This window comes from Burkholderia sp. JKS000303, from assembly GCF_002563755.1.
Lineage (GTDB): Bacteria > Pseudomonadota > Gammaproteobacteria > Burkholderiales > Burkholderiaceae > Burkholderia > Burkholderia anthina_B.
Window position 1 is genome coordinate 2396641 of record NZ_PDBZ01000001.1, and the last position, 225840, is coordinate 2622480.

Annotated in this window: 207 protein-coding genes, 5 tRNA genes, 3 rRNA genes, 2 pseudogenes and 1 riboswitch (2 of these 218 cut by a window edge); of the genes and pseudogenes, 121 read left to right on the forward strand and 96 right to left on the reverse strand. The window is 66.1% G+C overall.

The window, feature by feature from the left end:
- The 3 genes in view from hemC to BX604_RS11590 are tightly spaced (at most 2 nt apart) and all read left to right on the forward strand, a layout consistent with a single transcriptional unit that may run on beyond the window.
- Positions 1–205 carry the 3' end of a hydroxymethylbilane synthase gene (gene hemC / locus BX604_RS11580; RefSeq protein WP_098550923.1) on the forward strand. It extends 797 nt beyond the left edge of the window, so only the last 205 of its 1002 coding nucleotides appear in the window; the start codon falls outside the window, past its left edge; its stop codon occupies positions 203–205.
- On the forward strand, positions 205–2175 hold the full coding sequence (gene hemDX / locus BX604_RS11585; protein ID WP_098550924.1) for a fused uroporphyrinogen-III synthase HemD/membrane protein HemX: 1971 nt from the start codon (positions 205–207) through the stop codon (positions 2173–2175). Before hemC ends, hemDX begins: the two co-directional genes overlap by 1 nt.
- A gap of 2 nt (positions 2176–2177) precedes the next feature.
- Complete coding sequence (locus BX604_RS11590; protein ID WP_098550925.1) at positions 2178–3365, forward strand: heme biosynthesis protein HemY; 1188 nt, start codon at positions 2178–2180, stop codon at positions 3363–3365.
- A 192-nt stretch (positions 3366–3557) separates the two neighbouring features.
- Here the strand turns inward: BX604_RS11590 and BX604_RS11595 are convergent, their stop codons facing one another.
- From BX604_RS11595 to BX604_RS11605, 3 genes are all read right to left on the reverse strand, one after another.
- On the reverse strand, positions 3558–4862 hold the full coding sequence (locus BX604_RS11595; protein WP_098550926.1) for an MFS transporter: 1305 nt from the start codon (positions 4860–4862) through the stop codon (positions 3558–3560).
- A 134-nt stretch (positions 4863–4996) separates the two neighbouring features.
- Positions 4997–5755, reverse strand: coding sequence for an SDR family oxidoreductase (locus BX604_RS11600; RefSeq protein WP_098550927.1), 759 nt, complete (start codon positions 5753–5755; stop codon positions 4997–4999).
- A 64-nt stretch (positions 5756–5819) separates the two neighbouring features.
- Positions 5820–7259: an aldehyde dehydrogenase family protein gene (locus BX604_RS11605; RefSeq protein WP_098550928.1), complete on the reverse strand. Its 1440-nt coding sequence runs from the start codon at positions 7257–7259 to the stop codon at positions 5820–5822.
- 387 nt (positions 7260–7646) lie between these two features.
- On the opposite strand from BX604_RS11605, the gene ppa reads away from it, so the two are divergent.
- Positions 7647–8174 (forward strand): inorganic diphosphatase, encoded by a 528-nt coding sequence (gene ppa, locus BX604_RS11610; protein WP_006753432.1) that lies wholly within the window; start codon positions 7647–7649, stop codon positions 8172–8174.
- 57 nt (positions 8175–8231) lie between these two features.
- Here ppa and BX604_RS11615 read toward each other — a convergent pair whose 3' ends face one another.
- The gene (locus tag BX604_RS11615) at positions 8232–9050 is read right to left on the reverse strand and encodes a GIY-YIG nuclease family protein (protein ID WP_098550929.1); all 819 of its coding nucleotides are present in this window, start codon (positions 9048–9050) and stop codon (positions 8232–8234) included.
- 173 nt (positions 9051–9223) lie between these two features.
- On the opposite strand from BX604_RS11615, the gene BX604_RS11620 reads away from it, so the two are divergent.
- Entirely contained in the window at positions 9224–9817 is a 594-nt protein-coding gene (locus BX604_RS11620) for a hypothetical protein (RefSeq protein WP_143748018.1), read from the forward strand.
- A 30-nt stretch (positions 9818–9847) separates the two neighbouring features.
- On the opposite strand, the gene BX604_RS11625 is transcribed toward BX604_RS11620, so the two are convergent.
- Positions 9848–11032: a GNAT family N-acetyltransferase gene (locus BX604_RS11625; protein WP_098552836.1), complete on the reverse strand. Its 1185-nt coding sequence runs from the start codon at positions 11030–11032 to the stop codon at positions 9848–9850.
- 109 nt (positions 11033–11141) lie between these two features.
- Between BX604_RS11625 and BX604_RS11630 the strand changes: the two genes are divergently transcribed.
- Complete coding sequence (locus BX604_RS11630) at positions 11142–12872, forward strand: NAD+ synthase (protein WP_098552835.1); 1731 nt, start codon at positions 11142–11144, stop codon at positions 12870–12872.
- Positions 12873–12952: 80 nt separating this feature from the next.
- The gene (locus tag BX604_RS11635) at positions 12953–13291 is read left to right on the forward strand and encodes a P-II family nitrogen regulator (protein ID WP_006398637.1); all 339 of its coding nucleotides are present in this window, start codon (positions 12953–12955) and stop codon (positions 13289–13291) included.
- Between the two features lie 139 nt (positions 13292–13430).
- Here BX604_RS11635 and BX604_RS11640 read toward each other — a convergent pair whose 3' ends face one another.
- Both BX604_RS11640 and BX604_RS11645 read right to left on the reverse strand, forming a co-directional pair.
- Positions 13431–14516, reverse strand: coding sequence for a porin (locus tag BX604_RS11640; RefSeq protein ID WP_098552837.1), 1086 nt, complete (start codon positions 14514–14516; stop codon positions 13431–13433).
- 571 nt (positions 14517–15087) lie between these two features.
- Positions 15088–16014 carry a LysR family transcriptional regulator gene (locus BX604_RS11645; RefSeq protein ID WP_098552838.1) on the reverse strand — a complete coding sequence of 309 codons (927 nt, stop codon included), beginning with the start codon at positions 16012–16014 and terminating at the stop codon, positions 15088–15090.
- A 134-nt stretch (positions 16015–16148) separates the two neighbouring features.
- On the opposite strand from BX604_RS11645, the gene BX604_RS11650 reads away from it, so the two are divergent.
- A complete protein-coding gene (locus tag BX604_RS11650; RefSeq protein WP_098550931.1) occupies positions 16149–16646 on the forward strand; it encodes a GNAT family N-acetyltransferase in 498 nt (165 codons plus the stop codon).
- Between the two features lie 52 nt (positions 16647–16698).
- Here BX604_RS11650 and BX604_RS11655 read toward each other — a convergent pair whose 3' ends face one another.
- From BX604_RS11655 to BX604_RS11670, 4 genes are all read right to left on the reverse strand, one after another.
- Positions 16699–17478 carry an ABC transporter ATP-binding protein gene (locus tag BX604_RS11655; protein ID WP_098550932.1) on the reverse strand — a complete coding sequence of 260 codons (780 nt, stop codon included), beginning with the start codon at positions 17476–17478 and terminating at the stop codon, positions 16699–16701.
- Between the two features lie 18 nt (positions 17479–17496).
- Positions 17497–18210 carry an ABC transporter permease gene (locus BX604_RS11660; protein WP_098550933.1) on the reverse strand — a complete coding sequence of 238 codons (714 nt, stop codon included), beginning with the start codon at positions 18208–18210 and terminating at the stop codon, positions 17497–17499.
- Positions 18207–18896 carry an ABC transporter permease gene (locus BX604_RS11665; protein WP_098550934.1) on the reverse strand — a complete coding sequence of 230 codons (690 nt, stop codon included), beginning with the start codon at positions 18894–18896 and terminating at the stop codon, positions 18207–18209. The genes BX604_RS11660 and BX604_RS11665 overlap by 4 nt, the downstream gene beginning before the upstream one ends.
- A 227-nt stretch (positions 18897–19123) precedes the next feature.
- Positions 19124–19900 (reverse strand): ABC transporter substrate-binding protein, encoded by a 777-nt coding sequence (locus tag BX604_RS11670; protein WP_143748019.1) that lies wholly within the window; start codon positions 19898–19900, stop codon positions 19124–19126.
- 367 nt (positions 19901–20267) lie between these two features.
- Between BX604_RS11670 and BX604_RS11675 the strand changes: the two genes are divergently transcribed.
- Positions 20268–20966, forward strand: a complete 699-nt coding sequence (locus BX604_RS11675) for a pirin family protein (protein WP_098550936.1) — start codon at positions 20268–20270, stop codon at positions 20964–20966.
- Positions 20967–21036: 70 nt separating this feature from the next.
- Here BX604_RS11675 and BX604_RS11680 read toward each other — a convergent pair whose 3' ends face one another.
- Positions 21037–21585 carry a periplasmic heavy metal sensor gene (locus tag BX604_RS11680; RefSeq protein WP_098550937.1) on the reverse strand — a complete coding sequence of 183 codons (549 nt, stop codon included), beginning with the start codon at positions 21583–21585 and terminating at the stop codon, positions 21037–21039.
- 226 nt (positions 21586–21811) lie between these two features.
- Between BX604_RS11680 and BX604_RS11685 the strand changes: the two genes are divergently transcribed.
- Positions 21812–22537 carry a response regulator gene (locus BX604_RS11685; protein WP_009693256.1) on the forward strand — a complete coding sequence of 242 codons (726 nt, stop codon included), beginning with the start codon at positions 21812–21814 and terminating at the stop codon, positions 22535–22537.
- Complete coding sequence (locus BX604_RS11690; protein WP_098550938.1) at positions 22521–23837, forward strand: ATP-binding protein; 1317 nt, start codon at positions 22521–22523, stop codon at positions 23835–23837. Before BX604_RS11685 ends, BX604_RS11690 begins: the two co-directional genes overlap by 17 nt.
- A gap of 40 nt (positions 23838–23877) precedes the next feature.
- On the opposite strand, the gene BX604_RS11695 is transcribed toward BX604_RS11690, so the two are convergent.
- Positions 23878–24144: a double-stranded DNA-specific endonuclease gene (locus tag BX604_RS11695; RefSeq protein ID WP_027786765.1), complete on the reverse strand. Its 267-nt coding sequence runs from the start codon at positions 24142–24144 to the stop codon at positions 23878–23880.
- 479 nt (positions 24145–24623) lie between these two features.
- On the opposite strand from BX604_RS11695, the gene BX604_RS11700 reads away from it, so the two are divergent.
- Positions 24624–26381 (forward strand): ABC transporter permease, encoded by a 1758-nt coding sequence (locus BX604_RS11700; RefSeq protein ID WP_098550939.1) that lies wholly within the window; start codon positions 24624–24626, stop codon positions 26379–26381.
- Positions 26382–26403: 22 nt separating this feature from the next.
- Positions 26404–27741: an ABC transporter ATP-binding protein gene (locus BX604_RS11705; protein ID WP_098550940.1), complete on the forward strand. Its 1338-nt coding sequence runs from the start codon at positions 26404–26406 to the stop codon at positions 27739–27741.
- A gap of 69 nt (positions 27742–27810) precedes the next feature.
- Here BX604_RS11705 and BX604_RS11710 read toward each other — a convergent pair whose 3' ends face one another.
- Together BX604_RS11710 and BX604_RS11715 are read right to left on the reverse strand one after the other, a co-directional pair.
- Positions 27811–28305, reverse strand: a complete 495-nt coding sequence (locus BX604_RS11710) for a hypothetical protein (protein ID WP_098550941.1) — start codon at positions 28303–28305, stop codon at positions 27811–27813.
- Positions 28302–28853: a hypothetical protein gene (locus tag BX604_RS11715; protein ID WP_098550942.1), complete on the reverse strand. Its 552-nt coding sequence runs from the start codon at positions 28851–28853 to the stop codon at positions 28302–28304. Before BX604_RS11715 ends, BX604_RS11710 begins: the two co-directional genes overlap by 4 nt.
- 287 nt (positions 28854–29140) lie before the next feature.
- Here BX604_RS11715 and BX604_RS11720 point away from each other — a divergent pair, with 287 nt between their 5' ends.
- The 3 genes from BX604_RS11720 to BX604_RS11730 all read left to right on the forward strand — a co-directional run bounded on the left by BX604_RS11720 (position 29141) and on the right by BX604_RS11730 (position 31484).
- Complete coding sequence (locus BX604_RS11720) at positions 29141–29338, forward strand: hypothetical protein (RefSeq protein WP_098550943.1); 198 nt, start codon at positions 29141–29143, stop codon at positions 29336–29338.
- 150 nt (positions 29339–29488) lie between these two features.
- On the forward strand, positions 29489–30910 hold the full coding sequence (gene otsA / locus BX604_RS11725; protein ID WP_098550944.1) for an alpha,alpha-trehalose-phosphate synthase (UDP-forming): 1422 nt from the start codon (positions 29489–29491) through the stop codon (positions 30908–30910).
- Positions 30903–31484 carry an AAA family ATPase gene (locus tag BX604_RS11730; RefSeq protein WP_098550945.1) on the forward strand — a complete coding sequence of 194 codons (582 nt, stop codon included), beginning with the start codon at positions 30903–30905 and terminating at the stop codon, positions 31482–31484. Before otsA ends, BX604_RS11730 begins: the two co-directional genes overlap by 8 nt.
- A gap of 25 nt (positions 31485–31509) precedes the next feature.
- Here BX604_RS11730 and BX604_RS11735 read toward each other — a convergent pair whose 3' ends face one another.
- Both BX604_RS11735 and BX604_RS11740 read right to left on the reverse strand, forming a co-directional pair.
- A complete protein-coding gene (locus BX604_RS11735) occupies positions 31510–32877 on the reverse strand; it encodes an MFS transporter (RefSeq protein WP_098550946.1) in 1368 nt (455 codons plus the stop codon).
- 188 nt (positions 32878–33065) lie between these two features.
- Positions 33066–33446 (reverse strand): DUF5594 family protein, encoded by a 381-nt coding sequence (locus BX604_RS11740; protein WP_098550947.1) that lies wholly within the window; start codon positions 33444–33446, stop codon positions 33066–33068.
- Positions 33447–33563: 117 nt separating this feature from the next.
- On the opposite strand from BX604_RS11740, the gene BX604_RS11745 reads away from it, so the two are divergent.
- Positions 33564–33965, forward strand: coding sequence for a hypothetical protein (locus BX604_RS11745; RefSeq protein WP_098550948.1), 402 nt, complete (start codon positions 33564–33566; stop codon positions 33963–33965).
- Between the two features lie 195 nt (positions 33966–34160).
- On the opposite strand, the gene BX604_RS11750 is transcribed toward BX604_RS11745, so the two are convergent.
- Positions 34161–34454: a hypothetical protein gene (locus BX604_RS11750; RefSeq protein ID WP_098550949.1), complete on the reverse strand. Its 294-nt coding sequence runs from the start codon at positions 34452–34454 to the stop codon at positions 34161–34163.
- Between the two features lie 144 nt (positions 34455–34598).
- Between BX604_RS11750 and eco the strand changes: the two genes are divergently transcribed.
- Positions 34599–35099, forward strand: coding sequence for a serine protease inhibitor ecotin (eco, locus tag BX604_RS11755; protein WP_098550950.1), 501 nt, complete (start codon positions 34599–34601; stop codon positions 35097–35099).
- Between the two features lie 578 nt (positions 35100–35677).
- Positions 35678–36853 (forward strand): right-handed parallel beta-helix repeat-containing protein, encoded by a 1176-nt coding sequence (locus BX604_RS11760; protein ID WP_179894795.1) that lies wholly within the window; start codon positions 35678–35680, stop codon positions 36851–36853.
- A gap of 180 nt (positions 36854–37033) precedes the next feature.
- Here BX604_RS11760 and BX604_RS11765 read toward each other — a convergent pair.
- Together BX604_RS11765 and BX604_RS11770 are read right to left on the reverse strand one after the other, a co-directional pair.
- Positions 37034–37110, reverse strand: a tRNA-Met gene (locus BX604_RS11765).
- A gap of 266 nt (positions 37111–37376) precedes the next feature.
- Positions 37377–37451: transfer RNA gene (locus BX604_RS11770), tRNA-Arg, on the reverse strand.
- 468 nt (positions 37452–37919) lie between these two features.
- On the opposite strand from BX604_RS11770, the gene BX604_RS39490 reads away from it, so the two are divergent.
- From BX604_RS39490 to BX604_RS38940, 5 genes are all read left to right on the forward strand, one after another.
- Positions 37920–38393, forward strand: a complete 474-nt coding sequence (locus tag BX604_RS39490) for a hypothetical protein (protein ID WP_257146293.1) — start codon at positions 37920–37922, stop codon at positions 38391–38393.
- Positions 38384–38770 (forward strand): tyrosine-type recombinase/integrase, encoded by a 387-nt coding sequence (locus BX604_RS39495; protein WP_257146294.1) that lies wholly within the window; start codon positions 38384–38386, stop codon positions 38768–38770. The genes BX604_RS39490 and BX604_RS39495 overlap by 10 nt, the downstream gene beginning before the upstream one ends.
- A gap of 27 nt (positions 38771–38797) precedes the next feature.
- Complete coding sequence (locus BX604_RS11780) at positions 38798–39436, forward strand: DUF4145 domain-containing protein (protein ID WP_098550951.1); 639 nt, start codon at positions 38798–38800, stop codon at positions 39434–39436.
- 255 nt (positions 39437–39691) lie between these two features.
- On the forward strand, positions 39692–40423 hold the full coding sequence (locus tag BX604_RS11785) for a tetratricopeptide repeat protein (protein ID WP_143748020.1): 732 nt from the start codon (positions 39692–39694) through the stop codon (positions 40421–40423).
- A complete protein-coding gene (locus tag BX604_RS38940) occupies positions 40420–40806 on the forward strand; it encodes a hypothetical protein (RefSeq protein WP_179894796.1) in 387 nt (128 codons plus the stop codon). Before BX604_RS11785 ends, BX604_RS38940 begins: the two co-directional genes overlap by 4 nt.
- A gap of 307 nt (positions 40807–41113) precedes the next feature.
- Here the strand turns inward: BX604_RS38940 and BX604_RS11795 are convergent, their stop codons facing one another.
- Both BX604_RS11795 and BX604_RS11800 read right to left on the reverse strand, forming a co-directional pair.
- The gene (locus tag BX604_RS11795; protein ID WP_098550953.1) at positions 41114–41479 is read right to left on the reverse strand and encodes a hypothetical protein; all 366 of its coding nucleotides are present in this window, start codon (positions 41477–41479) and stop codon (positions 41114–41116) included.
- Positions 41472–41963, reverse strand: a complete 492-nt coding sequence (locus BX604_RS11800; protein WP_306668204.1) for a hypothetical protein — start codon at positions 41961–41963, stop codon at positions 41472–41474. The genes BX604_RS11795 and BX604_RS11800 overlap by 8 nt, the downstream gene beginning before the upstream one ends.
- Positions 41964–42229: 266 nt before the next feature.
- Between BX604_RS11800 and istA the strand changes: the two genes are divergently transcribed.
- Both istA and istB read left to right on the forward strand, forming a co-directional pair.
- Positions 42230–43708 carry an IS21 family transposase gene (istA, locus tag BX604_RS11810; RefSeq protein WP_217443306.1) on the forward strand — a complete coding sequence of 493 codons (1479 nt, stop codon included), beginning with the start codon at positions 42230–42232 and terminating at the stop codon, positions 43706–43708.
- Complete coding sequence (istB, locus tag BX604_RS11815) at positions 43701–44498, forward strand: IS21-like element helper ATPase IstB (protein WP_060091270.1); 798 nt, start codon at positions 43701–43703, stop codon at positions 44496–44498. The genes istA and istB overlap by 8 nt, the downstream gene beginning before the upstream one ends.
- 414 nt (positions 44499–44912) lie before the next feature.
- On the opposite strand, the gene BX604_RS11820 is transcribed toward istB, so the two are convergent.
- Entirely contained in the window at positions 44913–45095 is a 183-nt protein-coding gene (locus tag BX604_RS11820; RefSeq protein ID WP_006478164.1) for a rubredoxin, read from the reverse strand.
- Between the two features lie 197 nt (positions 45096–45292).
- On the opposite strand from BX604_RS11820, the gene BX604_RS11825 reads away from it, so the two are divergent.
- The 5 genes from BX604_RS11825 (at position 45293) to BX604_RS11845 (ending at position 53186) form a co-directional block, all read left to right on the forward strand.
- Positions 45293–45697 (forward strand): DUF4399 domain-containing protein, encoded by a 405-nt coding sequence (locus BX604_RS11825; protein ID WP_098550956.1) that lies wholly within the window; start codon positions 45293–45295, stop codon positions 45695–45697.
- Positions 45698–45915: 218 nt separating this feature from the next.
- Entirely contained in the window at positions 45916–47865 is a 1950-nt protein-coding gene (locus BX604_RS11830; protein ID WP_098550957.1) for an ATP-binding cassette domain-containing protein, read from the forward strand.
- Positions 47866–48104: 239 nt separating this feature from the next.
- A complete protein-coding gene (locus tag BX604_RS11835; RefSeq protein WP_098550958.1) occupies positions 48105–50087 on the forward strand; it encodes a DNA topoisomerase IV subunit B in 1983 nt (660 codons plus the stop codon).
- Positions 50088–50156: 69 nt separating this feature from the next.
- Positions 50157–52478, forward strand: a complete 2322-nt coding sequence (parC, locus tag BX604_RS11840) for a DNA topoisomerase IV subunit A (protein ID WP_098550959.1) — start codon at positions 50157–50159, stop codon at positions 52476–52478.
- A gap of 249 nt (positions 52479–52727) precedes the next feature.
- On the forward strand, positions 52728–53186 hold the full coding sequence (locus tag BX604_RS11845) for a CopD family protein (protein ID WP_098550960.1): 459 nt from the start codon (positions 52728–52730) through the stop codon (positions 53184–53186).
- 49 nt (positions 53187–53235) lie between these two features.
- On the opposite strand, the gene BX604_RS11850 is transcribed toward BX604_RS11845, so the two are convergent.
- Positions 53236–54120 carry a LysR family transcriptional regulator gene (locus tag BX604_RS11850; protein WP_098550961.1) on the reverse strand — a complete coding sequence of 295 codons (885 nt, stop codon included), beginning with the start codon at positions 54118–54120 and terminating at the stop codon, positions 53236–53238.
- A 111-nt stretch (positions 54121–54231) separates the two neighbouring features.
- Here BX604_RS11850 and BX604_RS11855 point away from each other — a divergent pair, with 111 nt between their 5' ends.
- Complete coding sequence (locus BX604_RS11855) at positions 54232–54678, forward strand: multidrug/biocide efflux PACE transporter (RefSeq protein WP_098550962.1); 447 nt, start codon at positions 54232–54234, stop codon at positions 54676–54678.
- Between the two features lie 50 nt (positions 54679–54728).
- Here BX604_RS11855 and BX604_RS11860 read toward each other — a convergent pair whose 3' ends face one another.
- From BX604_RS11860 to BX604_RS11895, 7 genes are all read right to left on the reverse strand, one after another.
- Complete coding sequence (locus tag BX604_RS11860) at positions 54729–55937, reverse strand: chromate transporter (protein ID WP_098550963.1); 1209 nt, start codon at positions 55935–55937, stop codon at positions 54729–54731.
- Between the two features lie 191 nt (positions 55938–56128).
- The gene (locus tag BX604_RS11865; RefSeq protein WP_098550964.1) at positions 56129–58468 is read right to left on the reverse strand and encodes a bifunctional diguanylate cyclase/phosphodiesterase; all 2340 of its coding nucleotides are present in this window, start codon (positions 58466–58468) and stop codon (positions 56129–56131) included.
- 219 nt (positions 58469–58687) lie between these two features.
- A complete protein-coding gene (locus BX604_RS11875) occupies positions 58688–59569 on the reverse strand; it encodes a PhzF family phenazine biosynthesis protein (protein WP_098550965.1) in 882 nt (293 codons plus the stop codon).
- Between the two features lie 13 nt (positions 59570–59582).
- Positions 59583–60041 (reverse strand): RidA family protein, encoded by a 459-nt coding sequence (locus tag BX604_RS11880; RefSeq protein WP_098550966.1) that lies wholly within the window; start codon positions 60039–60041, stop codon positions 59583–59585.
- A 46-nt stretch (positions 60042–60087) separates the two neighbouring features.
- Complete coding sequence (locus BX604_RS11885) at positions 60088–61269, reverse strand: aminotransferase-like domain-containing protein (RefSeq protein ID WP_098550967.1); 1182 nt, start codon at positions 61267–61269, stop codon at positions 60088–60090.
- A 152-nt stretch (positions 61270–61421) separates the two neighbouring features.
- Positions 61422–62330: a DMT family transporter gene (locus BX604_RS11890; RefSeq protein WP_098550968.1), complete on the reverse strand. Its 909-nt coding sequence runs from the start codon at positions 62328–62330 to the stop codon at positions 61422–61424.
- Between the two features lie 67 nt (positions 62331–62397).
- Positions 62398–63090: a VOC family protein gene (locus BX604_RS11895; protein WP_098550969.1), complete on the reverse strand. Its 693-nt coding sequence runs from the start codon at positions 63088–63090 to the stop codon at positions 62398–62400.
- Positions 63091–63319: 229 nt separating this feature from the next.
- Between BX604_RS11895 and BX604_RS11900 the strand changes: the two genes are divergently transcribed.
- From BX604_RS11900 to BX604_RS11915, 4 genes are all read left to right on the forward strand, one after another.
- The gene (locus tag BX604_RS11900; RefSeq protein ID WP_098550970.1) at positions 63320–64780 is read left to right on the forward strand and encodes an aminotransferase-like domain-containing protein; all 1461 of its coding nucleotides are present in this window, start codon (positions 63320–63322) and stop codon (positions 64778–64780) included.
- Between the two features lie 156 nt (positions 64781–64936).
- Entirely contained in the window at positions 64937–66835 is a 1899-nt protein-coding gene (htpG, locus tag BX604_RS11905; protein ID WP_098550971.1) for a molecular chaperone HtpG, read from the forward strand.
- Between the two features lie 8 nt (positions 66836–66843).
- Complete coding sequence (locus tag BX604_RS11910; protein WP_098552840.1) at positions 66844–67440, forward strand: chorismate--pyruvate lyase family protein; 597 nt, start codon at positions 66844–66846, stop codon at positions 67438–67440.
- Positions 67440–67916, forward strand: a complete 477-nt coding sequence (locus BX604_RS11915; protein WP_098550972.1) for a DNA-deoxyinosine glycosylase — start codon at positions 67440–67442, stop codon at positions 67914–67916. Before BX604_RS11910 ends, BX604_RS11915 begins: the two co-directional genes overlap by 1 nt.
- Before the next feature lie 34 nt (positions 67917–67950).
- On the opposite strand, the gene BX604_RS11920 is transcribed toward BX604_RS11915, so the two are convergent.
- From BX604_RS11920 to BX604_RS11930, 3 genes are all read right to left on the reverse strand, one after another.
- On the reverse strand, positions 67951–69105 hold the full coding sequence (locus BX604_RS11920; protein WP_257146295.1) for a glycosyltransferase family 87 protein: 1155 nt from the start codon (positions 69103–69105) through the stop codon (positions 67951–67953).
- A gap of 224 nt (positions 69106–69329) precedes the next feature.
- Positions 69330–69584 carry a hypothetical protein gene (locus BX604_RS11925; RefSeq protein WP_098552841.1) on the reverse strand — a complete coding sequence of 85 codons (255 nt, stop codon included), beginning with the start codon at positions 69582–69584 and terminating at the stop codon, positions 69330–69332.
- A gap of 233 nt (positions 69585–69817) precedes the next feature.
- Positions 69818–70864, reverse strand: coding sequence for a hypothetical protein (locus BX604_RS11930; RefSeq protein ID WP_098550974.1), 1047 nt, complete (start codon positions 70862–70864; stop codon positions 69818–69820).
- Between the two features lie 366 nt (positions 70865–71230).
- On the opposite strand from BX604_RS11930, the gene BX604_RS11935 reads away from it, so the two are divergent.
- The 3 genes from BX604_RS11935 (at position 71231) to mctP (ending at position 74136) form a co-directional block, all read left to right on the forward strand.
- Entirely contained in the window at positions 71231–72148 is a 918-nt protein-coding gene (locus BX604_RS11935) for a spermidine synthase (protein ID WP_098550975.1), read from the forward strand.
- Between the two features lie 198 nt (positions 72149–72346).
- Positions 72347–72589, forward strand: a complete 243-nt coding sequence (locus BX604_RS11940; protein WP_098550976.1) for a DUF3311 domain-containing protein — start codon at positions 72347–72349, stop codon at positions 72587–72589.
- Entirely contained in the window at positions 72586–74136 is a 1551-nt protein-coding gene (gene mctP / locus BX604_RS11945) for a monocarboxylate uptake permease MctP (RefSeq protein WP_098550977.1), read from the forward strand. The genes BX604_RS11940 and mctP overlap by 4 nt, the downstream gene beginning before the upstream one ends.
- 76 nt (positions 74137–74212) lie before the next feature.
- Here mctP and BX604_RS11950 read toward each other — a convergent pair whose 3' ends face one another.
- The 5 genes from BX604_RS11950 to BX604_RS11970 form a co-directional block, all read right to left on the reverse strand.
- Complete coding sequence (locus tag BX604_RS11950) at positions 74213–74668, reverse strand: VOC family protein (protein WP_098552842.1); 456 nt, start codon at positions 74666–74668, stop codon at positions 74213–74215.
- A gap of 245 nt (positions 74669–74913) precedes the next feature.
- On the reverse strand, positions 74914–75867 hold the full coding sequence (gene tal / locus BX604_RS11955) for a transaldolase (RefSeq protein WP_098550978.1): 954 nt from the start codon (positions 75865–75867) through the stop codon (positions 74914–74916).
- Positions 75868–76035: 168 nt separating this feature from the next.
- Entirely contained in the window at positions 76036–77247 is a 1212-nt protein-coding gene (locus BX604_RS11960; protein ID WP_098550979.1) for a benzoate/H(+) symporter BenE family transporter, read from the reverse strand.
- Between the two features lie 57 nt (positions 77248–77304).
- On the reverse strand, positions 77305–78480 hold the full coding sequence (locus BX604_RS11965; RefSeq protein ID WP_098550980.1) for a vWA domain-containing protein: 1176 nt from the start codon (positions 78478–78480) through the stop codon (positions 77305–77307).
- A 21-nt stretch (positions 78481–78501) separates the two neighbouring features.
- Positions 78502–79344, reverse strand: a complete 843-nt coding sequence (locus tag BX604_RS11970) for an AAA family ATPase (RefSeq protein WP_098550981.1) — start codon at positions 79342–79344, stop codon at positions 78502–78504.
- Between the two features lie 244 nt (positions 79345–79588).
- Here BX604_RS11970 and BX604_RS11975 point away from each other — a divergent pair, with 244 nt between their 5' ends.
- On the forward strand, positions 79589–79948 hold the full coding sequence (locus BX604_RS11975; RefSeq protein WP_098550982.1) for a c-type cytochrome: 360 nt from the start codon (positions 79589–79591) through the stop codon (positions 79946–79948).
- Between the two features lie 40 nt (positions 79949–79988).
- Entirely contained in the window at positions 79989–80348 is a 360-nt protein-coding gene (locus tag BX604_RS11980; RefSeq protein WP_098550983.1) for a c-type cytochrome, read from the forward strand.
- A gap of 107 nt (positions 80349–80455) precedes the next feature.
- Here BX604_RS11980 and BX604_RS11985 read toward each other — a convergent pair whose 3' ends face one another.
- Positions 80456–80923: a DUF1841 family protein gene (locus tag BX604_RS11985; RefSeq protein WP_373562417.1), complete on the reverse strand. Its 468-nt coding sequence runs from the start codon at positions 80921–80923 to the stop codon at positions 80456–80458.
- A gap of 166 nt (positions 80924–81089) precedes the next feature.
- On the opposite strand from BX604_RS11985, the gene BX604_RS11990 reads away from it, so the two are divergent.
- Positions 81090–82019: a DMT family transporter gene (locus tag BX604_RS11990; RefSeq protein WP_098550985.1), complete on the forward strand. Its 930-nt coding sequence runs from the start codon at positions 81090–81092 to the stop codon at positions 82017–82019.
- Between the two features lie 109 nt (positions 82020–82128).
- Here BX604_RS11990 and nth read toward each other — a convergent pair whose 3' ends face one another.
- Together nth and rsxB are read right to left on the reverse strand one after the other, a co-directional pair.
- On the reverse strand, positions 82129–82773 hold the full coding sequence (gene nth, locus BX604_RS11995) for an endonuclease III (protein ID WP_098550986.1): 645 nt from the start codon (positions 82771–82773) through the stop codon (positions 82129–82131).
- Positions 82770–83729 carry an electron transport complex subunit RsxB gene (gene rsxB, locus BX604_RS12000; protein WP_098550987.1) on the reverse strand — a complete coding sequence of 320 codons (960 nt, stop codon included), beginning with the start codon at positions 83727–83729 and terminating at the stop codon, positions 82770–82772. The genes nth and rsxB overlap by 4 nt, the downstream gene beginning before the upstream one ends.
- A gap of 156 nt (positions 83730–83885) precedes the next feature.
- Here rsxB and BX604_RS12005 point away from each other — a divergent pair, with 156 nt between their 5' ends.
- Complete coding sequence (locus BX604_RS12005) at positions 83886–84518, forward strand: TetR family transcriptional regulator (RefSeq protein WP_098550988.1); 633 nt, start codon at positions 83886–83888, stop codon at positions 84516–84518.
- Between the two features lie 89 nt (positions 84519–84607).
- Here BX604_RS12005 and BX604_RS12010 read toward each other — a convergent pair whose 3' ends face one another.
- Positions 84608–86107, reverse strand: a complete 1500-nt coding sequence (locus tag BX604_RS12010; protein WP_098550989.1) for a polyhydroxyalkanoate depolymerase — start codon at positions 86105–86107, stop codon at positions 84608–84610.
- A 211-nt stretch (positions 86108–86318) separates the two neighbouring features.
- Positions 86319–88148 (reverse strand): glycoside hydrolase family 15 protein, encoded by a 1830-nt coding sequence (locus tag BX604_RS12020; protein WP_098550991.1) that lies wholly within the window; start codon positions 88146–88148, stop codon positions 86319–86321.
- A gap of 165 nt (positions 88149–88313) precedes the next feature.
- On the opposite strand from BX604_RS12020, the gene BX604_RS12030 reads away from it, so the two are divergent.
- Complete coding sequence (locus tag BX604_RS12030) at positions 88314–89561, forward strand: lactonase family protein (protein ID WP_098550992.1); 1248 nt, start codon at positions 88314–88316, stop codon at positions 89559–89561.
- A gap of 97 nt (positions 89562–89658) precedes the next feature.
- On the opposite strand, the gene BX604_RS12035 is transcribed toward BX604_RS12030, so the two are convergent.
- Both BX604_RS12035 and BX604_RS12040 read right to left on the reverse strand, forming a co-directional pair.
- Positions 89659–94275: a DNA translocase FtsK gene (locus BX604_RS12035; protein WP_098550993.1), complete on the reverse strand. Its 4617-nt coding sequence runs from the start codon at positions 94273–94275 to the stop codon at positions 89659–89661.
- A 180-nt stretch (positions 94276–94455) separates the two neighbouring features.
- The gene (locus BX604_RS12040; RefSeq protein ID WP_098550994.1) at positions 94456–95001 is read right to left on the reverse strand and encodes an META domain-containing protein; all 546 of its coding nucleotides are present in this window, start codon (positions 94999–95001) and stop codon (positions 94456–94458) included.
- Positions 95002–95217: 216 nt separating this feature from the next.
- Here BX604_RS12040 and purT point away from each other — a divergent pair, with 216 nt between their 5' ends.
- The 4 genes from purT (at position 95218) to BX604_RS12065 (ending at position 99124) form a co-directional block, all read left to right on the forward strand.
- Positions 95218–96432, forward strand: coding sequence for a formate-dependent phosphoribosylglycinamide formyltransferase (gene purT, locus BX604_RS12045; RefSeq protein ID WP_098550995.1), 1215 nt, complete (start codon positions 95218–95220; stop codon positions 96430–96432).
- Between the two features lie 22 nt (positions 96433–96454).
- Positions 96455–96658, forward strand: coding sequence for a DUF6726 family protein (locus tag BX604_RS12050; RefSeq protein WP_098550996.1), 204 nt, complete (start codon positions 96455–96457; stop codon positions 96656–96658).
- Positions 96659–96750: 92 nt separating this feature from the next.
- The gene (locus tag BX604_RS12055; protein ID WP_096507682.1) at positions 96751–97131 is read left to right on the forward strand and encodes an MliC family protein; all 381 of its coding nucleotides are present in this window, start codon (positions 96751–96753) and stop codon (positions 97129–97131) included.
- A gap of 430 nt (positions 97132–97561) precedes the next feature.
- Positions 97562–99124, forward strand: a complete 1563-nt coding sequence (locus BX604_RS12065; protein WP_098550997.1) for a DEAD/DEAH box helicase — start codon at positions 97562–97564, stop codon at positions 99122–99124.
- A gap of 241 nt (positions 99125–99365) precedes the next feature.
- On the opposite strand, the gene gluQRS is transcribed toward BX604_RS12065, so the two are convergent.
- Both gluQRS and BX604_RS12075 read right to left on the reverse strand, forming a co-directional pair.
- Positions 99366–100259: a tRNA glutamyl-Q(34) synthetase GluQRS gene (gluQRS, locus tag BX604_RS12070; RefSeq protein ID WP_098550998.1), complete on the reverse strand. Its 894-nt coding sequence runs from the start codon at positions 100257–100259 to the stop codon at positions 99366–99368.
- Positions 100260–100281: 22 nt separating this feature from the next.
- Entirely contained in the window at positions 100282–101136 is an 855-nt protein-coding gene (locus BX604_RS12075) for a sulfurtransferase (RefSeq protein ID WP_098550999.1), read from the reverse strand.
- Positions 101137–101356: 220 nt separating this feature from the next.
- On the opposite strand from BX604_RS12075, the gene dnaE reads away from it, so the two are divergent.
- The 3 genes from dnaE to BX604_RS12095 all read left to right on the forward strand — a co-directional run bounded on the left by dnaE (position 101357) and on the right by BX604_RS12095 (position 107588).
- Complete coding sequence (dnaE, locus tag BX604_RS12080) at positions 101357–104890, forward strand: DNA polymerase III subunit alpha (RefSeq protein WP_098552843.1); 3534 nt, start codon at positions 101357–101359, stop codon at positions 104888–104890.
- A gap of 235 nt (positions 104891–105125) precedes the next feature.
- A complete protein-coding gene (locus tag BX604_RS12090) occupies positions 105126–106214 on the forward strand; it encodes a glycosyltransferase family 9 protein (RefSeq protein ID WP_098551001.1) in 1089 nt (362 codons plus the stop codon).
- Between the two features lie 195 nt (positions 106215–106409).
- Positions 106410–107588, forward strand: coding sequence for a glycosyltransferase family 9 protein (locus tag BX604_RS12095; protein WP_098551002.1), 1179 nt, complete (start codon positions 106410–106412; stop codon positions 107586–107588).
- Positions 107589–107760: 172 nt separating this feature from the next.
- On the opposite strand, the gene BX604_RS12100 is transcribed toward BX604_RS12095, so the two are convergent.
- The 3 genes from BX604_RS12100 to BX604_RS12110 form a co-directional block, all read right to left on the reverse strand.
- Positions 107761–109041: an O-antigen ligase family protein gene (locus BX604_RS12100; RefSeq protein WP_098551003.1), complete on the reverse strand. Its 1281-nt coding sequence runs from the start codon at positions 109039–109041 to the stop codon at positions 107761–107763.
- A gap of 131 nt (positions 109042–109172) precedes the next feature.
- Positions 109173–110015, reverse strand: a complete 843-nt coding sequence (locus BX604_RS12105; protein ID WP_098551004.1) for a glycosyltransferase family 2 protein — start codon at positions 110013–110015, stop codon at positions 109173–109175.
- Positions 110016–110161: 146 nt separating this feature from the next.
- Complete coding sequence (locus BX604_RS12110; protein ID WP_098551005.1) at positions 110162–110914, reverse strand: glycosyltransferase family 2 protein; 753 nt, start codon at positions 110912–110914, stop codon at positions 110162–110164.
- Positions 110915–111139: 225 nt separating this feature from the next.
- Here BX604_RS12110 and msbA point away from each other — a divergent pair, with 225 nt between their 5' ends.
- Complete coding sequence (gene msbA / locus BX604_RS12115) at positions 111140–112891, forward strand: lipid A export permease/ATP-binding protein MsbA (protein WP_257146296.1); 1752 nt, start codon at positions 111140–111142, stop codon at positions 112889–112891.
- 83 nt (positions 112892–112974) lie between these two features.
- The gene (locus BX604_RS12120) at positions 112975–113367 is read left to right on the forward strand and encodes an RcnB family protein (protein ID WP_098551007.1); all 393 of its coding nucleotides are present in this window, start codon (positions 112975–112977) and stop codon (positions 113365–113367) included.
- 52 nt (positions 113368–113419) lie between these two features.
- Here BX604_RS12120 and BX604_RS12125 read toward each other — a convergent pair whose 3' ends face one another.
- The 14 genes from BX604_RS12125 to upp form a co-directional block, all read right to left on the reverse strand.
- The gene (locus BX604_RS12125; protein ID WP_098551008.1) at positions 113420–113986 is read right to left on the reverse strand and encodes an FUSC family protein; all 567 of its coding nucleotides are present in this window, start codon (positions 113984–113986) and stop codon (positions 113420–113422) included.
- Between the two features lie 35 nt (positions 113987–114021).
- A complete protein-coding gene (locus tag BX604_RS12130; RefSeq protein WP_098551009.1) occupies positions 114022–115290 on the reverse strand; it encodes an MFS transporter in 1269 nt (422 codons plus the stop codon).
- Positions 115287–116249, reverse strand: coding sequence for a PRC-barrel domain-containing protein (locus BX604_RS12135; RefSeq protein WP_098551010.1), 963 nt, complete (start codon positions 116247–116249; stop codon positions 115287–115289). The genes BX604_RS12130 and BX604_RS12135 overlap by 4 nt, the downstream gene beginning before the upstream one ends.
- A 275-nt stretch (positions 116250–116524) precedes the next feature.
- A complete protein-coding gene (locus BX604_RS12140) occupies positions 116525–117664 on the reverse strand; it encodes a collagen-like triple helix repeat-containing protein (protein ID WP_098551011.1) in 1140 nt (379 codons plus the stop codon).
- 468 nt (positions 117665–118132) lie between these two features.
- The gene (locus BX604_RS12150) at positions 118133–118468 is read right to left on the reverse strand and encodes a YggL family protein (protein WP_098551013.1); all 336 of its coding nucleotides are present in this window, start codon (positions 118466–118468) and stop codon (positions 118133–118135) included.
- Positions 118469–118922: 454 nt separating this feature from the next.
- Positions 118923–120392, reverse strand: coding sequence for a ribonuclease G (rng, locus tag BX604_RS12155; protein WP_098551014.1), 1470 nt, complete (start codon positions 120390–120392; stop codon positions 118923–118925).
- Positions 120393–120400: 8 nt separating this feature from the next.
- Positions 120401–121033 carry a Maf family protein gene (locus BX604_RS12160; protein WP_098551015.1) on the reverse strand — a complete coding sequence of 211 codons (633 nt, stop codon included), beginning with the start codon at positions 121031–121033 and terminating at the stop codon, positions 120401–120403.
- Between the two features lie 51 nt (positions 121034–121084).
- On the reverse strand, positions 121085–121555 hold the full coding sequence (rlmH, locus tag BX604_RS12165) for a 23S rRNA (pseudouridine(1915)-N(3))-methyltransferase RlmH (protein WP_098551016.1): 471 nt from the start codon (positions 121553–121555) through the stop codon (positions 121085–121087).
- A 17-nt stretch (positions 121556–121572) separates the two neighbouring features.
- Positions 121573–122019: a ribosome silencing factor gene (gene rsfS / locus BX604_RS12170; RefSeq protein WP_098551017.1), complete on the reverse strand. Its 447-nt coding sequence runs from the start codon at positions 122017–122019 to the stop codon at positions 121573–121575.
- Positions 122020–122023: 4 nt separating this feature from the next.
- The gene (locus BX604_RS12175; protein WP_098551018.1) at positions 122024–122737 is read right to left on the reverse strand and encodes a nicotinate-nucleotide adenylyltransferase; all 714 of its coding nucleotides are present in this window, start codon (positions 122735–122737) and stop codon (positions 122024–122026) included.
- A gap of 41 nt (positions 122738–122778) precedes the next feature.
- The gene (gene hemF / locus BX604_RS12180) at positions 122779–123699 is read right to left on the reverse strand and encodes an oxygen-dependent coproporphyrinogen oxidase (protein ID WP_098551019.1); all 921 of its coding nucleotides are present in this window, start codon (positions 123697–123699) and stop codon (positions 122779–122781) included.
- 128 nt (positions 123700–123827) lie between these two features.
- Positions 123828–125108, reverse strand: a complete 1281-nt coding sequence (purD, locus tag BX604_RS12185; RefSeq protein WP_098551020.1) for a phosphoribosylamine--glycine ligase — start codon at positions 125106–125108, stop codon at positions 123828–123830.
- Between the two features lie 104 nt (positions 125109–125212).
- The gene (locus BX604_RS12190) at positions 125213–125941 is read right to left on the reverse strand and encodes a YebC/PmpR family DNA-binding transcriptional regulator (protein WP_011657518.1); all 729 of its coding nucleotides are present in this window, start codon (positions 125939–125941) and stop codon (positions 125213–125215) included.
- A 219-nt stretch (positions 125942–126160) separates the two neighbouring features.
- Positions 126161–126811: a uracil phosphoribosyltransferase gene (gene upp, locus BX604_RS12195; protein ID WP_011352740.1), complete on the reverse strand. Its 651-nt coding sequence runs from the start codon at positions 126809–126811 to the stop codon at positions 126161–126163.
- Positions 126812–127022: 211 nt separating this feature from the next.
- On the opposite strand from upp, the gene BX604_RS12200 reads away from it, so the two are divergent.
- A complete protein-coding gene (locus tag BX604_RS12200; RefSeq protein WP_098551021.1) occupies positions 127023–127802 on the forward strand; it encodes an SDR family oxidoreductase in 780 nt (259 codons plus the stop codon).
- A gap of 55 nt (positions 127803–127857) precedes the next feature.
- Positions 127858–128250 carry a methylglyoxal synthase gene (locus BX604_RS12205; RefSeq protein ID WP_098551022.1) on the forward strand — a complete coding sequence of 131 codons (393 nt, stop codon included), beginning with the start codon at positions 127858–127860 and terminating at the stop codon, positions 128248–128250.
- A gap of 135 nt (positions 128251–128385) precedes the next feature.
- On the opposite strand, the gene BX604_RS12210 is transcribed toward BX604_RS12205, so the two are convergent.
- Together BX604_RS12210 and BX604_RS12215 are read right to left on the reverse strand one after the other, a co-directional pair.
- Positions 128386–128760, reverse strand: coding sequence for a T6SS effector amidase Tae4 family protein (locus BX604_RS12210; protein WP_098551023.1), 375 nt, complete (start codon positions 128758–128760; stop codon positions 128386–128388).
- Positions 128761–128868: 108 nt separating this feature from the next.
- On the reverse strand, positions 128869–129222 hold the full coding sequence (locus BX604_RS12215) for a Rap1a/Tai family immunity protein (protein ID WP_098551024.1): 354 nt from the start codon (positions 129220–129222) through the stop codon (positions 128869–128871).
- Between the two features lie 407 nt (positions 129223–129629).
- Between BX604_RS12215 and BX604_RS12220 the strand changes: the two genes are divergently transcribed.
- From BX604_RS12220 to BX604_RS12285, 14 genes are all read left to right on the forward strand, one after another.
- Positions 129630–130604 carry a quinone oxidoreductase family protein gene (locus BX604_RS12220; protein ID WP_098551025.1) on the forward strand — a complete coding sequence of 325 codons (975 nt, stop codon included), beginning with the start codon at positions 129630–129632 and terminating at the stop codon, positions 130602–130604.
- A 319-nt stretch (positions 130605–130923) separates the two neighbouring features.
- A complete protein-coding gene (gene kdpF / locus BX604_RS12225; protein WP_006752209.1) occupies positions 130924–131016 on the forward strand; it encodes a K(+)-transporting ATPase subunit F in 93 nt (30 codons plus the stop codon).
- Positions 131013–132818 (forward strand): potassium-transporting ATPase subunit KdpA, encoded by a 1806-nt coding sequence (gene kdpA, locus BX604_RS12230; RefSeq protein WP_098551026.1) that lies wholly within the window; start codon positions 131013–131015, stop codon positions 132816–132818. The genes kdpF and kdpA overlap by 4 nt, the downstream gene beginning before the upstream one ends.
- 55 nt (positions 132819–132873) lie before the next feature.
- Positions 132874–134958, forward strand: coding sequence for a potassium-transporting ATPase subunit KdpB (kdpB, locus tag BX604_RS12235; protein WP_098551027.1), 2085 nt, complete (start codon positions 132874–132876; stop codon positions 134956–134958).
- 27 nt (positions 134959–134985) lie between these two features.
- Entirely contained in the window at positions 134986–135567 is a 582-nt protein-coding gene (gene kdpC / locus BX604_RS12240) for a potassium-transporting ATPase subunit KdpC (protein ID WP_098551028.1), read from the forward strand.
- Between the two features lie 142 nt (positions 135568–135709).
- Positions 135710–138559, forward strand: a complete 2850-nt coding sequence (locus tag BX604_RS12245; protein ID WP_098551029.1) for a sensor histidine kinase — start codon at positions 135710–135712, stop codon at positions 138557–138559.
- Positions 138552–139250: a two-component system response regulator KdpE gene (gene kdpE / locus BX604_RS12250; protein WP_098551030.1), complete on the forward strand. Its 699-nt coding sequence runs from the start codon at positions 138552–138554 to the stop codon at positions 139248–139250. The genes BX604_RS12245 and kdpE overlap by 8 nt, the downstream gene beginning before the upstream one ends.
- A gap of 157 nt (positions 139251–139407) precedes the next feature.
- The gene (locus BX604_RS12255) at positions 139408–139692 is read left to right on the forward strand and encodes a putative hemolysin (protein WP_098552844.1); all 285 of its coding nucleotides are present in this window, start codon (positions 139408–139410) and stop codon (positions 139690–139692) included.
- A gap of 201 nt (positions 139693–139893) precedes the next feature.
- A complete protein-coding gene (sugE, locus tag BX604_RS12260) occupies positions 139894–140214 on the forward strand; it encodes a quaternary ammonium compound efflux SMR transporter SugE (protein ID WP_098551031.1) in 321 nt (106 codons plus the stop codon).
- A 221-nt stretch (positions 140215–140435) separates the two neighbouring features.
- A complete protein-coding gene (locus tag BX604_RS12265; RefSeq protein ID WP_098551032.1) occupies positions 140436–141053 on the forward strand; it encodes a DUF4126 domain-containing protein in 618 nt (205 codons plus the stop codon).
- Between the two features lie 107 nt (positions 141054–141160).
- Positions 141161–143665 carry an ABC transporter permease gene (locus BX604_RS12270; RefSeq protein ID WP_098552845.1) on the forward strand — a complete coding sequence of 835 codons (2505 nt, stop codon included), beginning with the start codon at positions 141161–141163 and terminating at the stop codon, positions 143663–143665.
- A gap of 42 nt (positions 143666–143707) precedes the next feature.
- Complete coding sequence (locus BX604_RS12275) at positions 143708–144118, forward strand: group II truncated hemoglobin (protein ID WP_098551033.1); 411 nt, start codon at positions 143708–143710, stop codon at positions 144116–144118.
- A 103-nt stretch (positions 144119–144221) separates the two neighbouring features.
- Positions 144222–144953: an alanyl-tRNA editing protein gene (locus tag BX604_RS12280; protein ID WP_098551034.1), complete on the forward strand. Its 732-nt coding sequence runs from the start codon at positions 144222–144224 to the stop codon at positions 144951–144953.
- On the forward strand, positions 144950–145567 hold the full coding sequence (locus BX604_RS12285; protein ID WP_098551035.1) for a DUF924 family protein: 618 nt from the start codon (positions 144950–144952) through the stop codon (positions 145565–145567). The genes BX604_RS12280 and BX604_RS12285 overlap by 4 nt, the downstream gene beginning before the upstream one ends.
- Positions 145568–145673: 106 nt before the next feature.
- Here the strand turns inward: BX604_RS12285 and BX604_RS12290 are convergent, their stop codons facing one another.
- The 11 genes from BX604_RS12290 to BX604_RS12340 form a co-directional block, all read right to left on the reverse strand.
- Entirely contained in the window at positions 145674–147572 is a 1899-nt protein-coding gene (locus BX604_RS12290) for an ArnT family glycosyltransferase (protein WP_098552846.1), read from the reverse strand.
- A gap of 225 nt (positions 147573–147797) precedes the next feature.
- Positions 147798–148559, reverse strand: a complete 762-nt coding sequence (locus BX604_RS12295) for an SDR family oxidoreductase (protein ID WP_098551036.1) — start codon at positions 148557–148559, stop codon at positions 147798–147800.
- Between the two features lie 16 nt (positions 148560–148575).
- Positions 148576–149157, reverse strand: a complete 582-nt coding sequence (locus BX604_RS12300; RefSeq protein ID WP_098551037.1) for a TIGR00730 family Rossman fold protein — start codon at positions 149155–149157, stop codon at positions 148576–148578.
- The gene (locus BX604_RS12305) at positions 149154–149909 is read right to left on the reverse strand and encodes a TetR/AcrR family transcriptional regulator (protein ID WP_098551038.1); all 756 of its coding nucleotides are present in this window, start codon (positions 149907–149909) and stop codon (positions 149154–149156) included. The genes BX604_RS12300 and BX604_RS12305 overlap by 4 nt, the downstream gene beginning before the upstream one ends.
- A 181-nt stretch (positions 149910–150090) precedes the next feature.
- Positions 150091–150627 carry a diacylglycerol kinase gene (locus BX604_RS12310; protein WP_098551039.1) on the reverse strand — a complete coding sequence of 179 codons (537 nt, stop codon included), beginning with the start codon at positions 150625–150627 and terminating at the stop codon, positions 150091–150093.
- A complete protein-coding gene (locus BX604_RS12315; protein ID WP_098551040.1) occupies positions 150624–151658 on the reverse strand; it encodes a glycosyltransferase family 4 protein in 1035 nt (344 codons plus the stop codon). Before BX604_RS12315 ends, BX604_RS12310 begins: the two co-directional genes overlap by 4 nt.
- A 30-nt stretch (positions 151659–151688) precedes the next feature.
- Positions 151689–152627 (reverse strand): UDP-2,3-diacylglucosamine diphosphatase, encoded by a 939-nt coding sequence (locus tag BX604_RS12320; protein ID WP_098551041.1) that lies wholly within the window; start codon positions 152625–152627, stop codon positions 151689–151691.
- A gap of 248 nt (positions 152628–152875) precedes the next feature.
- A complete protein-coding gene (locus BX604_RS12325; protein WP_098551042.1) occupies positions 152876–153385 on the reverse strand; it encodes an RDD family protein in 510 nt (169 codons plus the stop codon).
- Between the two features lie 6 nt (positions 153386–153391).
- The gene (locus BX604_RS12330) at positions 153392–154153 is read right to left on the reverse strand and encodes a DUF3106 domain-containing protein (protein WP_098551043.1); all 762 of its coding nucleotides are present in this window, start codon (positions 154151–154153) and stop codon (positions 153392–153394) included.
- Between the two features lie 26 nt (positions 154154–154179).
- Entirely contained in the window at positions 154180–154620 is a 441-nt protein-coding gene (locus tag BX604_RS12335) for a DUF3619 family protein (protein ID WP_098551044.1), read from the reverse strand.
- The gene (locus tag BX604_RS12340; protein ID WP_027784998.1) at positions 154617–155180 is read right to left on the reverse strand and encodes an RNA polymerase sigma factor; all 564 of its coding nucleotides are present in this window, start codon (positions 155178–155180) and stop codon (positions 154617–154619) included. The genes BX604_RS12335 and BX604_RS12340 overlap by 4 nt, the downstream gene beginning before the upstream one ends.
- Positions 155181–155535: 355 nt before the next feature.
- On the opposite strand from BX604_RS12340, the gene BX604_RS12345 reads away from it, so the two are divergent.
- From BX604_RS12345 to BX604_RS12375, 6 genes are all read left to right on the forward strand, one after another.
- Positions 155536–157299 carry an acetolactate synthase 3 catalytic subunit gene (locus BX604_RS12345; RefSeq protein WP_098551045.1) on the forward strand — a complete coding sequence of 588 codons (1764 nt, stop codon included), beginning with the start codon at positions 155536–155538 and terminating at the stop codon, positions 157297–157299.
- A gap of 111 nt (positions 157300–157410) precedes the next feature.
- Positions 157411–157902, forward strand: a complete 492-nt coding sequence (ilvN, locus tag BX604_RS12350) for an acetolactate synthase small subunit (RefSeq protein ID WP_034207977.1) — start codon at positions 157411–157413, stop codon at positions 157900–157902.
- Between the two features lie 95 nt (positions 157903–157997).
- Positions 157998–159014: a ketol-acid reductoisomerase gene (gene ilvC, locus BX604_RS12355; protein WP_098551046.1), complete on the forward strand. Its 1017-nt coding sequence runs from the start codon at positions 157998–158000 to the stop codon at positions 159012–159014.
- A gap of 128 nt (positions 159015–159142) precedes the next feature.
- Complete coding sequence (locus BX604_RS12360) at positions 159143–159787, forward strand: phosphatidylserine decarboxylase (protein ID WP_039370565.1); 645 nt, start codon at positions 159143–159145, stop codon at positions 159785–159787.
- Positions 159788–159801: 14 nt separating this feature from the next.
- A complete protein-coding gene (gene pssA, locus BX604_RS12365; protein WP_098551047.1) occupies positions 159802–160674 on the forward strand; it encodes a CDP-diacylglycerol--serine O-phosphatidyltransferase in 873 nt (290 codons plus the stop codon).
- A gap of 322 nt (positions 160675–160996) precedes the next feature.
- Entirely contained in the window at positions 160997–162541 is a 1545-nt protein-coding gene (locus BX604_RS12375; RefSeq protein ID WP_098551048.1) for a 2-isopropylmalate synthase, read from the forward strand.
- Between the two features lie 76 nt (positions 162542–162617).
- Here BX604_RS12375 and BX604_RS12380 read toward each other — a convergent pair whose 3' ends face one another.
- From BX604_RS12380 to BX604_RS12390, 3 genes are all read right to left on the reverse strand, one after another.
- On the reverse strand, positions 162618–164168 hold the full coding sequence (locus BX604_RS12380) for a SulP family inorganic anion transporter (protein ID WP_098551049.1): 1551 nt from the start codon (positions 164166–164168) through the stop codon (positions 162618–162620).
- 38 nt (positions 164169–164206) lie between these two features.
- Positions 164207–164848 (reverse strand): carbonic anhydrase, encoded by a 642-nt coding sequence (locus BX604_RS12385; protein ID WP_098551050.1) that lies wholly within the window; start codon positions 164846–164848, stop codon positions 164207–164209.
- 372 nt (positions 164849–165220) lie between these two features.
- Positions 165221–165733 (reverse strand): hypothetical protein, encoded by a 513-nt coding sequence (locus BX604_RS12390; RefSeq protein WP_098551051.1) that lies wholly within the window; start codon positions 165731–165733, stop codon positions 165221–165223.
- 190 nt (positions 165734–165923) lie between these two features.
- Here BX604_RS12390 and BX604_RS12395 point away from each other — a divergent pair, with 190 nt between their 5' ends.
- From BX604_RS12395 to BX604_RS12530, 28 genes are all read left to right on the forward strand, one after another.
- Positions 165924–167183, forward strand: coding sequence for a branched-chain amino acid ABC transporter substrate-binding protein (locus BX604_RS12395; RefSeq protein ID WP_098551052.1), 1260 nt, complete (start codon positions 165924–165926; stop codon positions 167181–167183).
- Positions 167184–167301: 118 nt separating this feature from the next.
- The gene (rpsO, locus tag BX604_RS12400) at positions 167302–167571 is read left to right on the forward strand and encodes a 30S ribosomal protein S15 (protein ID WP_006398792.1); all 270 of its coding nucleotides are present in this window, start codon (positions 167302–167304) and stop codon (positions 167569–167571) included.
- A gap of 291 nt (positions 167572–167862) precedes the next feature.
- Positions 167863–170010 (forward strand): polyribonucleotide nucleotidyltransferase, encoded by a 2148-nt coding sequence (gene pnp / locus BX604_RS12405; RefSeq protein WP_098551053.1) that lies wholly within the window; start codon positions 167863–167865, stop codon positions 170008–170010.
- Positions 170011–170150: 140 nt separating this feature from the next.
- A complete protein-coding gene (locus tag BX604_RS12410; RefSeq protein ID WP_098552847.1) occupies positions 170151–171170 on the forward strand; it encodes an NAD(P)H-quinone oxidoreductase in 1020 nt (339 codons plus the stop codon).
- 152 nt (positions 171171–171322) lie between these two features.
- Positions 171323–172078: a triose-phosphate isomerase gene (gene tpiA, locus BX604_RS12415; RefSeq protein WP_098551054.1), complete on the forward strand. Its 756-nt coding sequence runs from the start codon at positions 171323–171325 to the stop codon at positions 172076–172078.
- 72 nt (positions 172079–172150) lie between these two features.
- The gene (secG, locus tag BX604_RS12420; RefSeq protein ID WP_098551055.1) at positions 172151–172537 is read left to right on the forward strand and encodes a preprotein translocase subunit SecG; all 387 of its coding nucleotides are present in this window, start codon (positions 172151–172153) and stop codon (positions 172535–172537) included.
- A gap of 110 nt (positions 172538–172647) precedes the next feature.
- Positions 172648–172732 (forward strand) — tRNA-Leu (locus BX604_RS12425).
- Positions 172733–172887: 155 nt separating this feature from the next.
- Positions 172888–173247 carry an NADH-quinone oxidoreductase subunit A gene (locus tag BX604_RS12430; RefSeq protein WP_096507621.1) on the forward strand — a complete coding sequence of 120 codons (360 nt, stop codon included), beginning with the start codon at positions 172888–172890 and terminating at the stop codon, positions 173245–173247.
- Positions 173248–173309: 62 nt separating this feature from the next.
- Complete coding sequence (locus tag BX604_RS12435) at positions 173310–173789, forward strand: NuoB/complex I 20 kDa subunit family protein (RefSeq protein WP_004186402.1); 480 nt, start codon at positions 173310–173312, stop codon at positions 173787–173789.
- A 21-nt stretch (positions 173790–173810) separates the two neighbouring features.
- On the forward strand, positions 173811–174413 hold the full coding sequence (locus tag BX604_RS12440) for an NADH-quinone oxidoreductase subunit C (RefSeq protein WP_096507619.1): 603 nt from the start codon (positions 173811–173813) through the stop codon (positions 174411–174413).
- Between the two features lie 9 nt (positions 174414–174422).
- A complete protein-coding gene (locus BX604_RS12445; RefSeq protein ID WP_096507618.1) occupies positions 174423–175676 on the forward strand; it encodes an NADH-quinone oxidoreductase subunit D in 1254 nt (417 codons plus the stop codon).
- 168 nt (positions 175677–175844) lie between these two features.
- Positions 175845–176330: an NADH-quinone oxidoreductase subunit NuoE gene (gene nuoE / locus BX604_RS12450; RefSeq protein WP_096507617.1), complete on the forward strand. Its 486-nt coding sequence runs from the start codon at positions 175845–175847 to the stop codon at positions 176328–176330.
- The gene (gene nuoF / locus BX604_RS12455) at positions 176327–177637 is read left to right on the forward strand and encodes an NADH-quinone oxidoreductase subunit NuoF (RefSeq protein ID WP_096507616.1); all 1311 of its coding nucleotides are present in this window, start codon (positions 176327–176329) and stop codon (positions 177635–177637) included. The genes nuoE and nuoF overlap by 4 nt, the downstream gene beginning before the upstream one ends.
- Before the next feature lie 85 nt (positions 177638–177722).
- The gene (gene nuoG, locus BX604_RS12460; protein ID WP_098551056.1) at positions 177723–180053 is read left to right on the forward strand and encodes an NADH-quinone oxidoreductase subunit NuoG; all 2331 of its coding nucleotides are present in this window, start codon (positions 177723–177725) and stop codon (positions 180051–180053) included.
- Complete coding sequence (nuoH, locus tag BX604_RS12465) at positions 180054–181121, forward strand: NADH-quinone oxidoreductase subunit NuoH (protein ID WP_098551057.1); 1068 nt, start codon at positions 180054–180056, stop codon at positions 181119–181121.
- A gap of 15 nt (positions 181122–181136) precedes the next feature.
- The gene (nuoI, locus tag BX604_RS12470) at positions 181137–181625 is read left to right on the forward strand and encodes an NADH-quinone oxidoreductase subunit NuoI (RefSeq protein ID WP_006478270.1); all 489 of its coding nucleotides are present in this window, start codon (positions 181137–181139) and stop codon (positions 181623–181625) included.
- A 104-nt stretch (positions 181626–181729) separates the two neighbouring features.
- The gene (locus tag BX604_RS12475; protein WP_098551058.1) at positions 181730–182380 is read left to right on the forward strand and encodes an NADH-quinone oxidoreductase subunit J; all 651 of its coding nucleotides are present in this window, start codon (positions 181730–181732) and stop codon (positions 182378–182380) included.
- A gap of 19 nt (positions 182381–182399) precedes the next feature.
- The gene (gene nuoK, locus BX604_RS12480; RefSeq protein ID WP_004185739.1) at positions 182400–182705 is read left to right on the forward strand and encodes an NADH-quinone oxidoreductase subunit NuoK; all 306 of its coding nucleotides are present in this window, start codon (positions 182400–182402) and stop codon (positions 182703–182705) included.
- A 17-nt stretch (positions 182706–182722) separates the two neighbouring features.
- The gene (nuoL, locus tag BX604_RS12485) at positions 182723–184777 is read left to right on the forward strand and encodes an NADH-quinone oxidoreductase subunit L (protein WP_098551059.1); all 2055 of its coding nucleotides are present in this window, start codon (positions 182723–182725) and stop codon (positions 184775–184777) included.
- Between the two features lie 15 nt (positions 184778–184792).
- On the forward strand, positions 184793–186283 hold the full coding sequence (locus tag BX604_RS12490; RefSeq protein ID WP_098551060.1) for an NADH-quinone oxidoreductase subunit M: 1491 nt from the start codon (positions 184793–184795) through the stop codon (positions 186281–186283).
- Between the two features lie 36 nt (positions 186284–186319).
- Entirely contained in the window at positions 186320–187774 is a 1455-nt protein-coding gene (nuoN, locus tag BX604_RS12495) for an NADH-quinone oxidoreductase subunit NuoN (protein WP_175751225.1), read from the forward strand.
- Positions 187774–188070, forward strand: a complete 297-nt coding sequence (locus BX604_RS12500) for a DUF2818 family protein (protein WP_098551062.1) — start codon at positions 187774–187776, stop codon at positions 188068–188070. Before nuoN ends, BX604_RS12500 begins: the two co-directional genes overlap by 1 nt.
- A gap of 43 nt (positions 188071–188113) precedes the next feature.
- Entirely contained in the window at positions 188114–188704 is a 591-nt protein-coding gene (locus BX604_RS12505; RefSeq protein ID WP_098551063.1) for an NUDIX domain-containing protein, read from the forward strand.
- A 135-nt stretch (positions 188705–188839) separates the two neighbouring features.
- Positions 188840–189262, forward strand: a complete 423-nt coding sequence (locus tag BX604_RS12510; RefSeq protein WP_098551064.1) for a DUF1178 family protein — start codon at positions 188840–188842, stop codon at positions 189260–189262.
- A 54-nt stretch (positions 189263–189316) separates the two neighbouring features.
- Complete coding sequence (locus BX604_RS12515; RefSeq protein ID WP_098551065.1) at positions 189317–190513, forward strand: acyl-CoA dehydrogenase family protein; 1197 nt, start codon at positions 189317–189319, stop codon at positions 190511–190513.
- A gap of 67 nt (positions 190514–190580) precedes the next feature.
- The gene (locus BX604_RS12520) at positions 190581–191714 is read left to right on the forward strand and encodes an acyl-CoA dehydrogenase family protein (RefSeq protein WP_098551066.1); all 1134 of its coding nucleotides are present in this window, start codon (positions 190581–190583) and stop codon (positions 191712–191714) included.
- Between the two features lie 34 nt (positions 191715–191748).
- Entirely contained in the window at positions 191749–192210 is a 462-nt protein-coding gene (locus tag BX604_RS12525; protein ID WP_098551067.1) for a MaoC family dehydratase, read from the forward strand.
- Positions 192207–192683: a MaoC family dehydratase gene (locus BX604_RS12530; protein ID WP_098551068.1), complete on the forward strand. Its 477-nt coding sequence runs from the start codon at positions 192207–192209 to the stop codon at positions 192681–192683. The genes BX604_RS12525 and BX604_RS12530 overlap by 4 nt, the downstream gene beginning before the upstream one ends.
- 51 nt (positions 192684–192734) lie before the next feature.
- On the opposite strand, the gene BX604_RS12535 is transcribed toward BX604_RS12530, so the two are convergent.
- Both BX604_RS12535 and BX604_RS12540 read right to left on the reverse strand, forming a co-directional pair.
- Positions 192735–193427, reverse strand: coding sequence for a glutathione binding-like protein (locus tag BX604_RS12535; RefSeq protein ID WP_098552848.1), 693 nt, complete (start codon positions 193425–193427; stop codon positions 192735–192737).
- A gap of 175 nt (positions 193428–193602) precedes the next feature.
- The gene (locus BX604_RS12540) at positions 193603–194394 is read right to left on the reverse strand and encodes an oxepin-CoA hydrolase, alternative type (RefSeq protein WP_098551069.1); all 792 of its coding nucleotides are present in this window, start codon (positions 194392–194394) and stop codon (positions 193603–193605) included.
- Positions 194395–194604: 210 nt separating this feature from the next.
- Here BX604_RS12540 and BX604_RS12545 point away from each other — a divergent pair, with 210 nt between their 5' ends.
- Positions 194605–195261, forward strand: a complete 657-nt coding sequence (locus BX604_RS12545) for a glutathione S-transferase (protein ID WP_098552849.1) — start codon at positions 194605–194607, stop codon at positions 195259–195261.
- Positions 195262–195301: 40 nt separating this feature from the next.
- Here BX604_RS12545 and BX604_RS12550 read toward each other — a convergent pair whose 3' ends face one another.
- A complete protein-coding gene (locus BX604_RS12550; protein ID WP_098551070.1) occupies positions 195302–196474 on the reverse strand; it encodes a pyridoxal phosphate-dependent aminotransferase in 1173 nt (390 codons plus the stop codon).
- A 32-nt stretch (positions 196475–196506) separates the two neighbouring features.
- Entirely contained in the window at positions 196507–197004 is a 498-nt protein-coding gene (locus BX604_RS12555; protein ID WP_098551071.1) for a putative toxin-antitoxin system toxin component, PIN family, read from the reverse strand.
- 57 nt (positions 197005–197061) lie between these two features.
- Between BX604_RS12555 and yaaA the strand changes: the two genes are divergently transcribed.
- Positions 197062–197844 (forward strand): peroxide stress protein YaaA, encoded by a 783-nt coding sequence (gene yaaA, locus BX604_RS12560; protein ID WP_098551072.1) that lies wholly within the window; start codon positions 197062–197064, stop codon positions 197842–197844.
- 88 nt (positions 197845–197932) lie between these two features.
- The gene (locus BX604_RS12565) at positions 197933–199087 is read left to right on the forward strand and encodes a M14 family metallopeptidase (RefSeq protein WP_098551073.1); all 1155 of its coding nucleotides are present in this window, start codon (positions 197933–197935) and stop codon (positions 199085–199087) included.
- 83 nt (positions 199088–199170) lie between these two features.
- Here BX604_RS12565 and BX604_RS12570 read toward each other — a convergent pair whose 3' ends face one another.
- The 4 genes from BX604_RS12570 to BX604_RS12585 all read right to left on the reverse strand — a co-directional run bounded on the left by BX604_RS12570 (position 199171) and on the right by BX604_RS12585 (position 202967).
- Positions 199171–199818 carry a BspC domain-containing protein gene (locus BX604_RS12570; protein ID WP_098551074.1) on the reverse strand — a complete coding sequence of 216 codons (648 nt, stop codon included), beginning with the start codon at positions 199816–199818 and terminating at the stop codon, positions 199171–199173.
- 139 nt (positions 199819–199957) lie between these two features.
- The gene (locus BX604_RS12575) at positions 199958–200632 is read right to left on the reverse strand and encodes an energy-coupling factor ABC transporter permease (protein ID WP_098551075.1); all 675 of its coding nucleotides are present in this window, start codon (positions 200630–200632) and stop codon (positions 199958–199960) included.
- Between the two features lie 70 nt (positions 200633–200702).
- A complete protein-coding gene (locus BX604_RS12580) occupies positions 200703–201539 on the reverse strand; it encodes a LuxR C-terminal-related transcriptional regulator (protein ID WP_098551076.1) in 837 nt (278 codons plus the stop codon).
- A 210-nt stretch (positions 201540–201749) separates the two neighbouring features.
- Complete coding sequence (locus tag BX604_RS12585; RefSeq protein ID WP_098551077.1) at positions 201750–202967, reverse strand: DUF2863 family protein; 1218 nt, start codon at positions 202965–202967, stop codon at positions 201750–201752.
- A gap of 569 nt (positions 202968–203536) precedes the next feature.
- On the opposite strand from BX604_RS12585, the gene BX604_RS12590 reads away from it, so the two are divergent.
- The 7 genes from BX604_RS12590 (at position 203537) to BX604_RS12625 (ending at position 210996) form a co-directional block, all read left to right on the forward strand.
- Positions 203537–205069: ribosomal RNA gene (locus BX604_RS12590) — 16S ribosomal RNA — on the forward strand.
- 62 nt (positions 205070–205131) lie between these two features.
- Positions 205132–205208, forward strand: a tRNA-Ile gene (locus BX604_RS12595).
- Between the two features lie 41 nt (positions 205209–205249).
- A tRNA-Ala gene (locus BX604_RS12600) sits at positions 205250–205325 on the forward strand.
- 288 nt (positions 205326–205613) lie between these two features.
- A 23S ribosomal RNA gene (locus BX604_RS12610) occupies positions 205614–208494 on the forward strand.
- A gap of 134 nt (positions 208495–208628) precedes the next feature.
- Positions 208629–208741 (forward strand): 5S ribosomal RNA (gene rrf / locus BX604_RS12615).
- Together the 16S, 23S and 5S rRNA genes with 2 tRNA genes alongside form the textbook arrangement of a ribosomal RNA operon.
- Before the next feature lie 326 nt (positions 208742–209067).
- A complete protein-coding gene (locus tag BX604_RS12620; protein ID WP_098551078.1) occupies positions 209068–209343 on the forward strand; it encodes a hypothetical protein in 276 nt (91 codons plus the stop codon).
- A 228-nt stretch (positions 209344–209571) separates the two neighbouring features.
- Positions 209572–210996 carry a DHA2 family efflux MFS transporter permease subunit gene (locus BX604_RS12625; protein WP_098551079.1) on the forward strand — a complete coding sequence of 475 codons (1425 nt, stop codon included), beginning with the start codon at positions 209572–209574 and terminating at the stop codon, positions 210994–210996.
- A 467-nt stretch (positions 210997–211463) separates the two neighbouring features.
- On the opposite strand, the gene BX604_RS12635 is transcribed toward BX604_RS12625, so the two are convergent.
- The 3 genes from BX604_RS12635 to BX604_RS12645 form a co-directional block, all read right to left on the reverse strand.
- Positions 211464–212207, reverse strand: coding sequence for a 2OG-Fe(II) oxygenase (locus tag BX604_RS12635; protein ID WP_098551081.1), 744 nt, complete (start codon positions 212205–212207; stop codon positions 211464–211466).
- Positions 212208–212609: 402 nt separating this feature from the next.
- The gene (locus BX604_RS12640) at positions 212610–214202 is read right to left on the reverse strand and encodes an inorganic phosphate transporter (protein ID WP_098551082.1); all 1593 of its coding nucleotides are present in this window, start codon (positions 214200–214202) and stop codon (positions 212610–212612) included.
- A 115-nt stretch (positions 214203–214317) separates the two neighbouring features.
- Complete coding sequence (locus BX604_RS12645) at positions 214318–214905, reverse strand: histidine phosphatase family protein (protein WP_098551083.1); 588 nt, start codon at positions 214903–214905, stop codon at positions 214318–214320.
- 56 nt (positions 214906–214961) lie between these two features.
- Positions 214962–215099, forward strand: a riboswitch (cobalamin riboswitch).
- A 34-nt stretch (positions 215100–215133) separates the two neighbouring features.
- On the opposite strand from BX604_RS12645, the gene BX604_RS12650 reads away from it, so the two are divergent.
- Entirely contained in the window at positions 215134–215343 is a 210-nt protein-coding gene (locus tag BX604_RS12650; protein WP_098551084.1) for a CbtB domain-containing protein, read from the forward strand.
- A 13-nt stretch (positions 215344–215356) separates the two neighbouring features.
- Positions 215357–216079 (forward strand): CbtA family protein, encoded by a 723-nt coding sequence (locus tag BX604_RS12655; protein WP_098551085.1) that lies wholly within the window; start codon positions 215357–215359, stop codon positions 216077–216079.
- 25 nt (positions 216080–216104) lie between these two features.
- Here BX604_RS12655 and BX604_RS12660 read toward each other — a convergent pair.
- Positions 216105–216560, reverse strand: a pseudogene (locus BX604_RS12660) (LysR substrate-binding domain-containing protein); the annotation flags it as partial.
- Positions 216561–216732: 172 nt separating this feature from the next.
- Between BX604_RS12660 and metE the strand changes: the two are divergent.
- The 3 genes and pseudogenes from metE to BX604_RS12675 all read left to right on the forward strand — a co-directional run bounded on the left by metE (position 216733) and on the right by BX604_RS12675 (position 219474).
- A complete protein-coding gene (metE, locus tag BX604_RS12665; RefSeq protein ID WP_098551086.1) occupies positions 216733–219027 on the forward strand; it encodes a 5-methyltetrahydropteroyltriglutamate--homocysteine S-methyltransferase in 2295 nt (764 codons plus the stop codon).
- Positions 219021–219150: pseudogene (gene glyA, locus BX604_RS12670) on the forward strand (serine hydroxymethyltransferase); the annotation flags it as partial. The gene metE and the pseudogene glyA, both read left to right, overlap by 7 nt.
- Positions 219151–219171: 21 nt before the next feature.
- A complete protein-coding gene (locus tag BX604_RS12675; RefSeq protein WP_098551087.1) occupies positions 219172–219474 on the forward strand; it encodes a hypothetical protein in 303 nt (100 codons plus the stop codon).
- A gap of 164 nt (positions 219475–219638) precedes the next feature.
- Here BX604_RS12675 and BX604_RS12680 read toward each other — a convergent pair whose 3' ends face one another.
- Positions 219639–220964 (reverse strand): MFS transporter, encoded by a 1326-nt coding sequence (locus tag BX604_RS12680; protein ID WP_098551088.1) that lies wholly within the window; start codon positions 220962–220964, stop codon positions 219639–219641.
- Between the two features lie 57 nt (positions 220965–221021).
- A complete protein-coding gene (gene speB, locus BX604_RS12685; RefSeq protein WP_098551089.1) occupies positions 221022–221978 on the reverse strand; it encodes an agmatinase in 957 nt (318 codons plus the stop codon).
- 139 nt (positions 221979–222117) lie between these two features.
- Between speB and BX604_RS12690 the strand changes: the two genes are divergently transcribed.
- Entirely contained in the window at positions 222118–223029 is a 912-nt protein-coding gene (locus tag BX604_RS12690) for a LysR family transcriptional regulator (RefSeq protein ID WP_098551090.1), read from the forward strand.
- A gap of 42 nt (positions 223030–223071) precedes the next feature.
- Here BX604_RS12690 and BX604_RS12695 read toward each other — a convergent pair whose 3' ends face one another.
- Entirely contained in the window at positions 223072–223536 is a 465-nt protein-coding gene (locus BX604_RS12695; protein ID WP_060328960.1) for an Lrp/AsnC family transcriptional regulator, read from the reverse strand.
- 134 nt (positions 223537–223670) lie between these two features.
- Here BX604_RS12695 and BX604_RS12700 point away from each other — a divergent pair, with 134 nt between their 5' ends.
- Positions 223671–224294: a LysE family translocator gene (locus BX604_RS12700; RefSeq protein WP_098551091.1), complete on the forward strand. Its 624-nt coding sequence runs from the start codon at positions 223671–223673 to the stop codon at positions 224292–224294.
- Positions 224295–224564: 270 nt separating this feature from the next.
- Positions 224565–225840, forward strand: partial view of a S53 family peptidase gene (locus tag BX604_RS12705; RefSeq protein WP_098551092.1) — the 5' portion only. The gene runs 314 nt beyond the window's last position; only the first 1276 of its 1590 coding nucleotides appear in the window; its start codon is at positions 224565–224567; its stop codon lies off the right edge, out of view.

Sequence of the window (225840 nt, forward strand, 5' to 3'; positions counted from 1 at the left end):
CGCGGGCGAGCTGTACCTGACGGGCCGCGTGTCGACGACCGACGGCCAGCGCGTGCTGACGGTCGAGGAGTGCGGGGCCGTCGTGACGGTCGCCGATGCGCTCGCGCTCGGCCGCGCGGTGTCCGACGAGCTCGAGGCGCAGGGCGCGCTCGACATCGTCAACGCACTGCTCGCCGCGTCGCAGGCCGGCAAGGGCGACGCCTGATGGCGGGCGGCGCGCGCGCGTTCACCGCCGTCCTGACTCGCCCGGACGGCCAGTCGGCCACACTCGCATCGCAACTGGCCGAAGCCGGCTGCGACGTGCTCGAATTTCCGCTGATCGACATCGCGCCGGTCGACGATCCGGCGCCGCTCGATGCGGCACTCGCCGCGCTCGCCGACTACGCGCTCGTGATCTTCGTGTCGCCGAATGCGATCGACCGCGCGCTCGCGCAGTACGGCGCGATCTGGCCGAATGCGCTGCCGATCGGCGTCGTCGGGCCCGGTAGCGTCGCCGCGCTCGAGCGCCACGGCATCGCGGCGCCCGCGCATCGCGTGATCGCACCGCAAGCGCTGGCCGACGGCGGCGTCCCGCATTACGATTCCGAAAGCCTGTTCGCGAGCCTCGAGGCCGCGTTCGGCGGCGCGCAGGCGCTCGCCGGCAAACGCGTGCTGATCGTGCGTGGCGACGGCGGGCGTGAATGGCTCGCCGAGCGGCTGCGCGAAGCCGGCGCGGACGTCACGCTCGTCGCCGCCTACCGGCGCGTCGTGCCGGAGCCGCGTGTGGCCGCGTGGGAGCGCGTGCATGCGCTGCTCGCCGGCGCGCCGCACGGGTGGCTCGTCACGAGCTCGGAAGGCGTGCGCAACCTGCACGAACTCGCCCGCACGCACCTGAACGACGCGGAGATCGACGCGCTGAAGCATGCACCGCTCGTGACGCCGCATCCGCGTATCGAGCAGACCGCGCGCGTACTGGGTTTTGATAGGATTATGCTGACCGGCGCGGGCGATGAGCGCATCGTCCGCGCGTTTCGAACGATGGCCGACGAGGCCGTCCAACCGGCGACAGCCGCACCGGTGACTAAACGCATGACAGATACCAACGATTCCAAAAGCGTCGCTTCCCAGCCGGCCGCTGCATCCGCACCGCCGCCCACTCCCCCTTATCTCGCGTCCGAGCCGCATGCGCGCCGCGGCGGCAGCGCGGCGCTGTGGTTCGTCATCGTCGTGCTCGGCTGCGCGGCCGGTGTCGGCGGCTACGCGCTGAACCGCAAGGTCGACCGGCTCGGCGATTCGTTCGTCGCGCGCCAGAAGACGCTCGATGCGCAGACGGCCGAGACCCGCATGAAGACCGAGCAGGCGCTCGCGGGCACGCACCAGGTCGACACGCAGCTCGCGCAGCTCGACGGCAAGCTCGCCGATGCGCAGAGCGCGCAGCAGGCGCTGCAACAGCAATACCAGGACCTGTCGCGCAACCGCGATGCGTGGATGCTCGAGGAGGTCGACCAGATGCTGTCGAGCGCGAGCCAGCAGTTGCAGCTGACGGGCAACACGCAGCTCGCGCTGATCGCGCTGCAGAATGCCGATGCGCGTCTCGCGACGTCGCAGAGCGCGCAGGCCGTCACGGTGCGCAAGGCGCTCGCGCTGGACATCGAGAAGCTGAAGGCCGCACCGTCGGCCGACCTCACGGGCCTCGCGATCAAGCTCGACGATGCGATCGCGAAGATCGACACGCTGCCGCTGTCGGGCGAGGCGATCGTCCCGCACGCAGCGCCGAAGGCCGCGGGGGCCGACGCCGCGTCGTCGGTCGCCGCCGACACGCCGCGCTGGAAGGTGTGGTGGCATGACTTCTCCGCCGGCCTCGGCCAGCAGCTGAAGGGCCTCGTGCAGGTGCGCCGGATCGACAACGCCGATGCGATGCTCGCGTCGCCCGACCAGGGCTACTTCGTGCGCGAGAATGTGAAGCTGCGCCTGCTCACCGCGCGACTGTCGCTGCTCGCACGCAACGACAGCGCGATGAAGGCCGACCTGCACGCCGCGCAGGCGTCGCTCGGCAAGTATTTCGACCAGGCATCGAAGGACACGCAATCGGTCGAGGATCTGCTCAAGCAGGTCGACAGCGCATCGCTGACGGTCGCGGTGCCGAACCTGAACACGAGCCTGAACGCCGTTCAGCAGTTCAAGAGCCGGGGGTAACGATGACGCTTCGAGGAATCGTCTGGCTCGCGATCCTGTTCGCGATTGCCGTGGCACTCGCCACCGTCGGCCGTTTCGATGCGGGGCAGGTGCTGCTCGTCTATCCGCCGTACCGGGTCGACGTGTCGCTGAACCTGTTCGTGATCGCCATCGTCGTGCTGTTCATCGTCGTGTATGCGCTGCTGCGCATCGTGCGCAACATCTGGCGCATGCCGCAGCGGGTCGCCGCGTATCGCGCGCGTTCGCGTAACGAGAAGGCCCAGGCGTCGCTGCGCGACGCGATCGCGAACCTGTATGCGGGCCGCTTCTCGCGCGCCGAGAAGGCCGCACGCGATGCGCTCGCGGTCGACAAGAACCAGGGCGCCGCGAGCCTCGTCGCCGCGACGGCCGCGCACCGGATGCACGAGTACACGCGTCGCGACGACTGGCTGTCGAAGGTCGATGCGCCCGAATGGCAGGATGCACGGCTGCTCGCGTCGGCCGACATGCGTGCCGACGCACGCGATGCCGACGGCGCGCTCGCCGCGCTGGCCGACATGCAGGCGGGCGGCAAGCGCATTCATGCACAGCAGGTCGCGCTGCGCGCGCAGCAGCAGTTGAAGAACTGGGCCGAGGTGCTCAAGCTCGCGAAGGCGCTGGAGAAGCGCGAGGCGCTGCATCCGGCCGCGGCCGTGCGGCTGCGCCAGCAGGCCGCGGAAAACCTGCTGCGCGAACGCCGGCACGATCCGGATGCGCTGCTCGAAGTGTGGCAATCGCTGTCGCCGCTCGAGCGCCAGTCGCCGCGTCTCGCCGATCTCGCGGCCGACCTGCTGGTGCCGCTCGAGCGCCGCACCGAAGCGCGCCGCATCGTCGAGGACGCGCTCGCGCACAACTGGGATGCGCGCCTGCTGCGCCGCTATCCGGACACCGCCGGCGGCGATGCGCTGCCGCTGATCCAGAAGGCCGAAGGGTGGAAGAAGGATCACCCGGACGACGCCGACCTGCTGTTCGCGCTGGGCCGCCTCTGCCAGCAGCAGCAGCTGTGGGGCAAGGCGCAGTCGTTCCTCGAGGCGTCGCTGAAGCAGGCCGACAACGAGGCGCTGAAGGTGCGGGCGCACCGTGCGCTCGCGCGCCTGTTCGAGCATCTCGGCGAAACCGACAAGGCCGCCAGGCACTACCGCGAAAGCGCGCTCGCGATCACCGTGGTCTGACGCGCCGCTGCGTCAACAAGCCCCGAACGCCGATCGGCCTTCGGGGCTTTTTTTCGTCCGTTGCGCGCGGGCTCGAATGTGTGACGCGCCGAGCCTGCGCAGCAGGTCGTTCTCGCTCGCGCCCGGTCGTCGGGGTGTTTCAGGGGCCGGCGGTCGGCCGGCCTGTCCGATCAGCGCGCCATGCACCCGGCATCACTTGTCGACGAGCCGTTTCGGCACCGACAGTGCGAGCAGCCCGCCGAGCACGAGGAACCCGGCGAGCATGTACATGCCCGCGTCGTTCGCGCCGGTCGCCTGTTTGAGCCAGCCCATCATGTATGGGCTCAGGAAGCCCGCGAGGTTGCCGATCGAGTTGATCATCGCGATGCCGGCGGCGGCCGCCGCGCCGCCGAGGAATGCGGTCGGCAGGCTCCAGAACAGCGGCAGCGTGGTCAGGATGCCCATCGTCGCGAGCGTGAGGCCGAGCATCGCGAGCGCCGTCTGGTGCGCCCAGATCACCGACAGCACGAGCCCGAGCGCGCCGAACGCGGCCGGAATCGCCAGGTGCCAGCGTCGTTCGCGGCGCTTGTCCGCACTGTGGGCGATCAGGACCATCGCGACCACCGCCGCCGCATACGGAATCGCCGACAACAGGCCGATCATGAACGTGTCGACGACGCCGGTCGCCTTGATGATCGTCGGCAGCCAGAAGCCGACACCGTAGAGGCCCATCACGAACGAGAAGTAGATGAGCGCCATCAGCCATACGCGTGGGCTCGACATCACCGTGCCGAGCGGCAGGTCTTCCTTCGTCGCTTCCTCCGCTTCGACGTTGCGCGCGAGCAGCGCCTTTTCGTCGTCGGTGAGCCATTTCGCTTTCGCGATCCGGTCGTCGAGCGCGAAGAACACGAGCACGCCGGCCAGCACCGACGGGATCCCCTCGAGCAGGAACAGCCATTGCCAGCCGTGCCAGCCGCTCGCGCCGTTGAACGCCTTCAGGATGAAGCCGGAGATCGGCCCGCCGATCACGCCCGACAACGCGACGGCCGTCATGAAGAACGTCGTCATCCGGCCGCGGCGGTGCGCGGGATACCAGTAGGTGAGGTACAGGATCACGCCGGGGAAGAAGCCGGCTTCGGCGACGCCGAGCAGGAAGCGCATCACGTAGAACATCGCGGGCGTCGTGATGAACATCGTCAGGATCGAGATCACGCCCCACGTCGCCATGATGCGCGCGATCCACACGCGTGCGCCGACCTTGTGCAGGATGATGTTGCTCGGGACTTCGAACAGAAAGTAGCCGAAGAAGAAGATCCCGGCGCCGAGCCCGTAGACGGTGTCGCTGAGGTTCAGGTCGCTTGCCATCTGAAGCTTCGCGAAGCCGACGTTCACGCGGTCGAGATACGCGACCACGTAGCACAGCAGCAGGAGCGGGGTGAGCCGCCATGACACCTTGCGGTAGGTTGCTTCCTCGAATGCGCCGGACGAGCCCGGCAGCGACTGCGTCGATGTTGCCATGTTGTCTCCTGTCCTTTCTTGTGGTGGCCGGAGCTGGCGCAGCGGTGCCCGCTCCGGGGTCGTGCGAGGCAATGCTCATGCGGAGAAGCGGCGCCGGCCGGCGTGGCCGGCGCGGCGCAATCACGGTCGTGCGGCTAGATGCAGCGCCCGCCGTCGACTTCGAGACAGACGCCGGTGATGAATTCGGCTTCGTCGGATGCGAGGTAAAGGGCCGCGTTCGCGATGTCCTGCGGCGTCGAGAAGCGGCCGAGCGGAATCGTCGCCAGGAACCGGCCGCGATTCTCGGGCGTGTCCTCGCAGCCCATGAACTCGGTCATCAGGGCCGTCTCGCCGAGCACGGGATTGATGCAGTTCACGCGGATCCGGTCGGCGCCGAGCTCGGCCGCGAGCGACTTGCTCGCGGTGATCATCGCGCCCTTCGTGCTGTTGTACCAGACGAGGCCCGGGCGCGGCCGCACGCCGGCCGTCGACGCGACGTTCACGAACACGCCGCCGCCCTGCGCGCGAAAGTACGGAACGAAGGTCTGCACGCTCCAGAACAGGCTCTTCATGTTGACGGCGTACACGCGGTCGAACTCCGCTTCCGTCACGTCGAGCACAGGCTTGTTGCGGTGCGTGGTGCCGGCGTTGTTCACGACGATCTGCACCGCATGGAAATCGTCGAGCGCGGCCTGCAGCAACGCGCGCCAGTCGTCGTCCCGCGACACGTCGCCCGCGACCGCGATCGCCTTGCCGCCCGCCAGCGCGATCTCGCTCGCGACGCGCTCGGCCGCCGCACCGTTCAGGTCGTTGACGACGACGTTCGCACCTTCGCGCGCATACGTCTTCGCGATGCCTTCGCCGAAACCCGAGCCGCCGCCCGTGACGATGGCCGTCTTGCCGCTCAACCGCATGGTCTGTCTCCTGGGTGGGATGCGTGCATGGTGTGCCGGTGCGGCCGGTCGTTGCCGGCCGTCTTCAGCCGTGCCGGATCGCGATCGTTTTCAGCGTGGTGAAGCCGTACAGCGCTTCGAAGCCTTTCTCGCGGCCGTGCCCCGAGTGGCCGACGCCGCCGAACGGCAATTCGACGCCGCCGCCCGCGCCGTAGTTGTTGATGAACACCTGGCCCGCGCGCAGCCGCCGCGCGAGACGCATCTGGCGTGCACCGTCGCGCGTCCAGATGCCCGCGACGAGACCGTATGGCGTGCCGTTCGCGAGCGCGACCGCTTCGTCTTCGTCCGCGAAGCGCATCGCGGCAAGCACCGGGCCGAACACTTCCTCCTGCGCGAGCCGGTGCGACGACGGCACGTCGCGCAACAGCGCGGGCGCCTGGTAGAAGCCGCTTTCGGGCGCGTCGGCGACGACCTGGCCGTGCGCGGCCATCGGAATGCCGTCGTGCTGCGCGTCGGACAGGAAATCCCACACGCGCTGCTGCTGCTTCGCGTTGATCAGCGGGCCGCAGTCGAGGTCCGCGCGGCTCGGGCCGACCCGCAGCGCGTTGAACGCGGTCGCGAGCCGTTCGACCAGCGGCTCGTAGATCGCGCGTTCGATCAGCACGCGGCTGCCGGCCGAGCAGGTCTGCCCGCCGTTTTGCACGATCGCGGACACCAGCACGGGCAGCGCCGCTTCGAGATCGGCGTCGGCGAATACGATCTGCGGCGACTTGCCGCCGAGTTCGAGCGTGACGGGTACGTGGTTCTCGGCCGCCATCTGCGTGACCAGCTTGCCGGTCGCGGGCGAGCCGGTAAACGAGATGTGGTCGATGCCGGGGTGGCGCGCGAGCGCGGCGCCGGCTTCATGGCCGTAGCCGGTGACGATGTTCAGCGCGCCGGCCGGCAGCCCGGCTTCGGCGGCCAGCTCGGCGACGCGCAGCACCGACAGGCACGCGTCCTCGGCCGGCTTCACGACGCACGCGTTGCCGGCCGCGAGCGCCGCGCCGACGCTGCGCCCGAAGATCTGCATCGGGTAGTTCCACGGCACGATGTGGCCGGTGACGCCGTGCGGCTCGCGCACGGTGAGCACCGTGTAGCCGGCGTGGTAGGGGAGGGTTTCGCCGTGCAGTTTGTCGGCGGCGCCTGCGTAGAACTCGAAGTAGCGCGCGAGCGCGGCTGCGTCGGCGCGTGCCTGCTTCAGTGGCTTGCCGGTGTCGCGCGCCTCGATCGCGGCGAGTTCCTCGAGGTGATCGGCGACGCGTGCGGACAGCCGCATCAGCACGCGGCCGCGTTCGGCGGCGCTGGTCGCGCCCCACGGGCCGGCGAACGCGTCGCGGGCCGCGGCGACTGCGCGCTCGATGTCGGGTGCCGTGCCACGCGCGATCGTCGCGAACGGCTGGCCGTCGGAGGGATCGACGACGGGGATGGTTTCCAGTTGCGCGGGCAACGTCCATTCGCCTGCGATGAAGTGCTTCGCTTCTTCCATGCCTGCTCCTGTCGACCCAAGTTGGCGCTTTAGCGCTTACTTGGGTCCCATGCTTCGCGGTCGACCCGAGTTGGCGCTTCAGCGCTTACTTGGGTCCCATGCTTTGTGGTCGACCCGAGTTGGCGCTTCAACGCTTACTTGGGTCCCATGCTTTGCGGTCGACCCGAGTTGGCGCTTCAGCGCTTACCCGGATCCCATGTTTCGCGCTCGACGTGCAACGGGGCCAGTGGCCGGATGGCCGGACATCGGGAACGATTATCGCGCCGATCGTCATCCGGACGCCACCGGTCGATTGGCTATAATGGCGCATTCCTTGCGGGGACGCCCGCGGCGGTGCATCGGCCGCGGCGCCCTGTCCCGAATTCCATCGACCAACAGAGAGCGCTCATGAGCTTCAACCATGTTCCGGCCGGCAAGGACCTGCCGCACGATTTCAACGTGATCATCGAGATCCCGGCGCAAAGCGACCCGGTGAAGTACGAGGCGGACAAGGAGCTGGGTCTCCTCGTCGTCGACCGCTTCATCGGTACCGGCATGCGTTACCCGGTCAACTACGGCTACATCCCGCAGACGCTGTCGGGCGACGGCGATCCGGTCGACGTGCTGGTGATCACGCCGTTCCCGCTGCTGGCCGGCTCGATCGTGCGTTCGCGCGTGCTCGGCATGCTGCAGATGACCGACGAGTCGGGCGTCGACGCGAAGCTGGTCGCCGTGCCGCACGACAAGGTTTGCCCGATGACGGCCAACCTGAAGTCGATCGACGACGTGCCCGAGTACCTGAAGGACCAGATCAAGCACTTCTTCGAGCAATACAAGGCGCTCGAGAAGGGCAAGTGGGTGAAGGTCGAAGGCTGGGCAGGCATCGACGCGGCGCACAAGGAAATCACCGACGGCGCAGCGAACTACAAGAAGTAAAGCCGGCTTGCCGGCCTAACGGCCGGTTCGCCCGCCGCGCAAACCGCGCGTGTCTCCTCAGGAGGCCGCGCGGTTTTGTTTTTTACGCGCGGGGCGCTTCTTGGGCGAGGTGGCGGGAGGTGGGGCGTCCTTCGCACGTTTTGCCGGGGTTGCGCGGCGTGGCGTGGCAGCGGGGGCGGCGGCCTTTGCCGTCTGCGTGCGGCTGCGCGCCGGTGCGCGAGTGGTGTCGTCGCGTTCGGTCGCAGCGGACTTGCCACCAGATGCTTTCCTGGCGGGCGACGATTTCGCGGCCGGTTTGGTCGGCTTCCGGGATTTAGCCGCTTTGTCCGCCTTGGTCGGTGTGCCGCGCGTCGATGTCTTTTTCGTCGGCGCAGCATCGCCGGTTTTCGCCCGTTTCGCGGCCGGCGTGGTCTTTGCCTTCTTGGGTGTCTTTCCGGTTTGTGCGGCCTTCGTCGCGCTTCCGGTCTTCGCGGCCTTCATCGTCTTCTTCGCGACCTTCCCGGTTTCAGCCGATTCCACCACCTCATCGGCGTTCTTCGCCTTCTTCCGCCCGCGCGTGCTTGCCGCCACAACGCTCTCATCGACGTTCCCGTCGATCGACATCCCGGCCGGCAACACCGATTCAAGCGTCCGGATCCCGGCCGCCAGTTCGCGTTTCTGCGCGGCCGTGAGCTGCTTCACCCAGTACTCCGCGCGCGATGCGATCGACCGGTCGGGCAGCGGGAACGACGCAAGCACGGCACGTGGCTTGCGCGAGCGCGTGTAGCGCGCGCCCTTGCCGGACGCGTGCTCGTCGAAGCGCGCAGCGACATCGGTCGTGATGCCCGTATAGACGCTGTCGTCGGCGCATTCGATCAGATACAGAAACCAGGACATGGAGAAGGCGGCGGGCTGCGAAGCCGCCAGTGTCTCAGAAAAGATCGCGCGGGCCGCCGGATTTCGCGATCGGCGGGTTGTCCGCGTGGCGGGCTTGCGTGATGCCCGACCAGCGTCCGACAGGATGCGCCGTGTGCGCGGACTTATACTGGCAGGCGCATGGCGCCCGGTCAGTGAGCGATGCCGATTCGGTTCGTCAACCGAGTCGAACGACGGTGAGTCGAAGGAGAGCCGAAGTGATTCGACGTGCGGTGATTGGCTGTCTGGTCTGCGTATGCGTTGCGGCGCACGCGGAAGACGGTTCGCCGCCGCCCGTGAGTGCGGCGAACTTGCATGCGGCGCCGGACCTCGCGCCGATCGCGCCGTCCGTGGCCGCGCATGCGGTGCCGTCCAGCCTGGACGCACCGCCGCGATTGGCCGTTGCCCCGACGGCAGAGGCATTGCATGTCGGCCGCAGCGTACCCGCGCTCGCGCCGCTTGCGCGCCGGAGCGCGATGCCGGCGTTCGCGACCGCCCGGCCGCCGATGCAGCCCGCAGCCGCCTCGGCCGCCCCGCCGGCCGTCCGGCTCGACCCCGCGACGGTCGCGGTTCGCGCGCGCGGTGCACGTATCGAGCAGACGCCGCCTCATGAACGATCGCTGCAGGATATGCTCGCGAGCCGCCCCGATCTGTCGACGCATTCGCACATCACCTATACGCAGCGCGTCGAGATCGGGCAACGGACGCGGTTGCAGGCGCCTTTCAGCGAATTCCACCACGAACCGTAACGCGCATCGCGCGCGAGCGGGCGTGGTGCGTCAGGCGCTACCGGCGCCGTGCCGGAACGGATCGTGTTCGCGCAGCTCGTCGACGTACGCGTGAATATGCTCGGTCTCGCGTTCGAGAAAGCGCGCGACGGCATCCGAGAACGCCGGGTGTGCGAGCCAGTGCGCGGAATGCGTGACGGTCGGCAGGAAGCCGCGCGCGAGCTTGTGTTCGCCCTGCGCGCCGCCCTCGAACGTGTCGAGCCCGGTCTCGATGCAGAACTCGAGTAGCTGATAGTAGGCCGTTTCGAAATGCAGGCAGGGCACGTGCTCGAGCGCGCCCCAGTAGCGGCCGTACAGCGTGCCGCCGCCGTTCGCGCCGCGCCGGTAGACGGCGAGCGAGCTCGCGATTGGTTTGCCGTCGGCCTGCGCGATCACGAGCAGCAGGTTCTCGGGCATCGTCGCACCGATCGCGCGGAAGAAGTCGAGATTCAGGTACGGGCTCGAGTAGTGCTCGCGGTAGGTCTGCCGGTAGCAGCGCGAGAAGAAGCGCCAGTCGGCGTCGGTGATCATGTCGCCGGTGAGCCGGCGGAACGTCACGCCTGCGTCATGCACCTTGCGGCGTTCCGCACGGATGTTCTTGCGCTTTTTCTGTTCGAGCGTGCCGAGGAAGTCGTCGAAATTGCGGTAGCCGTCGTTGATCCAGTGAAACTGCACGCCTTCGCGCAGCATCATCCCCATCGACTCGAACAGTTGCGCTTCGTCGCCGGTCGGGAACAGCACGTGCAGCGACGACACGTCGCTCTGCTCCGCGAACGCGAGCAGCGTGGCCGCGAGCCGGCGGCGCGCATCGTCGTCGGCGGCGAGGAGGCGGGTGCCCTGTACCGGCGTGAACGGCACCGCGCACAGCAGCTTCGGGTAGTAGGACAGTCCGTTGCGCTGGTACGCGTCGGCCCATGCCCAGTCGAACACGTATTCGCCATACGAATGCTGCTTCGCATAGACGGGCGCGGCGGCCGCGAGCCGCCCCGTGTGCGCGTCGGTCAGCGTGACGAAATGCGGCGACCAGCCGGTGTCGTCGACCGCGCAGCGCGCGACGTGGAGCGCGTCGAGGAATTCGTGGCGCAGGAACGGTGTCGGCTGCGCGTCGCGCTCGAGCAGCGCGTTCCATTCGTCGGCCGGGACCTCCGAGGGAGACGACAGGATGCCCGTGCGATAATCGTTGCGTTCGTGTTTCAAGCGTGAATCCGTACTGTTGGATGCCGCCGGATGCGTGCCGCCGTGGCCCGCGTCCGGGACGATTTCGTCAGCCATTCAGGGCGCGCCGCCGGGCTGCGCCGATCCCGTCATGAAGACCCGACTCGCTCTCGCCCAGATCAACGTCACCGTCGGCGACTTCGCCGGCAACGTCGCGCGGATCGTCGCGGCCGCACGCGCCGCGCACAACGATGGCGCGCAGCTGATGGTCGCGCCCGAACTCGCGGTGTCCGGCTATCCGCCCGAGGATCTGTTGCTGCGGCCGGCGTTCTACGCGGCGGCCGCCGCCGCGCTCGACGCGCTCGCCGAGGCGCTGCGCGCGTTCGACGGGCTCGCGGTGCTGGTCGGTCATCCGTTGCGCGGTCCGGGCAGGGGGCCGGGCAGCGGCGCCGGCGACGATACGCGCGCGCCAGCCGTCGATGGTAATGCAAACCGTCCGATCGAGCGCGGCGTGCCGCCGACCGACACCTACAACGCGGTGTCGCTGATCGTCGGCGGCGAGATCGTCGGCACCTATCGCAAGCAGGATCTGCCGAACGCCGATGTGTTCGACGAGAAGCGCTACTTCGCGACGGACACCGAGCCGTTCGTGTTCGAGCTGAACGGCGTCAGATACGGCGTGATCATCTGCGAGGACGCGTGGCATGCGTCGGCCGCGCAGATCGCGAAGGCGGCCGGCGCGCAGGTGCTGCTGATCCCGAACGGTTCGCCGTATCACATGGACAAGGAAGCGCTGCGCATCGACATCCTGCGCGCGCGGATTCGCGAGACCGGGCTGCCGATGGTGTACGTGAACCTCGTCGGCGGCCAGGACGAACTCGTGTTCGACGGCGGTTCGTTCGTGCTCGACGCGCAGGGCGCGCTCGTCGCGAAGATGCCGCAGTTCGACGAAGGGTATGCGATCGTCGAATTCGACGGCACGCGGCCGCTGCCCGGCGCGATCGCGCCCGATCTGCCGGTCGATGCGCAGGTCTATCGCGCGCTCGTGACCGGCGTGCGCGACTACATCGGCAAGAACGGTTTCCCCGGCGCGCTGATCGGGCTGTCCGGCGGCGTCGATTCGGCGCTGGTGCTCGCCATCGCCTGCGACGCGCTCGGGCCGGAGCGCGTGCGCGCGGTGATGATGCCGTCGCGCTATACGGCCGACATCTCGACCAGCGATGCGGCGGAGATGGCGCGGCGCGTCGGCGTGCGCTACGACGAGATCGCGATCGCGCCGATGTTCGACGCGTTCCGCGCGGCGCTCGCGACCGAATTCGCGGGCCGGGCGGAAGATGCGACGGAAGAGAACATCCAGGCGCGCATCCGCGGCACGCTGCTGATGGCGCTGTCGAACAAGTTCGGCTCGATCGTGCTGACGACCGGCAACAAGAGCGAGATGGCGGTCGGCTACTGCACGCTGTATGGCGACATGGCCGGCGGTTTCGCGGTGATCAAGGACATCGCGAAAACGCTGGTCTACCGGCTGTGCCGCTATCGCAACGCGAGTGCCGACTTCGGGCCGCGCGACGTGATTCCCGAGCGGATCCTGACGCGCGCGCCGTCGGCCGAGCTGCGCGAGAACCAGACGGACCAGGACAGCCTGCCGCCGTACGACGTGCTCGACGCGATCATGCGGATGTACATGGAAGAGGACCGGCCGCTCGCGGAGATCGTCGCGGCCGGCTATGCGGAGGCCGACGTCGCGCGCGTGACGCGGCTCATCAAGGTCAACGAATACAAGCGCCGTCAGGCGCCGATCGGCATTCGCGTCACGCATCGCGCGTTCGGGCGCGACTGGCGCTATCCGGTCACGTCACGCTTTACCGAACGTCTCGACTGAGCCGCACGCCGCTGGCCGGCTTACGGCTTACAATCGGGATCGCGATTTTTCATCCAAACGAGCATTGAGGGACAACCATCATGAAACGCATCACCGCCATCATCAAGCCGTTCAAGCTGGACGAAGTCCGCGAAGCGCTCGCCGAAGTCGGCCTCACCGGCCTGACCGTGACGGAAGTGAAGGGCTTCGGCCGCCAGAAAGGGCATACCGAGCTGTATCGCGGCGCCGAGTACGTCGTCGACTTCCTGCCGAAGATGAAGATCGAGGTGGTCGTCGCGGAAGCGCAGGTCGACCAGGTGATCGATGCGGTGATCGGCGCGGCGCGCACGGGCAAGATCGGCGACGGCAAGATCTTCGTGTCGGACGTCGAGCGCGTGATCCGCATCCGCACCGGCGAAGAGAACGAAGCGGCGGTCTGAGCGCCGTATCCGGCAAGGGCTGCGCAAAACCGGCCCGCCAATAAAAAACGGTGCGATACCCGGTTGGGTACCGCACCGATACGCGCCTCTCGCAGCAGCGTGGAAAGTGTTGTCGAATCGTTCCTTGAATGGCGCCTGATCAGAACAGGTGCTGGATGCCGGCGTAGACGCCGGTCTGGCTGCCGCCCGGGTTCGGATTGCCCGTCGACACGGCCGTGCCTGCGCCGTTCGCGTTCAGGCCGAAGTTGGCCGTCGAGCTGTTGCGCACGGTTGCGACCTGCAGGTCGAACAGCGTGCGCTTCGAGATGTTGTACGAACCGCCGACCGTATAGATGTTCGCGTTGCCGCCGCCGTGGTTCGCGTTCACGTGATACACGGCCGCGATCAGCGCTGCCGCCGGCGTTGCCTGCCACGTCACGCCGCCCCACACCTGCTGGGTGCCCGTCACGCCGGCGTTCACTGCCGGGCCGCCGCTGCCGTCCGCGCGCGATGCCTGGTAAGCCGCCTGCAGCTTGAATTGGCCGAGGAACACGTTCACGCCGGCGAAGTATTCACGCGAGTAGTTGAACACGTCCGAGAAGCGGCCGTTGCTGTCGCGCGTTTCGTCGTAGATGCCGCGCAACTGGAACAGCGAGTTCGTGTACGTGATCTGCGCGCCGGCTGCACGACCCGGCTGGCCGGCCGTCGTGTTGCCGTTGAAGCTCGTCGAGTTCGAGAACGCGAACTGGCCGTAGAAGTCGAGGCCGTAGAGCGACGGCGACTGGTACGACACGTTGTTGCTGGTCTTGTTCCAGTTGCGGCCGCGCACCAGCGAGGCCGTCGACCAGGCCGACTGGCCGAACGGATCGAAGTCCCACACGCCGTTGGCGATCGCGAGTTCGCGACCCAGCAGCAGCGTACCGTAGAGATCGTTCGAGATCCCGACCGTCGCGTAGCGATCCCAGATCGTGCCGCTCGTGCCGAGGCCGCCGTTCATCGTGTTGAACGCGCCTTCGAGGTGGAACAGGACCTTGTTGCCGCCACCGATGTCTTCGGTGCCCTTCAAGCCCCACAGGCTCGTGCCCCAGTCGCCGCTTTCCGCGCGCACTTGGTGGCCGTTTTGCAGGCCGTTCATGTACTCGATGCCTGCATCCAGGCGGCCATACAGCGTGACGCTGCTCTGCGCGTGCGCCGTAACCACCCCAGCAGCCATCAGCGCGGCCGCGACCAAAGCTTTCTTCATCATCTCCTCCATACCCTGTCAAAAAGTCAACCCAGACTGCACGAGATGCCCGGCGCAACGACGCCGGGCAAAAGCGAAAAGCGGGATAACCAGGGAGACCTCGTGCAGGGCCGGTAAGCGCGGCACGCGGGCAAGCGGACGGAAAACCGTTGAACGGTCCCGCGCAGCCGGGTCGGCTTGCGGGGTCTCCTTGTAGTGTCGTGAAGCTAAACTACATTTCACGAACTTCGTTTTGCTACTTTGGTTACTAATTTAGCAAAAATACAATTTTGTGGCGATGGAAATCGTTGTTTGACTAACACCTGTCGCCAAATTGCCATGCAACACAGGGGGCGGAGGGGGCCAGAGAGCCCGTCGATGGCCGGAAAACCCTTGTCAGACAAGAGAGACACGGATTCGGCGGACATGGGTCAAGGATTGCCACTATTGACGTTGGCGGGGCACCGGCGTAAGCGCCGGAGAGATGAAATTGGTAAGTATTTCGTAATAATTTGGAGGTGGTCCGGTGTCGCTGCGCAGCGCCTGAAACGCCCGGCTGGCCGCAGCACGCCGCCTGCCGGACAGTGCGTCGAGATTAACCAGGTGCCGGCCGCGCGTCGAGCAACTGCGCGCGAATCCAGCGGTGCGCATCGGTGCGGGCGTGCTTCGCGTGCGAATAGACCTTCACCGTGTAGCGGGGGATCTCGAACGGCGCGGGGAAGATGCGGATCGGCGCCGCGTGGCGCAGCGCCTGTGCGGCTCGGTTCGGGACGGTCATCAGCAGCGACGATTCCGCGATCACGAACGGGGCGGCCAGCACGCTCGGCAACTGCACGGCGACCTGCCGCTCGACGCCGAGCCGGTCGAGCACGTAGTCGACGACGCCGCGCGACTCGTTCCACGGCGTGACGACCACGTGGCGGGCCGCGAGGTACTGATCGAGCGTCAGCCGCCGGTGCAGGTCCGGATGCCGGGCGCTCGCGATGACCACGTAGTCGTCCGAGAACCAGTCGAAATCCTCGATGCCCGGCGCGTCGGTCGTCGATTCCTCGTGATAGCCGAGCGCGAAGTCGATGCGGCCGGCCGCGAGCTCGTCGACGGAGATCTTGCGGTCGGAATGGACGACCCGGATGCGCAGGCGCGGCGCGACGCGTTCGATCCGCGCGAGGAACGCGGGCAGCACCGCGAACGCCGTGTAGTCGCTCGCGGCGAACACGAACGTGCGGTCGCTTTGCGCGGGATCGAAGCGGCGCGCGCGGGCGAGCCCCTTCGACATCGTGTCGAGCGCGTCGCCGGCCCACGCGGCGATATCGTCCGCGCGCACGGTCGGCTGCATTTCGTTGCCGAGCCGCACGAACAGCGCATCGCCGATCGCGTCGCGCAGCCGCGCGAGCGCATGGCTCAGCGCGGACGGACTCATCGCGAGCTCGTGCGCGGCAGCGGCGACCGACCGGTGGCGGTACAGCGCGTCGAACACGAGCAGCAGGTTCAGGTCGAGGCGGCGCAGATCGGGATGCATCATTTTCATGTTCTGATGAAGAAACTGCACTTCCTGCAGTGGTGCCATGAACGTAGCATGTCGATCTGACCTGCGCCAGTGCGATTGCGCGGGCGTTGCATCCCGTTTCCAGCCAGAGCCGAAGGAGGGCTCACACCGTGCAAATCGATATCCGTCCCGCCACCGTCGCCGACGTGCCGCAAATCCTGCGTTTCATCACCGAGCTGGCCATCTACGAGAAGGCCGAGCATGAAGTGGTCGCGACGCCCGCGTCGCTCGAGCGCAGCCTGTTCGGCGAAGGCTCGCCGGCGCGCGCGCTGATCTGCGAGGTCGACGGCGAGCCGGCCGGCTTCGCCGTGTATTTCTTCTCGTACTCGACGTGGCTCGCCCGCCAGGGGCTGTATCTCGAGGATCTGTACGTGTCGCCGCGCTTTCGCGGCGCGGGCGCCGGGCTGCGGCTGCTGAAGGCGCTCGCGCGCATCGCGGTGGACACCGGCTGCGGGCGTTTCGAATGGAGCGTGCTCGACTGGAACGAGCCGGCGATCCGCTTCTACGAAAGCGTCGGCGCGGCGCCGCAGGACGAATGGGTGCGCTACCGGCTCGCGGGCGATGCGCTGCGTGCGTTCGCCGACGGCACGCCGGTCGACGCCGCGTAAACGCAAAACGGGCGCCGTCCGGCGCCCGTTTTGCATATCGCGATGCGTGTGCTTACTTGAGGCTGCCCGACAGGAACCCGCGCAGGCGCTCGCTCTTCGGATTGGCGAACACTTCCGACGGCACGCCTTCTTCCTCGACGCGCCCCTGGTGCAGGAACATCACGTGATTCGACACGTTGCGCGCGAAGCCCATCTCGTGCGTGACGACGATCATCGTGCGGCCTTCCTCGGCGAGCTTCTGCATCACCTTCAGCACTTCGCCGACCAGTTCCGGATCGAGTGCCGACGTCGGCTCGTCGAACAGCATCACGTCGGGATGCATCGCCAGCGCGCGCGCGATCGCCACGCGCTGCTGCTGGCCGCCCGACAGGTGCGACGGATACTGCTTCTCGACGCGCGGCGCGAGGCCGACTTTCTCGAGATATTCGCGCGCGCGATCCTCGGCTTCCTTCTTCGGGATGCCGAGCACGTTCACCGGCGCTTCCATCACGTTCTCGATCACGTTCATGTGCGACCAGAGATTGAAGTGCTGGAACACCATCGACAGCTTGGTGCGCACGCGCTGCAGCTGCTTCGGGTCGGCGGCGCGCAGCGCGCCCGTCTTGTCCTTGGTGGTGCGCACTTCCTCGCCGTCGACGACGATGCGGCCCGCGTTCGGCTGCTCGAGGAAGTTGATACAGCGCAGCATCGTGCTCTTGCCGGAACCGGACGAGCCGATCACGCTGATCACGTCGCCCGAGTTCGCCTTCAGCGACACGCCTTTGAGCACCTCGTTGTCGCCGTACCGCTTGTGCAGATTGTCGACGAAAAGCTTCTGGGTCTGGGAATTCATCAATAGTCCTGCGAAAACTTACTTGCCTTGCGGGCGCAGATACGCGAGCCAGCGACGCTCGGCCTGACGGAACAGCCAGACGAGCGTGAACGAGATCACGAGATAGAGCAGGGCGGCGATGCCGAATGCATGGAACGACATGTAGGTCGCCGAGTTCACGTCGCGGGCGATCTTCAGGATGTCCGGCACGGTCGCGGTGAAGGCGACGGTGGTCGCGTGCAGCATCAGGATCACTTCGTTGCTGTAGAGCGGCAGCGCGCGGCGCAGCGCCGACGGCAGGATCACGCGGCGATACATCGTGAATTTGGACATCCCGTACGCCCGCGCAGCCTCGATCTCGCCATAGGAGGTCGCCTTGATCGCGCCCGCGAAGATCTCGGTGGTGTACGCGCAGGTGTTCAGCGTGAACGCGAGCAGCGTGCAGTGCATCCCGTCGCGGAAGAACGAATCGAGCAGCGGCGTGCCGCGCACGAACTGCAGGCTGTAGAGGCCCGTGTAGCAGAGCAGCAGCTGCACGTAGAGCGGCGTGCCGCGGAACACGTACGTGTAGAGCCACACCGCGCCCGACAGCCACTTCTTCTTCGACACGCGGGCCACCGCGAGCGGCACCGACAGGCAGAAGCCGAGGCCGATCGACACGACCAGCAGCCACAGCGTGATCGCGACACCGGTGATCCGGAAACCGTCGGTGTACAGATAGTTGCGCCAGTATTCTTGGATGAGTTCGATCATAGGTCAGCCTTGCGGACACCGGTCGAGTAGCGCTTTTCGAGCCACATCAGCACGAAGTTCGAGATCGTCGTGATGGCGAGATAGACCGCCCCGGCGATCAGCGTGAAGAAGAAGAACCGCAGCGTGCCCTTGCCGGCGTCCTGCGACGCCTTCACGACGTCCGCGAGGCCGATGATCGACACGAGCGCGGTCGACTTCACGAGCACCTGCCAGTTGTTGCCGATGCCGGGCAGCGCGAAGCGCATCATCTGCGGGAACATGATCCGCTTGAACACCTGCCAGTTGGTCATCCCGTATGCGCTGCCGGCCTCGAGCTGGCCGCGCGGCACCGACAGGAATGCACCGCGAAACGTCTCGGTGAAGTACGCGCCGTAGATGAAGCCGAGCACGAGCACGCCGGCGAGGAACGGGTCGATGTCGATCTGATCCCAGCCGAGTGCGTCGGTCGCCATGTTCAGCCAGATCTGCAGGCTGTAGAACAGCAGCAGCATCAGCACGAGGTCGGGCACGCCGCGGATCAGCGTCGTGTAGACGGTGCCGACGCCGCTCGTGAAGCGGTTGCGCGACAGCTTCGCGCCCGCGCCGAGCAGGCCCAGCAGGAATGAAAGCGCGAGCGAAAGCACCGCCAGTTTGACGGTTTGCCAGGTGCCTGCGAGGATCAGCGGGCCGTAACCTTGTAGAAACATGTGTGGTCCCTGGTGTGGTCCCTGAGGGCGCACGCGGTGCGCCGCGAAATACGCGCCCGCCAAGCTGCGCGGAACGCCCCGTGCGTATCATGCCGTCCGCCCCGGCAACGGTGCCGGGCATGCCCGTCGCGCGAGCGCGGGCGAGGGGGCGGGCGGCGCGTGGTTGACTGCCTGTACTGCCCGGATGCGGGGCCGCCCCCGCATCCGTCGTCCGTCATTGTCGGCGCTCAGCGGGCCGAGTAGACGCTGAACGCGAAATACTTGTGCGACAGCCGGTCGTACGTGCCGTCCTTGTGCATATCGGCCAGCGCCTTGTTGATCTTGAGCTTCAGGTCCGTATCGTCCTTGCGCAGGCCGATCGCGGTGCCGTCGCCGATCGTCTTCGGATCCTTCACTTCCGGCCCGGCGAACGCGAAGCCCTTGCCGCGCGGCGTGCGCAGGAAGCCGTAGTCGGCCTGCAGTTCGTCCTGCAGCGTCGCGTCGAGGCGGCCCGAGCCGAGATCGGCGTAGACCTGATCCTGGTTCTGGTAAGGAATGATCGTCACGCCCTGCGGTTCCCAGTACGCCTTCGCGTAGGATTCCTGGGTCGAGCCCTGCTCGACGCCGACGCGCTTGCCCTTGAGCGACGCGACCGTCGGCAGCAGCGGCGAGCCGGTCTTGGCGATCATTCGTGCAGGTGCGTCGTACACCTTGTCGGAGAAGTCGATCTGTTCACGGCGCTTGTCTGTGACGGTCAGCGACGACACGATGATGTCGTACTTCTTCGCCTTCAGCGCGGGGATGATCCCGTCGAGATCCTGCGAGACCCATACGCACTTCACACTGATCCGCTTGCAGATTTCCTTGGTGAGATCGACGTCGAAACCGACGATCTCGCCGCTCGGCGCGGTCGACTCGAACGGCGGGTAGCTGGCATCGACACCGATCCGCACGGTCTTCCACTCCTTCGCGAAGGCGCTGCCCGCCACGAGGGCGAGGGCGGCGCACAGGGCGGCCTTCTTCATTTCCATTCTTTTGTCGCTCACTTCCGGGAGGGCGCTCACGGCCGGTCGGGCCGGGCGCCGCGGCGTAATTCTAGACGGCCAAAATTCGTGTTTCGGCGCGCTGGCAACGGCGCCCGCCGCACGGGCGAACGCCAAAAGGGCGGTATTTTACCCGAACGCGATACCCGTAAAACGGCAATCCGGCCGACCGGCCGATTCTTTGATCCGGCCGTTGCGGCAATCGTGGTATTCGCAACGAGTATTGCGTCGATTGGGTTCGTGAGTGCAACGATGCGGTGCGCGGAAAGCGGATTGTGGCGTGCCCGGGCCGCCCCTACAGTGCAGGTAAACCCGAAAAAGAATCTCTGCCTGCCGGAGTGCCCGCCCCATGTTCCAGATCCGCCGCGCCGCCGACCGTTGCCACACGCGCCAGGGCTGGCTCGAATCGAGCCACAGCTTTCCGCTTGCCGGCCACGCCGGGGCCGCGCATCCGCCGTTCGGTGCGCTGCGCGTGCTGAGCGAGGACCGGATCGCGCCGACCCGCGGCTTCGGCATGCAGCCGCGCCGCGACCTCGAAATCGTCACCTATGTGCTGGACGGCGCGCTCGCGCATCGCGACAGCCTCGGCAACGGCGCGATCGTGCGGGCTGGCGGGATCCAGCGAATGAGCGCGGGCACGGGGCTCGTGCATAGCGAAACCAACGCGTCGTGCGACCGGGCGCTGCATCTGCTGCAGATCTGGCTGCAGCCGGCCGAGCGGGGCGGGCGGCCGGGCTACGCGGAACGGCGTTTCGCCGACGACGAGAAGCGCGGCCGGCTGCGGCTGGTGGCGTCGCCGGACGGCGACGACGGCGCGTTGTCGATGCGCGCGGACGCGCGGATCTTCGCGGGGCTGATCGACGGGGACGAGCAGGCGGCGTTCGGCGTGCGGGCCGGGCGCAGTACCTATGTGCACGTGGCGCGCGGCGACGTGGAAGTCAACGGCCATGCGCTCGGTACGGGCGACGGCGTGCGGATCGCCGGGGTGGATGCGGTCGCGTTCGCACGCGGCCGGGCGGCCGAGGTGCTGCTGTTCGACGTCGCCTGAAATGAAACCGGGGACGCGGGCCGGATGCCCGCGTTCCCGTCGGTGCCGCCCGGGCGGGCGGCCTGCCGGCTTACTGCGCCGGCGCCGATGCGGCCTTGGCCGCGCGGTGCTGCTGCCAGTGTTCCTTCATCTTCTCGTGGCGCTGCGCCATCCGCGCGAACTGCTGTTTCAGCGCGGTGCTGACGGTGGTCTTCTGCTGGTCGTTCAGCCCGTTGTAGAACGTGAGCCAGGCGGCCGAGCTCTGCTCGCGCAGCTGCGCATTCTGCTGTTCGGCCTGCTGGCGGGCCGCGTGCATCGCGCTCAGGTCGAGGATCGGCTGGTTCTGCTGGGCCTTGAACTGCTCACGCATCTGCTCGTGGCTCTTGCGCATCGCCTCGTGGTTCTGCTTCATCGTGTTGACGGCCGTCTGCCATTGCTGTTCCTGCGACGCGTTCAGCTTCAGCTGGTCGTGCAGCTTCATGATCACGCCGAACGGGCCGCCGTCGTGGCCGTGCATGTGATGCATGCCGGGGCCGCCTTGCGGGGGCATGGTGTCGGGCTGCGCGGCTTGCGCGGTGCCGAATGCGAGAGCGAGCACGGTAGCGGCCGCGATGGCCACGCGGGAAGTCTTCTTATACATTTCAGAAACTCCTTGTATCCAAAGGGTCCGGCGATGCGGTGCGCGGGGTAGCCCGTGTGCCGCATCCGGTAAGACGCAGGTTAGCGGCGCAAGCCCCGGCCGGTGTTACGCGGGAAGCCTGCCGGGTTACGGCGCATTACAGTTGCCTTGCGCGGTAACCCGCAGTAACCCTTTCGTCCCTTTGTTTCGTTCTTTGACCCCGCGCTCGCGCGGTAAACTTCAAGCCATGACTACCCAGATCCTCATCGTCGACGACGACCAAGAACTCCGAGACCTGCTGCGCGACTATCTCGTGCGCCAGGGGATGGAAGTGTCCGTGCTGCACGACGCGGCGACGCTCGAGAAGCGCCTCGAGCGCGAGCGGCCCGACCTGATCGTGCTGGACCTGATGATGCCGGGCGTGGACGGCCTGACCGCGCTGCGCCAGTTGCGCGCGGCCGGCGACGACATCCCCGTGATCATGCTGACCGCCCGTGCGGACGACGTCGACCGCATCGTCGGGCTGGAGCTCGGCGCCGACGACTATCTCGGCAAGCCGTTCAACCCGCGCGAATTGCTGGCGCGTGTGCAGGCCGTGCTGCGCCGCCGCCGCGCGACGCCGTCGGCGGCGGCGCCCGAGCAGCGCGAGCCGTTCGCGTTCGGCCGTTTCGTGCTCGACTTCCAGGCGCGCACGCTGTCGGTCGACGGCAAGCCCGCAACCTTGTCGAGCAGCGAATTCGCGCTGCTGAAGATCTTCGTGAACCACGCGCTGCGCACGCTCACGCGCGAGCGGCTGCTCGAGCTGCTGCACGGACCCGAGTACGACGGCACCGACCGCGGCATCGACGTTCAGGTGTGGCGTCTGCGCCGTATCCTGGAAACGGACCCGTCGACGCCGCGTTTCATCCAGACGGTCCGCGGGCGCGGCTACGTGTTCGTGCCCGACGGCGAGGCCCATGCGCAAACCCATTGATTCACTGTTCGGGCGGCTGGCACTGCTGGTCGTCGGCGTTCTGCTCCTGTCGCATTTCGCATGGTTTTTCGCGATGCGACTCGAGCGCAGCCAGATGCAGACGCGCTATGCGGTCGAAGAGGCCGCGTTCCTCGTCGACGCGGTGCGCCAGCACGTCGAGCGCACGCCCGATCAGCCGCTGCCGTCGCGCGTGCGGCTCGTGTCGCCGGACAGCCCCGACGTGCCGAAGGCCGGCGACTCGAACATGCCGGCACCGCTCAAGCGTTTCCGTGACGACGTAAGCGACCGGATGCCGGCGGGCACCCGGGTCGAGATCGGCCAGCCGGGCCATCCGCCGGTGCTGTGGGTCAAGGAGCCGACCGACCGCAACTGGATCGTGGTGCCGGTGCAGCCGTTGCGCCCGCCGCGCTCGCTCGACCGGATGCTGTTGTGGCTCGGCACGATTTTCTCGGCCGGCGTGATCGCCGCGCTGTTCGCGGCGTGGCAGCTCCAGCAGCCGCTGCGCTCGCTCGCGCGCGCCGTCGCGCGCTTCGGCCGCGGCCAGCCGGTGCCGCCGCTGCGCGAGCGCGGCCCGCGCGAGCTGCGCCAGCTCACGCACGGCTTCAACCAGATGGTGGAGCAGGTGTCACAGGCCGAGAGCGACCGCGCGGTCATGCTGGCGGGCGTCGCGCACGACTTGCGCACGCCGCTCGCGCGGATGCGCCTGCGGGCGGAAATGATGGATGACGCGCGTTTGCGCGACGGCGTCGTGCGCGATGTCGACTCGATGTCGCACATCGTCGACCAGTTTCTCGTGTTCGCGCACGGCGGGGCGGACCGCAGCGAGCCCGTGCCGGTCGACCAGACCTGCGAGCGGATCGCGCGCAGCTATCGGGCGGTCGCGCCGAACGCGCCGACGGTCCAGACGCATCTCGCGGCCGATCCGGGCTTCCGCCTGCCGACCGCGACGCTCGACCGGATCCTGTCGAACCTGCTCGACAACGCGCATGCCTATGGCGCGCCGCCCGTGCTCGTCGAGACGGTGCGCACGCCGGCCGGCTATGTCCTGTCGGTCAGCGACAGCGGTGGCGGGATCGCGCCGCGCGACCTCGCGGCCGCGACGCGACCGTTCGTGCGGCTCGACCCCGCGCGCGGCGGGAACGGCCACAGCGGGCTCGGGCTCGCGATCGTCGAACGGCTGGTCGTCAGGCTGGGCGGGGCGTGCGAGATCGGCAACCGTCCCGAGGGTGGCCTGCGCGTGGCGATGACGTTCCCGTTCGACGTGGTGCCGAAGGACGAACTTCACGCCGAGGCCGCGTAAGCGGCGCATGCGGCGCCTGCCGGGCAGGCGCCGCGCGGCATCATTCGCCGAACAGCGTGCCGAGCGTCTCGGCGGCGTTGCTGTCGATGGTGTTGTAGGTCACGCTCGTGGCCTCGAAGATATAGACGGTCGTATAGCGGCCGAGGCGCTCCAGGATTTCCTCCTGCAGCGACTCCGGCACGACGTTCATGTTCAGGTACCACGCCGTCGACGACAAGCGCGTCTGGAACGACCCGTATTCCTGCATCAGCTCGTAGAACGCGTCGGCATCCTGATCGCGGCAGACGATCACCAAATTTCCTGCCATTCCCTTCCTCCCGCTGGTCGAACGATCCCTAGGGGCTGTCTGTCGGCAGACGCTAAGGGCCAGCCCTGATCATACCTGCTTCACCGCATTCGTCCGCTGACGGCCCGCATGGTTTGCGTTTGAGTGCGGCGGGCGGGTTCACGGCCGGCCCGGATCACGGCATAATTCGGGGCCTGCATGCCGGCCGACCGACTGCGGCCGGGTTGCTCCGCACCGCGCGCCCGCCGTCCGCCCGCGCGCCGGGCACGAACCGTGCGCCGCCCGCGCGTCGCATGGTCCCCGGACGGTTGTACCTGAAATACAGGTTGGTGTAGTGTCGTGCCGTCGCGGCCCGACGCGGCCGCCGGGGCGCAGCTTGCACGCACGGCGCGCCGCGCCGGCGTGACATCGTGAATCCATCGAATTACCGCGCCCGAGCGCTTTGCCATGAATCAACATCGTTTGCCGGCTTCGTTCGGCGTTACCGGGGAGGGCGCCTGATGGACCTCGGATTCTTCAATCCGAACCGGACCGCCAACGCGTCTGCGTGGCGCGTGCTGCCGAACCGGTGGGATTTCATCGCGTTTCCGCTGATCATCTGCCTGATCGCGATGGCGGTCGTCGGTTTCCATGAAACGATGGCGCCGATCGGCGTGCTGCAGACGCAGAAGATCTCGCTCGATCCGTCGAACCTGCCCGAATACGCGTTGCGCACCACGCTGCGGATGCTTGCGGCGATGGTCGCGTCGCTTGTGTTTACGCTCGTCTACGGCACACTCGCCGCGAAAAGCCGGCGCGCGGGCATGGTGCTGATCCCGATCCTCGACATCCTGCAATCGGTGCCGGTGCTCGGCTTCATCTCGTTTACGGTCACGTTCTTCCTCGCGCTGTTCCCGAGCCGCGTGCTCGGGGCGGAACTCGCGGCGATCTTCGCGATCTTCACGAGCCAGGCGTGGAACATGACGTTCAGCTTCTACCAGTCGCTGCGCACGGTGCCGCGCGACCTGGACGAAGTGTCGCGCGGCTTCCACCTGACGTCGTGGCAGCGCTTCTGGAAGCTCGAGGTGCCGTTCTCGATGCCGGGCCTGATCTGGAACATGATGATGTCGATGTCGGGCGGCTGGTTCTTCGTCGTCGCGTCGGAGGCCATCACCGTCGGCAACCAGACCATCACGCTGCCGGGCATCGGCGCGTATCTCGCGCAGGCGATCTCGGACAAGAACCTCGGCGCGATCGGCTGGGTGATTCTCACGATGACCGTCGTGATCCTCGCGTACGACCAGCTCCTGTTCCGCCCGCTGATCGCGTGGGCCGACAAGTTCCGGATGGAGAACACCGCGTCGGGCGATGCGCCGCAATCGTGGCTGCTCGACCTCGTGCGCCGTACGCGCCTGATCCATCAGCTGCTCGTGCCGGCCGGCTGGTTCTTCGCGAAAGCCGCGCGGATCCCGCTGCGCCTGCCGCTGTCGGGTGCGATGCGTTTCACGCTGCCGAAAGTCGAGAAGAAGGCATCGCGCACGGTCGACATCACGTGGGCGATCCTCGTGCTGATCGGGACGGCCTATATCGTGTGGCGCGTCATCAGTTTCGTCTCGACCGGCGTGACGATGGCTGAAGTCGGCCACGTGCTCGTGCTCGGGCTCATCACGCTGCTGCGCGTGGTCGTGCTGATCGCGATCGCTTCCGTGATCTGGGTGCCGATCGGCGTGTGGGTCGGACTGCGTCCGAAGCTGGCCGAGAAGCTGCAGCCGCTCGCGCAGTTCCTCGCCGCGTTCCCGGCCAACCTGCTGTTTCCGGCGTTCGTGATCGTGATCGCGCGCTTCCACCTGAACCCGGACATCTGGCTGTCGCCGCTGATCGTGCTCGGCACGCAGTGGTATATCCTGTTCAACGTGATCGCCGGCGCGACGTCCTATCCGAACGACTATCGCGAAGCGGCGACGAACTTTCGCATTCGCGGCTGGCAGTGGTGGCGGCAAGCGATCCTGCCGGGCATCTTCCCGTACTACGTGACGGGCGCGATTACCGCATCGGGCGGCGCGTGGAACGCGAGCATCGTGTCGGAAGCCGTCCAGTGGGGCAACACCAAGATCGAGGCCCACGGCCTCGGCGCGTACATCGCGCAGACCACCGCCGCCGGCGACTTCCCGAAGATCATCCTGGGCATCGCCGTGATGTCCCTGTTCGTCACCCTGTTCAACCGCCTGCTGTGGCGCCCGCTGTATGCCTTCGCCGAAGCGAAGCTGCGGCTCGACTGAGACCGATTGAGAGCGAAACGCGATGCACAATCCGAATGCTGTAAACGCCCCCGTCCAGACGTCCCAGCCGCCGCGACTCGGCGAGGAAATCCTGCGCGTCGACCACGTGAACCGTGGCTTCAACAAGACGCAGGGCGAATTGCTCGTGCTCGACGACGCGAACCTGTCGCTGCGCGAAGGCGAGATCGTCGGGCTGCTCGGCCGTTCCGGGTCGGGCAAATCCACGCTGTTGCGCATCATCGCCGGCCTGATCGAGCCGACCGGCGGTGAAGTGACCTATCTCGGCAAGCCGCTGAACGGCCCGGCCGAAGGCGTCGCGATGGTGTTCCAGACCTTCGCGCTGTTTCCGTGGCTGACCGTGCTGCAGAACGTGGAAGCCGGGCTGGAAGCGCTCGGCGTCGGTGCGCGCGAGCGGCGCGAACGCGCGCTCGCGGCGATCGACCTGATCGGTCTCGACGGTTTCGAAAACGCATACCCGCGCGAGCTGTCGGGCGGGATGCGCCAGCGCGTGGGCTTTGCGCGCGCGCTCGTCGTCGATCCGACGATCCTGCTGATGGACGAGCCGTTTTCCGCACTCGACGTGCTGACCGCGGAAACGCTGCGTACCGACCTGCTGGACCTGTGGACGCAAGGCCGGATGCCGATCAAGTCGGTGCTGATCGTCACGCACAACATCGAGGAAGCGGTGTTCATGTGCGACCGGATTCTGGTGCTGTCGTCGAATCCGGGCCGCGTGATCGCCGAGATCAAGGTGCCGTTCAAGCATCCGCGCAACCGTCTCGACCCGGCCTTCCGCAAGCTCGTCGACGACATCTACGCGAAAATGACCGCGCGCCAGACCGGCGAAGCGACGAAGAAGGGGCTCGAACTCGGCAGCTGGCTGCCGCAGGTGTCGACCAACCTGATGGCGGGTCTCATCGAAACGCTGGCGATGGCGCCGTACCACGGCCGTGCGGACATGCCGGAAATCGCGCGCACGCTGCATCTCGAAGTGGACGACCTGTTCCCGATCGCCGAAGTGCTGCAGCACCTGGGCTTCGCCGACGTGCGGGAAGGGGACGTGTTCCTGACGCCGCCGGGGCGCGTGTTCGCGGAATTCGGCACGCAGGAGCGCAAGCTGATGTTCGCGGATCATCTGCTCAAGCATGTGCCGATGGCTGCGCGGATCAAGAAGGTGCTGAACGAGCGTCCGGGCCATCGGGCGCCGCGCGTGCGCTTCGAGCAGGAGCTGGAGGATTTCCTGTCCGACGGCGCGGCCGAGGAGACGCTCGACGCGGTGATCGACTGGGGCCGTTACGGCGAGATCTTTTCGTACAACGACCAGACCGAGATCTTCAGCCTCGAGGACGTCGAGTCCTGAGTGTGCGTGCCGGGCCGTGCGGCCCGGCTTCTCTTGCGTCGCACGGGTGACGCGCGACGCGGCGCGTCGTTACTGCAGGTTGCCCCAGCGATCGACGGCCGGTTCGGCCGATGCCCACTTCCAGTGCGTGCCTTGCTGGCACGCACTCGCGAAATACCAGTCGGCCTTGTCGCCGTCCTTCACCGAGAACGCGAATTCCTTGCACAGCGCGAGCGCCGTCGAATATGCGCGCGCGACGCGCACCTCGCCTTCGCCGTTCTCCAGCGGCAGCGTGTTCTTCACCTTCCACGGCTTCACTTCGCCGACAGCCAACGTGCCGGCCACCTTCGCGATCGCGTCCTGCTGGTTCTGATGGAGCTGTTTCATCGTGCGGTTGACGGCCTCGTCGGTCGCCGCCTGCACGGCAATGCCGACGCCGACGCCCACGGCCGGGTTCGCGGTGACGAGGCCCGTCGCCGCGCCGGCGAGTGCGCCGCTTGCCGCGCCGACCGAGCCGCAGCCCGACAGCGCGACGGTGGCCGCGCACAGCGCGCCGATCGCCGCGATACGAATCGCGACGCTCATTGCAGCGCGCCCCAGCGTTCAGTTGCGGGTTCGGCCGACGCCCATTTCCACACCGGGCCTTCGCGGCAGATCGTGGCGACGTAGAACGCCGATTGCGCGGCCTTGTCGCCCTTGGCGGGCGTGTCGACCGCGAACACGATTTCCTTGCAGTCGAGCGGGCCGACGCTGATCATCCGGCTCACCGTCACGCGGCCCTGTTCGTCATCCTCGATCGGAAACGAATGGTGCGTCGACCACGGCGCGACGCCGCCGACATCGAGCGGGCCGGCCGCTTTCGCGATCTGGTCCTGCGTATAACGGTGGGCGACGCGCTGCGTGTACTGGACACCCGCACGGGCGCCGGCGACGGCGCCCAGGCCGATGCCCGTCGCGACGGCGGCGTTGTTGGTGACCTTGGATGCAATCGCGGCGCCCGCGATACCGGCGCCAGCGGTTGCGCCTTCGCTGTACAGCGAGTTGCAGCCGGACAGCAGTGAGGCCGTGGCGATCGCGGCCAGCACGATGCGCGCCGGCATGGCCCGGCGCGGCGATTCGAAACGAATGTTCATCCCTGAGTGCAAGTCCTGTCTGGGTGAGCGGCGACGCGTGCGCGCCCCCTTGCCGCATCATTGTTTCGCAATTGTCATGGGAAAACTGCAAAGCTTTGACAAATCGCCGGCGGCGGCTCGCGCGCATACGCGCGGCGTTATTGTCGGACAGATGATTGGAGAGGGGTCGAAACGTTACAAATTGAAGGTAATTGTTACCTTCGGATGCTCGGAAGCGACCTAGACTGTTTTGTTATGGAATGTTTCAACGACGGCCCCGAGCCGCGCTGCATATGAGACACCCAGCCATGCGCCGTTCGAAACGCTTTTCCCCGCGTCCGCCCGAGGCGGGCGTCGACCGACCCGTTCCGCCACGCGTCTCGCCTGTCGCGCCGCCTGCGGGCGCGACAGGCGAGACGCCGTCCGACGGCGATCACAACCAGGGCGGCGCCCGCCCGGAAGGGCTCGACTATCAACGCGATCTCGGCCAGGAGCAGGACGCTTGACGCCGTCGCCGTTGCATTCCGCCGCCGCACTTCACTGCGCTTTTTGTTGCATCGCTCACATCTGAATCGCCGCGTGGCCGCCTTCGGGCCGCCGCGCCCGTCTTGGCGCGCGCCGTGCGTCATCCAATCGAATCGAGGAGGGGAAGCTGCATGAGCAGATTGATCGTGGTATCGAATCGTGTCGCCGCAGGCGAGGACACACGTCCGAGCGCGGGTGGTCTCGCGGTCGGCGTGATGGACGCGCTGAAGGAAACCGGCGGCGTCTGGTTCGGCTGGAACGGCGAGATCGTCGGTGCGCCCGATGCCGAGCCCGCGATTCAGCGGGACGGTAACGTCACGTACGCGACGGTCGGGCTGACCCGGCGCGACTACGATCAGTACTACCGCGGCTTCTCGAACGCGACGCTGTGGCCGGTGTTCCACTACCGCGGCGATCTTGCCCGCTTTGACCGGCAGGAGTATGCGGGCTATCTGCGCGTGAATGCGATGCTCGCGAAGCAGCTCGCCGCGCTGCTGCGGCCCGACGACCTGATCTGGGTGCACGACTACCATCTGCTGCCGTTCGCGCATTTCCTGCGCGAGCTCGGCGTGAAGAACCCGATCGGCTTTTTCCTGCACATTCCGTTTCCGTCGCCGGAGATGCTGCGCCTCGTGCCGCCGCACGAGGAACTCGTGAAGTTCATGTGCGCGTACGACGTCGCGGGCTTCCAGACCGATGCCGACAAGCAGGCGTTCGCCGACTACATCGAGCGGCGCGGGATCGGCACGGCGAGCGACGACGGGATGCTGCATGCGCACGGCCGCGTCGTGAAGGTTGCCGCCTATCCGATCGGCGTGCATCCGGATGCGATCGCCGAGGCGGCCGTCCAGTACGGTTCGCGCAAGCCGGTGAAGATGCTGCGCGACGCACTCGACGGCCGCAAGCTCGTGATGAGCGTCGACCGTCTCGATTATTCGAAGGGGCTGGTCGAGCGCTTCCAGTCGTTCGAGCGGATGCTCGCGAACGCGCCGGGCTGGCAGGGGCGCGTGTCGCTCGTGCAGATCGCGCCGCCGACGCGCGCCGACGTGCAGACCTACCAGCACATTCGCGAAACGCTCGAAGGCGAGGCGGGCCGCATCAACGGCCGCTTCTCGCAGCTCGACTGGACGCCGATCCAGTACCTGAACCGCAAGTACGAACGCAACCTGCTGATGGCGTTCTTCCGGATGTCGCAGGTCGGCTACGTGACGCCGTTGCGCGACGGGATGAACCTCGTGGCGAAGGAATACGTCGCGTCGCAGGATCCGGCCGATCCGGGCGTGCTCGTGCTGTCGGAGTTCGCGGGCGCGGCTGCCGAGCTGACCGGCGCGCTGCTCGTCAATCCGTACGACCTGTCGCAGATGGCCGACGCGCTCGAGCGCGCGCTGTCGATGCCGCTCGCGGAGCGGCAGGCGCGCCACGAGCAGAACCTCGCGCGGCTGCGCGAGAACGACCTGTCGGTATGGCGCGACACGTTCGTCGCCGACCTGCGCAGCGTCGCGGCAGCTGCGTCGGTCACGCAGCGGGCCGGCCGGCGGATCGCCCATGTCTGAGCGCGTGGAAGCGGTCGGGGCCGACGACGATGCGGCCGGCCGTTTCTACGTCGTCACGGGCGGCCCCGGCTTGGGCAAGAGCACGTTGCTCGATGCGCTCGAGCGCGCCGGTTTCGCGCGCTCGCAGGAGGCCGGGCGCGGCGTGATCCGCGACCAGATGGCGATCGACGGCCAGGCACTGCCGTGGCGCGACCGGGCCGTCTTCGCGGAACTGATGCTCGGTTGGGAGATGCGCTCGCACCATCTGGCGCGATGCGCGCGCGGGCCGGTGTTCTTCGATCGCGGCGTGCCGGACGTGATCGGCTATCTGCGGTTGACGGGCCTCGCGGTGCCCGCGCATGCGGAAGCGGCGGCGCGGCGCTTTCGCTATCACCGGCGCGTATTCATCGCGCCGCCGTGGCCCGACATTTACACGCAAGACACCGAGCGCCGGCAGGATTTCGCGGAAGCCGTGCGGACCTACGACGCGATGGTCGAGTGTTATACGTCGTACGGCTATCGGCTGATCGAGCTGCCGCGCGCGAGCGTGAAGGCGCGCGTGCGCTTCGTGATGGATACGCTCGACGCCGCGTGACGGGCGCGCGCCGTGCGCGTCGGCTTCAGGTTGCCGCGTCGGGCTTTGGCGACGCGATGCGCAGCATGCTCACCACGGCAGCGACCGCCGCGAACACCGTCGCAAGATAGAGCGCGATGGTCGGCCCGCGATCGGGCGCCAGCCCGAAAATCAATGCGACGAGCGCGGCGCCGAGCGTCTGGCCGGTCAGGCGCGCCGTGCTCAGCATCCCGCCCGCGCCGCCACTGCGCTCGCGCGGCGCCGACGACAGCATCGCGCGGTTGTTCGGCGACTGGAACAGCCCGAAGCCCGCGCCGCACAGCGCCATTCGCCACACGATGTCGACGGTGCCCGGATGCGCGCCGATCGTCGCGAGCGACAGCAATCCGAGCGCGAACAGCGCGAGCCCGATCCCGCCGAGGATGCCGGCCGAATAGCGGTCCGACAGCACGCCCGCGAGCGGTGCGGCGAACACGATCACGAGCGGCCACGGGGTCATGTAGAGGCCGGTTTCGACCTGCGAGAAACCGAGCGAATTCTGCAGCCAGAACGGCAGCGCGACGAACGCGAGCATCTGCGAGGTGAACGATGCGACCGACGTGCAGATCGACAGCGCGAACATCGGGATGCGCATCAGGTCGACCGGCAGCAGCGGCGCCGGCTGCGACAACTGGCGCTTCACGAAGAAGTAGCCGATGCCGAATGCGACGGCCAGTTCGATCACGACATAGGCGCGGCTTTCGCCGTGGCCGAATCCGTCGACGGCCATGATCAGCAGACCGAACACGCAGGCGTTCATCAGCGCGCTCAGGAAGTCGTACGGCGCATCGTGCAGCGGGTTGGTCGGCAACGCACGGAGGCTGCCGAATACCGCGGCGATGCCGATCGGCACGTTGACCGCGAACAGCCACGGCCACGACGCGAACGACAGGATCGCCGACGCGACCGTCGGGCCGATCGCCGACGACAGCGCGACCACCATCGCGTTGATCGACAGTCCGCGCCCGAGCATCGACGACGGATAGATCATCCGCACGAGCGCCGCATTCACGCTCATGATGCCGGCCGCGCCGAAGCCCTGGATCACGCGCATCACCGCGAGCATCGGCAGCGAACCGGCGAGCGCGCAGCCGAGCGATGCCGCCGTGAAGAGCGCGAGCCCGGCGATGTAGATGCGACGGTAGCCGATGCGCTCGCCGAGCGAGGCGAGCGGCAGCAGCGTGATGGTGACGGCGAGCTGGTATGCGTTGACGATCCAGATCGATGCGGCGTCGGATGCGTGCAGGTCGCGCGCGATCGTCGGCAGCGCGACGTTCGCGATTGCGCCGTCGAGCACGGCGAGCGTGATGCCCAGTGCGACGCAGACGATTGCCCAGTAGCGTTGCGGAAGCGGCAGGCCGATGTCGGCGTTCATGACGGGAGCGAAAGCGTGGTTGTCCGCGCGCCCGGATGCCGGTTGCGTACGCAACCATGCTCGCGGGTGGAGGCGGCGGTGAATGGCCAGGCCGGCACAGCATCTGCGCCGAAGCGGGACCGGTCGAGTGTATCACCGGCGCGCATCGGCCGACGTCGGCGCGCGCGGCTGCCGGCCGGCGCGTGCATTCAGCCTTCGAAGTCCAGGCCGCCGAGCCGCACCAGCGGGTCGGCCTGCGTGCGCGACGCCAGATCGATGTCGCGTGCGCCTTCCCATGCGCCCAGCTTCCTCGGCAGCGCGCTCAGGTAGTGCTCGAAACGCGCGGGGCCGTCGGGCTCCATCAGCCGTTCGATCTCGTCGCTGTCCCAGGTCAGTTCGAGGTTCAGCGGATGCACGTAGCCGCTCACATGTTCGTGCGGTGCGCTACGGATCCGCACGCGGGTCGGTTGCCCGTGTCCGCCGTACGGGACGACGTCGGCCTGAACGTGATCGGCGAAGAAAGCGGCGATCACCTGCGCGATGCGCGGTGCGAATTCGGTATCGAAACGGCGGGCGGTTTCGGGCTGCATGAAGGCGTCTCCTGTATCCCGAAAATCGTAGCACGGCGGTGCCGCGTTTCGGGGTGCGTGATACCCGTAATGGCGCGTTACCACTTGCTGCATCTATTACGGCCGGGTGCCGCCACAATGCATCGCATCCAGTACCACTTCGCGTGGGAGTCCATCATGAAAAAAATTGCCGCAGTATGTGTCCTCGCCGGTTCGCTCGTCGCGGCGGGCCCGGCGTCCGCACACGGCCGCGACGGCGGCGCCGTCATCGGCGCGCTGATCGGCGGCGCGGTGCTCGGCGCGATCGTGACGTCCGCGATGAATCCGCCGGTTGCGTACCAGGCGCCCGTGTATCAGGCACCGGCCTATCAGCCGCCGACCTACTACCAGGCACCGGCGTATCAGCAACCCGAGTATCCGACCTATCAGCAGGCGCAGTATCAGGGCGACGGCCAGAACTATTGCTACGACCGCTATCAGCGCGCGTACGTGTGCGGTGCGCCCGTGTCGGGCGGCTATGCACAGCCGGCCGGCTGGTAAGCGGGCGGATGAGCGGATTCGGCGCGGCGTGGTACGCGCCGATCGAACCGCCGGTACGCAGGACGACAAAAAGCAAGGCCCTCGCATGATGCGAGGGCCTTTGTCATTTCACGAATGTCAATTCTCGTGTGCTATGCCGCACGTCGCGCGAGGCGACGTGCGGATACAAACGGTTGCAATTGGACCGCGTCTGGATCAGTGGCGATGGCCGCCGTCGCCATGACCGCGTCCGCCGCCGCCTTCGTTCCAGTCGCCGCGACGTCCGCCGCCGTGACCCCAGCCGCCGCGATGGTAGTCGCGACGTCCGCGGTCCCAGTCGCGTCCGCCGCCGCCACCCCAGATATTGACCGTGCCGTAGACCGGTGACGGGCCGTACGCATAGCCGGGATCGGAATAGTAGGGCTGTCCGTAGCCGTATCCGGCCTCCGGACCGACGACGCAGCCGGCCAGCAACGTGGCGACGCCGGCGGCAGCAATGAGCTTCAGCATGATGTTCTCCCTTGGTTCCCCTATAAGTACCGCGCGCGGAGATTGCGGGCTGTTTGCAATTGTGTCTTCAAATTACAGCTTCGTAAGCTGTTGCGACGAAAGTGTTAGCATCCGGAGCCTATTTTGTTTATGAGGAGCATATCGATGAAATTCGCGATCCGGGCTGTCCTGGCCGCCATGTGCGTCACGACCGCCGCCGCATGTGCTGCCGGGCCCGCATCGGCGCCCGCCGTGTCGGCCGAGTCGATCAAGATGTTCCCGCAACCGGCCGCCGGACAGCAGCGTGCGGTGATCGCGCTGCCCGCGCTCGAGAACGAAGGCGACGCTCGCGTCGAGCTGATGATCGGCAAGACGCTGCAGACCGACTGCAACCAGCAATGGTTCGGCGGCGAGCTGACCGCCGAGGACGTGAAAGGCTGGGGCTATACGTACTATCGGCTGACCGACGTGAAGGGGCCGGCGTCGACGCTGATGGCGTGTCCGGGCCAGGCGCCGCAGCAGCGGTTCGTCCAGGTCCGCGGCGACGGTCAGCTACTGCGCTACAACAGCCGTCTGCCGCTCGTCGTGTACGTGCCGGACGGTTTCGACGTGCGCTACCGCGTGTGGCATGCGTCGAAGGACGTGCAGCATGCAGTGACGCAGTAAAGCCGTATCGGCGCGGCCGCGCGGGGCGTCTGTCGCTGCGCGGCTGCGTGCGGTTTCGCGGATTTCGTTCCGGAGTCCGCCGTTTATTGGGCGCTCGCGTTTGCGAGCGCCGGTTACGTGGCCAGCGCGGTTTGCACGATACTTCCCGATCACGACGGCTTGTGCCGTCGCATGCCTGAATCCAGATCTCCTGTTGGGCCGTCGCGGCGCGATTGCGTGTCGCATGTCGTGGTGATGACGCTGCGATGAATGACAGAGGACACCGAATGGTTCGACGCAAAGCACGCCGCATTATTCATTTACAAAGTAGCCTGGCGTACTTACGATGACGCCACCTTGGGCTAGTGGAACATCGTATGCGTACAGTCGATCGGGCAACGCTTGCCGCGCTCTGTCTTGGTCTTGCCGCATGCGGTGGCGGTGACGACAACGCCGGGCCCGCGCCGCAGACCGTTGCGAGCACATCGACATCGCCGGCCGAACCTGCTGGCGCGGCATCCGGCGCATCGGCTACGCCGGCTACTTCCACTCCATCGACGAATTCCGGCAGCACGGCGCCGACAGCCGGTTCGCCCGGCATGGCCGGCGCGACACTTCAGCCTGTCAATGGCGCCAAGCCGATTCTCATCGCCGACATCACGATTTCTCCGGCCGCGGACGGCAGCGATCAGGCCGACGCGTTGCAGAAGGCAATCAACAGCCTGCGGGCCGGCCAGCGCCTGATCATCGAGCCGGGGCGTTACGTCGTCGGGCATTCGCTCGCGGTGACGGTGCCGCAGGCGGTGATCTCCGGATACGGCGCGACGCTGGCCGCCACGAATCCGGCCGACCAGACGATCGTGATGAGCGGCACCGGTTCGACGCTCGTCGGCGTGACGCTGGTCGGCACCGGCACGACGCGCCTCACGACGCCCGAGTCGACCAAGGTCGATGTGACGGGCACGGACGTTCAGGTGCTCGGCGTGACGATCCAGGGTGGTGCGAGCGCCGGGATTTTCGTGTTCGGCGGCAGCGGCATCGCGATCGTGGGCAACACCGTGCGGGCGACGCTTGCCGACGGCATCCATACGACCTACGGCTCGACCAACGTGCTCGTGCAGAACAACACGGTGACCGGCACCGGCGACGATCTGATCGCCGTGGTCAGCTATCTCGGCGACGGTCGTCTGAGCGGCAACGTGCTGATCGACCGTAACGCGGTGTCGGGCAACCCGTGGGGACGCGGCATTTCGGTCGTCGGCGGGCAGGGCGTGACGATCTCGAACAATACGGTCGACGGCGTTCAGAAGGCGGCGGGCATCCTCGTCGCGCAGGAAGACAGCTGGCAGACATATGGAGCGTCGAATGTCGTCATCAAGGGCAATACCGTTACCAACATCCAGAACTCGACCGTGAACAACGGGCTTCAGCCGACGCAGCAGGCCGCGATCGAACTGGATACGTGGTCGGGGACGGTGTCGGATGTCACGGTGGCTGATAACCAGGTGTCGGGAGTCGGATATTCGGGGTTTCGGGCGTACGGGAACGTGTGCTCGTTCAGCGTGACGGGGAATACGTTCGCTTCGATCGTCGGTTCGCCGGTGCAGTTGCTGACGAGCGGTTGCGCGGCAAGCCAGATTGTTGTCGATGCGAACCGGCTCGGCGATGGCACCGCGTTGGCGCTGCCGGCCGGGGCGTCGTTGACGGGGGGAATGACGGTGGCCGGGGCGAACGCGAGCTTGATGCCGCAGGTCAGGACAGCGTTGATGCAGTGATGGGTGGGGGATGGCTGTCGCATCCATGCCTCTATTCTTCCAGCGCGCCCGTTACGTCTACTGCGCCAGGGCTACTACCGTCGTCGAAGACACCGAAGCATTCTGCGCTTGCCGATCTGACGGCAATCGTGCGGGCGAATGAGAAAAGCCCGCTTGCTGACGCAGAGCGGGCTTCGAAATTGGTTGCGGGGATAGGATTTGAACCTATGACCTTCGGGTTATGAGCCCGACGAGCTGCCAGACTGCTCCACCCCGCGGCGCGAAGTATAGTCGGAGTGTTACACCCGTGTCAAACGAATGGGGCAATCATCTTGACGATGCCCGCTCGGTGCTGCGGGCTGGCTCGGTCTCTGGCGTTTCGAAGGGCTTGGCCCGCAGGCGTTCGAGCGACTCGCGTGAACGTAGGCTGAAGTGACTGGGTTGCGGTTGGCGTGCGCCGTTTGACGCGCGATAACGTCGCGGCTGTATCCCATCGCGCAGCGGCGTGGTTGCAGAGAAGCGGGTGAAAAATTTGGAGGATCTTTGGTCCCCCCGACAGGAATCGAACCTGTATCTAGCGCTTAGGAGGCGCTTGTTCTATCCATTGAACTACGGGGAGCGGATAGCTTGAGCGGGGAGGATTGAAGCCTTGTGAATCAGGCTCTTACCCTTGCCCCATCTGCCTTTTAGGCATTTTCGTCGATTCTTGAATGACACGCAATTTCAAGCAATGACGCAGAATGAAAGATCATCTCTGCTACACTTTTGCTACAAATCGAACCTGTAGCACGCCGTGCACCGGCCATGTTGCTACAGTCATCAATCGGGGTAGCGAGTAGCGTCAATCATCCAAATCGGCTCTCGCTGGCGGGCTCAAGTCCGTCTGCGAGGGAGCAAGAGTATATCAAAGACATTTCGAACAAAGGGGGCCGCTGAAGCGTGGGCACGTGACATTGAGTCATCGCTTGACAAGGGGTATGCGGCGGCGGACGAGCAGACGATCACGGTCGGGGAACTTGTCCGGCGCTACCGTGAGGCTCGGGCCGACTCCGGTAGGCCGGTAGGGGAAAAATCGAACGAGCACTACATGCTTGCGCGCCTCGAAAGTCACTTCGACGATGAGGTCGCGACCAAGCTCTCAACCCAGCGCCTGGTGAAGTTTGCGCAGTCGCGCAAGAAGGAAGGGGGGCAGTACACGATCGACATGGATATTTCCAAGCTCGAGACCGTGTACAAGTATATGGCGTCGCTTCTCGGCCTGAGATTGCCGCATGCGCCTAGCATTGCACGACCGACGCTCGATCACCTCCAGCTCATCGGCCCCGGCAAGCATCGGGATCGTCGGCCGACTCGCGATGAAATCGTGAAAATCTTCCGGTGGTTTGCAGAGCATCCCGAGCGTGAGCAGGCTGTGCCGGATGTGATTCGGGTCGCGATGATGAGCGCATTTCGCCGTGGCGAACTGTTCCGGTTGACGTGGTCGGATCTGGACGTCGAGCGCCGGCTCGCGCTCGAAAGCATCCGCGACAGAAGAAGGGCAATGACGAGTGGGTGCCGCTGATTGGCGACTCGCTCGAAGTGTTGCTGTGCCAGGCCCGCTATCCGGTGCCCCCAACGTATGAGGCAAAGCGCAAGGCGGACCCGACAACCGAGCCGCATCCGAACGAATACATCTTCCGGTTCGACAAGAGCACGGCCAGCAAATACTTCAAGCTCGCGTGTGACGATAAAGGGATCGTCGATCTGCGGCTGCACGACATGCGTCACGAAGCGACGAGCGCGCTTTTTGAGGGCGGATGGGACATCCCAGAAGTTGCGACCGTGACAGGACACAAAGATTGGCGCAACCTAAAGCGGTATACAAATCTGGGCCCTGAAAAGGTAGCAGAGAAGGGGCGCTTGAAGACGATGTCGGGTGTGACACACTCGGACATCTAGTAATCAGCTATTGTCGCGGGGACAAAAATGGCGAAGCATTATCCGGCGCAGCTTCGGGCGGCCAAATTTAATTGCGTGCATTGCGGAGTGTTTTCGGCGCAGCACTGGCACCAGTTTCATTGGCGGCCGAATGGCCACCTGGTCGCCAATCAGCTGTGGGACATCTGCACATGTACGCACTGCGACGAGGACTCGTATTGGTACGACGGGAGAATGATTATCCCGTCGACTGCAAGCGTATCAATGGCACACGAGGACTTTCCGGAGGGGCCGCGCAACGATTACAACGAGGCGCGTGACATCTTCGGGCGATCGCCTCGGGCGGCGGTTGCGCTGTTGCGCCTCGCGTTGCAGAAGTTGCTAAAGGAGGTTGGGCAGAAAGGTGCCAACATCAACGATGACATTGCGGCACTCGTCAAGGACGGCCTGTCGCCGCACGTACAGCAGGCACTCGATTATTGTCGCGTCGTAGGTAACAACGCTGTCCATCCCGGTGAAATCAGTTTGGACGATACTCCGGAAATGGGGGTGGTGTTGTTTGAGATGCTCAACTTGATCGTTGAGCAGTTGATTGCGCAACCCAAGCGAGTCGAAAGCTACTACGCTGGTCTGCCGGAGGGCGCGCGGGCGGCGATCGAGAGGCGTGACGCGGCGCCTGGCAAGTAAGTTTGTTCAGCTCTACGCGAGAGAGCACTTGTGGCACTGACGGCGCTGCAGGGTGGGATAACGGACAAGGTGTCTCGTATGGGCGCTGATTCAACCCACTTCGCGGTTGGGTTGTCAGATTGTGGGAATTTTGCCGACATGCAGAACTCGCGGGCGCTCTGCTATCATCGGTCATGAATATCACAAATAATCGGGGTCGGAGCGGTGACTCAACCGTTAGAGGCAGTTAACCAAGCGGTCAATGAGCTGCTGCGAATGGTGGCATTCGCGCAGAGCAACGACCTTCTGGCGAAGCGCTATGAACGCCAAGCGCGTGTAGCTTTGGAGGGCGGTGTTGGCAACCCGGCGTTCGCTTGGTTGTCGCTTGGTGCTGTTGCAGTGATGCAAGGGAATCACGCTGAATGTGATCGCTGCGTACGCGCCGCAGTGAATTTGTCGCCTCGGGATCAGGTCGTGCTGGCCAATGGGATGGCGCTGTTTTCGGCGGCAGGCGAATTTCGACGGGCGAGAGAGCTGAGTTTGGCGCTGGAACAGGTGGTGCTTCCTACGGATTTCACCGCGATTGGAGGGCTTGTGAATCTCCATCGAACCGTTCTTGATTTTGAGGGGGCGCTCGACGTGATTGGCAGATTCAAGATCCGCGACTCGGACCCTGTTGTGCAATCGATGAAGCGACTGCTGGCTTCAGCGGAGGCTCATGGATTGACGCAGCAAATGCGCGAAAGCTTGATTGAGACCGCGGTGGGTACCGTGCGTGCTCATGGCGGAGTTATCAGGCAGACCATGGTCGAGGATTTTGGCGATGCGGGTCTGCGCTTGGAGTTGTACGTTAGCGAGTCGGCGGAAAGATGTGGAGAGCTGAACTGGGCGATCGCCGACGCGCTGTGCGAGCAGTTTGACGATCCCGCACCGGGGCTGGTGACAATCGCGTGCCGACCGGCAAGTTCGTTTCAATTTGAAGGCCGCATTGTTTCGGTGGCACGATGACCACACAGATCCAGGATATCGAAAAACTCGCTGGCGTTCTGGCGAACGGGACCACGGAGTGCGAGTGGCGCTCAGGGGCTTCGCGCGGATACTACGCGATGTTTCACAAAGTTCTCCAAGTTGCCGATGCCTGCCTGCCGGCGAGCAACGTTGTTATGGGTGAACACGAGCGCTTGGGTGAACGTTTGAAGACTCAGGGGCTAAAAGGTCGATCACTTGCCTATCGCCTTCAGGACATGAAGAAAATTCGAACACGAGCTGACTACTTTCTCGATGTTGACTTTCCCCAGCGCGATGCAATCGATTTGATTGCGAATTATTCGTCGATTGCGGCACAAGCCGATGCATTCCTCGCATTGGTTCATCAAGCAAGCAAGCCGTAATTTGACGAATTGCCTCCCAAAAGCCCCCGATCGCGAATGCATGGTCGGGGGCTTTTGCATTGGGAGCGGATGACTTGCCATCACGCGGCGAGTTGTCGCGCTTGGGGCCGACATTTGGTCGAGATAATCCTCGACGGCGTCGTACGCTGCGAATCGACCGCCTCCTTCCTTGTAGGTGGGGATCGGGAACGTCTCGGCGCTGATCTGGTTGCGGATGGTTCCTTCCGACATTAGCAATAGCTGCGCGAACTGCGCCAGCGTCATGCGTGGGCCGACTTCTCAGGAATATAGGCGCGGGTCAGCAGGCTCACAGCGCCTCCCCGTTCTGATTGTGAAGTCGCGCTTCGGTGCGCATGTTGATTAGGTGGTTGATGGCTTCAGTCAACGCCTCGTTGGGGGTGTGCGACGGGATCGTCGGTGACAGCAACTCGAAAAGCGTGCTGCCGACGTTCGCGAGACCTGCGATCGTCCGCTGATCATTCGGCTCGAAAGTTAGGTCGGCATCGTAGACGGCGTGAAAATGGTCGATCGCCCATGTCGAATGAAGATATCGCTCTGCCTGCTCCATCAGATCGATGCAGTCCACGTGGGCGGAACGCAGGCGCTTCACAGACGCGACTACGATCTCTCGAGCTTTGGCGATGTGTGCGGCATAGAGGGCTTGATCAGTCATGTTGAGTTGCCTGTGTGATGGGGTCTGGGAGCGCGTGTGCGAGTTGCATGAGGCCGGTTTCGAGCGTGATGCCGGCGGTTGCTGCCCAAGTGCGCGCGTCTTGCGCGGTTTTGTGGCGAGCGAAAGAGCCGATCTCGTCGGCCATCAGGTCCAGCAGGTCGATGTCGGCCGCGTGCGAGATGTCGGCCACCAGTGCGCGGATCTCGGTGCGAATGGCGTCGATGCGCGCGAGCCTGCCTTGGCGGGCATCCGCCCTGGCTTCGTTCGTCTGGATAGGTTTGCGCCGCGCGAGCGGCGCTTCGTTGTTCTGGATCGCTGTTGCGGGAGTCAGCCCGCCGCTGTTTGACTGCATTGAGGTGCCGTCGACGCTCGCCAGTGCGAGCGCCGGTCGCTTCTTCGCGTGTTCCCGCTTTCGCGGCAGCGGACGTGGGGTAGAAAGGGCCGGGCGCGGGGGCAATTTGCGGCTCCGGTCGGGAACGGCCATGCGGACGCGGGATCGAGGGCGGGCTTCGCCTTCTGCGCCGGGAATGCGGCATCGAGCAGTGCCTTATTCGACGAGATCCGCTGCTTGTGCCCGATGACCGTCAACACATCAGACAGATCGGGGCGTGTTGATGTCCGCACAGAACTGACCCACTAGAGCTGAAAATTTTCATCGAATTTTGACCCACGTGATTGAATGCCCTGCTCAATCTTTGAGCAGGGGATACAAAGGTGATCACGGTGGGCATATTGGCCAAGATCAGGCGGATGTATTTCCGCGAGAAGGTCCCACTGCGCGAGATTGCGCGGCGTACGGGCCTGTCCCGAAACACGGTGCGCCGCTGGCTGCGGCAGACTGATGCTGTCGAGCCGAAGTATCCGAAGCGCGTCAGCCCGAGCGTCATCGACGACTGGGCCGCACAGCTGACAGGTTGGCTGCGTGCCGACAGTCATCGCCCGAAGCGTGACCGGCGCACCGCCCGGTTCATGTTCGAGGCGATCCGCGCCGAGGGTTACGCCGGCAGCTACGGCCGCGTAAGCGCGTTCGTGAGGCGTTGGCACGAGGAGCAGGCTGAGGCGCCTCGCAGGAAGGCCTTCGTGCCGCTCGCCTTCGAACCCGGCGAAGCCTTCCAGTTTGACTGGAGCTGCGAATACGCGTTTGTTGGCGGGCTACGGCGACGCCTGGAGGTCGCCCACGTCAAACTTAACTCCAGCCGCGCGTTCTGGCTCGTCGCCTATCCCACACAGAGTCACGAGATGCTGTTCGATGCGCACGCCCGCGCATTCGCCGCGTTCGGCGGCGTGCCGCGGCGCGGCATCTACGACAACATGAAGACCGCCGTGGACAAGGTTGGCCGCGGCAAGGAGCGTGCGGTCAACGCGCGCTTCGAAGCGATGTGCAGTCACTACCTGTTCGAGCCGGAGTTCTGCAACCGGGCTGCAGGCTGGGAGAAAGGCATCGTCGAGAAGAACGTTCAGGACCGGCGACGTCAGATCTGGCACGAAGCAGCGCTACGGCGCTGGGAAACGCTGGAGATCCTGAACGAATGGGTCGCTGGTCAGTGTCGTGAGGCGTGGCACATGCGGCACCCGCAGTGGCCTGAGCTGACAGTCGAGGATGTGCTGCAGGACGAGCGTACCCGGCTGATGCCCAATCCACGGCCGTTCGACGGCTACATCGAGCAGACCCTGCGAGTCTCGTCGACCAGCCTGATTCACTTCCAACGCAACCGCTACAGCGTGCCCACCGAGTACACGAACCAGTTGGTGAGCGTGCGCTGCTATCCGGCATATCTCAGCGTCGTCGCCAACGCCCAGGAGATCGCACGCCACGAACGCAGCTTCGAGCGGCACATGACCTTCTACGATTGGCGCCACTACGTCACGCTGGTCGAGCGCAAACCCGGCGCACTGCGCAACGGCGCACCGTTCATCACGATGCCGCAGCCGCTGCAACTGCTGCAGCGGCATCTGCTGAAACACCCGGGCGGCGATCGCGTCATGACGCAGGTGCTCGCTGCGGTGCGCGAACACGGGCTCGATGCGGTGCTGCTCGCCGTACAGGCTGCGCTGGATTCAGGACGCCCCAGCGCAGAGCACGTCCTGAACGTGCTGAGCCGGCTGAAGGCGCCCGTCACGAATGGCAGCCTCGCCACGACGAAACTCCAGCTCAAGGAAGAGCCCGCGGCCGACGTGAGCCGTTACGAGACGCTGCGCGCCAACCCACCGGAGGATCGTCATGTCTAACGATATCGCGGCCCAGCTCAAGGGTCTTAAACTGCACGGCATGGCGAGCACGTGGCCGGAGCTGCTCGCGCAGTCGCGCCACACTGACTTCGAGCCGGAGCGCTTCATGAAGCAGCTGTTGATGGCTGAAACCGCCGAACGGCAGGTGCGCTCGATCGCCTATCAAATGACCGCTGCGCGCTTCCCGGCCCACCGCGACCTGAAGGGCTTCGACTTCGCGCAGGCACACGTCGACGAAGCGCTGGTGCGCGAACTGAGCGAGCTGTCGTTCCTCGAAAGCGCGCACAACGTCGTGTTCATCGGTGGTCCGGGCACTGGCAAGACGCACCTCGCCTCAGCGATCGGAATCGAAGCCGTACAGCGCCACGGCAAGCGTGTGCGCTACTTCTCGACCGTCGAGCTGACCAACGCCCTGGAGCAGGAGAAGTCCATCGGCAAACAAGGCCAGATCGCCCACAAGCTGATGTACGTCGATCTGGTGATTCTCGATGAGCTGGGCTATCTGCCGTTCAGCCAGACCGGCGGTGCATTGCTGTTCCATCTGCTCTCAAAGCTTTACGAGCACACGAGCGTCGCGATCACGACCAATCTCAGCTTCGGCGAGTGGGCGAGCGTGTTCGGGGATGCAAAGATGACGACAGCGCTGCTGGACCGCGTCACCCATCACTGCCACATCGTCGAAACGGGCAATGAATCGTGGCGCTTCAGGACCAGTTCTGCCAAGGCAAAGACAACAAGAAAAAGAGCAGCAAAACCAGCGGGTAACGAAGAGTTATCCACACCGGAATAGATGTACTACGCTGTCTCAGGGTGGGTCAGATTTAGATGAAATCGGTGGGTTAAGACTCGGTGGAAATCAACAGCATGTTGCGCCAGTGCATCATCGGATATGGGCAGTAGCATTGCAACCAGAATGCCGAGTCTCGGCACGTGGAAAAGCACAAAGCCCGCATCTAGCGGGCTTTTTTTATGCGCTACAAATTTGCTACAGCAGGGGGTGAGAGCCTTGCTGGATAAGCCTTGCGCTTATCATTCCATCCCCTGAACTACGGGGAGAGCCATGTCCGCGGTATCGCGTGTTGAAAACGCGAACGGGACGGCGGTGTGGACAGCGCGCAGAGTATAGCAAACGCGACGCGCATCGGCGGACGGAAAACGTGCCGATGCGCGGCTCGCGCGTTCAGGCGTGGTCGGGAATCAGAAATCAGAAATCGACGACGACGAAATCTTCCTTGCCCACGTCGCACAGCGGGCAGCGCCAGTCGGCGGGAATGTCGGCGAAACGGGTGCCGGCGGGGATGCCTTCATCGGGCAGACCTTCGGCTTCGTTGTAGACCCACCCGCAAATCAGGCAGACCCAGCTCTGGTATTCGGTTACTTCGCTCATGTAGCGCTCGGGATGATGAAAATCGGTGATGCCGCTCGCGGCACGGCCGGCGGACGAAAGGCGCAATGGTACCGGAATTTCGCCGAACGCCTCGGTAACGTCGTTTTAAACGTACGCATCGCGAACAACGGCTGCCGTCGCGCGCGCCGGGCACGCAGTGTATGCTTCGTGAGCCTTTCAATCTGAAGGAGGAAACGATGATCAACAAGAAATGGATCGCGGGCGCGGTATGTGTCGCGGCATTGGCCATGTCGACGCTCGCGCGCGCCGAGGCGCGCGTGTTCTTCGTCGAACCGAAGGACGGCGCGACGGTATCGAGCCCGGTGCACGTGAAGTTCGGCCTCGAGGGGATGGACCTCAAGCCGGCCGGCGACATGACGCCGGACACGGGCCACCATCACCTGCTGATCGACAGCCAGCCGGTGCCGAAGGGCGACGTGATCCCGGCCACCGACCATTCGCTGCACTTCGGCAAGGGCCAGACCGAAACCGACTTGAAGCTGCCGCCCGGCCCGCACACGCTGACGCTGCAATTCGGCGACGGCGCACACCGTTCGTATGGTCCCGAAATGAGCTCGACGATCACGGTCAACGTGAAGTAACACGCACGTCCCGCATGTGGGCATCCGGCCGTGAAGCTGCGGCCGGGCGCCTGCCGCCGGTGCCGCGTCCGCACCGACGCGCCTGCCGCCGGCCCTGCCTCGGTACCCATTCAGCATAAAAAGCACCGCACACCGGCCTAGTCCATTCGGCCATCCCGGCGCGGGCGTCCGCCACCGGTACAATGGGCGCTTCCGATTTCTCTCTTCGCCGTCTCCCCATGTCGCTTTATTCCATTACCGGCGCGCAACTCGCGTTCGGTCACGTCGCGTTGCTCGACCACGCGGACTTCTCGCTGGAGGCCGGCGAGCGTGTTGGCCTGATCGGTCGCAACGGCGCGGGCAAATCGTCGCTGCTGAAGATCGTCGCCGGGCTCGCGAAGCCCGACGACGGGCTGATCACGCGCCAGCAGGACCTCGTGACCGTCTACGTGCCGCAGGAGCCCGAATTCGAACCTGGCGCGACGGTGTTCGACGCGGTGGCGTCGGGGCTCACGCATACGCGCGAAGTCCTCGAAGAATACGATTCGATCGCGCACCGCCTCGCGGAAACGCCGGAAGGCGCCGAGCACGACGCGCTGCTCGCGCGGATGAACGCGCTGCAGTCGTCGCTCGATATGCACGACGCGTGGAACTGGCGCACGCGCGTGTCGATGACGCTCGCACAGATCGGCCTGACGGACGGCGACGCGCAGGTCGACGCGCTGTCGGGCGGGATGCAGAAGCGTGTCGCGCTGGCGCGCGCGCTGGTGCTGCAGCCGGACGTGCTGCTGCTCGACGAACCGACCAACCACCTCGACTTCGACGGCATCCGCTGGCTGGAAGAGCTGCTGGTCGCGCAGCGCGCGGGCTTGCTGTTCATCACGCACGATCGCGCGTTCCTCGACCGCGTCGCGACGCGCATCGTCGACCTCGATCGCGGCGGTCTGCTGTCGTATCCGGGCAATTTCTCGGCGTACCAGACGCGCAAGGCGCAGCAGCTGGAAGTCGAGCGTGTGGAAAACGAGAAGTTCGACAAGCTGCTCGCGCAGGAGGAAGTGTGGATCCGCAAGGGCGTCGAGGCGCGCCGCACGCGCAGCGTCGGCCGTATCGCGCGGCTCGTGCAGATGCGCAACGATCGCGCGGAGCGTCGCAACGCGCAGGGCAACGTGAAGCTCGACGTCGCGCAGGGCGAGAAGTCCGGCAAGATCGTCGCGGAGCTGACCGACGTGACGAAGCGCTACGGCGATCGCACGGTGGTCGACACGTTCTCGACGACGGTCATGCGCGGCGACAAGATCGGTTTCGTCGGCCCGAACGGCGCCGGCAAGACGACGCTGCTCAAGCTGATCCTCGGTGAACTGAAGCCCGACGCGGGCACGGTGCGCACCGGCACGAACCTGCAGGTCGCGTACTTCGACCAGATGCGCGCGCAGCTCGACCAGGAAAAGAGCCTGGCCGACACGATTAGCCCGGGCAGCGAATGGGTCGAGATCGGCGGCGTGCGCAAGCACGTGATGAGCTATCTCGGCGACTTCCTGTTCGCGCCGGAACGCGCGCGTTCGCCGGTGAAGTCGCTGTCGGGCGGCGAGCGCAACCGGCTGCTGCTCGCGCGCCTGTTCGCGCGCCCGGCCAACGTGTTGGTGCTCGACGAACCGACCAACGACCTCGACATCCCGACGCTCGAACTGCTCGAAGAGCTGCTGGCCGACTACGACGGCACGGTGCTGCTCGTCAGCCACGACCGCGCATTCCTCGACAACGTCGTGACGTCGGTGATCGCGGCCGAAGGCGACGGCAAGTGGCGCGAATACGTCGGCGGCTTCACCGACTGGCAGATCCAGAGCGAGCGGTCGCAGCAGCTTGCGCAGCAGGAAGCGGCGAAGCGCGCGGTGAAGGATGCGGCGCCGGTCAAGGAAGACGCGGCGAAAAGCGCAGCCGGCCGCAACGCGCAGCGCACGGTGAAGCTGTCGTTCAACGAGCAGCGCGAACTCGATGCGCTGCCGGAGAAGATCGCCGCGCTCGAGGAAGAACAGAAGACGATCAACGCGCGGCTCGAGGACGGCTCGATCTTCGCGAAGGATCCGCAGGAAGGCACGCGCCTGACCGAGCGGTTCGCGGCGATCGACGACGAACTGCTCGCCGCGCTCGAGCGGTGGGAGACGCTCGAGGCGAAACGCAAGCCGGTCTGACGCACTGCACGCGGGCCGGCCGGTGGCGCGGCGTGACGATCTTGCGGCGGCGCGCCACGCGGAACCAGTAAAATACCGCGCGTCCCGGGCCGCGCAGCGCATGCCGCGCGCCCGCTTTCGGAGCAGTCCAAGCACACCGTTGTTTCGATTCGCTTTTTTACGGAACTCAACGCTTTGTCCACGACGTTATCCACACGAGATGTGGAAAACGTCCCGATGAACGACGAAATTCAGCGCCTATGTCAACGAAGAAGCCCAGCGCGGCCTATAGCGAAGCATCGATCAAGGTGCTCAAGGGCCTCGAGCCGGTCAAGCAGCGGCCCGGCATGTACACCCGTACCGAAAATCCGCTGCACATCATTCAGGAAGTGATCGACAACGCGTCCGACGAGGCACTCGGCGGCCACGGCAAGCAGATCACGGTCACGCTGCACGCCGATCAGTCGGTGTCGGTCGAGGACGACGGTCGCGGCATCCCGTTCGGCCTGCATCCCGAGGAAGGCGTGCCGGTCGTCGAGATCGTGTTCACGCGCCTGCACGCAGGCGGCAAGTTCGACAAGGCCGCCGGCGGCGCATACACGTTCTCGGGCGGCCTGCACGGCGTCGGCGTGTCGGTGACGAACGCGCTCGCGACGCGCCTCGACGTGACGGTCTGGCGCGACGGCAAGATCGCCGAGCTCGGTTTTGCCGACGGCGACGTCGTCAAGCCGCTCGCGACGCAAGGCGCGGGCCGCGGCGAGAAGAAATCCGGCACGCGCGTGCAGGTGTGGCCGAATCCGAAGTACTTCGATTCTCCGAACCTGCCGTTCGGCGAGTTGCAGCGCCTGCTGCGCTCGAAGGCCGTGCTGCTGCCGGGCGTCGAGGTCGTGCTCGTCAACGAGAAGAGCGGCGAGCGCCAGACGTGGAAGTACGAGGACGGCCTGCGCGGCTACCTGCTCGACGAGATGAACGGCAGCGAACTGCTGATCCCGCTGTTCGAAGGCGAGCGCTTTGCCGATGCACGTTCGGGCGACGACACCTTCGCCGAAGGCGAGGGCGCGTCGTGGGTCGTCGCATGGAGCGAGGAAGGCTCGCTCGTGCGCGAGTCGTACGTGAACCTGATTCCGACGCCGGCCGGCGGCACGCACGAGTCGGGCCTGCGCGACGGTCTCTATCAGGCAGTGAAAAGCTTCGTCGAACTGCACAACCTGCAGCCGAAGGGCGTGAAGCTGCTCGCGGAAGACGTGTTCGCGCGCGTGTCGTTCGTGCTGTCCGCGAAGGTGCTCGATCCGCAGTTCCAGGGGCAGATCAAGGAGCGCCTGAACAGCCGCGACGCGGTGAAGCTCGTGTCGTCGTTCTCGCGTCCGGCGCTCGAACTGTGGCTGAACCAGCACGTCGAGCACGGCAAGAAGCTCGCCGAACTCGTGATCAAGCAGGCGCAGGCGCGCACGCGCGCGGGCCAGAAGGTCGAGAAGCGCAAGAGCTCGGGCGTCGCGGTGCTGCCGGGCAAGCTGACCGACTGCGAGACGGAAGATATCGCGCGCAACGAACTGTTCCTCGTCGAGGGCGACTCGGCGGGCGGTTCCGCGAAGATGGGCCGCGACAAGGAATACCAGGCGATCCTGCCGCTGCGCGGCAAGGTGCTGAACACGTGGGAAACCGAGCGCGATCGCCTGTTCGCGAACAACGAGGTGCACGACATCTCGGTTGCGATCGGCGTCGATCCGCACAGCCCGGACGACAGCGTCGACCTGTCGAACCTGCGCTACGGCAAGATCTGCATCCTGTCGGACGCGGACGTCGACGGCTCGCACATCCAGGTGCTGCTGCTCACGCTGTTCTTCAAGCATTTCCCGCAGCTGATCGAGCGCGGCCATGTGTGCGTTGCGCGACCGCCGCTGTTCCGCGTCGACGCGCCCGCGCGTGGCAAGAAGGCCGCGCAGAAGCTCTATGCGCTCGACGACGGCGAACTCGAAGCGATCCTCGACAAGCTGCGCAAGGACGGCGTGCGCGAGACCCAGTGGAGCATCAGCCGCTTCAAGGGCCTCGGCGAAATGAGCGCCGAGCAGCTGTGGGACACGACGATGAACCCCGACACGCGCCGCCTGATGCCGGTGAAGCTCGGCGAGCTCGACTACGAGGCGACCGTCGCGCGCATGACGATGCTGATGGGCAAGGGCGAGGCAGCCGCGCGGCGCGGCTGGCTCGAGGAAAAGGGCAACGACGTCGAAGCGGATATTTAAGCGACGCATCCGCGTGGCCGGGCATGACGCCCGGCCCGGCCTCATGCCACTTACGAATACGGAATTCAGATGGACGACAATACTTCCGATCTCTTCGCCGGGTCCGACGCACCGAACGCCGATGCGCTGACGCTCGGCAACTACGCGGAGCAGGCGTATCTCAGCTACGCGGTCAGCGTGGTGAAGAGCCGCGCGCTGCCCGACGTGTGCGACGGCCAGAAGCCGGTGCAGCGCCGGATCCTGTTCGCGATGAACGAAATGGGCCTCGGCCCCGACGCGAAGCCGGTGAAATCGGCGCGCGTGGTCGGCGACGTGCTCGGTAAATACCACCCGCACGGCGACCAGTCGGCGTACGACGCGCTCGTGCGTCTCGCGCAGGACTTCTCGCTGCGTTACCCGCTGATCGACGGTCAGGGCAACTTCGGCTCGCGCGACGGCGACGGCGCGGCGGCGATGCGTTACACCGAAGCGCGACTCACGCCGATTGCGAAACTGCTGCTCGACGAGATCGACCAGGGCACGGTCGACTTCATGCCGAACTACGACGGCTCGTTCGAGGAACCGAAGACGCTGCCGAGCCGCATGCCGTTCGTGCTGCTGAACGGCGCGTCGGGCATCGCGGTCGGTCTCGCGACCGAAATCCCGTCGCACAACCTGCGCGAAGTCGCGGCGGCGGCGGTCACGTTGATCCGCAATCCGAAGCTCACGCACGGGGAGCTGATGAACCTGATCCCCGGCCCGGATTTCCCGGGCGGCGGCCAGATCATCTCGAGCGACGCCGAAATCTCGGCGGCGTACGAATCCGGCCGCGGCAGCCTGAAGGTGCGCGCGAAGTGGAAGATCGAGGATCTCGCGCGCGGCCAGTGGCAGCTCGTCGTGACCGAGCTGCCGCCGAGCACGTCGGGTCAGAAGGTGCTCGAGGAAATCGAGGAGCTGACCAACCCGAAGCTCAAGCTCGGCAAGAAGACGCTCACGCCCGAACAGCTGAACACGAAGAAAGCGATGCTCGACCTGCTCGACGCGGTGCGCGACGAGTCAGGCAAGGAAGCGGCGGTTCGGCTCGTGTTCGAGCCGAAGTCGCGCACGATCGACCAGACGGAATTCGTGAACACGCTGCTCGCGTACACGAGCCTCGAATCGAACGCGACGCTGAACCTCGTGATGATCGGCGCCGATGGCCGGCCGGGCCAGAAGGGCCTGCTGACGATCCTCGACGAATGGGTGAAGTTCCGCCAGCTGACGATGACGCGCCGGTGCCGCCACCGTCTCGCGAAGGTCGACGACCGCATCCACATCCTCGAAGGGCGGATGATCGTCTTCCTGAACATCGACGAGGTGATCCGCATCATCCGCGAGTCGGACGAGCCGAAGACCGCGCTGATGAACGCGTTCGGCCTCAGCGAGCGGCAGGCCGAGGACATCCTCGAAATCCGCCTGCGTCAGCTCGCGCGACTCGAGAAGATCAAGATCGAGAAGGAACTCGAGACGTTGCGCGACGAGAAGGCGAAGCTCGAGGAACTGCTCGCGAACGAAAGCGCGATGAAGCGGCTGATGATCAAGGAGATCGAGGCCGACGCGAAGCAGTACGGCGACGATCGCCGCACGCTGATCCAGCAGGAAAAGCGCGCGACGTTCGAGGCGAAGGTGGTCGACGAGCCGGTGACGGTCGTCGTGTCGCAGAAGGGCTGGGTGCGTGCGCTGAAGGGCCACGGGCTCGATCCGGCGAGCTTCTCGTTCAAGGCCGGCGACAGCCTGTACGCGGCATTCCTGTGCCGCACACCCGATCGCCTGATCGCGTGGGGCAGCAGCGGCCGCGTGTACTCGGTCGACGTATCGGTGCTGCCGGGCGGGCGCGGCGACGGCGTGCCGGTCACGTCGCTGATCGAGCTCGAATCGGGCTCGCACCTGATGCACTACTACGCGGCGCCGGTCGATCAGCAACTGCTGCTCGCGTCGAGCAACGGCTTCGGCTTCCTCGCGAAGGTCGGCGACATGGTGAGCCGCGTGAAGGCCGGCAAGTCGTTCATGACGATCGACACGGGGGCGGCGCCGCTCGTGCCGATGCCGGTGCTGCCGAACGCGACGCAGGTCGCGTGTCTGTCGAGCGGTGGCCGCCTGCTGGTGTTCGGGATGGACGAAATGAAGACGCTGTCCGGCGGCGGGCGCGGCGTGATCCTGATGGCGCTCGAGGACAAGGAAACGCTCGTGCAGGCGCTCGCGATCGACCCGGCCGGCGTCGTGCTGATCGGCACCGGCCGTGGCGGCAAGGCGCAGGACGAGACGCTGTCGTATGCGGGGCTCGCGCCGCACATCGGCAAGCGCGCCCGCAAGGGCCGCGCGCCGGACACGAAGCTCAAGGTCATCAACGAGCTGCGTCCGAAGCTCGGCTGACGCGCCATCTGCGTGCCGGTTCGACCGGCATCGAAGGCCGCACCTCCGCATCGGCGGGCGTGCGGCCTTTTCTTTTGCGGCGGCGCCGTATGCATGTAAGCGAGAGTGGCGCCGTCGCACGGAACTTGCAAAATAATGTGAAATACCGCCGGGGGTCTGAACCGAGCGGCGGCACGCGGGTCGAACGTCGCTCGACCCCGCGCGCGACGCGGTGGTTTGTTGCACTCAACTCATCACAGGATTGCCGCCATGTCTCACGCTGTTTCCGTCGCGTTGTTTCTTCATCTGCTGGCCGTTGCCGTGTGGGTGGGCGGGATGGTTTTCGCGAACTTCTGCCTGCGCCCGGCGCTGTCCGACCTGACGCCGCAGTTGCGGCTGCCGCTGATCGAGGGCGTGTTCGGCCGCTTCTTCAACTGGGTGTCGGGCTCGGTGATCGTGATCCTGCTGTCCGGCGGCTTCCTGCTCATGGCGTTCGGCGGCGCGCATGCGACGTGGACGCTGCATGCGATGGCCGGGCTCGGCGTCGTGATGATGCTGCTCTTCGGTCATATCCGCTTCGCGCTGTTCCCGCGCATCCGCCGTGCGGTGCAGGCGCAGAACTGGCCGGACGGCGCGCGCGCGGTCAACACGGTGCGCCTGCTCGTCGTCGTCAATCTCGTGCTGGGTGTCGTGACGATCGGCGCGGCGGTGCTGTCGCGCGGCTTCTGAGCCTGCGGCGGCGCCTCGCGGCGCCGATTGCCTGCACGGTGCCGCGCCGCTACGCGGCCAGCATCGCGTCGAGCAGCCACGAGCCGGCCGGGCCGAGCGGCCGGTTGCGCGACCACACCGCATCCACCCGCACGCGGCGCGGCCAGCCGCGCGAGCGCAGCTCGCACAGGCGATCGCGCGCGAAGTGCTCCACCATCCAGCGCGGCAGCTCGGCCCAGCCGAAGCCCAGCACGGCCATCTCCAGCAGCATCAGATAGCTCGGCGCGAGCCAGCGCTGCGTGCCGACGACGATCCGGTCGCCGGCGCCGCGATCCTCCGGTTTCACATAGGTATTGAGCCGCAACTCGCGCGCATCGCGCAGCGCCGCATGCGGCACGTCGACGTCGCCGTATTGCGCCAGCGCGTGCATGCGGCCGACGAACAGGCCGATCTCCGATTCCTCCGCCACCGTCGCCGCACCGATATCGGGCGGGTAGGCCGCGCGCGCGGCCATCAGCCCGAGCTGCGCGCGGCCCTGCTGGATCAGGTCGAGCACGTCCTCGTGCTCGGCGATCTGGCATTCGAGCTCGAGCGCCGGAAAGCGCTGTTCCAGCGCCATCAACGTTTCCTCGTAACGCTTCGACTGGTACGTGTCGGACACGACGAGCGTGAGCCGCGCTTCCTCGCCTTGCGCGAGCCGTGCCGCCATGCGGTCGATCGCCGCGCCGGCCTCCAGCGCGCGCTGCACCTGCGGCAGCAGCGCGCGTCCGGCGTCGGTCAGCGTCGGCGTGCGCGTCGAGCGATCGAACAACTGCACGCCGAGGTCGATCTCGAGGTTCGCGATCGCCTCGGAAATCGTCGACTGGCGCTTGCCGAGCTTGCGTGCGGCGGCCGTGAACGAGCCGAGCAGCGCGGCTTCGGCAAACGCGAGCAGGGCTTCGGGGGCGTGGCGCATACGACGATCCTTAAAGTTTATATCGGTAAAACCGATGATATCAAACTGGATTGACCCGGTTTAACCGATCAAAATAGTCGCATGAGCTGAATACACGAACTGGAGGGAATCATGAAACAGGTGAACAAAACGGTGACGGAACGCCTCGTGCATGCGCTGACGTTCGAACTCGTGGCGATCGCACTGTGCGCGCCGATCGGCGCGTGGCTGCTCGACATGCCGGTGTCGCACGTCGGCGTGCTGACGGTGATGGTGTCGCTGATCGCGATGGCGTGGAACATGACGTTCAACACGCTGTTCGATCGCCTCGAACGGCGCGCGGGCCTGACGCGCACGCTCGGCATGCGGGTCGCGCATGCGGTCGCGTTCGAGCTGGGTCTGGTCGCGATGGTGGTGCCGGTTGCCGCGTGGTGGCTGAACGTGAGCCTCGTCGAGGCGCTGTTGCTCGACCTCGGCATCGTGCTGTTCTTCCTGCCTTACACGTTCTGCTTCAACCTCGCGTACGACGCGCTGCGCGCACGCTGGGTGGCACGCCGCGTCGCAATGCAGGCGGGCTGAGCAGGGCGGGGGGGCGAGCGGGCGGGCGCCGCCGCGAGTGTGGCCGTCCGTCAGTGGGCGGCCGCCCACAGCCAGACGCCGCACACGATCGCGACGGCGCCGTACACGGCATACACGGGCACCTTGAAGCGCGCGAAGCACAGCGTCGCGAACGCGCCCGTGAGCCAGTAGACGGGATCGGCCGGTTCGCGATGCAGGATCTTCACGACGGCGACCGCGAGAAAGCCCGTCGTCGCCGCGCGCAGCAGGCGCATCCCGTGCTCGAAGCGCGAATGGCGCTTGAGCCGGAACAGGTGGTTCTTCGCGAACACGACGAGACAACCCGACGGAATGAACAGCGCGGCGGTCGCGAACAGCGCGCCGACCCAGCCGTCGGTCAGGTAGCCGAGAAACGGCACGACGTTCAGCAGCGGCCCTGGCGACACCGGCGACAACGCGAAGGCGAGCGTGAAGTCGTGATCGGTGATGCCGGTCGCCGGCGACACGAACAGCGCCTTGAGCACGGGCAGGGCGGAGAAGCCGCCGCCGAACAGCGTCATGCCGGCGCCCGCGAGCCGCGGCCACAGCAGCGCCATCTGGTAGTCGCCGGGTAGCGGCAGCGCGAACAGCGCGACGAGGACGGCGAGCAGCACGAGCAGATTGCGATCGCGCTTGGACAGCGTGAAATCAATCGCGTCGTGTTGCGGCGGGCCCGTGAGCCAGCCGGCTGCAAACGCAGCGCAGAGAATCCCGACGAATGCGGCCGGACTATGCGCGAAAGCGAGCAGAATCGTCGACAACGCGGCAATCAGCTGTTCGAGCCGCGTGCGCGCGAGCGTGCGCAACTGCTTGAGCCACGTGACGCCGATCAGCGCGGCGAGCACCATCCCGAAGTGATTGATCAGTATCGGCGCGGCGAGCGAGCGCACGAGCGGTGTGCGATAGAAGATCGCGAACAGCGTCATCAGCACGAAGAACGGCAGCACGCTCGCGATGCCGGCGATCCATGCGCCGGCGCGCCCGTGCAGCGTCTGGCCGATCTGTACCGCGACGTTGCATCCGACCGGGCCCGGCACGAGCCACGCGAGCGCGACGAGATCGGCGAACAGGTGCGGCTCGATGCGCTGCAAGCGGTCGACATAGTGACGTTCGAGCTGCGCCATCATCGAAAGCCCGCCCCACGACACGGCGGAAATGCCGGCGACGACCTTGAACAAGGCCCACAGGGATGCCTGTGCCCGTTCGACGGGTTCGGTCGCTTCGACTTCGACGGTTGTCATGATTGTGCTGTTGGCGCAGGGCTCTCGCGCATAGGGGCATGCCGGCGGCCTGCCGACACGATGGCCCTCCCGATTGTCCGCCGCGCATCATGACACTGCCATGCGCGAAAACGCTAGTTAATGAACTCGACGATCGGATCGGAAACCGAAATGATCGGCGTACGGAACAACGCGTGTCGAGTGCGGCGTGCTTACGCGCCGGCGTTGCCGGTCGCGCGATGTGCGATCAGGTTCGCGTGCTCGCCGCGCACGCCGAAGCGTGCGATCAACGCGGGAATCGCGTCGGCCGGCACGGGCCGCGAGAACAGGAAGCCCTGCGCCTCGATCTCGCCGAGTGCGGACAGCCATGCGATCTGCTCCTCGGTTTCGGTGCCTTCGACGACGACCGTGAGACCGAGCGAGCGCGCGAGATGCACGATCGACGACACCATCACGCACACGCTGCGATCGTTCGGGATCGCCTGCACGAACGAGCGGTCGACCTTCAGCGTATCGACGGAGAAGCGGTGCAGGTACGACAGCGACGAGTAGCCGGTGCCGAAATCGTCGAGCGCGATCCGGATGCCGAGCTTCTTCAGCGCGACGATCTTCTCGGATACGAGCTCCGGATATTCCATCATCGCGGTTTCGGTGATCTCGAGCTCGAGCCGGTTTGCGTCGATGCCGGTGTCGAGCAGTGCCTGCGAGATCGTCTCGATCAGGTCGCCGCGCCAGAACTGCACGGGCGAGATGTTGACCGCGAGCGTCAGCGTGTCGTGGCCGTCGTCGCGCCAGCGCGCGATTTGCGCGCAGGCAGTGCGGATCACGAAGTCGCCGATCGGCACGATCAGGCCCGTCGATTCGGCGATCGAAATGAATTCGTTCGCGGAGATGACGCCGTGCTCCGGATGATCCCAGCGCGCGAGCGCCTCGAAGCCCGTGATCGTGCGATGCGTGAGATCGATCTTCGGCTGATACGCGAGGAACAACTGCCCTTCGGCGAGCGCGACGCGCAATTGCTGTTCCCAGCGCATCAGGTGATCGGCGCGGTGCGACAGGTGCGGCGCGTAGAACTGATAGCAGTTCTTGCCGGCGTCCTTCGCGCTGTACATCGCGAGGTCGGCCTTCTTCAGCAGGTCGATCTCGCTTTCGTTCGCGACGGTGTGCAGCGCGATGCCGATGCTCGCATGCAGGACGAACGAGCTGCCGCGCACGTCGAACGGTTCGCTGAACAGCCGGATGATCGCTTCCGCGAGCCGCACCGCGCGCCGTTCGACGTCGTCGCCCTTCATCACGACCACGAATTCGTCGCCGCCGATCCGCGCGAGCGAGCCTTCGTCGCCGACCGCATCGGACAGGCGCGACGCGGTCATCTGCAGCACGATGTCGCCGGCGTTGTGGCCGAGCGTGTCGTTGACGGTCTTGAAGTTGTCGAGATCGATGAACAGCAGGCCGAGCCGCGACAGGCTCGACGGCATCGACACGTCGTTGCGCAGCCCGCGCAGCGTCGCGTAGCGGTTCGCGAGGCCGGTGAGCAGGTCGTATTCGGCGAGCTGGGTCATCTCGCGCTCGCGGCCGAGCAGCTTGCCGATCAGCCCCGTCGCGACGCCGAAGAACGCGAGCATCGCGAGCGTGATGAAGCTCGTCATCAGCAGGTAGACGTTGCGCGTGTGGTAGTAGTCCGCGAATTCCTCGGTCTGCGACAGCCCGACCATCACCGCGAGCGGGTAGCCGTCGAGGTGGCGGTACGACACGATGCGCGTCACGCCGTCGAGCGGGTCGATGATGGTGCCCGTCACGCGCTCGGCGATCGGGTAGACGCCCGAGGCGGAGAACGCGCCCGGCGCGTTGCTCACCGAGCCGGTGCGGCGCGCGAGCACGGCGCCGGTGTCGGACACGACGGCGATCACGCCTTCCTTGCCGATCGCCGCATTGTTGTAGAAGTCGTTCGTGAAGTAGCTCGGGTCTTCCGACACGACGACGATGCCCGCGAAGCTGCCGTCCGGGTTGTTCAGGCGCCGCGTCATCTGCAGCGTCCAGTGGCTCGACACGCGGCCGAGCACCGGCTTGCTGATGTACAGGCGGTCGTCGTTGTGCGCGAGATGCACCTTGAAGTGCTCGCGGTCCGACAGGTTGATCGGCTTCGGATGGAGTTCGGCGGTGTTCGCGAACAGGATGCCCTTCGCGTTGACGAGCGAAACCTGGATCAGCGTGTCGCTCGGCACGACGCCTTTTTCGACCGCGCTCGCGAGGTTGAAATGCGCGGGCGACTTCTCGAACTCGAACTTGACGAAGCGGGTGATCTGGTCGACCTGATGGATCGCCTTGACCGTATGCTGTTCGAGCGCGGACGACAGGATGGCAGCGGATGCCGCCGCTTCCTTGTACGCGCTGTCCTTTTCGACCGATAGTCGCGCGATGATCACGGCCCACAGCAGCGCGAGCGCCAGCATCCCGAGCAGCGGGATCGCGAACAGCGCACGCCGGCGCGACTTGCGCGGCGCGCGCAGCGGCCGGTTCGGCGGCGTGTGGTTAGACCGGGCGGAGCTCATCGAAAAGGGCGGCGTCCTGCTCGCGTGAGCCATCCCCCGTCGGGATGGCCGGCTATGGTTGGGGCGCACCGGCGTCTGTTCGTTCGCGGGATGCGCAACCATGGACAGACCCGCCGAAGCGACGGATTAGGCCCGATATTACTGGCTGGAAGGCTTTTGCGATAGACGGGTGAATCGTAGGGTGCCGGCCCGGCCGGCACCGTCGCACATCGCGAAACGTCAGGCGGGCGCCTGGAACGTGCCGTCCACGACCGTCACGACGTGGCCGCCGATCCAGATCGTGTCGTCGTCGTCATGGTGGATGAAGATGCGGCCGTCGCGGTCGATCGCCGTGCCCTGACGCACTGTATACGAAGGGCCGGGACGGCGTTGCTGGCGGCTCAGCAGGCCTGCCAGCGCGGCATTGGCGCTGCCGGTGACGGGATCCTCGCCGACGCCGAACCCGCCGCCCGTCATCAGGCAGCGGATTTCGAACGTGGCGGGGCCGCCGTCCGGGTGCGGCGCGTAGACCGCGAGGCCGTCCGTGCCGTAGCGATGGGTGATTGCCTCTAATGCGGCCTGATCGGGGGCGAGGCCGACGCAGGCGTCGGCCGACGTCAGCCGCACGACGAGCCACGGCGCGCCGTTGTCGACCGCGCACGGTTCGGCGTCCGGATCGATCGCATCGCTGCGCAATGCGGCGGCCAGGGCCGGGTAGTCCGCACGGTCGAGCGGCGTGAACCGTGCTGGTGGTGCGGCAAATGCCCAGCCATCGGCCTGTTCACGCAGTTCGACCAGGCCGACCCCGCACTGCTGGATCAGCCGGCCCGGCGTGCGCGGCCGCGCGCCGCTTTCCAGGAACGCGTGTGCGGTGCCGAGTGTCGGATGACCGGCGAACGGCAGTTCGCCGCACGTCGTGAAGATCCGGACGCGGTAATCGGCCTCCGGATCCGTCGGCGCGCAGACGAACGTCGTCTCCGACAGGTTCGTCCAGCGGGCAATCGCCTGCATGTCGTCGTCGCCGAGCGAATCGGCGTCGAACACCACGGCAAGCGCATTGCCCTTGAACGGCACCGACGTGAAGACGTCGACCTGCTTGAAGCGGACGCTGCGGCCGGTCACCGTGACACCCGTGTTACGCAACTTCGGCGATCAGTTCGATCTCGACGCACGCGCCGAGCGGAATCTGCGCGACACCGAACGCCGAGCGAGCATGCTTGCCCGCGTCGCCGAACACTTCCGCGATCAGTTCCGACGCGCCGTTCGTGACGACGTGCTGTTCGGTGAACTCGAGCGTCGAGTTCACGAGGCTCATCAGCTTCACGATGCGCGTGACCTTGTTCAGGTCGCCGGTGTGCGCGTGCAGCGTCGCGAGCAGGTCGATCGCGATCGAGCGTGCGGCAGCCTTGCCGTCTTCCGTCTGCAGATCGGCGCCGAGCTTGCCGGCCCAGACCTTGCCGTCCTTCTTCGCGATGTGGCCCGACAGGTAGACCGTGTTGCCGCTTTGCGCGCTCATCACGTAGGCGGCGGCCGGTGCGCCGGCGGTCGGGAGCTCGATGCCGAGCGACTTCAGTTTGTCGTAGACGTTAGCCATGGGTTCGATTCCTCGTAGAGAGTCGTGCGTGACAGGAAAAAGGGGATCAGAGACGCTCGCGCAGCAGCTTGCCGAGGCGCGCGACGCCTTCCTCGATCTTTTCGGGCGGCACCGTCACGAACGACAGGCGCAGCGTGTTCTGCTGCGGATCGTTCGCGAAGAACGGCGCGCCCGGTACGAACGCGACGTGGTTGTCGACCGCCGCTTCGAGCAGCTTCATGCTGTCGATCTGCGCGGGCAGGTTCACCCAGATGAACATCCCGCCGTCCGGGCGGTTCCACGTGACGCCTTCCGGCATGTGACGCGCGAGCGACGCGAGCATTGCCTCGCATTGCGCGCCGTACAGCTGGCGGATCGTCGGGATGTGTTCGTCGAGGAAGCCGTCCTTGATCACTTCGTGCGCGATGCGCTGCGTGAGCGTCGGCGTGTGCAGGTCGGTGGCCTGCTTGGCCTGCACGAGCTTGAAGTGGAGTTCTTCGGGGGCAATGATGTAGCCGATCCGCAGGCCCGGTGCGAGCACCTTCGAGAACGTGCCGAGGTGCACGACGTGGTCCGGCGCCATCGACAGCATCGTCGGCAGCGGCTCGCCCTGGTAGTTCAGTGCGCCGTACGGATCGTCTTCCAGCACCGGGAACGGGCTCGACTGCGCGAACGCGGCGAGCGCGCGGCGGCGCTCGACGGGCAGGCGGCGGCCGGTCGGGTTCTGGAAGTTCGGCTGCGCGTACAGCAGGCGCGCGCCTTGCGTCAGTTCCGGCGTGAGGCCTTCGGGCAGCAGGCCCTGCTCGTCGGTCGGCACCTGCACGTAACGCGGCTCGTACAGCGAGAACGATTGCAGCGCGCCGAGGTAGGTCGGGGTTTCGACGAGGATCGGGCTGTCCGGATCGATCAGCGCCTTGCCGAGCAGGTCGAGCGCCTGCTGCGAGCCGGTCGTGATCAGCACTTGCGACACGCGCACGCTGTAGCGCTCGGCGATCCATTCGCGCAGCGGCAGGTAGCCTTCGGTCGCGCTGTACTGGAGGGCCGCGGCGGGCGAATCGCGCAGCACGCGGTCGGCCGCGGCGCGCATGCGTTCGGCGGGGAACGTCGCGGGAGCGGGCAGGCCGCCGGCGAACGAGATGACCTCGGGGCGTTCCGTGATCTTCAGGATCTCGCGGATTGCAGAGCTCGTCAGCTTGCGTGCGCGTTCGGAAAGCTGCCAGTGCGGCGGATGCAGGTCGCTCGGATTCATAGTCTCCTCGTTCGGATATCGTGGTCAGTCAAGAAAGGTCGGTCAGGCTGATTGCGTCGACGCGGCCGGGTGGGCATGCGGGAGCGCGATCGGGCCGTCGCGGCCGGGTGGGCATAACCGTTCAGGCAAAACGAACATTATGGCGCACCTCATCAACCGGCGCGAGCGGGGCGCGGGGCCGTGGCCACCGACGAGCGCCGTCCGAGCATGACGGTCGCGATCACGGCGGCCGCGAACAGCCACGTCGACGACGTCACCGTCTCGCCGAACAGCAGCGCGGAAAAGGCGATCGTGAAGAAGATCTGCAGCAATTGCACCTGGCCGACGCGCGCGATGCCGCCCATGGCGAGCCCCGCATACCACGCGAAAAAGCCGATGAATTGCGAAAAGAGGGTCACATATCCGAACGCGAGCCACGTGCGCAGCGCGAGCGGGCCGGGATGCGCGGCGTGCTGCATCCATGCGAGCCAGCCGACCGGCAGCACGAGGAACGGCGCGGACACGACGAGCGCCCAGCAGATCACCTGCCAGCCGCCGATCTGGCGTGCGAGGCGCGCGCCTTCGGCATAGCCGAGCGCGCCGATGCCGACCGCGACGAGCATCAGCGCATCGCCCGCCTGGACGGTGCCGCCGCCGTCGCGCAGCGCGAACGCGATCACGAGCGCGCTGCCGGCCAGCGCGCTGGCCCAGAACGCCTTCGACGGCCGTTCGTGCGACAGCCATGCCGCGTACAGCGCGACGAACAGCGGCTGCAGGCCGTTGACGACGGCGCCGTGCGACGCCGGCACGGTTTTCATCGCCCACGCGGAGAACACCGGATACGCGATGATCACGCCGGCCGACACGACCGCGAGGCTTTTCAGTTGCGCGCGGGTGGGCAGCCGTTCGCGGCGCCACCACAGCAGCAGACCGGCGGGCACCGACGCGGCGAGCGCGCGGCCGAGCCCGTTGAGCAGCGGATTGAGCTCGGAGACGACGATACGCGTCATCGGCAGCGTCAGGCTGAAGATCATCACGCCGATGAGGCCGAGCAGCATGCCCCGGGTTTCGCGCGAATTCATGTCGTGGGTGTCTCCGTATTCGTGAGGTGCGTAGGGTGTGACGAGAAGGGCGGCCGCGCGTGCCGCGTCAGCGCAGCGTGCGCGCGCCCTGCGGCGTGTCGAATTCCGCGACGAGCGCGGGCGGGCCGTCGGTGGCCTCGAGATCGAGCAGGTGCGCGGCGCCGAGCCAGTCGAGCTGTTCGCGGAGCGTGTCCGCACGCGGGTGGGCGCCCTTGAGCGCCTTCAGCGCGACGCCGTCGCTTGGCAGCGATTCGGCCGGGTGGCGCGGGCTGTCCCACTGGATCAGCGACGGCAGCAGACCGTCGCCGGCGCCTTGCCATGCGGGGAACGCGCCGTCGTCGGGCACCGTGAGGCCCCAACTGAGATCGCCGCGCCGCATCGCGACGACCGGTGCGATGCGGGCCGGATACTGGCTTTGCCATAGCGCGAGCTGGCGCGGGCGGTCGACACGCGCGACCCAGTGCGCGAGGAACGGGCCCTGCGCGAGCCGTTCGCGCAGCGCCGGATCGTCGAGGCCGAACAGCCGCGCGCGCGGCGGCGCGCCGTCGTCGCCCGTGGCGGGTGCGTCCGGATCGATCGCGATCACTTCGAGATACAGCCCGCCCCATGCGCCGAACAGCGCGTTATGGGTACGCATCAGCGGATGGCGGCCGCCGCCGGCCGGTTCGATGCCGAGCGCGTCGGCGACGTGGCGCACGCCTTCGTCGAGCGTGCGCGCGGCGATCACGAGATGGTCGAGGGTCAGGGAGCGGGCTGGCATGAACGTCGGTCGGGAAGCGAAAGTGTCATGGTAGTCGGGCGAGGCGCCGGGCGGTTGCGGAACCGGCCGGGGCACGGGCGGCGCTGCAGGCCGGCCGGCGCGGCGCCAGTGCGGCAGGGCCGCAGCGACGGCCGCATGATCGCCATTCCGGTCAACTGTAATCGTCCGCACCGGCACAGTAACGGTACAATCGCTGCGATAGCCTTCGGTACAGTTGGAGCCCCTGTCCATGTCCACCGTTCCTCTCGCCCAGATTCCCGCGCCGCACGACACGGCCACGCTCACGCTCGTCGACCAGCTCGTCCAGTGGGCGCGGCGCCGCATCGACGAGCGCGTGTTCCGGCCCGGCATGCGCATGCCGTCGATCCGCAAGCTCGCGCTCGACAAGAGCGTGTCGCGTTTCACCGTCGTCGAGGCGTACGAGCGGCTCGTCGCGCAGGGGTATCTCGATTCGCGGCGGGGCTCCGGTTTCTACGTGCGCGAGCGCACGGCCGTCGGCCCGCAGCCGGTCGACAACGTGGCGCGCGTGGCGGAGGCCGCGCCGGTGCACAACACGATCGACGTCGTCTGGCTGCTGCGCAACATGCTGCATACCGCCAGCCCGGAAAAGGGGCCGGGTCTGGGCTACCTGCCGGGCCGCTGGCTCGACGGCGAACTGATCACCGGCTCGCTGCGCGCGCTCGGGCGCCAGTCCGGCGCGCAGATGCTCGGTTTCGGCACGCCGCAGGGCTTCCTGCCGCTGCGCCAGCAACTGCAGACGCGGCTCGCGGAAGTCGAGATCGGCGCGAAGCCCGAGCAGCTCGTGATGGTGTCGGGCATCACGCAGGCGATCGACCTGATTTCGCGAATCTACGTGCAGCCCGGCGATGCGGTGATCGTCGGCGACCCCGCGTGGTTCCAGATGTTCGGCCGTTTCGCGTCGCAGGGCGCGCAGCTCGTCGGGATGCCGTACACGCCGGACGGCCCCGATCTCGACGCGCTCGAGACGCTCGTGCAGATGTGGCGCCCGAAGATGCTCGTGATCAACTCTGTGCTGCAGAACCCGACCGGCACGTCGCTGTCGGCCGCGCAGGCGTTCCGGATCCTGAAGCTCGCGGAGGCGTACGACTTCCTCGTCGTCGAGGACGACGTGTACGGCGACCTGTGCCCGCCGAGCTATCCGGCCACGCGGCTCGCGAGCCTCGACCAGTTGAAGCGCGTAATCTACCTCGGCAGTTATTCGAAGACGCTCGCGGCGAACCTGCGGGTCGGCTACGTCGCGTGCGCGCCGGAGATCGCGAAGGCGATCACCGACCAGAAAATGCTGGTCGGGATGACGACGCCGGAGCTCAACGAGCGCGTACTTTACAAAATTCTGACCGAAGGGCATTACCGGCGTCACGTCGAACGCCTGCGCGCACGGCTCGACGGCGTGCGCGACAAGACCGCGCGCATGCTGGAGCGCACCGGGCTGAAGCTCTTCACGATGCCCGCGGCCGGGATGTTCCTGTGGGCCGATACGGGCGTCGATTCGGACGCGCTCGCGGCGGCCGCGCACGAGGAAGGATTCTTGCTGACGCCGGGCAGTCTGTTCTCGCCGCAGCAGTCGCCGTCGACGTGGACGCGCTTTAACGTCGCGAACTGCGGCGATCCGGCGCTGCCGGGGTTTCTCGCGCGCTATATCGAATCCGCGGCGCGGCGCGCGTCGTGACGCGGCGGCGCGCCGCCCCTTGAAATCGCGGCGCCCGTCCCCAGATACCCGCGCAAACCGCTTGCGCCAGGCGGTCGTCCTTGACGGGCCCGCCGGCATCGCGCACCGGGCGCCTGCGCCACACCATTCAAGTTCAAGTAAGAGGAAACAGCATCCATGGCACACGAAACGATGAGCTTTCAGGCAGAGGTCAAGCAACTCCTCCACCTGATGATTCATTCGCTCTACAGCAACAAGGAAATCTTCCTGCGCGAACTGGTGTCGAACGCGTCCGACGCGGCCGACAAGCTGCGTTTCGAAGCGCTCGCGAACAACGCGCTGTACGAGAACGATCCGAACCTGCGGATCCGCATCGGCTTCGACAAGGCTGCCCGCACCGTCACGATCGAGGACAACGGCATCGGCATGAGCCGCGACGAGGCGATCGCGAACCTCGGCACGATCGCACGTTCGGGCACCAAGGAATTCTTCACGAAGCTGTCCGGCGACCAGCAGAAGGACGCGGCGCTGATCGGCCAGTTCGGCGTCGGTTTCTATTCGGGGTTCATCGTCGCCGACAAGATCACCGTCGAGACGCGCCGCGCCGGCCTGCCGGCCAGCGAAGCCGTGCGCTGGGAAAGCGCGGGCGAGGGCGATTTCACGATCGACGCGATCGAGCGCGCGCAGCGCGGCACGACGATCACGCTGCACCTGCGCGAAGGCGAGGACGAACTGCTGTCGTCGCACCGCCTGAAGTCGATCATCCAGAAGTACTCCGATCACATCGCGCTGCCGATCCTGATGCAGAAGGAAGAGTGGGATCAGGAAAAGGGCGAGATGGTCCTGAAGGACGAGGACGAGACCGTCAACCAGGCGAGCGCGCTGTGGACGCGGTCGAAGAGCGACGTCACCGACGAGCAGTACACGCAGTTCTATCAGCACATCGCGCACGACCATCAGGATCCGCTCACGTGGACGCACAACCGTGTCGAGGGCCGCAGCGAATACACGCAGCTGCTGTTCGTGCCGGCGCAGGCGCCGTTCGACATGTGGAACCGCGACTATCGCGGCGGCCTGAAGCTGTACGTGAAGCGCGTGTTCATCATGGACGACGCCGAGCAGCTGCTGCCGCAGTACCTGCGCTTCGTGAAGGGCGTCGTCGATTCGGCCGACCTGCCGCTGAACGTGTCGCGTGAAATCCTGCAGGAAAGCCGCGACGTGAAGGCGATCCGCGAAGGCGTGACCAAGCGTGCGCTGTCGATGCTCGAAGAGCTCGCGAACGCGGAAGAGGACGCCGGCAAGGAGAAGTACAAGACGTTCTGGGGCGCATTCGGCCAGGTGCTGAAGGAAGGCCTCGGCGAGGATCACGCGAACCGCGAGCGCATCGCGAAGCTGCTGCGCTTCGCGTCGACGCACGGCGACACCGACACGCAGGACGTGTCGCTCGCCGACTACGTGTCGCGCATGAAGCCCGAGCAGAGCAAGATCTACTACGTGACCGCCGATACGTGGCAGGCCGCGAAGAACAGCCCGCATCTGGAAGTGTTCCGCAAGAAGGGCGTCGAGGTGCTGCTGCTGACCGATCGCGTCGACGAATGGATGCTGTCGTTCCTGCAGGAGTTCGACGGCAAGCCGCTCGCGAGCGTTGCGCGTGGCGATCTCGACCTCGGCGAGCTGAACGACGACGAGAAGAAGGCACAGGAGCAGGCGGGCGAGGCGATCAAGCCGCTCGTCGAGAAGATGAAGGAAGCGCTCGGCGACAAGGTGAAGGAAGTGCGCGTCACGTTCCGCCTGACCGATTCGCCGTCGTGCCTCGTCGCGGACGACAACGACATGAGCGGCTACCTGCAGCGGATGCTGAAGGCGGCCGGCCAGAACGCGCCGGCGATGCAGCCGATCCTCGAGATCAACCCCGACCACGCGCTCGTGAAGCAGTTGAGCGCCGACAGCGCCAATTTCGGCGACTGGTGCCATCTGCTGTTCGACCAGGCGTTGCTGGCCGAAGGCGGGATGCTCGACGATCCGGCGAGCTTCGTGAAGCGGACCAACGCGCTGCTGCTGTCGCGCGCCGCGTGAACGTGCGGATGCGATTCGACGGCGCACAGGCGGGTTGGCGCGACACGCCCCGGCCCGGCTGCACGCTCGACCAGCGCGACTGGCTGACGCGCGGCGGCTCGCTGACCGCGCATCTCGCGCGGCTCGGCAGCGTGAAGGTGCGCGTGACGCGCGAGGCCGTCGATTGCCCGTGGTTCGACGAGCCGGCGGCGCTCGACAGTGCGCCGCGCGCGCCGATGTGGGTGCGCGAGGTGATCCTGTCGGTCGACGGCACGCCGTACGTCGCCGCGCACAGCATCGCGCCGCTCGCCGCCAGCAAGGGTGTGTGGCAGGCAATGCGGCGGCTGCGCACGCGGCCGCTCGCGGAGCTGCTGTACAGCGATCCGCAGGTCGAGCGCTCGGCGCTCGTCAGCCGGCGCGTGATCGCCGGTCATCCGCTGTATGTGCTTGCCAGCCATGCGCTCGCGGGCGAGCGGGCGCCGCATGCGTTCGCCGCGCGGCGCTCGGTGTTTCAGCGGCACGGCAAGCCGTTGATGGTCACCGAATGCATGCTGCCCGCGCTGTGGCGTCATCTCGATGCGCATGGCGACGGGCTGCGATCCGTCGGGCCGCGCGGAGGCGTGTGATGCTGCAAGGCTTTGCGCCGGTCGTCGGGCCGAACACGCACACGATGATTCTCGGCAGCTTTCCGGGCGAGGCGTCGCTCGATGCCGCGCAGTATTACGCGCATCCGCGCAATCAGTTCTGGCGGCTGTTGGGCGCGGTGCTCGACGAGCCCGGGCTGCACGCGCTTGCGTACGACGCGCGGCTCGTGTGCGTGCTGTCGCACGGCATCGGCATCTGGGATGTCCTTGATGCCTGCCATCGGCAAGGCAGTCTCGATTCGGCGATCCGCAATGCGAAGCCGAACGACTTCGCATCGTTGCGCGAGCATGCGCCGCTGCTGAAGACGGTGTGCTTCAACGGGAAGACGGCGGGGCGCTTCGCCGACGTGATCGGGCAGGCCGGGTACGACACGCTCGTGCTGCCGTCGTCGAGCCCGGCGAATGCGATGCTGTCGTTCGAGCAGAAGCTGCTCCAATGGCGGGCGTTGCGAGCCTGACAGCGTTCCGCCGCGAGGTCGACGGTCTGCGCGCTTATTGCCGTTCGGTGCGTGTCGCCTCCGAACGGCGATGCGATGCGCGGGACAGAATCAGGATTAAAAAGATTGGCAACAGGATGGCCGCCGGTTGCCCTGCCGAAGGCTTGAAAACGAAAAGAAACGATAGCCCGGGCACGAGCCACGCGAGCGTCATGATCGCGTAGTCCGCAGGTCCCGCCGTGCCGGTTTTTCTGCCGTGCTCGCACAGGTAGAGGATGGCGAGCAGCAACCACGCGAGATCGTAATAGACGAGATACGGTTGCGTGAGCAGCGTCGCGACGATGGCCGCGGCCGAGCAGAGATCCGCGTGTTTTCTGCGTATCCACAAGACCGACGTTGCGACGACTGCCGGTATCGCGACGGCCGCCTGAATGGCGAACGCAACGGTCTGGCCGGCACCCAGGCGTCGGGAAACGGCGAACAGGGTCGGCATCGCGTTCCAGATTCCGCCGGCATTGTTTGCCAGGACCAGGTGGCTGAACCACGACAGCGAGTGGAAAAACTCGACCCAGAGCGGTAATCCGAACGCCAGCGCACTCGCCGTGCAGAAGAGCACGGCCGTCGCTGCCATTGCGCCGAGCGCACGGAAATGCCCGCCGCACAGGAACAGCAAAGGGAACAGGACGGCCAGCTGCGGTTTGATGGCGAGCATGCCGGCGCATATGCCCGCGACGATCGGGCGGCGTTCAAGCAATCCCAGCGCGCCGGCCGCGAACGCCAGCGTAAGCAGGGAATTCTGGCCACCGGCCGTCGTGACCCAGAGCCCCGGAAAGGCGAGTAGCGTGATCCATGGCAGCGGCCTGTTCTTCATGACCGGTGTACAGGCGATCAACGCACTGGCGAGGCTGACGCAGACGAACAGGGCGTACGATGCCGCGTAAGGCAGCAGCGCGAGCGGATAAACCAGCAACTGGAAGGTCGGCGGATACACCCAGGGTGCGGCGATCTGCTCGGGGGGAATGCCCGGCAGCAAGGTGGCTTCTGCCGCGAACAGCCGAGGGAGATCGAAGGCCGCGGTTGCTCCGCCATGCAGGGAAACGAACGAGGCGCTCCAGAAAACCCGGAAATCGATGCCCGGGGGCGGCACGCCGGGGACGTGCAGAACCCAGCTGGAAATTGCCCAGATGCCCAGCAGCACGAGCTGGAACACGAGGAGGGCCGCGCTGTACAAGACGAGCCGTTCTTTAGAGAGCCACCCCGGGCGACCTGGCGGCGCGTTGTCCGTCGCTGTATGTGTCATGACCGCTGCGAACCTCTCCGGGCTGTCGTTTCAGTTTGACATAGGGGGGAACGGTCGAAGGGGTTTTTTCTTGCGAAGGCAACGGGCGATCACGTATGGAAACTGCGGGTTGCGGTGCCCGTCGCCCCCGACGCTCACTTGTCCTTGCCCCATCGCCACCGGGGCTTCTCGCCCTTGAGCCAGCACACGAAGGTGAAGAGCGCGACCAGCGCCACGATGCACGCGCCGTACGCGACCGGCGACCGGTGTGGTGGCACCAGCCACGCGCTCGCGATGATCCCGAGCACAAACAGCAGCAGCACGACCCACCCTTGCCACGCGACCGGCAACCCCCATCCCCAGCCGTAGCGTTTCGCCGGAAACCAGATTTTCTTGTCGGGGGACGTCATGGCATCTCCGAAACGTCGTACCGGCTGCGCGCCGGCGATCGAAAGCATGCTCGCGGGGACGCCGCGCGTCCTGGTGGCGAAAGAACCGCCGATTCCGGAGCGAAATCGGAGGAGCTGAACCGTATTGTGCGCCGATTCCCGATTCGCAAAACGCCGCATCGCTGCGTGCGAACGGCGGCACGTCGTCCGCCGCCGTTTTCATCGTTGCGTCCTCATCCGAACGCGCCGATCGCTCAGAACGTGATCGCGGCTTTCACGGACTGGACGGCCGCGCTGTTCATCAGGATGTAGAAGTCCTGCGGCGTCGTGCTGCCGGCCGGGGCGATCGCCATCGTCGTACCGTCGCGGATCACGGCACCGGCGTCGATCTGTCCGTTGTTCTGATAGAAGACGCGATATTCGGTCGTCGGCGAATCGAGTGCCGTGTTGGCCACCCACGCGCGGACACCCGCCAGCGTGACGATCTGTCCGTCGCTCAGGTTGTAGGTCCGGTTGTCCGACGCGCTCGTGTACGGAAAGAACGCTTCCAGCGTCGATGCCGAGGTGCTGCACGGCGTCACGTTCGGGCCGCTCGTTTGCGGTGCGACGCAGTCGCCGGTGTACACCGTATCGCCCACCGTCTGGCGCGTGACCTTCATGTAGGCGGCGCCCGATTGCCAGCTCGCCTGCTTGTTGTAGAGCGACGTGCCGTTGATCGTGTTGGTCACGATGCCGAGCGCACTGCCGGTGAACAGCTCGGATGGCGAGCCGGCGATCGTGCCGGACAACGGCACGACCGTGTAGTTCGTGCCGAGAAGCGTCATCACGGCCGTATGACCGTCGGCTGCGAGGTCGGTGATCTGCACGTTCGCGCCGCTGTAGCTGACCTGTTCCTGCGTGCTCGTCACGACCGCGCCGTTGACGACATAGCGCTGGATCTCGAGCGTCGGCACCGACAGCGACGCAGAAAGCGACGACAGGCCCTGCGTCACCATCTGCGGGCCGTTGGCCGGACTTTGCGCGAGGCTTTGATCTATCGAATAGAAATTGCTGTCCGGACCGACGCTGACCGCTCCGCTGCCCGACGTGGAAATGGAAAGCTGTCCACGCAGGTAGTGCAGCCCGCCGTTGGCGGCCAGCGCGAAGCTTTCGTAATTCTGTTGTGCGGCGCTGAGATTGCTGGCGGGCGTCGCCGATCCGGTGCCGTCGTCGCTGCCGCCGCCGCCGCACGCGGCCAGCAACAGGGTTCCGGTCAACGCGACGGCGTAGCGGGCGCGGGCCGCGGATGCTTTTTGTGTCATGTGGGTGCTCTCGTTTTTGTTAGTTTTACGTAAGAAATGTCGCGTCGCGATGAGCGGCTGACGCCGGAGCATAGCCTGTCCCGAATGAAGAGACGAGCGGCATTCGGTGCATTCGCCGCGGCTGTTGGCGTGTCTCCATTACCGCGTATTTCAGAGCCGGCGGGGCAGGGGAAGCATCGGTGCGCGTGAAGCACGCAGCGGCACGGCGATGCCCTGCGTTGGCGCGATCGAACAGCCGGCCTCCGGCATGACGCCGCAACGGACATTGCACCGACGCGGCGGGCAGGTGCTGCGCCGCACGGCCGCCATCCCGCACCAATGCTATCCTCTCGTCCGCAAATCCAGCATCACCCAGCGAGATTCAACATGACCCGACTGATCAAGCGCGCGTCCGCCGAGGCACGCGCGTTCAAGCAACGCAAGCCGTCTGCCTACAACGGCTCCGACAAGCTCCAGCCGTCGCGCGTGAAGCGCCGCCCGGAGATCGACGAACACGACGACGTGCCTGTCCTCGACGCCCCGCGCAAGCCGCGTTTCGCGCCCGTCACGTTCTCGGAAGAGCGCGGCGTGCGCTTCCTGCACTTCGGCACCGAATGGGTGCAGGGCGCGATGCGGATCTCCAAGCCGCTGCATATCGAACTCGAGTACGCGCAGCAGATGATGGCGTGGCTGCTGTTCCTCGAAACGCCCGAGCGGATCGTCCAGCTCGGGCTGGGCACCGGCGCGCTGACCAAGTTCTCGCACCGCTTCCTGCCGCACGCGAAGGTCGAGGCGGTCGAGCTGAATCCGGCCGTGATCGTCGCGGCGCGCACGATGTTCGCGCTGCCGTCCGACGACGACCGCCTCGTCGTGCATGAAGCCGACGCATGGGACTTCGTCAACGACGCGGCCAACCGCGGCACGACGGGCGCGCTGCAGATCGACCTGTACGATGCGACCGCGCGCGGTCCGGTGCTCGACAGCGTCGCGTTCTACCGCGCGGTGCGCGGCTGCCTCGCGGAGGCGGGCATCGCGACGATCAACCTGTTCGGCGACCATCCGAGCTTCGTGCGCAACATGAAGCACCTGAACGCGGCGTTCGACCACCGCGTGATCGCGCTGCCGGAAGTGCACGACGGCAACCGGATCGCGATCGCGTTCTCGGGCCCGGCGCTCGACGTGTCGTATGCGCAACTGGAAGCGCGCGCGAAGCTGATCGAGGACACGCTGAAGCTGCCCGCGCGCAAGTGGGTGAAAGCTTTGAAAGAAACGACGGGCGCACGCGAATCCTCGTTCGCGATCTGACGCTCATGCGCCGGCCGCATGCCGGTGCAACCGCGTGACTAGGGGCGGATCACCTCGGGTTCGCCCCCGCTTGACCGCGCGCTCGCGGCTCCTATACTGGCGCGAAGCCAGGGGAGCCGCAGCTTACCCGTTTTGTCGCTCCTCTCGCCGCCGTACCCGCTCAACAAGATCGATAACCGGGAAAGATGAGGAGACGTCATGGCTCACAATGCCGACGCCAATCGGGCCGCCAAGCGCTGGCTCTGGCTGCTGGTGGTGCCGCTGATCGCGATGGTCTGGGTGCCGTCGTACAGCAAGATCGAACCGCAATGGCTGGGTTTTCCGTTCTTCTATTGGTACCAGTTGCTCTGGGTGTTCATTAGCGCGGTGATCACCGCGTTCGTGTATCACAAGACCAAGAACGCGTGGAAGGCGAACGGCACGCAAGGAGGTGCGCGATGAATCTCGGCGCGACCTTTGTCTTCGTTCTCCTGTTCATCGGCGTCACGGTCCTCGGTTTTCTTGCCGCGAACTGGCGGCGCGGCGATCTCGCCCACCTCGACGAATGGGGCCTCGGCGGCCGCCGCTTCGGCACGATCGTCACGTGGTTCCTGCTCGGGGGCGACCTCTACACGGCCTATACGTTCGTCGCGGTGCCCGCGCTCGTGTTCGGCGCCGGCGCGATGGGCTTCTTTGCACTGCCGTACACGATCCTGATCTACCCGTTCGCGTTCGTCGTGTTCCCGAAACTGTGGAGCATTGCCAAGCGCCACGGCTACGTGACGGCCGCCGACTTCGTCAACGCACGCTACGGCAGCCGGATGCTCGCGCTCGCGATCGCGGTGACGGGCATCGTCGCGACGATGCCGTACATCGCGCTGCAGCTCGTCGGCATCGAAGTGGTGATCGGCGCGCTCGGGTTCGACACGACCGGCTTCGTCGGCGACCTGCCGCTCATCATCGCATTCGCGATTCTTGCCGCGTACACGTACACGTCGGGGCTGCGCGCGCCGGCGATGATCGCGATCGTGAAGGACATCCTGATCTACATCACGATCGCCGCGGCGGTCATCGTGATCCCCGCGAAGCTCGGCGGCTTCGGTCACATCTTCGCGACGGTGCCGCCCGCGAAGCTGCTGCTGAAGGCACCCGATGCGATGAGCCTGAACGGCTACAGTGCGTACGCGACGCTTGCGATCGGCTCCGCGCTCGCGCTGTTCCTGTATCCGCACTCGGTCACGGCGATCCTGTCGTCGGCGTCGGGCAACTCGATCCGCCGCAACATGGCGATGCTGCCCGCGTACTCGTTCGTGCTCGGCCTGCTCGCGCTGCTCGGCTACATGGCGCTGGCGTCGGGCGTGAAGGACATGCCGCAATATGCGCCGTACTTCAAGGCGTTCGGCCCGAACTTCGCGGTGCCCGCGCTGTTCCTCGAGTACTTCCCGTCGTGGTTCGTCGGCGTCGCGTTCGCGGCGATCGGCATCGGTGCGCTGGTGCCGGCGGCGATCATGTCGATCGCGGCCGCGAACCTGTACACCCGCAACATCCACCGCGAGTTCGTGAACCGCAACATGTCGCACGAGCAGGAGACGCACGTCGCGAAGCTCGTGTCGCTGATCGTGAAGGTCGGCGCGGTCGCGTTCATCCTCGGGCTGCCGCTGACCTATGCGATCCAGCTGCAACTGCTCGGCGGGATCTGGATCATCCAGACGCTGCCGGCGATCGTGCTCGGTCTGTACACGCGCGTGCTCGACCATCGCGGCCTGCTGGCAGGCTGGGCGGCAGGCATCGTGTGCGGCACGTGGATGGCGATTTCGCTGAAGCTGGCGGGCTCGATCTTCACGATCCACCTGTTCGGTCTCGCGATTCCCGGCTACGCGGCCGTGTGGTCGCTGATCGTGAACCTGGTGGTGTCGGTGGTGGTGAGCGTGCTGGTGCGCGTGATGGGCATGGCGCATGCCGAGGACCGCACGCGGCCGGAGGATTATCTCGACGTCGTCGAGGGCTGATCGGCTTACCTTCTGCTGCAGTTTCGACCCGACGCCCGCGACGCAAGTCGCGGGCGTTTTGCTTGGTGCGCGGGGGTTACTGGCCCGCGCGTTGCGCGATTTCGTCGCGTTGCGACAGGTCTTCGACGTTGACCATCCAGTGCACGCCGAAACGGTCCTTCGCCATCCCGAAGCCGAGCGCCCAGAACGTCTTGCCGAACGGCATCGTCACTTCGCCGCCGTCGGCGAGCGCATCGAACAGCTTCCGGCCTTCGTCGACCGTTGCCGGGTTCAGCGACAGCGAATAACCCGCGTGCGCGCCACCGCCCGGCTGGCTGCAATCACCGTCCGAGCACATGATCATCGAGTCGCCGATCGTGAAGCTCGCGTGCATCACCTTGTCGGCCATCTCCGGCGACATCGGGTAATCGGGATTCGGCGGCGCATCCTTGAAGTGCATCTTGAACATCGTCTTTGCGCCGAGCGCCTTTTCGTAGAACTGAAGGGCTTCTTCCGCGCGGCCGTAGAACGTCAGATACGGTTGGACTTGCATCATTGTCTCCTGTGGATCGGGCAGGCGTGTCGGCGCCGGCCCGGGTACATCCAAGATTGACCGGGAAGAGCGCACCGGGACGCGGCCGGCGCACTCGTGACGTGGATTGTAGTGCGCGCGCTTGACGTTGGGATGAAAATAAAAACGGCCGCGAACACAGGGTTCGCGGCCGTCGGCGATGCTTGCTGACGCCTGTTGTCAGTGTTGCTGACAGCTCGACTGACAGCAGGCGCGGGCTGCGCGATTCAGCGCAGCGCGTCGATCAGCTTCTCGAGCTTCACCGCATCGGCGGCGAATACGCGAATGCCTTCGGCAAGTTTTTCCGTCGCCATCGCTTCGTCGTTCAGCTGGAAGCGGAACGAGGCTTCGTCGATTGCGACGCGCTCGGTCGGCTTGTCGTGCAGCGCGTCCGGCGACAGCTTGCGCGCCACCGTATCGGTGCTGTCCTGCAGCTTCTGCAGCAAATCGGGGCTGATCGTCAGCAGGTCGCAGCCCGCGAGTTCGGTGATCTGGCTCGTCGTGCGGAAGCTCGCGCCCATCACTTCGGTGTGGTAGCCGAACGTCTTGTAGTACGTGTAGATGCGGCGCACCGATTGCACGCCCGGATCGTTCGCGCCGCCGTCCTTCGCTTCATCCCAGTCGGCGCCGGCCTGCTTCTTGTACCAGTCGTAGATGCGGCCGACGAACGGCGAGATCAGTTGCGCGCCGGCTTCCGCGCACGCGGCGGCCTGCACCAGCGAGAAAAGCAGGGTCATGTTGCACTTGATCCCTTCCTTCTGCAGCACTTCGGCCGCGCGAATGCCTTCCCACGTCGACGCGAGCTTGATCAGGATGCGCTCGCGGCCGATGCCGGCGGCTTCGTACAGCTTGATGAGTTCGCGACCCTTGGCAATCGAGCGCTGCGTGTCGAACGACAGGCGCGCGTCGACCTCGGTCGACACGCGGCCCGGGATCAGCTTCAGGATCTCGGTGCCGAATGCGATCAGCAGGCGGTCGATGATGAAATCGGTGCTTTCGTTGCGGTGATCGCGGACGGTTTTCTCGAGGATCGGCTTGTACGCATCCTTCTGGACGGCCTTCAGGATCAGCGACGGGTTCGTGGTCGCGTCCTGCGGCTTGTATTGCGCAAGCTGCTGGAAATCGCCCGTGTCGGCGACGACGGTCGTGTACTGCTTCAGCTGGTCGAGTGCGGTAGTCATGGCGATTCGGGAGGAGGGCGCAGGGCGCCGGGGTTCTCACGGGCCGCGCGAGCGCGGCAGCGAAGCGAGGCGGCGCCGGGCACCGCCTCCGATCCATCATTTTAGGCCCGATTCGTGTCGCGCACGTTTTGGCATGCCGCCGGTGCCGCGGGCCCCCGCCATACGGGGCTAGGCGGGACGTCGCGCGTTCAGGATCACCTGCGTGACGATTCCCGCGACGAGACCCCAGAACGCCGAGCCGATCGACAGCAGCGTGAGGCCCGAAGCCGTGACCATGAACGTGACCAGCGCGGCTTCGCGCTGCTTGACGTCCTGCATCGCGTTCGCGAGCCCGCTCATGATCGAGCCGAACAGCGCGAGCGCGGCGACCGATACGACGAGCGCCTTCGGCAGCGCGGCGAACAGCGCGGCGATCGTCGCGCCGAAGATCCCGGCAATCAGATAGAAGGTGCCGCACCACACGGCGGCCGTGTAGCGCTTCGCGTGATCTTCATGGGCTTCGGGGCCCGTGCAGATCGCGGCCGTGATCGCCGCGAGGTTCACGCCGTGCGAGCCGAACGGCGCGAGCAGCAGCGATGCGAGGCCGGTGGTCGCGATCAGCGGCGATGACGGCGTCGGGTAGCCGTCCGCGCGCAGCACCGCGATACCCGGCACGTTCTGCGACGCCATCGCGACGACGAACAGCGGAATGCCGATGCTGACGATCGACGCGATCGACAACGCGGGCATCGTGAACACGGGCTGCGCGAGCGCGATGTGGAAATGGCTGAAGTCGAGCAGGCCGAGGCTACCGGCCACCGCGGTGCCGACGATCAGCGTCGTGACGATTGCATAGCGCGGCGCGAGCCGCTTGACGATCAGGTACGTGAAGAACATCGCGAGCACGAGTGCCGTCTGGAACTGCGCGGCGCGGAAGATCTCGATGCCGATCTCGAACAGGATGCCCGCGAGCAGGGCGGCTGCGATGCCGGACGGAATCCGCCGCATCAGCGTGTCGAACAGGCCGCTCACGCCGACGGCCGTCAGCAGCAGCGCGCATACGACGAACGCGCCGATCGCCTCGGGGTACGGCACGCCCGGCAGCGATGCGATCAGCAGCGCGGCGCCGGGCGTCGACCACGCGACCACCACCGGCGCGCGAAAGCGCAGCGACAGCCCGATCGTCGTCAGCGCCATGCCGATCGACAGCGCCCAGATCCACGACGAGATCTGCGCGTCGGTGAGGTGCGCGGCGCGACCGGCCTGGAACATCAGCACGAGCGAGCTCGTGTAGCCCGTCATCATCGCGACGAAGCCGGCGACGAGCGCGGACACGGACGTATCGTTGAAAAAGCGGCGGCCGCCGGCGCGGCCAGCGCTCGCGGTGGGCGAAGGGTTCATGCTATCTCCGGGGGGAGGCCGCTCGGACGCGGCCTTCGTGTCTGCAGGGTGGGTTCGTTACTTGCTGAGTGCGCGCATCGCGGTTTCGAGGCCCGCGAGCGTCAGTGGATACATGCGCTGGCCGAGCAGGTCGCGGATCACCGCGACCGATTGCCGGTATTCCCATAGCCGCTCGGGCTCGGGATTCAGCCATGCATGATGGGGGAACTGGTCGGCGAGGCGGCGCAGCCACACGGCACCGGCTTCCGAGTTGTTGTATTCGACCGAGCCGCCGGGCTGCAGCACTTCATACGGGCTCATCGTCGCGTCGCCGACGAAGATCAGCTTGTAGTCCGGCGTGAACTTGTGCAGCACGTCCCACGTCGCGGTGCGCTCCGAGTGACGGCGACGGTTGTTCTTCCACAGATGGTCGTACACGCAGTTGTGGAAGTAGTAGAACTCCAGGTGCTTGAACTCGGCCTTGGTGGCGGAGAACAGCTCCTCGGTGCGCTTGATGTGGTCGTCCATCGAGCCGCCGACGTCGAGCAGCATCAGCACTTTCACGTTGTTGTGGCGCTCGGGCACCATCTGCAGGTCGAGCCAGCCGGCGTTCGCGGCCGTGCTGCGGATCGTGCCGGGCAGGTCGAGCTCTTCGGCCGCGCCTTCGCGCGCAAAGCGTCGCAGGCGCCGCAACGCGACCTTGATGTTGCGCGTGCCGATCTCGACCGAATCGTCGTAGTCGCGGTATGCGCGCGCCTCCCACACCTTGACCGCGGTGCGGTTGCCGTTCGACGGGCCGCCGATGCGCATGCCTTCGGGGTTGTAGCCGCCGTGCCCGAACGGCGACGTGCCGCCGGTGCCGATCCACTTGTTGCCGCCTTCGTGGCGCTCCTTCTGCTCGTCGAGCAGTTCCTTCAGGCGCTCCATCAGCTTGTCGAGGCCGCCCATCGCGTCGATCTGTGCCTTGTCCTCCGGCGACAGCTCGCGCTCGAGGCGCTTCTCGAGCCAGTCGAGCGGAATGTCGAACGCTTCGAACGGCAGCGCGGACACGCCATGGAAATACGCGCCGAACGCCTGGTCGAACTTGTCGAAATACTGCTCGTCCTTGACGAGCGTCATCCGCGCGAGGAAGTAGAACGCGTCGATCGACGGCGAGATCAGCCCGGCCTTCAGCGATTCGAGCAGCGTCAGGTATTCCTTCACCGAGACGGGCAGCTTGGCTGCGCGCAGCGCGTAGAAGAAATTGAGCAGCATGGCCGGGCCTTCGCGGGTGGGTTACCGGTTGTGCCGGTTCATGTAGACGAGCCGCTCGAGCAGGCTCAGATCCTGTTCGTTCTTCAGCAGCGCGCCCGCGAGCGGCGGCACGATCTGCTTCGCGTCGGCGCCGCGCAGCGCATCGGCCGGGATGTTCTCGGCGAGCAGCAGCTTGAGCCAGTCGAGCAGTTCGGACGTCGACGGCTTCTTCTTCAGCCCCGCCACGCTGCGCAGTTCGAAGAAGCTCTCGAGCGCCGCGCGCAGCAGTTCCTCGCGGATGTTCGGGAAATGCACGCCGACGATTTTCTGCATCGTCGACGGATCGGGAAACTGGATGTAGTGGAAGAAGCAGCGGCGCAGGAACGCGTCGGGCAGTTCCTTCTCGTTGTTGGACGTGATGATCACGAGCGGGCGATGCTTCGCGCGCACGGTCTCGCGCGTCTCGTACACGTGGAATTCCATCCGGTCGAGCTCGCGCAGCAGGTCGTTCGGGAATTCGATGTCGGCCTTGTCGATCTCGTCGATCAGCAGCACGCTCGGGTGCTCGGCGTCGAACGCCTGCCACAGCACGCCCTTCACGATGTAGTTCGCGATGTCCTTCACGCGCTCGTCGCCGAGCTGCGAATCCCGCAGCCGCGACACCGCGTCGTATTCGTACAGGCCCTGCTGCGCCTTCGTCGTCGACTTGATGTGCCACTGCAGCAGCGGCATGTCGAGCGCGGCGGCCACTTCCTCGGCGAGCATGGTCTTGCCGGTGCCCGGCTCGCCCTTGATGAGCAGCGGGCGTTGCAGCGTCAGCGCGGCGTTGACGGCGAGCTTGAGGTCGTCGGTGGCAACGTAGTGCGAGGATCCTTCGAAACGCATGGCGGCGCTCTTCTTAATCGCAAAAAAACCCAGTATAAGTCAGAAGGGCTGTCCGGTTTGGCCGGGCCCGCGTATCGTTGCGGGGCTACGGCGGGGTGGACCGGGGCGCCATATGGACGCGTTCCCCGCCGACGCGGTACAATCTGGCCGTTTTTTTTGGCCTGCGTGGCGATCCGATCAGCAATACGGCGCGGGCCGTTGCCGCTTCGGCGCCAGTTTCCCCTCAAGCTAGGTTACAAGAGCTATGAACAAATTCGTCGGCAAACACGTCGTTGTCGCAGCGCTCGTGGCGCTCGCGGGCAGCGCGCAGGCGGCCGGTGTGGTCGGCAACCCGAAGGACGGGGCGAGCAAGGCCGCCATGTGCATCGGTTGCCACGGCATCCAGGATTACCGCGCAGCGTACCCGGAGGTCTACCGGGTGCCCATCATCGGCGGCCAGAACGAGCAATACCTCGAGAACGCGCTGAAGGCCTACCGCAAGAAGGATCGTCACTTCCCGTCGATGAACGCGGTCGCCGGTTCGCTGACGGATCAGGACATCGCGGATCTGGCGGCCTACTATGCCGCCCAGAAGGTCGACTCGAAGGACAATCCCTACAAGTAAAGCGCGCGCCGCCGATCTGACCGGCGGGACAGGAGCATTCATGAACAACGCATTCAAGACGGCGGCGGTTGCACTGGCGGCCGGCCTCGCGATCGGTACCGCGCATGCGGCGGACACGTCGAAGGGCAAGGATCTGGTCGAGTCGCACAACTGCGCGGCCTGCCACGGCGCGCAGCTGAACAAGCCGATCAACGCCGAGTATCCGCGCCTTGCGGGCCAGCACGCCGACTACCTCGTGTGGGCGATGCGCCAGTACCAGATGGGGCTGACGAACCCGCTGCTCGGTCGCAACAACGCGATCATGCAGGCGCAGGTCCAGAGCCTGTCGGTCAGCGACATGAAGGATATCGCTGCCTACATCGAGTCGCTGAAAGAGACCGATCTCGTCTTCAAGAAGTAAGCGCGACGGGCCTTGCCGGCCTGCGCAGCAAAAATACCCCGCCACGGCGGGGTATTTTTTTGTCCGCGTTTTGTCCGCGTCGCTTCCGCAGCCCGGCGCCGCGGCGCTCAGTCGCGCGATGCGCGACGCAGGATGCGCTGCAGGTACGCGTCCGTATCGGGCGGCGTGCCGGTGCGCTGCGCCTCCCAGATCGTCTCGCCGAGGCATTCCATGATCACGTGCTGCGCTTCGTGAGTCGAGCCGAGCTTCGCGGCCAGCTTGTCGTGCGCGGCGCGGATGCCGGGTGGCTGGTCGATCGACAGCTGCTCGCTGATCGCGAGGTGCATCGACAGGTGCAGGAACGGGTTCGTGCGGCCTTCCTCGGGCGTGTAGTCGCGCGCGGCGGCGCCATCGGCGTCCGTGAGGTCGGCGTGGTATTCGGGGTGCTCGACGATCCAGTCGGCTGCCATTGCTTCCAGCGGCGTCAGGATCTCGCCGGCGCGTTGCTTGCGCCAGGTTTCGGTGAAAAAGCGGCGGACTTCGTCGCGACTCGGATTGAACATGGTGGGGAAACGTCGTGATTCGGGCGGCGTCATGCCGCGTCGGGCATTGTACGCCGGGTCGGCGCGTGGCGCTGGCGATGGGCAACGCGATGGCGCACGACCGCCGCCGGCCGCGCAACGGGTAAGCGCCGACTAGGCTGCCGGCCGCCGCACCGCTACACTCCGACGACATCCGTCGCCGCGCTCGCGCCGTTTCATCATGTCCGCTACCGCCCGCTCATCGTCCGCCGCGCTGCAAGGCGCGCTCTACGTCGCGCTGTCCGCCGTCGCGTTCGGCGCGATGGCAATCTTCGGCCGCTATGCCTATGCGGCAGGCGTGGACGTGCTCGGCTTGCTGATCGTGCGCTTCGCAATCGGCGGCGTGGTGCTCGCCGCGATCGCTCGCCACCGCCGCGTCGTGTGGCCGCGCGGCCGCGCGCTCGTGCCGCTCGTCGCGATGGGCGCGCTCGGCTACGTCGGACAGTCGTTCTGCTACTTCAGCGCGCTCCAGCATGCGCAGGCGAGCCTCGTCGCGTTGCTGCTGTACCTGTATCCGGCCTTCGTCACGCTGCTGGCTGCATGGTGGCTCGGCGAGCGCCTCACGCGCGCGAAGGCCGTCGCGCTCGTGCTGTGTGTCGCGGGCTCCGCGCTGATGGTGGGCGGCGGTCATGGCGAGCCGCTCGGCATCGCGCTCGCGCTGGCGGCCGCGGTGATCTATTCGCTGTACATCGTCGGCGGCACGAAGGCGACGCGTGGCGTCGATCCGCTCGCGACCACCGCGATCATCTGCCTGTCGGCGACCGCGACGCTCGTCGCGATCGCGCTTGTGCGGATGACGCTGTTCGGTACGCCGCCGCGCTGGCCGGTGACGGCCGGCGGCTGGGCATCGATGTTCGCGATCGCGCTGGTGTCGACGGTCGCGGCGATGCTCGCGTTCTTCGCCGGGCTCGAGCGGCTGGGCGCGGCCCGCACGTCGATGCTGTCCACGCTCGAACCGGTCGTGACGGTCGCGCTGGCGGCGCTGCTGTTCGGCGAAGCGTTGTCGCCGCTGCAGTGGGCGGGTGGCGTCGCGATTCTCGCGGCCGTGCTGGCGCTCGTGCGCGCAGGCGGTGCGGCAGCCGACGACGCGACCGCGACGTCGAATGCATAGCGGGAAAGGAGAGCGGGAAGGGTAATGCCACAGGCGCCGCAACGGGGTCTGCGGATCGTACCGCGCGCGGCCCGGGCGGGCGGCGCGGCGAGTCAGCCGGGGCCGACGTTCACTCGTTCGGCGGCGGCGTCTTCGGCCTGAATTCGCACAGCGGCTCGATCACGCAATGCCAGCATTCGGGCTTGCGGGCCTTGCACACATAGCGGCCGTGCAGGATCAGCCAGTGATGCGCGTCCTGCAGGAATTCTTTCGGTGTGAACTTCTCCAGAGCGGTCTCGACGGCCTTCACGTCCTTGCCCGGCGCAAGCCCCGTGCGATTCGCGACGCGGAAGATGTGCGTGTCGACCGCGATCGTCGGATGGCCGAACGCGGTGTTCAGCACCACGTTGGCGGTCTTGCGCCCCACGCCCGGCAGGCTTTCGAGCGCTTCGCGATCGGCCGGCACCTCGCCGTCGTAGCGCTCGAGCAGGATCCGGCACGTCGCGACGACGTTCTTCGCCTTGGTCCGGTACAGGCCGATCGTCTTGATGTAGTCGGTGACGCCTTCCTCGCCAAGCGCGACGATTTGTCGCGGGGTGTTCGCAACCGGAAACATCTTCCGCATCGCCTTGTTGACCGACACGTCGGTTGCCTGCGCGGACAGCATCACCGCGATCAGCAGCTCGAACGGCGTCGTGTATTCGAGCTCGGTCGTCGGATGCGGATTGAGGCTTTGCAGCGTTTCGTAGATCGCGCGTCGTTTGCTGGCGTTCATGGCGTGTCGTGGTCGGGCGGCGTGGATGGGCCGCTCTGGTCGTCGTGGCCTTCGTCGTCGCGCGGCGCCTGCTGCTCGGCGAGTCGCTTGCGGCGCGCTTCGGCCGCATCGATCTGGGCCTGCACTGCCGTGCTCACGCCTTCGGTGTTCTTCGGCCCCGCGCCCTGCGCGGACAGCTCTTCCTTCTTCTTGCGTGCGCGTTCGAGCGCGGCGGCGATGATCGCGCGTTTCTTCGCGTCGGCGTCGTCGGCCGGGGCGGCGCCCGGCGCGGCCGGCTGCGTGTCGGGCTGCCCCGCAGCCGGCACGGGCTTCGCCGCGCGACGGGCGGCGGCGCGCGCTTCGGCGGCCTCGCGTTCGCGGCGCTGGCGCGCGAGCCGGCGGTCGTGGCGTTCGCGTGCGGCGTCCGCCTGTTCCTGCGACCACGCGTCCCAGCCGGTGCGATCGCCGGTCACGGGCACCATCGCGATGCAGTCGACCGGGCACGGCGGCACGCACAGGTCGCAGCCGGTACAGAGCGACTCGACGATCGTGTGCATTTGCTTCGGTGCACCGACGATCGCGTCGACCGGGCACGCCTGCATGCAAAGCGTGCAGCCGATGCACAGGCTCTCGTCGATGAAGGCGACGGCGCGCGGATGTTCGCTGCCGTTGACGGGGTTCAGCGGGATCACGGGCTTGCCGAGCAGGCCGGCGAGGCGAGCGATGCCTTCGGCGCCGCCGGGCGGGCACTGGTTGTAGTTCGCGTCGCCGGCGGCGATGGCGTCGGCGTAGGGACGACAGCCGTTATAGCCGCACTTCGTGCATTGCGTTTGGGGAAGCAGATCTTCGATGCGATCCGCGAGGGTCTTGGAATCGGTCACGGTGACAACGGGCGCAGCGGCGCCGACTGGCTCTCGGCCGCGTCTGGCGCGGCCGGAAAGGTTTGCCAAAGCTCGATTATCGCCGATTTCCCGCATTGCGCTGGGCGCCGTCTGTGCGCATAATCAAACCGCTTTTTTGCAGGGGCTCAGCAGGAGGGCGGCCGCATGCGGCGCGCCCGTTCCACGGCAGTCGGCGCCGAGGCGGTGGGGGTGCCGGTCCGGATCACGCGGCTCACATAGCAAAACGCCATCATGAATCAGCCAAAAATCAAAAGAGATCCTGAAGGTACGCGCCGCCGCATTCTGATGGCGGCGGCAGAAGAGTTCGCGGGTGGAGGGCTGTTCGGCGCGCGCGTCGACCAGATCGCCCGCCGGGCCGAAACCAACGAGCGGATGCTCTATTACTACTTCGGCAGCAAGGAGCAGCTGTTTACGGCTGTGCTCGAACACGCGTTCTCCGCGCTGACCGAGGCCGAGCGCGTGCTCGAACTCGATGGCGTCGCGCCCGTCGAAGCCGTCACGCGGCTCGCGCATTTCGTGTGGGATTACTACCGCGACCATCCGGAATTGCTGAGGCTCATCAACAACGAGAACCTGCACGAAGCGCGCTACCTGCACAAGTCGACGCGGATCCGCGAGATGATGTCGCCGATCGTCGCGAAGCTCGGCAACGTGCTGATGCGCGGCCAGAAGGCCGGGCTGTTCCGCAGCGACGTCGATCCGCTGCGCTTCTACGTGACGCTGTCGGGGCTCGGCTACTACATCGTGTCGAACCGCTTCACGCTCGCCGCGACGCTTGGCCGCGACTTCAGCGAAGCCGACGAGCGCGCGGAGATGGTTAGGATGAACACCGAGGTCCTGCTCGCGTATCTGCTGCGGCGCTGAGCCGCCGAACGGCGCGAACTGCGCTCACCGAATAAAAAACGCCGCCGTGCGCAAGCAACGGCGGCGTTTTTTTGTCCGGACGCGATGCGTCAGGCGGCCTTGCGTGCGCGAGCCGGTTTGGCGCGCGCGCTGCCGGCGCGTTTCGCGGCAGGTGCCGCCTTCGCGGTTGTCGTTCTGGCGGGCGCGACCGTCGCGGCCGGTGCCTTCGCACGGGTGCGCTTCGCAGCGGTGACGGGGACGGTGGCGCGTGCCGCCGTTTCGGCCTGCGGCTGGCTGGCCGGCACGGCGGCGACAGGGGCTGCCACCGGTGCATCGGCGGGCGCCTTCGTCGCGCCGTTCTTCGGTTCCGGCGCATGCTCGCGGATGAAGTCGCGCAGTTGCGGATAGATGATCGTGCGCCAGCGACGGCCCGAGAAGATCCCGTAGTGACCGCACTTCTCGGCGGTCAGGCTGCGGCGATCGTCTTGCGGAATGCCCGTGCACAGCTCGTGTGCGACGTGTGTCTGGCCGCTGCCCGAGATGTCGTCGAGTTCGCCTTCGATCGTCATCAGTGCGGTGTGCCGGATGTCCTGCGGACGCACGCGCTCGCCTTCGACGTCCCACGTGCCTTCCGCGAGCCGGAATTCCTGGAAGACGACGCGAATCGTCTCGAGGTAATACTCGGCGGCCATGTCGAGCACCGCGTTGTACTCGTCGTAGAAGCGGCGGTGCGCTTCGGCATCCTCTTCGTCGCCGCGCAGCAGGCTCTGGTAGAAGTCCCAGTGCGATTGTGCGTGGCGCTCGGGGTTCATCGCGACGAAGCCCGTGTGCTGCAGGAAGCCCGGATACACCTGGCGGCCTTCACCCGGATAGTTCGCGGGCACCGTATGGATCACGTTGTTCTCGAACCACGCGGTCGAGTGCTGCGTCGCGAGCGAATTCACCGACGTCGGGCTGCGGCGCGCGTCGATCGGGCCGCCCATCATCGTCATCGTGAGCGGCGTATCCTCGCCGCGGCTCGCCATCAGCGAGATCGCCGCGAGCACCGGCACCGTCGGCTGACACACCGAGATCACGTGCAGGTTGCGCGCGCCGATGTGACGGATGAACTCCTGGATGTACGCGATGTAGTCGTGCAGGTGGAACGGGCCGGTCTCGACCGGCACCATCCGCGCGTCGATCCAGTCGGTGATGTACACCTTGTGATCCTGCAGCAGTGTGCGCACGGTGTCGCGCAGCAGCGTCGAGTGGTGGCCCGACAGCGGCGCGCAGACCAGCACGACCGGCTCGTCCTTCAGTTGCGTGACGGCGTCGGCGTCGTCCGAATAGCGTTTGAAACGCAGCAGGCGGCAGAACGGCTTCTCGACGATCGTCTGCTCGACGATCGGGATGTTGTGGCCGTCCTTGACGATCTGGTGAATGTTGAACTCGGGCTTCTCGTAGTCCTTGCCGAGCCGGTATACCAGCTCGTACGCGGCGGCCATGCGCGGCGCGCCGGGCATCAGCGAGAACGGGCTGGACGGGTTGGCGAACGACTTGGAGGCAGCCTGGGCCCAGGCCGTGAGCGGGCTCAGCATGGCCCGCTGGAATTCGTGCAGTTGGTAAAGCATGCAGACTACTCCCGCGTGGGGGGACGGTGCGCAGGGCGGCTTGGGGCGTCGCCGCGTGCCGTGTGGGTCAGCGGCCGGCCATGTTGCACTGCAGCCGGACAATCGAGTCGATCATATCGGACAACGATCGGTGTTGCAATGCAACATTTCCCCGATTTTTCATCAAAGTTTTGCGAATTGACGTTCTCTGACGAAGCCGCCCCGCCGTCGCTCAGCGCCCCGTCGCCACGGCCGGCACCGGCTGTCCGGCCGCGTGGGCCATTGCCTCTTCGTGGTGCATCAGGTTCATCGCGGTATGCACGAGCGCGACGTGCGAGAACGCCTGCGGGAAATTGCCGACGAGCCTTCCGCCGACCGGGTCGTACTCCTCGGCGAGCAGCCCGAGATCGTTCGACAGCGCGAGCAGCCGGCTGAACAGCCGGTGCGCGTCGTCGATCCGGCCGAGCAGCGCGTAGTTGTCGACCAGCCAGAAGCTGCATGCGAGAAACGTGCCTTCGCCAGGCGGCAGGCCGTCGTCGTACTCGGTCGTGCGGTAGCGCATCACGAGCCCGTCGTGCAGCAATTCCCGCTCGATCGCCTCCACGGTGCCGACGATGCGCGGGTCTTCCGGCGGCAGGAAGCCGAGCAGCGGCATCAGCAGCACGCTCGCGTCGAGCTCGTCGCTGCCGTAGCTCTGCGCAAACGCCTGTTTGCCTTCATGCCACGCGTTGTCGCAGACATCTGCGTGGATCTGGTCGCGCAGCGCGCGCCAGCGGTCGAGCGACGCGGGCAGCCGGAACATCTCGGCCGACTTGATCGCGCGGTCGAACGCAACCCACGCCATCACCTTCGAGAACGTGAAATGACGGCGGCCGCCGCGCGTTTCCCAGATGCCCTCGTCGGGTTCCCGCCAGATCTTCTCGAGGTGGTCGAGCAGCGAGCACTGCACGGACCACACGGTGTCGTCGGCCTGCAGGCCGCCCACGCGCGCGAGGTGCAGCGCGGCCATCACTTCGCCGAACACGTCGAGCTGAAGCTGGTTCGCCGCGCCGTTGCCGACGCGCACCGGCTTCGAATCCTGGTAGCCGGGCAGCCAGTCGAGCTCCATTTCCGGCAGCCGGCGCTCGCCCGCGATCCCGTACATGATCTGGATCTGCTCGGGCGAGCCGGCCATCACGCGGCCCAGCCAGGTGCGCCACGCGCGCGCCTCGTCGTAGTAGCCGCCGCGCATCAGCGCGAGCAGCGTGATCGTCGCATCGCGCAGCCAGCAATAGCGGTAGTCCCAGTTCCGGTTGCCGCCGATCTTCTCGGGCAACGAGGTGGTGGGGGCGGCGACGATGCCGCCGGTCGGCTCGTACGCGAGCGCTTTCAGCGTGATCAGCGAGCGGCGCACGGCGGCCGCATAGCGGCCCTGCACCTGGCAGCGCCCCGACCATTCGAGCCAGTAGTTCTCGGTGCGGGCGAGCATCGACAGCGGATCGCGCGCGGGCGGCAGCCGCAGGTGCGACGCCGCGTAACCGAGCGAGAACGGGATCCGCTCGTCGGCGCTCACCGTGAATTCGGCGAGCGTGTGCAGGTTCTTGCCGGTGAGCGCCACCGGCGTGCGCAGCACGACCGTATCGGGGCCGGCGATTGCTTTCATCCCGTTCTCGCGGGACAGCTGCGTGACCCACGGGATCGAGAAACCGTAGTCGAAACGCAACACCAGTTCCATGCGCATCTTCATCGTGCCGTGGCGGCCGACGACGATTCGCACCAGTTCCGACCAGCCGTTGCCGGGCGGCATGAAGTCGATCACGGTGACGGCGCCGTCGGCGCTCTCGTAGTCGGTTTCGAGGATCAGCGTGTCGCCGCGATAGCGGCGTGTCGTGTGCGTGATCGCGGCGTCGGCGGCCGGCGCGAGCAGCCAGCGGCCATGCTCGGGGGTGCCGACCAGCGCCGCGAAACAGGCGCCCGAATCGAAGCGGGGCCAGCACAGCCAGTCGACGGAGCCGTCTTTCGAAATCAGCGCGGCGGTGTGGCCGTCGCCGACGAGGGCGTAGTCTTCGATCAGGGCGGGCATGGGCAAGCGGTCCTTGGATATTCGAGTTCACAATGCAGGCTGCGGCGCCCGGGCTTCACGTGCCGGCGTCGCGCCCCGTATACTCGGCCGGGCGGCGGAGCGCATGAACGGCCGGCGTTTCGTCCTATCTCAACACTTGAAGCGACTCGATGCAAGGAGGATTCAATGCCCAACCGTTTACGCGAGCGTGACGCACGCGCTTCGACACGAGGGTTCCCGCTTAGGCTCGCTCACTGGATGAAAGGTTTCGCGATCGTGCTCTCGCTGTCCGCGACCCACGCCTTTGCGCAGCAATCGCCGGCACCGGCCGATGGCGTTTACAACCTGCTGGTCGGCACCTATACGGGCCACGGCAGCGACGGGATCTACGTGTATCGCTTCGATACCCAAACGGGCAGCGTCGCGCCCGTGTCGTCGGCGAAGACCGTGAATCCGTCCTATCTGTTGCCGAGCCGCGACGGTCGCACCGTCTACGCGGTCAACGAGTTGCCCGGCGACAACGGGCCGGCCAACGAGCGCGGCGGCGTCAGCGCGTTCAGTTTCGATGCGAAGACGGGCGCGCTCACGTTCATCGACCGCGTGTCGTCGGAAGGGAACGATCCTTGCTATCTGGCGCTGTCGCCGGACGGCAAGTACCTCGTCACGGCCAACTACTCGGTCGCGGCCGATCCGGGCGGCAGCTTCGCGGTGTTCCCGATCCGCGACGGCGGCGCGGTGGGCCAGGCCGTGCTGACCGTGCATCATGAGGGCTCGGGCCCGGTGAAGGGGCGCCAGGACGGCGCGCATGTGCACTCGACCGTGTTTTCGCCGGATGGCCACTACCTGTTCGTGCAGGATCTCGGCACGGACAAGATCTATGGCTATCGCTACACGGTGGACGGCAGCCGCGGGCTGATCAGCCCGACCGATACGCGCTACACGCCCGTGAAGGCCGGCACCGGCCCGCGTCACATGGTGTTCAGCGCCGACGGCAGGTTCGCGTACGTGACGAGCGAGTTGAGCGCGTCGGTCGAGGTGTTCGGCTACCACGACGGCAAGCTGACGCCGATCGAGATCCTGCCGATGACGGTGCCCGGCTTCAAGGGCAAGGTCGGCGGCGGCGCGATCCACCTGTCGCCGGACGGCCGCTTCCTGTACGTGAGCAATCGCGGCGACGTCAACGACATCGTGATCTACGCGGTGAACAAGGCCGACGGCCGGTTGAAGACGGTCGGCCGCCAGTCGAGCCTCGGCAAGACGCCGCGCGAGTTCCTGATCGACCCGACCGGCAAGTGGCTGATCGTCGGCAACCAGGACAGCGACACGTTCTACGTGTTCCGCCGCGACGTCGAAACCGGACAGCTCGGCCCGAATCCGCAGAAGGTCGCGCTCGGCAGCCCGGTCGATTTCAAGCTGGTGCCGGTGGCGCAGTAAATGTAAAAAAGGGCGCTGCCGATGCAGCGCCCTTTGTCTGTCGGGCAGCCGCTTGCGCGGCGCGCCCGTTTTGGTGGCGGCCGTTGGGCCGCCGCACTCAGTCGGCCGCGGCCGGCACGAGTACCTCGCGGCTGCCGTTGATACCCATCGGCGACACGAGTCCGGCGGCTTCCATTTGCTCGACGAGGCGCGCGGCGCGGTTGTAGCCGATGCGTAACTGCCGTTGCACCGACGAGATCGACGCGCGCCGCGTGCGCACGACGAACGCGACGGCTTCGTCGTACAGCGGATCGGCTTCCGCATCCGGCGCTTCGCCGAACAGGTCCTGCGCCGCGCCATCGGTGGCCGGGCCGTCCAGAATCCCTTCTTCGTACTGCGGCTCGCCGAACTGCTTCAGGTATTCGACGACCCGGTGCACTTCCTCGTCGGCGACGAACGCGCCGTGCACGCGCTGCGGATAGCCGGTGCCCGGCGGCAGGAACAGCATGTCGCCCTGGCCGAGCAGCGACTCGGCGCCCATCTGGTCGAGAATCGTGCGCGAGTCGATCTTCGACGACACCTGGAACGCGACGCGCGTCGGGATGTTCGCCTTGATCAGGCCCGTGATCACGTCGACGGACGGCCGCTGGGTCGCGAGGATCAGGTGGATGCCGGCCGCACGCGCCTTCTGCGCGAGGCGCGCGATCAGCTCTTCGATCTTCTTGCCGGCGACCATCATCAGGTCGGCCAGTTCGTCGATCACCACGACGATCAGCGGCAGCGTCGACAGCGGTTCCGGATCGTCCGGCGTCAGCGAGAAAGGGTTGCCGATCTTCTTTTCCTTCGCCTGCGCGTCGCGGATCTTCTGGTTGAAACCCGCGAGGTTGCGCACGCCGACGGCCGACATCAGCCGGTAGCGCTTCTCCATTTCGCCGACGCACCAGTTCAGTGCGTTCGCCGCCAGCTTCATGTCGGTGACGACCGGCGCGAGCAGGTGCGGGATCCCTTCGTAGACCGACAGCTCGAGCATCTTCGGGTCGATCATGATGAGCCGCACGTCCTCGGGCGTGGCCTTGTACAGCAGCGACAGGATCATCGCGTTGATCGCGACCGACTTGCCCGAACCCGTCGTGCCCGCGACCAGCATGTGCGGTGCTTTCGCGAGATCGGTGACGACCGGGTGACCGGTGATGTCCTTGCCCATCGCGATCGTCAACTGCGACGTCGAGTGCTGGTACTGGCGCGATTCGAGGATCTCCGACAGGCGGATCATCTGGCGTTTCGCGTTCGGCAGTTCGAGGCCCATGCAGGTTTTGCCGGGGATCGTCTCGACGACGCGGATCGACGTGAGGCCGAGGCCGCGCGACAGATCCTTCATCAGGCCGACGATCTGGCTGCCGCGCACGCCGAGCGCGGGCTCGATCTCGAAGCGCGTGATCACCGGGCCGGCCGATGCGCCGACAACCGTCACCGGCACCTTGAATTCCTGCAGTCGCTGCTCGATCACCTGGCCCGTCTGCGCGAGGTGCTCTTCGGAGATCGTCTGGACGTCGTCCGATGCGGGCTCGAGCAGGTCGAGCGTCGGCAGTTCGACGTTGAACGAAGCGGGTGCGTGGAATTCGAACGCATTCGGCCGTGGCGGACGGCCGGGCGGGGCCGGTGCGTCGGCGGCCGGGGTGGCCGGCTCCGCGGCTGCTGCTATTGCTGCGTCGGCCGGCGGCGGCACGCTCGCATCGACGAGCGTCGCGGCTGCAAGCGGCGCGGTGGTGATGACCGGTGCGGCGATGCCTGCCGAGGCGGGCGTTGCGCTGGCGCCGGATAGGGATCCGCTCGCCGGCGTTGCAGCCGGGGCGGGCGGCGTGGTGTACGACTGCGCCGGGGGGGGCGACGGCGCGGGCATGGCGGCGCCGAGGGTTGCGCTTGGTGCGAGGCCGCCCGGGAATGTCGATGCCACCGGGGTGAAGGGCGACGGCGCGGTTGTCGGCGCAGCCGGTGCGGCAACGGGCGCAAGCGCGCGGGTGGTCTCGGCGGGCGTGCTGCCGAACGTGATGGGCGTAGCGGGGGCGGTTGCGCTTGTCGGGGTCGGCGAGCCGGATGACGGTGCCGTCACGATTGCAGCGGCAGGCGGTGTCATGGTCGCCGGCTGCGTCGCGCCGGTCGGCGCGGCTGCTGCGTTGATCGTGGGAGCATCGACGGCGCGGGTCCACGATGCCATCGAACCTGGGGCCGATGCGCTCGACGGCGTAGCGGGCGTGGCACTCGACGGTGCCGAAGGCGTCGCGGTTGCCGCAGGGGCCGGGATGCTTGCGACCGGTTGCGACGCGGTTGCGCTGAATGACGTGCCGATCGAAGCGGACGGTGCGGGCGTCGAAGGCTGCGCCGTGGACAGGCCGGCGGTGCTCGTCGCGGGTGTAGGAGTAGGCGTCGTCGCGGATGCGGGCGAGCGCATAACCGAGCCGAATGCCGGGCTGGCAGCGGCGCCGATCGTCGACGACGCGGCAGGCGCGATGGCCGACGCAACGGACGACACGCGATTGCCGGAACCATCCACGGGGCTTGTGACGCCGGTCAGCGCCGACGGCGTAACCGATGCAACGGCCGATGCCGGTGCGGTCGGTTGCGACGACGAACCCGATGCCGCGTTAGCGACGCCGCCAAACGACGGGGCCGGAGCGGCAGGCGTGCGGTTCGGCGTGATGGCCGGTGCGGGCGTCACCGAAACGGGCGCGGCAACGGGCGACGATGTGCCGGCGGTCGAAGCGGTCGAAGCGGTCGAAGCGGTCGAAGCGGTCGAAGCGGTCGAGGCGTTCGAAGCAGTTGGCGCGGCAGCGAAGGGGCGGGCCGGCGCCGTGCTCGACGCGGCGACGGCGGTTGCGACCGTCGCAACGGGCATCACATCGGCAAGCGTGCGCGCAGGTGTTTCCGCAACAGGCGAAACAGGAAGAGGAGAGGGCGTCGCGACTTGCTCGACGGCCTCCGTACCATTCGCACCGTTCAGGGCGTCACGCGTGTTGTGTGCAGAATCTGCCGATGCAGTGGTATCGGCGGAAAGCGCAGGTCGCGATCCGAACGGGGCGCCGACGCCGGCGGCAATCGCTGCTTCGTTCGCATCGAAGTTGCGAGCCCTATCGCTTGCCGTGGATGCGACGGCGATCGAAGGCTGTCCGGCAACGATCGGGTCACCGCCAATCGGGCTCTTCTGCGACACATCAATAGCGGCAAACGGCGGGCTGACGACGTCTTCCCACGGTGCAAAGTCGATGGGGGCGTTGAATGCAGGCGCATCCGCGCCATGTCGACTGTCGTCGTTCGCGCGCTGTGCCGGCGCTTCGGTGCCGACGTGGAGGTCCGACACCTCGAGTTGCGCGGTGTGGCCAAATGCCATGGCATCCGTCTCGGCAGCATGAGCGTGCACGCTCGGCTCGGCGGGCATGAACGCGTCGAGCACGATCGGTGCGTTGTCGTCGTATGCCGGCGCAGCCTCGTGTTCGTCCAGGCGACCCGTGGCGTGCGGCGCGACCTGCGGCGTAGCCGGAACGAACCCGCCCGGCACCGCAGTCGAGGCGGACGCGGCGACGCTGCTCGCCGCTGCGATCGCTCCGGCTGCAGCCGCGGCGGTTGCCGTCGCGTTCGATCCGTTCGTCGAGCGGGTGTTATCCAGCGTTGCCCACTGCGCGGTGCTTGCCTCGATCGAGCGCAGCGTGTCGTGAACGCTCGGCGACGGCGCGATCGGCTCGGCCGGCTGTTGCACCCACGCATAGAGCGGCGCGCGCGCGGGCGTCGGCGGCGCGGGACGGCGTCGTGTCGCATCGGCCGACTGGCCGGGCGTGCCCGTTCCCGGCGCCGGGCGTGCAGGCGTGCGCGGCGGCGTCGCGCTGACGGGCTGCGGCGTGACCGAAGTACGGGGTGCGGCCGGCTGTTTCAGCGCGGCAGCCGCAGGCCGGACGGCGGTCGGCCGCGGCCGGACCGGTTCGAATCCGGCCGGAAGCGGTGCGGGATCCGGGCGCGGCACTTGTGCGTTCGCCGCGGCGCGCGCGAGGCTCGCGGTGCTGCCGGTCGTCGGCGGCGGCAGCGGGCTGGTCGTCGTGGTGGGCACGGGCGGCGTCGGCACGCGATTGGCCGGCGTCGGCTTCAGCCAGCCGGACGGTGCGACGGGTTCCGTGAGCGGTCGCGGCGCGGCGTTGCTGCGCGGTTTCGGTCGCGCTTGCGGATCGGGCTTCCACAGCGTCGGGCGCGAATACCGGCCGTTCTGTCGGGGCGCCATCGAATTGACCGTGTGCGCGGTGGTCGGCTGCACGAGGTCGTCGTCGCGGTGCAATGCGCTGCGCGGCAGGTCGGCGACGCCACGCGCATCGTCGTCGTCGACGTCGCGCGCGAGCTTGACGCCGAACGACGTGTCGACCCACCCGGCGAACTGCCGCCAGCCGATACCGGTCAGCCAGGGCAGCCCCGCGAGCAGCAGCACGACCATCGAGACCGGCGTGCCGATCGGGCCGAGCACGTGCGCGAAGCCGCTCGAGAACGCATGGCCGAGCCCGTTCGTGTCGGGGCCCGACAACGGACTCGTCAGCGTGCAGCTTGCGACGAACACGGCCGCGAAGCCGAGCCACAGGCGAATCGAGCCGCGGCCGGCGAGTCCGCCGCCACCGGGCAGCATCGCCTGAACGAGACGCCAGAAGAGAAGAAGGAACCAGACGGCGGAGATGCCGAACCAGCCGAAGACAACCGTATGCATGCTGTGATGAAACAGGAAGAGGGCGGGGAGCGCAGTGCGCGACCCGCCGAGTTTAACCGGCCGACGAACAGGACTTTAAGACAGCATCGACGCGCGGATGCGCGTTCCGGCCGCAGGACGCATGTGTCCGGTATCCGCGCGCGGCAAAGGCGGCCGGTCGGCCTTCGCCCGCGCGTTGCATCAGGGGCTCCGGCGCGTGAAAGTCAGCGTTGCACCGGCGTCGGTCACGATCTGCAGCTGCTGCGGGTCGCGCATCTGCACGCCGGTCTTCTGGACGTGCGCGAGCGCGTCGAGGTACGCGTGTTCGAGCTCGCCGCCGAGCGTGTTCGGGCAGGCCATGCGCGTGCCGGCGAGCGGGCCGAAGCTCAGCAGGCCGTTCTTCAGCGCGTAGGTGCCCATATAGCGATTGCAGCCCGAAAAGCCGCTGGCGTTCCGGATGCCCGATTGCGCGGACAGCGCGAGCTTGATCGGCTCGCCGTTGTCACCGTGCGGAATCGTGCGCGGCGTGCCGTCGGCGTTCAGCCAGCTCGTGAGCTCCCAACTCGTGTCGTCGAGCAGTTGCACGGCGGCGGGGTTGTACGGGTCGGGTGCGGGGGCGGCGGAATCGGGGTGAGTCGGCATCGCGCAGGCGGCGAGAAGCGTGGCAAGCGTCAACGCGCAGAGCGGCGCGCGCAACGGACGAAGCAGGCCGGTGCGTGCGCGTGCGGCTGCGGACAGGTGGGACATGAGCCTCGTTCCTCATCGGATTCTGATCAAGGCGTAAGAGTAACGCACCCGCCCCGCGCGAGGCGAGCCGACACTTCACACGTGAAAACGTTCGCAGGCCGCCCGCGAGCCTCGCGCGGCGTGGCGGCCGCGCGACGAAACCGCCCAAACCGGCGCGGATGCGCGTGTTAACATCGAAGCCGTTTTCGTCCTCCAACAGAACCAGCGGGAAATCACATGCAGATCGGTCAGCGGCTCGGTACGCCGCTTTCTCCGTCGGCCACGCGCGTCATGCTGCTCGGCGCCGGCGAACTCGGCAAGGAAGTCATCATCGCGTTGCAGCGGCTCGGTGTCGAAGTCGTCGCGGTCGACCGCTACCCGGACGCGCCGGGCCACCAGGTCGCGCATCGTGCGCACGTGATCGACATGACGGACGCCGCCGCGCTGCGCGCGATCGTCGAGGCCGAGCGTCCGCACCTGATCGTGCCGGAGATCGAGGCGATCGCGACCGATGCGCTCGCGGCGATCGAGGCGGCGGGCCTCGCCGAGGTGATCCCGACCGCGCGCGCGACGCAGCTCACGATGAACCGCGAAGGCATCCGCCGGCTCGCGGCCGAGGAGCTCGGGCTGGCGACGTCGCCGTATGCGTTCGCGGAGTCGTTCGACGCGTTCAGCGCCGCCGTCGCGAAGATCGGCATGCCGTGCGTCGTGAAGCCGGTGATGTCGTCGTCGGGCAAGGGGCAGTCGGTCGTGCGGACCGAAGCCGACATCAAGCCCGCATGGGACTACGCGATGGCCGGCGGCCGCGTGAACCACGGTCGCGTGATCGTCGAGGGCTTCATCGATTTCGAATACGAGATCACGCAGCTGACCGTGCGCGCGATCGATCCGGCGACGCTCGAGACGCGTACCTACTTCTGCGAGCCGGTCGGCCACGTGCAGGTGGCGGGCGACTACGTCGAATCGTGGCAGCCGCAGCCGATGAGCGCGGCCGCGCTGGAAAAGTCGCGCGAGATCGCGCACAAGGTGACCGAGGCGCTCGGCGGGCGCGGGATGTTCGGCGTCGAGCTGTTCGTGCGCGGCGACGACGTCTGGTTCTCCGAGGTGAGCCCGCGGCCGCATGACACCGGCCTCGTCACGCTCGCGTCGCAGCGCCAGTCGGAGTTCGAACTGCACGCGCGCGCGATTCTCGGGCTGCCGGTCGATCCGACGCTCGGCTCGCCGGCCGCGTCGGCGGTGATCTACGGCGGGCTCGACGAGCGCGGCATTGCGTTCGAAGGCGTGCGCGATGCGCTGGCGGTGCCGGGTGCCGACCTGCGCCTGTTCGGCAAGCCGGAGAGCTTCGCGAAGCGGCGCATGGGCGTCGCGCTCGCGACCGGCGCGAACATCGACGAAGCCCGCGAACGCGCGAAGCGCGCGGCGGCGGCCGTGCGGCCCGTGTCGACGCGCTGACCGGCAAAACCAGGAGAAAGCGATGGCGTCGACGTGGTTGCATATCGGAACGATTCGAAGGATCGGCAGACTGGGCGCCGCGCTGGCGCTCGTCGCGAGTCTCGCGGGTTGCGGTCTCGCGGCCGCGCCGTGCCGGGTCGCATCGGCCGGGCTGAAGATCGTGCCGCTCGTCGGCCACGTCGCGGCCGCACCGACCGACGCGTGCGCGGATGTCATCGATCCCTGAGCGAAGTCCGGTCGAAACACCCGAATAACCGACGATAAATAACCGCGCGCCCCGCGAGGGCGCGTTTCCACCCGTCTCGTGAGAGGACCTGCATGATTCGCCAAACCTTCGCCGCGCTCGCGCTGGCCGGCACCGCCGTTTCCGTCGCGCATGCCGCGCAACTGACCGTCGAGGAAATCGACGCCGATTCGCGCCAGATTGCCGTGTACCAGTGCGCGAACCAGAAGCAGCCGGTGCGTGTGTCGTACTGGCACGCGGGCAACGCCCAGAGTTTCGCGCTGGTGCCGGTCAACGGCCAACAGTTGCTGTTCGTCGACACCGTGTCGGCGTCGGGCGTGCGCTACCAGGCCGGGCGCTATACGTGGTGGACGAAGGGCAAGGAAGGGACGCTGCGTGACGAGATCGCCGATCCGAAGTCGCCGCCGCTGCTCGGCGACTGCGTGCAGGTCGAGAAGAAAAAGAAGAAGGGCTGATCGCCGCGCGATCGGACGCGCATGCCGATGCGCGGGAGGCGGTGCGCTGGTTGCTTCGGTGTTGAATCGTAGGGCGGGGCGAAGCGGCGATCTGGCTCGTCTGCCGTCCGGCACCCGGTCTGCGATCGGCTGGACTGATCAAGATTCGACCCCGAATTTTGCCATCTAGCCGATCGGGATAGCCTGATCGCATCCCGGATCGACCCGCGTCCGGCCTGCCGGCGTACGCTGCGAACCGCCATCAGGGCCGTTCGTGGCGTTGTCACGGACAGATGGCTGCGCAGTGCTACAATACGGCCCTTTCCGCCGGCATTCGCGCCGAACGGAGTCCGCACGGCCTTACAGGAGCCCGACGTTCGAATTGAACCGGTTCCGAGCGCCAGAGCGGCGCCGCGCGGCGCGCCGCGGCTCCGTCTACTTCCGAAATGTGATGAGCGCAGGCCCGGCCGGCCTGACGCACGATGTCCCCGCCGCGCCTTTTGAGCGAAACGCCACCATGTCCGATTCTGTCGCCAAGCCCGTCGACGCAACCTTCGATCAATTCGGCCTTGCCGCCGATATCCTGAAAGCCATTGCGGAGCAGGGCTATACGACGCCGACGCCGATCCAGGCGCAGGCCATTCCGGTCGTGCTCGCCGGCCGCGACGTCATGGGCGCCGCGCAAACGGGTACCGGCAAGACCGCGAGTTTCTCGCTGCCGATCATCCAGCGGCTGCTGCCGCAGGCCAATACGAGCGCGTCTCCGGCGCGTCATCCGGTGCGCGCGCTGATTCTTACGCCGACCCGCGAACTTGCCGACCAGGTCGCCGCGAACGTGCACGCCTATGCGAAGCACACGCCGCTGCGCAGCGCGGTGGTGTTCGGCGGCGTCGACATGAACCCGCAGATGGCCGAACTGCGCCGCGGCGTCGAGATCCTGATCGCGACGCCGGGCCGCCTGCTCGACCACGTGCAGCAAAAGACGGCGAATCTCGGCCAGGTCCAGATCCTCGTGCTCGACGAAGCCGACCGGATGCTCGACATGGGCTTCCTGCCCGACCTGCAGCGCATCCTGAACCTGCTGCCGAAGGAGCGTCAGACGCTGCTGTTCTCGGCCACGTTCTCGGGCGAAATCAAGAAGCTCGCATCGACCTACCTGCGCAATCCGCAGACGATCGAGGTCGCGCGCAGCAACTCGACCAACGCGAACGTCACGCAGATCGTCTACGACGTCGCCGAAGGCGACAAGCAGGCGGCCGTCGTGCAACTGATGCGCGAGCGCGGGCTCAAGCAGGTGATCGTGTTCTGCAACAGCAAGATCGGCGCAAGCCGGCTTGCCCGCAACCTCGAGCGCGACGGCGTGGTCGCGTCGGCGATCCACGGCGACAAGACGCAGATCGAGCGGATGCAGGCGCTCGACGCGTTCAAGCGCGGCGAGATCGAGGCGCTGGTCGCGACGGACGTGGCCGCGCGTGGCCTCGACATCGCCGAGCTGCCGGCCGTGATCAACTTCGACCTGCCGTTCAGCGCGGAAGACTACGTGCACCGGATCGGCCGCACGGGCCGCGCGGGTGCGACGGGCGATGCGCTGTCGCTGTGCAGCCCGAACGAGCGCAAGCAGCTCGCCGATATCGAAAAGCTGATCAAGCGTCCGCTCGACGTGCAGATGCTCGCGCTGACCAAGCCGGCGCGTCATCGTCAGGACGAGCGCGGCGGCGAGCGTGGTGAACGTGGTGAGCGCGGCGGCGAACGTAGCGGCGAACGCGGCGGCCGCCGCGAGCGTGAAGAGCATCGCGGTGCGTCGGGGCGTCGCCCGGGCGGTTCCGAGCGCGGCCATCATCGCCGTCATGAACAGCCGGTCGACGATTTCTTCCTGAAGCCGTACGAACCGTCGGCGTCGGCGAAGCAGCCGGAAGAGGCGAAGTCCGAGCAGCAGCCGGAGAAAAAGGGGCCGAAGCGTCAGGTCGCCGCGCTGCTCGGCGGGTTCGGGATGCCGCGCAAGCCGTCGGCATAAGCGGCGGAATACGCTGCGGGGCGGCGCACGAGGCCGCCGAAGAAACGGGTGCATGCGATGAGCATGTGCCCGTTTTTCATTGGGCGAGACGATTTGAAGGGGGGGGATTGCCTGCGGCGAGGATTGCGGTGCCGTCGTCGGCGAGTGCTGCGTTCCGGCTCCGTCAGGCTTTCAAGCGACCGGATTCAGCACGATTTGCCGCACCGGGGCCGCTGTCGCACACCGGTGCCCGGCGAGCCGCTCAGCCGACTCGCTGCCCGAAGCGGCGTGCCCACGCGTCGGTGGCGGCCGTATAGAACGCATCCAGCGTATTGCCCGATAGCTCGCCATCGGCCGTCAGGCCGAGATGGGCGGCGGCGGCCCGGAGCGCCGGCAGCGGATCGTCGCGCTCGAGCGCGGTCGCACCCGTCTGCTTGCTGAGCTTTTCGCCGTTGGCGTCGACGACGACGGGAACGTGCAGGTAGTCGGGGGTCGGCACGCCGAGGCAGCGTTGCAGATAGATCTGGCGGGCGGTCGAATCGAGCAGGTCGGCACCGCGCACGACGTGCGTGATGCTTGCGTCGGCATCGTCGACCACGACCGCGAGCTGATAGGCCCACTGGCCGTCCGCGCGCTTCAGCACGAAATCGCCGACTTCGGTGGCAAGGTTCTGCGATTGCATGTGCTGCCAGCGGTCGTCGAACGTGACGATGGCGTCGGCGCCGTCCGGCACGCGCAGCCGCCATGCGCGCGCAGGCTTGCCGTGCAGGCCGGTGCGGCAGGTGCCCGGATAGGCGAGCGTCGTATGGCGCTCGTGCGCCGCGCGCAGCGAATCGGCGATTTCCTTGCGGGTGCAGCCGCACGGATACACGCGCCCTGCGGCGACGAGCTGTTCGAGCGCGATCGCATAGTGCGCATCGCGCGTGCTTTGCCACACGGGCGGCTCGTCGGGCGTCATGCCGAAATGCGCGAGCGTCGCGAGGATGTCGTTGGCGGCGCCCGGCACCGTGCGCGGGCCGTCGATGTCCTCGATGCGCACGAGCCACGCGCCGCCGTGCGCGCGCGCATCGAGCCAGCTCGCGAGTGCGCCGACCAGCGAGCCGAAATGCAGCGGGCCGGTGGGCGACGGCGCGAAGCGGCCGCGGTAGCCGTTCATCGGGACGCGGGGCGGCGCGCGCTTACGCGGCGCTGGCCGCCTGCGCGCAGGCCGGGCACGACTTGCCGGGCACGTAGCTCGGCGATTGCTGCGCTTCCGGCGTGACGACTGCGCGGCACGCGAAGCACGTGACGTTCTCGGTCGGCTGCAGTTGCGGGTTCAGCGCGGTGCGGTAGTCGAACACGAAGCAGTCGCCGTGATAGTGCGCGCCGCCGACTTCCTCGAAATACTTGAGGATCCCGCCTTCGAGCTGGTACACGTTCTCGATGCCGATTTCCTTCATGTGGATCGCGGCCTTCTCGCAGCGGATGCCGCCGGTGCAGAACGACACGACCGTCTTGCCCTCGAGATCGGCGCGGTTCGCGTCGATCACTTCCGGGAACTCGCTGAACTTGTCGATCCGGTAGTCGAGCGCGTTGTCGAACGTGCCGACGTCGACCTCGAACGCGTTGCGCGTGTCGAGCATCACGACCGGGCGGCCTGTGTCGTCGTGGCCGCGGTCGAGCCATGTCTTGAGCGTGGGCGCGTCGACGAACGGCGCGCGGCCGAGTTCCGGCTTGATCGCGGGCTTCTTCATCGTGATGATCTCGCGCTTCAGGCGCACGAGCATCCGGCGAAACGGCTGCGAGTCGGACAGGCTTTCCTTGAACTGCAGCGTCGCGAACTTGCCTTCGAACAGCGGATCGTGGCGGAGGTAGTCGATGAACGCGTCGGCCGCGTCGCGCGGGCCGGCGATGAACAGGTTGATGCCTTCCGGCGCGAGCAGGATCGTGCCGCGCAGGCCGAGTTCGTTGCAGCGGGCGGTGACGAGCGGACGCCATTGCTCGGTCGCGTCGAGCGACACGAAGTGGTAGGCGGCGAGGTTGACGATGGTCATGATGGTCCGACGGGAAACGGCCGCGGCCGTGCGGCGGGGCGCACGGCGGCCCCGCAAAAAAGGGTGCGAAGCCGGGGCGAAGATTCGAAAACCCGTATTATCCCGCAAACCGGGCATGCACCGGCAGCCGGCCGTTCGGCCGACGTCGCGCATCGGCCGAACGGCCGGGCGGGGGGATTTTTTGGGCAGCCTGCGCGACGACGCGGCTACAATAACGCTCATGTCAGATCCCCGCTTCGTCCATCTTCGCGTTCACTCCGAATTCTCGATTGCCGACGGCATCGTGCGTCTCGACGACATCGTCAAGGCGGCGGCCGCAGACGGTCAGGGCGCGCTCGCCCTCACCGATCTCGGCAACGCATTCGGCCTCGTCCGTTTCTACCAGGAAGCCCGCGGCAAGGGCATCAAGCCGATCGCCGGCTGCGACGTCTGGATCACCAATCCGGACGATCGCGACAAACCGTCGCGCCTGCTGCTGCTGGTGAAGGACAAGGTCGGCTACCTGAACCTGTGCGAGCTGCTGTCGAAGGCGTGGCTCACGAACCAGTACCGCGGCCGCGCGGAGCTCGACGCGAGCTGGCTCGAAGGCGAGCTGTCGCAAGGGCTGCTCGCGCTGTCGGGCGCGCAGCAGGGCGACATCGGGCTCGCGCTCGCCGCGGGTAACGAAGAGGCGGCGCGCCGTCATGCCGAGCGCTGGGCGAAGGTGTTCCCGGGCGGCTTCTACATCGAGCTGCAGCGTTACGGCCAGCCGGGCGCCGAGGCATACATCCAGCAGGCCGCGACGCTCGCCGCGTCGCTGAAGCTGCCGGTCGTCGCGACGCATCCGACGCAGTTCATGACCGACGATGATTTCACCGCGCACGAAGCGCGCGTGTGCATCTCGGAAGGCGACATGCTCGCGAACCCGCGGCGCCAGAAACGTTTCACGACCGATCAGTATTTCCGCACGCAGGACGACATGGTCGCGCTGTTCGCCGACCTGCCGTCGGCGGTCACGAACACGGTCGAAGTCGCGAAGCGCTGCAACCTGAAGCTCGAACTCGGCAAGCCGAAGCTGCCGCTGTTCCCGACGCCGGACGGCATGTCGCTCGACGATTACCTGGTCCAGCTGTCGAAGGAGGGGCTCGAGAAGCGCCTCGAACAGCTGTATCCGGACGCCGCGGAGCGCGATGCGCAGCGCGACACGTACTACAAGCGGCTCGAATTCGAGTGCGGGACCATCACGAAGATGGGCTTCCCGGGCTACTTCCTGATCGTGGCCGACTTCATCAACTGGGCCAAGAACAACGGCGTGCCGGTCGGCCCGGGCCGGGGTTCGGGCGCCGGTTCGCTGGTCGCGTACGCGCTCGGCATTACCGATCTGGACCCGTTGCGCTACAACCTGCTGTTCGAGCGATTCCTGAATCCGGAACGCGTGTCGATGCCCGACTTCGACATCGACTTCTGCCAGCACGGCCGCGATCGCGTGATCCAGTACGTGAAGGAGAAATACGGCGCGGACGCCGTGTCGCAGATCGCCACCTTCGGCACGATGGCCGCGAAGGCGGCCGTGCGCGACATCGGCCGCGTGCTCGATCTCGGCTACATGTTCACCGATGGCATCGCGAAGCTGATCCCGTTCAAGCCGGGCAAGCACGTGACGATCGCCGACGCGATGAAGGAAGAGCCGCAGCTGCAGGAGCGCTACGACCACGAAGACGAAGTACACCAGCTGATCGACCTCGCGCAGCGCGTCGAGGGCCTGACGCGTAACGTCGGGATGCACGCGGGCGGCGTGCTGATCGCGCCCGGCAAGCTGACCGATTTCTGCCCGCTGTACACGCAGGGCGACGACGGCGGCGTCGTCAGCCAGTACGACAAGGACGACGTCGAAGCCGTCGGCCTCGTGAAGTTCGACTTTCTGGGGCTGACGACCCTGACGATCCTCGACTGGGCCGAGCGCTACATTCGCCGTCTCGATCCGTCGAAGGCCGACTGGTCGCTCGCGCAGGTGCCGCTCGACGATCCGGCGTCGTTCCAGATCCTGAAGAAGGCCAACACGGTCGCCGTGTTCCAGCTGGAAAGCCGCGGGATGCAGGGCATGCTGAAAGATGCGCAGCCCGACCGCTTCGAGGACATCATCGCGCTCGTGTCGTTGTACCGTCCGGGCCCGATGGACCTGATCCCGAGCTTCTGCGCACGGAAGCACGGGCGCGAGAAGGTCGACTATCCGGATCCGCGCGTCGAACCCGTCCTGAAAGAGACCTACGGCATCATGGTCTATCAGGAGCAGGTGATGCAGATGGCGCAGATCATCGGCGGCTACTCGCTCGGTGGCGCCGACTTGCTGCGTCGCGCGATGGGCAAGAAAAAGCCCGAGGAGATGGTCAAGCACCGCGAGATCTTCGCCGAGGGTGCCGCGACGAACGGTCTCACGCGCGAGAAGTCCGACGAAATCTTCGACTTGATGGAGAAGTTCGCGGGCTACGGCTTCAACAAGTCGCACGCGGCGGCCTATGCGCTGCTCGCGTATTACACCGCGTGGCTGAAGGCGCACCATCCGGCCGAATTCATGGCGGCCAACATGACGCTCGCGATGGACGACACCGACAAGGTGAAGATCCTCTACGACGACTGCGTCGTAAACAACCTCGCCGTGCTGCCGCCGGACATCAACCAGTCGCATTACCGGTTCGAGCCGGTCGCCGAAACCGACGGCAAGCGCTCGCGCACGATCCGCTACGGCCTCGGCGCGGTGAAGGGCAGCGGCCAGAACGCGATCGAGGAAATCCTGCGTGCGCGTGAGGAAAAGACGTTCACCGACCTGTTCGACTTCTGCGAACGGATCGACCGGCGTGTCGTCAATCGCCGCACGGTCGAGGCGCTGATCCGCGCCGGCGCATTCGATTCGCTGAACGCGAACCGCGCGCAATTGCTCGCGTCAGTGCCGCTCGCGATGGAAGCGGCCGAGCAGGCCGCGGCCAACGCGATGCAGGCCGGCCTGTTCGACATGGGCGCCGAGTCGCCGCACGCGCATGCGCTCGTCGACGAACCCGCGTGGGACGACAAGAAGCGCCTGCAGGAAGAGAAGGGCGCGCTGGGCTTCTACCTGTCCGGCCACTTGTTCGACGCGTATCGCGACGAAGTGCGCCGGTTCGTGCGGCAGAAGGTCGGCGACCTGAAGGAAGGGCGCGACAAGCTCGTCGCAGGCATCATCGCGTCGCTGCGCACGCAGATGACCCAGCGCGGCAAGATGCTGATCGCGTTGCTCGACGACGGTTCGGGCCAGTGCGAGATCACGATCTTCAACGAACAGTTCGAGGCGAACAAGGCGCTGTTCAAGGAAGACGAACTGCTGATCGTGCAGGGGCAGGCGCGCAACGATGCATTCACGGGCGGCATCCGCTTCACGACCGACACGGTGATGGATCTCGAGCGCGCACGCAGCCGCTATGCGCAGGCGGTGCGGCTGACGGTGAACGGCAATGCCGATGCGGCCGTGCTGCGCCGTGTACTGGAGCCGCACGTATCGAAGGACGATCCGGCGGCCGCGAACGTGGTCGAGGCGCCCGCGCCGCGCGGCGGCGGTCGCGACGGCGGCCGTCGCCCGCAGGCGCCGCTGCCGAACGGGCTCGCGGTCCAGGTCCACTACAGCAACGCACGCGCGCAGGGTGAAATGCGGCTCGGCGACGCATGGCGCGTGAAGCCGAGCGACACGCTGCTTGCGGAGCTGCGCGCGACGTTCGGCGGCAGCATCGTCGAAATCACGTACTAGGCGCATCCCGCCGGACGGTTGTCGCACTACGCGGCCCGTCGCATCGCCATCGTGCGGTGCGACGGGCCGTTTTCATTTGCACGGGTGCTTGGGGCCGTCATCCGGACGCTATACAATCCGTCGCGCGACGCGAATGCGGCGCCGCAAGCGACCAATCGCGACCAGGCCGGCACGGAGCAGCACATCATGATGCCGGTCGGTACGCGACGATAAAAAACGACAGCGACACCACACAATGGCCAACGGGAAACCGACGGGGCGGATCCTCGTGATCCGGATTGATTTTCTGGGCGACATGCTGTGCACGACCGCTTTTCTCGGCGAGCTGAAACAGCGCTGGCCCGGCGCGGAACTGCACGTGGTCGCGAACCGCTACAACGCGGCTGCACTGGCCGGCAATCCGGACGTGCACACGGTCCACACCTACGTGTACAGCCGGCAGTGCGAGCGCAACGACCGTCCCGGGCGGATGCGCGCCTTCTTCGACCGGCTGCGGCTCGTCCGCCGGCTGCGCCGCCTGCGGTTCGACCTCGTGGTCGTGCCGAACGGCGGCATGCATCGCAGCAGCATCCAGTTCGCGCGGCAGCTCGGCGTGAAGGATAGCCGCTGGCACGATGCCGATTCCGAATTCGACGATCGCAAGCCCGAGCACGTCGCAGCGCGGCCGATGTGTCACGAGGCGCTGTCGGGCTTTCGTCTCGTGCCCGAACTCGGCCGTACCGATCTCGACGGTCTCGTGCTGTCCGTCCACCCGGACCGCGCGCTGCAGGACACGTGGTACCGGCTGCTCGGGCCGCGCACCAAACCGCGCGTCGGGCTGTTCGTGTCGAACAAGGCGGCCGAGCGACGCTGGCCGGTCGCGCGGTGGTGCGAGCTCGCCCGGCGGCTTGCGCCGTTCGCCGACGTGATCGTGTTCCGCGATCCGGCCGGTGTGGCCGACGCCGACCGCGACGCATGGCGCGATGTGGCCGCCCGGCACGTCACGCCGTCGTCGGTCGCCGAGCTGACGGCGGCCGCGAGCCTGCTCGACGCGATCGTGTCGGCCGACAGCGCGCCCGTGCATCTCGCGTCGGCACTCGGCGTGCCGGTCGCCGCGCTGTTCGAGGACCGTCCCGAGAAATACCTGCGCTGGCATCCGCTCGGCGTGCCGCACATGATCCTGCGGGCCGGCGCGACGGTCGACGCGATCGGCGTCGACGCGCTCGAGCGCGCGGTGCGTCATCTGCTGGACCAGACCGGACACCACGACGAGCCGACGAGCGAGGCAATGCTCCTCCCGGTTGCGGCGAGTGCGGAACGCGAGATCGGCGCGCTCGTTTCGTAGCGCCGGATACGCGGGCAGTGCCGGCACGGCAAGCGTACGCGCAGCGGGCAGGGCGGTAGGCCCTGCCTGGCGGTGCCGTGCCGCCGGCTGGCGAAGCCCGGTAGCGACGTGCCGCGCTGCGCCGACGTCGCGCCGGCCGCCGCAAAATCCTGTACATTGCGAGCCTTGTCCAGCCAGCTAGACGGATCGATTGACGTGGCCCTGTTTTCTTCCGCCCGCCCGCCCAGAACCATCCTCGTCGCCGCGCCGCGCCGTATCGGCGACGTGCTGCTGACGACGCCGCTCGTGCGTTCGCTGAAGGCGCGCTGGCCCGACGCGCAGATCGACATGCTGGTGTTTCGCGGCACCGAGGGCGTGCTGGAGCACAACCCCGACGTGCGGCGCGTGATCGTCGTCGCGCAGCGCGCGAAGTTCGGCGAGCGGCTGCGCGATGCGATGTCGATGTGGCGCCGCTACGATCTCGCGTGCGCGGCGCTGAGCTCCGACCGTCCGCGCTTCTACAGCTGGTTTGCCGGCCGCAAGCGCGTCGGCCTCGTCGACCCGAATCGCGTCACGTGGCTCACGCGGATGATGCTCGACGGGATCGCGATCAATCACCACGAATCCGCCCATACGGTCGTCAGCACGCTGGCGCTCGCGCCCGTGATCGGCATCGAACCGGTGTCGGAGGTCGTCGCGCCGGGCATCGGCGACGATCCCGCGCGGCGCGCGCGCTTCGACGCGTGGCTTGCGGAGTCGCCGGCGATTCGCGACGGCAAGCCGCTCGTCGTGCTGCATCCGTATCCGATGTTCCGCTACAAGCAATGGCGGCTCGAAGGCTGGGTCGAGATGATCGAATGGCTGCGCGCGCAGGGGTTCGCGATCGCGTTGTCGGGTGGTCCGGCCGATCGCGAGCGCGAGTACGCGGAGCAGGTCGCCGCGATGGCGGGCGGCGACGTGCTGAACCTGGTCGGCCGCCTCACGTTCGGCGAAAGCGCGGAGCTCGTGCGGCGCGCGAAGCTGTTCATCGGGCCCGATACGGGCGCGACGCACGTCGCGGCCGCAACCGGCACCGACACGATCGCGCTGTTCGGTCCGTCCGATCCGGTGCGCTGGGGGCCGTGGCCGCAGCACTGGCCGGCGACCGAGAATCCGTGGTCGCTGCGCGGCTCGGGGCGGCATGGCAACGTGTGGCTGCTGCAGGGCGAGGGCGACTGCGTGCCGTGCCGGCACGAGGGCTGCGAGCGCCATGTCGAGAGCCGCAGCGACTGTCTCGTCAATCTCGGGACGCAGCGCGTGAAGGCCGCGGCTGCCGAGATGCTCGGGCTGACTCCGCCGGGCGTGGCCGACACGATCGTCGACACGTCGCGGCTGCACCGCGCGCGGCCGGACTGACGCGCGCGAGCCGCGGTTTCCTGATTTGAAGAGGGGGAGTGACGTCGCGACGTGACGCGTCGAAGGCGCGTACCCGCTTGTCTGATCGCGGCGCGGATGCGCCGCCGCTGACGCTGCTTCGGCGGCAGGCAGGTAACGGCGCGTACCGCTGCCCGCCTGTCCGCGCGTCGCGTTACGCGCTGCGCCGGATCGCCGACGTCTCGCGCGGCAGCGCTTCGACGCGCTCGCCGCAGCCGAGCAGGATGCCTGCAAGCAGCACCAGCAGGTGCCCTTCGGCGAAATCGAGCAGCAGCGAATTCGCGAGACTGCCGATCGCGAAGATCGCGAGCCAGCCGAGCAGCAAATGCCGCGAGCGCGGATCCAGCGCGCGGCTGCCGCGCGCGATCTGCACGATCAGGTTCACGAACAGCAGCACGCCGAGCGTGCCGAGCTGCACGGCCATCAGCATGTATTCGTTATGCGGATTCGACGTGAGCTGGCCTTCCGCCGCCGTCTTGCCTGCCGAGAGCTTCTGGAACTCGAACTCGAGGCCGCCCGCACCATAGCCGAGCACCGGGCGCACGCGATACAGCTCGAGCCCCTTCTTGTACCACTCGAGACGCAGCCCGGTCGACGTGGCCGCATCGGACTGCCGATACTGCTGCACTTCGGAGACGACCTTCACGAGCCGGCCGTTGTGCTCCATGCACGCGGCCGTGACGAGGGCGGCGCCGGCCAGCAGCAGCGCGCCGGCGGCGAGCCCCGCGCGCAGCGCGGACTGGCGGCGCAGCAGCAGCACGAAACGCACGGCGACGACGAGGATCAGCAGCAGCGCGATGACCTGCCCGGTGCGCCCTTGGAGCATCACGAACACGTTGATCAGCGACCACGCGGCGACGCCGGCATACGCGGCACGCGACAGCGTGGTGCGGGCCGACAGCGCGAGATCGGCCGCCTGGTAGAACAGCAGCGCGCCGAACATGCCGGCCGCGATGTGGTTCTTGAACACCCACGCGCGCGACAGCGGCAGCTCGGTCGCATGCGCGGGCCCGATCGCGGTCAGCCCGAGATAGTTGGTGGTCGACAGCAGCAGGATCACGCACAGCGTGCCGAACCAGCAGCGCCGCACGATCGGCGCCCAGTTCGACTGGCGGAATGCGAGGACGGCAAACGGCAGCAGCAGCAGCTTGTCGTACTTGGCGACCCAGTTCCATGCCTTCGGGTGCGGTGCAACCGTGTACGCGACGCTCGCGGCCAGCGCCGCGAGGATCAGCAGCGCCGCGAGCGACACCGGTTCGGTGACGAACGTGCGCAGGTCGCGCCAGAATTCCGGGGAAATCACGAGTGCGACCGCGAACAGCGCGCAGAACACGTTGGTCAGCGCGGTCGAGACGGGCACCATGCAGAGCGCGATGACGGCGAAGGTGCGGGCCGCGGTGAGGCGCCGCGTGGCGTGAGACGAAAACGAAAGCATCGGGACCTGTCGAATGGACGAATGCGGCATGCGGGCACCGTGCTGCGCGCCGCGCGCCCCGAGGGCACCCGGGGCGAAGCGCGCAGTATACGCGAAGCAGCGTGCGTTTCCGCGCCGTTTCCGGGGCCCGATCAGCTGAATGCGCGCTTGATCCGCGAGCGCAGCAACGCGCGCTTGAGCCGCCCTTCGACGGCCGGTGTGTCGAGCGCGATGCGCGAGCCGGCCGGCTCGCCGCGATGCAGGTAATAGCGGTCGAACGTGGCCTGCGTCATGCCCCATTTGTTGAGGAACTGGCGGCGGCCGTCGTTCTTGACGATCTTGCCCGTGCTCTTCTGCTGGAAGTGGTAGACGAGGCTGTCGCCGGCGCCGAGGAAGATCCGGCAGCCGGCATCCCAGAATTTCATCGAGAAATCGTTGTCGCTGCTCATCCCGGGCGACAGTTCGCTGCTGTAGCCGCCGATGCGGTTCCACCAGTCGCGATGCACGAGCGTCGGCGGCCAGGTCGAGCCGAGCCAGTCCGCGCGCGCGAGCTTCGGCGTGGCCGCGACGAGGCCCGCCGCGTCGAACTGTTCGGCATCGCGGCCGAAATTGCTGACGACGACGCACGGGTTGCGCGTGTCGACCGGCTCGACCATCGTGCCGGACAGCATGAAGAGATCGGTCGGCATCTGTTCGATGCGCCGCACGAGCGCCGCGTCCCAGCCGGGGCAGCAGTACATGTCGTCGTTCATGTAGACGACGTAGTCGCGCGTCGCGCGCGCGGCGGCCAGGTTCACCGCGTGGCAGATGCCGATGTTGGCCGGCGACGCGGTGTGCTCGATGCCTTCGTGGCGCACCCAGTCGAGCGTGCCGTCCGAGCCGTCGTTCACGTGCACGATGATCTGGTGATCGTACGCGGAGTGGCGGCGCAGGCTGTCGACGACGAGCTTGAGGTACGGCAGGTTGTTCCAGGTCGGGATGATGATGGAGAACATGGCGGTCGAATTCGGTGGTCGTCGTGTCGGCGGCGCGAGGCGCGCCGCCTCGGGCGGGCGCGGATGGTGCGCGGGCAAGCCCGGCATTGTAACGCCGGGCCGGCCGCTTGCCGGCGGCATCAGGGCAAGGGCAGCGCGGGGCGTGCTCAGCGGGCCGGTTCGTGGCCGAGCTTCAGGAACCGGTAATAGACGGTTTCCGCGTTGAATACGGCGATCATGAAGCCCGCGCGGCCGTCGAGAAACCCGCGCCGCAGCACGTAGGTCCGCACGAACGCCCACGCGCCGCGCGCGAGCGCCTTGCCGAAGCCGCCGCGCTGGCCGGCCGCGCGGCGCTGGCGCGCGCCGGCCGTCGAATACGCATCGAGCTTGCGCACGACCGTTTCGAAATCTTCGTACGAATAGTGCATCAGCTTGCCGGACAGCCGCTGCGCGGGCGTGTCGAACACGAGGCGTTCGTGCACCAGATCGTCGGAGAAGCGGGCCGCGCCGCGCCGGAACAGGCGCGGGATCCAGTCCGGATACCAGCCGCTGTGGTGGATCCACTGGCCGCAGAAGCTCGACAGCCGGTCGACCGCGTAGACCTGCGCGGCCGGCGCGCGGATCGCGTCGCCGATCGATTGCGCGAGTTCCGGGCTGACCACTTCGTCGGTGTCGAGCGACAGGATCCAGTCGGTGTCGAGCGCGTCGAGCGCGCGGTTCTTCTGCGGGCCGAAGCCCGGCCAGTCGCGCTCCACGATCACGCGGGCGCCGTGCGCGCGGGCGATCGCGACGGTATCGTCGGTGCTGCCGCCGTCGATCACGACGACGTCGTCGGCGAAGGCCAGCGCATCGAGGCACTGCGCGAGCCGCGCGGCCGCATTGAGGGCGATGAGGGCGACGCCGAGTGTGGGTTCTGCCATGAAAATCGTCGAAAAGGCGGAGAAAACGGTGAGCGGCAGTATACCCGCGCGCCGGCTGGCGGCCGCTTCGGCGGCGGCCGTGCCGGCGCAGGCGGTACGGCTATAATGTTGGGCCTTTTTCGGCACCCGCCGGACGGGGGCGAACCCCGGACAGTCATGCTCCGGGCGCCGCGTCGCGGCTCAAGAAGGATTGCCTTGGAAACCCAGAACACTCTTCGCAAACCGATGGACGGCACGACTACGTCGCCGGTCACGGTCCTCAAGCGCCTGTGGCCGTACATCCGGCCGCTCATCGGCATCGTGGTGCTCGCCGTGATGACGATGGGCGTTGTCGCAGCCACGGAAGCCGGGATTCCGGCGCTGCTCAAGCCGCTGCTCGACCACGGGTTCGGCGCGCACGGCAGCGACCGCGCGAAATGGTACGTGCCGATCGCGGTGATCGGCCTCGCGCTCGTGCGCGGCGTATCGCAGTACGCGTCGAACTACCTGCTCAATTACGTTTCGAACCGCATCCTGCTGCAACTGCGGCTCGAGATGTTCCAGCGGATGCTCCACACGGGCGCGTCGTTCTTCCAGCGCGAAACCGCGAGCACCGTGATCAACGCGATCGTGTTCGAGGTCAACCAGATCCTGTCGGTGCTGACCGGCGTGATGGTCACGCTCGTGCGCGACTCGCTGACGGTGGTGTTCCTGCTCGGCTACCTGTTCTACCTGAACTGGCGGCTCACGCTGATCGTCGCGGTGATCCTGCCGGGCATCGGCTGGCTCGTCAGCAAGATCAACCGCCGCCTGCGGCGCCTGAACCGCGAGCACCAGACACTGACCAACGAGCTGTCGTACATCGTCGAGGAGACGGTCGCCGGCTACAAGGTCGTCAAGGTGCACAACGGCGAAGCGTACGAGATGGACCGCTTCTCGACGATGAGCAAGCGCCTGCGCGGCTATGCGATGCGCATGACGATCTCGGGCGGGCTCGCGCAGCCGCTGACGCAGTTCCTCGCGTCGATCGCGCTCGCGGTCGTGATCACCATCGCGGTCGTGCAGTCGAGCAACGACCAGACGACGGTCGGCGGCTTCGTCGCGTTCGTCACGTCGATGCTGCTCGTGATTTCGCCGCTCAAGCACCTGATCGACGTGAACCAGCCGCTGCAGCGCGGGATGACCGCCGCCGAGCTGATCTTCGGGCTGATCGACGAGCCGGCCGAGCCGCAGGGCGGGGGGCGTGCGTTGTCGCATGCGCGCGGCGAGATCGAGTTCCGTGACGTGACGTTCGATTACGGCGCGGCCGAGCGGCCGACGCTCGACCGCATTTCGTTCAAGGTCGCGCCGGGCGAGATGATCGCGCTCGCGGGGCCATCCGGCAGCGGCAAGACGACGCTCGTGAACCTGCTGCCGCGCTTCTTCGATCCGACGGGCGGCGCGATCCTCGTCGACGGCGTGCCGGTGGCCGACTACGACCTCCACGCGCTGCGCGGCCAGATGGCGATGGTCAGCCAGGACGTCATACTGTTCAACGACACGATCGCCGCGAACGTCGCGTACGGGCAGACGCCCGACCGCGCGCGCGTGCAGGCCGCGCTCGAGGCCGCGAACCTGGCCGACGCGGTCGCCGCGATGCCCGACGGGCTCGACACGCTGGTCGGCGGCAACGGAATGCGCCTGTCGGGCGGCCAGCGGCAGCGGCTCGCGATCGCGCGTGCGATCTACAAGGACGCGCCGATCCTGATCCTCGACGAGGCGACCTCCGCGCTCGATTCGGAATCGGAGCGCCATGTGCAGGCGGCGCTCGAACGGCTGATGGAAGGCCGCACGACGCTCGTGATCGCGCACCGGCTGTCGACCATCGAGCGCGCGGACCGGATCCTCGTGCTCGAGGCCGGCAAGATCGTCGAGGAGGGCAGCCACGACGAACTGCTGCGCCACGGCGGGCTGTACGCGCACCTGCACCGGATCCAGTACCAGCAACAGGCCGCGTGACGCCGGTTCACGCGTCTGTGCTAGGCTTCATCGGGCAGGTGCAGTCGTTTCTGGTTCGACGTGACAACTCGGAGGGACGGACAATGAAGAAGATGCACGGAATGATGCTGGCCGCACTGATCGCTGCGGGTTTCGCAGCGCCGGTCGCGATGGCGCAGGATCACGGCAACTACGACAAGCACGACAATCACGGCGGCCCCGGCATGCAGCGTGGCCATGGCCCGCAGCACACGACGCCCGGTCAGGTGATGCATCGCGACGACGATGTTCCGCAGCGCTGGGCCGACCAGCCGCACCGCGACTGGCACAAGGGCGACCGGCTTCCCAACGAATTCCGCGATCGCCAGTACGTGGTCGACGACTGGCGCGGCTACCACCTGAGCGCGCCGCCGCGCGGCTATCAGTGGGTCGGCGTCGGCGGCGACTATCTGCTCGTGCAGATCGGCTCGGGCATCGTGTTGCGGGTCGGCCCGTAACGCGTCATTCGATCCTTCATCCGGCGGCCGGGCATGCGTCCCGGCCGTCGCGTCATTTGGCCGCTGCCCTGCGGAACCAGCGTCGCTCGATTCGCGACATCGCCCAGCACACGGCCAGCGCGCAGACGGTACCGAGCGCGACCTCGCCGAGCCGCATCAGCGGAATGTCCCATAGCGGGCCGTTGCCCGGAAACAGCAGCACGATCGTTGCGGTCACGCCGCCGAGTCGTGCCGCGCTGCCGACGTTCAGGCACCAGCAACTGACGATCACGATCGCGACGGTGATTGCGTAGGCAACGAGGCGATCGCCGCCGAGCGCCGCGCCGGCGAAGCCCAGCAAGCCGCCGATCATCGCGCCGATGAACTGGTCGCGCGACAGCGACATCGTGTCCGAATAGTTGTGCTGAGTGACGGCGATCGCGGTGATGGCCGCCCATACGGCCTGCTCGGTGTGCAGCGCGCGGCCGATCGCGTATGCGAGGCATGCGCCGCAGACGGCCTGCAGCGCCATCAGCGCGCCTTGCGCGAGCCGTTCGCTGAACGAGAGCCCCTTGAACAGATCGAAGATCGACTGCTGGATCTGCTGGCGCGCTTCGTTGAGGGTCCTGATCGTATCCATCGTTCGTCGGTCGAGAATCGGTTGTCGGGGCTGCGTCAGCGTGCCTGTTCGGGCGACGCGGCGGCCGGCTCGCCCGTGGTCGCATCGCCGTTCTCGACGCGCGTTTCCGGCATCACGAGCCAGACCAGCAGTACCGCGAGCGCGCCCGCGCCGGCGAGCCCGAAGAAGCTGGTCGCATTGCCGAAGTGATCGGCGACATAGCCGGCCACGGCCGTACTGAGCGTCGCGCCGATCCCGGCCGCGAGCCCGAACAGCCCGATGCACAGGTTGTAGCGTCCCTTGCCGCCCGCGACGTCGGCCGCGATCAGCGGCAGCATCACGCCGAACACCGCCGCACTGATGCCGTCGAGCATCTGCACCGGCACCAGCAGGTACGGGCTGCTCACGCCGGCGAACAGCAGGGCGCGGACCGGGAGCGCCGAGAAGCCGAGCAGCAGGATCGGCCGGCGCCCCCAGCGTTGCGCGGAGCGGCCGACCCACGGCGACAGCATCGCGACGATCGCCTGCGGCACGATGATGCAGGCGGCGATCACGAGTTGCACGTTCTCGCCCATCCCGGCCGTCACTTCGCCGGCCGCGAGGTTGAGCATCGCGGCGTTCGACAGGTGGAACAGCACCACGCACGCCGCGAAGATCAGCATCCGGCGATCGCGCAGCAGTTCGAGCAGCGTTTCGCGGTGCTCGCCTTCGTCGCGATGGTCGTGATCGTCGGGTTTCGACGACTGCGGGATCACTTCGTGCGTCGGCTGGATCATCGCGAGCGCGAACAGCGCGGGCAATGCGAGCACGGCGGTCAGCCAGAACACCGCGCGTGCGGAGAAATACTCGCCGGTGAGCCCCATCAGGCCCGCGGCGACCGCGCTGCCGATCGACGCCCAGCGCGCGTTGCGGCCGAGCCGGTCGCCGAGATCGGCGCGCCCGACCAGCGAGAACGAGATCGCGGCCATCGCCGGCACGAGCATGCAGCTCGCGAAGCCGTGGAACACTTCGGCCGCGATCACCGGCACGATCGTCGGACTCGACGCGAGCAGCACCGCGGACAGGATGATCGCCGCGATCGCCCACGCGGCCGCGCCTTTCTTGTTTTTCAGCGCATCGACGGCCGCGCCGCCGGGCACCTGGCTGACCATTGCGCTGATCGTGCCGATCGACAGCACCATGCCGATCTCGCCCTGCGTCCACTTGTGCGACGCGAGGTAGGACGCGATGAACGGACCGAACCCGGTTTGAACGTTTGCGACGAAGAAGTTGAGCCAGTCGAGGGACCGCAGACTGCGAGCGGTGACGGAATGCTTGATCGTCATCGGGTCGCACTCGCAGACGAAGCCGGTGCCGGGGCAACGGGCGGGAAGACCGCGACGATCGGCTTGTCGGCCGCGTAGGGCGGCGACGCCTTGATCTGTGCGTCGTTCAGGTCGAGCTGCGGATGCAGCGCCTTGTCGCGCGTGACGAAGCGCAGCGCGCCCCAGCTCGCGGCGATCGAGCGGCGGTCGGTATTGACGAGCCCGCCGAGGTCGAGCACGACGGCCTGCGGCTGCGCGGCGCGGTCGATCAGCACGTCGACGACGCGGCCGATCTTCGTGCCGTTCGGGCGCTCGACCTCGCTGTCGAGCATCGGCAAGCGCGTCGTGGGCGACGCCGCGGCCGAACCCGACAGCGGCACGGCCTTGGGCCGTGCGGCCGGCGGCAGCTCGCCCGACGGCACGTCGAGCACGATCGGCTCCTGTTTGCCACCGGGCGTGAAGCGGAACACATTCCAGGGGAAGCTGACCTTGCGGTCGCCGACACCCATGAAGCCCTGCAGGTTGACGATCATCTCGCGCGGCTTGCCGCTCGCGTCCGCCACCATGTCGACCGCGCGGCCGATCACCTTGCCGTTGCGGCGCGCGACTTCGCTGTCGAGCAGTGCATGGATCTGGGTGCGGTCGAGCGGGCGGGTCGCGACGATCGGGGCCGGCGGCGCAGACACCGGCGTCGGCGATTCGGGACGCTGCACCGGCTTCGGGCGCGGCACCTCGCGATGCGGCTTTTTCGGCGCTTCCGGTTCCTCCGGATGCACGAGCGGCGGCACGGGCGGCATCGTGAGCGGTTCGCCGGCGGCTTCCTCGATGGGCTCGACGAGCGCCTCGCTGATCGGCGCGGGCGGATTTTGCGTCGACAGCAGCCCGCAGCCGGACAGCAGCGCGGCGGCGGCGAGAATCAGCAGGACCGTCGAAGACGGGGACGACATGCGGGATGCGGGAAACGGAGGTCCGCCGCTCATTGACACTCACTCCATGGGTCGGGGGCGCGCACGACGGCACGCGGCTGGCGATGGATGGCGGGTGCGGGCGGCGCACCACGCGAGGTGAGAGTTTAACGTGTCTTCCTTTCAGGACCGATTTCCGCAGATTTTTGCGGCAGCGCGGGAGCGGGATGGCGGGGCGGAAGGGGGCGCGAACGGGTGGGGGTGTGACACGCAACCGGGCCGTCGCGACGGCAGCGGCGCCCGACCGTCGACGACGGTACGGGCGCCGCGCGCGGGCTGCCGGTGTGCCGTTACTTGACCAGTGCGCCGAGCGTCGTCGTGACCGGCGCGAGCAAGCCGCCGCCCGTCTTCGACAGCGCGCCGGCGCCGCTGCCGCCCGTCAGGCCGCCTGCCGGCGTGCTGCCGGTGGCGTTCGTCACGGTGCCGACCGCCGACGTCAGTGTGCCGAGCGGGTTGCTGCCGCCGGTCGCACCGCCGAGTGCGCCGGTCGACAGGAGCCCCGTCACCGGGGACAGCGGGCTCGTCGTGGCCGCGCCGCCGCCGAGCAGTGCCGTGCCCGCGGTTGCCACCGTATTGCCGGTGGCCGTCACGACGTTGCCGACGCCGGTCGTGACCGGATTGTTGCCGGTCTTCGCGATCATCGTGCCTGCGTTCGCGACGCCGTTGCCGACGGTCGTCACGAGATTCGTGATCGGCGCGCCGAGCGGCGTGCTTGCCGCGACCGTCTGCGTGACCGAGCCGACCGTCGACGTGATCGGCGTGATCGCGGAGCTGGCCGTGCCCGTGATCTGTGCGACCGGGCCGCTCGACAGTTGCGTGCCGAGCGTCGCGCCGCCGCCGGCGATCGTGTTGCCGAGCGTGGTGACGGCGCCGCCGACCGGCGACGTGACGGGCGCGAGCGGCGCCAGCGCCGAGCCGCTCGCACCGAGGCTCGAGACCACACCGCCCGTGGCGGCGACCGCGTCGCCGAGATTCGTGACCACGCCGCCCGTGCTCGCGACCGTCGTGCCGACCGGATTCGACGATGCGCCCAGTTGGCCGAGACCCGAGCCGATACCGGTGCCGAGCGTCGAGACCGCCGCGCCCGCATCCTGCACGACCGTGCCGAGCCCCTGCGTCGTCGCTGCATTCGTGCCGGGCAGCGACTGGGCCGCGATCGTCGTGCCGACGCCCGAGACGGCGCCGCCCGTGGCCGTCACGATGTTGCTCGACGCATCGGCCGTCTGGCCGACGCCGTTGGCCGACGTGCCGCCGGAACCGCTGCCGGTGCCGCCGGTCGATGCCGTCGTGTCTCCCGAGCCGGATCCGGAGCCGCCGGTGCCCTGGCTCAGCGTGCCGGAGCCGCCGCAGGCGGACAGCGACATCAGCGCCGCGGCGCCGGCCGCGATCATGATCATTCGGAGTCCTGCTTGATTGATGGGCGTGTTCATGTCGTCCTCGTCTCTGTTCTGGAGTGGATCAGGCGGCCTTCGTGTGCGCCGGTATGTCGTTGCCGCGGAAGGGAAGCGTCGGGCGCATCGTTGTTGTCTCCCTGATTGACCTGTCGCCGTGTCGCGTTTTCGCCTGTCTCGGAACCCGGATTGCCTGCAGGGCGAGCGATTTGCATTCTTTCGCCTTGCTTGCGGATCGTGCCGTAATCACCGGATTCCTTGTGATCAGAGTAGGCGTGTCGGCGGGAGACTTCTTTCAATGATCGTTAAATTGAAGTAAGCGTCCGATTCACTACCGAACTCGGGGTAATCCCGGTCGACGCGATGCGAATCGTATGGGCGGCGCGGTGCGCGCGGGTGTCCGGGGACGGGGCGGAAGGGGGAGGCGTGCAGGCGGGAGATGCGGCGCGGCCCGCCATCGTGGCGGGCCGGCGCGAGTACTGCTCGGGAGGCGAGGAAGCCGGGCGCTCAGGCGTCCGGATACCACGCGTCGGTGAATTCGCTGACCTGGACGTCGGTCAGCTCGGGGCGTGCGGCGAGCCATGCACGCACGCTTTCGCGGTCGGCGTCGGTCGTCGTGCCGCGCGGCGCGCCGGAGATCACGTACGCGCCGATCCCTTCGTCCGCGGACGCGACGGTCAGCAGCCCGTTCGCTTCGACGAAATCGATGAACGAGTCGATCAGTTGGCCGCGCTCGAGGTCGGACAGCTCGTTGCGGTATTGCGCGGTCGCGTTGAACGCGAGTTCCTGGAATTCGGCGATGTGGAGTTTCTTGCGCTGGCGGCGGTTGTGGCGTTGGCTCATGGTATTGATGAGTGAGAGGTGGGAAAGGATAGCGACGCGACTGGCGCGGGCGCTATCTCGACGTGCCGCGCGGCCTGGCGTCTGCAGCGAAAGGATCGAGCATTGCGCCGTCGCGATATGCGTTTCGCGGTGCGGCTTGGCCCGGCGGCTGATTGCACGTATGACCGAATGATACAGGGATGGCGAGCGGCTTCGGCTTTGCCGAGGTCGGCGGCCATCGGGGGGCTTTCCGTCCGAGCGCGACGTCGGTTTCGCGGGGCAGGAGAGGGGGCGATGTTCGTCGGGTTGTTTTCCGGGCGTCACCGCAAGCTGCGTGTGCCGCTCACCCTCGGCATGCTGGCGGACGCGATGCGCATCGGGAATAGGCCGTTATCGCCGTTCGCCGATGCGTGCCGGTTGCGCGACATTCCCGCCGCATGCGACGGCATTCGCGCAACCGCGGTCGAACGAAGCGTTACATCAGCACGATGTCGTACTGTTCCTGGCTCAGGTTCGACTCGACCTGCAGCGACACCGGCTTGCCGATGAAGTCGATCAGCATCGCGAGATGTTGCGATTCCTCGTCGAGGAACAGGTCGATCACCTGCTGCGCGGCGATCACGCGGAATTCGCGCGGGTTGAACTGGCGCGACTCGCGCAGGATCTCGCGCAGGATGTCGTAGCACACCGTGCGCGACGTCTTCACCTGGCCCTTGCCCTGGCAGGTCGGGCACGGCTCGCACAGCACATGCGCGAGCGATTCGCGCGTGCGCTTGCGCGTCATCTCGACGAGCCCGAGCTGCGAGAAGGTGTTGACCGTCACGCGCGTTCGGTCGCGCGACAGCGCCTTCTTCAGCTCGGACAGCACCGCGTCGCGATGCTCGGCGTTCTCCATGTCGATGAAGTCGATGATGATGATCCCGCCGAGGTTGCGCAGCCGCAGCTGCCGCGCGATCGTATGCGCGGCCTCGAGGTTGGTCTTGAAGATCGTGTCGTCGAAGTTGCGCGCACCGACGTAGCCGCCGGTGTTCACGTCGATGGTGGTCATCGCTTCGGTCTGGTCGATCATCAGGTAGCCGCCCGACTTCAGGTCGACGCGGCGCGACAGCGCGCGCTGGATCTCCGTCTCGATGTTGTACAGGTCGAACAGCGGCCGCTCGCCGGTGTAGTGATGCAGCTTCGGGCTCACGGCCGGCGTGAACTCGCCCGCGAATTCCGACAGGCGCTGGTACGTCTCGCGCGAGTCGACCTGGATGCGCGTCGTGTCGTCGTTCGCGAAATCGCGCAGCACGCGCTGCGCGAGGTCGAGATCCTGGTACAGCAGGCTCGTTGCCGGCAGCCGCTGCGCCTGCGCGACGATCGTCGCCCAGGTCTTGCGCAGGTAGGTGACGTCGCCGGCCAGTTCGTCGGAGGTTGCGTCCTCGGCGATCGTGCGCACGATGTAGCCGCCTTTCTCGTCCGGCGGGATCACGGCGGTCAGGCGCGCGCGCACGGCCTCGCGCTCGGCCTCGCTCTCGATTTTCTGCGAGATGCCGATGTGCGGCTCCTGCGGCAGGTAGACGAGCGTGCGGCCCGCGATGCTGACTTGCGTCGACAGCCGCGCGCCCTTCGTGCCGATCGGGTCCTTGATCACCTGGACCATCAGCGTCTGGCCTTCGAACACGGTTTTCTCGATCGGCTGGTGCTGAGCGCCCGACTGCGGCTCGCCCGCGAGGCGCGGATGCCAGATGTCGGCGACGTGCAGGAACGCCGCGCGCTCGAGGCCGATGTCGATGAACGCCGACTGCATGCCGGGCAGCACGCGCACGACCTTGCCGAGATAGATGTTGCCGACCCGTCCGCGCGACAGCGTGCGCTCGACGTGAAGCTCCTGCACCGCACCTTGCTGCACGAGTGCGACGCGCGTTTCCTGCGGCGTGAGGTTGATCAGGATTTCTTCGTTCATGGTGCGATTCAGAAGGCGACGCGTGCGGTGCGCAGCAACGCGGCAGTCTCAAAAAGGGGCAGACCCATGATACCCGAATGGGAACCATCGATTCGCTCGATGAATTCGGCCGCGCGCCCCTGGATCGCGTACGCGCCCGCCTTGCCGAACGGCTCGCGGGTTTCGACGTAACGCTCGAATGCGTCGCGCGGCGCGGCGGCGAAGCGTACCGACGAGCGCGACAGCGCGGGCGGCAGCAGTGCGCCGTCGGCGCCGATCACGGCGACGGCGGTCAGCACCTGGTGGTCGCGACCGGCGAGCCGGGTCAGCATCGCGAGCGCGTCGTCGGCGTCCGCCGGCTTGCCGAGGATCGCGCCGTCGATCGTCACGGTGGTGTCCGCCACCAGCACGGGCGCGGCAGGCTTGCCGCTCGCGACGAGCCGCGCACGCGCGGCTTCCGCCTTCGCGACGGTCACGCGCTGCACGTACGCATCGGCGGCTTCGCCGGGCAGTTCGGTTTCGAGCGCTTCGGCGTCTTCGTCGGGGCGCGGCAGCAGCAGTTCGAAGCGCACGCCGATCTGTTGCAGCAGCTCCTGGCGGCGCGGGCTTTGCGAAGCAAGGTAAAGGGTCGGAAAAAGCTGGGAGGGCGTGCTGGACGGCATGGTGTCGTTATCTCGTTGAGCGCGCGCGGCGCGCGTCCCGAGGACGACGCGTCATGCGCGGTGATAAGGGTGATTCTGCGTGATGCTCCACGCCCGGTAAAGCTGTTCGGCGAGCAACACGCGCACCATCCCGTGCGGCAGCGTCATGCTCGAGATGCGCAGCAGCAGGTCGGCACGCGCCTTGAGTTCCGGATCGAGCCCGTCGGCGCCGCCGATCACGAACGCGACGTCGCGGCCGTCCTGCTGCCAGCCGGGCAGCGCCTGCGCGAGCTGCATCGTGGTCCAGTCGCGGCCATGCTCGTCGAGCGCGACGATGCGCGCGCCCTTCGGCAGCGCGGCCTCGATCTTCTGCCGCTCGGCGGCCATCACGCTTTCCGCGCTACGGCCGCCCGAACGCAGCTCGGGCTTGATTTCGCGCAACTCGATGCGCAGCTCGGGCGGCATCCGCTTTGTGTATTCGTCGAAGCCGGATGCGATCCAGCTCGGCATCTTGTGGCCGACCGCGAGGATGAAAAGCTTCATCGGGACGTCGCGACGCGTCAGCGGCGGCGGGCCGCCGTCTTGCGCGCCGGGCGTGCGGGCGCGGCTTCCTCGTCGTCCTCGTCCTCGCTGGCCGTCGCGAAGCCGTTCGGGGCCTTGCCGCCGCCGAGCTTCATCCGCACGGGTTTGTCGCCCCAGATTTCCTCGAGGTTGTAGTACTGGCGCAGGGCCGGCTGCAGGATGTGCACGACCGCGTCGCCGCAGTCGACCAGCACCCATTCGCCGGTGTCTTCGCCCTCGGAGCTGACGATGTCGCCGCCGGCTTCCTTGACCTTGTCGCGCACGCTCGAGGCGAGCGCCTTGGTCTGGCGGTTCGACGTGCCCGACGCGACGATCACGCGGTCGAACAGTTCGGTCAGGTGGCTGGTGTTGAACACCTTGATGTCTTGCGCCTTGATGTCTTCGAGTGCGTCGACGATCACGCGCTGCAGTTTGCGAATATCCATGGAATCAGGAATGGTAGAGACGATGTTGAAGAATATAGGCCCAGACGGCGGCCGGCACATGCTCGGCCGACGCATCGGGCATTTGCGCATGACGCGCGATGCATTCGCGCAGGTGCGCACGGATGTCGGTTGCGGCGATATCGAACGCCAGCGTCCTGTCGATCAGCAGATGGCCGCTCGGCGTGGCTTGCAGCACGTCGGCGCCGGCCTGCCGCCGCGCGATTTCTTGCGCGACATCGGGCGGCGCCGCGTCGAGCTCGAAGCCCGGGCGCGTCGACGCGCAGATGTGCGCGTAGTCGAACAGCTTGCGCCAGTCGCGCCACGTGTCGAGGCGGACCAGCTGGTCCGCGCCGATCAGCAGCGACAGCGACGCGTCGGGGCCGATGCGCTCGCGCCAGCGCGCGAGCGTCTCGACCGTATAGGTCGGGCCCTCGTGCTCGATCTCGTCGGTCGCGACGGTGACCGTCACGCCCGGCAGGGTCAGCGCCCCGGCAGCGGCGCGCGTCATCGCGAGCCGATGCTCGGCGGCCGACACGTCGCGCTTCTGGTACGGCTGCCCGGCGGGCAGCAGCGCGAGCTCGGTCAGGCCGAGCACGTCGGCGAAACGGCGCGCGAGTGCAAGGTGGCCGTCGTGGATCGGGTCGAACGTGCCGCCCAGCAGACCGATGCGATGTGGCAGCGGGCGCGGTTGCGGGGCGGGGCGGGCGGTGGTGTCCAGAAAAACGTGTCCTGTTCTTGAGGCGGCAGTGCGGGGTGGGCTCAGACCCAGTCGCGCGGCACGAGGAAGTCGGTCAGGCGCGCTTCCGGCGAGCCCGGCTCGGGTTGCCAGTTGTAGCGCCAGTTCGCGACCGGCGGCATCGACATCAGGATCGACTCGGTCCGGCCGCCGCTTTGCAGGCCGAACAGCGTGCCGCGGTCGAACACCAGGTTGAATTCGACGTAGCGGCCGCGCCGGTAAGCCTGGAAGTCGCGTTCGCGCTCGCCGTACGGCAGCGCGACACGGCGCTCGACGATCGGCAGGTACGCGTTCAGGAACGCGTCGCCGACGCTTTGCATCATTTCAAACGAGCGTTCGAAACCGGGCTCGGAAAAATCGTCGAAGAAGATCCCGCCGATGCCGCGCGTCTCGTTGCGGTGCTTCAGGAAGAAATACTCGTCGCACCACGTCTTGAAACGCGGGTAGAGCTCGGCGCCGAACGGATCGAGCGCGTCCTTGCAGGTCCGGTGGAAATGCCGCGCGTCGTCCTCGAACGGATAAACCGGTGTCAGATCCATCCCGCCGCCGAACCAGAAGATCGGCGCCTCGCCCGGCTTCGTCGCGATCAGCATCCGCACGTTCATGTGCACGGTCGGGCAGTACGGATTGCGCGGGTGCAGCACGAGCGACACGCCGAGCGCCTCGAAGCCGCGGCCCGCGAGCTGCGGGCGTGCCGCGCTCGCCGACGGCGGCAGCGCGTCGCCCGCGACGTCGGAAAAGCCGATCCCCGCTCGCTCGAACACACGCCCGCCTTCGAGAATCCGCGTGCAGCCACCGCCGCGCAGGCGCTCTTCGGGCCCGCGTTGCCACGCGTCGGTCGCGAGCGGCGTGCCGTCGAGCGCGCCGAGCGCGTCGGCGATGCGTGTCTGCAGGCCCTGGAGGTACGTGCGCACGCGTGCCACGTCGTAGGTCGAATCGGTCATGTCTGGACTGGGTACCCCCGCGCGAAGCGGGGGCCGTAAAAAAGGCATCTGCCGGCATTCTATCGAACCCGGCAGAGGAGGCCGCCGCCTGCGCGGGCAGGGCGGCGGTCAGGGCAGCGATCGGGGCCTCAGGCGCTCTTGCGGTTCAGTGCGCGAAAGCCGATGTCGCGGCGGTACTGCATGCCTTCGAAATGGATCTGGTTGATCGTGTCGTACGCATGCTGCTGCGCTTCGCGCACCGAATCGGCGAGGCCGACCACGCACAGCACGCGGCCGCCCGACGTGACCAGCTTGTCGCCTTCGGCGAGCGTCGTGCCCGCATGGAACGTCACGGTCTGTTCGGTCTCGGCCGGGATCCCGTTGATACGGTCGCCCTTGCGCGGCGCGTCCGGATAGCCGTGCGCGGCCAGCACGACGCCGAGCGCGGTGCGGCGGTCCCAGTCGAGCTCGACCGTGTCGAGCGTGCCCGCGATCGCCTGTTCGACGACCTTCGAGAAATCGCTCTTCAGGCGCGCCATGATCGGCTGCGTCTCGGGGTCGCCCATCCGGCAGTTGAACTCGAGCGTGCGCGGATTGCCTTCCTTGTCGATCATCAGGCCCGCATAGAGGAAGCCCGTGAAGCGGATGCCGTCCTTCTCCATCCCGCGCACCGTCGGCATGATGATTTCGCGCATCACGCGTGCGTGCATCTGCGGCGTGACGATCGGCGCGGGCGAGTAGGCGCCCATGCCGCCCGTGTTCGGGCCGCGATCCTCGTCGAGCAGGCGCTTGTGGTCCTGGCTGGAAGCCAGCGCCAGCGCGTGCTTGCCGTCGACCATCACGATGAAGCTCGCTTCCTCGCCGTCGAGGAATTCCTCGATCACGACCCGCGCGCCGGCGTCGCCGAGCTTGTTGCCCGACAGCATCATGTCGACCGCGGCATGCGCCTCTTCCAGCGTCGTCGCGACGACGACGCCCTTGCCGGCCGCGAGGCCGTCGGCCTTCACGACGATCGGCGCACCCTTCGCGTCGATGTACGCGTGTGCCGCAGCCGCATCGGAGAAGGTTTCGTAGTCGGCGGTCGGAATGCCGTGGCGCTTCATGAACGCCTTCGCGAAATCCTTCGAGCTTTCGAGCTGCGCGGCTTCGCGGGTCGGGCCGAAAACTTTCAGGCCGCGGGCGCGGAACAGGTTGACGATGCCGGCCGCGAGCGGCGCTTCCGGCCCGACGAGCGTGAATGCGACGCCTTCGCTTTCCGCGAAATCGGCGAGCGCGTCGAGCGACGTGATGTCGACGTTCTTCAGACGCTCGTCCTGCGCCGTGCCGCCATTGCCCGGCGCGACGTAGACCATCTGGACGCGCGGCGACTGCGCGAGCTTCCACGCCAGCGCATGTTCGCGGCCGCCGGAACCGACGACGAGTAGTTTCATGGGATTCCCCGCAGACTAGAAAACAGGGCGGCCGGCACGCTCAGGCGCGCCGGCCGCGAAATCGGTCAGGCCGTCGCCGCGACGGGCGCACGGCGGCCGGCATCTCATTCCTCGACGATGACGGCGTTCGTATACACCTCCTGCACGTCGTCGAGGTTCTCGAGCGCGTCCAGGAGCTTCTGCATCTTCGCCGCATCGTCGCCGGTGAATTCGACTTCGTTCTGCGGCTTCATCGTCACTTCGGCGAGTTCGGCCTTGAAGCCCGCGGCTTCGAGCGCGTCCTTCACCGCCGAGAACGCCTGCCAGTCGCACAGCACTTCGATCGAGCCGTCGTCGTTGGTGCTGACGTCGTCCGCACCGGCTTCGAGCGCCGCTTCCATCAGCGCGTCTTCCGACGTGCCGGGCGCGAACAGGAACTGGCCGACGTGATCGAACATGAACGCGACCGAACCGTCGGTGCCCATGTTGCCGCCGAACTTCGAGAACGCGTGACGGACTTCCGCGACCGTGCGGATGCGGTTGTCGGTCAGCGTGTCGACGATGATTGCCGCGCCGCTGATGCCGTAGCCTTCGTAACGGATTTCTTCGTAGTTCGCGCCGTCCGCGCCGCCGACGCCGCGATCGATCGCGCGCTTGACGTTGTCCTTCGGCATGTTGGCGTCGGCTGCCTTGTCGACGGCCAGGCGCAGGCGCGGGTTCGAGTTCGCGTCGCCGCCACCGAGGCGGGCCGCGACCTGGATTTCCTTGATCAGGCGAGTCCAGATCTTGCCGCGTTTCGCGTCAGCCGCTGCCTTCTTGTGCTTGATGTTGGCCCATTTCGAATGACCAGCCATACCTTTCTCCGTGCCCGGGCGCGCTGCGCGGGCGATTGTGCCAATGTGTCGTTGAATCGGCGGCCGTATTGGCGGGCGTGATGCCGCGGGGCCGCGCGTGTCGAGTAGAACGAGATTTTATCACGCGGCGACCGTCGTTTCGGGGCCGCCGCGCATGGCCGAACGGCCAGGCGGCCGTCGCGGCGTGCCGGGCCCGTACGGCCCGGCCGTGCCGTTACGTCAGTTCTTGGTGCCGAACAGGCGGTCGCCCGCGTCGCCCAGGCCCGGCACGATGTACGCGTGCTCGTTCAGGTGCGAGTCGAGCGATGCGACGAACAGCTTCACGTCCGGGTGCGCGTCCTGGAACACCTGCACGCCTTCGGGCGCGGCGACCAGCGCGACGAACATGATGTTCGCGGCCGGCACGTTGCGGCGCTTGAGCACGTCGACCGCGTGCACGGCCGAATAGCCGGTCGCGACCATCGGATCGCACAGGATGAAGATGCGATCCTCGAGATCGGGCAGGCGCACCAGGTATTCGACCGGGCGGTGGTCGTCGGCGCGGTACACGCCGATGTGGCCGACGCGCGCGGACGGCACCAGGTCGAGCAGGCCGTCCGACATCCCGATGCCGGCACGCAGCACGGGCACGATCGCGAGCTTCTTGCCTGCGATCACCGGCGCGTCGACTTCCACCAGCGGGGTTTCGACCCGTTTGGTCGTGATCGGCAGGTTGCGGGTGATCTCGTAGCCCATCAGCAGCGTGATCTCGCGCAGCAGCTCGCGGAACGTACGCGTCGACGTGTCCTTGTCGCGCATGTGCGTGAGCTTGTGCTGGATCAGCGGGTGATCGGTGATGAAGAGATTCGGGAAACGGCTGTCCTGTTTCATGACGGGGTGCCTTGACGGCAAAAGGGGATCGGGGAGCGGCGGCGGGCGCAAGGCCGACTGTCGCTTATGGCGGCAATTTTACCAAGGCGCGCCGCGCGATCCGGATATTATCGACGTCTCACGACAATCCGCGCGCCGTGCATGTCCGTTGCCGCCCGTCCGGCGGCACGGCCGGGCCGCGCCGGCGCGCGTCGCCATAAAGGAATCGACGATGGATCTCGGCATCGAAGGAAAGACCGCGCTCGTGTGCGCGGCGAGCAAGGGACTCGGGCGCGGCTGCGCGGAAGCGCTGGCCGCCGAGGGCGTGAATATCGTGATCGTCGCGCGCACGCGCGACACGCTGGAGGAAACCGCCGAGGAGATCCGCGCCGAGTCGAACGTGTCGGTCACCGCGGTCGCGTGCGACATCACGACGCCGGACGGGCGGGCGGCCGCGCTCGCCGCGTGCCCGCACCCCGACATTCTCGTGACGAATGCCGGCGGCCCGCCGCCCGGCGACTTTCGCGATTTCTCGCACGACGACTGGATCCGCGCGCTCGAGTCGAACATGCTCACGCCGATCGAGCTGATTCGCGCGACCGTCGACGGGATGATCGGGCGCGGCTTCGGCCGGATCGTCAACATCACGAGTTCGGCCGTGAAGGCGCCGATCGACGTGCTCGCGCTGTCGAACGGCGCGCGCTCGGGGCTGACCGGCTTCGTCGCCGGGCTGTCGCGCAAGGTGGCCGGGCAGGGCGTGACGATCAACAACCTGCTGCCGGGGCTGTTCGACACCGACCGGATCGCGACGACGCTTGCGTCGTCGGCGAAAGCGCAGGGCGTGACGGTCGACGAAATGCGCGCGCGGCGCGCGAAGGAGATCCCGGCCGGGCGTCTCGGCACGCGCGCCGAATTCGGCGCGGCGTGCGCGTTCCTCTGCAGCGTGCATGCCGGCTACATCACCGGGCAGAACTGGCTGCTCGACGGCGGCGCGTATCCGGGCACGTTCTGACGCGCGCGTCCGCCATTCACCCCACGACAACAATCGACACACGAAGGAACCGGAGATGAGCAAACCCCGCATCGCATTGATTGCGCACGACGCGAAGAAGGACGAGATCGTCGCACTCGCAGGCCAGTTCCGCACGACGCTCGCGCAATGCCGGCTGGTCGCGACGGGCACGACCGGCGGGCGCATCGCCGCCGCGCACGGGCTCGAGGTCGAGCGCAAGCTGTCGGGGCCGCTCGGCGGCGACCTGCAGATCGGTGCGGAGCTGGCCGACGGCCGCATCGACATCGTCGTGTTCCTGCGCGACCCGATGACCGCGCAGCCGCACGATCCTGACATCACCGCGCTGGTGCGCGCATGCGACGTGCACGACGTGCCGGTGGCGACCAACGTGGCGACCGCGCGGATGCTGCTCGACGATCTGGCGCGGAACATGCAGGACGTTTGCTAGGGCGCCGACCACGGATGAGCGCGCCCACTCGACCTCATCTGCCGCGTGGAGGATGCGACAGGTGACGCCGAGCATTAAGGGGGCGGTGTGTCGATATGGGTGCCGGTTGCGACGGGCGAGATCGGGGACCGGTGGTCATCGTAGCGGCCAGAACCACACGGTCGATGCCGTCCAGTAGCAATCCGAGCTGCAGAGGGCGCGTGCACAGTCAATCAGGTCGATGTGGCCGCCACGGCCGTTCATGTAGCCTGGGATATTCCGGAACGCCGCTACGCCTTTTCTGCCGGCAATGCCGGCTGCCGCGTCGTCCCGCCGGAACACTTCGGCTTTGCCGAAATACGCCGGCTCTGCCAGTATTCTGGCCAGTCTGGCTTGTCCGGCTTCAATGCGCCGACCCCGGTGCGGACCTTTCTGAATCACGAGCCCGCCACGCAATGTCATGCCGCTCCTGACGAGCGCCAGGCTGACCCGGATGGCGCAGGTATTGGCATACGACGGATTGGAGATCAGGTCCTGTCAGCCCAGCGCTTCGTAAAGCGCTTCCCGCGAAACGGTTCTGTTGTTCGGGTAGTGGCTGCTCAGCAAAGAAAAGTGTGGTTTCAAACAAATGTTCTCCGATCAACGGCAAGGATATTTTTGTCGCAGGATGCGGGTGACCAGTCCTGCTGCGTTTGCCCGCAACGCAACGTTCGGCAGCTTCCGGAGATCGCTGAGTACTTCGGAATCGATTTCTCCCGGTTTGACGCGCCCGTTGTCGCACCAGTCCTTGCCTTCGGAGGTATCGGCCACGCCGGCCAGATAACCGGTCATGGCGTGACGCTCGGCGTCGGCGTACGGCGTGTTGTCGGCGCGACTCATACCGTTGAGTAGTCGGATGCCGTCGACACGCGGTAGCGCGGCGCCGTGTGCGATGCCGATGCTTGCCGACAACGACGCGAAAACAAACACACTTCGGATGACAAAGACGTTCATGGCATGGGGCTCGTGGATTCGGCGAAAAGCAAAATAGCACGGCCGTCTTCCCTTCAATTTCCTTCGATGCGCCACTGCGAGGCACGGCACACGGGTCCGCCAGGCGACAGCGCTTTGCCGTCGCTTGCCCGGCGGCCATTTCATCCATCCTGCAGGTCGTGACTTGAAGATGACAGAGTGTTGCGCTTGGCATGTGCGCCATGCACCAATAACGGCGACCAGCTGGACGTCGTGCCATCCGTCTTCCGCGAAAACCCTACGGACGTGAAGGGATTTCGACGACGCGCTGCATGACCATGCGCGACGCGCGAGAATCACGCGCTGAGCCCCGCGTCTGCATGCATCGCTTTTGAGCGGCATCGACGCGTTTGCCGAACCCGATTTCCAGACAGACAAGGAGCGAAACGATGCCGAAAGCAATCCGATACGACCAGCCGGGCGGCCCCGACGTGATGAAGTGGGTCGATGTCGAGGTCGGCGAGCCGAAGGCGGGCGAAGTCCGCATCCGGCAGCACGCGGTCGGGCTCAACTACATCGACGTGTATTTCCGCACGGGCCTTTATCCGCAACCACTGCCCGGCGGCCTCGGGATGGAAGCGGCGGGTGAGGTGACGGCCGTCGGCGCAGGCGTGAGCACGCTGAAGGCGGGCGATCGCGTCGCCTACGTCGGGCAGCCGCCGGGCGCCTATGCGCAGGAGCGCGTGATGCCGGCCGAGCGGCTCGTGAAGCTGCCGGACGGAATCAGCTACGACGACGCGGCATCGGTGATGCTGCAGGGCCTGACTGCGCACTACCTGTTGCGCCGTACGTACCCGGTGAAGGCCGGCGACACGATCCTGATCCACGCGGCGGCCGGCGGCGTCGGCCTGCTCGTATGCCAGTGGGCGAAGGCGCTCGGCGCGACCGTGATCGGGACGGTCGGCTCCGACGAGAAGGCCGCGCTCGCCAAGGCGCACGGCTGCGATCATCCGATCGTCTATACGCGCGAGAACTTCACGCAGCGCGTGAAGGAGATCACGAACGGCGCGGGCGTGCCGGTCGTCTACGATTCGATCGGCAAGGACACGTACATCGGTTCGCTCGACTGCCTCGCGCCGCTCGGCTACTTCGTGAGCTTCGGCAATGCGTCGGGCCCGCTGCCGGCGATCGACTCGAAGGAATTCTCGTCGCGCGGCTCGCTGTTTTTCACGCGCCCGACGCTGTTCTCGTACATCGCGAAGCGCGCCGATCTCGAAGCCGCGGCCGCCGAGCTGTTCGACGTGATCCTGTCGGGCAAGGTGAAGACGAGCATCAACCAGCGTTATCCGCTCGCGGAAGTCGCCCGCGCGCACGCCGATCTCGAGTCACGCAAGACGACTGGCTCGACGATTTTGGTTCCCTGACGCATCCCTTCGTGCCGGCCTCACGCCGGCACGCCCCGGGCGGCACCGGCGTGCCGTCCGTCCTGTCTCCTGTCCCGCCCGACGCCCCGTCCGCTGTTCCCCCCGCTTCACGCGTTTACACGTTTTTTATATCCGCCCGAGCACCTTTGACCCGTCCTTTACGCGCGTTCCCATAAGGTTCTAGTCGTCTGATTTCGACGACGGAGAACACAAAAATGGATGGGGTTTTCATCGGCGCACTGGTGCTATTCACCGCGCTGATCCTCGGTTTGCTTGCCGGTTGCGAGAAGCTTTCGCAATACGGCCGCGGGGGACGCGCATGACCTGGATGCTTTGGCTGGCGGGTGCCTCGACGGCCCTGCTGTTCGCGTATCTCGTCTTTGCGCTACTGCGCGCGGAGGACATCGAATGAACGCGAACAATCTGTTGCAGACGCTGCTGTTCATCGTCGTGCTGCTCGCGGCAGCCGTGCCGTGCGCGCGCTACCTGACGAACGTGATGGACGGCAGCTCGCGCGTGGTGCGCGTGTTCGGCCCGCTCGAGCGCGCGCTGTACCGCATCGCCGGTGTCGATGCCGGCACCGAAATGAACTGGAGGCAGTACGCGATCGCAACGATCGCGTTCAACGCGCTCGGCGCGCTGTTCCTTTACGGCCTGCTGCGGCTGCAGGGCCTGCTGCCGGGCAATCCGCAGCAATTCGGCGCGATGACGGCCGACGGCGCGTTCAACACGGCGGTGAGCTTCGTCACCAACACGAACTGGCAGGACTACACGCCCGAACAGACGGTCAGCTACCTGACGCAGATGCTCGGCCTGACCGTGCAGAACTTCCTGTCGGCGGCCACCGGCATCGTCGTCGTGATCGCGCTGATTCGCGGCTTTGCGCGTCACACCGCGCAGACGATCGGCAACTTCTGGGTCGACCTCACGCGCGTCACGATGTACGTGCTCGTGCCGATGGCGGTGGTGATCGCTGCGCTGCTGATGAGCCAGGGCGTGATCCAGAACATGAAGGCGTACCAGGATGTGCCGGTGCTGCAGACGAGCACCTACGCGGCGCCGAAGCTCGACGCGCAGGGCAACCCGGTGAAGGACGACAAGGGCAACCCGGTGACGGTGCCGACGCCGCTCACGAAGCAGACGCTCGCGATGGGTCCGGTGGCATCCCAGGAAGCGATCAAGATGCTCGGTACCAACGGTGGCGGCTTCTTCAACGCGAACTCCGCGCATCCGTACGAGAACCCGACGCCGTTCTCGAACTTCATCCAGATCTTCGCGATCCTGATCATCCCGGCCGCGCTGTGCCTGGTGTTCGGCCGCATGATCGGCGACCGCCGGCAGGGCGTCGCGGTGCTCGCGGCGATGACGGTCGCGTTCGCGGTCGCGATCGGCGTCGAGGTGAGCGCCGAGCAGGCCGGCAACCCGACGTTCGCCGCGCTGCACGTCGACCAGTCGGCGAGCGCGCTGCAACCGGGCGGCAACATGGAAGGCAAGGAAACGCGCTTCGGGATCGCGCAGACCGGCATCTTCACAGTGGCGACCACGGCCGCGTCGTGCGGTGCGGTCGACACGATGCACGATTCGCTGACGCCGCTCGGCGGTCTCGTGCCGATGCTGCTGATGCAGCTCGGCGAGGTGATCTATGGCGGCGTCGGCTCCGGGCTCTACGGGATGCTCGTGTTCGCGTTGCTGGCGGTGTTCGTGGCGGGCCTGATGATCGGCCGTACGCCGGAATACGTCGGCAAGAAGATCGAGTCGTACGAGATGAAGATGGTGTCGATCGTCGTGCTGCTCACGCCGCTGCTCGTGCTGGTCGGCACGTCGATCGCGGTACTTGCCGATGCGGGCAAGGCCGGCATCGCGAACCCGGGCCCGCACGGCTTCTCGGAAATCCTGTACGCGTTCAGCTCGGCCGCGAACAACAACGGCAGCGCGTTTGCGGGCCTGACGGTCGGCACGCCGTTCTACAACTGGATGACCGCGATCGCGATGTGGTTCGGCCGCTTCGGCACGATCGTGCCGGTGCTGGCGATCGCCGGCTCGCTCGCCGCGAAGAAACGCATCGCCGTGACGAGCGGCACGCTGCCCACGCACGGCCCGCTGTTCGTCGTGCTGCTGCTCGGCACCGTGATGCTGGTGGGCGCGCTGACCTATGTGCCGGCGCTCGCGCTCGGCCCCGGCGTCGAGCATCTGATGATGTGGCTGGGCGCGTGAACGCGCGCCCGCATGGCGACACCTTGAAAAGACTGAAGAGATTGAAGAGATCGCAATGACTCAACATTCCGCAACACGGTCCATGTTCGATCCGGCGCTGCTGCGTCCGGCGATCGTGGACTCGTTCAAGAAACTCACGCCGCGCACGCAGTTCCGCAACCCGGTGATGTTCTGCGTGTACGTCGGCAGCATCCTCACCACGATCCTGTGGATCGCGGCGCTCGTCGGCCAGGCCGAGGCACCCGCGGGCTTCATCCTTGCGATCGCGCTGTGGCTGTGGTTCACGGTGCTGTTCGCTAACTTCGCCGAAGCGCTCGCGGAAGGGCGCTCGAAGGCGCAGGCCGCATCGCTGCGCAGCGCGAAGAAGGACGTGATGGCGAAGAAGCTCAACGAGCCGCATCCGAAGTCGCCGATCCGCGTCATGACCGCGTCCGACCTGCGCCGCGGCGACGTCGTGCTGGTCGAGGCCGGCGACGTGATCCCGGCCGACGGCGAAGTCGTCGACGGCGTCGCGTCGGTCGACGAGTCGGCGATCACCGGCGAATCCGCGCCGGTGATCCGCGAATCGGGCGGCGACTTCTCGTCGGTGACGGGCGGCACGCGCGTGCTGTCCGACTGGATTGTCGTGCGGGTGGCGGTCAATCCGGGCGAAGCGTTTCTCGACCGGATGATCGCGATGGTCGAAGGCGCGAAGCGCAAGAAGACGCCGAACGAAATCGCACTGACGATCCTGCTGGTCGCGCTGACGATCGTGATGCTGCTCGCGACCGCGACGCTGCTGCCGTTCTCGATGTTCTCGGTGGAGGCGATGAAGGCCGGCCACGTGGTGACGATCACCGCGCTCGTCGCGCTGCTGGTGTGCCTGATCCCGACGACGATCGGCGGGTTGCTGTCGGCGATCGGCGTGGCGGGGATGAGCCGGATGATGCAGGCGAACGTGATCGCGACGTCGGGCCGCGCGGTGGAAGCGGCAGGCGACGTCGACGTGCTGCTGCTCGACAAGACCGGCACGATCACGCTCGGCAACCGCCAGGCATCGACGTTCGTGCCCGCGCCGGGCGTGACCGAGGAGGCATTGGCCGATGCCGCGCAACTGTCGTCGCTCGCCGACGAAACGCCGGAAGGTCGCAGCATCGTGGTGCTGGCCAAGGAACGTTTCAACATCCGCCAGCGCGACATGGCGCAACTGCATGCGACGTTCCTCGGCTTCTCCGCGCAGACGCGGATGAGCGGCGTCGATCTTCCAGGGCGCGAGATCCGCAAGGGCGCAGCCGATGCGATCCGCCGCTACGTCGAGACGCACGGCAGCCGCTTCCCGGAAGAGGTGCGTCGCGCGGTCGACGACGTCGCGCGCCGCGGCAGCACGCCGCTCGTCGTGGCCGACCTGCATGACGGCGCGGCACGCGTGCTCGGCGTGATCGAGCTGAAGGACATCGTGAAGGGCGGCATCAAGGAGCGCTTCGCGGAACTGCGCAAGATGGGCATCAAGACCGTGATGGTGACGGGCGACAACCGGTTGACGGCCGCGGCGATCGCGGCGGAAGCGGGCGTCGACGACTTCCTCGCGGAAGCGACGCCGGAAACCAAGCTCGCGACGATCCGCGAGCACCAGGCGGCCGGCCGGCTCGTCGCGATGACGGGCGACGGCACCAACGACGCGCCGGCGCTCGCGCAGGCCGACGTGGCGGTGGCGATGAACACCGGCACGCAGGCGGCGAAGGAAGCCGGCAACATGGTCGACCTCGATTCGAATCCGACCAAGCTGATCGAGATCGTCGAGATCGGCAAGCAGATGCTGATGACGCGCGGCTCGCTGACGACCTTCTCGATCGCGAACGACATCGCGAAGTACTTCGCGATCATCCCGGCCGCGTTCGTGACGACGTACCCGCAACTGCGCGTGCTCGACATCATGCATCTGACGTCGCCGGCGTCGGCGATCCTGTCGGCGGTGATCTTCAACGCATTGATCATCGTCGCGCTGATCCCGCTCGCGCTGAAGGGCGTCACGTACCGGCCGCTCGGCGCGGCGTCGCTGCTGCGCCGCAACCTGCTGGTGTACGGCCTCGGCGGCGTGCTGCTGCCGTTCCCGTTCATCAAGCTGATCGACATGACGCTCGCCGCGCTCGGCTGGGCCTGATGCGCGGCATTTGAAGGAAGACCCATCATGAAAACGTTGATTCGCCCGCTCGTCGTGATCTTTGTCGTACTGACCGCCGTGACGGGGCTCGCCTACCCGGCCGTGATGACCGTGATCGGCCAGACCGTGTTTCCGTCGCGGGCCAACGGCAGCCTGATCGAGCAGGACGGCAAGGTGGTCGGCTCCGCGCTGATCGGCCAGTCGTTCGATGCGCCGAAGTATTTCTGGGGCCGGCTGTCGGCCACGTCGCCGATGCCGTACAACGCGGCCGGCTCGGGCGGCTCGAACCTCGGCCCGCTGAACCCGTCGCTCGCCGACCAGGTGAAGGGGCGCATCGCCGCGCTGCGCGACGCCGGCACCGACCTGTCGAAGCCGGTGCCGGTCGACCTCGTGACGGCGTCCGCCAGCGGTCTCGATCCGGAGATCACGCCGGCTGCCGCCGCGTACCAGGTCGAGCGCGTCGCGAAGGCGCGCAACCTGACGCCGGACGCGGTCGCGCAGCTCGTCGCCGCGAACACGACGGGCCGCCAGTTCGGCGTGCTCGGCGAGCCGCGCGTGAACGTGCTCAAGCTGAACCTCGCGCTCGACGCGGCGCAGGCTGCGCACTGAACGCCGGGGCAGCCCGGCGCGGCTTGCTGCGCGCCGGCCCCGATTGGTGACCGACGGCGCTTGCGCCGTCTTTGCCTTTGTGGCGATTTGGAACAACAATGCCTGTACTCGCGCGTAACCCGGCGCTTTGCCTTCCCGACGCATGAACCGCCCCGACCCAGACCAACTCCTCGACAAGCTGCAGCGCGACGAAGAAAAGCAGCGGCGCGGCCAGCTCAAGATCTTCTTCGGCGCGTCCGCCGGCGTCGGCAAGACCTACGCGATGCTGCAGGCCGCGCGCCAGCGCCTGCAGGACGGCGTCGACGTCGTCGTCGGCATCGTCGAGACCCACGGCCGCAGCGAAACCGCCGCGCTGCTCGACGGGCTGGACGTGCTGCCGCTCGCGCGCATCGACTATCGCGGCCGCTCGCTCGCCGAGTTCGATCTCGATGGCGCGCTCGCGCGTGCGCCGCAATTGATCCTCGTCGACGAACTCGCGCATTCGAACGTGCAGGGCGCGCGGCACCTGAAGCGCTGGCAGGACGTCTACGAACTGCTCGACGCGGGCATCGACGTGTACACGACCGTCAATGTCCAGCACCTTGAAAGCCTGAACGACGTGGTCGGCGCGATCACCGGCATCCGCGTGTGGGAGACCGTGCCCGACCGCGTGTTCGACGCGGCCGACGAGGTCACGCTGGTCGACCTGCCGGCCGAGGAACTGCTCGAGCGGATGCGCGACGGCAAGGTCTATCTCGCGCAGCAGGCCGAACGCGCGGTGCGCAACTTCTTCCGCAAGGGCAACCTGATCGCGCTGCGCGAACTGGCGTTGCGGCGCACGGCCGATCGTGTCGACGCGCAGATGCGCGAGTACCGCGCGGATCGCTCGATCCAGCGCATCTGGCAGGCGCGCGAGCGGCTGCTCGTGTGCGTCGGGCCAGGCCCCGAGGCGCCGACGCTCGTGCGCGCGGCCGCACGGCTCGCCGCGAGCGTGAAGGCCGACTGGATCGCCGTGTACGTCGAGACGCCGCGGCTGCAGCGGCTGCCCGACGCGCAGCGGCAGCGCACGCTCGATGCGCTGAAGCTCGCGGCCGAGCTCGGCGCGGAGACGGCCACGCTTGCCGGCGACGATGCGGTCGCCGCGCTGATCGGCTATGCGAAGGTGCGCAACGTGTCGAAGGTCGTCGCGGGCGGCTCGCCGAAGGTCGGGCTCGCGCGCCGCTTCATGCGGCCGTTCGGCGAGAAGCTGGCCGAACGCGCGGGCGACGTCGATCTGATGCTGATCCGCGCGTCGGCGAGCGACGACGCGCGCGCGGCGCCGCTCGACCCGCGCGTGCGCGACTGGCGCAATGCGTTCGCGCAGTTCGGCACGCACCGCTCGCCGCCGCGGCACTACGCGTACGCGGCCGCGATCTGCGCGGCGATCACCGTCATTGCGAGCATCGTGTCCGAGCGGCTCGACCTCACGAACCTCGTGATGCTGTACCTGCTCGGCGTCGTGTTCTCGGCCGTGCGGCTCGGGCGCGGCCCGGGCGTGCTGCAGTCGTTCCTGTCGGTCGCCGCGTTCGACTTCTTCTTCGTGCCGCCGCGCATGTCGTTCTCGGTCAGCGATACGCAATACCTGCTGACCTTCTTCGGGATGCTGCTGACGTCGCTCGTGATCAGCCACCTGACGTCGACGCTCACGCGCCAGGCGAGCGTCGCACAGCGCCGCGAACGCCGCACCGGTGCGATCTATGCAATGGCGCGCGAACTGGGCGCAGCGCTGACGACCGAGCAGATCGTCGAGATCGGCAGCCGCCACGTCGGCGAGGTGTTCCGCGCGCGCGTCGCGTTCCTGCTGCCCGACAGCGCGGACCAGGTCCGGCAGAAGATCGAGGATCCCGATGCGGCCGTCACGCTGACGGGCGCGGAACTCGACAGCGACGTCGGCCAGTGGGTGTACGACCAGCAGAAGGCGGCCGGCCGCGGGACCGACACGCTGCCCGCGACCGCCGCGCTGTACTTGCCGCTGAAGGCGCCGATGCGCACGCGCGGCGTGCTCGCGGTGGCGTCGCGCGAGCCGCGCGAACTCGAGGTGCCCGAGCAGCAGCGGATGCTCGACGCGTTCGCCGCGCAGATCGCGCTCGCGCTGGAGCGCGTGCACTACGTCGAGATCGCGCGCGATGCGCTCGTCAACATGGAGTCCGAGCGGCTGCGCAACTCGCTGCTGTCGGCGATTTCCCACGACCTGCGCACGCCGCTCACGACGATCGTCGGCTTCTCGTCGATGCTCGCGAATGCGCGCGCGGCCGCGCCGCGCACGCAGACCGACGACGCTGTGGCCGAGCGCAGCGCGCAGCGCGAAGGCGAGCTCGTCGATGCGATCCACGACGAGGCGCTGCGCATGACCGGCATCGTCACGAACCTGCTCGACATGGCGCGGCTGCAGGCCGGCAGCCTGCAGCTCAAGCGCCAGTGGTCGCTGCTCGAGGAAACCGTCGGCGCGGCGCTGGCCGCATGCAAGCGCGTGCTCGCGCACCATCCCGCGCGCGTGTCGCTGCCGGCCGACCTGCCGCTGTTGCGGATGGACGCGGTGCTGATGGAGCGGCTCTTCACGAACCTGTTCGAGAACGCGGCGAAGTACACGCCGTCGGGCGCGCCGCTCGACATCGGCGCGGAGTGTGTGACCGACGACGGGCAACCGTACGTGCGCGTGCACGTCGACGATCACGGCCCGGGCCTGCCGGCCGGGATGGAGACGCGGATCTTCGACAAGTTCACGCGCGGCGAGAAGGAGTCGGCGACGCCGGGCATCGGGCTCGGCCTCGCGATCTGCCGCGCGATCGTCGAGGCGCACGGCGGTAGAATCGGCGCACTCAACCGTACCGGGCCCGACGGCCGCGTGACGGGGGCGCGCTTCTGGTTCACGCTGCCGGTCGATACGCCGCCGGCCGTGCCCGCCGTACCCGAAGACGATATCGACGCACCCGGCGCATCGTCCCCATCCGAGCCATTGCCAGACCATGAGTGAACCGAGCCTGACCGTCGTCCTGATCGAGGACGAAAAACAGATCCGCCGCTTCGTGCGCGCCGCGCTCGAAGAGGAGGACATCGCCGTATTCGAGGCGGAGACGGGCAAGCAGGGGCTGATCGACGCGGCGACGCGCAAGCCCGACCTGGTGATCGTCGACCTCGGCCTGCCCGATACCGACGGCCTCGACGTGATCCGCGAGTTGCGCGGCTGGTCCGAGGTGCCGGTGATCGTGCTGTCCGCGCGCACGCAGGAAGAGGAGAAGGTTGCCGCGCTCGACGCGGGCGCCGACGACTACCTGACCAAGCCGTTCGGCGTGTCCGAGTTGCGTGCACGGATGCGCGCGCAACTGCGCCGGCGCAACCAGGGCGGCGCGAGCGAGTCGCCGAAGGTGAGCTTCGGCACCGTGACTGTCGATCTCGCGCTGCGCCAGGTCTGGCGCGACGGCGAGATCGTGCACCTGACGCCGCTCGAATACCGGCTGCTCGCGACGCTCGTGCGGCACGCGGGGCGCGTGCTCACGCACCGCCAGCTGCTGCGCGACGTATGGGGGCCGTCGCACGTCGAGAGCCATCACTATCTGCGCATCTACATGGCGCATCTGCGTCAGAAGCTCGAACGCGATCCCGCGCAGCCGGAGCACATCGTGACCGAGACGGGCGTCGGCTACCGGCTCGTCGGCGCTGCGTAACGCGTCGGCACTGCGTATGTTCGCGGCCGGAAAGCAAGCGCGTCCGGTGTCGAAGTTGCTCCGGCGCGACAGTGCCGGCGCGCGAGACGGCCGCACACACCGGTTGCCGATTCCCCGCTATGCTGACCGTTCCGAGAACGAAATCGAGGAGCGTGCAATGTCCGTCCGTCTGGTCGTCATCTGTGCGCTGGCGCTCGCTGCGCCCGGCGCGTTCGCGCAGCCGCTTCCCCCCGGTCAGCAACCGTCGTCGTCGCAGGCCGCGCTCGCCAATCCCGCGTCGGTCAACTGCGAGAAACTCGGCGGCCGTCACGTGATCCGCAGCCTGCCACGCGGGCAGGTCGGGATGTGCGTGTTCAAGGACGGCCGCGTATGCGACGAATGGGCGCTGTATCGCGACGACCGCTGCGTCGGCGGCGCGGCTGCCAAGCGCGTGTCGAACTGAGCGGTTGAACGGCGGAACGGCCGGGCCCGGCAGGCAGACCGATGCCCGCCGGGCCGTGCTGCGGCCGGATGCCCCGTTCGATTCGGGCCGGTAGCATCCGGCGCGCCCGTAAGCATCTTGTTATACTCGGCGCCGCCCGGGGACGACCCCGGGTCATTCGCTTCAACGGGGACGGCCCCATCCGATACGGAGTACGTCGAGATGGCGTGGGTATTGTTGTTTATCGCCGGTTTGCTGGAAGTGGCCTGGGCGGCCGGCATGAAGTCGTCCGAGGGGTTCACGCGGCTCGGACCGTCGGTGTTTACGATCGTGACGGCGCTGGCCAGCTTCGGCCTGCTCGCGGTCGCGATGCGCCAGTTGCCGCTCGGCACGGCGTATGCGGTGTGGACGGGCATCGGCGCGGTCGGCGCGTTCGTGTTCGGCATCGTGATGATGGGCGAGGCGCTGACCGTCGCCCGCGTCGCGAGCGCGTCGCTGATCGTGCTCGGGCTGATCGGCCTGAAGCTGTCGTCGGCCGCCTGAGGCCGGCAAGCCGGGCGCGCCGGCGCCCGGTCGCCCGGCCGTGACGCACTGCGGAATTGCGCCGGCCATCCTGAGAGCCTGTCTATAATGGAACGCATTCGGGCCTGAATGCCGTTGCGCCGCCCCCGGCGGGCGGCGCCGGTCGCCACGCGCCGCGCGGCCGGTCATGCGACCCGATCCGATCAATCGGCAAAGCGCACGGAAAGTGCAAGGAGAGGGCCATGATCGAAGCCATTTCGCTCGGCGCGGGGCTCGCGTGGGCGAGCGGGCTGCGCCTTTACCTGACGGTGCTGATCGCCGGCGTGCTCGCGCGGGCCGGCTGGCTTCATCTGCCCGATACGCTCGCCGTTCTCACGTCGCCGTGGGTCATCGGCGCCGCAGCCGTGCTTGCCGTCACCGAATTCCTCGCCGACAAGATTCCCGCGTTCGATTCACTGTGGGACGCCGTGCATACGTTCATCCGCATTCCGGCCGGCGCGGTGCTGGCCGCCGGTGCGCTCGGCCATGCCGATCCGACCATGCTCGCGATCGCCGGGCTGGCCGGCGGTTCGCTCGCCGGTGCCGCGCACATCACGAAGGCCGGCACGCGCGCACTGATCAACCTGTCTCCCGAACCGATCTCGAACTGGATCGCATCGTCGACCGAGGACGGTCTCGTGTTCGGTGGCCTCGCGCTCGCGTTTTTCGTCCCGCTGGCGTTCCTTGTGCTGCTCGCCGCGTTCATCGTCGCGTCGGCGTGGGCGCTGCCGCGTTTGTGGCGCGGCGTGTCGGGCGGGTTTCGCGGGATGGCGAACCATATGGTGTCGCGGCTCAACTCGATCGGGGGCAAGCGCGATTGAAGGCGCAGTCGTCCGTCGAGCGGCAGCACGCTGATTCGCCTCCAACCGGGCCGCGCGGCCACGCCGGCCGTTTCGGCTGGCACGACCTGATCCGCCAGGCCGCGCGGATGACCGCGCGCGACTGGCGCGCCGGCGAGCTGACGCTGCTGGTGCTGGCGCTGGTGCTCGCGGTCGCGGCGCTGACGAGCGTCGGTTTTCTCGCCGACCGGCTGCGCCAGGGGCTCGAGCGCGACGCGCGCCAGATGCTCGGCGCCGACTTCGTCGTGCGCGCCGATCATCCCGTCGATCCGTCGTTCGATCGCGAGGCGCACGCACTCGGCCTGCGTACCGCGACGACCGCGATTTTCCCGAGCATGATCGCAGCGGCCGCGGGCGGGCAGGCGAGCGATGCCGCGCCCACGCGCCTGGCGGCCGTGAAGGCCGTGTCGTCCGGGTATCCGCTGCGCGGTGCGGTCGAAATCGTGCCGGCAGGCGTTGCCGCCGCGCACAAGGCGAGCGCGATTCCGGCACCCGGCACCGTGTGGGCCGATCCCGCGCTGCTCGATGCCCTGCATCTGCGAGCGGGCGACACCGTGCGCGTCGGGCTACGCACGTTCACGGTCGCCGCATCCATTTCCCGCGAGCTCGATCGCGGTTTCTCGTTCGTCAATTTTTCGCCGCGGCTGATGATGCGCGCAGACGAACTCGCCGCGACCGGGCTCGTCGGCTATGGCAGCCGCGTCACGTACCGGCTGCTGGTGGCCGGCGACCCGCAGGCCGTCGCACGCTTCGAGGCGTATGCGCACGGGCGCGTCGACGGCGGCAAGCTGCGCGGCGTCGGACTCGAATCGCTGCAGGAAGGGCAGCCGCAGGTGCGGCAGACGCTCGATCGCGCGCGCCATTTCCTGACGCTCGTTGCGCTGCTGACCGCGCTGCTCGCGGCGGTCGCGATCGCGATGGCCGCGCAGCGCTATATGCGGCGCCATCTCGACGGCTGCGCGACGATGCGCTGCCTCGGCGTGAGCCGCCGCACGCTCGGCGCGCTGTTCGCGCTCGAATTCGTCGGCATCGGCGTCGTGTCGGGTGTCGCCGGCGCGCTGCTCGGCTACGGCGGCCACTGGGCGCTGCTGGCGGCGCTCGGCAGCCTGATCGACGTCGTGCTGCCGGCGCCGACGCTGTGGCCGGCGCTCGTCGGCATCGGCGCCGCGCTGGTGCTGCTGCTCGGCTTCGCGCTGCCGCCGCTCGCGCCGCTCACGCGCGTGCCGCCGGTGCGCGTGCTGCGGCGCGACTGGGGCGACGCGTCGCGCACCGCGTGGGCCGCCTATGCGATCGGCGTCGTGCTGTTCGCCGGGCTGCTGATCGTCGCCGCGGGCAACCTGAAGCTCGGGTTGATCGTCGCGGGCGGCTTCGCCGCCGCGCTGGTCGGGTTCGCGCTGATCGCCCGGCTCGTGCTGTACGCGGCCGCGCGTGCGGTGCGCAATGCGCGCGTGGCCGCGGGCATCGGCTGGCGCTATGCGCTCGCGTCGCTGCACCGGCGCGGCACGGCCAGCGCGCTGCAGATCACCGCGCTCGCGCTGGGCCTGATGTGCCTGCTGCTGATCGCGATCACGCGCAACGACCTCGTCGCCGGCTGGCGGGAGTCGACGCCGCCCGATGCGCCGAATCAGTTCCTGATCGACATCCAGCCCGACCAGCGCGACGACGTCGCGGCGTGGCTGGTCGCGCACGGCGTGCGCGATGCGGTGCCTGCGCCGATGGTGCGCGGCCGGCTCGTCGCGATCAACGGCAAGCCGGTGAACCCGGATGCGTATCCGTCCGACGAAGCGCGCCGGCTCGTCGACCGCGAATTCAACCTGTCGTACACGACCGAACTGCCATCCGACAACCGGATCGTCGCCGGCGACTGGTTCGGCACGTCGGCCACCCCGCAGATCTCGATCGAGGCGGGGCTCGCGAAGACGCTGAAGGTGAAGCCGGGCGACGTGCTGCGCTTCGACGTGACCGGGCTGACGGTCGATGCGCCGATCACCAGCGTGCGCAAGCTCGACTGGGGCACGTTTCGCGTCAACTTCTTCGTGCTGATGCCGCCGCCCGTGCTGAAGGATTTCCCGGCCGTCTACCTGACGAGTTTCCATCTGCCGGCCGATCGGGCGGCGCTGCTCGATCCGCTGATCGCGCGCTACCCGAACCTGACCGCGATCGACGTCGCGCCGATCCTCGCGCAACTGCAGCGGATGATGCTGCAGGTGGTGGGCGCCGTGCAGTTCCTGTTCGCGTTCACGCTCGCGGCGGGCGTGCTCGTGCTGTACACCGCGCTGGCCGGCTCGCGCGACGAGCGCGTGCGCGAGGCCGCGCTGCTGCGCGCGCTCGGCGCGTCGCGCGCGCAGGTCAATGCGGTGCAGCGCGCGGAATTCATCGTTGTCGGCGCGCTGGCAGGCGCGCTGGCATCGGCGGGCGCCATCGCGGTCGGCTGGGTGCTCGCGTCGCGCGTGTTCGATTTCCGGCTCGCGGTCGATCCGTGGCTCGTGCCGGCCGGCATCGCGGCCGGCGTCGCATGCGCCGCTGCGGCCGGCTGGCTGAGCCTGCATAATGTGTTGCGGCGCCCCGCGCTGCAGTCGCTGCGCGACGCCTGAGCGTTGCCGGCGGCCCCGATTATCCCGTTTCCGATTATCCGTATGACCGATGTGAATGATGATGCGCCGTCGCAGCCGACGGCGTTCGAGCTCGTGGGCGGCGAAGCCCGCGTGCGCGAGATGGTGGACCGTTTCTACGACCTGATGGATCTCGAGCCCGAGTTCGCGGAGATTCGCGCGCTGCATCCGGCGTCGCTCGACGGCTCGCGCGACAAGCTGTTCTGGTTCCTGTGCGGCTGGCTCGGCGGCCCCGACCACTACATCAGCCGCTTCGGCCATCCGCGGCTGCGCGCACGGCACCTGCCGTTCCCGATCGCGTCGGTCGAGCGCGACCAGTGGCTGCGCTGCATGGCGTGGGCGATGGAGGACATCAGGTTGCCCGAGCCGCTGCGCGAGCGGCTCATGCATTCGTTTTACGACACGGCCGACTGGATGCGCAACCGACCCGGTTGATCGACCGGTACGCTGCTGTCCGGGTGCTGGACGATCTGCGTCTGGGCGCCTGTCCGGTGCGGCGCGACACTGACCGTTTCCCCATTGATACGAGGTTCGCCCGATGACGACCCACGCACTGTTTCGCGAAGACGCCTACCTCACGCAATGCGACGCCGTCGTCGCGGCCGTCGGCGATGACGGCATCCGGCTCGACCGCACCGTGTTCTATCCGCTTGGGGGCGGGCAGGCCGGCGACAGCGGCACGCTGACGCTGTCCGACGGCAGCACGATCGCGATCGCCGACACGCGCAAGGCGAAGTTCGACGGCGCGACCCCCGACGACGCCGTGCACGTGCCCGCTGCGGGACAGGAAGCGCAACTGGCGGCGCTTGCGTCCGGCGCGCGCGTGGTCGCGGACATCGACTGGCTGCGCCGCTACCGGCACATGCGGCTGCACACGGCCGCGCACCTGATGTGCGCGGTGCTGCCGTATCCGGTCGACGGCTGCAGCGTGACGGCCGAGTACGTGCGCCTCGATTTCGCGACGTCGGATCCGATCGACCGCGACGACGTCGAGCGTCGCCTCGATGGCTTCGTCCGTGGCGCGCATCCGGTCACGACCGAATGGATCACCGACGCCGAGATGGCCGAGCGGCCCGAACTGGTGCGCACGATGAGCGTGAAGCCGCCGATGGGGCTGGGCCGCGTGCGGCTGCTGCGCATCGCCGGCGTCGACCTGCAGCCGTGCGGCGGCACGCACGTGCGCAATACGTCGGAAATCGGCGACCTGCGGGTCGCCAAACTGGAAAAGAAGAGCGCGCGGACACGGCGCCTCGTACTGGAGTTTGCATGACGATCGACACCCTGACGGATGGCGCCGCGGCGCTGGATCCGCAAGCCCGCGAGATTCTCGATTTCTGGTTCGGTGCGCCGGATTCGGCCGAGTTCGGCCACGCACGCAAGGTCTGGTTCAACGGCGGCGCGGCGTTCGACGACGCGCTGCGCACGCGCTACGGCGCCTTGCTCGACGCCGCCTGCGACGGTGCCTGCGACCGCTGGGCCGACTCGCCGTCGGGTGCGCTCGCGCTGATCGTGGTGCTCGACCAGTTTTCCCGCAACATTCATCGCGGCACGCCGCGCGCGTTTGCTGCCGACCCGAAGGCGCTGGCGCTCGCGCGCCGCGTCGTCGCGGCCGGTTGGGATGCGCAATTGCCGAGCGGCCATCACCGCGCGTTCGCGTATCTGCCGTTCGAACATGACGAGTCGCACGAGAGCCAGCGCGAGGCCGTGCGTCTGTGTGCGGGCATTCGTGAGGAAGCCGGGTGCGAGAGCTATCACGACTTCGCGTTGCGGCACGCGGCCGTGGTCGAACGCTTCGGGCGCTTCCCGCACCGGAACGCGATTCTCGGCCGTGCGTCGACCGACGCGGAAACGGCATTTCTGCGCGAGCCTGGTTCGTCGTTCTGACGCGTCGGGGCACGCGGCGGGGCGGGCATGAAGCCGCGTGCGTGCGGCGAATGCGGGGGGCGCCTCTGCCGAAAATGACGACGGCGCCCGTGGGCGCCGTCTTGCATTACGGTATCGCGCGCGCTTCCGGCGTGCGCACGTACACGCGCAGCAGTTCCTCGTTGTCGCCCGGCCGCGCGCCGGTCCAGAACAGTTTCCATTCGCTGCCGGGTGTGGGATCGACTGCCCGTACACCCTGGACGATCATCCACGTGCAGCGCGTCGCCTTCGCGTCGTTGATCGGCGTGTGCTGGATGCCGGAGAAGTAGTACAGCATCGGCGCTTCCGACTCGCCGAGCCCGTGCAGGCTTGCCATGCAGTCGCCGTCGTTCCATTCGAGCGCGAGATGCGCGTTCAGGTCTTCGAACACCGACCGGTAGCTCTTCGCGACGTCGAGCCACGGCAGCAGCAGCGTGTACACGAGGCCCCAGGCAACCAGCGCGCCCGCGCCCCACGACAGCGCGCCGCGCCACCGGCCGGTCGTGCGCAGCTTCGGCAGCAGCCACAGCCAGCCGGCCGTCAGCACGAGCGCGCCGATCACGAACCCGGGCACGATCGGCATTGTCCAGTCGAGCGGCAGCCAGCGGCCGAGCAGCGCCAGGTCCGCGTGCGATGCGCGCGGATCGGCCATTACCGCCCAGATCACCCACGCGAGTGCGACGACCGTGCCGAACAGCAGGCGGCTCAGGTAGTCCCACGCGAGATGCAGGCCGTGCGGCAGCCGGTCGATCGCCTGTGCGGCGACCAGCGCGAGCGGCGCGAAGAACGGCAGGATGTAGAGCTGGCGCGAGGTCGCGGACACTTGCAGCACCGCGAGGCCGATGCCGGTGAACAGCACGGGCAGGGCGATGCGCGGCGTACGCCAGTCGCGCCAGGCGCCGCGCGCCAGCGCGACGATCGCGAGCGGCGCGACCGGGAAACCGACCAGCAGGAACGCATGCAGGATGAAGAACGGCTTGTCGTTTTCCGCACCGAGTTGCGGCACGGAGAAGCCGAAGAAACGACCGACGTTGTTGTCCCAGAACCACGTCATGAACAGCGTCTCGGAGCGCAGGAACAGCGCGGTCGGCCAGATGAGCGCGAACGGCGCGAACACGAGCGCGGCGACGCCGAGCGAGCGTGCGAACGCGCGGGTGCGGCAGGCCGGGTAGAGCACGAGCACGCCCGTGAGCGTGGCCGCGAACACGAGCGGTACGAACAGGCCTTTCGCCATCAGCGCGATGCCGACGCCTGCGCCGAAGATCGGCGCGGCCCAGCGGCCGGACGGCCGCACCGGCAGCCCGTGCCGCATTTGCTGCGCGCGCGCGACGTGCTGCATCACGAGTTCGAGCATGCCGCAGAAGCCCATCGCGGTGCCGGCGAACAGCGCGACGTCCGTCATCATGTCGTGCACGTGCTTGATCACGACCAGCGTGCCTGCGCTCAGCACGACGGGGCCGATCACGCGCAGGTCGAGCCAGCTGTCCGTGCGGTGCGCGCTGTGTGCCGCGCGCGCGATGAAACCGAACCCGAGCGCCGCGAACAGCGCGCTCGCGAGCCGTGCCGCGTCGTGCAGCGGCATCACGCGCTGCAGCAGCCACGCGAGGCTCGTCGCAACCCATGCGTAGAGCGGCGGCTTTTCCATGAACGGCAGGCCGGCATTGGTCGGCACGACGAAGTCACCGGTCTCGAGCATGTGCTGGATGATGCCGAACGTATAGGTTTCGTCCTGCTTCCACGGATCGTGGCCGAGCACGCCCGGCAGCGTGTACGCGCAGACCAGCGCGGCGACCAGCAGCCATGCCTGCCAGCCGAGCCGGGCGACGCGTTCGCGCGCCGCATGCGCTGCGGCGCCCGCTCCCGTCACGGCCGGCGTACCGGCGGCATCGAGCGTCGCGCCGAAGTCGGGATCGGCGGCTGATCGGGCATGAGGAGCCGAAGCGGGCACGGACGTGCGTCGCCGGCCGGGCGCTGCGGAACCTGGCATGGAAAAGATCTCGGTCGGGTCGGGCCGGTCCGGCGACATGGGCCGGGACCGATAGGGTCGCGTCGAAGCGACATGACAGCCGGATGACCCGGCTGTTTGGCTTGGCGCTAGTAGAGCACGGAATTGTTACTGATGTTTACTGAAACTGTCACGATATTGTGGAGATTTGTGGTGCCGTGACGACGGATTGTTTCAGCGGGCGATGTTTACCGCCCGGCGGCGCGGTCAGCGGCCGCCGCCGACGTCGAGCAGGGCGCCCGTCGTGTAGGACGCCGCATCGCTGAGCAGCCAGACGACGGCTTCGGCGATCTCCTGCGCCTCGCCCGCGCGGCCGAGCGGCGTCTGGGCGCCGAGGCGGGCCGCCCGGCCCGGCTGGCCGCCGCTTGCATGGATTTCGGTTTCGATCAGGCCGGGGCGCACCGCGTTGACGCGCACGCCGTGGGGGCCGAGTTCCTTCGCGAGGCCGATCGTCAGCGAGTCGACCGCGCCCTTTGATCCGGCGTAGTCGACGTATTCGTTCGGCGAACCGAGCCGGGACGCGATCGACGACACGTTGACGATCGCGCCGCCGCGGCCGCCGCGGTCGGTGGACAACCGGCGGGCGGCTTCGCGCGCGCACAGATACGCACCGAGCACGTTGGTGTCGAACATCCGCCGCAGCCGGTCGGCCGGCATGTCGGCGAGCGGCATCGACGGCGCGACGATGCCCGCGTTGTTGACGAGCGCGTCGAGGCGCCCGAACGCTGCCGCAACCGTGTCGAACATCGCGATGACGTCCGCTTCGTTCGCGACGTCGCCGGCCACGACGCAGGCGCGTGCACCTGCGTCGCGAACGGCCTGCGCGGTCAGCTCGGCCGCGGCCGCGTCGCGCGCGTAGTTGACGCCGACGTCCCAGCCGCGCGCGGCGGCGAGCACGGCGGTCGCGCGGCCGATGCCGCGGCTGGCGCCGGTGATGAGGACGGCCTTGCGATCGGACGGTGCGGTCATGGGTTTGCGATGAGCGTTACTTGGCTGCGTCGGGCGCCCACTTGTCGCGGACGGGCGGCTGATAATGCTGCAGCCGGTCGATCAGCGCGACGGGTTCGGACTCGACGCACAGCGCGTCGAAATAGGCCGGGCGCATGAAGCCTTCATCGACCGTATGGCGCAGCAGCGCGATCAGCGGATCGTAGAAGCCATCGATGTTGTACACCGCGACCGGCTTGCGGTGATAGCCGAGCTGCGCCCACGTATAGACCTCGAACAGTTCCTCGAGCGTGCCGGCGCCGCCGGGCATCGCGACGAACGCGTCGGAGAGGTCGGCCATCATTTTCTTGCGGTGATGCATGTCGGGCACGACGTGCAGTTCGGACAGCCCCGTATGGCCGACTTCCTTGTCGACCAGCAGCTCGGGGATCACGCCCACGGCACGGCCGCCGATCGCCATCACTTCATCGGCGATCACGCCCATCAGGCCGACGCGGCCGCCGCCGTAGACGAGCGTGAGGTCCGCCTCGACGAGCGCGCGGCCGAACGCGCGCGCGGCGTCCGCATAGACCGGCCGCACGCCGGACGACGAGCCGCAGTAAACGCAGACTGCCTTCATTGTTTCGTATCCTTGGTGGCGGGCTTCGCGACGACCGGGCTGCCGGCCGGGCGCGGCGAACCGTCGCGCGGCGGCAGGTAGTCGGTGAATTCGCGCTTGGGCAGCTTGCCGGAGACGAGATCGTCGAACAGCTGGCGCGAGCGGCCGCGCAGGTAGGGTGCCATGACGGAGATCACGTGCATGCTCACCTGGTGCAGCTCTTCGCGGATCGCATCCTGGTCGTTGTATTTGCGCGGATGCATCACGTACTGATACGACAGCCAGTACGTGGAGATCACGGCCATGTTGGTGGCGATGACTTCGATCTCGGCGGGCGTCGCGACCAGTTCGCCGTCGGACACCAGCAATTCGCACATGTCGTGCGCGAAGCGGACCTTGTGGCTGATGATCTGCTTGAAGTGCGTTTCGAGCGTGCGGTTGCGCGCGAGCAGGTCGTTGAGGTCGCGATACAGGAACCGGTAGGTCCACATGAAATCGGCCATGTACTGCAGGTACGACCAGGTTTCGTCGATCGTCGGACGGTGATCTTCGGGAAAGCGCAGCCGCCGTTCGATCTGCTGCTCGAACTGCGCGAAGATGCTGTTGATGATGTCGTCCTTGTTGCGGAAATGGTAGTACAGGTTGCCTGGACTGATTTCCATTTCCTCGGCGATCGTCGTGGTCGTGACGTTCGGCTCGCCGATCTCGTTGAAGAGTTTCAACGACAACTCGAGAATCCGTTCGCGCGTGCGGCGGGGAGGTTTCGCTTCCATGTCGTCCGGCCCTGTGTGTGCCGGACTGGCGGGCGCTGCAATCGATGCTGCGAGATTCGTCCGGCGCGGGTTGCTGTTCTATGTCTAGCGGACGATTATAAACCGCGGTTTCCTTACATCGGGCGCATTTCGTCATTGCAATGCGGGCGGCGCATGGTGCGCCGCCGCATGCAGACGCCCGCTAGAAGCCGAGCCAGTGCGCGACGACCGGGCCCAGCACGAAGCCCCACGTCGTCAAGCACGCGAACAGCGCGACCGTGACCGCGGCGCTGCCGAGGTCCTTCGCGCGCTTCGACAACTCATGGCGCTCGAGCGAGATGCGGTCGATCGCGGCCTCGACGCTCGAGTTCAGTAACTCGACGATCAGCACGAGCAGCACCGAGCCGATCAGCAGCGCGCGCGAGGCGGCCGGGACCGGCGAGAACGCGCCGATCGGCAGCATCACCACGGCGAGCGTCAGTTCCTGGCGAAACGCGCTCTCCTCGCGGATCGCGACGCGAAAGCCGTTCAGCGAATGCTTGAGCGCGTACCACGCGCGGGTGATGCCGCGGTGGCGCTTGTACGGGTTCGGCGCGAGCGGCGCCAGACGATCGTCGGGGCCGAACGGTTCGTGCGGATGCGCGTCCGCGTCGGCGGGCGGCTCTTCTTCGTCGAACGGCCGATGCGGTTGCGCCGCGGTGGCAGGGGGCGGGGTCTTGTCGTTCAGGTCTCGTTTCAAACGGCGGCACCTTCGGCGGGCGAGTACGCAGTCTTCGGCAGCGGCTTCAGATGCGACGCGAACTGCTCGGACGCCGCGCGCCACGAGAAGCGTTCCGCCCATGCGCGCGCGGTTTCGCGTTCGATCTTCAGCGCCTCGAGGCAGGCTTCCTGCAGGTCCTCGTGCATTGCGCCGGCATCGCCCCCGCCGAGCACGTCGATCGGGCCCGTCACGGGATACGCGGCAACCGGCGTGCCGCAAGCGAGGGCCTCCAGCAGCACGAGGCCGAACGTGTCGGTGCGACTCGGAAACACGAACACGTCGGCCGCAGCATACACCTTGGCGAGCTCCGCTTGCGACAGGACGCCGAGATAGTTGGCTTCCGGGTAGCGCGACTTCAGTTCCGCGAGCGCGGGACCTTCGCCCGCGACCCACTTCGAGCCGGGCAGGTCCAGCCGCAGGAACGCCTCGACGTTCTTCTCGATCGCGACGCGGCCGACGTACAGGAAGATCGGTCGCGCGGTATTGAGCACCTTCGACTCCATCGGCCGGAAGATGTCGAGATCGACGCCGCGCGTCCACAGCACGACGTTCGTGAAGCCGAATTTCTCGAGGTCCTGCTTCACGACCGGGGTCGGCGCCATCACCGCGAGCGACGGCCCGTGGAACCAGTGCAGGAACTTGTAGGTTGCCGACAGCGGGATGCCGAAGCGCGCCTGCACGTATTCCGGAAAGCGCGTGTGATACGCGGTCGTGTACGGCAGCTTGCGGGCGCGCGCATAGCGTCGCGCGGCGAGGCCGAGCGGGCCTTCGGTCGCGATGTGCAGCGCGTCGGGCGCGAACGCGTCGATCCGCGCGCGCAGCTTGCGGTACGGCAGGATCGACAGGCGGATCTCGGGATAGGTCGGGCAGGGCAGCGTGTGGAATTCCAGCGGCGTCAGCATTTCGACCCGGTGGCCGAGCGCGGTGAGTTCGTGCGTCGTGCTCTTCAGCGTGCGTACGACGCCGTTGACCTGCGGTTCCCACGCGTCGGTGACAATCATGATCTTCATCGCGGCATGTGTCCTGTAAGTGGGGTTGTGTCAGGCGGTGGCCTTGGCTTTGCGCGACGGGGCGGCGGCGGGCGCGGCGTGCATCGCCGTCCAGTAGACGATCTTCAGTTCGCCTTCCGTCGTTTCGACGAGTGCGGACAGGCTTTCGACCCAGTCGCCGTCGTTGCAGTACAGCACGCCGTCGATGTCGCGGATCTCCGCCTTGTGGATATGTCCGCACACGACGCCGTCGCAGCCGCGACGGCGCGCTTCGTCGGTCATCACGGTCTCGAACTGCGAGATGAAGTTGACCGCGTTCTTCACCTGGTGCTTCAGGTACTGCGACAGCGACCAGTACTGAAAGCCGAGGCGGCTGCGGATCCGGTTGAACCAGCGGTTCAGCACGAGGATCAGCGTATAGAGCGTGTCGCCGAGGTAAGCGAGCCATTTCGCGTGCTGGATCACGCCGTCGAACAGGTCTCCGTGCACGATCCACAAACGTTTGCCCGCGAGCGTCGTGTGAAAGGCCTCGCCGCGCACCTGGATGTCGCCGAACGCGAGGTCGCAGAACTGGCGCGCGCCTTCGTCGTGATTGCCGGGGATGTAGACGACCTGGGTGCCCTTGCGCGCCTTGCGCAGGATCTTCTGCACGACGTCGTTGTGCGCCTGCGGCCAGTACCAGCCCTTCTTCAGTTGCCAGCCGTCGATGATGTCGCCGACGAGGTACAGGTATTCCGAGTCGTTGTGGCGCAGGAAGTCGAGCAGGTACGGCGCCTGGCAGCCGCTCGAGCCGAGATGGATGTCGGACAGCCAGATGGTGCGGTAACGATGGGTGGACGAGTCGGGGTCGTCGTGCCGCGTGGCATGCGTGGCAGGGGGCTCATCCGACGACAGTGCGTCGGTGGTGGCCGACCCGGACAGGAAGGCGGTAGCGGCGCGGGCGCCGAGCGGTTGACGGAACAGGGAGGTCGCGGACGTTTTCTGGCCCATGCATGACTCGCGCCGGTTGACAGTACAGGCATTGCGCCATGCGGGCGTGACTGCGCCGTGACAGTCACGAGACGTTCTTATTACTGTCGTTGCGGCGTGTTTAGCAGTGAGTGCTGCGACGTTGCGTAACCTGCCGAACCGACGGATTTTTCGTCGGCGGGCAAGCCGCGCGGGGCGGCCGCGCAAGCGTCTTCACGGGTTTTCGTCTGATGGATGCGCGCGGGCGGTCGCGGCGGCGCGTGAGCCGGTCAGCGTGGAAGGGCGACGATGCGCGTACGGGCGATACGGTCGTGCGGGAACTGGCGATCGCCGTGCAGGCGGGCCGCACCGGCCCACGCCGCGACCCAGAGGGCAGCGAGCGCGAGCGTGACGGGCACCGACAGGCCAAGCAGCGGGTGCAGCGCGAGCGGCGGCAGGAACCACAGCCAGCCGAGCGCATAGCGGACGAGCGCGTGAGCGGCATTCAGCGGCCGGCCGTTCGACGACTCGAGCCGCAGCCGCCACGTCTTCATCGGCAGCGTCTGGCCGCCGTGGGTCCAGAACCAGACGAAATACATGCCGACGACGAGCGCGATCCACGCGGCGAGGAGGTTGTGATGAACGAGGCCGTTGCGCTGCTGCGTCGCGAGACCGAACGCGAGCCCCGCGAAGAACACGACGCCGAACAGCAGCACGGCTTCGTACAGCAGCGCCGCGAGGCGTCGTCGCACGGACGGCGTGGCGACGGCCGGGGCCTGGGGCGCGAGGGCGTTCGCCACGGACGCTCAGGAGCCCTTGAAGAGCGACGGGGCGTCGGCGGGCGACACGGGCGTGACGGCAGCCGGCGCCGGGGCGGTGCCCGACGTGGACGAGGCGGCGGCAGGCGGCGCGCCTGCGCCGGCCGACGCGGGGGCGGGCACCGGTGCCGGATTGCTGGCCGGATGCGCGTGCGAATTGACGAGGCGGCGCACGTCGCGGTCGGCGACGGTCGGCGGCGCACTGACGACGCTCGGCCGGCGGCGGCGCTCGGCCGCCGCGAGGCGTTCCTTCTGATCTTCGGGCAGTTGCTGATAGGCCTTCCACGCGCGCTCGCGCGCCTGAGCGGACAGCTCCTTCGCGCTCTGGTAGTTCTCGCGCGCGACGCGACGCTGCTCGGGCGTCATCCGCACCCACTCGGACATCCGGTCCTGCAGGCGCTTTTGTGCATCAGGCGTCAATTTCGCGAAACGCGATGCGATTTTCAGCCATTTTCGCTTGCGGGCGTCGCTGAAGCCGTCCCATTGATCGGCGAACGGCGCGAGTGCCGCATGCTGCGCGGGCGTCAGGCGCGCCCACGACAGCGGGCCGTTGGCGGCCGGCAGCGGCAGGGGCAGTTGCGGGAGCTCGGTGGTCAGTCCGGTGGCGGCCGAGGTCGGCGCGGGCGCGCTGCTGGCCGCGGCGGAGACCGTCGCGGGGGGCGGGTTGAATCGCGAATAGGTGGCGACGTAGGAAACGGCGATCGCAATCACGCATCCGAAAAATACGGCCAGGCCGCGCTTCTGACTCACCCGTGCGATCCCCTCGTTATTGTCTGTTAGCGTGCGTGCGAAAGATACGCGTTGAACCCGTGATCGAGATACGCGTTCAGCGGCAGGTCGTCGCTGAGCATCGCCGCGTCGATGTCGGCGAGTTCCGCGGTGCGTTGCATGTCTTCCCAGTACGCGATGCCGATGAGCCCCGCGAGCAGCAGCGCGAGCGGCCATGCGCGCAGCAGGCGGCGCGCGAACGACGCGTACGGGCTGCCGGCCGGCGGGCGACTCGCGGGCGTCATGCCGTATGCGCCGGCCGCGCCGGCGAAGGCGGGCACGAACACCGGCGCGCTCGCGGCTTCGGGCTTCTTGCGCGCGAGCGCAGCCCGGCGCGCGGCGGCCAGGCGGTCGGTGGTCGCGGCAGGCAGCGCCGTGGCACGTTCGTCCAGCGCGCGGCGAACCTTCAGCGCGAATTCATGTTCTCGATTTACGGGAGCGGAGCTCATAGCGTGATTCCTTTGGCCTTGAGCGCTTGCGCCAGGGTGTGGGTAGCTCGCGAGCAGTGCGTCTTGACGCTGCCTTCGGAGCACCCCATTGCGGCGGCAGTCTCGGCGACATCCATATCTTCCCAATAACGCATCAGGAACGCTTCCCGTTGACGTGTCGGAAGTTTCTGGATTTCTTCGTCGATCAGGGCCAGAACCTGCTCGCGCTCGAGGCGGTGCTCGCTACTCTCGACACCTGCATTGTCGTCCGCGGATTCGAGCGTTTCCAGTGGGTCGAAGTCGTCGTCGTCGGTGTTGTTCAGCGACGAGAAGAGCGTGACCCAGGTATTGCGGACCTTCTGCCGGCGGAACCAGTCGTGGATCGCGTTCTGCAGGATCCGCTGGAACAGCAGCGGCAGCTCGGCCGCCGGCCGGTCGCCATATTTCTCCGCCAGCTTGATCATCGCGTCCTGCACGATGTCGAGCGACGCATCGTCGTCACGCACGGCGTACGCAGCCTGCTTGAACGCGCGCCTTTCGACGCCCGCCAGAAAGTCGGCGAGTTCCTTGTCTGATGCCATTCCGTAAAGGTATGCGCTGCGGACTGCGGCGGCGTGTGAAAGGTCGAAAAATTTCGTAAAACCCGCGGATGCTAACAAATTTTCGCGTGACTTGGCACCGGTTGCGCCACGCCACGTTGCGTGCGAGCCGCGTCCGCGAGCCGGCGGGCGGTGCGCATGATGCGCTGCGGGATATTTTGCTTGACGACCCAACCATGACCCGCTATCGTCAACGATTCGCAACATGAAGTGATGGTCTCATTTGAGGCTGGCCCAAGAAGCCCGCCCTTCAAACTGGACGCGCCGCTTGAACCCGAGCCACAAGCCCGGCAGAGAGCACCCGATCAATTTTTTGCCGAAAATTCGAAAGGTCAAAATGAACATGCCCAGCGCGGAATTCTCCACGTCGGAACCCCTTTCCCCTCCCGATAGCGACTCCATCGGCGGTACCGTGCTCATGAAGGCACTGGCCGACGAAAACGTCGAATTCATCTGGGGCTACCCCGGCGGCTCGGTACTCTACATCTACGACGAGCTGTACAAGCAGGACAAGATTCAGCACGTGCTGGTGCGCCACGAACAGGCGGCCGTGCACGCAGCCGATGCGTATGCGCGTTCCACCGGCAACGTCGGCGTCTGTCTCGTGACGTCCGGCCCCGGTGTCACCAATGCGGTGACCGGCATTGCAACGGCCTACATGGATTCGATCCCGATGGTCGTGATCAGCGGCCAGGTGCCGACTGCCGCGATCGGCCAGGACGCTTTCCAGGAATGCGATACCGTCGGTATCACGCGTCCGTGCGTGAAGCACAACTTCCTGGTGAAGGACGTGCGCGACCTCGCGGAAACCGTCAAGAAAGCGTTCTACATCGCCCGTACCGGCCGTCCCGGCCCGGTGCTGATCGACATCCCGAAAGACATCTCCAAGACGCCGTGCCAGTACGAGCCGGTCAAGAGCGTGTCGCTGCGTTCGTACAACCCGGTCACGAAAGGCCATTCGGGCCAGATCCGCAAGGCCGTGTCGCTGCTGCTGTCGGCGCAGCGTCCGTACATCTACACCGGCGGCGGCATCATCCTCGCCGATGCGGCGCGCGAACTGAACCAGTTCGCCGACCTGCTCGGCTACCCGGTCACGAACACGCTGATGGGCCTTGGCGGCTATCGCGCGTCGGACAAGAAATTCCTCGGCATGCTCGGCATGCACGGCACCTACGAAGCGAACATGGCGATGCAGCACTGTGACGTGCTGATCGCGATCGGCGCACGCTTCGACGACCGCGTGATCGGCGATCCGGCGCACTTCGCGTCGCGTCCGCGCAAGATCATCCACATCGACATCGACCCGTCGTCGATCTCGAAGCGTGTGAAGGTCGACATCCCGATCGTCGGCGACGTGAAGGAAGTGCTGAAGGAGCTGATCGAACAGCTGCAGACGGCCGAACACGGCCCCGACACCGGCGCGCTCGCGCAATGGTGGAAGGACATCGAAGGCTGGCGCTCGAAGGACTGCCTGAAGTTCGACCGCGAAAGCGAGATCATCAAGCCGCAGTACGTGGTCGAGAAGGCGTGGGAGCTGACGGACGGCAATGCGTTCGTGTGCTCGGACGTCGGCCAGCACCAGATGTGGGCGGCGCAGTTCTACCGTTTCAACAAGCCGCGTCGCTGGATCAACTCCGGCGGCCTAGGCACGATGGGCTTCGGCCTGCCGGCAGCGATGGGCGTCAAGATGGCGCACCCGGACGACGACGTGCTGTGCATCACGGGCGAAGGCTCGATCCAGATGTGCATCCAGGAACTGTCGACCTGCCTGCAGTACGACACGCCCGTGAAGATCATTTCGCTGAACAACCGCTATCTCGGCATGGTTCGCCAGTGGCAGCAGATCGAATACAGCAAGCGCTATTCGCATTCGTACATGGATGCGCTGCCTGACTTCGTGAAGCTCGCCGAAGCGTACGGCCATGTCGGCATGCGGATCGAAAAGACTTCGGATGTGGAGCCGGCGCTGAAGGAGGCGCTGCGCCTGAAGGACCGCACCGTGTTTCTCGACTTCCAGACCGATCCGACCGAAAACGTCTGGCCGATGGTACAGGCCGGCAAGGGCATCACCGAGATGCTGCTCGGATCGGAAGATCTGTAACGGCGCGACGCGCGCCCGGGCCGAAGCGGCCGCCTTCACGAAGGGCGGCGCGGCATCGGCCGGCGCGCGGCGCGAGTGAATCGACACGGACACATTCTGGAAGAAGCGAACATGAGACACATCATTTCCGTCCTGCTGGAAAACGAACCGGGCGCGCTGTCGCGCGTGGTCGGTCTGTTTTCCGCACGCGGCTACAACATCGAAACCTTGACGGTGGCGCCGACCGAAGACCAATCGCTGTCGCGGCTCACCATCGTTTCCATTGGCTCCGACGACGTGATCGAACAGATCACGAAGCATCTGAACCGCCTGATCGAGGTGGTGAAAGTGGTGGACCTGACCGACGGTGCACACATCGAACGCGAGCTGATGCTGATCAAGGTACGTGCAGTGGGCAAGGAGCGCGAAGAAATGAAGCGGATGTCGGATATTTTCCGCGGCCGTATCATCGACGTGACCGAAAAGACCTACACGATCGAATTGACGGGCGCGAGCGACAAGCTCGACGCATTCATCCAGGGGCTGGACGCCACCGCGATCCTAGAGACCGTGCGTACCGGCAGCTCCGGCATCGGACGCGGCGAGCGCATCCTGAAGGTGTAATGCCGAAGAGGCACGCCGGGTGCGCCGTCATGTCCCGGCCCGCAGTACTCCATCTGAACGAATTGTTGAATTTTTGAATTAGCGAAGGAACCATCATGAACGTTTTCTACGACAAAGACGCTGACCTCTCCCTCATCAAGGGCAAGCAAGTCACGATCATCGGCTACGGCTCGCAAGGCCATGCACACGCACTGAACCTGAAGGACAGCGGCGTGAACGTGACGGTCGGCCTTCGCAAGGGCGGCGCGTCGTGGAGCAAGGCCGAAAACGCAGGCCTGTCGGTCAAGGAAGTTGCGGAAGCCGTGAAGAGCGCAGACGTCGTCATGATGCTGCTGCCGGACGAGCAGATCGCCGACGTGTACGCGAAGGAAGTGCACGCGAACATCAAGCAGGGCGCCGCACTGGCATTCGCACACGGCTTCAACGTCCACTACGGTGCGGTGATCCCGCGCGCCGACCTCGACGTGATCATGATCGCGCCGAAGGCACCGGGCCACACGGTGCGCGGCACGTACTCGCAAGGTGGCGGCGTGCCGCACCTGATCGCGGTTGCACAGAACAAGTCGGGCGCAGCACGTGACATCGCACTGTCGTACGCAGCAGCGAACGGCGGCGGCCGTGCCGGCATCATCGAGACGAACTTCCGTGAAGAGACCGAAACCGACCTGTTCGGCGAGCAGGCCGTGCTGTGCGGCGGTACCGTCGAGCTGATCAAGGCAGGTTTCGAGACGCTGGTCGAAGCAGGCTACGCGCCGGAAATGGCGTACTTCGAGTGCCTGCACGAACTGAAGCTGATCGTCGACCTGATCTACGAAGGCGGCATCGCGAACATGAACTACTCGATCTCGAACAACGCCGAGTACGGCGAGTACGTGACGGGCCCGCGCATCGTCACGGAAGAGACGAAGAAGGCGATGAAGCAGTGCCTGACCGACATCCAGACGGGCGAGTACGCAAAGAGCTTCATCCTCGAGAACAAGGCAGGTGCCCCGACGCTGCAGTCGCGCCGCCGCCTGACGGCCGAGCACCAGATCGAGCAGGTCGGTTCGAAGCTGCGCGCGATGATGCCGTGGATCGCGAAGAACAAGCTCGTCGACCAGACGAAGAACTAAGCACCGCGAGCTGTTCCGGCCACTTCGAGTGGAGGGTCGGTATCAAAAAGCCGTCCGAAGGCAGCAGTGCCCCGGGCGGCTTTTGCTATCCTACGGGCTTTGCAATTCAGAGAACACCGAACGAACCCATGAACTATCCTCATCCGATCATCGCGCGCGAAGGCTGGCCGTTCATCGCGATTGCAGCCGTCATCGCGTTGTTGATCCACGCCGTCGGGGGCTTCGGCTTCGCGTGGCCGTTCTGGCTGCTGCTCGTCTTCGTCGTCCAGTTCTTCCGCGATCCGCAGCGCCCGATCCCGGCGCAGCCGAACGCGGTGCTGTGCCCGGCGGACGGTCGCATCGTCGCGGTCGAGACTACGCAGGACCCGTACGCGAACCGCGAAGCGCTGAAGATCAGCGTGTTCATGAATGTTTTCAACGTCCATTCGCAGCGTTCGCCGGTCGACGGCGCGATCTCCAAGGTCGAGTACTTCCCGGGCGCGTTCCTGAACGCGGCGATCGACAAGGCGTCGACCGAGAACGAGCGCAATGCGGTCGTGATCCAGACGGCGAGCGGCAAGACCGTCACCGCCGTGCAGATCGCCGGCCTCGTTGCCCGCCGGATCCTCTGCTACGTGCGCGCGGGCGAGCCGCTGTCGCGCGGCCAGCGCTACGGTTTCATCCGCTTCGGTTCGCGCGTCGACGTGTACCTGCCGCTCGGCAGCCGCGCGAAGGTGTCGATCGGCGAGAAGGTCTACGCGTCGTCGACGATCCTCGCCGAGCTCGAACAGTAAGCGGCGGACGCACGATGGCCGCATTTAAACCGCGCCGGCCGCGCAACGGCGCCAACCAGACCCCGCGCCCGTTCCGTCGCAACAAGGTGATGGCGCCCGATCCGGTGCCCAGCGAAAGCCGCCGTGCCGCGCGCCAGCGGTTCCTGAAGACGCGCGGCATCTACCTGCTGCCGAACGCGTTTACGACCGCTGCGCTGTTCTGCGGCTTCTTCGCGGTCGTGCAGGCGATGAACGTGCGTTTCGAGATCGCCGCGATCGCGATCTTCGTCGCGATGGTGCTCGACGGGATGGACGGGCGCGTCGCGCGGATGACCCATACGCAAAGCGCGTTCGGCGAGCAGTTCGACAGCCTGTCGGACATGGTGTCGTTCGGCGTCGCGCCCGCGCTCGTGATGTACGAATGGGTGCTGAAGGATCTCGGCCGCTGGGGCTGGCTTGCCGCGTTCGTCTACTGCTCGGGCGCCGCGCTGCGGCTCGCGCGCTTCAACACGAACATCGGCAGCGTCGACAAACGCTTCTTCCAGGGGCTGCCGAGTCCGGCCGCGGCCGCGCTGATCGCCGGCTTCGTGTGGCTCGCGACCGACAACCGCGTGCCGATGAAGCTCGGCTGGCTGCCGTGGGTCGCGTTCGCGCTGACGATCTACGCGGGCGTGACGATGGTGTCGAACGCGCCGTTCTACAGCGGCAAGGCGCTCGACGTGCGACACCGCGTGCCGTTCGCGGCGATCCTGCTGGTCGTCGTCGCGTTCGTGCTGGTGTCGTCCGATCCGCCGCTGATGCTGTTCTGCCTGTTCGTGCTGTACGGGCTGTCCGGCTACGTGTTCTGGGCCTACCAGGCCGTGCGAGGGCGCGCGAATCCCGCGCGATCGTCGCAGCGCGATCACTGACGCGCAACCTGCTCTGCAACGGCGGCCCCGGTTTCGAGGCCGCCGTTTTTATTTGCCCCTTTTTTCGAATGACGCAGCGCGGCATCCCGGGTGCCGTCCGATTGCGCACCCGGCGGAATGCCGCTATAGTCTTCGGCATGACTGCATTTCCCCGCCTCTCCCTCCTTCTAGCCGGTGCGCCGCTACGCGCGCTAGCTTTGGCGCGCCTGCCGCGCTGACCGTTCTCGCCCTCCGTCAAGCCTCGTCTGTTGTTTGAGCGTCGCCAGCGGTGGCGCGATCTCATTACGTTTGACTTCCGTATAAAGCCCCCTGGAGCCCCCCCATGACAGACAAGCTGATCATTTTCGATACGACGTTGCGTGATGGCGAACAATCGCCCGGCGCGTCGATGACGAAGGAAGAGAAAATCCGCATCGCGAAGCATCTCGAGCGGATGAAGGTCGACGTGATCGAGGCAGGCTTCGCGGCCAGCTCGAACGGCGACTTCGACGCGATCCACACGATCGCCGGTCTCGTGAAGGACAGCACGATCTGCTCGCTGGCCCGGGCCAACGACAAGGACATCCAGCGTGCGGCCGACGCACTGAAGCCGGCCAACAGCGCGCGAATCCACACGTTCATCGCGACGTCGCCGCTGCACATGGAGAAGAAGCTGCGGATGACGCCCGACCAGGTGTTCGAGCAGGCGCGTCTCGCGGTGCGCTTCGCGCGCAAGTTCACCGACAACGTCGAATTCTCGCCGGAAGACGGCAGCCGCTCGGATCTCGACTTCCTGTGCCGCGTGCTGGAAGCGGTGATCGCCGAAGGCGCGACGACGATCAACATCGCCGACACGGTCGGCTATGGCGTGCCGGAACTCTACGGCAACCTCGTGAAGACGCTGCGCGAACGCATTCCGAACTCGGACAAGGCGATCTTCTCCGTGCATTGCCACAACGACCTCGGGATGGCGGTGGCGAACTCGCTGGCTGGCGTGAAGATCGGCGGCGCACGGCAGATCGAGTGCACGATCAACGGTCTCGGCGAGCGCGCGGGCAACACGTCGCTCGAAGAAATCGTGATGGCGGTGAAGACGCGCAAGGACTACTTCGGCCTCGATGTCGGCATCGACACGACGCAGATCGTGCCGACGTCGAAGCTCGTGTCGCAGATCACCGGTTTCGTCGTGCAGCCGAACAAGGCCGTGGTCGGCGCGAACGCGTTCGCGCACGCGTCGGGTATCCACCAGGACGGCGTGCTGAAGGCGCGCGACACCTACGAGATCATGCGCGCGGAAGACGTGGGCTGGACCGCGAACAAGATCGTGCTCGGCAAGCTGTCGGGCCGCAACGCGTTCAAGCAGCGCCTGCAGGAGCTCGGCGTGTCGCTCGACAGCGAAGCCGAACTGAACGCCGCATTCATGCGCTTCAAGGATCTCGCCGACCGCAAGGCCGAGATCTTCGACGAAGACATCATCGCGATCGTCTCCGAAGAGTCTGCACTCGCGCAGGAGCAGGAACACTTCAAGTTCGTGTCGCTGTCGCAGCGCTCGGAAACCGGCGAGCAGCCGCAGGCGAAGGTCGTGTTCGCGGTCGAAGGCAAGGAAGTGACCGGCGAGGCGCGCGGCAACGGCCCGGTCGATGCGACGTTCAACGCGATCGAAGGCGAAGTGGGCAGCGGCTCCGAACTGCTGCTGTACTCGGTGAACGCGATCACGACCGGCACGCAGGCGCAGGGCGAAGTGACCGTCCGGCTGTCGAAGAGCGGCCGGATCGTGAACGGCGTCGGCACCGATCCGGACATCGTCGCGGCGTCTGCGAAGGCGTACATCGCCGCGCTGAACAAGCTGCACTCGAAGGACGACAAGCTCAACCCGCAGCGTTCATAAGCTGCGCGTCGGGCGCTGAACGCCTGGAACGCCCCGTGCGGCCTTGCGCCGCCCGGGGCGTTTTTTCATGCGCCGCTTATTCCGCGGCCGGCGCACGGAACAGCCAGCGGCGCGCGGCCGGGCGCGGCGCCGGGCTGCGGCGGCGGAATTCGACCGCGATTGCGCGCCGCGGCGCATCGGCGACGAATGCGTCGATCAGCTCCAGCACGTCGTGATCGATGTAGTCGGCGCGCGTCGCGTCGATGATCACGGCCGCGCGGTCCGGAATGTGCCGCAGGTGATGCTTGACCTGCACCTTGCCGACGAACGACACGTCCTTGCGGAATGACAGCAGGAAGTGATCGTCGTGCTGCGCGAGCGTGACGGGGCTCTTCAGGTTCGCGACCGCGACCGCCAGCACGCTGCACGCGAGGCCGAGCGCGATGCCGAACAGCAGGTCGACCGCCAGCACACCCGCAATCGTCGCGGCGAACGGCACGAACGCGGCCGGACCCTGCTTCAGCACCGAGCGGAACAGCGTCGGTTTCGCGAGCTTCACGCCGGTGTGGATCAGGATCGCCGCGAGGCTCGCGAGCGGGATCAGGTTGATCAGGCCGGTGAGCGCGAACACGCTGGCAAGCAGTAGCACTCCGTGCACGATCGCCGACATCCGGCTTTGCGCCCCCGCATTCACGTTGACCGAGCTGCGCACGATCACCGACGTGATCGGCAGCCCGCCGACCGCGCCCGCGACGAGATTGCCGACGCCCTGTGCCTTCAGCTCGCGATCCGGCTGGGTCGGCCGGCGCTTCGGATCGATCTGTTCGACCGCTTCCAGGCTCAGCAGCGTCTCGAGGCTCGCGACCACGGCGAGCGTGATCGCGACGCGCCACACGTCCGGATTGACGAGCTGGGCGAAGTTCGGGCCGAGCTCCGCATGCTTGAGCGATGCCGCGAGCGCCGTGAACGATTCGAGTTCGGGCAGCGTGACGCGATGCGCGGCGCCCGGCGCGACCGACGGCACGAGCGCGCCGAGCAACAGCGTTGCGCCGATGCCGAACAGGACCACCGCAAGCGGCGCGGGGACCGCGCGCGCCCATGCAAAGCGCTTGAGCGCCGGCGTGTCCCATGCGACGAGCAGCGCGACGGACACCAGCGCGATGGCCGTGGCTGCCCATGCGGTCGGCAGGCCCGGCCATGATGCAAACGATTGCGCGGCCGCGCCGCCGATACCGAATGCGAACGGAATCTGCTTCACGACCAGCAGCAGGCCGATCGCGGCGAGCATGCCCTTGATGACGGGCGATGGCACGTAGGCGGCGAAGCGGCCGGCGCGCAGCATGCCGAAGCCGAACTGGAGGACACCGGACAGCAGCACCGCGAGCAGGAAGGCGGAGAAGCTGCCGAGTTGCGCGATCCCTTCGACGACGATCACGACGAGGCCGGCTGCCGGCCCGCTCACGGACAGCGACGAGCCGCTCAGCAGCGCGACGACGATCCCGCCGACGATGCCGGACACCAGCCCGGCAAACGGCTCGACGCCGGATGCATTGGCGATGCCGAGACACAGCGGCAGCGCGACGAGGAAAACGACGACGCCGGCGACGATGTCGCGCGGCAGGGTGGACAGACGCTCGTTCAGTTTCATGGTTGGGGTGATTTCAGGGGCGTTGAGGCGGGCGCGGATCAGCCGAATGCGACGGCCGCGGTGGCGTGCTCGGGTTCGGCTGCGGCCGGCGGTGTCGTGTAGCCGGAATCGAGCTCCGTCAGGCGGCCGTCGGCGACGGAGAAGATCCAGCCGTGCACGAGGGGCGGTCGCGGTCGACCCTGCACGATCGGCGACGCACGCAGCAGCTTCACTTGTTCGAGCACGTTCAGCTCCGCGAGGCGGTCGGCGGCGGCCGCGTCGTCGAGCCCGCCGAGCGTGTCGCGATGGCGCCGCGCAAGCGCGCAGAGCGGCGCGATGCGGCGGGCGACGTGCGGCAGGTCGGTCGGCGGCGGCAGCAGCGATGCGCGGACGCCGCCGCAGCCGTAGTGGCCGCACACGATGACGTGGTCGACCTCGAGCACGCGCACCGCATACTCGAGCACGCTCGCGGCATTGTCGTCGTCGGGATGGAACAGGTTCGCGATGTTGCGATGGACGAACAGCTCGCCCGGCACGCAATGCGTGATGGTCTCGGCCGGCACGCGGCTGTCGGCGCAGCCGATCCACAGCACGCGCGGATTCTGGCCGCGCGCGAGTGCGTCGAAGAAGCCGGGCGTGTGTTCGCGCGTCTCGCGGGCCCAGGCGATGTTGGCAACCAGCATGCTCTTGGGGCGATTCATGAGGACTCCTTTTAAATAAGGACGGACGACGATCACTCGAAATGGCGTCTCCGAATGCTTTCGGAATTGAAAGGTTTATTTCGACCGATATTAGGGGTATGCCCTAGCGCTCGGTGCCACTGATACAAATTGTTTCAAATGGGAATGTCGAGGTGCATCGCATGCACCAATGCAACGCATGACATGCATCGCGCATGCCGGTTTCCCGTCCGGTAAGGGATTCCGCGCGACGGCATCGCGAGAGGGCCGTGATCGGAACGGATTGCCGGTTCCTTTCCGGATCAACCGAATAGGGCGACAAAAACGCAATGGCCATTCACGCGCTTATTCGTGAATGGCCATTGGGAAATCGCGCAGAAATCGCGCAATCGGTCAGAACAGGTTGCGGCGGTCGGGGTCGTGCAGCGGGTCCGGCGTCTTCTGCGTGGTGCGCAGGATGCCCTGCGGATCGAAGTAGAAGCTGTACATCATGTACCAGACGTTGTCTTCCAGATACCGGTAGGTCCACACCTCGCGCTTCATCAGCGGGAAGTAGGATGTCTCGACCGGCCGGCCGAAATTGACGAGCACGTCGGTCTTCGTCCACTTGCCGATCTCCGCGCGATAGAACTCGCTCGGCTGCAGCACCTGGCGCACGTTGACGATCTTGTGGGCTGCGTCGACGTCGGCCGCGACGGTGGTCTCGCCCATCGGCTGGGTCGGCCACATCAGGCGCTTGCCGCCGCCGGGCAGATCGTAGATCTCGCGCGGCGGGCCCATGCGCGCGACGATCGCCGACTCGTCCTGGCCGGCCTGGTATTGCTGCCACGGTTGCGCGCAACCGGCGAGCAGCGCCGCCGCACTGGCGACCAGCACCGGCAGGCGCACGGGAATGCGAATGCGCATGGGATCCTCCAGAACTCTCTGACGGTTCAGTTGTATCACGGACGGCGCACGCCGGTGCATCGCGCCGAAAAAATCGGTGCGGATCGCAGCCGACGGGCCGCCGGTGTGCCGTGTCTCGCCATGCTTGCAGGCGGCGGGGCCGGCGGCCTATGATCCGCGCTTCTCGAACGGATTGAAGGGCAGGTGGCCGATGCAGCTGTGGAAGCGGTGCGCGCTCGCGTTGAGTGCGGGATGGATGCTGGCGTCGTCCGCGTACGCCGTGGGCGAGCCGGTGCGGATCGCGCTGATCGAAGGCATGTCGGGCCCGTTCGCGAACGCGGGCGCGGCCGTCGAGCGCAACCTGCGCTTCGGCGTCGAACAGGTCAACGCGGCCGGCGGCGTGAAGCTGCGCGACGGCGCGCATCCGCTGGAGCTGGTCGTGCTCGACAGCAAGGGCAGCCCCGAAGAGGCGCTCGTGCAATTGCGCGTGGCCGCGGACCGGCACATCGGGTTCGTCGCGCAGGGCAACAGCTCGGCGGTCGCGGCGGCGCTCGTCGCGGCGCTCGACAAGCTGAACGCGCGCAATCCCGACAGCCGGATGCTGTTCCTCAACTATTCGGCCGACGATCCGGCGCTGACCGGCGCGCATTGCAGCTTCTGGCATTTCCGTTTCGACGCTCACGCGGGGATGCGGATGGCCGCGCTGGCCGACGTGATGGCGCGCGACCGCACGCTGCACAAGGTCTATCTGCTGAACCAGGACTACAGCTTCGGCCACGACGTCAGTGCGCTGGCGCGGCAGGCGCTGGCCGAGCGGCGCCCCGACGTGACGATCGCCGGCGACGAATTCCATCCGATCGGCCGGATCAAGGATTTCTCGCCGTATATCGCGAAGATCCGCGCGAGCGGGGCCGACGCGGTCGTGACCGGCAACTGGGGCAACGATCTCACGCTGCTCGTGAAGGCGGCGCGCGAGCAGGGGCTCAATGCAAAGTTCTATACGTTCTACGGCAACAGCCTCGGCGCGCCGGCCGCGCTCGGCGACGCGGGCGTCGGGCGGGTGATCGCCGTCGCGGACTGGCATCCGAACGCGGGCGGCGCGAAGTCGGACGCGTTCTATCGCGCGTTCCGGACCCGTTTCCCGGCGCCGCAGGACGACTACCCGGTACGCCGCATGAGCCTGATGGTCGAGATGCTCGCGGCCGCGATGAACCGGACCGGCTCGGCCGACCCCGTCGCGGTGGCGCGTGCGCTCGAGGGGCTGTCGTTCGACGACGGCTTCCATGCGTCGACCATGCGCGCGCAGGATCATCAGCTGATCCAGCCCCTTTACGTGATGGAAATGGACAAGGTCGGCACGCCCGGCGTGCGCTTCGACAACGAGGGCTCCGGCTACGGTTTCCGGACGGTTCTCGCGGTGCCCGCACAGCGCACGCAGATACCGTCGACCTGCTCGATGACGCGCCCGTGACAGGGGGCGGTAGGAACGGCGTGCAGTTGTGCTACAATGCCCGCCGGTTGTAAGTCACGGCACGGCCATTCTTCCGTGTCCGCCTGTTAGTCAGTCAGTAGGAAATAAAGGAAATCACATGTCTGTTGCAGATATCAAGAAGTCGGAAGTCGTTGCTCAGTTCGCCCGCGGTACCAACGACACGGGGTCGCCCGAAGTCCAGGTCGCACTGCTGACCGCACGTATCGTCGAACTGACGGGTCACTTCAAGACCCACGCGAAGGACCACCACAGCCGCCGCGGCCTGCTGCGCATGGTGAGCCGCCGCCGCAAGCTGCTCGACTACCTCAAGGGCAAGGATGCCGACCGTTACCGCGCGCTGATCGAGAAGCTGGGTCTGCGTAAGTAATCGAGGCGATTGCCGCCAGCAAGATGCCTGTGTCAGTCCGCTGATGCAGGCATTTTGTTTTTGCGCGGTGCGTAGCGTCACGCGCACTGCAGGTCGTTCGGCACGTGAATGCCGGACTGCCGGAACGGCTGATGCCGGGGTCGGGATTTGTGTCATTCCAGCGCGCTGCTCGGCGAGCGACGCACTGGAATGGCATAAGAAACACACCTTGCTCCGGGTGATTCGGTCGGGACGCCGCCGTGCGGGATGGCCCGTGCGGCGAATGAAATGAATGAATTCAAAGGAGCAACCATGTCCATGTTCAACAAGGTCGTGAAGGAATTCCAGTGGGGCCAGCACAAGGTGCGCCTCGAAACCGGTGAAGTCGCCCGTCAGGCGAGCGGTGCCGTGATCGTCGACGTGGAAGACACCGTCGTGCTGGCAACCGTCGTCGGCGCGAAGTCGGCGAAGCCGGGTCAGGACTTCTTCCCGCTGACCGTCGACTACCTCGAAAAGACCTACTCGGCCGGCAAGATCCCGGGCGGCTTCTTCCGTCGCGAAGGCCGTCCGTCGGAACACGAGACGCTGACGTCGCGCCTGATCGACCGTCCGCTGCGCCCGCTGTTCCCGGAAGGCTTCTACAACGAAGTCCAGGTCGTGATCCACGTGCTGTCCGTGAACCCGGAAATCCCGGCGGACATCCCCGCGCTGATCGGTGCATCGGCTGCGCTCGCCGTGTCGGGCCTGCCGTTCAACGGTCCGGTCGGTGCTGCGCGCGTCGCCTACATCGACAACGCCTACGTGCTGAACCCGACGCGTGACCAGCTCAAGGCATCGAGCCTCGACCTCGTCGTCGCCGGTACGGAGCGCGCGGTGCTGATGGTCGAATCGGAAGCCGATCAGCTGCCGGAAGACGTGATGCTCGGCGCTGTCGTGTTCGGTCACGAGCAGATGCAGACGGCGATCGACGCGATCCACGAACTCGTGCGCGAAGGCGGCAAGCCCGAGTGGGACTGGCAGCCGGCCCCGAAGAACGAAGCGCTGATCGCGCGCGTGACGGAACTGGCGCAAGGCGACCTGCTCGCCGCTTACCAGCTGCGCGACAAGCAAGCACGTTCGACGAAGCTGAAGGAAGTCTACGCGGCGACCTCGGCGAAGCTCGAGCAAGACGCGCTGGCGGCCGGTACGGTCGCGGCCGACAAGGCTACCGTCGGCAACGTCCTGTTCGACATCGAAGCGCAGATCGTCCGTTCGCAGATCCTGAACGGCGAGCCGCGCATCGACGGTCGCGACACGCGCACCGTGCGTCCGATCGAGATCCGCACCGGCGTGCTGCCGCGCACCCACGGTTCGGCGCTGTTCACGCGTGGCGAAACGCAGGCGCTCGTCGTCGCGACGCTCGGCACGAAGGGTGACGAGCAGATCATCGACGCGCTCGAAGGCGAATACCGCGAGCGCTTCATGCTTCACTACAACATGCCCCCGTTTGCAACCGGCGAAACGGGCCGCGTCGGCTCGCCGAAGCGCCGCGAAATCGGCCACGGCCGCCTCGCGAAGCGCGCACTGGTGAAGTGCCTGCCGAGCGCCGACGAATTCGGCTACTCGATCCGCGTCGTGTCGGAAATCACCGAATCGAACGGTTCGTCGTCGATGGCATCGGTGTGCGGCGGCTGCCTCGCGCTGATGGACGCCGGCGTGCCGATGAAGGCACACGTCGCGGGTATCGCGATGGGCCTGATCCTCGAAGGCAACAAGTTCGCGGTGCTGACCGACATCCTCGGCGACGAAGATCACCTCGGCGACATGGACTTCAAGGTGGCCGGCACGGAACAAGGCGTGACGGCGCTGCAGATGGACATCAAGATCCAGGGCATCACGAAGGAAATCATGCAGGTCGCGCTCGCGCAGGCGAAGGAAGGCCGCATGCACATCCTCGGCAAGATGACGTCGGCGGTCGCGGGTGCGAACACGCAGCTGTCGGAATTCGCGCCGCGCATGATCACGGTCAAGATCAACCCGGAAAAGATCCGCGACGTGATCGGCAAGGGCGGTTCGGTGATCCGCGCGCTGACCGAAGAAACCGGCACGACCATCGACATCTCGGATGACGGTGTCGTGACGATCGCGAGCACGAACAGCGAAGGCATGGCCGAAGCGAAGAAGCGCATCGAGCAAATCACGGCCGAGATCGAAGTGGGTCAGGTGTACGAAGGCACGGTGCTCAAGCTGCTCGATTTCGGTGCGATCGTGAACCTGCTGCCGGGCAAGGACGGCCTGCTGCACATCTCGGAAATCGTCAACGAGCGCGTGAAGGACATCAACGACTACCTGAAGGAAGGTCAACAGGTCAAGGTCAAGGTGATCCAGACGGACGAGAAGGGTCGTGTGCGTCTGTCGGCCAAGGCGCTGCTGAACGAAGCAGCTGCCGCGTCGCAGTCGGATACGCCGCCGCAGCAGTAAGCGGACAGGCGTGAAAACGGCCGGCAGTGCGAAAGCGTGCCGGCCGTTTTTTCTGTAGCATCGTTGTGCGGCGCAGCAGCGCCGGCGAGCGGCCCGTGCGGCGTACGGGCCCGTCCCCGATTCCGATCCTGGAGACCACCATGAAAGCCATCGAAATCACCGAATTCGGCGCCCCCGACGTGCTGAAGCTCGCGGAGCGTCCGCGCCCCGAACCGAAGCGCGGCGAGGTGCTGATCAAGGTGACGGCTTCCGGCGTGAACCGGCCGGACGTATTCCAGCGCAAGGGCGCGTATGCGCCGCCGCCGGGTGCGTCGGACCTGCCCGGGCTCGAAGTGGCGGGCGAGATCGTCGGCGGCGACTTGTCGGATGTCGCGTCGAATCCGTTCGGCCTGAAGCTCGGCGATCGCGTCTGTGCGCTGCTCGCGGGCGGCGGCTATGCCGAATATGCGGTGGCGCCGCTGCCGCAATGCCTGCCGGTGCCCGACGGGCTCGCCGACATCGAAGCCGCATCGTTGCCCGAAACGTTCTTCACGGTGTGGAGCAACGTGTTCGATCGCGCGCAACTGGGTGCGGGCGAGGGCGGCGGGCAGGAAACGCTGCTCGTGCAGGGCGGCTCAAGCGGGATCGGCGTGACGGCGATCCAGATTGCGCACGCGCTTGGTTTTCGCGTGTTTGCGACGGCCGGCAACGCCGACAAATGCCGCGCATGCGAGGCGCTCGGCGCCGAGCGTGCGATCAACTACAAGACCGAGGACTTCGTCGGGGTCGTGAAGTCGCTGACGCACGATCGCGGCGTCGACGTGATCCTCGACATGGTGGCGGGCTCGTATGTGCCGCGCGAATTGTCCGCGCTTGCGGACGGCGGCCGGCTCGTGCTGATCGCGCTGCTCGGCGGCGCGAAGGCCGAGGTGAATCTCAACGAGATCCTGCGCCGCCGGCTGACGGTGACGGGCTCGACGTTGCGTCCGCGTCCGGTCGAGTTCAAGGCGCGCATCGCTGCGCAGTTGAAGGCGCGCGTGTGGCCGCTGATCGCCGAGAGGTGCATCAAGCCGGTCATCTACCGTGTGCTGCCGGCCGGCGAGGCCGCGCAGGCGCACGCGCTGATGGAAAGCGGCGAGCACATCGGCAAGATCGTGCTCGATTGGGGCGCGAACGCGTGAAGGCCCGCGCAGCGGGCTTGACATGCGCGGTTTGACCGGTTCAAGCCGCGCGCAGTAAAATCGCGGGTTTGCTTCGCCAGATCAAACCAGACGGCCGGTTACCGGCGCGTTGATGGGCGCGTTAATGACCCGATAGTGACGAGACAGACACGATGTCGAAACAAAGAACGAAGCGAGTGATCGGCAACTGGAAGATGCACGGCCGACTGGCCGGCAACCAGGCATTGCTGAACGAAGTGGTGCAGGGTGCGGGCGCGGTGGCGGCTGAAACGTCGATCGGCGTGTGCGTGCCGTTCCCTTACCTCGCGCAGGTTCACGCGCAACTCGGCGATGGCCGTGTCGCGTTCGGCGCGCAGGACGTGTCCGCGCACGAGCAGGGCGCGTTCACCGGCGAAGTGGCGGCCGCTATGGTTGCGGAGTTCGGTGCGCATTATGCGATCGTCGGTCACTCGGAGCGTCGTGCGTATCACGGCGAGCGCAACGAGACGGTTGCGGCGAAGACGCAGCGCGCACTCGTGGCGGGTCTCACGCCTGTCGTGTGTGTCGGCGAGACGCTCGACGAGCGCGAAGCGGGCGCGACCGAGCAGGTGGTCGGTGCGCAGCTCGACGCCGTGCTGGCTGTGTTGACGGCTGACGAAGCTGCGCGCATCGTCGTCGCGTACGAGCCGGTCTGGGCGATCGGCACGGGCAAGAGCGCGACGTCGGCGCAGGCGCAGGACGTCCACGCATTCCTGCGTGCGCGTCTCGTGACGAAGGGCGCGGCGGACGTGTCCGTACTGTACGGCGGCAGCGTGAAGCCGGACAACGCGGAAGAGCTGTTCGCGCAGCCGGACATCGACGGCGGCCTGATTGGCGGCGCGTCGCTGAAGGCGGAAGATTTCCTGGCGATCTGCCGGGCTGCACGTTGAGCGGCTCGGGATCGAATTGAACCATGATGGCGGCCGGTTGGTCCGGTTGCCTGATCCAATCGGGTGGATGTGATGCTGTTATTCAAGACGCTGATTATTGTGGTGCAGGTGCTGTCTGCACTCGGTGTGATTGGTCTCGTGCTGCTGCAGCACGGCAAGGGCGCCGACATGGGTGCCGCATTCGGTAGCGGCGCGTCGGGCAGCCTGTTCGGTGCGACGGGCTCGGCGAACTTCCTGTCGCGCACGACGGGTGTGCTGGCGACGATCTTCTTCGTTGCGACGCTCGCGCTGACGTATCTCGGTTCGTACAAGTCGACGCCGTCGGCGGGCGTGCTGGGTGGGGTCGCGACCGCACCCGCATCGGCGCCTGCTGCGTCGGCGCCGGCGGTTGCTGCGTCCGCTGCTACGACTTCGGCTGCTACGGCTGCGAGCGCGCCGGGCCAGGACGTGCCGAAATAAAAACTGAAATATTTGCCGTTGTGCGTTGAACAATTTTGAAAGACAGGTTAGAATTTAATTCTTGAAGCGATTCGCGGGAAACAGGCAGTACGACCCGAGTTGCATGCAGTGCCGACGTGGTGAAATTGGTAGACACGCTATCTTGAGGGGGTAGTGGCGAAAGCTGTGCGAGTTCGAGTCTCGCCGTCGGCACCAAAGTTACTCAATGCCAGCCGCTCCCGAGTGGCTGGCATTTTTCATTTCTGGGGTGTGTCTTGCGATTGTCTTGTGATCGCAGGCACTCCGAAATGATTCCTTTCGCCGGAAGTGGTATTCTCCGGACGCTCAGAACTAACCGATAGAGGATTGCCTTGAACCTCGCAGCCTATTACCCCGTCTTGTTGTTCCTCCTCGTGGGCACTGGTTTAGGTATAGCGCTGATCAGCATCGGCAAGCTTCTTGGTCCCAACAAGCCGGACGTCGAGAAGAACGCACCGTACGAGTGCGGCTTCGAAGCCTTTGAAGACGCCCGGATGAAATTCGACGTCCGGTACTACCTCGTCGCCATCCTGTTCATCATCTTCGATCTCGAAACCGCATTTCTGTTTCCGTGGGGCGTTGCGCTGCGGGACATCGGCTGGCCTGGTTTCATCGCAATGATGATTTTCCTGCTCGAATTCCTGTTGGGCTTTGCCTACATCTGGAAGAAGGGCGGCCTCGACTGGGAGTGATGGGCTAATCGCCGGTTTGCATGGGCGGCCACGCTGGTTCGCCCGTCTGGAGTGGAAAGCAAATGAGTATCGAAGGGGTCTTGAAGGAAGGGTTTGTCACCACGACGGCTGACAAGCTGATCAACTGGACGCGTACCGGCTCGCTGTGGCCGATGACGTTCGGGCTCGCGTGTTGCGCCGTCGAGATGATGCATGCGGGCGCGGCCCGTTATGACCTGGACCGGTTCGGTGTCGTGTTCCGTCCGAGCCCGCGTCAGTCCGACGTGATGATCGTCGCCGGCACGCTCTGCAACAAGATGGCGCCGGCACTGCGCCGCGTGTATGACCAGATGGCCGAGCCGCGCTGGGTGATCTCGATGGGGTCGTGCGCGAATGGCGGCGGCTACTACCACTACTCGTACTCGGTGGTCCGCGGTTGTGATCGGATCGTGCCGGTCGACGTCTACGTGCCGGGTTGTCCTCCCACCGCCGAGGCGCTCGTCTACGGCGTGATCCAGCTTCAGGCGAAGATCCGTCGCACCAGCACCATCGCCCGTCAATAAAGCCCCGAGCGTCCCCTCAATATGGCAAGCAAAATCGAGACCCTCAAGGCAAACCTCGAAGCCGCGCTCGGCGCGCGCGTGGTGAGCCTCACCGAAGCGATCGGTGAACTGACGCTCGTCGTGAAGGCGAGTGATTACCTCGAAGTCGCAAAGACGCTGCGCGACGATCCGAAGCTCCGTTTCGAGCAGCTGATCGACCTCTGCGGCGTGGACTACCAGACCTACGGCGACGGCGCCTACGACGGCCCGCGTTTCGCTGCCGTGTCGCAGCTGCTGTCGGTCACGAACAATTGGCGCCTGCGCCTGCGCGTATTCGCGCCGGACGACGATCTGCCGATCGTGGCGTCGGTCGTCGACATCTGGACCTCCGCAAACTGGTACGAGCGTGAAGCGTTCGACCTGTACGGCCTGGTGTTCGAAGGACACCCCGACCTGCGCCGCATCCTCACCGATTACGGCTTCATCGGTCACCCGTTCCGCAAGGACTTCCCGGTGTCGGGCTACGTCGAAATGCGCTACGACCCGGAAGAGAAGCGGGTGGTCTACCAGCCGGTGACGATCGAGCCGCGCGAAATCACGCCGCGCGTGATCCGCGAGGATCGCTATGGCGGTCTGAAACATTAAGGGGGCGTCATGGCAGAAATCAAGAACTACACCCTCAACTTCGGCCCGCAACACCCGGCAGCGCACGGTGTGCTGCGCCTGGTGCTCGAGCTCGACGGCGAAGTCATCCAGCGCGCCGATCCGCACATCGGTCTGCTGCATCGCGCGACCGAGAAGCTCGCGGAAAACAAGACCTTCATCCAGTCCGTGCCGTACATGGATCGTCTCGACTACGTGTCGATGATGATCAACGAGCACGGGTACGTGCTGGCGATCGAGCGTCTGCTCGGCATCGAAGTGCCGGAGCGCGCGCAGTACATCCGCGTGCTGTTCGACGAAATCACGCGCGTGCTGAACCACCTGATGTGGATCGGTGCTCACGGGCTCGACGTCGGTGCGATGGCGGTGTTCCTGTACGCATTCCGCGAGCGCGAAGACCTGATGGACGTGTATGAAGCGGTGTCCGGCGCCCGGATGCACGCGGCGTACTACCGTCCGGGTGGCGTCTATCGCGATCTGCCTGACGCAATGCCGCAATACAAGGCGTCGAAGATTCGCAACGAGAAGGCGCTCGCGAAGATGAACGAAGCGCGCAGCGGCTCGGTGCTCGACTTCATCGACGACTTCTTCACGCGCTTCCCGAAGTGCATCGACGAATACGAAACGCTGCTGACCGACAACCGGATCTGGAAACAGCGTCTGGTCGGGATCGGCGTCGTCAGCCCGGAACGTGCACTGCAGATGGGCATGACCGGCCCGATGCTGCGCGGCTCGGGTATCGCGTGGGACCTGCGCAAGAAGCAACCGTACGAAGTCTACGATCGCATGGACTTCGACGTGCCGGTCGGCGTGAACGGCGATTGCTACGACCGCTATCTGGTGCGCGTCGAAGAAATGCGCCAGTCTGTCCGTATCGCGAAACAGTGTATTGAGTGGCTCCGCAAGAATCCGGGCCCGGTGATGACCGACAATCACAAAATTGCGCCGCCGTCGCGCGTCGGCATGAAGACCAACATGGAAGACTTGATTCACCATTTCAAGCTCTTCACCGAAGGTTTTCACGTGCCGGAAGGCGAAGCGTACGCGGCAGTCGAGCATCCGAAGGGCGAATTCGGCATCTATCTGGTGTCGGACGGTGCCAACAAGCCGTATCGCCTCAAGATCCGCGCTCCGGGCTTCGCGCATCTCGCGTCGCTCGACGAAATGGCGCGGGGTCACATGATTGCCGACGCCGTCACGATCATCGGTACGCAGGACATCGTGTTCGGCGAAATCGATCGCTAATGGTTGCGTCGCCTGCGCGAGCGGGCGGCGAGCAGCAAGTCACACGCGATGCGCGCTGAACCGGCGCGGCTTCGCAAGCTGTCAACAGTGAGCGCCAGGTCTGCCGTGCATGCACCGCAGTGCGGCAGGTTGTTCGTTCGGTAGGAATTGAAAGAGTCGTGTCTGAAAATGATCTCAGCTGAAGGCCTGAAAGAAATCGATCGAGCGTTGACGAAGTATCCCGCCGATCAGAAACAGTCCGCCGTGATGTCGGCGTTGGCCGTTGCTCAGGAAGAGCACGGCTGGCTGTCGCCCGAACTGATGCAGTTCGTTGCGAACTATCTCGGCATGCCGGCCGTCGCGGTGCAGGAAGTCGCGACGTTCTACACGATGTACGAGCTCAAACCGGTCGGTAAGCACAAGATCACGCTCTGTACGAACCTCCCGTGCCAGCTGGGCCCGCACGGTGGTGCCGAAGCGACGGCCGACTACCTGAAACAGAAGCTGGGCATCGACTTCGGCGAGACCACGCCCGATGGCAAGTTCACGCTGAAGGAAGGCGAATGCATGGGCTCGTGCGGCGATGCGCCGGTGCTGCTGGTGAACAATCACAGAATGTGCAGCTTCATGAGCCGCGAGAAGATCGACCAGCTGCTTGAGGAGCTTTCGAAATGACGTCCCTCCACGACCGTCACATCAAACCGCTGATCCTCGCTGGTCTGAACGGCGAGAACTGGCACCTCGAAGACTACGTTGCGCGCGGCGGCTACAAGCAGCTGCGCCGCATTCTCGAAGAAAAGATCACGCCCGAGCAGGTGATTGCCGACGTGAAGGCGTCGGGCCTGCGTGGTCGTGGCGGTGCGGGCTTCCCGACCGGCCTGAAGTGGAGCTTCATGCCGCGTCAGTTCCCGGGACAGAAGTACCTCGTCTGCAACTCGGACGAAGGCGAGCCGGGCACGTTCAAGGATCGCGACATCCTGCGCTGGAACCCGCATGCGCTGATCGAAGGCATGGCCATCGGCGCATACGCGATGGGCATCACCGTCGGCTACAACTACATCCACGGTGAAATCTTCGAAGTGTATCGACGCTTCGAGGCCGCGCTCGAGGAAGCGCGCGCCGCGGGTTTCCTCGGCGACAACATCATGGGCTCGGAATTCTCGTTCCAGCTGCACGCGCACCACGGTTACGGCGCGTACATCTGCGGCGAGGAAACGGCACTGCTCGAGTCGCTCGAAGGCAAGAAGGGCCAGCCGCGCTTCAAGCCGCCGTTCCCGGCGAGCTTCGGCGTGTACGGCAAGCCGACCACGATCAACAACACAGAGACGTTTGCCGCGGTGCCGTTCCTGCTGTCCATCGGGCCGCAGAATTACCTCGAGATCGGCAAGCCGAACAACGGCGGCACGAAGATTTTCTCGGTGTCGGGCGACGTCGAGCGTCCGGGCAACTACGAAGTGCCGCTCGGCACGCCGTTCGCGACGCTGATGGAGCTCGCCGGCGGGATGCGCGGCGGTCGCAAGATCAAGGCCGTGATTCCGGGCGGTTCGTCGGCGCCGGTGATTCCGGGCGAGATGATGATGCAGACGGATCTCGATTACGACTCGATCGCGAAGGCGGGCTCGATGCTCGGTTCCGGCGCGGTGATCGTGATGGACGAGACGCGCTGCATGGTGCGTTCGCTGCTGCGCCTGTCGTACTTCTACTACGAGGAATCGTGTGGCCAGTGCACGCCGTGCCGTGAAGGCACCGGCTGGCTGTATCGCGTCGTGAATCGTATCGAGCACGGCGAAGGTCGCCAGGAAGATCTGGACCTGCTGAATTCGGTTGCGGAGAACATCATGGGCCGCACGATCTGCGCGCTTGGCGACGCGGCGGCGATGCCGGTGCGCGGGATGCTCAAGCACTACTGGGACGAATTCGCATACCACGTCGAGCACAAGCATTGCATGGTCGGCGGTCACGCACACGCGGCAGCGGCCTGAAGCGAAGCACCGGGTTGCGGAATTTGAGCGCACGGTCGGGCCAAGGCGCGAGCGGGCGAAAATAGGTTAAGGACCATTCACCATCATGGTTGAACTTGAAATAGACGGCAAGAAGGTCGAGGTGCCCGAAGGCAGCATGGTGATCCAGGCTGCACACAAGGCTGATACGTACATTCCTCACTTCTGCTATCACAAGAAACTGTCGGTTGCGGCCAACTGCCGGATGTGTCTTGTCGAAGTCGAGAAGATGCCGAAGGCCGTGCCCGCCTGCGCGACGCCCGTGTCGGCCGGCATGATCGTTCGCACGCAGTCCGAGAAGGCCGTGAAGGGTCAGCAGGCGGTGATGGAATTCCTCCTCATCAACCACCCGCTCGACTGCCCGATCTGCGATCAGGGCGGTGAATGTCAGCTGCAGGATCTGGCGGTCGGCTACGGCAAGTCGTCGTCGCGCTACTCGGAAGAAAAGCGCGTGGTGTTCCACAAGAACGTCGGCCCGCTGATCTCGATGGAAGAAATGTCGCGTTGCATCCACTGCACGCGCTGCGTCCGCTTCGGCCAGGAAGTCGCCGGCGTGATGGAGCTCGGCATGCTGGGCCGCGGCGAGCACTCGGAAATCACGACGTTCGTCGGCAAGACGGTCGATTCCGAACTGTCGGGCAACATGATCGACCTGTGCCCGGTCGGCGCGCTGACCAGCAAGCCGTTCCGCTACAGCGCCCGTACCTGGGAGCTGTCGCGCCGCAAGTCGGTGAGCGCGCACGATTCCGTCGGCGCGAACCTCGTCGTGCAGGTGAAGAACAACCGCGTGATGCGCGTGCTGCCGTTCGAGAACGAAGCGATCAACGAATGCTGGATCTCGGACAAGGATCGTTTTTCGTACGAAGGCCTGAACAGCGAAGAGCGCCTGACCAAGCCGATGCTGAAGCAGGGCGGCCAGTGGATCGAAACCGACTGGCAGACCGCGCTCGAATACGTCGCGAAGGGGCTGAAGGGTATCGCTGCGGATCACGGCGCGAACGCGCTGGCGATGCTCGCAAGCGCACACAGCACCGCTGAAGAGCTGTTCCTCGTGAAGCAGCTCGCCAACGAACTGAAGACGCCGAACGTCGACTTCCGTCTGCGTCAGCAGGATTTCTCGGCACCGGTCCAGGGCGCACCGTGGCTCGGCATGCCGATCGCCGACCTGTCGAACGTGGATGCCGCGTTCATCGTCGGTTCGTTCCTGCGCCGCGACCATCCGCTGTTCGCCGCCCGCCTGCGTCAGGCCGCGAAGAACGGCGCGAAGCTGCATTTCCTGCATGCGACCGCCGACGACTCGCTGATCCGTACCGCGAAGCGCATCGTCGCCGCACCGTCGGCATGGCTCGACGAACTGGCCGGCATCGCTGCAGCCGTCGCACAACTGCGCGGCGTCGCGCTGCCCGACACGCTCGCGGGCGTCACGGCATCGCCGGCTGCCCAGGCTGTTGCGCAGTCGCTCGCGAACGGCGAACGCCGCGCGGTGCTGCTCGGCAACGTGGCAGTCCGTCATCCGGAATTCGCGAAGCTGCACGCCGTTGCACAGTGGATCGCCGAGAACACCGGTGCCACGTTCGGCTTCCTGACGGAAGCGGCGAACACCGTCGGCGCGCACGTCGTCGGCGCACTGCCGGGCGAAGGCGGCCTGAATGCACGCGAAGCGTTCGCGCAGCCGCGCAAGGGCTACGTGCTGCTGAACGTCGAACCGGAATTCGACACGGCCGATCCGGCGCAGGCGCTTGCCGCGCTGAACCAGGCTGAAATGGTCGTCGTGATGTCGCCGTTCAAGCACGGCCTCGATTACGCGGACGTCTTGCTGCCGATCGCTCCGTTCACGGAAACGGCCGGTACGTACGTCAACGCCGAAGGCTCGGTGCAAAGCTTCAACGGCGTCGTGCGCCCGCTCGGCGACACGCGTCCGGCGTGGAAGGTGCTGCGCGTGCTCGGCAGTCTCCTCGACCTGCCGAACTTCGAATACGAGACTTCGGAAGACGTGCGTGTCGCGGCGCTCGGCGACGCAGGTGTCGCGAGCCGTCTGTCCAACGCGACGTCGGTCGCGCCGGTGCGCGTTGCGGCGAATGCCGCGAACGGCAGCTTCGAGCGCCTCGCCGATGTGCCGATCTATCATGCCGACGCACTCGTGCGCCGCGCAGGTGCGCTGCACCTGACGGCTGCCGCGAAGGCGGCGAATGTCGCAGCCCTGCCGGCCGCGCTGTTCGACAAGCTGGGCTTGAAGGAAGGCGACGCGGTGCGCGTGCGCCAGGGCGAGCGTGCGGTGCAGTTGCCGGCCGTGCGCGACGCCAATCTTGCGGAGACGGTCGTTCGCGTGTCGGCGGCAACGCCTGCCGGCGCAGCGCTCGGCAGCCTGTTCGGTGAACTGGTGGTGGAGAAGGCGTAAATGAGCTTGTTCGATACGATCAACGCGGGCGGCGCCGAGCTGCTCGGCTTCGCGTGGCCGACGGTGTGGGCCATCGTGCGCATCCTCGTCGTCTCCGTCGTCATCCTGCTGTGCGTCGCGTACCTGATTCTGTGGGAACGCAAGCTGATCGGCTGGATGCACGTGCGTCTCGGCCCGAACCGCGTCGGCCCCGGCGGCCTGCTGCAGCCGATCGCCGACGTGCTGAAGCTGCTGCTGAAGGAAGTCATTCAGCCGAGCGCCGCCAGCCGTTGGCTCTACCTGGTCGCGCCGATCATGACCGTCGTGCCGGCGTTCGCGGTGTGGGCCGTGATCCCGTTCCAGGCCAAGGCCGTGCTCGCGAACATCAACGCGGGCCTGCTGTACGCGATGGCGATCTCGTCGATCGGCGTGTATGCGGTGATCCTCGCCGGCTGGGCTTCGAACTCGAAGTACGCGTTCCTCGGCGCGATGCGTGCCGCGGCGCAGATGGTCTCGTACGAAATCTCGATGGGCTTCGCGCTGGTGCTCGTGCTGATGACGGCCGGCAGCCTGAACATGTCGGAAATCGTCAACTCGCAGCAGCATGGCTTCTTCGCAGGCCACGGCGTGAACTTCCTGTCGTGGAACTGGCTGCCGCTGCTGCCGGCGTTCGTCGTCTACTTCATCTCGGGCATCGCCGAAACGAACCGTCACCCGTTCGACGTGGTGGAAGGGGAGTCGGAAATCGTCGCGGGTCACATGATCGATTACTCGGGTATGGCGTTCGCGCTGTTCTTCCTCGCCGAGTACATCAACATGATCGTGATCTCGGCGCTGGCTGCGACGCTGTTCCTCGGTGGCTGGGATGCACCGTTCGAATTCCTGTCGTTCATTCCGGGCATCTTCTGGCTGGTGCTGAAGGTATTCGCGCTGCTGTCGGTGTTCATCTGGGTTCGCGCGACGTTCCCGCGCTACCGTTACGACCAGATCATGCGTCTGGGCTGGAAGGTGTTCCTGCCCGTCACGGTGATCTGGGTGGTCGTGGTCGGCTTCTGGATGATGTCGCCGCTCAACATCTGGGTGAAGTAAAGATCGGACGAAATCATGACGGCAATCCAACACTTCTTTAAGACCTTCTTCCTGACGGAGCTGCTGAAGGGGCTCGCGCTGACCGGTCGTTACACGTTCAAGCGCAAGTTCACCGTGCAGTTCCCGGAAGAGAAGACCCCGATTTCGCCGCGTTTCCGCGGGCTGCATGCACTGCGCCGCTACGAGAACGGCGAAGAGCGCTGCATCGCGTGCAAGCTGTGCGAGGCCGTGTGCCCCGCACTGGCGATCACGATCGAATCGGAAACGCGCGCGGACAATACGCGCCGCACGACGCGCTACGACATCGACCTGACGAAGTGCATCTTCTGCGGTTTCTGCGAAGAGAGCTGCCCGGTCGATTCGATCGTCGAGACGCAGATTCTCGAGTACCACGGCGAAAAGCGCGGCGACTTGTATTTCACGAAGGAAATGCTGCTCGCAGTGGGCGATCGTTACGAGAAGGACATCGCAGCGGCGAAGGCTGCCGACGCGCCGTATCGTTGATTGTGTTTGCAGTGCCGGCCCGGCATCAACGGGCCAGCCGCCGCGACGGGTGCGGGTGTCCCGCAAGCCGCGCCTGACTATGGCCTAACGATGAACCGGTAATCATGGAATTCACGACCGTACTGTTCTACATCTTCGCGCTGCTCCTGGTGGTATCAGGGCTGAAGGTGATCACTTCGCGCAACCCGGTGGCGTCTGCGCTTTTCCTTGTGCTGGCGTTCTTCAACGCCGCCGCGATCTGGATGTTGCTGGAAGCGGAGTTCCTTGCGATCCTGCTGGTGCTGGTGTACGTGGGCGCGGTGATGGTGCTGTTCCTGTTCGTCGTGATGATGCTGGACATCAACGTCGATTACCTGCGTCGCGATTTCAAGCGCTTCGTGCCGATGGCAACGGTGGTCGGCGCGATCATCGTGGTCGAGACCGCACTGATCCTGTGGCGCGGCTACGGCGACACGCACACGGCGCATGCGATGGCGACGGGCGCGATGGCCGACTGGTCGAACACGCGACTGATCGGCAAGGTGATCTACACCGACTACATCTTCGCGTTTGAAATCGCCGGTCTCGTGCTGCTGGTCGCGATCATCGCCGCGATCGGGCTGACCGAGCGCAAGGGCAAGGACAGCAAGCGCCAGCGCGTGTCGGATCAGGTCAAGGTGCGTCGCGAGGACCGCGTGCGCCTCGTGAAGATGGAAGCGGAAAAGCCGCAGCCGGAAACGGCGCAGAGCGAAGCCGGTACGAGCACCAACGGCTAAGCGGAGGAAAAAGAAAACCATGTTGACTCTTGCTCACTACCTCGTGCTCGGCGCGATCCTCTTTGCGATCGCGATCGTCGGGATCTTTCTCAACCGCCGCAACATCATCATCATCCTGATGGCGATCGAACTGATGCTGCTGGCGGTGAACACCAACTTCGTCGCGTTTTCTCACTACCTCGGCGATGTACACGGCCAGATCTTCGTGTTCTTCGTGTTGACCGTTGCAGCAGCGGAAGCGGCGATCGGTCTCGCGATTCTGGTGACCCTGTTCCGTAAGCTCGACACGATCAATGTCGAGGATCTCGATCAGCTCAAGGGCTAATTTCAGGTAACGCTGTTATGTCAACGACACTCAATGAAAACCTGCTGCTGGCGATTCCGCTCGCTCCGCTGGCCGGCTCGCTGATTGCGGGGCTGTTCGGGAACGCCGTGGGGCGCAAGGGCGCACACCGGATCACGATCCTCGGCGTATTGATCGCGTTTCTGCTGTCGGCGAAAATCTTCCTCGACGTGATGGGGGGCGCGAGTTTCAACGCGACCGTCTATCAGTGGATGAACGTCGGCTCGCTGCAACTTGAAATCGGTTTCCTCGTCGATTCGCTGACCGCGATGATGATGGTCGTCGTGACCTTCGTGTCGCTGATGGTGCACATCTACACGATCGGCTACATGTCGGAAGAAGACGGCTACCAGCGCTTCTTCTCGTACATCTCGCTGTTCACGTTCTCGATGCTGATGCTCGTGATGAGCAACAACTTCCTGCAGCTGTTCTTCGGCTGGGAAGCAGTGGGCCTGGTGTCGTACCTGCTGATCGGCTTCTACTTCACGCGTGAGAGCGCGATCTACGCGAACATGAAGGCGTTCCTCGTGAACCGCGTGGGCGACTTCGGCTTCCTGCTGGGCATCGGCCTGCTGCTCGCGTTCGCGGGTTCGATGAACTACGGCGAAGTGTTCGCGAAGCGCGCGGAACTCGCGAGCCTGCACTTCCCGGGCACCGACTGGGGCCTGCTGACCGTTGCCTGTATCTGCCTGTTCATCGGTGCGATGGGTAAGTCGGCGCAGTTCCCGCTGCACGTGTGGCTGCCGGACTCGATGGAAGGCCCGACCCCGATCTCGGCGCTGATTCACGCGGCGACGATGGTGACGGCCGGCATCTTCATGGTGGCGCGCATGTCGCCGCTGTTCGAACTGTCGGATGCCGCGCTGTCGTTCATCACGGTGATCGGTGCGATCACGGCGCTGTTCATGGGTTTCCTCGGTATCGTCCAGAACGACATCAAGCGTGTCGTCGCGTACTCGACGCTGTCGCAGCTCGGCTACATGACGGTTGCGCTCGGCGTGTCCGCTTACCCGGTCGCCGTGTTCCACCTGATGACGCACGCGTTCTTCAAGGCACTGCTGTTCCTCGGCGCCGGTTCGGTGATCATCGGCATGCACCACGACCAGGACATGCGCAACATGGGCGGCCTGCGCAAGTACATGCCGATCACGTGGATCACGTCGCTCGTCGGTTCGCTCGCGCTGATCGGTACGCCGTTCTTCTCGGGCTTCTACTCGAAGGACTCGATCATCGACGCGGTGAAGCTGTCGAACCTGCCGGGTTCTGGCTTCGCATACTTCGCAGTGGTCGCGAGCGTGTTCGTCACGGCGCTGTACTCGTTCCGCATGTACTTCCTGGTGTTCCACGGCGAAGAGCGTTTCCGCAAGCCGAAGCATCCGGAATCGCCGATGGGCATGGCGGCTGCACACGGTCACGACGATCACGGCCATGGCCACGGTCATGACGACCACGCGCACGAGCCGCACGAGACCCCGTGGGTCGTGTGGGTGCCGCTGGTCCTGCTGGCGATCCCGTCGGTGATCATCGGTGCGATCGCGGTCGGTCCGATGCTGTTCGGCGACTTCTTCCAGCACGGCGTTGCGTTCGACAAGGTGATCTTCATCGGCGCGAACCATCCGGCACTGGCCGAAATGGCCGAAGAGTTCCATGGCTGGGTCGGCATGGGCCTGCACTCGGTGTCGGGTCTGCCGGTGTGGCTGGCGCTCGCCGGTGTGGTCGTCGCGTGGTTCCTGTACCTGAAGCGTCCGGATCTGCCGGCGACGGTCCGCCGCGCGTTCGGCCCGATCTACACGCTGCTCGACAACAAGTACTACCTGGACAAGATCAACGAAGTGGTGTTCGCCCGTGGTTCGGTGGCGATTGGCCGGGGCCTGTGGAAGGAGGGTGACGTCGTGGTGATCGACGGCCTCGTGAACGGCAGCGCCCGGTTCATCGGCTGGTTCGCCAGCGTGATCCGCTTCCTGCAATCCGGTTACATCTACCACTACGCGTTCGCCATGATCATCGGCATGCTGGGGCTCCTGACCCTGTTTGTGACGCTGGGCGGCAAATAAGACGGGGGACAACTAATGCACGCTTTTCCGATTCTCAGTACCGCGATCTGGCTGCCGATCATTTTCGGTCTCCTCGTGCTCGTGGTGGGTAACGACAGAAAGCCGGGGGCGGCCCGCTGGGTCGCACTGATCGGTTCGCTGCTCGGGCTCGCGGTCACGATTCCGCTGGTCACGGGCTTCGACTCGAGCACGGCAGCGCTGCAGTTCGTCGAGCATTCGACCTGGATCGAACGCTTCGACATCTCGTATCACCTGGGGGTCGACGGCCTGTCGATGTGGTTCGTGGTGCTGACCGCGCTGATCACGGTCATCGTCGTGATCGCCGCGTGGGAAGTGATCACCGAGAACGTCGCGCAGTACCTCGCGGCGTTCCTGATCCTGTCGGGGATCATGATCGGCGTGTTCTCGTCGGCCGACGGCCTGCTGTTCTACGTGTTCTTCGAAGCGACCCTGATCCCGATGTACATCATCATCGGCGTGTGGGGCGGCCCGAACCGCGTGTACGCGGCATTCAAGTTCTTCCTGTACACGCTGGCCGGTTCGCTGCTGATGCTGGTCGCGCTGATCTACCTGTACACGCAGACGCATTCGTTCGACCTCGCGACGTGGCAGGACGCGAAGATCGCGATGACGCCGCAGATCCTGCTGTTCATTGCATTCTTCCTCGCGTTCGCGGTGAAGGTGCCGATGTGGCCGGTGCACACCTGGCTGCCGGACGCGCACGTGGAAGCGCCGACAGGCGGTTCGGTCGTGCTGGCAGCGATCATGCTGAAGCTCGGTGCGTACGGTTTCCTGCGCTTCTCGCTGCCGATCACGCCTGACGCAAGCCACTTCCTGGCACCGGTCGTGATCACGCTGTCGCTGATCGCGGTGATCTACATCGGCCTCGTCGCGATGGTGCAGGCCGACATGAAGAAGCTGGTCGCGTATTCGTCGATCGCGCACATGGGCTTCGTCACGCTCGGTTTCTTCATCTTCAACCAGCTCGGCGTCGAAGGCGCGATCATCCAGATGATCTCGCACGGCTTCGTGTCGGGTGCGATGTTCCTGTGTATCGGTGTGCTGTACGACCGCATGCACTCGCGCCAGATCGCCGACTACGGTGGTGTCGTGAACGTGATGCCGAAGTTCGCGGCGTTCGCGATGCTGTTCTCGATGGCCAACTGCGGCCTGCCGGGTACCTCGGGTTTCGTCGGCGAGTTCATGGTGATTCTCGCAGCCGTCCAGTACAACTTCTGGATCGCGTTCGGCGCAGCGTTCACGCTGATCCTCGGTGCCGCCTACACGCTGTGGATGTACAAGCGCGTGTACTTCGGCGCAGTTGCGAACGATCACGTTGCCAAGCTGAAGGACATCGGCCGTCGCGAGTTCCTGATGCTGGGCGTGCTTGCCGCGTTCACGCTGTTGATGGGCCTGTATCCGAAGCCTTTCACCGACGTGATGCACGTTTCCGTGGAAAACCTCCTCTCCCACGTCGCGCAGTCGAAGCTGCCGCTGGCGCAGTAATCGCGAGCGGAGGAAATCAAAATCATGAATGCTCCTATGAATGTCCTGTTGCCTGACGCGCTGGTGATGGTCGCCATCGTCGTCGCATGGCTGAACGACACCTTTACCGGTGCCGCTGGCCGCCGCCTCACCTATCTGATCGCGGTGGTTTCGTCGGTCGTCGCCGGCGTTTGGTTCGCCGTGCAGGCGCTGGATCCGCAGCAGTACTACTTCTTCTCGCGGATGGTCGTCGTCGACTCGTTCGCGAGCATGATGAAGGCCGTCGTGTCGATCGGCTTCGCGGTCACGCTCGTGTATTCGCGCAAGTACCTCGAAGACCGCGACATGTTCCGCGGTGACGTCTTCCTGCTCGGCATGTTCTCGCTGCTCGGTCAGCTGGTGATGGTGTCGGGCAACAACTTCCTGACGCTGTACCTCGGCCTCGAACTGATGTCGCTGTCGCTGTACGCGATCATCGCGCTGCGTCCGGATGCCGCTCAGTCGAGCGAAGCCGCGATGAAGTACTACGTGCTGGGCGCGCTCGCGTCGGGCTTCGTGCTGTACGGCATCTCGATGCTCTACGGCGCGACCGGCTCGCTCGAACTGGGCGAGGTGTACAAGGCGGTCGGCGGCAACACCGACGCTGCCGTACTGATGTTCGGCGTGATCTTCATCGTCGCCGGTATCGCGTTCAAGCTCGGCGCCGTGCCGTTCCACATGTGGGTGCCGGACGTCTACCAGGGCGCACCGACCGCGATGACGCTGTTCGTCGGCGGCGGCCCGAAGGTTGCCGCGTTCGCGTGGGGCTTGCGCTTCCTGGTGATGGGCCTGCTGCCGCTCGCACAGAACTGGCAGACCGCGCTCGTGATCCTCGCTGCACTGTCGCTGATCGTCGGTAACATCACCGGTATCGTCCAGCGCAACGTCAAGCGGATGCTCGCGTACTCGGCGATCTCGAACATGGGCTTCGTGCTGCTCGGCCTGCTCGCAGGGATCGTGAAGGGCGACGCGGCCGCACCGGCGAGCGCATACAGCTCGGCGATGTTCTACGCGATCGTCTACCTGATCACGACGCTCGGCTCGTTCGGCGTGGTGATGCTGCTCGCACGCCGCGACTTCGAAGCGGACACGATCGACGACTTCAAGGGCCTCAACAAGCGCAGCCCGGTGTTCGCGTTCGTGATGATGGTCATGATGTTCTCGCTGGCGGGCATTCCGCCGACCGTCGGCTTCTACGCGAAGCTCGCGGTGCTCGAGGCGACCGTCAACGCAGGCCTGACGTGGCTGGCCGTGCTGGCCGTGATCACGTCGCTGTTCGGCGCGTTCTACTACCTGCGTATCGTCAAGCTGATGTACTTCGATGCACCGCAGGACACGGCTCCGATCACCGGCGACTTCTGCAAGCGCACGCTGCTCGTGGTGAACGGCCTCGCGGTCGTCGTGCTCGGCCTGATCCCGAGCCCGCTGCTGACGGCCTGCCTGCAGGCAATCCGTCACACGCTGCCGCTGTAATGTCGGCAGCCGGCTGGTTCATTGTGCTGTTGGCGTTCGTATGCGCCAACGTGCCGTTCCTGAACCAACGCATCTTCGCCGTCGTGCCGGTTGGCGCGACGAAGAAGAATGCGTGGGTTCGGATCGGCGAGCTGATCGTGCTGTATTTCATCGTCGGCGCACTCGGCTTCTGGCTCGAGTCGCGTGCCGGCAACCGCTTCGAACAAGGCTGGCAGTTTTACGCGATCACGTTCAGTTTGTTCGTCGTGTTCGCGTTCCCCGGCTTCACGTTCCAGTATCTAGTCAAACGACGCTGACAGGCCTTCGGCCGTCGCGTGCCCATTTTCCCGGAGCAGCCCGATGGCCGAACTACCCAATCACGATGCCGCACTGACCGAAACCTGCCTCGAGAGCGAGGCGATTTTCGAAGGCTCGTTCCTCAAGCTCAAGCGCGATACCGTCCGCCTGCCGGACGGCAAGCAAGCCACGCGCGAATACGTCCAGCACCCGGGCGCGGTGATGGTGATCCCGCTGTTCGACGACGGCCGCGTGCTGATGGAAAGCCAGTATCGCTATCCGATCGGCAAGGTCATGGCCGAATTTCCGGCCGGCAAGCTCGACCCGAACGAAGGGGCGCTCGCCTGCGCGGTGCGCGAACTGCGTGAAGAAACCGGCTACACGGCACGCGAATACGTGTTCCTGGCCCGGATCCACCCGATCATTTCCTACTCGACCGAATTCATCGACCTGTACCTCGCACGCGGGCTGACCGCCGGCGAGCGCAAGCTCGACGAAGGCGAATTTCTCGAAACCTTCACGGCGACGCAGGCCGACCTGCAGGAATGGGTGCGTACGGGCCAGATCACCGACGTGAAGACGATCATCGGCACGATGTGGCTCGACAAGGTGCTGTCCGGCACGTGGCCGCTCGGCCCGGTCGAGAAGCCCTGACGGCACGTCAGCGGCGGGCAGGGCACCGCGTTACAATCATGTGACGCAGCCGCCTCCGGCTGCGCGATCCTGATTTAGCACGATCGTTCACAAAAGCGCTTTTTGCGCTACACTCGTCACACGCCCTGATTCAGCATGAAGGTCCTCGATTTACAGTGCCCGCACGGTCATCGGTTCGAAGGCTGGTTCGCTTCTGCCGATGAGTTCGAAGCGCAGTTGTCCCGCAAGCTGGTCGAATGCCCGGTGTGCGGGGCGACCGAGATCAACCGGATGCCGTCGGCGCCGCGCCTGAACCTGTCGGGCGCGACGCAGGCCAAGCCGGCCGATCCGCGTGCGCTCCAGGCGCAGGCGATGCGTGCGCTGCGCGAGGTGCTGGAGAAGACCGAGAACGTGGGCGAGCGCTTCGCCGAGGAAGCGCGGCGCATCCATTACAACGAGGCGCCCGCGCGCAGCATTCGTGGCGTCACGACGCCGGAGGATGTGCAATCCCTCGCCGAAGAAGGCATCGAAGTGATGCCGTTGCCGATTCCTGCCGGGCTGAAAGAACCGCTGCAATGACGTACGCAGCGTGTCCTGGCCGGGCCGGACGGCCGCGGCCAGGAGACACTGCGCATGGATCTGGATTATTCCCCCGCCGACGACGCATTCCGCGTTGACGTCCGCGCCTGGCTCGAGGCGAATCTGCCTCACGCACTGCGCGCCAAAGTACTCGATCACAAACGACTCGACCGCGAGGACTTCGCGAGCTGGCACCGGATTCTCGGCCGGCGCGGCTGGTCCGCGCCTGCGTGGCCGACCGAATACGGCGGCCCGGACTGGAACGCGACGCAGCGGCACATCTGGGACGAGGAGTGCGCGCGCATCGGCGCGCCGACCGTCTTGCCGTTCGGCGTGTCGATGGTCGCACCGGTGCTGATGAAATACGGCAGCGAAGCGCAGAAGCGCCATTACCTGCCGCGCATTCTCGACGGTACAGACTGGTGGTGTCAGGGTTACTCGGAGCCAGGCTCCGGGTCGGACCTCGCGTCGCTGCGCACGCGCGCCGAGCGCCACGGCGACCACTACGTCGTCAACGGTCAGAAAACCTGGACGACGCTCGGCCAGTACGCCGACATGATGTTCTGCCTCGTGCGCACCGATCCGGCGGCGAAGAAGCAGGAGGGCATCTCGTTCCTGCTGATCGACATGAAGACGCCCGGCATCACGGTGCGCCCGATCATCACGCTCGACGAGGACCACGAGGTCAACGAGGTGTTCTTCGAGGATGTGAAGGTGCCCGTCGAGAACCTCGTCGGCGACGAAAACCGCGGCTGGACCTACGCGAAGTACCTGCTCGGCCACGAGCGGACCGGCATCGCGCGCGTCGGCGCGTCCAAGCGCGAACTCGTGTTCCTGAAGCGGGTGGCGTCGAACCAGCGCAAGAACGGCAAGCCGTTGCTCGCCGACCCCGTGTTCGCCGCGAAGGTCGCGGCGCTCGAAGTCGAGCTGATGGCGCTCGAGGTGACGGTGCTGCGCGTCGTGAGCCGCGAGACGAGCGGCAAGGGGCCGGGCCCCGAAGCGTCGATGCTGAAGATCAAGGGTACCGAAGTGCAGCAGGCGCTCACCGAACTGATGTTCGAGGCGATCGGTCCGCTCGCCGCACCGTTCGACGTACCGTTCCTCGAAGGCGAGCGTGAGCACAGCATCGCGGGTGACGACGACGCGGCGCCGCTCGCCGCGTACTACTTCAACTATCGGAAGACCTCGATCTATGGCGGTTCGAACGAGATTCAGAAGAACATCATCGCGCAGATGATTCTGGGGCTGTGAGCCGGCCGCGACGCATGGGGCGAGAGTCGGGCGCCAAAGCGCGCGCTCTGGCCAACAGGAGACAACGATGGATTTCAGCTTTACCGATGAGCAGCAGCAATTCGCCGACGCGCTGCGTCGTTATCTCGGCGAGCAATACGGGTTCGACGCGCGCCAGGCCATCGTGCGCAGTGACGCGGGCGTGTCGGACGCACAGTGGAGCGCGTTTGCGGAACTCGGGTTGACCGCGTTGCCGGTGCCGGACGCGCAAGGCGGATTCGGCGGCGGCCCGGTCGACATGCTGGTCGTGATGCAGGAGCTCGGCCGCGCACTTGTCGTCGAGCCGTACTGGGCGACGGCGGTCGGCATCGAAGCGCTGCGTGTCGCCGGTTCCGGCGCGGGCGACGATGCGGCGTTGCTGGAGGCCGTCGCGCAAGGGCAGAAGCGGCTGGCGGTCGCGTTCCACGAACCGCGGGCGCGCTACGATCTGTACGAACTCGAGACGCATGCACATGAGCACGGCGGCACGTACCGGCTGACCGGCACCAAGTCGGTCGTTCGGCATGGCGCACAGGCGCATGCGTGGATCGTGCCCGCGCGCGTCGATGGCGGCGGCATCGGTCTGTTCGTCGTCGAGCGCGATGCAGCGGGCGCGAAGGCGGTCGACTACCGGACGATCGACGGGCAGCGCGCCGCGACCATCACGCTGCACGAAACGCCTGCGCGGTTGCTTACGGGCGGTGCGCGCGATGCGGCCGCACTCGAGCAGATCGCCGACTATGCGACCTTCCTGCTGTGCGCGGAAGCGGTCGGCGCGCTCGACGAACTGAACCGGGCGACGGTCGAATACACGAAGACGCGCGAGCAGTTCGGCGTACCGATCGCGCGCTTCCAGGCGCTGCAGCACCGGATGGTCGACATGCTGATCCATGCGGAGCAGGCGCGTTCGCTGACTTACCTGGCTGCGGTGCGCTACGCGGCCGGCGACGCCGATGCCCGCCGCAAGGCGGTTTCGGCCGCGAAGGCGCGCGTCGGTGCAGCTGCGCGCTTCGTCGGCCAGCAGGCCGTGCAATTGCACGGCGGGATGGGCGTGACCGACGAAGTCGCCGCCGCGCATTTGTTCAAGCGGCTGTCGATCATCGAGACGACACTCGGCGACACCGATCATCACCTTGCGCGCATCGCGGCACTGCCGGATTTCGCGCAAGCCGACGCGGCATGACGGCGACGCGCGAGCGCGCCACAGGAGACATACAGTGGGTATCAGTTACGAAGATCTGGTGGTAGGCAGCAACACGGAGATTGGCCGCTACACGTTCGAGGCCGACGACATCAAGGCGTTCGCGCAACGCTACGATCCGCAGCCGTTCCACCTCGACGAGGCCGCCGGCAAGGCATCGCCGTTCGGCGGACTGGTCGCGAGCGGCTGGCATACGTGTTCGGTGTTCATGAGCCTGCTCATCAAGAAGCTGGGGCCGGATTCGACCAGCATGGGTTCGCCCGGCATCGACTCGATTCGCTGGCTCAAACCCGTGCGCGCGGGCGACACGATCACGATGTACCAGAAGGTCCACGACAAGCGCGTGTCGGCGAGCAAGCCCGATCGCGGCATCGTGTCGACGGAGTGGGTCGGCCTCAACGGCGACGGCGAGACCGTGATCACCGTGCATACCAAGGTGATCTTCGGGTTACGTCATCCGGAAGGGGCGAACGCATGACGGACGTGACATTGCCGCTGATCGCGTCGACCCGGGCGCTGCATGCGCGGGTCGGTGCGGAGCCGCTCGCGAGCGGCTGGGTCGAGATCGACCAGCCGCGCGTGAATCGCTTCGCCGATGCGACGGGCGATCACCAGTGGATTCACGTCGACCCCGAGCGCGCACGCAAGGAGTCGCCGTTCGGCGGCCCGATCGCGCACGGGTTCCTGACGCTGTCGCTGATTCCGGCGCTGATGGTCGATGCGATGCGCTTCGAGCAGAAGATGGGCGTGAACTACGGACTGAATCGCGTGCGGTTCCTGAAGCCGGTGCCGGTCGGCGCACGCGTGCGCGCGTTGTTCGCGGTGAAGGAAACCGCGGAGGCTGCGCAGGGCGGTGTACAGGTGACGTGGTCGGTGTCGGTGCAGGCAGAGCGCCCCGATGCACCGCTGCTCGTTTGTGCCGCGGAGTTCATCACGCTGCATTACTTCTGATGCGCGCAGCGGCATCCATGGATGCCGCTGCATCGTTCGGCGCGGGTTCGCTCAGTGCTTCGCGTATTGCGTTGCGCCGAACAGCATCTCGCGCGCCTTGTCGTCCTGCAGCGCCTTGCGCAACGACGCGAGCACTTCGACGCCGCGCTGCACGGCCGGTCGCGCGGCGATCGCCTCGTGCCAGCGCTTCACGTTCGGCAGTTCGTCGAGCACGATGCCCTGGTTCTGCCAGGAACGCGTCCACGGGAACGTCGCGATGTCCGCGATCGTGTACGCGTCGCCGGCGAGATATTCGGATTCGCCGAGGCGTTTTTCCATCACGTTGTACAGGCGCTTCGCTTCGTTCGTGTAGCGATTGACCGCATATTCGATCTTCTCCGGCGCATACAGGCGGAAGTGGTGCGCTTGCCCGAGCATCGGGCCGACGCCGCCCATCTGGAACATCAGCCATTCGAGTGTCGCGTAGCGCGCGGCCGGATCGGTCGGCAGGAACTTGCCGGTCTTTTCCGCGAGGTAGACGAGGATCGCGCCCGATTCGAACAGCGAGATCGGCTTGCCGCCGGGGCCGTCCGGATCGACGATCGCGGGGATCTTGTTGTTCGGGCTGATTTTCAGGAACTCGGGCTTGAACTGGTCGCCGGCGCCGATATCGACCGGATGTGCACGATACGCGAGGCCGGTTTCCTCGAGCATGATGTGCACCTTGTGGCCGTTCGGGGTCGCCCAGCTGTAGACGTCGATCATCGTCAACTCCTTCATGGCATGCGCGAAAACGGCGCCGACGGGGCGCCGCGACAGGCGGTCATTAGAGCATGGATCGACGCGGGCTGCAGACGGCGGAAACACTGCGGCCGCCTGGCCGTACCCGTGTGCTGTTGCGGCAGCGTCGACGCTGTTCCAACGGCGTCGACGTGCCGGATCAGCGTTTGTAGCGAGGCTGGCGCTTCTCGAGAAATGCGGTGATGCCTTCGAACGCGTCCGCGTGATGCAGCGATGCGACGAAGTGATCGCGCTCGGTGCCGAGATGCGCGTCGAGCGGCTGCGCGGTGGCGTCGTCGAGCAGCGACTTGATGCGCGTGAGTGCGTTCGGCGAGATGTCGGCGAGCGAGTCGGCCCACGCGAGCGCATCGGACAGCGCCGCACCGGGCACGGCGAGGCGATTGACGACGCCGAGCGCATGCAGCCGTTCGGCCGCGACGGGCTTGCCCTCGAACAGGATTTCGGCCGCAAGCGCGCGCGGCAACGCGCGCGCGAGGAACCACGAACCGCCGCCATCGGGCGTGAGGCCGACGCGCGCATACGACATCACGAACTTCGCGTCATGCGCGGCCACGATCAAGTCGCATGCGAGTGCGAGCGAGAAGCCCGCACCGGCGGCCGCGCCTTCGACCGCCGCGATCACGGGTTTCGTCGCTGCGCGGATCGCGCTGATCCACGCAGCGAGCTGATCGATGCTGTCGGCCTGGTAGGACGGATCCTTCGAACGGTTGTCGAGCAGCCGGTTCAGGTTGCCGCCCGCGCAAAAGAAACGATCGGCCCCCGTGAGCACGACTGCGCGAATCGCGGGATCGCACTCGGCGGTCGCGAGCGCTTCGACGCCAGCCGCGTACATGTCGGGATGCAGTGCGTTGCGCGCACCGGGATTGGACAGCGTGAGAACGAGCGTCGATTCGCTCCCGGGCGGACGTGAGGCCAGCAGTTCAGCGCTCATGCGAGTGTGTCTCCATCGAATGGTGCGGCTGCGGCGCGGTGCATTGCGCGCGTGCTGGCGCATGCCCATGAAGGTGTTGCCGCAGCGGATGCAATGTTGTCGTGACGGACGCGAAACTGCTTTAGACTAGCACGAACGTGCTTTTCAGCGCGACGCATCCCGATGCGGCCGGTATCGCAGCGGCCGCGCTTCGCCACGAAGGAGACTCCGATGCTACAGCTGTGCGGTATTCCGTTGTCCAACTACTACAACAAGGTGAAGTTCGTTCTGCTCGAACACGACATCCCGTTCGAGGAAGTGACATGCGGCCTGCCGATCAGCGATCCGGCACTGCTCGTCGATTCGCCGCTCGGCAAGATTCCGTTCGTGAAGACCGAAGAGGGCGCGCTGTTCGAATCGCAGGTGATCGTCGAATACCTGGCTGCGCGTTACCCCGAGAAAGCCATTTTCCCGTCGAGCCCGTTTGCGGCCGCGAAGGTGCGTGAGCTCGTCGAAACGCTCGAGCTGTATCTCGAATGGACCGCACGCGAGGTCTATGCGGAAGCGTTTTTCGGCGGCAAGGTCAGCGACGGGATGAAGGCGCATGTCGAGAAGCGCCTGCCGCGCGCGATCGATGCGTTCAAGCGGATGGCGCAGTTCTCGCCGTACGTGCTCGGCGATTCGTTCAGCCTCGCCGACATCGCCGCGTCGATTCATCTGCCGGTGATCGGGATGGCGACAAAGGCGATATATGGCCGCGATTTCCTGGTCGACGCGGGGATCGACTGGAAGGCGCACGCGAAGCGGGTCGGCGAGCGGCCGGCCGCGCAGCGCGTGGCGGCCGATCGCAAGGTGTATATGGATGCGATGAACGCCGCGCGTTCGTAAGCGCGGCCCGCGCGCGGCGCAGTGCAGCGCCGCGCGGGACTTACAGGCGCGCGAGCCGTTCGAGTGCGGACGCGAGCGTGCTTTCCTGCTTGGCGAAGCAGAAGCGCACGACGCCCGATTCGTGCGGCTCGTGATAGAACGCCGACACCGGAATCGCGGCCACGCCGATCTCCGACGTGAGCCACTTCGAGAACTCGGCTTCGGGCAGGTCGCTGATCGCCGAATAGTCGACGCACTGGAAGTACGTGCCCGGGCACGGCAGCAGCTTGAAGCGCGTGCGCTCGAGGCCGGCACGGAAGAAGTCGCGCTTCTTCTGGTAGAAGTCGGGCAGCGTCAGGTACGGCGCCGGGTCGCGCAGATAATCGGCAAGCCCGATCTGCATCGGCGTGTTCACCGTGAACACGTTGAACTGATGGACCTTGCGGAACTCGGCGGTCAGGGCGGCAGGCGCCGCGACATAGCCGACCTTCCAGCCCGTCACGTGGTAGGTCTTCCCGAAGCTCGACACGATGAAGCTGCGCGCGGCCAGTTCCGGGTGGCGTGCGGCGCTCTCGTGCCGTGCGCCGTCGTAGACCATGTGCTCGTAGACCTCGTCCGACAGGATCAGGACGTTGGTGCCGCGCACGATCTCCTCGAGCTTGCGCATGTCGGCCTCGCGCCACACGGTGCCGGTGGGGTTGTGCGGCGTGTTGATCATGATCATCCGCGTCTTCGGCGTGATCGCGGCGGCGAGCCGGTCGAACGGGATCGCGTAGTCGGGTGCTTCGAGCGTGACGAATACCGGCGTGCCGCCCGCGAGTTCGATCGACGGCAGGTAGCTGTCGTAGGTCGGCTCGACGACGATCACTTCGTCGCCCGGATGCACCGCGCACAGGATGGCCGTCAGCAGCGCCTGCGTCGCGCCGGCCGTCACCGTGATCTCGGTGGCCGGATCGTAGCGCCGGCCATAGACCTGCGCGATCTTGTCCGCGATCGCGTCGCGCAACGGTGCGACGCCGGCCATCGGCGGATACTGGTTGTGGCCGTTGCGCATCGCGGTCGCGACCGCGTCGACGATGCGCGGGTCGCAGTCGAAATCGGGAAAGCCCTGGCCGAGGTTCACGGCGCCTTTCTCGGCGGCGAGCGCGCTCATGACCGTGAAGATCGTCGTGCCGACGTTCGGCAGGCGCGAGGGGAAAACGGGAGTCGTAGGCATGTCGGAAGGAGCGTTCATCGATACGATCGCAATCGGTGGCGCCGGGCGCGTCAGGCCGGCGTGGTGGTGTTGGCCGGCGCGGCGTCGAGTGCGCAGGCTTCGGTAAACGGGGCGGGTTGCGCGATCCGGAAGCCGAAGTCGCGTGCGGTGCGCTTCGCGAGCTTGAGCAGCGCGCGATCTTTCGACACGAGCCAGTCGGCCTGTGCGGCGCGCGCAAGCTCGAGAAACTTCTGATCGTCGCGATCCTTGCACTTCGGCAGCGGCGGTGCGTCGGCATCGACCGGCGGCGGCGCCACGAGGCTCGTCAGGCGGGCGACGATCGCGAGCGCCGCGGCCTTGTCGACTGCGCGTGACTGAAACTGCGGATAGTCGAGCACGAGCTCGAGTTCGTTCAGGCAGCGGCCGTCGATCACGGCGGCCAGCGTGCCGCGTTCGAGTGCCGCCCGGATCGGGCGTGTGGCAGGGTCGTCGAATACGAGTATGTCGATCCAGACGTTCGAGTCGAGTACGACGCGATGTGCAGCGTGTGGGGCGAGGGAGCGGGTCATTCGTTACAATCGGTGGTTTTCGTCTGACCGCAAGGCACGGCGTGCCAGCGAGCCTCTATGATAATCGTTCTCTCTCCAGCCAAATCCCTCGACTACGATACGCCCGCGCACGTGCCGTCTTACACGAAGCCTGCATTCGTCGACGACGCGTCGGAATTGATCGACGGCCTGCGCAAGCTGTCGCCGCAGGACATCGCGACCCTGATGGATATTTCCGATCCGCTCGCCCGCCTGAACTTCCAGCGCTACGCGGACTGGTCGCCGGTCTTCACGCCGGCCAATGCGAAGCAGGCCGTGCTCGCGTTCAATGGCGACGTGTACGAAGGGTTCGATGCGAAATCGCTGTCGGCCACCGATCTCGACTACGCGCAGCAGCACGTGCGCGTGCTGTCGGGCCTGTACGGGCTGCTGCGTCCGCTCGACCTGCTGCAGCCGTACCGGCTCGAAATGGGTACCCGTTTCGCGAACGCGCGCGGCAAGGATCTGTATGCGTTCTGGGGCGACCGGATCACGCGCGCGCTCAACGAGCAGCTCGAGACGCGTACCGGTGCTGCGCGCGTGCTGATCAACTGTGCGTCGACCGAGTACTTCAAGTCGGTCAAGCCGAAACTGCTGGCCGCGCCCGTCGTGACGCCGGTATTCGAGGACTGGAAGGGCGGCCGCTACAAGATCATCAGCTTCCACGCGAAGCGCGCACGCGGCCTGATGGCGCGCTATATCGTCGAGAATCGGATCACCGACCCGGCGGCGCTGAAGGATTTCGCGGTGGAAGGCTACGCGTTCGATGCAGCCGCATCGAACGATTCGACTTACGTATATCGCCGGCGAGTCGGCGAGTGACCCTGCCGGCCGTTCACGAGACGGCCGGCGCATGCATGAGGTCGGGCAGGCGGCAAACCGCCCGTTCCGGCCGCCACTGGAGAGACAGATGACCCTTTCGATCACCAGCAACTTCGATGCGGGCGCGATCGACGTCGTGTCGTGCGACAGCCCGGATGCGATTCGCCTGCGCGTGCGCGGCGACAGCCGCTCGGAATTCGCGCAATGGTTCTACTATCGCCTGACGGGCGCGCGCGGCGAGCGGTGCGTGATGTCGTTCGAGAATGCGGCCGAGTGCGCGTATCCGTCCGGATGGCGCAACTACAGCGCGGTCGCGAGCTACGACCGGGTCGACTGGTTCCGCGTGCCGACGACGTTCGACGGCAAGACGATGACCATCGACCACACGCCCGAATTCGACAGCATCTACTACGCGTATTTCGAGCCGTATTCGGAAGAGCGTCATGCGGCGTTTCTCGGTGCGGTCCAGCAGTTGCCGCAGGCGAGCGTCGTCGAGCTCGGGCGCACGGTCGAAGGCCGTCCGATGTCGCTGCTGACGCTCGGCACGCCGGAAGTCGACGGCGCGCCGAAGAAGAAGGTGTGGATCATCGCGCGCCAGCATCCCGGCGAGACGATGGCCGAGTGGTTCATCGAAGGGCTCGTCAAGCGCCTGGCCGGGTGGGGCGACTGGGCGGGCGATCCGGTGGCGCGCAAGCTCTACGACCGCGCGGCGTTCTACATCGTCCCGAACATGAATCCGGACGGCAGCGTGCACGGCAACCTGCGCACCAATGCGGCGGGCGCGAACCTGAACCGCGAGTGGATGGAACCCGACGCCGAGCGCAGCCCTGAAGTGCTGGCCGTGCGCGATGCAATCCATGCAGTCGGCTGCGACATGTTCTTCGACATTCACGGCGATGAGGATCTGCCGTACGTGTTCGTCGCAGGTTCGGAGATGCTGCCGAGTTTCACCGAACAGCAGGGCAAGGAGCAGACCGCGTTCATCGAAGCGTTCAAGGTCGCGAGCCCGGACTTCCAGACCGAGCATGGTTATGCGGCGAGCAAGTACAAGGAAGATGCGCTCAAGCTCGCATCGAAGTACATCGGCCATCGGTTCGGTTGCCTGTCGCTGACGCTCGAGATGCCGTTCAAGGACAACGCGAACCTGCCCGACGAGCGGGTCGGCTGGAACGGTGAGCGTAGTGCGGCGCTGGGTGCGGCAATGCTGGCGGCGATCCTCGTGCACGTCGAGAAGTTCGCGTAAGCGCGCTGTTTCCGAAATGAAAAAGGCCGGGGCATCATGCGATGCCCCGGCCTTTTTGCTTCTGTCGTTGCCGCTCCGTCTTATCAGGACTTCTTCGCGGTTTTCTTCTTCACGGCTTTCTTCTGGCCGCCTGATTTTTTCGTTGCAGCGGCCTTCTTGCCGGTGCGGCCGGTTGCCTTGGCCTTGCCGTGGTGCGATTTACCCTTGAATTTCTTCGCCGACGACGACGGGCGTTCGACGCGCGGCTTCAGCGGCGGAACGGGGTCGTTCCAGCTGAACGCAAGCATTTGCTGGCCCACATAGCCGCAGCGAAATTTCAGCGGTGTCGGGTCGCTGCCGTCGCTGTGGATGCCGAGGCCATCCACGGTAACGATGTTGTCCACCTTCACGCGCTGCTTGCCCTGATCGAACGAGTCGTTCCACGGCGTGATCGTGGCATTGCCGCTTTCGAACGCGTCCGGCGCGAAGTCGACGCGATCGAAGGCCGACGACGTACTGGCGATGAAGCTGCCGTGCGCCGCACAATCGGCGACGATCGGATCGGCATGCATCTCGTTGACGAATTTGTTGATCAGTTCGGAGCGCTGGTCGAGGAGGTCGGCGAATGCCGGTGCCGGAAGCGCAAGCGACAGGCCCGCGACACAGGCCGCCAGCTTGCCGAGCGCCCGGAAAAACCGGAGCGAGGCAGGAGAGCTGTCCATCTGGTTATTGGTGAGGAGCGAATGAGGCATCGGGCACGTATAGATGCCCGATGGAGAACAGGAGTTCAATCTTAGCGTAAAAAAGATGTGCGGCAGTAGGTGCCGCACTCTGCCGCGCTGCGGGAGACGGGGGCAGCACGCGGTGTTTGCACTGCGATACGAAGCGCATTCATGCGCGAGGACCGCCGAGACGATAGCGCCGAACGTCGAACGTCGTGACCCATGCCGGGCGATATACGGCGATCAGCGCGGTCGCCATGCCGGTGAACCATGCTTCGCCAAGCGCGAGCAGTGCAGTGTTCAGCAGATAGCCGGCGGGAATCACGACGAGTACGCCGTCCGCGAGCGCGAGCTGAACGCCGGCCGCGGCCGCGGCGACCGCGATGATCGCGATGGCCGGCGACAGAAATCCCTGGCCGGTAATGAACGACGCGAGGTTATGCGGCAGCCACGCGATCACGGCGCGCTGCAGCAGCGCGGACACGGCGACCGGTAGCGCGCCGTAGACCAGGTAGGTGAGGCCGATGCCCTGCCACGACGCATCGAAGACGATCGCGGCGACGGCCGTGACGGCAGCCATCCCGACCAGCGCGAGCGTCCAGTCGAATAGTGTGACGAGCAGCGTCGCGCCGAGCAGATGCATGACGATGCCGTCCTCGAGCCATGCATTCGAGGCCCAGAGAACCGTGATCGCGGTGACGAGCGCGAGCCACACGTGCTGGAGCGTTGCGTCCTGTAGTCGGACGAAGGGACGCTTCCAGATCGCGAGCGCGAGCAACGCCACGGCGGCGATCCAGCCACCGACGCCAACCCAGAACGGAAGCGGTGTGAAAAGAAAACCCATGTGTTCATATTACTCGTTGAGCATCAAAGGTGGGAATCCGCACATGCCGACCGTCGCAATATCGAGACGACTAGCGTTCGCGCCGAAACCGCGGCGTCGGCTCGGCCGCGAGCGGCAGATCCGGGGCGCTGGCGTTTGCGGCAGGCAGCGGGTACGGACGGTTGTTCCGTTGCGCACGCAGCGGAACCGGGCCGCGTTCGCCGATGACGGGCTTGCGTGCGCGATCACGGTTCGCCAGCAATACCTCGAGGTGCGGCGACAGCCAGCCGTTGTAGATCGCAACTGCGGCGGCGCGGTTTGCCGCGCCGAGCTGCTGGAAGATGCTGGCGAGGTGGATTTTCACCGTGCCTTCGCTGATGCCGAGCGTACGGGCGATCATCTTGTTGGTACTGCCCATATGAACGAAGCGCATGATCTGCGCCTGTCGCGGCGACAGCAGGCCGGTTGGCGGGCGGCGCGGCAGCGATCCGGCGAGCGTCTGGAAATGGGCGTCGTGGCGTGCGGCCGCAGCGGACGGCAACAGGCTGAGTGCGATGGGCGGAATGTAATGACCGCCCAGCATCACCATTTCGAGTGCGCGCACGATCAGGTGCGGCCGGGTCGAGTGCGGGATCACGCCCGCGACGCCGTAGTTGAAGAAGCGCTGGATGGCTTCCGGCGTGGATTCGTCGATGAGTACCGCGGCAGGCGTCGGCGAGCAGGCGCTGCAGAGCGCCTGAAGTTCGCTGAGCCGGCCAACGTCCAGCCAGTTGATCGCAACGAGGTCGAAACGCTGGGTACGCAGCAGGCGGCGCGCCTGGAAGCCGTCGGGGGCATCGTTGATGCTGGCGTGGCGGTCGATTTGCCGTAGCAATGCTTTCAGTCCGTCACGCCGCTCGGCGTCTGAGTTCAACACCAGGAACCGCATAGTCAACCTCCGTAAGGTAAGTCATTGAGCTGCCGTCGGCATGCCGTGGGCCCCGATAATGACAAAGACCTTACACGATGTCTGCTTGGCTGAAAGGCTTAGGAAAAGTCCGAAATTTCCGGTGCCGGAAATGCGGGCGAGAAAAAAGCCGCTCCGGCGGGAACCGGGAGCGGCTTCGTGCGGGCAGGCGCTGCAGGCCTGCGGTGCGGATCAGTGAAAGTGCGGCTGCGCGGGGGATGCGTCTTCAGGCATTTCCGCGTGGACGATTTCGCCGAGCGGATCGGCGTACAGCGGCACGCCGCAGTCGTCGCAGTACTCGGGTTCGAAGCGGCCTGCGTGCCGCCGGACGTCGGTTACGCCGCATTCCTTCAGCAGACTCACGATTTCTTCGACCGGCCCTTCGATCGGCGCTTCGCCTTCGAGCGTTGCGCTGTCGATCGACACGTCGCCGTTCTCGCGGCCGTAGAGCGGCCACACGACACCGTAGATCACGTCGTTGCTGGCGCGGCGCGTGAAGCCGACGCGATACTCGTCGATCCGGCGTTCGCCGAAGCCGGCGACCACCGCGCGCAGTTCCTGAGGCGCCGCACCAAGTGTGTCGAAAAGATAACGGATGGCCGTTCGGACGGTGTGCGGACGAATGCGTTCGTCTGCATCACGGCAGGCCGAATAGTACGCGTCCGGAAGCAGGCATTCGAATTCGCAGCCGGGGAGGGCAGCCGACAGGTTCGGGCCGCCCTGGGCGGTCCACTGCTCGAGGCACTGGCCACGTTCGATTCGGTTGCCGTGCTCTTCTTCCTGCCAGCGGAACAACGGCGCGCCGGCCGGTGCGGCGACGACGGCGAGCAGAAAGCGCGGGTCGGCCAGAATCGGCGAAGTTTCGGGCAGGTCGCCGAAGCTCAGCTTCGCGGCATGCTGACCGATTGCCGCATGCGCGAGTTGCTGCGCGAGCCGGTAGGTTTCGACGTGGTGTCGCGGTAACTGGTCGATGCTGTACAGGAACGGGGCGAGCCCGACGAGCGTGCCGCTCGCGAGCACGTGCGCCTGCAGGTGCGTGCGCAGCGCGTCGGCGACGTCACCCTTGAGCGGACCCGACGGAATCATGTAGCGCGTCCAGGCGAGAACGGGGACGGCGACCAGCAGCGCGTCATGCGGCTGGCCATCGTGCTCGATCACCATCGACTCGCTGTGCGTCTCCGCCATATCGGCGAGCGCGCCATAGGCATCGGGATGATTCTGCTGCAGATGGTCGAGTGCGGCGTCGAGCGTGGTCTGGTTGCCGTTGCGAACGATCTTGGCGAGCAGCGCATCGAGCTTCGCTTCCCAGAAGCGATCCTCGATGCGGCTGCCCGAGGCGAAGAGCGCAAGCGACAGGCCGACCAGTTTGTCGGCGTCGGGGGGGAGGCGTTTGGCGATTCGCTGGCGCATATTAAATACGTATAGAAAGAGGCGAAGAACCTCACATTCTAGTCCGTTCTTTGCACCATAAGCGCTCTCGTGCTCGGGCATGGCCGGAAGGCCGAAACGAGGGGCATGCAAAAAAATGCATCGAAACCCCTTGCGCGATCGGCGGTGGGTGCTTAGAATCACGCCTCTTTCGCGCTAACGGAAACGCGGCGCGGGAGAAGAAGGAAGGGAAGCAGTGCGGTCGAGGTTGCTGTAGAGCCCCGACACACAAGGCGTTGAACCCCAGCCGTCGCAACGAAGTAGTTAAAAAAGTTGTTGACGAGTTGAAAAAGACGGTTCATAATCTCGCTTCTCTGCTGCTGAAAACGCAGCGCTGCTGAGAGACACGAAGTTCCTCGCAGAAATGCTCTTTAAAAATTAACAGCCGATAAGTGTGGGCGCTTGATGGACGCGAGCTGATCCTCGGATCAGATGGCGAAAGTATCAAGAGTCTCACACTAAAGTAAGTCAGGTTTATGAAGCAATTCATATTCCTGTCAGCTTTGAGTGAGCGACCGGTTCTTAACTGAACCGAAAACAGTAACAGGTTTAAACTGAAGAGTTTGATCCTGGCTCAGATTGAACGCTGGCGGCATGCCTTACACATGCAAGTCGAACGGCAGCACGGGTGCTTGCACCTGGTGGCGAGTGGCGAACGGGTGAGTAATACATCGGAACATGTCCTGTAGTGGGGGATAGCCCGGCGAAAGCCGGATTAATACCGCATACGATCTACGGATGAAAGCGGGGGACCTTCGGGCCTCGCGCTATAGGGTTGGCCGATGGCTGATTAGCTAGTTGGTGGGGTAAAGGCCTACCAAGGCGACGATCAGTAGCTGGTCTGAGAGGACGACCAGCCACACTGGGACTGAGACACGGCCCAGACTCCTACGGGAGGCAGCAGTGGGGAATTTTGGACAATGGGCGAAAGCCTGATCCAGCAATGCCGCGTGTGTGAAGAAGGCCTTCGGGTTGTAAAGCACTTTTGTCCGGAAAGAAATCCTTGGCTCTAATACAGTCGGGGGATGACGGTACCGGAAGAATAAGCACCGGCTAACTACGTGCCAGCAGCCGCGGTAATACGTAGGGTGCAAGCGTTAATCGGAATTACTGGGCGTAAAGCGTGCGCAGGCGGTTTGTTAAGACCGATGTGAAATCCCCGGGCTCAACCTGGGAACTGCATTGGTGACTGGCAAGCTAGAGTATGGCAGAGGGGGGTAGAATTCCACGTGTAGCAGTGAAATGCGTAGAGATGTGGAGGAATACCGATGGCGAAGGCAGCCCCCTGGGCCAATACTGACGCTCATGCACGAAAGCGTGGGGAGCAAACAGGATTAGATACCCTGGTAGTCCACGCCCTAAACGATGTCAACTAGTTGTTGGGGATTCATTTCCTTAGTAACGTAGCTAACGCGTGAAGTTGACCGCCTGGGGAGTACGGTCGCAAGATTAAAACTCAAAGGAATTGACGGGGACCCGCACAAGCGGTGGATGATGTGGATTAATTCGATGCAACGCGAAAAACCTTACCTACCCTTGACATGGTCGGAATCCTGCTGAGAGGTGGGAGTGCTCGAAAGAGAACCGGCGCACAGGTGCTGCATGGCTGTCGTCAGCTCGTGTCGTGAGATGTTGGGTTAAGTCCCGCAACGAGCGCAACCCTTGTCCTTAGTTGCTACGCAAGAGCACTCTAAGGAGACTGCCGGTGACAAACCGGAGGAAGGTGGGGATGACGTCAAGTCCTCATGGCCCTTATGGGTAGGGCTTCACACGTCATACAATGGTCGGAACAGAGGGTTGCCAACCCGCGAGGGGGAGCTAATCCCAGAAAACCGATCGTAGTCCGGATTGCACTCTGCAACTCGAGTGCATGAAGCTGGAATCGCTAGTAATCGCGGATCAGCATGCCGCGGTGAATACGTTCCCGGGTCTTGTACACACCGCCCGTCACACCATGGGAGTGGGTTTTACCAGAAGTGGCTAGTCTAACCGCAAGGAGGACGGTCACCACGGTAGGATTCATGACTGGGGTGAAGTCGTAACAAGGTAGCCGTATCGGAAGGTGCGGCTGGATCACCTCCTTTCTAGAGCTTCTCGCAAAGTTGAGCGCTCACGCTTATCGGCTGTAAATTAAAGACAGACTCAGGGGTCTGTAGCTCAGTCGGTTAGAGCACCGTCTTGATAAGGCGGGGGTCGTTGGTTCGAATCCAACCAGACCCACCACCGTCTTGGCGGACGGTACACCCTGAGGCATACCTGTACATGGGGGCATAGCTCAGCTGGGAGAGCACCTGCTTTGCAAGCAGGGGGTCGTCGGTTCGATCCCGTCTGCCTCCACCAATCTTCAATGACAAGCGTTCGACTTCGTCGAACGTTTGTCATTGGCGATTGAGCCAGTCAGAGTGATATGAGTAACACCATATCGGCTGTCGTTCTTTAACAATCTGGAAGAAGTAAGTAATTTGGATAGCGGAAGCGTCTATGAGATGGACGTGAAAACTATCCGGGTTGTGATTGTATCGATGTATCTCAAGATGATTCGAACTCTATGTTTGACTCAATTGGAATACGGCACAAATGCGAGAACTCAACCTGTAACGAACTGTCGATGAGACAGACTCGTTATAGGGTCAAGCGAACAAGTGCATGTGGTGGATGCCTTGGCGATCACAGGCGATGAAGGACGCGGTAGCCTGCGAAAAGCTACGGGGAGCTGGCAAACAAGCTTTGATCCGTAGATGTCCGAATGGGGAAACCCACTCCTTTTGGAGTATCCATAGCTGAATACATAGGCTATGCGAAGCGAACGCGGTGAACTGAAACATCTAAGTAACCGCAGGAAAAGAAATCAACCGAGATTCCCAAAGTAGTGGCGAGCGAAATGGGATGAGCCTTGCACTCTTTATTTGTATTGTTAGCCGAACACTCTGGAAAGTGTGGCCATAGCGGGTGATAGCCCCGTAGGCGAAAACAGTACGAAAGAACTAGGTGTGCGACAAGTAGGGCGGGACACGTGAAATCCTGTCTGAAGATGGGGGGACCATCCTCCAAGGCTAAATACTCGTGATCGACCGATAGTGAACCAGTACCGTGAGGGAAAGGTGAAAAGAACCCCGGGAGGGGAGTGAAATAGATCCTGAAACCGCATGCATACAAACAGTCGGAGCCTCGAAAGGGGTGACGGCGTACCTTTTGTATAATGGGTCAGCGACTTACGTTCAGTAGCAAGCTTAACCGTATAGGGCAGGCGTAGCGAAAGCGAGTCCGAATAGGGCGTTCAGTTGCTGGGCGTAGACCCGAAACCAAGTGATCTATCCATGGCCAGGATGAAGGTGCGGTAACACGTACTGGAGGTCCGAACCCACTAACGTTGAAAAGTTAGGGGATGAGCTGTGGATAGGGGTGAAAGGCTAAACAAACTTGGAAATAGCTGGTTCTCTCCGAAAACTATTTAGGTAGTGCCTCGTGTCTCACCTTCGGGGGTAGAGCACTGTCATGGTTGGGGGGTCTATTGCAGATTACCCCGCCATAGCAAACTCCGAATACCGAAGAGTGCAATCACGGGAGACAGACATCGGGTGCTAACGTCCGGTGTCAAGAGGGAAACAACCCAGACCGCCAGCTAAGGTCCCCAAATATAGCTAAGTGGGAAACGAAGTGGGAAGGCTAAAACAGTCAGGAGGTTGGCTTAGAAGCAGCCACCCTTTAAAGAAAGCGTAATAGCTCACTGATCGAGTCGTCCTGCGCGGAAGATGTAACGGGGCTAAGCTATATACCGAAGCTGCGGATGCGTGCTTTGCACGCATGGTAGGAGAGCGTTCTGTAAGCCTGCGAAGGTGTCTCGGAAGGGATGCTGGAGGTATCAGAAGTGCGAATGCTGACATGAGTAGCGATAAAGGGGGTGAAAGGCCCCTCGCCGTAAGCCCAAGGTTTCCTACGCAACGTTCATCGGCGTAGGGTGAGTCGGCCCCTAAGGCGAGGCAGAAATGCGTAGCTGATGGGAAGCAGGTCAATATTCCTGCACCATTGTTAGATGCGATGGGGGGACGGATCGCGGAAGGTTGTCCGGGTGTTGGAAGTCCCGGTCGCTGCATTGGAGAAGGCGCTTAGGCAAATCCGGGCGCAGGATTCAAGGGTGTGGCGCGAGCTCCTTAGGGAGCGAAGCAATTGGAAGTGGTTCCAAGAAAAGCCTCTAAGCTTCAGTCTAACGATGACCGTACCGCAAACCGACACAGGTGGGCGAGATGAGTATTCTAAGGCGCTTGAGAGAACTCGGGAGAAGGAACTCGGCAAATTGGTACCGTAACTTCGGGATAAGGTACGCCCTTGTAGCTTGATGCCCCTGCGGGCAAAGGGTGAAGGGGTTGCAATAAACTGGTGGCTGCGACTGTTTAATAAAAACACAGCACTCTGCAAACACGAAAGTGGACGTATAGGGTGTGACGCCTGCCCGGTGCCGGAAGATTAAATGATGGGGTGCAAGCTCTTGATTGAAGTCCCGGTAAACGGCGGCCGTAACTATAACGGTCCTAAGGTAGCGAAATTCCTTGTCGGGTAAGTTCCGACCTGCACGAATGGCGTAACGATGGCCACACTGTCTCCTCCCGAGACTCAGCGAAGTTGAAGTGTTTGTGATGATGCAATCTACCCGCGGCTAGACGGAAAGACCCCATGAACCTTTACTGTAGCTTTGCATTGGACTTTGAACCGATCTGTGTAGGATAGGTGGGAGGCTATGAAACCGGAACGCTAGTTTCGGTGGAGCCGTCCTTGAAATACCACCCTGGTTTGTTTGAGGTTCTAACCTTGGCCCGTGATCCGGGTCGGGGACAGTGCATGGTAGGCAGTTTGACTGGGGCGGTCTCCTCCCAAAGCGTAACGGAGGAGTACGAAGGTACGCTAGGTACGGTCGGAAATCGTGCTGATAGTGCAATGGCATAAGCGTGCTTAACTGCGAGACCGACAAGTCGAGCAGGTGCGAAAGCAGGTCATAGTGATCCGGTGGTTCTGTATGGAAGGGCCATCGCTCAACGGATAAAAGGTACTCTGGGGATAACAGGCTGATACCGCCCAAGAGTTCATATCGACGGCGGTGTTTGGCACCTCGATGTCGGCTCATCTCATCCTGGGGCTGTAGCCGGTCCCAAGGGTATGGCTGTTCGCCATTTAAAGAGGTACGTGAGCTGGGTTTAAAACGTCGTGAGACAGTTTGGTCCCTATCTGCCGTGGGCGTTGGATATTTGAAGGGGGCTGCTCCTAGTACGAGAGGACCGGAGTGGACGAACCTCTGGTGTACCGGTTGTCACGCCAGTGGCATCGCCGGGTAGCTATGTTCGGAAGAGATAACCGCTGAAAGCATCTAAGCGGGAAACTCGCCTTAAGATGAGATATCCCTGGGGACTAGATCCCCTTGAAGGGTCGTTCGAGACCAGGACGTTGATAGGTCAGGTGTGTAAGCGCAGTAATGCGTTCAGCTAACTGATACTAATTGCCCGTAAGGCTTGATCCTATAACAAGTCTGTTTCGCGCTGGATAGCGCGTCGGACGGGTTGGATTCTCGTGTGTGCGATACACACAACTCAAAAAATTACTGCTTCTTCCAAGATTGGTTGTGCTGCGAAGCCAGCGCAACAACCCTCTTTGCCTGATGACCATAGCGAGTCGGTCCCACCCCTTCCCATCCCGAACAGGACCGTGAAACGACTCTACGCCGATGATAGTGCGGATTCCCGTGTGAAAGTAGGTAATCGTCAGGCTCCCTAAGCCGAGAACCCCCGCCCGAAAGGCGGGGGTTTTTGCATTGGCGCGACGGAAATGCAGGTGGGCGATTCGGGCGTCCAATACCACCAAGCGGGTGAGCCGGCCAGGCGCTACCGGCTGCACGTCGATCTCTGGCATCCTGACCGTGCGGGGCAGCAGGTTCGATTCCACCGGAGCTGGGCCACTGCACGGCCGTGATGATGCGCTTCGCGCTGCTCGAGGCGAGGCGCGCGAATCGACGGGTCTTTGGTTATCTTCCAGTATTTGCGCCCATACTGGTGTGATCTCCCTTCGTCTAAACGAATTCCTGCGAGCAATACCAATGAAAAAGCTCATACCGCTTCTGCTCAGTTTCTCTCTGCTCGGCTGTGCCGCACAGCATGAAACCGCCTGCGTCCGTGCGCCATTTCACGCGAAATTCCAGGATGCAGACGGCGATGTCGGTCCATTCGCCAATATGAAGTTTTCGCTGATCCGGGCGTCCGACGGTGCCGTGGTTTATCACGGAACAACTGACGCGCAGGGTCGTGCAGAGTGGAGCAATGCTTGCCGTGGCGAGCAATACACGATTCGCCAGGATGACCTGGTTGGCGATTAAAATCGCCGATCGTCAGTAATATTGGCGACAAAAGTCGCTATCCTCGTCCAGGCAGTGCGCACGGTTTCTACTCAAGCCCAAAAAATCTATGCGCATAAAGTCGTTCCGGCATCACATGCCTGCAAAGCGGAGTTCGGGCGCTTCAGGGTAATATCGCCACTCGTCCCGGCCGCCACCTGCGCGGTGGCCGGAGTGTGCCGTCTTCTGCCTTCCGCAACTGCATCCTTCATGACTTCCAGCTCTGCACAGAGTGGTCGGACGACCGACTTCTTGCCGTATCTCGTCGCCGCGACCTTTTTCATGGAGTACCTCGACACGACTGTGATCGCGACGGCGCTGCCGCAAATGGCGCGCTCCTTTGGCGTCGGGCCGAATGCGCTGAGCCTCGGGATGACGGCCTATATGCTGGCGCTCGCGGTGTTCATTCCGATCAGCGGCTGGATCGCGGACCGATATGGATCGCGCACGGTATTCGGCAGTGCGATCGTCATTTTTACCGGTGCGTCGATACTGTGCGGGCTGTCCAACGGCGTTGGAACGTTTACTGCCGCACGCCTGTTGCAGGGTGTCGGTGGGGCGATGATGGTGCCGGTCGGGCGGATGATCGTCGTGCGCAGCACCGAGAAGGCGCGGTTGATGCGCGCGATCGCGACGATCACGTGGCCCGGCATCGTTGCGCCGGTCGTCGGGCCGCCGATCGGTGGTTTCATCACGACGTATGCATCGTGGCGCTGGATCTTCCTGCTGAACGTGCCGCTCGGTCTCGCCGCGCTCGTCTGTACGTGGCTGATCGTCCGGAATACGCGCGCGGAGGAACAGCGTCCGCTCGACTGGATTGGCTTCGTGCTGGCGGGCGGGGCGCTGACGTGTCTGCTGCTCGGTACCGAAACGGCCGGCCAGCAGGACGCGCAGTTCACGCGCGCGGCGGTACTCGTCGGCGCCAGCGTGCTGTTCGGTCTCGCCGCGTGGTTGCATGCGCGGCGTTGCGCGCATCCGTTGCTCGATTTCACGACGCTGAAGGTGCCGACTTTCTCGGTGACGGTGTTCACCGGTTCGATCACGCGAATCGCGGTCAATGCGGTGCCGTACCTGCTGCCGCTGTTGTTCCAGATCGGTTTCGGGCTGTCGCCGTTTCAGTCCGGTCTGCTGTTGCTCGCGAGTGCGCTCGGCAATCTGGGCATGAAGGCGGGCACGTCGTGGATACTCGACCGTTTCGGTTTCCGGCGCGTTGCGCTCGTCGACGTGACGATCGTCGGTTTCTGCATGATCGCATGCGGCTGGCTGACCGCGTCGACGCCGCTGGCCATTACGTTGCTGGTCGTATTCGTCTACGGACTCACGCGTTCGATGCAGTTCACGACGCTTGCGACGCTCGCCTATGCCGACATTCCGTCTCACCAGACCAGTGCGGCGAGCACGCTGTGGAGTGCGGCTCAGCAGATGACGATCGGGATGGGGATCGCGTTCGGCGCGCTGGCGTTGCGGCTCGCGGCGCTGGTGCGTGGCGACGCGGCCGGGATTCACTACGTGCTCGATGATTTCCGTTGGGCGTTCGTCGTCGCAGGCGTGCTCGCGTTGCTGACGTTGCCGGGCTATGCGCGGCTTGCATCCGATGCGGGGGACAGGCTGCGGGCGAGTGCGGCACGCGGGTAGGTCGAGCAGTCGATCGCATGCGGAGCGCGACAGGTGCGTGCTGTTGCCCTCCGTCACTCACCGGACGCTTCGTTCGTCGTTGGTGCGATTGTCCGGTACACATCGACTTGCTCACCTGTATTCGCCGTCTGAAGCGTCATCGTGACATCCGCCGCGGTGACGCGTGTGCCGTATCCGCCGGACCGGATGCAACGCGCGATAAAGCCGCGTTCGCCTTGGATGATGCCGGCGCGTGTCATGGGACGCGATACCGGCAGGATGGCAGGGCCGAGCCGTCGCGACGTGCCGGTTCCACGAGCGAGTGCGTGCCGCTACGTGCGACGATGCAACATCACATTGGATACTTCAGGTGCATCTCGGGCCATGTTGCTGTTCGCATGACGGTGCCCAGGTGCTGCGACGTGCGCGCGGTACGCGTATCGGGACGATGTGGCGCGCGACAGCGCATGTCTTCATGCCGGTTGTCGCTACTGCGCATCATGAAAGATGATGCCGACCGTATGGCGGTGTCCGGTCCGGATGTGGCTCACACCATGACGCAGATTGACGCGATAGACGCCGCGCGTCCCTTGCACCGGCCGGCCATGCACAGCGAAGATCACCGCGTCGCCCTGCATCAGCGGTACCACTTCCGCGCGCGACTGCATGCGCGGCCGCTGTTCCGTCAGCACGAACTCCCCACCCGTGAAATCCCGGCCCGGCGCCGACAACAGGATCGCGACCTGCAGCGGAAAGACATGCTCGCCGTACAGGTCCTGATGGAGGCAGTTGTAGTCGTCCGGGCCGTATTGCAGGATCAGCGGCGTCGGCCGCGTCTGGCCTGCCGCATGGCAGCGCTCGAGAAATGCCGGATGCTCGGCCGGATAGCGGACGTCGCTTCCGAGCGCCCGGTTCCACCGGTTCGCAATCGGGGCGAGGTGCGGATAGATCGTTGTCCGCAGCGCATCGACGATTGCAGGCAGCGGATACGCGAAATATTGGTACTCGCCGCGGCCAAAGCCGTGCCGCGCCATGACGACGCGTGAACGGTACAGCTCGTCGCGCGGGTAGAGCGCTGCCAGCGCCGTGCATTCCTCCGCCGAGAGCAGCCCCGGTACGCGGGCGCATCCATGGCGATCGAGTTCGGTATCGACGGTGGTCCAGTCGAGCGCGCTCACGCGCTGCGCCAGGTCGACGGATTCGAAGGCGGGTTGCAGATCGGCGATGTTCACGGATGTACCTCGTTCGTCAGCGATGTGGTGTCGTGCAAGCATGCTGTCGGCATCGAACTGCCAGACGTCTATCGGGCCGGCTGGCGTTTCCGATGGCGACGCGATGTCAGCAAGCGCGGCGCATGCCAGCGTCCACGGTGTCAGTTGATGAACTCAGTCTAATGTCGTCCGTGCGACGACGCGTTCCGGATCTTGCGCTCCAATCCGGAAAGAAGGGAGGGGTGTGGCGTGAGCAGCCGGGGCCGGCGGCTCGGAATCTCGGTGACGTTGACGCGGCGATGAGCCGGATGGACTTCGCTCGGCGCGAGCGAAACGGAAAGACTGCGACGCGAAGCACCGAAGCACCGGCTTCGAATCTTCACGGCGAGCGACCGATCCTCCGGCCGCCCGCCGTTTCTCCACTCACGCGACCGAGCGGAACAACCAGTAAAGTCCGCCCGCCAGCACGATCGATGCCGGTAACGTCAGCACCCATGCGAGCACGAGGCTGCGCACCGTGTTCCACTGCAGCCCGGACCCGTTCGCCGCCATCGTGCCCGCGACGCCCGACGACAGCACGTGCGTCGTCGAGACGGGCAATCCGTACGCATCGGCCGCGCCGATCGTCAGCATGGCGACCAGCTCGGCCGATGCGCCCTGTCCGTACGTCAGATGCTGCTTGCCGATTTTCTCGCCGACGGTCACGACGATCCGCTTCCAGCCGACCATCGTGCCGAGACCCAGCGCGATCGCGACGGCAACCTTTACCCACGTCGGGATGAACTTGGTCGCGTGGTCGAGCTGCTTGCGGTAGTTGTCGATCGCGAGCTTGTCGTCGGCGGAAAATGCCGGCTGCCCCGACTTCTCGATCAGGCGAATCGCTTCGGACACCAGATACATCGTGTTGCGCACGTTGTCGACGTCGCCCTGCGGCACGGCCGCCATCGAGCCCGACGAACCGACCGCGGTCGCCAGCGACGTGGACAGTTGCTGCACGCCCGGCAGCACGGCCGGCGTCATCTCGCGGCGCTGCACGAAGTGTTCGACGTCGGCGCGCGGATTCGCGGACGGTGCGACGCCGTTCGAGTATTTGGCGAACGTCGCGGCGGCCTGGTTCGCGACGGCGACGAACGTCTGCGATTCGGCCGGCGTGACGGCCTTGTTCAGCGCGTATGCGGTCGGCACCGTGCCGATCAGGATCAGCATGATGAGGCCCATCCCTTTCTGCCCGTCGTTCGACCCGTGCGCGAACGACACGCCGGTGCAGGTGAGGATCAGCAGGCAGCGAATCCAGAACGGCGGCGGCTGGTCTTTCGGCGGCTCCTTGTACAGCTCCGGAACCCGGACGACGGCCTTCAGCACGAGCAGCAGCAGCGACGCGCACAGGAAGCCGACGATCGGCGAGAACAGCAGCGACTTGCCGACGCCGAGCGCCTGGCCCCAGTCGACGCCGCTCGTGCCGGACGGGCCGTGCATCAGCTGGTTCATCAGCCCGACGCCGATGATCGAGCCGATCAGCGTATGCGAGCTCGACGACGGCAACCCGAAGTACCAGGTCGCGAGGTTCCACACGATCGCGGCGATCAGCAGTGCGAACACCATCGCGAAGCCCGAGCCGCTGCCGACCTGAAGAATCAGCTCGACCGGCAGCAACTGCAGGATGCCGAACGCGACGGCGCCGCTCGAAGCCATCACGCCGAGGAAGTTCCACATGCCGGACCAGATCACCGCGACGTTTGGCGTCAGCGAGTGGGTGTAGATCACGGTCGCGACCGCATTCGCGGTGTCGTGGAAGCCGTTGACGAACTCGAAGCCGAGCGCGATCAGCAGCGCGGCGCCGAGCATCAGATACGGGAACAACGATCCTTCGCGGACGGGCGACAGATCGGCAATCAGGTGGGTGGCGATATAGACGGCGCCGATTGCGAGCACCAGCAGGAAGACGGCATAGCCGGCCTGCCGGGTGCGTTCGGTGGCGCCGGGCGTATTGGCGGCGGACGAAGCAGGTTGATTCATGACGGCATCTCGTAAGGGAACCGCGTCCGATCCTAGCTTCGGCTACCCGTCAGTTTGATGACAGTCGGGAGGACGAATCGTCGCCTTACGGACGTGTAAGAAATGCGTGCGAGGTCTACACGCCGGCATTGCACCCATCGTCGTCGGTGCTCAACATCCATCCGTCCGTCAACCTGACGAATACCTTGCACGACAGCGGCGCGACGTCGATGCGCATCGCGGCCCGCAGGTCTATACGAAGCGCATGCGCGACGGCTGCGCGAACGATCGCTGCATGCGTGATCGCAACGACGTCGCGATCGGGCGGCAGGCCGTCGAGCCATGCGCCGACGCGGCCTGCGACGTCGTCGAACGATTCGCCGCCGTGCGGCGACGCGCGCGGATCGCCGATCCATGCATCGAGTTCGTCCGGCAGGTCGCGCGCGAGCTCGTGCAGTCGCTTGCCGCGCCAGCGGCCGTAGTCGACATCGCGAAGCGCGTCGTCGAGCCGCGCGCGTAGCCCGAGTGCATCGGCGGTCTGTCGCGCGCAACGCGCGGGACTGCTCAGCACGATCGCGTGAGGGCCGTCGGCGAACCGCTCGCGCACCGACGCGGCGTCGGCCAGCCCGTGCGCGTCGAGCGGATCGTCGTCGGGAAACGTGCCGGTGCGCATCGCACGGGTCGATGCATGCGTGATCAGGCGCAGCGAGACAGGCTGGGTCATGTCGGTGGTCGATGATTCGAGGCGGGAGTGCGCAGCCGTGCCGATCCGGCCCGGGCCTTCAATACGCGAGCGTTCGCGCGTACAATTCGCCCGATACGAAACGTGGAAGCCGGTGCAATTCCGGCGCGGTCGCGCCACTGTAACCGGGGAGATTCGATCCCGGAAGCCAGACCTGCGTTCGTACTCCATCCAACATTTGCCGGGGCGCGATTCCCCTGAGGTGCATCCATGAGCGACGCAGTACTGAAGCCGGCGGTCGTGCCGGCGCCCATCCCCGTCCGCGAACTGTTGCCGTGGGCCATCTTCGTCGGTCTGATCCTGCTGCTCGCGATTTATTTCGTCGGCGCGGAAGAGGGCGCAACGTCGATCGTGCCGGGCATGTACGTGCATGAGTTCGTGCACGACGGTCGCCATCTGCTTGGCTTTCCCTGCCACTGACGCGGAGTAGACGATGGTCGGAAAGCTGCTCATGCGCGGGATGCTCGCAGGCATCGCCGCAGGTCTCCTCACGTTCGGTTTCGCGAAAATCGTCGGCGAACCGCAAGTCGATCAGGCAATCTCCTTCGAAGAAAAGCTCGATGCCGCCAAGGGCGACGCACCGGAGCCCGAACTGGTCAGCCGCCACACGCAGGCCGGCCTCGGCCTGCTGACGGGTGTCGTGACCTACGGCGCGGCATTCGGCGGGCTGTTCTCGCTGGTCTTCGCGTTTGCGTACGGACGAGGCAGCCGCCTCCCGGCGCGGCCGCTCGCGGCATGGCTCGCGCTGGCTGCGTTCATCGCGCTCGTGATCGTGCCCAACATCAAGTACCCGGCCAATCCGCCATCGGTTGGCGACCCCGACACGATTGGCTATCGCACGGGGCTGTTCTTCCTGATGATCGCGATCTCGATCGCGACGATGGTGTTCTCGATCAACGTGCGTCGTCATCTGCTGGCGAAGCTCGGCCAGTGGAACGCGTCGATCGTCGCCGGGCTCCTGTTCATCGTGATCATCGCGGCCGTGCAGCTCGGGTTGCCGGCGATCAACGAAGTGCCGGCAGCGTTCCCGGCCGTCGTGCTGTGGAAGTTCCGCACCGCGGCGATCGGCATGCAGGTGATCATGTGGACGACGATCGGCCTGCTGTTCGGAGCATGGGTCGAACGCGGCGAACGCATCGGCATGCGCGCCGCCTGACGCGCATTGCAACAGGGCGCGCCTGGCGCAGCATGCGCGGCGCGCTCCACGTCGATTCGCGCGCGAGCGCGACGAACGCGGCCAGATAGTCGATCGACGCGTCCGCATCGCGGATGCCGAGGAAGATCTGCTTCGCGATTCCCTTCTTGCCCGGCTTGACCGGCATCCGGTCTGCCTATCCGTCGGCAAGCCACCTCGGCAGCGCGGCTGCGCCGCGCCCGCTCGCCACCCTCTGCAGCATGATGCGGGTCGTCTCGATCGACTGGTGGCGCCGCGGCACGATGCCGGCCGGCGTCAGGAACGGGTTGGAGATATCGAGCCGGTCCGTTTCGACCGGGTCCGTGATCAGCATCTCGTTGCCGAGCGGTTCGAGTGTCACGGAGTCGGCATTCGCGAACCGGTGTGTGTCCGTAACCACCAGCACCTGCTCGTAATCGAACCCGGGATCGAAGCACAGCTTCGGCTTGTTCCACGGATCGGGCGCTCGACCTCGCGGATCACGGTGAGATGACCTCGTTCCAGCATGGAGCGCGCTCACCCAACAGATGCATGAATAAATTTAATGGATGAATGAAATAATTCCATTTTATCTCATGATTTGAAGTCCCTATCATGGCTGCCAGATCTTCAATTCTTCTCGGGACGGCAGCCTCATGGTTACGACACACAACCTCGGTTTTCCGCGCATCGGCGCGAAGCGCGAACTCAAGTTCGGTCTCGAGCGCTACTGGAAGGGCGAATCGTCGCGCGACGAACTGAAGGCGCTCGGTGCCGAACTGCGTCAGCGTCACTGGAACGACCAGCGCGATCTGGATCTGGTGCCGATCGGCGACTTCGCGTTCTACGACCAGGTGCTCGACATGAGCTTCACGCTCGGCAATCTGCCCAAGCGTGTGCAGGGCTTCCACGGCGACGCGCTCGACAACTATTTCCGTGTGGCGCGCGGCCGTTCGGCGCAAGCGGCGGACGAACATGCCGCATGCTGCGGCGGTGTCTCGGCCGGCGAAATGACGAAGTGGTTCGACACGAACTATCACTACATCGTCCCGGAATTCCACGCGGACACGAACTTCTCGCTCGATCCGTCGCGCCTGCTCCAGCAACTGGCCGAAGCACAGGCGCTGGGCGTCGCCGCGAAGCCGGTGATCCTGGGGCCCGTCACGTACTTGTGGCTCGGCAAGTCGAAGGACGATTCGGACCGCCTCGCATTGCTGCCGAAGCTGCTGCCGGTATACGGCGCGCTGCTCGACACGCTGACCGCACAGGGCGTCGAATGGGTGCAGATCGACGAGCCGATCCTCGTCACCGAACTCGACGCCGAATGGCGTCAGGCATTTCGCACCGCGTACGCGGCGCTGGAAACGCGTCGCATCAAGCTGCTGCTCGCGACGTACTTCGGCCAGTTGCAGGACAACCTGACGCTCGCGGCGTCGCTGCCGGTCGACGGCCTGCACATCGACGCGATCAAGGCTCGCGATGAAATCGACGCGCTGGTGCGTGAACTGCCGGCCGAGCGTGTGCTGTCGGTGGGCGCGATCAACGGCCGCAATATCTGGACGACGGACCTGAACGCCGCGCTCGACTGGCTCGCGCCGCTCGCGAAGCAACTGGGCGAGCGGCTGTGGCTCGCGCCGTCGTGCTCGCTGCTGCACGTGCCGGTCGATCTCGCGAGCGAAGAAAAGCTCGACGCGGAAATCCGCGCGTGGCTCGCGTTCGCGCTGCAGAAACTCGACGAGCTGAAGGTGCTCGCGACCGCGCTGAACGAAGGCCGCGACAAGGTGGCCGACGCGCTGGCCGCGAATGCCGCCGCGATCGACTCGCGGCGCCGCTCGCCGCGCGTGAACAACCCGACGGTGAAGGCTGCGATCGCACGCATCGACGCGCAACTCGGCAACCGCGTGAGCCCGTACACGGTACGCGCGCCGAAGCAGTCGGCACGACTGAACCTGCCGGCCTTCCCGACGACGACGATCGGCTCGTTCCCGCAGACCGGCGAGATCCGCCAGGCGCGCAGCCAGTTCAAGGCGGGCGCGCTGGATGAAGCCGGCTATCGCAAGGCGATGCAGGCCGAGATCGCGCGCAGCGTGCGCGAACAGGAGTCGCTCGAACTCGACGTGCTCGTGCACGGCGAAGCGGAACGCAACGACATGGTCGAATACTTCGGCGAACAGCTCGACGGCTACGCGTTCAGCCAGTTCGGCTGGGTCCAGTCGTACGGTTCGCGTTGCGTGAAGCCGCCGATCCTGTTCGGCGACATCAGCCGCCCGAAGGCGATGACGGTCGAATGGATCACGTACGCGCAGTCGCTGACGAACAAGCCGATGAAGGGCATGCTGACCGGCCCGGTGACGATCCTGAACTGGTCGTTCGTCCGCGACGACCAGCCGCGTTCGGTGTCGTGCTACCAGCTCGCACTCGCGATCCGCGCGGAAGTGCTCGATCTCGAGAAGGCCGGCGTGCGCGTGATCCAGATCGACGAGGCCGCGCTGCGTGAAGGGCTGCCGCTGCGCCGCGCGCAATGGGGCGAGTACCTGAAGTGGGCGGTCGAGTCGTTCCGCATCACCGCGAACGGCGTGCAGGACGATACGCAGATCCACACGCACATGTGCTATTCCGAGTTCAACGACATCATCGCGTCGATCGCCGACATGGATGCCGATGTGATCACGATCGAGACGTCGCGCTCGGATATGGAACTGCTCGACGCGTTCGACGATTTCAAGTATCCGAACGAAATCGGGCCGGGCGTGTACGACATCCACTCGCCGAACATCCCGACGCAGGATCACATCGTCGGCCTGATGAAGAAGGCGGCCGAGCGGATTCCGGCGGAACGTCTGTGGGTGAACCCGGACTGCGGGCTGAAGACGCGTCAGTGGGCGGAAGTGATTCCGGCGCTGACGAACATGGTCGCCGCCGCGAAGACGCTGCGCAACCCGGTGCGATGACGACGCGTGGCTTCGGCCAACCTGATCGCCGACGCGCTCGAGAATCCGGAAGGCGCAGCGACGATCGAGCGCGTGCGTGCGCAAGTCGCCGAGCCGACGCGCCGTTTCCGCGTGTATTCGTGACAGTGCGCTGAGGAGGCGACGGTGAGCAACGCGGCGAACGATGCGGTCGAGCGGCTGTTGGACGCGATCGAAGCGGACAGTGACGATTGCTGGGCGATGTACGAAGAGATCGGCCGTGTGGCCGTCGGCCGGCTGCGGCTCGCCGACCGCGACGCGTTGCGCGCCATCGCGCGCGCGTGGGTCGCGAGCGACGACGCGCAGGCCGCGCTGGTCGATACGGATCGCCATTCACCGGACCTCGATGCGGCGAAGGACCGCGCGGAGCGCGTCGATGCCGTGCTCCGCGACGTGATCCGAAACGTGCTTTTTCCGGCGGCGACGTGACGGCGATCGACGAACGCAAGCCGCTGCTGCATTCGTGCTGCGCACCGTGCTCGCACTGCGTTCGGACTCCCGACGGCCGCAATGAAAAAGAGCGGCACGATGTGCCGCCCTTCGCGGGAGATGACCGGGCAGGCGTGTGACGAAGCCGGCCCGGTGCCTCGAGATTACGCGGTGCGCGTGCCGCGCGGCAGCGGCGCGTTTGCCTTGTCCGGCGCACCGGCATCGTCGATGCTGACGCGGCGCGAGATCAGCCACACGCACACCGACGACAGCACGGCGGCGCTCATGTACTGGACCGCGAGCGGCCACCATTGCGGTGCGACGTTCTGCGCGATCAGCGTCGCGACGAGCGGCGTGAGGCCGCCGGCGAGGGCGCCGCACACCTGGTACGCGATCGAGATTGCCGTGTAGCGGATGCGCGCGATGAAGATGCCGCTGACGAAGCCGGCCACCACCGAGTAGTAGCCCGATTCCGCGAGCGTCGCGAGGCCGACGCCGACCGTGATCGACAGCGGCGTGCCCATATGCACGAGCGGCAGCATCACGAACGGGACGATCGCGGCCCACGCGCCGGTGATCAGCAGCACGCGCGTCGTGCCGAAGCGCTGCGCGAGGAACGCGGCCGCGAGCTGCACGACGAACTGCAGCACGGCGACGATGGTCATGCAATGCAGCACCATCGACCGGTCGAGCGACAGGAACTGCGTCGCGTAGCTGATCATGAAGATGTTGCTGAAATACACGCCGGCGATCCCGTACACGTTCGCGCCGATCGCGAGCAACAGCAGCGGCCAGTATTTGAGCGCTTCGCGCACCGGGTTTTGCGCGGTGTTGCCGCTTTTCTTGACTTCCTCGAACTCGGGCGATTCCGACACGCTCGCCCGGATCACGAAGCCGACGATCAGCAGGATGGAACTCGCGAGGAACGGCACGCGCCAGCCCCAGCTCATCATGTCGTCCTTCGACAGCGTGCTGATCGCGCCGAACGCGAGCATCGACAGGATCAGGCCGCTCGCGCTGCCGAGCTGCGCGAACGACGCGAAGAACGTGCGCTTGCCTTCCGGCGCATGCTCGCCGGCGAGCAGCACCGCGCCGCCCCATTCGCCGCCAACGGCGATGCCTTGCAGCACGCGCATCAGCACCAGCAGGATCGGCGCGATCATGCCGGCCTGCGCGTGGGTCGGCAGCAGGCCGATCGCGACCGTCGACACGGCCATCAGCATCAGCGTCGCGAGCAGCGAGCGCTTGCGGCCGTAGCGGTCGCCGAGATAGCCGAACATCACGCCGCCGAGCGGCCGCGCGAAGAAGCCGACCGCGAACGAGCCGAACGACGCGAGCAGGCTGACGAAGCGGTTTTCACCGGGAAAGAACAGCGGCCCGAACACGATGGCGGCGGCGGTCGCATAGCTATAGAAGTCGTACCACTCGATCGTGGTGCCGACGAACGAAGCGAGCGCCGCCCGCTTCGGTTGCTTGATGGCAGTCCCCATCGTTGATGTGCTCCTCTGGAATGCTCTGATTTGGAATAGATGGTGTGCGCGGCGGGATCAGTCGCGATACGCGACGCCGGGCAGCACGCACAGCAGCTCGTACGCGAGGTTCGCGCCGAGCAGCGCCGTGGTGCCGAACGGGTCGTACGGCGGCGCGACTTCGACGAGATCGCAGCCGACGATGTTCAGCCCCTTCGCGCCGCGGATGATCTCGAGTGCCTGCGGCACCGTGAGGCCCGCGATTTCCGGCGTGCCGGTGCCCGGTGCATAGGCCGGGTCGATGCCGTCGATGTCGAAGCTGATGTAGACCGGCGTGTCGCCGACGCGCGCGCGCACTTCTTCCATCAGCGGGGCAAGCGACTTGTTCCAGCATTCCTCGGCCTGGACCACGCGGAAGCCCTGCTCGCGGCACCAGTCGAAATCCTCGGCGGCGTAGCCGGTGCCGCGCAGGCCGATCTGCGTGACCTTGTCGCCGTGCAGCAGCCCTTCCTCGACCGCGCGGCGGAACGGCGTGCCGTGCGCGATCTTTTCGCCCATCATCGTATCGTTCACGTCGGCGTGTGCATCGACGTGGATCAATGCAACCTTGCCGTGCTTGCGATGGATCGCGCGCAGGATCGGCAATGCGATCGTATGGTCGCCGCCGAGCGTGACCGGCTTGCAGTCGTGTTCGAGGATCGCGTCGTACGCGGCTTCGATGCGCGCGATGGAATCGTGCAGGTTGTACGGATTGATCGCGACGTCGCCGATGTCGGCGATCTGCAGCGAATCGAACGGCGCGGCGCGGGTGGCCATGTTGTACGGGCGCAGCAGCACGGATTCGGTGCGGATCTGGCGCGGGCCGAAGCGTGCGCCGGTGCGGTTGGAGGTGCCGAGGTCGAACGGCACGCCGACGAAACACGCGTCGAGCCCGGCGGCGCTCGCCACGTGCGGCAGGCGCATCATCGTCGCGATGCCGCCGCTGCGCGGCATTTCATTGCCGCCGAGCGGCTGGAAATGGATGGGTTCGTTCATGGGGGTGTCTCTTCCGATGTGGGGTTGCCGTATCATTCGACGCGGCCTGGCGCATAGTTTTACGCGTCCGGGCGGAAAGAAGAATGCGAAGATATCGACGTAAACATCGATTTCCATCGATGCATGGAAGGGGAATAGCGTGCTGGGGAATCTGTCGACCCTCGATCTGCGGTTGATCCGCGTGTTTCTCGCGGTTACGGACGCGGGTGGCGTATCGGCTGCGCAGACGATGCTGAACGTCGGCCAGTCGACGATCAGCGCGCAACTGTCGTCGCTCGAGACGCGGCTCGGCTACCGGCTCTGCGAGCGCGGCCGCAGCGGTTTCCGGCTCACGCCGAAGGGCGAGCGGTTCCACGCGATGAGCCGCAAGCTGCTCGCGGCGCTCGACGAATTCGGGATGGCGGCGCGGCACATGGACCGCCAGCTGGTCGGCACGCTGAACATCGGCCTGATCGGCCATACACCGGTCAGCCAGAACGCGCGGATCGCCGAGGCGATCGCCGCATTCCGCACGCGCGACGAGGCGGTGCGCTTCTCGATCTCCGTGCGTGCACCGGGCGATCTCGAGGAAAAGCTGCTGAGCGACGAGATCCAGATCGCGGTGGGCTACTTCTGGCATCGCGTGCCGTCGCTGCACTACACGCCGCTGTTCATCGAGCGGCAGGTCGCGTACTGCGGCCGCGGTCATCCGCTGTTCGACGGTGCGGGTGCGCTGACGCCGGCGGATGTCGCCGGCTTCGAGTGGGCATGGCGCTCGTATCCGCTGCCGGAGGCGCAGATGTCGACGACGCCCGATCGCGTGACCGCGACCGCCGACAACATGGAAGCCGTCGCGCTGCTGATCCTGTCGGGTCATCATCTCGGCTACCTGCCGCAGCATTTCGCGGCGCCGTACGTCGCGCAGGGGCTGCTCGCACCGCTCAACCCGGAGCAACTGCGCTACGACGTCACGTTCCACATGGTCGTGGCGCGCAACGGGCGCGGCGACCCGCTCGTCGAAGCGTTCCTCGAGGATCTCGAACGCGCGCACCAGGTTCCCGACGTGGCGTGACGCGCTGCATGACGCCGGCTCGGCCGGCAACGTAAACGAGCGTCACGGCACCGGCAATCCCGCGTCGTGCTTCACTTCACGCAACGACAGCGCCGATTCGATCGACGTCACGCCCGGCAGCATCCGCAGCGAATCGCGCAGGAACGTGCCGTAGTCGTCGAGATCGCGCGCGACCACCTGCAGCAGATAGTCGGCGGTGCCCGCGACGTTGTGGCACGCGAGAATCCGCTCGATGCCGAGCACTTCCCGTTCGAACCGGTCGGCGACCTTGCGGTCGTGCGTCGCGAAACGCACGAGCACGAATGCGACGACGCCGAAGCCGAGCGCCTGGCGCGACAACTGCGCGCGGTAGCGCTCGATGTAGCCGTCGCTTTCGAGACGTTTCAGGCGACGCGCGCACGGCGTCTCGGACAGGCCGACGGAGTCGGCCAGACGCGCGATCGGCAGGCGGCCGTCGCGCTGCACCGCGGCGAGGATCGCGCGATCGGTTTTGTCGAGTTCGGTCATGTTGGCGGAATCCTTGTTCGAATACCGTGATTGTGGCGGATTCCACTAGCGATCGCCAATCCGGTGTCAAAAATGGCCAATAATCCCTCGCCCTTCAGCGGCAACATATCGTTATTGGAGGACGGGGGCAGACCATGATTTCCACGCATTTGCTGTTGATTTATCTCGCCGCGCTGGCGGCCATTTACGCGGTGCCCGGGCCCGACATGGCGCTCGTGCTGCAGACCAGTATCGGTCGCGGTGTGCGTCCGGGCATGGCGGCGGCAGCCGGCCTGTCGCTGTCGCGCACCGCGCATGTGACGCTGTCCGCCTGCGGCGTCGCGGCGCTGATCCGCAGCGCGCCGTGGCTGTATGAAGTGATCCGTTATGGCGGCGCGCTCTATCTCGCGTACGTCGCGATCCAGGTGTTCCGCTCGCCGGTGTTCGCGCTCGGCGACGGCGAGGCCGCCGCCGCGGGCGAACTGCGGCAATCGTTCTTCAAGGGGCTGCTGACGAACCTGCTGAACCCGAAGGCGCTGCTGTTCTGCTCGGTGCTGCTGCCGCAGTTCGTGCGGCCCGAAGCCGGACCCGTGATGTGGCAGATGTTCGAACTCGGTGCGCTGCTGGTTGCGGCCGGCGTGTGTTTCGACCTTGCATGCGTGTTCGGCGCGTCGCGCATCGCGGCGTGGATGCGTGCGCATCCGCTCGCGCAAACCGTGCAGCGCTGGACGTTCTCGGCCGCGCTGATCGGCTTCGCGCTGCGCCTGTCGATGGACTGACCGGCCGATTGAATGGCCTCCCGGCATCGCTGCCGTGCCGCTCGACAGGCGTGCAAGGCACGGTGCATCATCGAACGAAGGCCGCGCGCAATGCCGGCCTTCGCACGCATCCTCGTCACGGCGGCGCACGCGCGCAAATCGTCTGACTGTTCTAAACTTCCCTTAACTTCGCGCTGCGGCGAACCGACTGACCGAACGGAACCGTCTTCCGCCGGCCGTGTCCGATTTCCTGGCTGTTCCGTGCAACGCGGTACCAAGGAGGGTCTGAACATGGCAAGGCATCTTCAAGCCGACCGTGAACCCCGCATCGTCGCCGAGTCCAAGTGTCTCGGCCAGTGCGATCCGGCAGAACGCATCCACGTCACGATCATGTTGCGGCGGCAGGAAGAAGGGCAACTCGATGCATTGGTCCACCAGCTCGCGACCGGCGACGCCCGCGCGAAACCGGTGTCGCGCGACGCATTCGCGCAGCGCTTCTCCGCGAGCCCCGACGACATTCGCAAGACCGAGGACTTCGCACGCCGTCATCAACTCACGGTCGATCGTGTCGATCCGGTCGAAAGCGTCGTCGTGCTGTCCGGCACGATCCAGCAATTCGAAGCCGCCTTCAGTGTGAAGCTCGAGCGTTTCGAGCATCGCTCGATCGGCCAGTATCGCGGCCGCTCGGGCCCGATCGTGTTGCCCGACGATATCGGCGACGCGGTCACGGCCGTGCTCGGTCTCGACAGCCGTCCGCAGGCGCGGCCGCACTTCCGGCTGCGTCCGCCGTTCAAGCCCGCCCGCGGTGCCGCGGGCGTCACGTTCACGCCGGTCCAGCTCGCTGCGCTGTACGGTTTTCCGGCCGGCGACGGCGCGGGGCAGTGCATCGCGATCGTCGAACTCGGCGGCGGCTATCGCGCGGCCGATATCCAGCAATATTTCCGCGGACTCGGGATCGCCACGCCGCCGACGCTCGTCGACGTGAACGTCGGCACCGGCCGCAATGCGCCGAGCGGCGATCCGAACGGCCCGGACGGCGAAGTCGCGCTCGACATCGAGATCGCCGGTGCGATCGCGCCGGCCGCGAAGATCGCGATCTACTTCGCGCCGAACAGCGACGCGGGCTTCATCCAGGCCGTGAACGCGGCCGTCAGCGACAAGACCAACCAGCCTTCGGTGATCTCGATCAGCTGGGGCGGGCCGGAAGCGATCTGGCAGGCGCAGTCGGCGCAGGCGTTCGACCGCGTGCTGCAGGCGGCCGCCGCACAGGGGATCACGGTGTGCGCGGCGTCGGGCGACAGCGGCTCGGGCGACGGGCTGCAGGACGGTGCCGATCACGTCGACTTCCCCGCGTCGAGCCCGTACGTGCTCGGCTGCGGCGGCACGCAGCTCGATGCGCTGCCGGGGCAGGGCATTCGCAGCGAGGTCACGTGGAACGACGAGGCGGCCGGCGGTGGCGCGGGCGGCGGTGGCGTCAGCACGATGTTCGACCTGCCGACGTGGCAGCAGGGGCTGACCGTGACGCGCGCCGACGGCAGCAGCACGCCGCTGGCCAAGCGCGGCGTGC

What these genes read in the sequence shown, in the direction of transcription:
- BX604_RS11910 (WP_098552840.1), top strand. Translation starts at nt 66,844, where the DNA reads ATGCGATTCGACGGCGCACAGGCGGGTTGGCGCGACACGCCCCGGCCC.
- BX604_RS12680 (WP_098551088.1), bottom strand. Translation starts at nt 220,964, where the DNA reads ATGGGGACTGCCATCAAGCAACCGAAGCGGGCGGCGCTCGCTTCGTTC.
- BX604_RS12160 (WP_098551015.1), bottom strand. Translation starts at nt 121,033, where the DNA reads ATGCCGTCCAGCACGCCCTCCCAGCTTTTTCCGACCCTTTACCTTGCT.
- secG (WP_098551055.1), top strand. Translation starts at nt 172,151, where the DNA reads ATGCTGTTATTCAAGACGCTGATTATTGTGGTGCAGGTGCTGTCTGCA.
- BX604_RS12290 (WP_098552846.1), bottom strand. Translation starts at nt 147,572, where the DNA reads ATGCCAGGTTCCGCAGCGCCCGGCCGGCGACGCACGTCCGTGCCCGCT.
- BX604_RS11880 (WP_098550966.1), bottom strand. Translation starts at nt 60,041, where the DNA reads ATGGCTAACGTCTACGACAAACTGAAGTCGCTCGGCATCGAGCTCCCG.
- istA (WP_217443306.1), top strand. Translation starts at nt 42,230, where the DNA reads ATGTATTTCCGCGAGAAGGTCCCACTGCGCGAGATTGCGCGGCGTACG.
- BX604_RS12535 (WP_098552848.1), bottom strand. Translation starts at nt 193,427, where the DNA reads ATGATCGACGTCTACAGCTGGGCGACCCCGAACGGCCACAAGGTGCAC.
- BX604_RS11975 (WP_098550982.1), top strand. Translation starts at nt 79,589, where the DNA reads ATGAACAAATTCGTCGGCAAACACGTCGTTGTCGCAGCGCTCGTGGCG.
- msbA (WP_257146296.1), top strand. Translation starts at nt 111,140, where the DNA reads ATGGACGGCACGACTACGTCGCCGGTCACGGTCCTCAAGCGCCTGTGG.
- BX604_RS12295 (WP_098551036.1), bottom strand. Translation starts at nt 148,559, where the DNA reads ATGACCGCACCGTCCGATCGCAAGGCCGTCCTCATCACCGGCGCCAGC.
- BX604_RS12540 (WP_098551069.1), bottom strand. Translation starts at nt 194,394, where the DNA reads ATGAGCGCTGAACTGCTGGCCTCACGTCCGCCCGGGAGCGAATCGACG.
- BX604_RS11730 (WP_098550945.1), top strand. Translation starts at nt 30,903, where the DNA reads ATGTCTGAGCGCGTGGAAGCGGTCGGGGCCGACGACGATGCGGCCGGC.
- BX604_RS12625 (WP_098551079.1), top strand. Translation starts at nt 209,572, where the DNA reads ATGACTTCCAGCTCTGCACAGAGTGGTCGGACGACCGACTTCTTGCCG.
- BX604_RS12505 (WP_098551063.1), top strand. Translation starts at nt 188,114, where the DNA reads ATGGCCGAACTACCCAATCACGATGCCGCACTGACCGAAACCTGCCTC.
- kdpF (WP_006752209.1), top strand. Translation starts at nt 130,924, where the DNA reads ATGACCTGGATGCTTTGGCTGGCGGGTGCCTCGACGGCCCTGCTGTTC.
- BX604_RS11935 (WP_098550975.1), top strand. Translation starts at nt 71,231, where the DNA reads ATGACCCGACTGATCAAGCGCGCGTCCGCCGAGGCACGCGCGTTCAAG.
- BX604_RS11830 (WP_098550957.1), top strand. Translation starts at nt 45,916, where the DNA reads ATGTCGCTTTATTCCATTACCGGCGCGCAACTCGCGTTCGGTCACGTC.
- BX604_RS11925 (WP_098552841.1), bottom strand. Translation starts at nt 69,584, where the DNA reads ATGACGTCCCCCGACAAGAAAATCTGGTTTCCGGCGAAACGCTACGGC.
- BX604_RS12285 (WP_098551035.1), top strand. Translation starts at nt 144,950, where the DNA reads ATGACGATCGACACCCTGACGGATGGCGCCGCGGCGCTGGATCCGCAA.
- nuoN (WP_175751225.1), top strand. Translation starts at nt 186,320, where the DNA reads ATGAATGTCCTGTTGCCTGACGCGCTGGTGATGGTCGCCATCGTCGTC.
- BX604_RS12410 (WP_098552847.1), top strand. Translation starts at nt 170,151, where the DNA reads ATGAAAGCCATCGAAATCACCGAATTCGGCGCCCCCGACGTGCTGAAG.
- BX604_RS12215 (WP_098551024.1), bottom strand. Translation starts at nt 129,222, where the DNA reads ATGAACGTCTTTGTCATCCGAAGTGTGTTTGTTTTCGCGTCGTTGTCG.
- BX604_RS12130 (WP_098551009.1), bottom strand. Translation starts at nt 115,290, where the DNA reads ATGACGATCAAGCATTCCGTCACCGCTCGCAGTCTGCGGTCCCTCGAC.
- BX604_RS11795 (WP_098550953.1), bottom strand. Translation starts at nt 41,479, where the DNA reads ATGACTGATCAAGCCCTCTATGCCGCACACATCGCCAAAGCTCGAGAG.
- BX604_RS12575 (WP_098551075.1), bottom strand. Translation starts at nt 200,632, where the DNA reads ATGGGTTTTCTTTTCACACCGCTTCCGTTCTGGGTTGGCGTCGGTGGC.
- BX604_RS12545 (WP_098552849.1), top strand. Translation starts at nt 194,605, where the DNA reads ATGCTACAGCTGTGCGGTATTCCGTTGTCCAACTACTACAACAAGGTG.
- BX604_RS12340 (WP_027784998.1), bottom strand. Translation starts at nt 155,180, where the DNA reads ATGGCATCAGACAAGGAACTCGCCGACTTTCTGGCGGGCGTCGAAAGG.
- BX604_RS11680 (WP_098550937.1), bottom strand. Translation starts at nt 21,585, where the DNA reads ATGTATAAGAAGACTTCCCGCGTGGCCATCGCGGCCGCTACCGTGCTC.
- BX604_RS11970 (WP_098550981.1), bottom strand. Translation starts at nt 79,344, where the DNA reads ATGCGTTTCGAAGGATCCTCGCACTACGTTGCCACCGACGACCTCAAG.
- BX604_RS12640 (WP_098551082.1), bottom strand. Translation starts at nt 214,202, where the DNA reads ATGAATCAACCTGCTTCGTCCGCCGCCAATACGCCCGGCGCCACCGAA.
- BX604_RS12475 (WP_098551058.1), top strand. Translation starts at nt 181,730, where the DNA reads ATGGAATTCACGACCGTACTGTTCTACATCTTCGCGCTGCTCCTGGTG.
- BX604_RS11985 (WP_373562417.1), bottom strand. Translation starts at nt 80,923, where the DNA reads ATGACGCCGCCCGAATCACGACGTTTCCCCACCATGTTCAATCCGAGT.
- BX604_RS11915 (WP_098550972.1), top strand. Translation starts at nt 67,440, where the DNA reads ATGCTGCAAGGCTTTGCGCCGGTCGTCGGGCCGAACACGCACACGATG.
- htpG (WP_098550971.1), top strand. Translation starts at nt 64,937, where the DNA reads ATGGCACACGAAACGATGAGCTTTCAGGCAGAGGTCAAGCAACTCCTC.
- nuoL (WP_098551059.1), top strand. Translation starts at nt 182,723, where the DNA reads ATGTCAACGACACTCAATGAAAACCTGCTGCTGGCGATTCCGCTCGCT.
- BX604_RS12550 (WP_098551070.1), bottom strand. Translation starts at nt 196,474, where the DNA reads ATGAACGCTCCTTCCGACATGCCTACGACTCCCGTTTTCCCCTCGCGC.
- BX604_RS12620 (WP_098551078.1), top strand. Translation starts at nt 209,068, where the DNA reads ATGAAAAAGCTCATACCGCTTCTGCTCAGTTTCTCTCTGCTCGGCTGT.
- metE (WP_098551086.1), top strand. Translation starts at nt 216,733, where the DNA reads ATGGTTACGACACACAACCTCGGTTTTCCGCGCATCGGCGCGAAGCGC.
- BX604_RS11735 (WP_098550946.1), bottom strand. Translation starts at nt 32,877, where the DNA reads ATGAACGCCGACATCGGCCTGCCGCTTCCGCAACGCTACTGGGCAATC.
- BX604_RS11855 (WP_098550962.1), top strand. Translation starts at nt 54,232, where the DNA reads ATGAAACAGGTGAACAAAACGGTGACGGAACGCCTCGTGCATGCGCTG.
- nuoK (WP_004185739.1), top strand. Translation starts at nt 182,400, where the DNA reads ATGTTGACTCTTGCTCACTACCTCGTGCTCGGCGCGATCCTCTTTGCG.
- BX604_RS11750 (WP_098550949.1), bottom strand. Translation starts at nt 34,454, where the DNA reads ATGCTGAAGCTCATTGCTGCCGCCGGCGTCGCCACGTTGCTGGCCGGC.
- upp (WP_011352740.1), bottom strand. Translation starts at nt 126,811, where the DNA reads ATGAAACAGGACAGCCGTTTCCCGAATCTCTTCATCACCGATCACCCG.
- BX604_RS12315 (WP_098551040.1), bottom strand. Translation starts at nt 151,658, where the DNA reads ATGAAGATCATGATTGTCACCGACGCGTGGGAACCGCAGGTCAACGGC.
- nuoG (WP_098551056.1), top strand. Translation starts at nt 177,723, where the DNA reads ATGGTTGAACTTGAAATAGACGGCAAGAAGGTCGAGGTGCCCGAAGGC.
- BX604_RS12030 (WP_098550992.1), top strand. Translation starts at nt 88,314, where the DNA reads ATGCCCAACCGTTTACGCGAGCGTGACGCACGCGCTTCGACACGAGGG.
- BX604_RS12270 (WP_098552845.1), top strand. Translation starts at nt 141,161, where the DNA reads ATGACCGCGCGCGACTGGCGCGCCGGCGAGCTGACGCTGCTGGTGCTG.
- ilvN (WP_034207977.1), top strand. Translation starts at nt 157,411, where the DNA reads ATGAGACACATCATTTCCGTCCTGCTGGAAAACGAACCGGGCGCGCTG.
- BX604_RS11615 (WP_098550929.1), bottom strand. Translation starts at nt 9,050, where the DNA reads ATGTCCTGGTTTCTGTATCTGATCGAATGCGCCGACGACAGCGTCTAT.
- BX604_RS11800 (WP_306668204.1), bottom strand. Translation starts at nt 41,963, where the DNA reads ATGGCCGTTCCCGACCGGAGCCGCAAATTGCCCCCGCGCCCGGCCCTT.
- BX604_RS12125 (WP_098551008.1), bottom strand. Translation starts at nt 113,986, where the DNA reads ATGGATACGATCAGGACCCTCAACGAAGCGCGCCAGCAGATCCAGCAG.
- BX604_RS11670 (WP_143748019.1), bottom strand. Translation starts at nt 19,900, where the DNA reads ATGAAGAAGGCCGCCCTGTGCGCCGCCCTCGCCCTCGTGGCGGGCAGC.
- nuoI (WP_006478270.1), top strand. Translation starts at nt 181,137, where the DNA reads ATGACGGCAATCCAACACTTCTTTAAGACCTTCTTCCTGACGGAGCTG.
- BX604_RS12490 (WP_098551060.1), top strand. Translation starts at nt 184,793, where the DNA reads ATGCACGCTTTTCCGATTCTCAGTACCGCGATCTGGCTGCCGATCATT.
- rsfS (WP_098551017.1), bottom strand. Translation starts at nt 122,019, where the DNA reads ATGGATATTCGCAAACTGCAGCGCGTGATCGTCGACGCACTCGAAGAC.
- BX604_RS11930 (WP_098550974.1), bottom strand. Translation starts at nt 70,864, where the DNA reads ATGACACAAAAAGCATCCGCGGCCCGCGCCCGCTACGCCGTCGCGTTG.
- BX604_RS11710 (WP_098550941.1), bottom strand. Translation starts at nt 28,305, where the DNA reads ATGAGCGTCGCGATTCGTATCGCGGCGATCGGCGCGCTGTGCGCGGCC.
- BX604_RS12300 (WP_098551037.1), bottom strand. Translation starts at nt 149,157, where the DNA reads ATGAAGGCAGTCTGCGTTTACTGCGGCTCGTCGTCCGGCGTGCGGCCG.
- BX604_RS12440 (WP_096507619.1), top strand. Translation starts at nt 173,811, where the DNA reads ATGGCAAGCAAAATCGAGACCCTCAAGGCAAACCTCGAAGCCGCGCTC.
- eco (WP_098550950.1), top strand. Translation starts at nt 34,599, where the DNA reads ATGAAATTCGCGATCCGGGCTGTCCTGGCCGCCATGTGCGTCACGACC.
- BX604_RS11660 (WP_098550933.1), bottom strand. Translation starts at nt 18,210, where the DNA reads ATGATCGAACTCATCCAAGAATACTGGCGCAACTATCTGTACACCGAC.
- BX604_RS12360 (WP_039370565.1), top strand. Translation starts at nt 159,143, where the DNA reads ATGAACTATCCTCATCCGATCATCGCGCGCGAAGGCTGGCCGTTCATC.
- BX604_RS12395 (WP_098551052.1), top strand. Translation starts at nt 165,924, where the DNA reads ATGCAGCTGTGGAAGCGGTGCGCGCTCGCGTTGAGTGCGGGATGGATG.
- BX604_RS12065 (WP_098550997.1), top strand. Translation starts at nt 97,562, where the DNA reads ATGAGCGCAGGCCCGGCCGGCCTGACGCACGATGTCCCCGCCGCGCCT.
- BX604_RS39490 (WP_257146293.1), top strand. Translation starts at nt 37,920, where the DNA reads ATGCTTGCGCGCCTCGAAAGTCACTTCGACGATGAGGTCGCGACCAAG.
- BX604_RS12265 (WP_098551032.1), top strand. Translation starts at nt 140,436, where the DNA reads ATGATCGAAGCCATTTCGCTCGGCGCGGGGCTCGCGTGGGCGAGCGGG.
- BX604_RS12090 (WP_098551001.1), top strand. Translation starts at nt 105,126, where the DNA reads ATGGCCAACGGGAAACCGACGGGGCGGATCCTCGTGATCCGGATTGAT.
- BX604_RS12110 (WP_098551005.1), bottom strand. Translation starts at nt 110,914, where the DNA reads ATGGCAGAACCCACACTCGGCGTCGCCCTCATCGCCCTCAATGCGGCC.
- BX604_RS12200 (WP_098551021.1), top strand. Translation starts at nt 127,023, where the DNA reads ATGGATCTCGGCATCGAAGGAAAGACCGCGCTCGTGTGCGCGGCGAGC.
- purD (WP_098551020.1), bottom strand. Translation starts at nt 125,108, where the DNA reads ATGAAACTACTCGTCGTCGGTTCCGGCGGCCGCGAACATGCGCTGGCG.
- BX604_RS11655 (WP_098550932.1), bottom strand. Translation starts at nt 17,478, where the DNA reads ATGAATTCCCAGACCCAGAAGCTTTTCGTCGACAATCTGCACAAGCGG.
- BX604_RS12035 (WP_098550993.1), bottom strand. Translation starts at nt 94,275, where the DNA reads ATGCATACGGTTGTCTTCGGCTGGTTCGGCATCTCCGCCGTCTGGTTC.
- BX604_RS11695 (WP_027786765.1), bottom strand. Translation starts at nt 24,144, where the DNA reads ATGGCAGGAAATTTGGTGATCGTCTGCCGCGATCAGGATGCCGACGCG.
- BX604_RS11965 (WP_098550980.1), bottom strand. Translation starts at nt 78,480, where the DNA reads ATGCTGCTCAATTTCTTCTACGCGCTGCGCGCAGCCAAGCTGCCCGTC.
- BX604_RS12335 (WP_098551044.1), bottom strand. Translation starts at nt 154,620, where the DNA reads ATGAGCTCCGCTCCCGTAAATCGAGAACATGAATTCGCGCTGAAGGTT.
- kdpC (WP_098551028.1), top strand. Translation starts at nt 134,986, where the DNA reads ATGAAAACGTTGATTCGCCCGCTCGTCGTGATCTTTGTCGTACTGACC.
- BX604_RS11980 (WP_098550983.1), top strand. Translation starts at nt 79,989, where the DNA reads ATGAACAACGCATTCAAGACGGCGGCGGTTGCACTGGCGGCCGGCCTC.
- BX604_RS11890 (WP_098550968.1), bottom strand. Translation starts at nt 62,330, where the DNA reads ATGAATTCGCGCGAAACCCGGGGCATGCTGCTCGGCCTCATCGGCGTG.
- BX604_RS12255 (WP_098552844.1), top strand. Translation starts at nt 139,408, where the DNA reads ATGTCCGTCCGTCTGGTCGTCATCTGTGCGCTGGCGCTCGCTGCGCCC.
- BX604_RS38940 (WP_179894796.1), top strand. Translation starts at nt 40,420, where the DNA reads ATGACCACACAGATCCAGGATATCGAAAAACTCGCTGGCGTTCTGGCG.
- BX604_RS11600 (WP_098550927.1), bottom strand. Translation starts at nt 5,755, where the DNA reads ATGCGGTTGAGCGGCAAGACGGCCATCGTCACGGGCGGCGGCTCGGGT.
- BX604_RS11595 (WP_098550926.1), bottom strand. Translation starts at nt 4,862, where the DNA reads ATGGCAACATCGACGCAGTCGCTGCCGGGCTCGTCCGGCGCATTCGAG.
- BX604_RS12010 (WP_098550989.1), bottom strand. Translation starts at nt 86,107, where the DNA reads ATGCTTTACCAACTGCACGAATTCCAGCGGGCCATGCTGAGCCCGCTC.
- rng (WP_098551014.1), bottom strand. Translation starts at nt 120,392, where the DNA reads ATGAACGAAGAAATCCTGATCAACCTCACGCCGCAGGAAACGCGCGTC.
- BX604_RS11960 (WP_098550979.1), bottom strand. Translation starts at nt 77,247, where the DNA reads ATGAACCCTTCGCCCACCGCGAGCGCTGGCCGCGCCGGCGGCCGCCGC.
- BX604_RS12150 (WP_098551013.1), bottom strand. Translation starts at nt 118,468, where the DNA reads ATGAGCCAACGCCACAACCGCCGCCAGCGCAAGAAACTCCACATCGCC.
- BX604_RS12075 (WP_098550999.1), bottom strand. Translation starts at nt 101,136, where the DNA reads ATGACCATCGTCAACCTCGCCGCCTACCACTTCGTGTCGCTCGACGCG.
- BX604_RS12190 (WP_011657518.1), bottom strand. Translation starts at nt 125,941, where the DNA reads ATGGCTGGTCATTCGAAATGGGCCAACATCAAGCACAAGAAGGCAGCG.
- BX604_RS12445 (WP_096507618.1), top strand. Translation starts at nt 174,423, where the DNA reads ATGGCAGAAATCAAGAACTACACCCTCAACTTCGGCCCGCAACACCCG.
- BX604_RS12645 (WP_098551083.1), bottom strand. Translation starts at nt 214,905, where the DNA reads ATGACCCAGCCTGTCTCGCTGCGCCTGATCACGCATGCATCGACCCGT.
- pssA (WP_098551047.1), top strand. Translation starts at nt 159,802, where the DNA reads ATGGCCGCATTTAAACCGCGCCGGCCGCGCAACGGCGCCAACCAGACC.
- dnaE (WP_098552843.1), top strand. Translation starts at nt 101,357, where the DNA reads ATGTCAGATCCCCGCTTCGTCCATCTTCGCGTTCACTCCGAATTCTCG.
- BX604_RS12520 (WP_098551066.1), top strand. Translation starts at nt 190,581, where the DNA reads ATGGATTTCAGCTTTACCGATGAGCAGCAGCAATTCGCCGACGCGCTG.
- BX604_RS11825 (WP_098550956.1), top strand. Translation starts at nt 45,293, where the DNA reads ATGATCAACAAGAAATGGATCGCGGGCGCGGTATGTGTCGCGGCATTG.
- BX604_RS12650 (WP_098551084.1), top strand. Translation starts at nt 215,134, where the DNA reads ATGAGCGACGCAGTACTGAAGCCGGCGGTCGTGCCGGCGCCCATCCCC.
- nth (WP_098550986.1), bottom strand. Translation starts at nt 82,773, where the DNA reads ATGAACGCCAGCAAACGACGCGCGATCTACGAAACGCTGCAAAGCCTC.
- yaaA (WP_098551072.1), top strand. Translation starts at nt 197,062, where the DNA reads ATGATAATCGTTCTCTCTCCAGCCAAATCCCTCGACTACGATACGCCC.
- BX604_RS12585 (WP_098551077.1), bottom strand. Translation starts at nt 202,967, where the DNA reads ATGCGCCAGCGAATCGCCAAACGCCTCCCCCCCGACGCCGACAAACTG.
- BX604_RS12385 (WP_098551050.1), bottom strand. Translation starts at nt 164,848, where the DNA reads ATGAATCGCCCCAAGAGCATGCTGGTTGCCAACATCGCCTGGGCCCGC.
- BX604_RS11640 (WP_098552837.1), bottom strand. Translation starts at nt 14,516, where the DNA reads ATGATGAAGAAAGCTTTGGTCGCGGCCGCGCTGATGGCTGCTGGGGTG.
- BX604_RS12530 (WP_098551068.1), top strand. Translation starts at nt 192,207, where the DNA reads ATGACGGACGTGACATTGCCGCTGATCGCGTCGACCCGGGCGCTGCAT.
- BX604_RS11740 (WP_098550947.1), bottom strand. Translation starts at nt 33,446, where the DNA reads ATGCAGCCCGAAACCGCCCGCCGTTTCGATACCGAATTCGCACCGCGC.
- BX604_RS12500 (WP_098551062.1), top strand. Translation starts at nt 187,774, where the DNA reads ATGTCGGCAGCCGGCTGGTTCATTGTGCTGTTGGCGTTCGTATGCGCC.
- BX604_RS11675 (WP_098550936.1), top strand. Translation starts at nt 20,268, where the DNA reads ATGTTCCAGATCCGCCGCGCCGCCGACCGTTGCCACACGCGCCAGGGC.
- sugE (WP_098551031.1), top strand. Translation starts at nt 139,894, where the DNA reads ATGGCGTGGGTATTGTTGTTTATCGCCGGTTTGCTGGAAGTGGCCTGG.
- BX604_RS12435 (WP_004186402.1), top strand. Translation starts at nt 173,310, where the DNA reads ATGAGTATCGAAGGGGTCTTGAAGGAAGGGTTTGTCACCACGACGGCT.
- BX604_RS11690 (WP_098550938.1), top strand. Translation starts at nt 22,521, where the DNA reads ATGCGCAAACCCATTGATTCACTGTTCGGGCGGCTGGCACTGCTGGTC.
- BX604_RS12040 (WP_098550994.1), bottom strand. Translation starts at nt 95,001, where the DNA reads ATGTCCCACCTGTCCGCAGCCGCACGCGCACGCACCGGCCTGCTTCGT.
- kdpE (WP_098551030.1), top strand. Translation starts at nt 138,552, where the DNA reads ATGAGTGAACCGAGCCTGACCGTCGTCCTGATCGAGGACGAAAAACAG.
- BX604_RS11820 (WP_006478164.1), bottom strand. Translation starts at nt 45,095, where the DNA reads ATGAGCGAAGTAACCGAATACCAGAGCTGGGTCTGCCTGATTTGCGGG.
- BX604_RS11705 (WP_098550940.1), top strand. Translation starts at nt 26,404, where the DNA reads ATGCACAATCCGAATGCTGTAAACGCCCCCGTCCAGACGTCCCAGCCG.
- BX604_RS11940 (WP_098550976.1), top strand. Translation starts at nt 72,347, where the DNA reads ATGGCTCACAATGCCGACGCCAATCGGGCCGCCAAGCGCTGGCTCTGG.
- BX604_RS11850 (WP_098550961.1), bottom strand. Translation starts at nt 54,120, where the DNA reads ATGCGCCACGCCCCCGAAGCCCTGCTCGCGTTTGCCGAAGCCGCGCTG.
- BX604_RS12375 (WP_098551048.1), top strand. Translation starts at nt 160,997, where the DNA reads ATGACAGACAAGCTGATCATTTTCGATACGACGTTGCGTGATGGCGAA.
- BX604_RS12245 (WP_098551029.1), top strand. Translation starts at nt 135,710, where the DNA reads ATGAACCGCCCCGACCCAGACCAACTCCTCGACAAGCTGCAGCGCGAC.
- BX604_RS12105 (WP_098551004.1), bottom strand. Translation starts at nt 110,015, where the DNA reads ATGTTCTCCATCATCATCCCGACCTGGAACAACCTGCCGTACCTCAAG.
- nuoE (WP_096507617.1), top strand. Translation starts at nt 175,845, where the DNA reads ATGATCTCAGCTGAAGGCCTGAAAGAAATCGATCGAGCGTTGACGAAG.
- nuoF (WP_096507616.1), top strand. Translation starts at nt 176,327, where the DNA reads ATGACGTCCCTCCACGACCGTCACATCAAACCGCTGATCCTCGCTGGT.
- BX604_RS11745 (WP_098550948.1), top strand. Translation starts at nt 33,564, where the DNA reads ATGCATCGCATCCAGTACCACTTCGCGTGGGAGTCCATCATGAAAAAA.
- BX604_RS12205 (WP_098551022.1), top strand. Translation starts at nt 127,858, where the DNA reads ATGAGCAAACCCCGCATCGCATTGATTGCGCACGACGCGAAGAAGGAC.
- BX604_RS12305 (WP_098551038.1), bottom strand. Translation starts at nt 149,909, where the DNA reads ATGGAAGCGAAACCTCCCCGCCGCACGCGCGAACGGATTCTCGAGTTG.
- BX604_RS11990 (WP_098550985.1), top strand. Translation starts at nt 81,090, where the DNA reads ATGTCCGCTACCGCCCGCTCATCGTCCGCCGCGCTGCAAGGCGCGCTC.
- BX604_RS12320 (WP_098551041.1), bottom strand. Translation starts at nt 152,627, where the DNA reads ATGGGCCAGAAAACGTCCGCGACCTCCCTGTTCCGTCAACCGCTCGGC.
- BX604_RS11865 (WP_098550964.1), bottom strand. Translation starts at nt 58,468, where the DNA reads ATGAGCTCCGCCCGGTCTAACCACACGCCGCCGAACCGGCCGCTGCGC.
- BX604_RS12220 (WP_098551025.1), top strand. Translation starts at nt 129,630, where the DNA reads ATGCCGAAAGCAATCCGATACGACCAGCCGGGCGGCCCCGACGTGATG.
- BX604_RS11630 (WP_098552835.1), top strand. Translation starts at nt 11,142, where the DNA reads ATGAAGACCCGACTCGCTCTCGCCCAGATCAACGTCACCGTCGGCGAC.
- BX604_RS12510 (WP_098551064.1), top strand. Translation starts at nt 188,840, where the DNA reads ATGAAGGTCCTCGATTTACAGTGCCCGCACGGTCATCGGTTCGAAGGC.
- BX604_RS11885 (WP_098550967.1), bottom strand. Translation starts at nt 61,269, where the DNA reads ATGAATCCGAGCGACCTGCATCCGCCGCACTGGCAGCTTTCCGAACGC.
- BX604_RS12655 (WP_098551085.1), top strand. Translation starts at nt 215,357, where the DNA reads ATGGTCGGAAAGCTGCTCATGCGCGGGATGCTCGCAGGCATCGCCGCA.
- otsA (WP_098550944.1), top strand. Translation starts at nt 29,489, where the DNA reads ATGAGCAGATTGATCGTGGTATCGAATCGTGTCGCCGCAGGCGAGGAC.
- BX604_RS11685 (WP_009693256.1), top strand. Translation starts at nt 21,812, where the DNA reads ATGACTACCCAGATCCTCATCGTCGACGACGACCAAGAACTCCGAGAC.
- kdpA (WP_098551026.1), top strand. Translation starts at nt 131,013, where the DNA reads ATGAACGCGAACAATCTGTTGCAGACGCTGCTGTTCATCGTCGTGCTG.
- BX604_RS12570 (WP_098551074.1), bottom strand. Translation starts at nt 199,818, where the DNA reads ATGCCTCATTCGCTCCTCACCAATAACCAGATGGACAGCTCTCCTGCC.
- rlmH (WP_098551016.1), bottom strand. Translation starts at nt 121,555, where the DNA reads ATGAAGCTTTTCATCCTCGCGGTCGGCCACAAGATGCCGAGCTGGATC.
- purT (WP_098550995.1), top strand. Translation starts at nt 95,218, where the DNA reads ATGCAGATCGGTCAGCGGCTCGGTACGCCGCTTTCTCCGTCGGCCACG.
- BX604_RS11645 (WP_098552838.1), bottom strand. Translation starts at nt 16,014, where the DNA reads ATGATGCATCCCGATCTGCGCCGCCTCGACCTGAACCTGCTGCTCGTG.
- BX604_RS12005 (WP_098550988.1), top strand. Translation starts at nt 83,886, where the DNA reads ATGAATCAGCCAAAAATCAAAAGAGATCCTGAAGGTACGCGCCGCCGC.
- BX604_RS12390 (WP_098551051.1), bottom strand. Translation starts at nt 165,733, where the DNA reads ATGCGCATTCGCATTCCCGTGCGCCTGCCGGTGCTGGTCGCCAGTGCG.
- BX604_RS12055 (WP_096507682.1), top strand. Translation starts at nt 96,751, where the DNA reads ATGATTCGCCAAACCTTCGCCGCGCTCGCGCTGGCCGGCACCGCCGTT.
- BX604_RS12050 (WP_098550996.1), top strand. Translation starts at nt 96,455, where the DNA reads ATGGCGTCGACGTGGTTGCATATCGGAACGATTCGAAGGATCGGCAGA.
- BX604_RS12275 (WP_098551033.1), top strand. Translation starts at nt 143,708, where the DNA reads ATGACCGATGTGAATGATGATGCGCCGTCGCAGCCGACGGCGTTCGAG.
- speB (WP_098551089.1), bottom strand. Translation starts at nt 221,978, where the DNA reads ATGAACGAACCCATCCATTTCCAGCCGCTCGGCGGCAATGAAATGCCG.
- parC (WP_098550959.1), top strand. Translation starts at nt 50,157, where the DNA reads ATGGACGACAATACTTCCGATCTCTTCGCCGGGTCCGACGCACCGAAC.
- BX604_RS11900 (WP_098550970.1), top strand. Translation starts at nt 63,320, where the DNA reads ATGTCCACCGTTCCTCTCGCCCAGATTCCCGCGCCGCACGACACGGCC.
- BX604_RS12700 (WP_098551091.1), top strand. Translation starts at nt 223,671, where the DNA reads ATGATTTCCACGCATTTGCTGTTGATTTATCTCGCCGCGCTGGCGGCC.
- hemF (WP_098551019.1), bottom strand. Translation starts at nt 123,699, where the DNA reads ATGACCGATTCGACCTACGACGTGGCACGCGTGCGCACGTACCTCCAG.
- BX604_RS11760 (WP_179894795.1), top strand. Translation starts at nt 35,678, where the DNA reads ATGGCCGGCGCGACACTTCAGCCTGTCAATGGCGCCAAGCCGATTCTC.
- gluQRS (WP_098550998.1), bottom strand. Translation starts at nt 100,259, where the DNA reads ATGAACGGCTACCGCGGCCGCTTCGCGCCGTCGCCCACCGGCCCGCTG.
- BX604_RS11605 (WP_098550928.1), bottom strand. Translation starts at nt 7,259, where the DNA reads ATGGAAGAAGCGAAGCACTTCATCGCAGGCGAATGGACGTTGCCCGCG.
- tal (WP_098550978.1), bottom strand. Translation starts at nt 75,867, where the DNA reads ATGACTACCGCACTCGACCAGCTGAAGCAGTACACGACCGTCGTCGCC.
- BX604_RS12100 (WP_098551003.1), bottom strand. Translation starts at nt 109,041, where the DNA reads ATGCTTTCGTTTTCGTCTCACGCCACGCGGCGCCTCACCGCGGCCCGC.
- BX604_RS11720 (WP_098550943.1), top strand. Translation starts at nt 29,141, where the DNA reads ATGCGCCGTTCGAAACGCTTTTCCCCGCGTCCGCCCGAGGCGGGCGTC.
- kdpB (WP_098551027.1), top strand. Translation starts at nt 132,874, where the DNA reads ATGACTCAACATTCCGCAACACGGTCCATGTTCGATCCGGCGCTGCTG.
- ppa (WP_006753432.1), top strand. Translation starts at nt 7,647, where the DNA reads ATGAGCTTCAACCATGTTCCGGCCGGCAAGGACCTGCCGCACGATTTC.
- hemDX (WP_098550924.1), top strand. Translation starts at nt 205, where the DNA reads ATGGCGGGCGGCGCGCGCGCGTTCACCGCCGTCCTGACTCGCCCGGAC.
- BX604_RS11700 (WP_098550939.1), top strand. Translation starts at nt 24,624, where the DNA reads ATGGACCTCGGATTCTTCAATCCGAACCGGACCGCCAACGCGTCTGCG.
- BX604_RS11835 (WP_098550958.1), top strand. Translation starts at nt 48,105, where the DNA reads ATGTCAACGAAGAAGCCCAGCGCGGCCTATAGCGAAGCATCGATCAAG.
- BX604_RS12515 (WP_098551065.1), top strand. Translation starts at nt 189,317, where the DNA reads ATGGATCTGGATTATTCCCCCGCCGACGACGCATTCCGCGTTGACGTC.
- BX604_RS11895 (WP_098550969.1), bottom strand. Translation starts at nt 63,090, where the DNA reads ATGCCAGCCCGCTCCCTGACCCTCGACCATCTCGTGATCGCCGCGCGC.
- BX604_RS11785 (WP_143748020.1), top strand. Translation starts at nt 39,692, where the DNA reads ATGGTGGCATTCGCGCAGAGCAACGACCTTCTGGCGAAGCGCTATGAA.
- BX604_RS12565 (WP_098551073.1), top strand. Translation starts at nt 197,933, where the DNA reads ATGACCCTTTCGATCACCAGCAACTTCGATGCGGGCGCGATCGACGTC.
- istB (WP_060091270.1), top strand. Translation starts at nt 43,701, where the DNA reads ATGTCTAACGATATCGCGGCCCAGCTCAAGGGTCTTAAACTGCACGGC.
- BX604_RS11845 (WP_098550960.1), top strand. Translation starts at nt 52,728, where the DNA reads ATGTCTCACGCTGTTTCCGTCGCGTTGTTTCTTCATCTGCTGGCCGTT.
- BX604_RS12380 (WP_098551049.1), bottom strand. Translation starts at nt 164,168, where the DNA reads ATGAAACTGAACGAGCGTCTGTCCACCCTGCCGCGCGACATCGTCGCC.
- BX604_RS11590 (WP_098550925.1), top strand. Translation starts at nt 2,178, where the DNA reads ATGACGCTTCGAGGAATCGTCTGGCTCGCGATCCTGTTCGCGATTGCC.
- ilvC (WP_098551046.1), top strand. Translation starts at nt 157,998, where the DNA reads ATGAACGTTTTCTACGACAAAGACGCTGACCTCTCCCTCATCAAGGGC.
- nuoH (WP_098551057.1), top strand. Translation starts at nt 180,054, where the DNA reads ATGAGCTTGTTCGATACGATCAACGCGGGCGGCGCCGAGCTGCTCGGC.
- BX604_RS11715 (WP_098550942.1), bottom strand. Translation starts at nt 28,853, where the DNA reads ATGAACATTCGTTTCGAATCGCCGCGCCGGGCCATGCCGGCGCGCATC.
- BX604_RS11860 (WP_098550963.1), bottom strand. Translation starts at nt 55,937, where the DNA reads ATGACAACCGTCGAAGTCGAAGCGACCGAACCCGTCGAACGGGCACAG.
- tpiA (WP_098551054.1), top strand. Translation starts at nt 171,323, where the DNA reads ATGTCGAAACAAAGAACGAAGCGAGTGATCGGCAACTGGAAGATGCAC.
- rsxB (WP_098550987.1), bottom strand. Translation starts at nt 83,729, where the DNA reads ATGCGGGAAATCGGCGATAATCGAGCTTTGGCAAACCTTTCCGGCCGC.
- BX604_RS11635 (WP_006398637.1), top strand. Translation starts at nt 12,953, where the DNA reads ATGAAACGCATCACCGCCATCATCAAGCCGTTCAAGCTGGACGAAGTC.
- BX604_RS11950 (WP_098552842.1), bottom strand. Translation starts at nt 74,668, where the DNA reads ATGCAAGTCCAACCGTATCTGACGTTCTACGGCCGCGCGGAAGAAGCC.
- BX604_RS12280 (WP_098551034.1), top strand. Translation starts at nt 144,222, where the DNA reads ATGACGACCCACGCACTGTTTCGCGAAGACGCCTACCTCACGCAATGC.
- mctP (WP_098550977.1), top strand. Translation starts at nt 72,586, where the DNA reads ATGAATCTCGGCGCGACCTTTGTCTTCGTTCTCCTGTTCATCGGCGTC.
- BX604_RS12120 (WP_098551007.1), top strand. Translation starts at nt 112,975, where the DNA reads ATGAAGAAGATGCACGGAATGATGCTGGCCGCACTGATCGCTGCGGGT.
- BX604_RS12345 (WP_098551045.1), top strand. Translation starts at nt 155,536, where the DNA reads ATGAACATGCCCAGCGCGGAATTCTCCACGTCGGAACCCCTTTCCCCT.
- BX604_RS12695 (WP_060328960.1), bottom strand. Translation starts at nt 223,536, where the DNA reads ATGACCGAACTCGACAAAACCGATCGCGCGATCCTCGCCGCGGTGCAG.
- pnp (WP_098551053.1), top strand. Translation starts at nt 167,863, where the DNA reads ATGTCCATGTTCAACAAGGTCGTGAAGGAATTCCAGTGGGGCCAGCAC.
- BX604_RS12135 (WP_098551010.1), bottom strand. Translation starts at nt 116,249, where the DNA reads ATGAGCGGCGGACCTCCGTTTCCCGCATCCCGCATGTCGTCCCCGTCT.
- BX604_RS12140 (WP_098551011.1), bottom strand. Translation starts at nt 117,664, where the DNA reads ATGAACACGCCCATCAATCAAGCAGGACTCCGAATGATCATGATCGCG.
- BX604_RS12020 (WP_098550991.1), bottom strand. Translation starts at nt 88,148, where the DNA reads ATGCCCGCCCTGATCGAAGACTACGCCCTCGTCGGCGACGGCCACACC.
- BX604_RS11780 (WP_098550951.1), top strand. Translation starts at nt 38,798, where the DNA reads ATGGCGAAGCATTATCCGGCGCAGCTTCGGGCGGCCAAATTTAATTGC.
- BX604_RS11665 (WP_098550934.1), bottom strand. Translation starts at nt 18,896, where the DNA reads ATGTTTCTACAAGGTTACGGCCCGCTGATCCTCGCAGGCACCTGGCAA.
- BX604_RS12580 (WP_098551076.1), bottom strand. Translation starts at nt 201,539, where the DNA reads ATGCGGTTCCTGGTGTTGAACTCAGACGCCGAGCGGCGTGACGGACTG.
- rpsO (WP_006398792.1), top strand. Translation starts at nt 167,302, where the DNA reads ATGTCTGTTGCAGATATCAAGAAGTCGGAAGTCGTTGCTCAGTTCGCC.
- BX604_RS12555 (WP_098551071.1), bottom strand. Translation starts at nt 197,004, where the DNA reads ATGACCCGCTCCCTCGCCCCACACGCTGCACATCGCGTCGTACTCGAC.